Below are 230,686 nucleotides of genomic sequence, written 5' to 3'. Positions count from 1 at the left end.
TGGTGGTGAAGCCCATGGACTCGGCGGGGCCGTAGCCGTTGGTGACCGTCAGGTGCGGGTGGAGGGCGTGCAGGCGGGCGATGTGGGTGGAGGAGGCGGGTTCGCCCCCGGTGTAGACGATGCGGGTGGTCGAGAAGGCCTCGGGGTGCTCGTCGGTGAGGTAGTTGAACAGGCTCGACGACAGCTGGAGCATCGTCACCCCGTGCCGGGGGGACAGCTCCGCCACCAGGGCCGGTTCGGGCCGCTGTCCGGGTTGGAGGACGGTGGTGCCGCCGTGGAGGAGGGCGCCCCAGAATTCGAGGCTGAAGGCGTCCCAGGAGACGGGTGAGCACTGGAGGAACACCTCACCGGGGCCGAAGGCGGCGTAGCTCTGGTGGGTGACGGTGGAGACCAGGTTGCGGTGCGTGGACAGGATGCCCTTGGGGCGTCCGGTGGAGCCGGAGGTGAACATCACGCAGGCGGTGTCCTCCCCGGTCAGCACCACCCCGAGGTCGCGGCCGGGGTGTCCGCCGATCTCCTCCGCCTCGGCGTCGGTACGGACCTCGGTCCACTCCCCCCGCACCCCCCGCTCCGCGTGGGCGCCGTCGGTGACCAGGATCCGGAGCCCGGCCCCGGCGGCGGTGCTCCGGAGGCGTTCGTCGGGGAACTCGGGGTCGAGGAGGGCGTATCCGGCGCCGGTCTTGACCACGGCGAGGAGGGCGACGGCGAAGGGGATGCCGCGTTCCAGGAGGATGCCGGCCAGGTCTCCGCGTCCGAGCCCGCGTGAACGCAGGTGGCGGGCCAGCCGGTTGGCACGGGTGTTCAGTGCGCCGTAGGTCAGCGTCCGGCCGTCGAAGACCAGGGCGGGGGCCTGCGGCCGCAGCCGGGCCTGTTCCTCGAACCGGGCCGTCAGCACCGGCTCCACGGTGTGCGCGACGGTCTCACCGGCCCACTCCCCGAGCACCCGCCGCTCCTCCTCGGCCCCCAGCAGCGGGGCCTGCGACAGCGGCGACTCCGTTTCCGACAGGAGACGTTCCACGAAGACGGCGAACCGGTCCTGGTGGCCGGCCACCCCCTCGATGTCGCACACCTCCGGAGAGGCGTCGAAGTCCACCCGCAGCCCGCCCTCCGGACCCAGGTCGTACACGCCGACCGCCAGGTCCTCCACGGGGCCGTTGCCCAGGTTGTGCTGGGTGGTCGGCAGCCCGCAGAACCGCATCCCCGGGGTGAACGCCATGATGTTCACCAGCGGGGCCGCGATCCTCCGGTCGGCCTCGCCCAGCCCCAGGTCACGGCAGACGTCCTCGTACCGGGCCCGCTGGTGCTTCAGCCCCTCCCGGGCCACCTCCCGTACCGTCAGCAGGAGTTCGGCCAGCGAACCGTCGGCCCGCACCGGTACCCGCAGCGGCACCACGTTCGACAGCATCCCCGGGGTACGGCGCGCCAGCTCGGTGCGGCGCCCCGTCACCGGCAGGCCCAGCACCGGCTCGTCCGTACCGCCCGCGCGGTGCACGTACGCCGCGACCAGCGCGATCACCAGCATCGTCCACGGGGTGCGGTGCTCCCGCGCCACCGCCTTCAGGCGCTCCGCCCGCTCCGGCCCCAGCACCACCGTGCGGCGCACGAACGGCAGCGCCCCCGGACCGGTCCGCCCGGTGTGGCCCTCCGCGAGCCGCGGCACCGGCGGCAGCCCCGCCAGGCGCTCCGCCCAGTACGCCCGGTCCGCGGCGCCCTCCGCGGAGGAGCGGTACTCCGCGTCCTCCGCCAGCAGCTCCGCGAGCGTCCCGAACGGGGAATCCCCCCAGGGCTCCCCGGCCGACGCCCGCTCGTACAGCTCCACCAGCCGCTGGTCCAGCAGGGCCACGCCCATCCCGTCGATCGCCAGGTGGTGGTAGGCGTGGAAGTAGAACCAGCGCTGCTCGCCCGCCGCGGTGCGGCCCGCCGAGATCAGCACGTGCCGCGACAGCCAGTCCCGCTCCAGGTCGAACGGGCGGGCCAGCTCCTCGTCCATCCACACCCGGGCCGCCGCGACCGGATCGGCCGCCCCGCCCAGGTCCACCCGCCGCAGCGCCCGGTCACCCGGCTCCGCCCACAGCCGCTGCCACGGCACACCGTCCTCACCGGCGCCGACCCCGCGGATCCGCAGCACGTCGGCCTCGGCCGCCAGCCGGTACCAGCAGCGGGCCAGCAGCTCCACGTCCAGCGGCCCGGTCAGCTCCCGGAACTCGCCGATGTTGTACCGGCAGCCCGAGGCGTCCAGGCCGTGGGCCATCCAGATGTCGCGCTGCGCCGCCGACAGCGGCAGCCGCACAGCGGCAGGCCCGTGCGCGGTGCCCTGTGCAGAAGCGTTGGGGGACATGCGGGTGCTCCTCGGTTTCGTCTCGGGGTCGGAAGTCCCGGCCCGGCCGTCGGGGCCGTCGGGTCGTTCTCGCCGTACGCCATCCAAGTCCCGCCCGGTACGCCCGGGCGGCAGTTGCTCCGGCACTCCGGGAGCAGATCAGTGCGCGGCGGCAGTTGCCCCGGCACGGCGGGCCCAGGCGGCCCGCACCGGCCCCAGCACCCGGAACCGCGAGGTGCCGTCCCGGTGTTCGGCCCGCACGGCCCCGCTGAGCAGCAGCTCGCGCAGCAGCCGCCCGCACTCCGGCAGCGCCAGCCCGGTCAGGGCGGTCAGATCGGCCAGCTCACGGCCGCCGTCCGGTCCCGGCAGATCCCCGCCGGGCGCCGCGCACAGCGCGTCGAGGAGGGCCCGAGGGCCCGCCGGGAGCCTGCCCAGCCGCTCCAGCAGGGTCCCCCGCAGCCCGGAACCGCCGCCCGCACCGCCCAGGTGCTCCAGGAGGGCGGCCGGGTCCTCGGCCAGGGTGCGGCACAGCGCCGCCAGGTCGTACACCACCAGCCAGGAAGCGGCTGCGGCCAGCGCCCCCGGATGCCCGTCCAGCACCCGGCACACCCCGGCGGCCCGCTCCAGCTCGGCCGGACCCGCGGTGAACTCCGGCCGCGAGCGCCGCACATGGTCCAGGAAGACCCGCACCGCCGGGTTCGCACCCGGGTCCGCGCCCTCCTCCGGCACCTCCAGCGGCGACAGCAGGAAGATCCGTTCCCCGGGCACCCCCCAGGGCGCGTCCGAGGTCACCAGCAGCCGCAGCCCCGGGCAGGCCCGCAGCAGGCCGGTCAGCCGGTCCACCCGCGGCGCCACGGCCGGCGCCCCGTCCAGCACCAGCAGCGCCGGGGCCTCGCCGAGGAGCTCCGCGAGGGCCGCCGTGCCCCCGGCGGCCGACTCGTCCAGCCCCGGGCCGAACCCGAACAGATGGGCTGCCAAGGCGGCCAGACGGTCCGTCAGCTCCCGTTCGTGGCAGCTCAGGTACTCGGCCGGGCTGCCGGGGAAGGCGTGCCACAGCACCGGCAGGCCCATCCCGTGCAGTCGCTCCGCCACCGCCAGCGCCAGCCGCGTCTTCCCCGACCCGGCCAGCCCGACCACGTTCACCAGCCGCTCCGTCGCCGCCGCCAGCTCGCCCGTCAGGACGGCCTCCTCGCCCGCCCGGCCCGCCATCGCGTGCAGGGCCGTCGGCGGCGCCGGCGGCTCCGCCCAGCCCCCGCCGGTGCCGCGGCCCTGCTGGGCGGCCGCCTCCAGCGCCGCCCGGGCCCGCGGGCCCAGCCGCAGGGCGTCCGCCATCAGCCGCACCGTGTCCGTACGCGGCCGTCTCGCCTTGCCCTGCTCCAGGTCGCGGATGGCCCGCACGCTGATGGTGGACAGGTCGGCCAGCTCCCGCTGGGTCAGCCCGATGCGCAGCCGGTGCGCCCGGATCAGCGAGCCGAGGGGGGTGGAGTCCTGCGCGGGGCCCGCCCCGGCCGGCGGGGCGGGGACGGCGGGCGCGGTCCGGTGGACGGCGGAGGAGGGGACGGACTGCACGGCGATGGTGTTCACGATGGCGCTCCCGGCGAAGGTGGTGGGGAACGACGGGGCTGGGGTGGTGCAGCCCGGTTCCTGACCCCATCGTCGGCAGCGCCCTTATCCCGGAGGCATCCCCCGGCGCGCACGCCCCGGGGCCCGGACGCTATCCCCGGGCGCCCCCGCCGGACGGCCCCTATCACCGCTATCACCCGCCGCCCGCCGCCGGCCGTCCCGTGATAGCGCGGGGATAACGGCGGGGACGGTGCCGGGATTCCGGCCCTTCCTAACGTGGTGCCCACAAGGAAGGAAGCGGCCCGGAACAGCCGGGACGCACCGCCGAAAGGACACGGACATGAACCTCGCCCCCGCCCTCCGCGCCGCCCTCGTCACCGCCGCCATCGCCGGAGCCACCCTCTTCTTCGGGACCCAGATGGCCCAGGCCGACGCCGCCTCCGCCCCGACCCCCACCGGCGTCACCGCCCCGGCCCCGGCCGCCCCGCAGGCCACCCCGTCGCCGTCCTCCAGCACCGCCACCAACCCCTGGGACTGACACCGGCCCGGACGTCAGCCCCGGCGGCACCACGGCCGCCGGCGCACCACCCGCACCGCAGGCCGAAGACCGGCCCCCACCGCACTACGGGCCGAAGACCGGCCGCACCGCAGGCCGAAGACCGGCCGCACCGCAGGCCGAAGACCGGCCGCACCGCAGGCCGAAGACCAGCACACCACCGGCACCGCCCGCACAACGGGCCGAAGGCCGGCACCGCCCGCACCACAGGCGGTCAGCCCAGGGACACCGCGCCCGACACCGGCCCGCCCCCGGACAGCAGGCCCGCCCCGGCCACCGGCCCCATCACCGACGGGACCACGGCCGCACGCAGCGGGCCCACCGCGTCGAGCATCCGCTCCGCCTCCGCCAGTTCCGGCGCCATCCGCCGCTCACGGAACGCCCGCACCGCCGTCTCCAGCAGCTCGCGCGCCCGCGCCCGGTCCGCCGCGCCGCCCGAGGACAGCAGCCGCGCCAGGTCCAGCCGCACCAGCGCCGCCCCGCCGTGGTCCATGATCTGCTCACGGACCGTCAGGGCCTGCGCGTAGAAGCCCCGGGCCGCCTCCCGGCGTCCCAGCTCGGCGTGCGCGTTCCCCAGGTCCCGCAGCAGGTGGCCCTCGCCGATCACGTCACCGTCGTCCCGGCACAGCTCCAGGACCTCGATGAAGGTCCGCACCGCCCGCTCGTGCTCCCCCTGCCCCTGCTGGAGCTGGCCGGCCCGCCGCAGGGTCCGCGCCTGCCCGCCGGTGTACCCCACCGAACGGTAGATGCCCAGGGCCTCGTCCAGCCGGGACTGCGCCGCCGTGACCTGGCCCCGGCGCATCCAGATGTGCGCGCTCTGGGTCAGCACGATGGCCCGGCCCACCACGTCACCGACCTGGTCGAAATCCCGCAGCGCCCGGTCGTACAGGGTCAGCGCCCGCTCCTCGTCCCCGCGCATCCGCTCCAGCAGCGCCAGGTCCCGGTGGCAGAGCGCCAGCCCCTGCCGGTCCCCGACCTCCTGGAACAGGTCCAGCGCCGAGGCGAGCGCGGCCCGCGACTCCTCCTGCTGGCTGCGCCCCAGGTGCAGCACGCCCAGCGAACTCAGCAGGGCCGCCGCGCCCCGGGTGTTCCCGGCCGCACGCGCGCACTCCAGGGCCAGCTGGTGGGTGCGCTCCCAGTCGTCGAAGTACCCCTTGCCCTCGAACAGGGTGGCCAGGGTCGTCGTCAGGTCCCAGCACAGCTCGTCCATCCCGGCCCGCGCCGCGTGCTCCACGGCCTGCACCAGGTTGGCGTGCTCGCTGTCCAGCCACTCCAGCGGGTCCACCAGCAGCTCCGACACGCAGCTCTCCGGCGGCACCCAGCGCGGGGCCGTGCCGTGCAGCACCGTGAAGTCGCCGCCGTAGATCCGCCGGTGCGCCTGCTCGGCCAGCGACATCCAGCCGCCCAGCATCCGTTCCAGCGCCGCCGTCTGCACGGCGGGCTCGTCGTTGAGGGCCAGCTGCTCCCGGGCGAACACCCGGATGATCTCGTGGAAGCGGTACCGGAACCCGCCGGTGGACTCCACCCCCACCACGTCCAGCATCTGCACGTCCACCAGCGGCTCGAACAGGTCCGAGGGGAAGGGCCGGTGGTCGTCGAGGAGCGCCCCGGCCAGCCACCCGGGCAGGGTCGGACCCTGGGCGAGGCTCAGCAGCCGCAGCAGCCGCCGGTCCTCCCCGGCCAGCCCGTCGTGGGTCAGCGACAGGCTCGCCCGCATGGTCATCTCGCCGTGCGTCAGCTCGTCCAGCCGGTACCGCTCGTTGGCGAGCCGCTGCACCATCGAGGCCAGGCTCCAGTGCGGGCGGGCCGCGAGCCGCGCGGCCACGATCCGCAGGGCCAGCGGCAGCCCGCCCACCGTGCGGATCAGCACCTCCGCGGCCACCCGCTCGCGCCCGAGCCGGTCCTCGCCGATCACCCGGCCCAGCAGTTCCATGGCCCGCTCGGTGTCCATCACGTCCAGCTCGACCCGGTGCGCCCCCGGCAGCCCGGTGAGCCGGACCCGGCTGGTGACCAGGACCGCGCAGCGGCTGCTGCCGGGCAGCAGGGGCCACACCTGGCGCTCGGAGGCGGCGTCGTCGAGGACCACCAGGACCCGCCGCCGGGCCAGCAGGGTGCGGTACATCTCGGCCCGCTCGTCCTGGGACTCGGGGATCACCGGGCCGGGGATGCCCAGGGCCCGCAGGAATCGGCCGAGCACCTCCGTGGCGGTGGCCGGGGACCCGGTCGTGCCCCGCAGGTCGCAGTACAACTGGCCGTCGGGGAAGGCGTGTTCGCCGAGCCGGTGGCCCAGGTGGGTGGCCAGCGTGGACTTGCCGGTGCCGGGCTTGCCGACGATCACGGCCAGGCCCACGGCGCGCCGCCCGTCCTCCCCGAGCAGGATCCGCTCGACCGCCGCGAGCTGCAGCTCGTCCCCGACGAAGTCGGAGGTGTCGGAGGGCAGTTGACGCGGAATCTCCTCGGCGGCGGTCGGCCCCGCCGGGCCCGCGACCTCGGCGATGGGCGCACCGGGATCCGGCGCACCCCCGGGGAGCGCGGCGCCGTACGCGGGGGAGGCGGGGGAGCCGGGCAGGCCGGCGGCGTGCGACGGGACCTCCGGCCCGGGGGCGCCGGCCGAGTCGTGCGGGGCGGTACCGGGGACGGCGGCGGCCGGTCCGGCACCGTGCGCGGCGCCTCCCGGGGACCCGGCCGGCCCCGGGGAGGCCGTGGCGCCGAAGGCCGTCTCGGCGTGCGCGGCCGACGGCGCGGGCGGCACCTCGCCGGAGAGGATCGCCGCCTCCAGGCCGCGGAGTTCACTGCCGGGCTCCAGGCCCAGCTCCTCCACGAGGAGTTCCCGCCCGACCCGGTAGGTCTCCAGGGCCTCGGCCTGGCGGCCCGACCGGTACAGGGCCAGCATCAGCTGCCCGCGGAGCCGTTCGCGGAGCGGCTCCTGGCGCACCAGCGTCTGGACCTCCGCGACCAGCTGGTGGTGGCGGCCGAGTTCGAGCTCCAGCTCGATGCGGGTCTCGGTGGCCGTCATCCGCTCCTCGTCGAGCTGGAGGGCCTTGCCCCGCAGGGTCTCGCTGGGGATCCCGTTGAGGCAGGCCCCCTCCCACAACTCGCCCGCCTGTCGTAGGAGTTCGGCGGACGCGCCGAGGCGGCCCTGACGGGCGGCGATCCGGGCGTCGGCGACCCGGCGGGCGAACAGCACGGCGTCGACGAGCTCGCCCTCGGTCTTGAGGACGTACCCGGGCGGGCGGGTGGTGATGGCGGCGGCGACCCCCGCCTTGGTGAAGAGCTTCCGCAGCCGCGAGACGCAGATCTGCACCTGGGTGCGGGCGGTGTCCGGGGGCTCGTCCTCCCAGATCAGGTCCACCAGGTAGTCGGTGCTGACGACGCGGTCGGCCTCCAGCAGGAGCGCGGCCAGGATGACCTCCTGCCGTCCCGGCGGTACGCGCACGGGGCCGGCCGCGCCGATGACCGAGAGGGGGCCGAGGATCCGGAAGGCCACCGGTTCAAGAGCGTGCGGTGCCCCGCCGGGCGAAACGGTCATGAGTCTCCCAGCTGGAGCCGCGCTTGTGAGGTGGTTGAGCGCCCGGTCAGTCTTGCCGAACGTATGAGCCCTTGTCCATGGTGTGGAGATTTCGTGGCGGTGAAGCATCGTTGGCTGAAAACCGCCCCCCTGGCCAACGGTGCCCGCGGGCCCGTCCGTGCAGGCAGGAGCCTTGCGGAGGTCCTTTCCGCACGCCAGGGGCGGTTCGCTCAGGCCGCGTGATAGGGGCGCGATAGCGGCGAGTTGCGGCCCTCCCGGAAGCTGTCCCCACCACACCGCACCGCTGGACCGCGACCGCGCGGAGCGGCCGTAGGAAAGGACCCCTCGATGGACAGCCGGTACACCGGACGGCGTGATCCGAGCCGTGTCGTCACCGATTCCGGGGTGGACCACGTGCGCCTCGCCTACGACTACCTCGACGCGGGCGACCTCGACGGCTACGGCTCGCTCCTGGACACCGGCGCCCTCGGCGCGGAACTGGAGGGCCCCCGCCCGCCCGGGGCCCGCCACCTCATCACCCGCATCGTCGCCGACGGGGACTGCGTGGTCGCCATGGGCCGCCTGGCCCCCCAACAGCGCGACTTCGTGGACGTGTTCACCCTCTCCGCCGAGGGCATGCTCAGCGGCTGTCGCCGCTACTACGCGGGAGCGGCCGCGTCAGGGGTGGTCAGAGGGGGTTAGGGGCGGTTAGGGGATCGGCGCGGGGCGGCTGCGGGCCCTAGGTTTCTGCCGAAATCGGATGTGCAAACGAGTGAAGGAGCACCCTCATGGCCGAAGTCACCGAGACCCTCGAGATGTGGACCACCCCGGACTTCATCGCGTTCGAGACGGCGTTCGAGGTCACCGCCTACGTCTCGCGCCTGGAGAAGTGAACCGACGGTCGGCCGGCGGGAGTCCGGTATCACCGGCTCCCGCCGTGGGCGGAGACGACGTGACGGCAATGACGGCAGCGACGGCAGCACGGGACGAGTCCGAGTTCATCGGCGCGCTGCGCGCGCTCTCCTCCTCCTACTGGGGCGGTCACCCGTTCCACCAGCGGCTGCACAGCGGCGGCCTGGACCGCCGGGAGCTGCGGCTCTGGGCGGCGAACCGCTGGTACTACCAGCGCATGCTGCCGCAGAAGGACGCGGCGATCATCAGCAACTGCCCGCTTCCCGAGATCCGCCGCGCCTGGGTGGACCGCCTCGCCTACCACGACGGCACCGCCGAAGACGAGGGCGGCATCGAGCGCTGGCTGCGCCTGTGCCAGGCCGTCGGGCTGAGCCGCGAAGAGGTGCTGGACGAGCGGCACGTGGTGGCCGGGGTGCGCTTCGCGGTCGACGCGTACGTGAACTTCGCCCGGACCCGCCCCTGGACCGAGGCCATCGCCTCGGGGCTGACGGAGATGTTCGCCGGGCACCTGATGACCCGCCGGGTCACCGACATGCTCGCCCACTACGACTGGATCCGCCCCGAGCACCTGGCCTACTTCACGGACCGTATCGAAGCGGTCTCCGGCGAGGGCAAGGGGACCCTGGACATCGTCGTGCGGTACAGCACGACCCGCGAGCAGCAGGACGCGGCCGTGGCCGCGCTCTCCTTCAAGTGCGATGTGCTGTGGCAAATGCTCGACGCCGTCGAACGCGCCGCCGCCACGCCCGCGTGACAACCCGAACGGAAGAAGGAGTGGCCGTGAACCGGCCCGTACTCGGCCGCGGTGTGCGGCTGGTCTACGACAACACCCGCCAGACCCATGTCGTGCTGCACCCCGAGGGGGTGCTCGTACCCAACGGCACCGCCGTCTCGGTGCTCGAACTCTGCGACGGCGACACCACCGTCCCGCAGATCGCCCACGCGCTGGGCACCAAGTACGCCGGGGTGCGCGAGGGCGATGTCGCCGCCGTACTGGGCAGGCTGGCCGAGAACGGGGTCGTGCGATGGATCTGACGGACCATCAGGCGGGCTCGGTGGCACCGCCCCTGGGACTGCTCGCCGAGCTCACCCACCGCTGCCCGCTGCACTGCGGCTACTGCTCCAACCCGCTCGAACTGATCGAGCGGGAGAAGGAGATGAGCACCGAGCAGTGGACCACCGTGTTCACCCAGGCCCGCGAGATCGGGGTCCTCCAGGTGCACCTGTCCGGCGGTGAACCGCTGGCCCGCCCCGACCTGCCCGAACTGGTCTCCCATGTCAACGGCCTCGGCTGCTACGTCAACCTGGTGACCAGCGGGCTCGGGCTCACCGAGGCCCGCCTCGCCGACCTGGCCGACCGCGGGCTGGACCACGTACAGCTGTCGGTGCAGGGCGCGAACGCCGAACGGGCCAATCTGCTGGCCGGTGCCAAGGCGCACCACCACAAGATCGCCGCGGCCGCGCTGGTGCGCGAGCGCGGCCTGCCGCTGACGGTCAACGCCGTCCTGCACCGCGGCAACCACGACCAGATCGCCGGGCTCATCGAGCTGGCCGAGACCATGGGCGCGGACCGGCTGGAGCTCGCCAACACCCAGTACTACGGCTGGGCGCTGCGCAACCGCGCCGCCCTCATGCCCACGCCCGAGCAGCTGGCGGCGGCCGAGCCCGTCGTCCGGGCCGCCATCGAGCGGCTCAAGGGCCGCATGGAGATCGTGTACGTCCTCGCCGACTACTACGAGCCCTACCCCAAGCCCTGCATGCACGGCTGGGGCGCCCTCCAGCTCACCGTCGCCCCCGACGGGACCGTGCTGCCCTGCCCGGCGGCCGGGGCGATCACCACGCTCTCGCTCGACAACGTGACGCGGACGCCGCTCGGTGACATCTGGTACAAGTCCGGCTCCTTCAACGCCTACCGGGGCGAGGACTGGATGCCCGACCTGTGCCGCGGCTGCGACCGCCGCTCCGTCGACCACGGCGGCTGCCGCTGCCAGGCCTTCCTGCTCACCGGCGACGCCGCCGAGACCGACCCGGTCTGCTCGAAGTCCGCCCGGCGCGGAACGGTGGACCTGCTGCTCGCGACGCCCGGCGCGAAGGCGCCGCAGATGGTGATGCGCGGCTACGCGACGGCGGCGGGCCGATGAGGGCCGTCCTGCTCGGCACCGCCGCGGGCGGCGGCTGCCCCCAGTGGAACTGCGCCTGCGAGGTCTGCGCCGGCGGTGCGCCCGCCCGGAACCAGGACGGGGTCGCGGTCAGCGCGAACGGCACCGACTGGTACCTGGTCAACACCTCGCCCGACATCCGCCACCAGATACTCGGCACCCCCGAACTGGCGGCGGGCCCCGGCCCCCGCGAGACACCGGTGCGCGGGGTGCTGCTCACCGACGCCGAGCTCGACCACACCCTGGGACTGATGATGCTCCGGGAGGGGGCGGGACTGCGGGTATGGGCGCCCGGGGCCGTCCTCGGGGCGCTAGGCGAGGGCTTCCCGGTGCGGGGGATCCTCGGCGGCTACAGCGGCTGGGAGTGGTCCGAGGTGGTCCCGGGCGCCGTGCGGGACGTCGGGGGGCTCCGGGTGTCGGCCTTCGCGGTCGGCGACAAGCGCCCCAAGTACGCGCGCTCGCTGCCCGCGCAGACGCCCGGCCCCTGGGTGGTCGCCTACCGGTTCGAGGACCCGGTCACGGGCGGGGTGTTCGTGTACGCGCCCTGCCTGGCCGGCTGGCCGCCGGGCTTCGACGCCTTCACCGCCGGGGCCGGCTACGTCCTGCTCGACGGCACGTTCCACACCGCCCGGGAGTTCGGCGGTGCGACGGGCGCGGCCGGTACGACGGCCCCGCAGGCGGCGATGGGGCACCTCCCGGTGGAGGGGGAGGGCGGCAGCCTGGAGCACGTCCGGCGGCTGCGGAGCACCACCCACCGGGACACGCGCTGGGCCTACACGCACCTCAACAACACCAACCCGATGGCGGATCCGCACTCCGCGACCCACCTCGCGGTGATCGCGGCGGGCGCGGAGATCCCGGCCGACGGAACCCGCATCGACCTCTGACGGCCCCGCGGTCCCCCGGGCCCGGCTGCCCCGCGGCAGCCGGGCCCTTCGGCGTGTCCGGCTACGCGAGCCGCCGCGCGATCAGGGCGATCACCTCGGCGGCGTGCTCGTTGAGGTAGAAGTGCCCGCCGGGGTACCGGTGGAAGGAGACGGGACCGTCGGTGTGGTCGGTCCAGCCCTCGGCCTCCCGCAGGGTCACCTCCGGGTCGCTGTCCCCGTTGAGCACCACGACCGGGCAGCTCAGCAGGGGACCCGGGCGGTAGCGGTAGGTCTCGGCGGCCTTGTAGTCGCCGCGGATCGCCGGCAGCACCGCCCGCATCAGCTCGTCGTCGGCCAGGACCGCGGCGTCCGTCCCGCTCATCCCCTGGATCGTGGCCAGCAGCCGTCCGTCGGAGGCCTGGTGGACCCGCTCGTCCTCGCGGTGCCGGGACGGGGCCCGGCGTCCCGAGGCGAACAGCGCCACCGGCGTGATGCCGGCCGCCTCCAGCCGCAGCGCCACCTCGAAGCCGAGGGTCGCGCCCAGACTGTGCCCGAACAGGGCCACCGGCCGGTCGCAGGACGGCAGCATCTGCGTGACGAGCCGGTCCGCGAGTTCCCGTACGTCGTCCAGGCAGGGCTCGTGCCGCCGGTCCTGGCGGCCCGGGTACTGCACGGCCACCACATCGGCCCGCGGGGACAGGGCCCGGGACACGGGGAAGTAGTAGCTCGCCGAGCCGCCCGCGTGCGGGAGGCAGAACAGCCGTACGGGGGCGTCGTCGGCGGGGTGGAACCGGCGCAGCCAGGCGGCGGCGGCCGTCGTAGTAGTAGTCGTTGTTGCTGCTGGTGCTGTCATCGTCGGTCGCCGTCCTGGTTCGGATGTACACGGGAGTGCTGTTCGGTGGGGACCGCCCGGCTCACAGGGCGGTCCAGGTGCCGGGCGGGCGCCAGCCGCGCGCGGGGCCCCAGGCAGAGGCCCGGGGCCCGGCCGGGCCCGGCCCGGTGTCGTCCCGCCGACGGGCGGCGGAGAGCAGGACGAGGAGGAGCGCGGCGAGTTCGGTGCTGTCCGGGGCGCCGCGCTCGATCCTCATCAGTGGTTCGGCCCGCTCGGTCATCGGGCGTGCTCCTCGGTCTCGGTTCCGGTGCGTCTTCGTACGGGGCTCAGAACGGCGGGTTGCCGTGCTTGCGCTCCGGCAGCGGCACGTGCTTGGCACGCAGCGCCTCCAGCGCGTCCACGAGCACCTGCCGGGTGGTGGCCGGGTCGATGACGTCGTCCACGAGGCCGCGCTCGGCCGCGTAGTAGGGGTGCATCAGCTCCTGGCGGTACTGCTTGACGCGCTGCGCGCGCGCCGTCTCGGGGTCGTCCGCGGCGGCGATCTCCCGGCGGAAGACGACGTTCGCGGCGCCCTCCGCGCCCATCACCGCGATCTCGTTGGTGGGCCATGCGAAGGACAGGTCCGCCCCGATCGAGCGGGAGTCCATGACGATGTACGCACCGCCGTACGCCTTGCGCAGGATCACCTGCACCCGCGGCACCGTCGCCGCGCAGTACGCGTAGAGCAGCTTCGCGCCGTGCCGGATGACGCCGTTGTGCTCCTGGTCGCTGCCGGGCAGGAAGCCCGGGACGTCCACGAGCGTGACCAGCGGGATGCTGAACGCGTCGCAGGTCTGCACGAACCGCGCCGCCTTCTCCGAGGCGTGGATGTCCAGCACCCCGGCGAGGGACGCGGGCTGGTTCGCGACGATCCCGACGACGTGGCCGTCCAGCCGCCCCAGACCGCAGATGATGTTGGTCGCCCAGTTGGCGTGCACCTCGAACAGGTCGCCGTCGTCGACGATCTCCTCGATCACGGTACGCATGTCGTACGACCGGTTGGGGTCGGCCGGCACCAGCTCGGAGAGGGTCTCGTTGCGCCGGTCGGCCGGGTCGTCGCAGGTCACGGCGGGCGGCAGTTCGCGGTTGTTGGACGGCAGGAGCGACAGCAGGTGCCGCACCTCCTCCAGGCACTCCTCCTCGGTGTCGTAGAGGAACGCGCTCGCGCCCGAGACCGCGGAGTGCACCTGCGCGCCGCCGAGGTCGTTGTGGCTGATCTTCTCGCCGGTCACCGCCTGCACCACGTCCGGGCCGGTGATGTACATCTGTGCGATGTCGCGCACCATGAACACGTAGTCCGTCAGCGCGGGAGAGTACGTGGCACCGCCCGCGCACGGCCCGAGCATCACGCTGATCTGCGGGATCACCCCGGACGCCGCCACGTTGCGGCGGAAGATGCCGCCGTACCCGGCGAGCGCGGTGACGCCCTCCTGGATCCGGGCGCCCGCGCCGTCGCTGAGCGACACCAGCGGGGCGCCCGCGGCGATGGCGAGGTCCATCACCTTGTGGATCTTCTGTGCGTGCGCCTCGCCCAGCGAGCCGCCGAAGATCCGGAAGTCGTGCGCGTAGACGAACACCCTCCGGCCGTCGACCTTGCCCCAGCCGGTCACCACCCCGTCCGTGTGGGGCCGGCGGTCCTCCAGGCCGAAGCCCGAGGCCCGGTGGCGGCGGAGCTGCTCGATCTCCCGGAAGGTGCCAGGATCGAACAGCAGGTCCAGCCGCTCGCGGACGGTCAGCTTGCCGCGGGCGTGCTGCGCCTCGGAAGAACTCGGCGACGGGCCCAGCCCGGCGGACTCCTTGATCGCGGCCAGTTCGGCCACTCGGACACTGACATCGGCAACTGACATGCTCCACCCGTCTCTTCGGCCACGGGGGCCCGCAGGTGGCGGCGCCCTGGGCAGTGCGTGCCATTGAAAACGTCCGGGGCGCACGCGGAGAACACCGACCACCCCCCTGACCGTGCCCGTACCGGCCCGTACCCCCGCTCAGCAGGGACGACGCCGTCTCCGGGGCCGGCGCGAGGAGCGCGGAGCGGGGCTGCGGCGGGTGGCACGCAGGGTCAACGCCCGGGGGAATAGGGGTGTCGCGCCCGTTCACGGCCGACCTAGCGTGCGATCACCCCGTGGCCGGAACCGACCCGGGGCAATCGATACCGAGCTGGGAGCGTGCAGATGTCCGCGGGCTTCGATCCTGTCGCTGATGACCTGTCGGGCACGGAGGACCGTCCGGGCGCCGCACTGGCCGGCCGGCTGGCCGGACTTCCCGCGAGCGAGCAGACCAGACTGCTCCTCGACCTCGTCTGCGCCCAGGCCGCGGCGGCCCTCCGCAAGGCCAGGCCCGACACCGAACCGGCCGTCACGACCGGGACGTCCTTCAAGGAACTCGGCCTGGACTCCATCGCGCTGGTCGACCTGCACGCGCGGATCAACGCCGCGACCGGGCTCGGCCTCCCGGTGACCGCCGCGTTCGACCACCCGAGCCCGGAGCTGCTGGCCGCCTGCGTCCGCACCGAACTCCTCGGCGAGCCCGCCGCACCGGCCGCTGCCCAGGCCGCCCCGGCCGAGGCCGCGGACCGTTACGACGGCGAGCCGATCGCCGTCGTCGGCGTCAGCGGACGCTTCCCCGGCGGGGTGCGCTCCGCCGAGGAGCTGTGGGACCTGGTCGCCCGGGGCGGGAGTGCCGTCGGCCCCTTCCCCGACAACCGCGGCTGGGACCTCGACGCCCTCTTCGACGACGACCCCGCCACCCCCGGCACCTGCTACACCCGCACCGGCGGCTTCCTGCACGACGCCCCGGACTTCGACGCCGAGTTCTTCGGGATCGGCCCGCGCGAGGCCCTCGCCATGGACCCGCAGCAGCGCCTGCTGCTGGAGACGGCCTGGGAGGCACTGGAGCGCACCGGCATCGACCCGACCTCGCTGCGCGGCAGCCGCACCGGTGTGTTCATCGGCGCCGGCCCCTCCGAGTACGGGCCCCGCGTCCAGGACGCCCCCGAGGCACTGACCGGCTACCTCGTCACCGGCGGCGCGCTCAGCGTCACCTCGGGCCGCGTCGCGTACGCGCTCGGTCTGGAAGGCCCCGCGCTCACCGTCGACACCGCCTGCTCCGGATCGCTGGTCTCCCTGCACCTGGCCGTGCAGTCGCTGCGCCGCGGCGAGTGCTCCATGGCGCTGGCGGGCGGTGTCACCGTACTGAGCACCCCCGGCCTGTTCACCGAGTTCAGCCGGCAGCGGGGGCTGGCCCCCGACGGACACGTCAAGGCGTTCGCCGCGGCCGCCGACGGGACCTCCTTCGCGGAGGGCGTCGGCCTGCTCGTCGTGGAACGCCTCTCCGACGCCCGCCGCAACGGCCACCAGGTCCTCGCGCTCATCCGCGGCTCGGCCGTCAACCAGGACGGCGCCAGCAACGGCCTGACCGCCCCCAGCGGCACCGCCCAGCAGCGGGTCATCCTCCAGGCCCTCGCCGACGCCGGGCTGTCGGCCGCCGACGTGGACGCCGTCGAGGCCCACGGCACGGGCACCACCCTCGGCGACCCGATCGAGGCGCGCGCCCTGATCGCGACCTACGGCAAGGAGCGGCCCGAGGACCGGCCGCTGTGGCTCGGCTCGGTCAAGTCGAACCTCGGGCACACCCAGGCCGCGGCCGGTGTGGCCGGCCTGATGAAGATGATCATGGCGATGCGCGAGGGCGTACTGCCGCGGACCCTGGGCGTCGACGCGCCCACCGGGAACGTCGACTGGTCGGCCGGGACCGTCCGGCTGCTCACCGAGCCGGTCGAGTGGCCCGCGGCCGAGGACCGGCCGCGCCGTGCGGGCGTCTCCGGCTTCGGCGTCAGCGGCACCAACGCCCACGTGATCGTCGAGGAGCCGCCGCGCGACCTCGCCCCGGGAGCCCCGGGAGCCCCAGGCGGTGCGGGCGGTGCGGACGGTACGGACGGTGCGGAGCCCGCCGCCGGGCTCCCCGCCGGAAGGCCAGCCCTCGTGCCCGTCAGCGCCCGCTCCGAGGACGGGCTGCGCGCCCAGGCCGAGCGGCTCGCCGGCTTCCTCGCCGAGCGGTCCGACCTGACCCCCGACGACCTCGGCCACGCCCTCGGCACCGGCCGAGCCGCACTCGAACACCGCGCCACCGTCCTCGCCGCCGACCGCGACGAGCTCCTCGACGGCCTGCGCGCCCTCGCGGCCGGCGACACCACCGCCCCCGGCCTGCGCACCGGCGCCCTGCCCGCCGGGCGCCTCGCGTTCCTCTTCACCGGCCAGGGCAGCCAGCGCCTGGCCATGGGCCGGCAGCTCTACGACGCCCACCCGGTCTTCGCGGACGCCCTCGCCGACGCCATCGGCTGGCTCGACCTCCAGCTCGACACCTCGCTGTGGGACGTGCTCTTCGCCGCGCCGGACTCCGAGGCCGCCGCGCTGCTGGACGAGACGCGGTATGCGCAGACCGCGCTGTTCGCCGTCGAGGTCGCCCTGTACCGCCTGGTCGAATCCTGGGGCGTACGCCCCGACTTCCTCGCCGGCCACTCGATCGGCGAGATCGCCGCCGCCCACGTCGCGGGCGTCCTCACCCTCGAGGACGCCGCCACCCTCGTCGCCGCGCGCGGCCGCCTGATGCAGGAACTGCCCCGCGGCGGCGCCATGATCGCCGTCCAGGCCACCGAGGCGGAGGCCGTGGCGTTCCTCGACGGACGCGCCGGCATCGGCATCGCCGCCGTCAACGGCCCCGAGTCCGTGGTGATCTCCGGCGAGGAGACCCAGGCGCTGGAACTCGCCGGACACTTCGAGGCCCTGGGCCGCAAGACCAAGCGGCTGCGGGTCAGCCACGCCTTCCACTCGCCGCTCATGGAGCCGATGCTGGCGGAGTTCCGCCGGATCGCCGGGATCCTCAGCTACGCCCCGCCGCGCATCCCCGTGGTCTCCACCGTCACCGGCCGCCCCGCCACCGCAGAGGAACTCTGCTCGCCCGACTACTGGACCGGCCACGTCCGCGAAGCCGTCCGCTTCGCCGACGCCCTCGGCTGGCTCGTCGCGGACGGCGGTGTCCGCACCTTCCTGGAACTCGGCCCCGACGGGGTCCTCAGCGCCATGGGCCAGAACTGCCTGCCCGAAGAGCGCGAGGACGACACCGTGTTCGCCCCGCTGCTGCGCGCCGGCAAGGACGAGGTCCGCGAAGCGCTCCACGCCGTCGCCCTCGCCCACACCCGCGGCGCGCACCTCGACTGGCAGGTCCTCCACGCCGGCCGCCCCACCCGCCGCGTCGACCTGCCCACCTACGCCTTCCGCACCCGGCGCTACTGGATCGCCCCCGAGAAGGCGGCGGGCGACCCCTCCGGGCTCGGCCAGCTCGCCGCCCGGCACCCGCTGCTCGGGTCGGTCGTCGGCCTCGCGGGCGCGGGCGGCACCGTGCTGACCGGCCGCCTCTCGCTGCGCACCCACCCCTGGATCGCCGACCACACCATCGCGGGCACCACCCTGCTGCCCGGCACCGCCTTCGTGGAACTCGCCCTGCGGGCCGGCGCCGAGACCGGTTGCGAGCTGGTCGAGGAGCTCACCCTCCAGTCCCCGCTGGTGCTCCCCCGGACGGGCGGCGTCGCACTCCAGGTCCTGGTCGCCGCCCCCGACGCCGCGGGCCGCCGGACCATCGAGTGCCACTCGCGCACGGACGCCGCCGACGCCGCCGAGGACACCTGGGTGTGCCACGCCACCGGCGTGCTCGCCCCCTCGGCCCCCGCGCCCGACGCCGCCGCCCTGGCGGGCCAGTGGCCCCCGGCCGGCGCCGTGTCCCTGGACGTCGGCGACCTGTACGGCGACATGGCCGACGAGGGGTACGGGTACGGGCCCTCCTTCCACGGCGTCCGCGCCGCCTGGCTCCTCGACGGCGAGGTGTTCGCCGACGTGGAACTCCCGCAGCCGGCCCGCGCCGACGCGGCGGGCTTCGGACTGCACCCGGCCCTGCTGGACGCCGCCCTGCACCCCGCCGACCACGCCCTGTCCGCCCGGGGCAACCGCCCCGAGGGCACCTGGATCCCGTTCTCCTGGAACGGCGTCGCCCTGCACGCCGCCGGCGCGGCCTCCGTACGCGTCCGGATCACCGCCCGGGGCCGCGAGGAACTCGCGGTGACCGTCGCCGGCCCCGACGGAGCCCCCGTCGCCCGGATCGACTCCCTGCTGCTGCGCGCCGTCACCGCGGACCAGCTCGCCGGGGACCGGCCCGACCCCCTGCTGCGCGTCCAGTGGAACCCCGTCGAACTCCCGTCGCACGCACCCGAGTTCACGGCACTGGCCGACGTGGCCGACGGCGCCGCCGTGCCGCCGCTCGTCGTCCACCGCGCCCTGCCCACCCCGGACGGCGACCTGCCCGCCGCCGTCCGCGCGGTCACCGCCGACGCACTGACCGCCGTACAGGCCTGGCTGGCCGACGAGCGCTACGCCGACTCCCGCCTCGTCGTCGTCACCCGCCACGGCGCCTCCGTGCCCGGAACCGACGTCGACCTCGCGCAGGCTCCCGTCTGGGGTCTGGTCCGCTCGGCCGAGGCGGAGAACCCCGGCCGCTTCGTACTCGTCGACACCGACGCGGCCGGTGAAGCCGCCCTCGGCCGGGCCCTCGCCGCCGGCCGGGAGCCCGAGCTCGCCCTGCGCGGAACCGAGTCGTACGTGCCGAGGCTGGCCGCCGTGCCCGCCCCCGCGGAGGACCGGCCCTCGCCCTGGGACGCCACCGGCACCGTGCTGATCACCGGCGGCACCGGCGGCGTGGGCGCCGAGCTCGCCCGACACCTCGTCGAGCGGCACGGCGTACGCCACCTCCTGCTCACCAGCCGGCGCGGCCCCGACGCCCCCGGCGCCCGCGAACTGGTCGCCGCGCTCGCCGCGGCGGGCGCCCGGGCCACCGTCACCGCCACCGACGTCGCCGACCGCGACGCACTGGCCGCCCTGCTCGCACAGATCCCCGCTGCCCACCCGCTGACGGCCGTCGTCCACGCCGCCGGCGTCATCGACGACGGTCTCGTCGGCTCCCTCACCCCGCAGCGGCTCGACACCGTCCTGCGGCCCAAGGTGGACGCCGCCTGGAACCTGCACGAGCTGACCGCAGGCCTCGACCTCACCGCGTTCGTCCTGTTCTCCTCCGCCTCCACCGTCCTCGACGGCGCCGGCCAGGGCAACTACGCCGCCGCCAACCTCTTCCTCGACGCGCTGGCCGCCCACCGCGCCGCCGCCGGGCAGGTCGTCACCTCCCTCGCCTGGGGTCTGTGGGCCGGCGGCGGCGGCATGGGAGCCACGCTCGACGCGGCCGCCCTGACCCGCATCGAGCGCCTCGGCCTGGACTCCCTGTCCTTCGAGGAGAACCTCGCCCGGCTCGACGACGCCCTCGCCGGCCACGAGCCGGCCGTGGTCCCCGTACGCGTCAACCACCGCGCCGTACGCGGCCGCGCCGACGGCACCCCCACCCTGCTGCGCGCCCTCGTGCGCAGCGCCGTACGCCGCCCCGCCGCCGCGGGCACCGCCTCCGCGACCGCCACCGCGACCGGCCCCGGCCCGCTCGCCGCCCAGCTCGCCGGACTCGCCGCCGCCGACCGCCTCGCCACCGTCCTGCTGCTGGTCCGCACCGAAGCCGCGGCCGTCCTCGGCTACCAGAGCGCCGAGGAGGTCACTGCCACCCGCGCCTTCACCGAGACCGGCTTCGACTCGCTGGCCGCCGTCGAGCTGCGCAACCGGCTCTCCAGCGCCACCGGCCTGCGTCTCAGCGCGACGCTGACCTTCGACTACCCGACGGCCACCGCCCTCGCCGAACACCTCGTCACCAAGCTGCTCGGCGCGGCCGCCCCCACCGCGACTGCCGAGACCCGCCCCGCGGCGGGCGAGGGCTCCGCCGCCGCCTCCGACGACCCGATCGTGATCGTCGGCATGGCCTGCCGCTACCCGGGCGGGGTCTCCTCGCCCGAGGACCTGTGGCAGCTCGTCGCCGAGGGCTCCGACGCCATCGGCCCCTTCCCCGCCGACCGCGGCTGGGCCGCCGACCTGTACGACCCGGAGATCGGCAAGCCCGGCAGGACCTACTCCACCGAGGGCGGATTCCTCTACGACGCGGCCCAGTTCGACCCCGCGTTCTTCGGGATCAGCCCCCGCGAGGCCCAGGCCATGGACCCGCAGCAGCGGCTCCTGCTCGAAGTCGCCTGGGAGACCTTCGAACGAGCCGGGATGGACCCCCGGTCCGTCAAGGGCAGCAACACCGGCGTCTTCGCCGGCGTGATGTACCACGACTGGGGCCTGCGGCTCGGCCCGCTCCCCGAGGACGTGGCCGGCTACCACGGCAACGGCAGCCTCGCCAGCGTGGTCTCAGGGCGCGTCGCCTACGCCCTCGGCCTCGAAGGCCCCGCGGTCAGCGTCGACACGGCCTGCTCCTCGTCCCTGGTGGCCCTGCACATGGCCGCGCGTTCACTGCGCTCGGGCGAGTGCTCGCTGGCCCTGGCCGGCGGAGTCACCATCATGTCCACCCCCGACACCTTCCTCGACATGAGCCGCCAGCGCGGCCTCGCCTCCGACGGCCGCTGCAAGTCCTTCGGGGCGGGTGCGGACGGTACGGGCTGGGGTGAGGGTGCGGGTGTGCTGCTGCTGGAGCGGCTCTCCGACGCCCGCCGCAACGGTCACCGGGTGCTGGCGGTGGTGAAGGGTTCGGCGCTCAACCAGGACGGTGCGAGCAACGGCCTCACCGCTCCGAACGGTCCGGCGCAGCAGCGGGTGATCCGCCAGGCGCTGGCCGACGCGGGTCTGTCGGCCGCCGAGGTCGACGTGGTCGAGGCGCACGGCACGGGTACCCGCCTCGGTGACCCGATCGAGGCGCAGGCCCTCCTGGAGACCTACGGCCAGGACCGCCCCGAGGGCCGGCCGCTGTGGCTGGGCTCCATCAAGTCCAACATGGGTCACACGCAGGCCGCGGCCGGTGTCGCCGGGATCATCAAGATGGTCATGGCCATGGACCACGGCGTCCTGCCGCGCACCCTCTACGCCGAGACCCCCTCGGACCAGGTCGACTGGTCGGCGGGCGAGGTGGAACTCCTCACCGAGGCCCGCGACTGGGTGGCGCCCGGCGGCGTCCGCCGGGCCGGCGTCTCCTCGTTCGGCATCAGCGGCACCAACGCCCACGTGATCATCGAGCAGGCACCCGAGCCCGCTCCCGCCGACGCGTCCGCCGCCCCCGAGCCGGGCCGGCCCCTCCCCGCCCTCCCCTGGCCGGTCTCCGGCGCCACGACCGAAGCCCTGCGGGCCCAGGCCGACCGCCTGCGGGAGCGCCTCGACGCCCTCTCCGACGAGGAACTGGCCGCAGCCGCCCACACGCTGGCCACCGGCCGCGCGGCACTGGAGCACCGCGCCGTGGCCCTGGGCGCCGACCGCGCCGAACTCTCCCGCTCGCTGGAGCAGCTCGCCGGCGCGGGCGTGGCCCAGGACGGGAAGACGGCGTTCCTCTTCACGGGTCAAGGCGCGCAGCGCCTCGGAATGGGCCGCGAACTGTACGAGGCGTTCCCCGAGTTCGCCGCCGCGTTCGACGCGGTGTGCGCGGAGGTCGACGTCCACCTGGGGCGTTCTCTGAAGGACGTCGTCTGGGGTGAGGACGCGGAGGCGCTGAACGCGACCGCGGTCACCCAGCCCGCGCTGTTCGCCCTGGAAGTGGCCCTGTTCCGGCTGGTGGAGGCGTGGGGCGTCAAGCCCGATGTCGTTGCCGGTCACTCGATCGGTGAGCTGGCCGCCGCGCATGTCGCCGGGGTGTTCTCGCTCTCCGACGCGGCCCGGCTGGTGGTGGCGCGTGGTCGTCTGATGCAGGAGCTTCCTGCGGGTGGCGCGATGCTCGCGGTCCAGGCGACGGAGGACGAGGTTCTTCCGCTGCTGACGGAGGGTGTCGGTGTCGCGGCGGTCAACGGGCCGCAGTCCGTGGTGGTTTCGGGTGCGGAGGCGGCCGTCCTGGCCGTCGGTGAGCACTTCACCGTCGCCGGTCGCAAGACGAGCCGTCTGGCGGTCTCGCACGCCTTCCACTCCTCCCTGATGGACCCGATGCTGGACGAGTTCCGTTCCGTGGCGGGTGCGGTGACCTATGCGCCGCCGCGTGTGGCGGTGGTTTCCACCGTGACGGGTGAGCTCTGCGAGGACTGGCAGTCGCCCGAGTACTGGGTCGGTCAGGTCCGCGAGGCGGTCCGCTTCGCCGACGCCGTCCGCCGCGCCGAGGCGCTCGGCGTACGCACCTTCCTGGAGATCGGCCCCGACGCCGTCCTCACCGCCCTCGGCGCGGGCTCGGCCACCGGCGAGGACACCGGCTTCGTCGCCCTGCTGCGCCGCGACCGCGACGAAGCACGCGAGGTGCTGACCGGCGTCGGCGCGGCCTGGGCACGCGGCAGCGCCGTCTCCTGGCCCGCCGTCCTCGGCCGGAGCGGCCGTCCCGGCCCGCTCGTGGACCTGCCCACGTACGCCTTCCAGCGCAAGCGCTACTGGCTCGACGTCCCGGCCCCGACCGGCGACGTCGGCTCCGCCGGCCTCGACCCGATCGCCCACCCGATCCTCAGCGCGACCGTGTTCTCGCCCGAGTCGGGCTCCGTCGTCCTGACCGGCCGGCTGTCCGCGGCCGGACAGCCCTGGGTCGGCGACCACGCGGTGCACGGCGCGATCCTGCTCCCCGGCACCGGCTTCGTCGAGCTCGCTGTACGCCTCGGCGACGAGGTGGGCTGCGACCTCCTGGAGGAACTGACCCTGGAGGCGCCGCTCGTCCTGCCCGCGCACGGCGGAGCCGCCCTGCGCGTCGTCGCCGGCGCCCCCGACGAGTCGGGCCGCCGCCCCCTGCACATCCACTCCCGCCTGGACGGCGCCCCCGCCGGGGCCTGGACCCGCCACGCCACCGGCTTCCTCGCCACCGGCGCACCCCCGCGGGTCGACGCCGACCTGGCGCAGTGGCCGCCGCGCGGCGCCACCCCCGTCGAGGTCACCGGCGCCTACGAGCGGCTGCGCGAACGGGGCTACGGCTACGGCCCCGCCTTCCAGGGCCTCAAGGCCGCCTGGCGGCGCGGCGACGAGCTGTTCGCCGAGGTCGAGCTGCCCGACACGGTGCGCGCCGAAGCCGCCGGGTACGGGCTGCACCCCGCCCTCCTCGACACCGCCATGCACGTCGACGTCCTGGTCGACCAGGGCGAGGGCGGCACCGAGGCGCTGCTGCCCTTCGCCTGGAGCGGCGTCTCGCTGCACGCCACCGGAGCCGCCGCCCTGCGCGTGTACGTACGCCGCATCCGCGGCGCCGAGGAGTCGGCGATGGTCGTCGCCGACGAAACCGGCCGCCCGGTGATGACCGTGGCCTCGCTGATCTGCCGGTCCGTCTCCGCCGACCAGCTGGAGCCGGCCGACGGAGTCCTCACCGACGACCTCCAGCATGTCGAATGGACCACCCTCCCGGCGGCGGCCCGGCCCACCGGGTACTCCGGCGTCGTCCTCGACGAGTACGGGCTGACCATCCACGCCGACACCCCGGCCGTCGTCCTGGGAGTCTGCCCCACCCCGGCCGGCCGGCCGGTCCCCGACGCCGCCCGCGCGGTCACCTCGTACGTACTGGGCCTGATGCAGTCCTGGCTCACCGACGAGCGGTTCGGGAGCTCCACGCTGGTCGTCGTCACCCGCGGCGCGGTCGCCACCGGCGCCGCCACCGCCCCGGACCTGACCCAGGCCCCGGTGTGGGGCCTGGTCCGGGCGGCGCAGGCCGAGAACCCGGGCCGGATCGTCCTGCTCGACACCGACCCGGACGAGGACACCGCGCCGGCCGACGTCGACCCCGCCCTCGTGGCGCTGGCCCTGGAACAGGGCGAGCCCGAACTCGCCCTGCGCGACGGCCGCTTCCTCACCCCGCGGCTCGTCAGGACGGCGGTGCCCGAAGCCGACGCCCCCTGGAGCGGCCGGGGCACCGTCCTGATCACCGGCGGCACCGGCGGCCTCGGCGCCCGCCTCGCCCACCACCTCGTCACCCGGCACGGCGTCCGGCACCTGGTCCTCACCAGCCGCCGGGGCACGGACGCACCCGGCTCCGCCGCACTGCGCGGCCGGCTCGTCGAAGCGGGAGCCGAACACGTCCGGATCGCCGCCTGCGACGCCGCCGACCGGTCCGCGCTGGCCGCCGTACTCGACGCGATCCCGGACGAGCACCCGCTCACCGGCATCGTGCACGCGGCGGGCGTCGTGGACCCGGGCCTGATCGCCGCGCTCACCCCGCAGAGCCTGAACACCGTCATGCGGCCCAAGGCCGACGCCGCCTGGCACCTGCACGAGCTGACCGCCGGCCTCGACCTCACCGCGTTCGTCCTGTTCTCCTCCGCGGGCGGCCTCGTCCTCCCCGCCGGCCAGGGCAACTACGCCGCCGCCAACGTATTCCTCGACGCCCTCGCCGCCCACCGGCGGGCCGCGGGCCTCCCGGCCACCGCCCTCGCCTACGGACTGTGGGCCGTCAACACCGGCCTCGGCGGCGAACTCACCGACGCCGACATAGAGAAGATGAACCGGCTCGGCCTGCCCGCCCTCCCCGAGGGCCGCGGTCTCGAACTCTTCGACGAAGCCCTGCGCACCCGCCACGCCCTGCTCGCCCCGCTGCCCGTCGACCCGGCCGCCCTGCACGCCCGCGGCACCGACGTCCCGCCGCTGCTGCGAGCCGCCGTCGCCCGGCCCACCACGGCCCGGCGCGCCGCCGCGAACAGCGCACCCGGCGGCGACGGCCTCGCCCGCAAGCTGGCCGCCCTCACCGCCGCCGAACGCGGCCGGGCCCTGCTCGACCTGGTCGCCACCCAGGTCGCGGCCGTCCTCGGCCACGAATCCGCCGACAGCGTCGGAGCCGACCGCGCCTTCAAGGAACTCGGCTTCGACTCCCTCGCCGCCGTCGAACTGCGCAACGCGCTCAACGCGGCCACCGGACTGCGCCTGCCCGTCACCCTCGTCTTCGACTACCCGAACACCCGGGCCGTCGCCGAGTACCTCGCGCAGGACCACTTCGCCCCGGACCACGACGGCGCCGAGCCCGACCCGGCCGCCGAACGGGCCGCCCCCGTCGGCCTGTCCGACGACGAGCCCATCGCGATCGTCGGCATCAGCTGCCGCTTCCCCGGCGGGGTGCGCTCCGCCGAGGACCTGTGGGACCTCGTCGCCGAAGGCCGCGACGCCATCGCCGACTTCCCCGCCGACCGGGGCTGGGACACCGACGCCATCTACGACCCGGAACCCGGCCTGCACGGGAAGACGTACGCCCGCGAAGGCGGATTCCTCTACGACGCCGCCGAGTTCGACCCCGCGTTCTTCGGGATCAGCCCCCGCGAGGCCATCGCCATGGACCCCCAGCAGCGCCTCCTCCTGGAAGCCGCCTGGGAGGCGTTCGAGCGCGCCGGCATCGACCCGTCCGCCATGCGCGGCAGCCAGACCGGCGTCTACGCCGGCGTCATGTACCACGACTACGGCTCCCGCCTCCAGAACATCCCCGACGACGTCGCCGGCTACCTCGGCAACGGCACCGCCGCCTCCATCCTCACCGGCCGCGTCGCCTACGCCCTCGGCCTCGAAGGCCCCGCCGTCAGCGTCGACACCGCCTGCTCCTCCTCGCTGGTCGCCCTCCACATGGCCTGCCAGGCCCTGCGCCGCGGCGAGGTCGCCATGGCCCTGGCCGGCGGTGTCACCGTGATGTCGACCCCCGAGATCTACGTCGAGTTCGCCCAGCAGCGCGGACTCTCCGCCGACGGCCGCTGCAAGGCCTTCGCGGGCGGCGCGGACGGCACCGGCTGGGCCGAAGGCGTCGGCCTGCTGCTCGTGGAGCGGCTCTCCGACGCCCAGCGCCTGGGACACGACGTACTCGCCGTGATCCGCGGCTCCGCCATCAACCAGGACGGCGCCAGCAACGGCCTGACCGCCCCCAACGGGCCCTCGCAGCAGCGCGTCATCCAGCGCGCGCTGGCCACCTGCGGCCTCACCACCTCCGACGTGGACCTCGTGGAGGGCCACGGCACCGGAACCCGCCTCGGCGACCCGATCGAGGCCCAGGCCCTGCTCGCCACCTACGGGCAGGGACGGCCCGCCGACGACCCGGTGTGGCTGGGCTCCATCAAGTCCAACATCGGCCACGCCCAGGCCGCGGCCGGCGTCAGCGGTGTCATCAAGTCCGTCATGGCCCTGCGCAACGACCTGATGCCCAAGACCCTGCACGTGGACGAGCCCTCGCCCGAGGTCGACTGGGAGGCCGGCAACGTCCGGCTGCTCACCGAGGCCCGGCCCTGGCCGCGCCGCGCGGACCGCCCGCGCCGCGCCACCGTCTCCTCGTTCGGGCTCAGCGGCACCAACGCCCACCTCATCGTCGAGGAGGCCCCGGCCCCGGCGCGGACGGCCGCCCCGGCCGCGACGGCGTCCGGCGCCCCGGCCGTGCCGCTGCTGCTGTCGGGCTCCGACCCGCAGGCCCCGGCCCGCCAGGCCGAGGCGCTGCGTGCCCGGCTGCTCGCCGACCCGGAACTCGGCCTCGCCGACGTCGCCTACACCCTGGCCACCGGCCGGGCGGCGCTGGAACACCGGGCAATGGTCCTCGCCGGAGACCGCGAGGCCACCCTGAGCGAACTCGCCGCCCTCGCCGCCGGTGACGGCGTACGGGGCTCCGCGCGCACGGGCGGCCGGACGGCGTTCCTGTTCACGGGGCAGGGGGCGCAGCGGTTGGGTATGGGGCGTGAGCTGTATGGGGCGTTTCCGGTGTTCGCGGAGGCCTTCGACGCGGTGTGCGCGGAGGTCGACGTCCACCTGGGGCGTTCTCTGAAGGACGTCGTGTGGGGTGAGGACGCGGAGGCGCTGAACGCGACCGCGCTCACTCAGCCGGCGCTGTTCGCCCTGGAAGTGGCCCTGTTCCGGCTGGTGGAGGCGTGGGGTGTCAGGGCGGATGTCGTGGCCGGTCACTCGATTGGTGAGCTGGCGGCGGCGCATGTCGCCGGGGTGTTCTCGCTGGCGGACGCGGCACGGTTGGTGGTGGCGCGTGGTCGTCTGATGCAGGAGCTTCCGGCCGGTGGCGCGATGCTCGCGGTGCAGGCGACGGAGGACGAGGTCCTGCCGCTGCTGACCGACGGCGTGGGCATCGCCGCCGTCAACGGGCCGCAGTCGGTGGTGGTTTCGGGCGTCGAGGCGGCCGTCCTGGCCGTCGGTGAGCACTTCGCCGCCGCCGGTCGCAAGACCAGTCGTCTGGCGGTCTCGCACGCCTTCCACTCCTCCCTGATGGACCCGATGTTGGATGAATTCCGTTCCGTGGCACGTGGGTTGGCATATGGGGCGCCGCGTGTGGCGGTGGTTTCCACCGTGACGAGTGAGCTCTGCGAGGACTGGCGGTCGTCCGAGTACTGGGTCGGCCAGGTCCGCGAGGCCGTCCGCTTCGCCGACGCCGTGCGGACGCTGGAGGAGCAGGGCGTCACCCGGTTCCTGGAGATCGGCCCCGACGCCGTCCTGACCGGTCTCGCCGGGCAGAGCCTCGACTCCGACCAGGACGTGGTCCTCGTACCGGCCGTCCGCAAGAACCGCCCCGAGCCGGAGACGCTCGTCGCCGCGCTCGGACGGCTCCACACCGCCGGAGCGGCCGTCGACTGGAAGGCCTTCTTCGACGGCAGCGGCGCCCGCCGGGTCGACCTGCCCACGTACGCCTTCCAGCGCACCCGCTACTGGCTCGACGCCCCCGCCGCCGTCGGGGACGCCGCCGGCATGGGCCAGCTCGCCGCCGGGCATCCGCTGCTCAGCGCGGTCGTGGTCTCCCCGGAGACCGGAGCCCCGGTCCTCACCGGCAGGCTCTCCACCGTCACCCACCCGTGGCTGGCCGACCACGCCGTGCACGGCACCGTCCTGCTGCCCGGCACCGCCTACGTGGAGATGGCGCTCCGCGCCGGCCTGGAGGCGGGCTGCGCCCAGCTGGAGGAGCTGACGCAGGAGACCCCGCTGCTGCTGCCCGCGGGCACCGGCGTCGCGGTCCAGGTGGTCGTCGGCGAGGCCGACCCGTCCGGACGGCGCGACGTCACCGTCTACTCCCGCGCCGAGAGCCTGGCCGCGGACGCCCCCTGGACCCGCAACGCCCGCGGTGTCCTCGCCCCCGAACCGGCGCCCGCCACCCCGGACCTGGAGTCCTGGCCGCCGGCCGGAGCCCAGCCGGTGGACGTCAGCGGCATGTACGAGGACCTCTCCGGCCTCGGTTACGGATACGGCCCGGTCTTCCAGGGCCTCAAGACGGCCTGGCGGCGCGGCGACGAGCTCTACGCCGAGATCACCCTGCCCGAGCACGCCCGCACCGACGCCGCCCTGTTCGCCCTGCACCCGGCGCTGCTCGACGCGGCCCTGCACGCGGAGCGCATCTTCGACGGGGACCACGACGGCCCCGTCCGGGCGGCCCTGCCGTTCGTCTGGAACGGCGTCACCCTCCACGCCACCGGCGCTGCGGCGCTGCGTGTCCGGTTGACCAAGCCGGGCCCCGACGCCGTGGCCCTGCGGATCAGTGCCCCGACCGGTGAGCCGGTGGCGACCGTCGAATCGCTGGTGGTCCGCGAGGTGTCGGCCGAACAGCTGGCGGGCGACGGCGGCGGCCGCGACGCCGTCCTGCACCGGGTCGACTGGCAGGCGCGGCCCCAGCAGCCGACCGCCGCACCGGTGGACACCGCCGACTGGGCCGTGGTCGGGGCGGCACTGCCCGGCTTCCGGCAGGTCGCCTCGTTCGCCGGCCTCGCGGCGGAGTCCCGGGTGCCCGGCACGGTCGTCCTGACCCCGCCGGACGTCTCCGACGTGTCCGACGTCTTCGGTACGAACGGCGGCGTGCCCGAGCAGGTGCGCACCGGCGTCGGCCGGCTGCTCGACGGACTCGCGGAGTGGCTCGCCGACGCCCGGTTCGCCGACTCCCGGCTGGTCCTCGTCACCCGCAACGCGGTGGCGGTGGACCCGCAGCGGCCCGACGCGGCGCCCGTGGACTGGGTGCAGGCCCCGCTGTGGGGAGTGCTGCGGGCCGCGCAGGCCGAGAATCCGGGCCGCTTCACCGTGGTCGACCTGGACGACGCGGCGGAGTCCGTAGGGTCCCTGCCCGCCGCCGTGGCCTCCGGGGAGCCGGAGATCGCCGTCCGGCGCGGGGAGATCCTCGTACCCCGGTACGTGCCCGCCACCGCCCCCGCCGGCGCGTCCCCGGTCTGGGACGCGGAGGGCACCGTGCTGATCACCGGCGGCACCGGCCTGCTGGGCGGCGTGCTCGCCCGGCACCTGGTCACCGAGCAGGGCGTACGCCACCTCGTCCTGACCAGCCGCCGGGGCACGGACGCCCCGGGCGCCGCCGCCCTGCACGCCGAACTCACCGAAGCCGGAGCCGAGGTACGGATCGTCGCGGTCGACGCCGCCGACCGGTACGCCCTGGCCGCCCTGCTCGACGAGATCCCGGCCGCACACCCGCTCACCGGTGTCGTGCACGCCGCAGGGGTCATGGACAACGCCCTGGTCGGAGCGGTCACCAAGGAGCAGGTGAGCAAGGTGCTGCGGCCCAAGGCCGACGCGGCCTGGCACCTGCACGAACTGACCAAGGACCTCGACCTGTCGGCCTTCGTGCTGTACTCCTCGGCGGGCGGCCAGATCCTGTCCGCCGGGCAGGCCACCTATGCCGCGGCGAACGTCTTCCTCGACGCCCTCGCCGCCGGACGCCGTGCCGCCGGGCTCGCCGCCACCTCCCTCGCGTGGGGCCTGTGGGAAGGCACCGTGGGCGAGGGACCGGAGCTGACCGAGGCGGACCTGCGCCGGATGAGCCGCTCCGGTGTGCTGGAGCTGTCCTTCGCCGACGGGCTCGCCCTGTTCGACGAGGCCATGGGCCTGGACGACGCCCTGCTGGCACCGGTCCGGCTGGACCGCACCGCACTGCGCGAGCGGGCCGACGAGATCCCGGCCCTGCTGCGGGCCCTGGCCGGCCCGCCCGTCCGCAAGCCCGTCAAGGCGGCCCCGGTGCCCTCCGCGGGCGCCGCCGACACCGGAGGCACCCTGGTCCGGGCCAAGCTGGCCGGACTGACCGCCGGACCCGAGCGGGTCCGCTACCTGGAAGAACTCGTACGGGTCCACGCGGCGGCCGTCCTCGGTCACGGCGACCCGGCCGGCGTCCCGGCCGACCGCGGGTTCACCGAACTGGGACTGGACTCGCTCGGCGCGATCGAACTGCGCAACCGGCTCCAGAAGGCGACCGGGTTGCGCCTGCCCGCCACGCTGATGTTCGACTACCCCAACTCGGGGGCCCTGGCCGGATTCCTGCGCGAGGAACTGGAACCCGAGGAGGAGCCGGCCAGCACGGCCGGAGCTCAGCTCGACGAGGACGCCATCAGGCGGGCCCTGCTGTCGATCCCGGCGGCCCGGCTGCGCGAGGCGGGCCTGCTCGACGCCCTTCTCGGCCTGGCCCGGACAGCGGCGGCCGGCCCGGCCGCCGAGCCCGACGCCGAACCGGCGGACCAGGGAGCGGCCATCGAGGACATGGGTGTGGACGACCTCATCCGTGCCGCCATGGCCGGCGGCGAACTCAGCTGAACCCGAAGGCAGCCGAACCCACCTCAGCAGAACCTGACCCGACCGACCGGAATTCGAGGACGACGTGAGCACATCGGTGGAACAGGTCGTAGCGGCACTGCGCAAGTCCCTCACGGACAACGAGCGACTGCGTGAAGAGAACGCGCGGCTGACGGCGGCGAGCAACGACCCGATCGCCATCGTGGCGATGGCCTGCCGTTACCCCGGCGGGGCCGGAACCCCGGAGGGACTGTGGCGGCTGGTCGCCGACGGCACCGACGCGGTGTCCGGCTTCCCCGCCGACCGGGGCTGGGACCCGGGCGTCTACGACCCCGAGCCGGGCGTGCCCGGCAAGTCCTACGCCCGTGACGGCGCGTTCCTCTACGACGCCGCCGAGTTCGACCCGGCGTTCTTCGGGATCTCCCCGCGCGAGGCGCTGACCATGGACCCCCAGCAGCGGCTGCTGCTGGAGATCTCCTGGGAGGCCGTCGAGCGGGCCGGCGTCGACCCCACGTCACTGAAGGGCAGCCGCACCGGTGTGTACGCCGGTGTGATGTACCACGACTACGCCGACGGCGCCGCGGGCAGCTTCGTCTCCGGCCGCACCTCGTACACGCTGGGCCTGGAAGGCCCGGCCGTCACCGTGGACACCGCCTGCTCGTCCTCCCTGGTCGCCCTGCACATGGCCGCCCAGGCCCTGCGGGCGGGCGAGTGCGACCTGGCGCTGGCCGGCGGTGTCACCGTGATGTCCACCCCGGACATGCTCGTGTACTTCAGCGGGCAGCGCGGGCTCGCCGCCGACGGCCGCTGCAAGCCCTTCGCCGCCGCGGCCGACGGCACCGGCTGGGGCGAGGGCGCCGGCGTGCTGCTCCTGGAGCGGCTCTCCGACGCCCGTCGCAACGGTCACCCGGTCCTCGCACTGGTCAGCGGCTCCGCCGTCAACCAGGACGGCGCGTCGAGCGCCATGACCGTCCCCAACGGCCCCGCCCAGCAGCGCGTCATCCGGCAGGCCCTCGCCGACGCCGGACTGTCGGCCGCCGACGTGGACGCGGTCGAGGCGCACGGCACCGGAACCCGGCTCGGCGACCCCATCGAGGCGCAGGCGCTGTTGGCGACGTACGGCCGCAAGCGCCCGGCGGGCCGGCCGCTGTGGCTGGGCTCCGTGAAGTCGAACTTCGGGCACACGCAGGCCGCCGCGGGCGTCGCGGGCATCATCAAGATGGTCATGGCCATGCGCCACGGCGTCCTGCCCAGGACCCTGCACGTGGACGCCCCCTCGGACCAGGTCGACTGGTCGGCCGGCGACGTGGAACTGCTCACCGAGGCACGGGAATGGCAGGCCGAAGGCCGCCCGCGGCGCGCGGGCATCTCCTCGTTCGGGTTGAGCGGCACCAACGCCCACGTGATCGTGGAGCAGGCCCCCGAGCAGCCGGAGGCCCACACGACCGAAGCCCCGGCCCCGCCCACGGGCGTGGCGGCGGCGCCCTGGCCGGTGTCCGCGAAGGCCCCGCAGGCGCTGGCCGACCAGGCGCGGGGCCTGCTGGACACGCTGCGCGCACACGACCCGAACCCCGTGGACGTCGGCCACTCCCTGGCGGCGACCCGTTCCCTCTTCGAGTACCGGGCGATGGTGGTCGGCGATCACGCGGCCGCGCTGGCCGCGCTGGCGGCGGGGGAGGAGCACCCGGCTCTGATCACCGGCCAGGCCCGGCAGGGCGGCCGGACGGCGTTCCTGTTCACGGGGCAGGGCGCGCAGCGGTTGGGGATGGGCCGTGAGCTGTACGAGGCGTTTCCGGTGTTCGCGGAGGCCTTCGACGCGGTGTGTGCGGAAGTTGACGTGCACCTGGGGCGTTCTCTGAAGGACGTCGTGTGGGGTGGGGACGCGGAGGCGCTGAACGCGACCGCGGTCACTCAGCCGGCGCTGTTCGCCCTGGAAGTGGCTCTGTTCCGGCTGGTGGAGGCGTGGGGTGTGCGGCCTGACGTCGTCGCTGGTCACTCGATTGGTGAGCTGGCGGCGGCGCATGTCGCGGGGGTGTTCTCGCTCGCGGATGCGGCGCGGTTGGTGGTGGCGCGTGGTCGTCTGATGCAGGGGCTTCCTGCGGGTGGTGCGATGCTCGCGGTGCAGGCGACGGAGGACGAGGTCCTGCCGCTGCTGACCGACGGCGTGGGCATTGCTGCCGTCAACGGGCCGCAGTCGGTGGTGGTTTCGGGTGTGGAGGCGGCTGTTCTGGCCGTTGGTGAGCACTTCGCCGCCGCCGGTCGCAAGACCAGCCGCCTGGCGGTGTCGCACGCTTTCCACTCCTCCCTGATGGACCCGATGCTGGACGAGTTCCGCGCTCTGGCGGCGGAACTGTCGTACTCCGAGCCGAAGTTCGGGGTCGTTTCCACCGTGACGGGCGAGTTGTGCTCGGACTGGCAGTCGGCCGGGTACTGGGTCGGCCAGGTCCGCGAGGCGGTCCGCTTCGCTGACGCGGTGCGGACGTTGGAGGGGCAGGGGGTGACCCGGTTCCTGGAGATCGGGCCCGACGGGATCCTGACCGGTCTCGCCGCGCAGAGCGTCGACTCCGACCAGGACCTGGTCCTCGTACCGGCCGTCCGCCGGAACAAGCCCGAGGCCGAGACCCTCGTATCGGCCCTCGCTCACCTCCACGTGGACGGCGTACGCGTCGACTGGGAGGCGTTCTACGCCCCCACCGGCGCCCGCCGCATCGACCTGCCCACCTACCCCTTCCAGCGCACCCGGTTCTGGATCGACGCCTTCCGCCCCGGCGGCCAGGTACCCGCCGGGCTGTCCACGCCCCACCACCCGCTGCTCGGCGCCGTGGTCTCCCTCGCCGACTCCGGCGGGGTGGTCCTCACGGGCAGGCTCGCCGTCGCCGCCGAGCCGTGGCTCGCCGACCACGTGGTGCGCGACGCGATCCTCTTCCCCGGCGCGGGGTTCGTGGAACTCGCGATCCGCGCGGGCGACCACGCGGGCTGCGAGGTCCTGGAGGAACTCGCCCTGCACGCCCCGCTGGTCCTCCCCGAGGACGGCGCCGTCGCCGTGCAGATCGTGGTCGGGGCGCCCGATGACACCGGGCGCCGGACGGTCGGCGTGTACGCACGGCCGGAAGGCCTCCCGGAGTCCGGGAGCGAGCCCGACTGGACCCTGCACGCCGAAGGCGTACTGGCCGAGGGCGGGGACGCGCCCGCCTTCGACCTGAGCGCCTGGCCCCCGCCGGGCGCGGCCGCCCTGCCCCTCGACGGCGCGTACGAGACCCTGCGCGAGCGCGGTCTCGCCTACGGGCCCGCCTTCCAGGGCCTGACGGCCGCCTGGCGGCACGGGGACGCGCTGTACGCCGAGGTCGCGCTGCCGCAGGACACGGCGGCGGACGCGTACGGGGTGCACCCGGCGCTGCTGGACGCGGCGATGCACGCCGCGATGGTGGAAGGTGCCGACGACGACGGCGCGACGGTCCTGCCGTTCGTGTGGAAGGACGTACGGCTGTACGCCGTGGGGACCGGGCAGGCCAGGGTCCGGATCACCCGGCCCACCCCGCAGAGCCTGGCGCTGGAGCTCTCCGACGCCCACGGCACGCCGATCGCCGCCGTCGGCGGGGTCGTGGGCCGTGCGATGGACGACACCCGTGCCGCGGGCCGCGCCGAGGACCCGCTGTACCGCGTCGCCTGGCAGCCGGCCGACCCGGCCGCGGCGCAGGAGTGGCTGCGCTGGGAGGACGTACCCGCCGACGGCAGCCCCGTCGAGGGCACGGTCGTCCTCGACTGCGCCGCCGGAACGGACGAGGACGTGGTGGACGCGGTCCACGCCGTCACCCACCGGGTCCTCGGCGTGCTGCGCACCTGGCTCGCGGACCAGCGCTTCGCCGCGGCGTCCCTCGTGCTCCTCACCCGGGGTGCCGTCGCCGTCGGTGACGGCGAGACCGTCGAGGTACGGCAGGCCCCCGTGTGGGGTCTGGTGCGCGCGGCGCAGGCGGAGAACCCGGGCCGCTTCCTCCTCGTCGACACCGACGGCACCGAGGGCCTCGGCCGCGTACGGGCCGACGGCGAGCCGGAGTCGGCGGTCCGGAACGGCCGGGTGTCCGTGCCCCGGCTGGTACGCGCCACCGCTGCCACCGCCACGGAGGCGCAGCCGGTGTGGGACGCCGACGGAACGGTGCTGATCACCGGCGGTACGGGCGGCCTGGGTGGGCTCGTCGCCCGCCACCTGGTCGCCGAGCACGGAGTGCGCCGGCTGCTGCTGGTCGGCCGGCGCGGACCGGACGCCCCCGGGGTCGCCGAACTCGCCGCGGAACTCGCCGAGTCGGGCGCCACGGTCTCCATCGCCGCCTGCGACGTGGCCGACCGGTCGGCCCTGGCCGCCGTGCTGGACGGCATCGACCCGCAGCACCCGCTGCGCGGGATCGTGCACGCCGCCGGTGTGCTCGACGACGCCATGCTCACCTCGCTCACTCCCGAACGCTTCGACGCGGTCCTCGCCCCCAAGGCCGACGCGGCCTGGCACCTGCACGAGCTGACCCAGGGCCACGGCCTCACCGCGTTCGTCCTCTTCTCCTCCATCGCCGGCACCCTCGGCTCCACGGGCCAGGCCAACTACGCCGCCGCCAACGCCTTCCTCGACGCACTCGCCGCGCACCGCCGCGCAGCCGGACTCGCCGCCGCCTCCCTGGCCTTCGGCCTCTGGAACACCCGCGGCGGCATGGGCACCCAGCTCGGCGAGGCCGAACTGGAGCGGATGCGGCAGGCCGGCACCCCGGCCATCTCCGCCGAGCAGGGCCTCGCCCTCTTCGACGCCGCCCTGGCGTCCGGCGAGGCCGCGACCGTCCCCGTACGCCTGGACCTCGCGATCCTGCGCGCCCACGCGGACGACACCCCAGCCCTGCTGCGCCGCCTGGTCCGGGCCCCCGGCCGCCGCGCGGCCGCCCGGGGCGGCTCCCGAGCGCTGCGCGACCGGCTCGCCGGCCTGACCGGTACCGACCGCGCCGGAGCCGTCCTCGACCTGGTCCGTACGAAGATCGCCGCCGTACTGGGCCACGCGTCCGGCGACGCCATCGAACCGCAGCGCGCCTTCGACGAACTGGGCTTCGACTCGCTGACCGCCGTCGAACTGCGCAACCGGCTCGACAAGGAGACAGGCCTGCGGCTGCCCGCCACGCTGATCTTCGACTACCCGACGGCCGGAGCGGTCGCCGCCCACATCCTCGAAGTGCTCGACGGCACCCCCGACACCACGCCCGCGCCCGCCGCGGCCGCCGTCCGGGGCGCTGACGACGACCCCATCGTCATCGTCGGCATGGCCTGCCGCTACCCCGGCGGGGTCACCACACCCGAAGGACTCTGGCAGCTCGTCGCGGGCGGGGTCGACGCCATCGCCCCCCTGCCCGACGACCGCGGCTGGGACCCCGGCGTCTACGACCCCGAGCCGGGCGTGCCGGGCAAGTCGTACGCCCGTGACGGCGGATTCCTGTACGACGCGGCCGAGTTCGACCCGGCGTTCTTCGGGATCTCCCCGCGTGAGGCGCAGATCATGGACCCCCAGCAGCGGCTGCTGCTGGAGATCTCCTGGGAGGCCGTCGAGCGGGCGGGCGTCGACCCGGCCGCCCTGAAGGGCAGCCGCACCGGTGTGTACGCCGGTGTGATGTACCACGACTACGCGGGCGGCACGGCGGGCAGCCTCGTCTCCGGCCGGGTCGCCTACACGCTGGGTCTGGAAGGCCCGGCCGTCACCGTGGACACCGCCTGCTCCTCCTCGCTGGTGGCCCTGCACATGGCCGCCCAGGCACTGCGCTCCGGAGAGTGCTCGCTCGCCCTGGCCGGCGGAGTGACCGTGATGTCCACCCCGGACATGCTCGTGTACTTCAGCGGGCAGCGCGGCCTCTCCCCGGACGGCCGCTGCAAGTCCTTCGGGGCGGGTGCGGACGGTACGGGCTGGGGTGAGGGTGCGGGTGTGCTGCTGCTGGAGAGGCTCTCCGACGCGCGGCGCAACGGTCACCGGGTCCTGGCCGTCGTCAAGGGTTCGGCGCTCAACCAGGACGGTGCGAGCAACGGCCTCACCGCCCCGAACGGCCCCGCGCAGCAGCGGGTGATCCGCCAGGCGCTGGCCGACGCGGGTCTGTCGGCCGCCGAGGTCGACGCGGTCGAGGCGCACGGTACGGGCACCCGGCTCGGTGACCCGATCGAGGCGCAGGCCCTGCTGGCCACCTACGGCCAGGGCCGCCCGGAGGGACAGCCGCTGTGGCTGGGCTCCGTGAAGTCGAACTTCGGCCACACGCAGGCCGCGGCCGGTGTCGCCGGGATCATCAAGATGGTGATGGCGATGCGGCACGGCGTCCTGCCGCCCACGCTGCACGCCGAGGAACGCTCGGACCAGATCGACTGGTCGGCGGGTGAGGTGGCACTGCTCACCGAGGCACGGGACTGGGAGGCCGAAGGCCGTCCGCGCCGCGCGGGCATCTCCTCCTTCGGCCTGAGCGGCACCAACGCCCACGTGATCGTGGAGCAGGCACCCGCGGAGGAGCCGCAGACCGGGCTGGAGAGGGGGGCCGCACTGCCGGTCGTGCCGTGGCTGCTGTCGGCGAAGACCCCGCAGGCCCTGGCCGGGCAGGCGGAACGCCTGCTGGCGGCCGAGGACGCACACCGTCCCGAGGACATCGGGCACAGCCTCGCCACCACTCGCGGGCTGATGGAGCACCGGGCCGTGGTGGTCGGTGACCGTAGGGAGGCGCTCGCCGCCCTGGCCGAGGGGCAATCGCACCCGGGGCTGCTGAGCGGCACGGTGACCAAGGGCTCGACGGCGTTCCTGTTCACGGGGCAGGGTGCGCAGCGTCTCGGGATGGGGCGTGAGCTGTACGGGGCGTTTCCGGTGTTCGCGGCCGCGTTCGACGCGGTGTGCGCGGAGGTGGACGTGCACCTGGGGCGTTCGCTCAAGGATGTGGTGTGGGGTGGGGACGCGGAGGCGCTGAACGCGACCGCGGTCACTCAGCCGGCGCTGTTCGCCCTGGAAGTGGCCCTGTTCCGGCTGGTGGAGGCGTGGGGTGTGCGGCCCGATGTGGTGGCCGGTCATTCGATCGGTGAGCTGGCCGCCGCGCATGTGGCGGGTGTCCTCTCGCTCGCGGATGCGGCGCGGTTGGTGGTGGCGCGTGGTCGTCTGATGCAGGCGCTTCCGGCCGGTGGCGCGATGCTCGCCGTGCAGGCGACGGAGGATGAGGTGCTGCCGCTGCTGACCGACGGGGTTGGAATCGCCGCGGTCAACGGGCCGCAGTCGGTGGTGGTTTCGGGTGTGGAGGCGGCTGTTCTGGTCGTTGGTGAGCACTTCGCCGCGGCCGGTCGCAAGACGAGTCGTCTGGCGGTGTCGCACGCTTTCCACTCCTCCCTGATGGACCCGATGCTGGACGAGTTCCGTGCCCTGGCGGCGGAACTGTCTTACTCCGAGCCGAAGTTCGGGGTCGTTTCCACCGTGACGGGCGAGTTGTGCTCGGACTGGCAGTCGGCCGGGTACTGGGTCGGCCAGGTCCGCGAGGCGGTCCGCTTCGCGGATGCCGTCCGGGCGTTGGAGGGGCAGGGGGTGACCCGGTTCCTGGAGATCGGGCCCGACGGGATCCTGACCGGTCTCGCCGCGCAGAGCGTCGACTCCGACCTGGACCTGGTCCTCGTACCGGCCGTCCGCCGCAGCCGTCCCGAGGCCGAGACGCTCGTATCGGCCCTGGCGCAGCTGCACGTGACCGGGGTGGCCGTGGACTGGGAGGCGTTCTTCGCACCCGCCGGTGCCCGCCGCGTCGAACTGCCCACCTACGCCTTCCAGCACTCCCGCTTCTGGATGACGGCCCCCGCTACCGCCGGCGGCACGGCGGAGACCGGGCAGGTCGGGCTCGACCACCCCGTGCTCCGCGCGGCCGTCGAGCTGCCCGACGAGGGCGGCGCCGTACTCACCGGCCGGCTGTCGGCGAGCACGCACGGCTGGGTCACCGACCACGACGTCCTCGGCAGTGTGCTGCTGCCCGGCACCGGTTTCGTGGAGCTGGCCGTGCGGGCCGGCGAGCGGCTGGGCTGCGGGCTGCTGGAGGAACTCACCCTCCAGGCCCCGCTGATCCTCCCCGCCCGGGGCGGCATCGCCGTCCAGGTGGCGGTCGGTCCCGCCGACGACTCCGGACGCCGGACCGTGGCGATCCACTCGCGTCCCGACGACCAGCCGGACCTGCCCTGGACCCGCCACGCCGAAGGCCTGCTGTCACCGGTGGCGCCCGAGCGGGCGGAGGGGCTCACCGAATGGCCCCCGACGGGCGCCGAGGAGATCCCGGTCGGCGACGCCTACCCGGACCTCGCGGCCGCCGGCTACCACTACGGCCCGGTCTTCCAGGGCCTGACGGCCGCCTGGCAGCGCGGCGACGAGCTGTACGCCGAGGTGGCCCTGCCGGAGCACGCCCACGCCGACGCGGCCCGCTTCGGTCTCCACCCGGCCCTGCTCGACGCGGCGATGCACGTCGGACTGCTCGCCATCCCCGGCCGCGAGGGCGGCGGCCAGACCCTGCTGCCCTTCGCCTGGAACGGGGTCGCCCTGCACGCCGCGGGGGCCAGGGCACTGCGCGTGCGGCTCACCCCGACCGCCCACCAGGACGGGCTCGCGCTCACCGTCGCGGACGAGCGGGGCAACCCTGTCCTGTCCGTCGAGTCGCTCCTCTCCCGGCCCGTATCGGCCGAGCAGCTGGGCGCGGGGACGGGCGACGCACTGCTCCACGTCCGCTGGCAGCCCGCGCCGGAGGCGGCCCCGGCCGCCGCGGGCGACTGGACGGCCTGGGAGGACGTGGCGGACGCCGCCGATGTGCCGGCGACCGTGGTGCTGGACTGCACCGCCACGGAGACCGGTGACGTACTCGCCGATGTACGGGCACACGCCCGGCGGGTGCTCGGTGTGGTGCAGGAGTGGCTGTCGGAGCCTCGTTTCGAGGGTGGGTCGTTGGTGGTGGTCACGCGTGGTGCGGTGGCTGTCGTCGATGGTGAGCGGGTGGATGTGCGGCAGGCTCCGGTGTGGGGTCTGGTGCGGTCGGCGCAGGCGGAGAATCCGGGTCGGTTCGTGCTGGTGGACACTGACGATTCGCTGGATCTCGGGGTGGTTGCGGGTCTGGGTGAGGCGGAGCTGGCCGTCCGGGCCGGTGGGGTGCTGGTGCCCAGGCTGGCGCGGCTGACCGCCGAAGGCGCAGTCGGGCCGGTGTGGGATGGTTCGGGCACGGTGTTGGTGACCGGTGGTACGGGTGGTCTGGGTGCTCTGGTGGCCCGGCATCTGGTGGTGGAGCACGGGGTGCGCCATCTGTTGCTGCTGGGCCGGCGTGGTCCGGATGCCCCGGGTGTCACGGACCTGATAGCCGATCTGTCCGGGTTGGGTGCCAGTGTCACGGTCGCCGCGTGTGATGTGGCGGATCGTGGGGCGCTCGCGGGGGTGTTGGCGGGTGTGGATGGTGCGCATCCGTTGTCGGGTGTGGTGCATGTGGCGGGTGTCGCGGACAACGGTGTGGTGGGTGCGCTGACGGTTGAGCGGATGGATGCGGTGTTGCGGCCGAAGGCGGATGCGGCGTGGCATCTGCACGAGTTGACCAGGGATCTGGGTCTGTCGGTGTTCGTGATGTTCTCCTCGGCCGGTGGTCTGGTGTTGGCGGCGGGGCAGGGCAATTACGCGGCGGCGAACGTGTTCCTGGACGCGCTGGCGGCCCACCGCCACGCCGAAGGCCTCCCCGCGACCGCGATGGCCTTCGGCCTGTGGGACGTCAACACCGGCATGGCCGCCCACCTCACCGAGGCCGACCGGGACCGGATGCGCCGTGCCGGCACCCCGGCCCTCTCGGAGGCCCAAGCGCTCGCCCTGTTCGATCAGTCACTGGCGTCGGGTACGGCGGTCACCGTGCCGCTCCAGGTGGACGCGGCGGCGCTGAGGACCCGTACCGACGAACTGCCCGTGCTGCTGCGCGGGCTGGTCCCGGCCGCCCGCAAGCGGCCCGGTGTCGGGGCGCCCCAGGGCGTGTCGCTGGCCGAACGGATCGCCGGTCACGACGAGGAGGAGCGGACCCGGATCATCCTGGACGTCGTACGCGGCCACGCGGCGACCGTGCTCGGGAACGCCTCAGCCGACGCCGTCGAACCCGACCGCGCCTTCGGTGAGTTGGGCTTCGACTCGCTCGGCTCGGTGGAGCTGCGCAACCAGCTGACCGCGGCCAGCGGGCTGCGGCTGCCGGCGACGCTGATCTTCGACTACCCGAGCGCGGCGGAGGTGGCCGCGTACCTCGCCCGGCGGCTGGTCCCCGCGCGCGCCACCCCCGCGGCACCGGGGCTGGAGGCCGACCTCAAGCGGCTGGAGGAGCTGCTGACCTCCGCCGCCCCGGCGGCCGGACCCGACCGCGACCGGCTGGCCGAGCGGCTCAGGGAACTGGCCGCGCGGCTCGACGGACAACCTGACTATGCCCAGGGGCATGCCGCACCGGAGATCCCGGACAGCGGCGAAGACCTCCACGAGGTCAGCGCGGATGAGCTCTTCGACATCCTCGACAACGAGCTCGCTACCCCCGCGACCCCCTGACCCCCCTGACCCAGGAGGGCCGGCACACCCGGACCGGGGTGCGTGACAGCTGCACGACAGCCGTCACGCACCCCGGTCTTTTGGCGTGTTTTCCCCTTCTCGGGCCGGGCCCTCGGCAGGGGTGGGCTAAGGGTAGGCCGCCCTCTCGGAGTCTCAGTAGCGTTCGAACGGATCAAGGCTGGACCAGGAGCGCGGGCAGCAGCGCGAGTGAGTCGCCACTTTTCGTCGACCAGAGGGAGTAGGTCTCGGTGAGCAACGAGGAGCGACTTCTCGAATATCTGAAGCGGGCCACGACCGACCTGCGGGACGCCCGTCGGCGCCTCGCCGAGGCCGAGCGCCGCCCCGGACGCCATGACGACCCGATCGTCATCGTGGGGATGGGCTGCCGCTACCCGGGCGGGGTGAGCACCCCCGACGAGCTGTGGCAGCTCGTCGCGGACGGGGTCGACGCCATCGGCGGGTTCCCGGCCGACCGCGGCTGGGACCCGGAGGTCTACGACCCGGAACCCGGCACCCCCGGCAAGTCCTACGCCGACGAGGGCGGATTCCTGTACGACGCGGCCGAGTTCGACCCGGTGTTCTTCGGGATCAGCCCCAACGAGGCGCTGATGATGGACCCGCAGCAGCGACTGCTGCTGGAGGTTTCCTGGGAGGCGATCGAGCGGGCCGGGATCGACCCCACCACCCTCAAGGGCAGCTCCACCGGGGTCTTCGCCGGCGTCATGTACCACGACTACGCCCTCGGCCGGGAGCCCGGCAGTACCACCGCCGGCAGCGTCGTCTCGGGGCGCGTCGCCTACACCCTGGGGCTCGAAGGCCCTGCGGTGAGCGTCGACACCGCCTGCTCCTCCTCGCTGGTCGCCCTCCACATGGCCGCCCGGGCGCTGCGCTCCGGCGAGTGCGACCTGGCGCTGGCCGGCGGCGTGACCGTCATGTCGACCCCCGACATGTTCGTCTACTTCAGCACCCAGCAGGGCCTGGCCCCCGACGGCCGCTCCAAGTCCTTCTCCGCCGCGGCGGACGGCGTGGCCTGCTCCGAGGGCGCGGGCGTCCTCCTCCTGGAGCGGCTCTCCGACGCACGGCGCAACGGCCACCCGGTCCTCGCGACGATCCGCGGCTCCGCGCTCAACCAGGACGGCGCCAGCAACGGACTCACCGCCCCCAACGGACCGGCCCAACAGCGGGTCATCCGCAAGGCGCTGGCCGACGCGGGTCTGTCGGCCGCCGAGGTCGACGTCGTCGAGGCGCACGGCACCGGCACCACCCTCGGCGACCCCATCGAGGCACAGGCCCTGCTGGAGACCTACGGCCAGGAGCGCCCGGAGGGCCGGCCGCTGTGGCTGGGCTCCATCAAGTCGAACATGGGGCACAGCCAGGCGGCCGCCGGTGTCGCGGGCGTCATCAAGATGGTGATGGCCCTGCGCCACGGGGTCCTGCCGCCGAGCCTCTACGCCGAGACCCCCTCGGACCAGGTCGACTGGGAGGCGGGCAGCGTGGAGCTGCTCACCGAGGCCCGTGACTGGGTGGCGTCCGGCGGACCGCGCCGGGCGGGCGTGTCCTCGTTCGGGATCAGCGGGACGAACGCCCACGTGATCGTCGAGGAGGCGCCCGCGAGAGCCGGGGAGCCGGCTGTGCGGGCCGGACTCCCCGTGGCGCCCTGGCTGTTGTCCGGCAAGACGCCGCAGGCGCTGGCCGCCCAGGCCGAGCGGCTGCTGGAGCGGGTCACCGACGCCCCGCAGCCCGACCCCTCGGACATCGGGCTATCGCTGGCCGCCTCGCGGAGCGCGTTCCCTCACCGCGCGGTGGTCGTCGGCGACCGTGAGAGTGCGCTCACGGCGCTGGCGGCGGGCGAGGTACACCCCGCCGTGATCACCGGCCGACTGCGCCACACCGGGAAGACGGCGTTCCTGTTCACGGGGCAGGGTGCGCAGCAGTTGGGTATGGGGCGTGAGCTGTATGGGGCGTTTCCGGTGTTCGCGGAGGCCTTCGACGAGGTGTGCGCGGAGGTCGACGTGCACCTGGGGCGTTCGCTGAAGGACGTCGTCTGGGGTGGGGACGCGGAGGCGCTGAACGCGACCGCGGTCACCCAGCCCGCGCTGTTCGCCCTGGAAGTGGCTCTGTTCCGGCTGGTGGAGGCGTGGGGTGTGCGGCCTGACGTCGTGGCCGGTCACTCGATCGGGGAGCTGGCGGCGGCGCATGTCGCCGGGGTGTTCTCGCTTGCGGATGTGGCACGGCTGGTCGTGGCGCGGGGTCGTCTGATGCAGGCGCTTCCTCCGGGTGGTGCGATGCTCGCGGTGCAGGCCGGCGAGGAGGAGGTGCTGCCGCTGCTGACCGATGGCGTGGGCATCGCCGCCGTCAACGGGCCGCAGTCGGTGGTGGTTTCGGGCGTCGAGGCAGCCGTCTTGGCCGTCGGTGAGCACTTCGCCGCCGCCGGTCGCAAGACGAGCCGTCTGGCGGTCTCGCACGCTTTCCACTCCTCCCTGATGGACCCGATGCTGGACGAGTTCCGCGCGCTGGCCGCTGAACTGTCCTACGGTGAGCCGAGGTTCGGGATCGTCTCGACGGTCACCGGCAGGACCTCCGCCGACTGGCAGTCGCCCGAGTACTGGGTCGGCCAGGTCCGCGAGGCCGTCCGCTTCGCGGACGCCGTCCGGGCGCTGGAGGGGCAGGGCGTCACCCGGTTCCTGGAGATCGGTCCCGACGGCATCCTGACCGGTATCGCCCAGCAGAGCGCCGAAGCCGCCGAAGCCGTGATCGCCGCCGCCCAGCGCCGGGGCCGACCCGAGCCGGAGGCCCTGGTCGCAGCCCTCGCGCAGCTGCACGTGGACGGCGTGCGGGTGGACTGGTCCGCGTACTACGCCGGGGCCGGCGCCCGGATCGTGGAACTGCCGACGTACCCCTTCCAGCGGACCCACTACTGGGTCGGCGCAGCCGGTACCACCGGGTCCGGCGCCGGCACCGGGCCGGTCGTCCACGAAGTCCCCTCGGCCGAGGAGACCCAGGAGGCCGCCGCGGCCCTGCGGGCCGAGCTCGACGGGCAGAGCCCCGCCGAGCGCGGCCGGATCCTGCTCGGCCTGGTCCGTACACACGTCGCGGTCGTCCTCGGGTACGCCTCCAGCACGGCCGTCGACGCGGACCTCTCCTTCCGCGACACGGGCTTCGACTCCCTGGCCGCCGTGGAACTGCGCAAGCGGCTCACCGCGGCCAGCGGCTGCGACCTGCCGGCCACCCTGATCTTCGACTACCCGACGCCCCGGGCCGCCGCCGCCTTCCTCGGCGAGCGGATGGAATCCGAGGCGGCGGGCGGTGACCCGGCCGCCGCCGCGCTGGCCGAACTCGACCGCATCGAGGCCGTTCTCACCGGCTTCCCCGCCACCGGCGGGGACACGGAGGTGATCGGCGCCCGTGCGGACGCCATCACCGCCCGGCTGGAGGCCGTCGTACGCCGCTGGCGCGATGCCCGTGGCGCGAACGGCCCCGCCGAGGACGGGCCCGACCTCGAAACGGTCACCGACGAGGAGCTGTTCGACGTGCTCGACAGCGAATTCGGCATCTCCTAGCCAGCGATCAGCTCTAGATTGGTTGAGGTTCGATGAGCAACGACGAGAAGCTCCGGGACTATCTCAAGCGCGCCACCACCGAACTCCAGCGCACTCGGCGCCAGTTGCGCGAGGCCGAGGAGCAGAGCCAGGAGCCGGTGGCCATCGTCGCGATGGGGTGCCGCTTCCCGGGCGGTATCGCCTCGCCCGAGGACCTGTGGCAGCTGGTGGACGCCGGCCGGGACGCGGTGTCCCTCTTCCCGGACGGGCGCGGCTGGGACATGGACGCCCTGTACGACCCGGAGCCGGCCACACCCGGCAAGACGTACTGCCGCGAGGGGGGATTCCTCCACGACGCGGGGGAGTTCGACGCCGACTTCTTCAAGATCAGCCCGCGTGAGGCCCGTGACACCGACCCGCAGCAGCGGCTGCTGCTGGAGGTGTCCTGGGAGGCCGTGGAGCGGGCCGGGATCGACCCCACGTCCCTGAAGGGCAGCCGGACCGGTGTGTTCGCCGGGGTGGTCTACCACGACTACCCGGGCGGCGGCGGTACCGGCGGGCTCGCCAGCGTCGCCTCCGGGCGCGTCGCGTACAGCCTGGGCCTGGAAGGTCCGGCGGTCACCGTCGACACCGCCTGCTCGTCCTCGCTCGTCGCGCTCCACCTCGCCGTCCAGTCCGTTCGGGCCGGCGAGTGCACGATGGCGCTCGCCGGCGGGGTCACCGTCATGGCGAGCCCGGACTCGTTCGTCGGCTTCAGCCAGGACCGGGGTCTGGCCGCGGACGGGCGCTGCAAGTCCTTCGCCGCGGCCGCGGACGGCACCACCTGGTCCGAGGGTGCGGGCATGGTCCTCGTGGAGCGGCTCTCCGACGCGCGCCGCCACGGGCACCCCGTCCTGGCCGTCATCCGTGGTTCGGCGATGAACTCCGACGGCGCCTCCAACGGCCTCACCGCGCCCAACGGTCCCTCGCAGCAGCGGGTGATCCAGCAGGCGCTGGCCTCCGGGCGGCTGACGCCCGCCGACGTCGACGCCGTCGAGGCGCACGGCACCGGCACCACCCTCGGCGACCCGATCGAGGCGCAGGCCCTGATCGCGGCGTACGGGCGGGAGCGGCCCGCGGACCAGCCGCTGTGGCTGGGATCGTTCAAGTCGAACATCGGACACGCGCAGGCCGCGGCGGGTGTCGGCGGTGTCATCAAGATGGTGGAGGCGATGCGGCACGGGGTGCTGCCGCGCACCCTGCACGTCGACGAGCCCAGCCCCAACGTGGACTGGAGCGCGGGGAGCGTACGGCTGCTGACCGAGCCGGTCGCCTGGCCGGAGCGCGGCCGCGCCAAGCGCGCCGGTGTGTCGTCGTTCGGCCTGAGCGGCACGAACGTCCACGTGATCGTGGAAGAGGCCCCGGCCCCGGCCTCCGACGCCGCCTCCGAGGCCCGGACCGGTGATGAGTCCGCCGCCGGGGCCGACGCCCCGACCGGCACCCGGGCCGCCGACGCCGCCGCCCCGACCGACCCCCAGGCCGCTGCCGCCGACGACGCCTCCGCCGACGTCACCCGTCCCGACGCGGACCCGCGGCCCGTACCGGTGCTGGTTTCCGCGCGCCGCCCCGAGGCGCTGGCGGCGCAGGCGGCGCGGCTCGCCGACCACGTCGACGCGCACCCGGACGACGCCCTCGCCGCCACCGCCTGGTCCCTCGCCACCACCCGCGCCGCCCTCGAACACCGGGCCGTCGTCGTCGCCGAGGACCACGCCGAGCTGTCCCGAGCTCTGCGGGCCCTCGCCGCCGACCCGGCCCTCCCCGCCCCCGGGACGGTCACCGGCAGCGCCCGCCCCGACGCGCTGACGGCCGTGCTGTTCACCGGCCAGGGCGCCCAGCGACTCGGCATGGGGCGTGAACTGTACGCCGCCCAGCCCGAGTTCGCGCGAGCCTTCGACGAGGTGCTCGCCGCCCTCGACGCACACCTCGACACCCCGCTGCGCGACACGGTGTGGGGCGACGACGCCGCCGCGCTCGACGCCACCGGCCGGGCGCAGCCCGCGCTGTTCGCCGTCGAGGTCGCCCTGTACCGGCTGATCGAGTCCTGGGGCATCCGGCCCGACTACCTCGCGGGCCACTCCATCGGCGAACTCGCCGCCGCCCACGTCGCCGGCGTACTCACCCTCGCCGACGCCGCCCGGCTGGTCGCCGCACGCGGCCGGCTGATGCAGGCGCTCCCGGCGGGCGGCGCGATGGTCGCTCTGGAGGCCGCCGAGGACGAGGTGGAGCCCCTCCTCACCGCCGGTACGGGCATCGCCGCCCTCAACGGCCCGCGCTCCGTGGTCGTCTCCGGTGACGAGACGGAAGTGACGGCGATCGCCGCGCACTTCACGGCGCTCGGCCGCAAGACCAAGCGGCTCGCGGTCTCCCACGCCTTCCACTCGCCGCTGATGGAACCGATGCTCGCCGAGTACCGGGCCGTTGCCGCGGAGCTGACGTACACGGCCCCCCGCATCCCGATCGTCTCCACCGTCACCGGGGAGCTCGCGGGCGCCGACGAGCTCGCCGACCCCGACCACTGGGTGCGCCACGTCCGCCGGAGCGTGCGGTTCTGCGACGCGGTGGGCCGGCTCGCGGCGAAGGGAGTCCACACCTTCCTCGAACTCGGCCCCGACGCCGCCCTCACCCCCCTCGGCCCCGACTGCCTCGCCGGAACCCCGTACGCGACCGGCGCCGACACCCCGGTGTTCGCCGCCGCCCTGCGCCGCGGCCGCCCCGAGGAACGCGAACTCGCCGCCGCCGTCGCCCTGGCCCACACCCGCGGCGTCCCCGTCGACTGGACGGCCTACTTCACGGCGGCCGCCCCCGGCCGGCTCCGCCGCGTCGACCTGCCCACCTACGCCTTCCAGCGCAAGACCTACTGGGCGCGGGCCGACCAGGCCACCACCGCCCCGGCGGCCGCCGACCCCGGCGAGGCCTGGTTCTGGGAGGCCGTCGAACACGAGGCCACCACCGACCTCGCCGACCGGATCGGCCTCGACCCCGCCGCCCTCGCCCCCGTCCTGCCCGCCCTCACCGCCTGGCGGGCCGGCCGTCGCGAGGCCGCCGCAGTCGACGCGCTGCGCTACCGGGTCGGCTGGGCGCCCCTCGCCGACCCCGCGCAGCCCGCTCCGCTCGCCGGTGACTGGCTCGTCCTGCACACCGCCGCGCAGGAGCCCCTCGCGGCCGCCCTCGCCGAAGCCCTCACCGGCCGGGGTGCCACGCCCGTCCTGCACCGGACCCCCGGCGCGGGCGCGCCCGTACTGCCCGGGACGCTCCCCGCCGCCCCGGCCGGGGTGCTCAGCCTCCTCGCCCTCGACCCGGCCCCGCACCCCGAGCGGCCCGAGCTGTCCCAGGGCCTCGCGGACACCGTGGCCCTGCTCCAGGAGCTGGCCGCCCGGGAGGCGGACGCCCCCGTCTGGTGCCTCACCGAGGGCGCGGTCGCCACCGACGAGGCCGACGCGGCGGCCCGGCCCGTGGACCCCGGCCAGTCGGCCGTGTGGGGCCTCGGGGCGGCGCTCGCGCTGGAGACACCGGCCACCTGGGGCGGCCTGGTCGACCTGCCGTCCGGGACGCAACCCGACGGCGAAGCCGCCGGCCGGGTGCTGCCGCGGCTGTGCGACGTCCTCTCCGGAGCCACCGGCGAGGACCAGGTCGCCCTGCGCCCCGAGGGCGCGTACGCCCGCCGCCTGGTCCGGCCGACCCGGCCCGACCCGGCCGGCCCGTGGACCCCGCGCGGCACCGTCCTGGTCACCGGCGGCACCGGCGGTCTCGGCGCGCACGTCGCCCGGATGCTGGCCGCCGACGGCGCCGAGCACATCGTGCTCGCCGGCCGGCGCGGCCCCGACGCCCCCGGCGCGGCCGAACTCGCCGCGGAGCTGCGCGCGTCGGGTACGGAGGTCTCCCTGGCGGCGTGCGACATCGCCGACCGGGAGTCGGTGCGTGCCCTGCTCGCCACCCTGCCCGGTCTGAGTGCCGTCTTCCACGCGGCCGGACTTCCGCAGCGCATCGCCCCCCTCGCCGAGCTGACCCTGGCCGACCTCGCCGAGGTGGCCTCGGCGAAGGTGCTCGGTGCCCGCCACCTCGACGAACTCCTCGCGGACACCCCGCTGGACGCGTTCGTGCTGTTCTCCTCCGGCGCCGCCGTATGGGGCAGCGCGGGCCAGGCGGCCTACGGCAGCGCCAACGCCTACCTCGACGGCCTCGCCCACCGGCGGCGCGCCCGCGGCCTCGCCGCCACCTCGGTGGCCTGGGGCTCCTGGGACGGCGGCATGGTCGACGCCGAACTCGCGGCGATGATGCGCCGCATCGGGGCCCCCGCCATGCGTCCGGAGCTCGCCGTCGGCGCGCTGCGCCGCATCCTCGCGGGCGGCACCTCGCACGCGGTGGTCGCCGAGTTCGACTGGGAGCGCTTCGCCCCCACCTACGTACTCGCCCGCCCCCGCCCGCTCCTGAACGGGCTGCCCGAGGCCCTGGCCGCTCTCGACACGGGCCCGGCGACGGGATCCGGCGACGGCACCGACCTCGCCGCCCGGCTGGCCGGCCGGTCGCAGGCCGACCAGCGTGCCGCCCTGCTCGACTTGGTCCGCACCCACGTGGCGGCCCTGCTCGGCTACGACGACCCGGCCGAGGTCGGCCCGGACCGGGGCTTCACGGACCTCGGCTTCGATTCCGTGGCCGTCGTGGACCTGCGCACCAGACTGGTCGCGGCCACCGGCAGGCCCCTGCCCACCGGCGTGATCTACGACCACCCCAGCCCCGGGGCGCTCGCCGGCCACCTCTGGTCCGAGCTCTGCCAGGACGCGGACGACGCCGAACTGCCCGTACTCGTCCGGCTGGACCGGCTCGAACAGGCCGCCGCGGCACTGGCCGCCGACGAGATCGAAGCCACCCGCATCACCGCACGCCTGCAGAGCCTGCTGGCCCGGCTGACCGGAACCCTCGAAGCGACGGCCGGCGCCCAGGGCATCGGCGAACAGCTGGAATCCGCCTCCGCCGACGACATCTTCGCCTTCATCGACAACGAACTCGGTCTCACCTGACCGGCACCGGTGACCCGACCCCGGCTCGACTCGACCTCTCGGCATGAACAAGGACTCGGTGGGACCAAGAATGTCCAATGACGACGCACGGCTTCTCGACTACCTCAAGCGGGTCACGGCGGATCTGCACCAGACCCGGCGCCGGCTCCAGGAGGTCGAGAACCAGGACCACGAGCCCATCGCCATCGTCGCGATGAGCTGCCGCTACCCCGGGGGCATCAGCACCCCGGACGACCTGTGGCGGCTCGTGGCCGAAGGCCGGGACGCCATCAGCACCTTCCCCACGGACCGCGGCTGGGACCTCGACGGGCTGCGCGGCGACGAGACGGACGCCGCCGACTCCGGCAGCAGCTACGTCGACGAGGGCGGCTTCGTCCATGACGTCGCCGACTTCGACGCCGGCTTCTTCGGGATCAGCCCCAACGAGGCGCTGACCATGGACCCCCAGCAGCGGCTGCTGCTGGAGGTGTCCTGGGAGGCCATCGAGCGGGCCGGCATCGACCCCGCGTCCCTGCGCGGCAAGCCGGTCGGCGTCTTCGCGGGCTCCGGCATCCAGGACTACGAGTACCTGATCGGCGCGGCCGGCGAGGTGGCCGAGGCCTACATGACCACCGCCAACGCCGCCGCCGTCATCTCCGGCCGCATCTCGTACACCCTGGGCCTGGAAGGCCCCGCCGTCACCGTAGACACGGCCTGCTCTTCGTCGCTGGTCTCCCTCCACCTGGCCGCCCAGGCGCTGCGGCAGCGGGAATGCTCGCTGGCCCTGGCCGGCGGTGTGATGGTGATGTCCACGCCGTCCCCGTTCATCGCGTTCAGCAAGCAGCGCGGCCTCGCCCCCGACGGCCGCTGCAAGGCGTTCGCCGAAGCGGCCGACGGCACCGGATGGTCCGAGGGCGCGGGCATGCTCGTCCTCGAACGGCTCGCCGACGCCCGCCGCAACGGCCACCCCGTCCTCGCCGTCGTCCGCGGCTCGGCCGTCAACCAGGACGGCGCCAGCAACGGCCTGACCGCCCCCAACGGCCGCGCGCAGCAGCGCGTCATCCGCCAGGCGCTCGCCAACGCCAAGCTGCCCGCCTCCCAGGTCGACGTCGTCGAGGGCCACGGCACGGGCACCACCCTCGGTGACCCCATCGAGGCGCAGGCCCTCCTCGCCACCTACGGCCAGGACCGGCCCGAGGGCCGGCCGCTGTGGCTCGGCTCCATCAAGTCCAACATCGGGCACGCGCAGGCCGCCGCCGGTGTCGGCAGCGTCATCAAGATGGTCATGGCCCTGCGCAACGGGGTGCTCCCGCAGACCCTGCACGTCGACGCGCCGTCGAGCCACGTCGACTGGTCGGCCGGCCAGGTCCGGCTGCTGGACGAGGCACGGGCGTGGGAGCGCGGCGAGGAGCCGCGCCGCGCCGGTGTCTCCGCGTTCGGCGTCAGCGGCACCAACGCGCACGTCATCCTGGAGGAAGCCCCCACCGACGGCCCGGCCGAGGCCGCGGAGGCGGCCGAAGCCCCCGAGGAGGCCGCCGCGGCGGCCGTCGCGCTGCCCTCCGTACTGCCCTGGCCGGTCTCCGGCCGGGACGCCGCGGCGCTCGCCGCCCAGGCGGGCCGGGTGCACGCCCACGTCACCGCCGGCCCGGAGCTCGGCTCCGCGGACCTCGCCTACTCCCTGGCCACGACCCGCGCGGCGCTCGACCACCGTGCGGTCGTCCTCGCGGACGGCCGGGACGGCGCACTCGCCGGGCTCGCCGCCCTGGAGGCCGGGCAGCCCCACGCGAGCCTCGTACGCGGCGTCGTGACGAAGGGCTCCACGGCGTTCCTGTTCACGGGGCAGGGTGCGCAGCGGCTGGGGATGGGGCGTGAGCTGTATGGGGCGTTTCCGGTGTTCGCGGAGGCGTTCGATGCCGTGTGCGCGGAGGTCGACGTCCACCTGGGGCGTTCGCTGAAGGAGGTGGTGTGGGGTGGGGACGTCGAGGCGCTGAACGCGACCGCGGTCACCCAGCCCGCGCTGTTCGCCCTGGAAGTGGCCCTGTTCCGGCTGGTGGAGGCGTGGGGTGTCAGGCCCGATGTCGTGGCCGGTCACTCGATTGGTGAGCTGGCGGCGGCGCATGTCGCCGGGGTGTTCTCGCTGGCGGACGCGGCGCGGTTGGTGGTGGCGCGTGGTCGTCTGATGCAGGAGCTTCCTGCGGGTGGTGCGATGCTCGCGGTCCAGGCGACGGAGGACGAGGTCCTGCCGCTGCTGACGGAGGGTGTCGGTGTCGCGGCGGTCAACGGGCCGCAGTCCGTGGTGGTTTCGGGTGCGGAGGCGGCTGTCCTGGCCGTCGGTGAGCACTTCACCGTCGCCGGTCGCAAGACGAGCCGTCTGGCGGTCTCGCACGCCTTCCACTCCTCCCTGATGGACCCGATGCTGGACGAGTTCCGCGCGCTGGCCGTCGAACTGTCCTACGGCGAGCCGAGGTTCGGGATCGTCTCGACGGTCACCGGCACGACCTCCGCCGACTGGCAGTCGCCCGAGTACTGGGTCGGCCAGGTCCGTGAGGCGGTCCGGTTCGCGGACGCCGTCCGGACGCTGGAGGGGCAGGGCGTCACCCGGTTCCTGGAGATCGGTCCCGACGGCATCCTGACCGGGCTCGCCCAGCAGAGCGCCGAAGCCGAACACGCCCTCCTCGTACCGGCCCTGCGCCGGGGCCGCCCCGAGCCGGAGGCCCTGATCGCCGCCGTGGCGCAGCTCCACACCTGCGGCGTGGCCGTCGACTGGCAGGCCTTCTACGCCGGCACCGGCGCCCACCGCGTCGACCTGCCCACCTACGCCTTCCAGCGCACCCGCTACTGGGTCGAGGGCACCGGCGCCCTCGGTGACCTCTCCGCCGCAGGTCTGGCGTCCGCCGCACACCCGCTGCTCGGGGCCGTGGTCTCCCTCGCCGACTCCGGCGGTGTGGTGCTGACCGGCCGCGTCTCGGTGTCGGCGCAGCCGTGGCTGGCCGACCACCTCGTGGGCGACTCCGTGGTCTTCCCCGGCACCGGCTTCGTGGAACTCGCCGTCCGCGCCGGTGACCAGGTCGGCTGCGAACTGCTCGAAGAGCTCATGCTCCAGGCCCCCCTCGTGCTTCCCGAGCGCGGAGCGGTCGCCCTCCAGGTCGAGGTCGGCGCGGCCGACACCTCCGGGCGACGCCCGGTCAGCGTCCACTCGCGCCGCGACGACCAGCCCGACCAGCCGTGGACCCTGCACGCGGCCGGAGTGCTGGCCGCCGGCTCCGCCGACTCCTCCTTCGACGCCGCCTTCGCCACCGTCGACCTGGGTGTCTGGCCTCCGGCGTCCGGCACCCCGATCGAGACCGACGGCGTCTACGAGGCCCTCGCCGAGGCCGGTCTGCCCTACGGCCCCGCCTTCCGCGGCCTGACGGCCGCCTGGAGCGCCGGGACCGAGGTCTTCGCCGAGGTCGCCCTGCCCGAGCGGGCGCACGCCGACGCCGCCGCGTTCGGGCTGCACCCCGCGCTGCTGGACGCCTCGCTGCACGGCTCCGTCTTCACCGACCTGTTCGCCGGGGCCGAGGGCCCGGTCCTGCCGTTCGCGTGGACCGGGGTGCGCCTGCACGCCTCCGGCGCCACCCGGCTGCGCGTGCGGATCGCCCCCGCCGGCGCGGGCGCCATGGCCCTGTCCGTCGCCGACGAGACCGGTCGGCCCGTGCTCTCCGTGGACTCCCTCGTCCTGCGCGAGGTCTCCGCCGAGCAACTCGCGGCCGCCCGCACCGTCGCCCACGAGTCCCTCTTCGCCCTCGACTGGGCCGAACTCTCCGCCGCTCCGGCCGCTCCGGCCGCCGCCCCGGCCGACTGGGACACCCTGCCCGCCGCCGGGCCCGTGCCGGACAGCGTCGTCCTGCACTCCCTGCCCGCGACCGACCCCGCCGGGGTGCGGGCCGCCACCGGCCGGGTGCTCGCCGCCCTGCAGAGCTGGCTCGCCGACGAGCGGTACGCCGCCTCGCGGCTGGTCATCGCCACCCGGGGCGCCGTGGCGCTGCCCGGCGAGGACACCACCGACCTGGCCGGCGCGGCCGTCTGGGGCCTGGTGCGCTCGGCTCAGACGGAGAACCCGGGCCGGTTCCTGCTGACCGACCTCGCGGAGGACTCCGAGGCCGCCTCGGCCGTCGCCGCCGACGAACCCCAGACCGTCGTGCGCGGCGCCACCGTCCACGGCGCCCGCCTGGTGCGGCTCGCCGACGACCCCGAACGGCGGACCCGGCCCGACTTCGGCAACGGCACCGTCCTGGTCACCGGCGCGACCGGCGCGCTGGGCCGGCTCGTGGCCCGACGGCTGGTCGAGGGCCACGGCGTACGGAACCTCCTGCTGGTCTCCCGCCGGGGCGCGGACGCCCCCGGCGCCGCGGAACTGAGCGCCGAACTGCGGGAGCTGGGCGCCGAGGCGACCCTCGCCGCCTGTGACGCGGGCGACCGCGAGGCCCTCGCCGCACTGATCTCCGGCGTTCACCTCACCGGGGTCGTCCACCTCGCGGGCGTCCTCGAAGACGCCCTCATCGGCTCACTGACCCCGCAGAGCCTGGACACCGTCCTGCGGGCCAAGGCCGACGCCGCCCTGCACCTGCACGAGCTGACCCGCGGCCTGGAACTGTCGGCGTTCGTGCTGTTCTCCTCCGCGACCGGTGTCCTCGGCGTCCCCGGCCAGGGCAACTACGGCGCGGCCAACGCCCTGCTCGACGGCCTCGCCGCCCACCGGCGCGCCCAGGGCCTGCCCGCCCAGTCCCTCGCCTGGGGACTGTGGGCTAGCGGCATGTCCGGCGCGCTGACCGACGCGGACCTCCAGCGGATGAGCCGTACCGGCATCGGCGCCCTCACCGCCGAGTACGGCGTGGACCTCTTCGACCGCGCCCTGACCGTCGACTCCCCGCTGGTCCTGCCCATCCGGCTCGACGTACGCACCCTCGCCGAGGCCGGCGAGGCCCTGCCGGCGCTCTTCCGCGGCCTCGTCCGCGTCCGGGCCCGCCGCAGCGCCGTGTCCGCCCCCGAGGCGGCCGGCTCCCTGAAGGGCCGGCTCGCCGGACTGGACCGGGACGAACGCGTCACCGTGCTGCTCGACCTCGTCCGCACCCAGGTCGCCGCCACCCTCGGCTACCCCGGCCCGCACGCGGTCGACGAGATCCGCGCCTTCAGCGAGCTGGGCTTCGACTCCCTCACCGCCGTCGAGTTCCGCAACGCCGTCAGCGCCGCCACCGACGTCCGACTGCCCGTCACGCTGGCCTTCGACTACCCCAACCCCCGCGCCCTGGCCCGTCACCTCCTCGACGAACTCGACGGCGCCGCCGGTCAGTCCGGGCCCGCCGCCGTGACCGCCGTGCGGCCCGGCCGGGTGGACGACGACCCGATCGCCATCGTCGCCATGTCCTGCCGCTACCCCGGCGGTGTCCGCACCCCCGAGGACCTGTGGCGGCTGGTCGTCGACGGAGTCGACGCCGTATCCGGCTTCCCCGGCAACCGCGGCTGGGACCTGGACCGCATCTACGACCCCACCGCGGAGCGGCCGCACACCAGCTATGCCCGCGAAGGCGGATTCCTCCACGAGGCGGGCGAGTTCGACCCGGCCTTCTTCGGGATCAGCCCCAACGAGGCCGCCGTCATGGACCCGCAGCAGTTCCTGCTGCTGGAGACGGCCTGGGAGGTCTTCGAGCGCGCCGGGATCGACCCGGAGACCCTGCGCGGCAGCATGACGGGCTGCTACGCCGGCATGATGTACCACGACTACGCCGCCAACAACAGCACCGGAGCCATCGCCTCCGGGCGGGTCTCGTACGTCTTCGGCCTCGAAGGTCCCGCCGTCACCGTCGACACCGCCTGCTCCTCGTCCCTGGTGGCCCTGCACATGGCCGCCCAGGCACTGCGCTCCGGCGAGTGCTCCCTCGCCCTGGCCGGCGGCGTCGCCGTCATGGCGACCCCCGAGGTCTTCGTCGAGTTCAGCCGCCAGCGCGGCCTCGCCCCCGACGGCCGCTGCAAGTCCTTCGGCGCCGGCGCCAACGGCACCGGCTGGGGCGAGGGCGCCGGCATGCTGCTCCTGGAACGGCTCTCCGACGCCCGCCGCAACGGCCACCCGGTCCTCGCGACGATCAAGGGCTCGGCGCTCAACCAGGACGGTGCGAGCAACGGCCTCACCGCTCCGAACGGCCCCTCGCAGCAGCGGGTGATCCGCCAGGCCCTCACCAACGCGGGCCTGACGGCAGCCGAGGTCGACGCCGTCGAGGCACACGGCACCGGCACGGTCCTCGGTGACCCGATCGAGGCGCAGGCCCTGCTGGCGACGTACGGCCAGGGCCGGGCGGAGGGGCAGCCGCTGTGGCTGGGCTCCATCAAGTCCAACATGGGTCACACGCAGGCCGCGGCCGGTGTCGCCGGGATCATCAAGATGGTCATGGCGATGCGGCACGGCGTCCTGCCGCCCACGCTGCACGCCGAGGAACGCTCGGACCAGATCGACTGGTCGGCGGGCGACGTGGAACTCCTCACCGAGGCACGGGAATGGCGGCCCGAGGGCCGTCCACGGCGCGCCGGCATCTCCTCCTTCGGCATCAGCGGCACCAACGCCCACGTCATCGTCGAGGAAGCCGCCGACGCACCCCGCCCGGCCGGCACCGCCGGACTGCCCGTCGCGCCCTGGGTGCTGTCGGCGAAGTCCCGGCAGGCCCTCGCGGGCCAGGCCGAACAGCTCCTGGCGGTGGCCGAGGAGCACGAGGCCGAGGACATCGGCCACACCCTCGCCGCAACCCGCAGCACGATGGACCACCGCGCGGTCCTGACCGGTGACCGCACGGCCGCCCTGGCCGCGCTGGCGGCGGGGGAGGAGCACCCGGCTCTGATCACCGGCCAGGCCCAGCAGGGCGGCCGGACGGCCTTCCTGTTCACGGGGCAGGGCGCGCAGCGCCTCGGGATGGGGCGTGAGCTGTACGAGGCGTTCCCCGAGTTCGCCGCCGCGTTCGACGCGGTGTGCACCGAGGTCGACGCACACCTGGGCCGGTCGCTCAAGGACGTCGTGTGGGGTGGGGACGCGGAGGCGCTCAACGCCACCGCGATCACTCAGCCCGCGCTCTTCGCGGTCGAGGTCGCGCTCTGCCGCCTCGTGGAGGCGTGGGGCGTCAAGCCGGATGTCGTCGCCGGTCACTCCATAGGTGAGCTGGCCGCCGCGCACGTCGCGGGTGTCTTCTCCCTCGCGGATGCGGCCCGGCTGGTCGTGGCACGCGGCCGTCTGATGCAGGAGCTTCCTGCGGGTGGCGCGATGCTGGCCGTGCAGGCCACGGAGGACGAGGTCCTGCCGCTGCTGACCGACGGGGTTGGTATTGCGGCGGTCAACGGGCCGCAGTCCGTGGTGGTTTCGGGTGTGGAGGCGGCCGTCCTGGCCGTCGGCGAGCACTTCTCGGCGATCGGTCGCAAGACCAGCCGCCTCGCGGTCTCGCACGCCTTCCACTCGGCCCTGATGGACCCGATGCTGGACGAATTCCGAGCCATGGCCGACTCGTTGACCTACACGGCGCCCCGCGTCTCGGTGGTCTCCACCGTGACGGGTGAGCTGTGCTCGGACTGGCAGTCGCCCGAGTACTGGGTCGGCCAGGTCCGCGAGGCGGTCCGTTTCGCGGACGCCGTCCGGACGCTGGAGGAGCAGGGTGTCACCCGGTTCCTGGAGATCGGCCCCGACGCCGTCCTCACCGGCCTCGCCGGCCAGAGCATCGACTCCGACCAGGCCGTGCTCGCCCCCGCGCTGCGGCGCAACCGCCCCGAGCCCGAGGCGCTCGTCGCCGGGCTGGGACTGCTCCACACGGCCGGTGCGTCCGTCGACTGGGCGGCGTTCTACGCCCCCGCCGGCGCCCGCCGCGTCGAACTCCCGACCTACGCCTTCCAGCGCACCCGCTACTGGATCGGCATGGAGGAGTACCTCGCCAACTCGTGGATCGGCTCCGGCAGCGGCAGCATGGCGACCGCCGGCCTGGCCGACGCCGGCCACCCGCTGCTCGGTGCCGTCCTGCCCTCCCCGGACACGGACCTCGTCACCTTCACCGGCCGGCTCTCCGCGAGCACGCACGGCTGGATCGCCGACCACGACGTCCTCGGCAGCATCCTGCTGCCCGGCACCGGCTTCGTGGAACTGGCCATCCGCGCCGGCGACCAGGTGGGCTGCGGCGCCCTCGAAGAGCTGGCGCTCCAGGCGCCGTTGATCCTGCCGGAGCGCGGCGCCCTGACCGTGCAGATGGTCGTCGGCGGCGCCGACGGCACCGGGCGCCGCTCGGTGAGCGTCTACTCGCGCGCCGAGGAGCGCCCGGACCTGCCGTGGACCCTGCACGCCGACGGTGTGCTCGCCCCCACCGCCCAGGCCCCCGCCTTCGAGCTGGCGGCCTGGCCGCCCGCCGGGGCGGACGCCCTGCCGCTGGACGGGGCCTACGAGGGCCTCCGTGAGCGGGGCTTCGGATACGGCCCGGTCTTCCAGGGCCTCAAGGCCGCATGGCGGCGCGGTGACGAACTCTTCGCCGAGGTGTCCCTGCCCGAGCAGGCGCACGCCGAGGCGGCGGAGTTCGGCATCCACCCGGCCCTGCTCGACGCCGCCATGCACGCCGCCCTCGTGAACGGCACCGGCGGCGACGAGACCGTGCTGCCGTTCGTGTGGAAGGACATCACCCTGCACGCGGCGGGGGCCTCCTCCATCCGCGTCAGGATCACCCAGCCGACCCCGGAGAGCCTGTCGCTCCAGGTCGCCGACGCGACCGGTGCGCCGGTCGTCACCGTCGGCGCGGTCGTCGGCCGCCCGGTCTCGACCGAGCAGCTCGACACCGCCAGTGGCAACGAGTCACTGTTCCGGATCGCCTGGAACCCGGTGCCGGGCTCCGCCGCCTCTGCCGCGCCCCGGCAGTGGACGCGGTGGGAGGACCGGCCTGCCGAGGGCCCCGTGGACGGCGCGGTCGTCTTCGAGTGCCAAGCGAACGACCCCGACGTGCCCACCGCCGTCCACGCCCTGGCGAACCAGGTCCTCGGTGTGGTGCAGGAGTGGCTGTCGGAGCCTCGTTTCGAGGGTGGGTCGTTGGTGGTGGTCACGCGTGGTGCGGTGGCTGTCGTCGATGGTGAGCGGGTGGATGTGCGGCAGGCTCCGGTGTGGGGTCTGGTGCGGTCGGCGCAGGCGGAGAATCCGGGTCGGTTCGTGCTGGTGGACACTGACGATTCGCTGGAGCTCGGGGTGGTTGCGGGTCTGGGTGAGGCGGAGCTGGCTGTTCGGGCCGGTGGGGTGCTGGTGCCCCGGCTGGCGCGGCTGGCGGTCTCGGAAGGTGATGAGCCGCAGTGGGACGGTTCGGGCACGGTGTTGGTGACCGGTGGTACGGGTGGTCTGGGTGCTTTGGTGGCCCGGCATCTGGTGGTGGAGCACGGGGTGCGGCATCTGTTGCTGCTGGGCCGTCGTGGTCCGGATGCTCCGGGTGTCGCCGAGTTGATTGCTGATCTGACTGAGTTGGGTGCCAGTGTCACGGTTGCCGCGTGTGATGTGGCGGATCGTGCAGCTCTGGCCGGGGTGTTGGCGGGTGTGGATGGTGCGCATCCGTTGTCGGGTGTGGTGCATGTGGCGGGTGTCGCGGACAACGGTGTGGTGGGTGCGCTGACGGTTGAGCGGATGGATGCGGTGTTGCGGCCGAAGGCGGATGCGGCGTGGCATCTGCACGAGTTGACCAGGGCTCTGGGTCTGTCGGTGTTCGTGATGTTCTCCTCGGCCGGTGGTCTGGTGTTGGCGGCGGGGCAGGGCAATTACGCGGCGGCGAACGTGTTCCTGGACGCGCTGGCGGCCCACCGCCACGCCGAAGGCCTCCCGGCCACCGCGATGGCCTTCGGCCTCTGGGGCGTCAACACCGGCATGACCACGATGCTGGACCTGGCCGAGGAGCGGATGGCGGCCCAGGGCCTGCCCGCGCTCTCCCAGGCCGAGGGCCTCGCCCTCTTCTCCCTGTCCCTCCGCTCCGGGCAGCCCGCCGTGGTCCCGCTGCGCGTCGACACGAACGTCCTGCGCGGCCGCGCCGGGGAACTCCCCGTCCTGCTGCGCGGCATCGTGCGCGTACCGGTGCGCCGGACCGCACAGTCCGGCGACGGCGCGGACGGGCTCGCCGCCCGGCTGGCCGGCCTCGACGCCGAAGGCCGCGCCGCCGCCCTGCTGGACCTCGTACGCGGCCAGGTCGCCGGCGTACTCGGCCACGCCTCGGCGGACGCCATCGAGCCGGAGCGGGCCTTCAGCGAGCTGGGCTTCGACTCCCTCGCCGCCGTCGAGCTGCGCAACCGGCTCGGCGCGGCGACCGGGCTGCGGCTGCCCGCCACGCTGATCTTCGACTACCCGACCGCGCAGGCCGTCGCCGACCACATCGGCGCCGAGGCCGGTGGCGCGGACCGGGCGGCCCTCGTGCCCGCCCGGGCCCTGCCCACCGTCGGCGGAGCGGACGCGGACGACCCGATCGTGATCGTCGGGATGGGCTGCCGCTACCCGGGCGGGGTGACCACCCCCGAGGAACTGTGGACCCTGGTCGCCGATGGGGTCGACGCCATCGGCGGGTTCCCGGCCGACCGCGGCTGGGACCCGGAGGTCTACGACCCGGAACCCGGCACCCCCGGCAAGTCCTACGCCCGCGAGGGCGGATTCCTGTACGACGCAGCCGAGTTCGACCCGGCGTTCTTCGGGATCAGCCCCAACGAGGCGCTGATGATGGACCCGCAGCAGCGACTGCTGCTGGAGGTCTCCTGGGAGGCGATCGAGCGGGCCGGGATCGACCCCACCACCCTCAAGGGCAGCTCGACCGGCATGTTCGCGGGCGTCATGTACCACGACTACGCGCTCGGCGTGGAGGCCGCGGCCAGCAGCGGCGGCAGCCTCGTCTCCGGCCGCACCTCCTACACCCTCGGCCTCGAAGGGCCCTCGGTCACCGTCGACACGGCCTGCTCCTCCTCGCTGGTGGCCCTGCACATGGCGGCCCAGGCGCTGCGCTCCGGCGAGTGCTCGCTCGCCCTGGCCGGCGGTGTCGCCGTCATGGGAACGCCGGGCATGTTCGTCGAGTTCAGCCGCCAGCGCGGGCTCGCCCCCGACGGCCGCTCGAAGTCCTTCGCGGCCTCGGCGGACGGGGTCGCCTGGGGTGAGGGCGCGGGCGTCCTGCTCCTGGAGCGGCTCTCCGACGCACGGCGCAACGGCCACCCCGTGGTCGCCGTCGTCCGTGGCTCGGCGCTCAACCAGGACGGCGCCAGCAACGGCCTGACCGCTCCGAACGGCCCCTCGCAGCAGCGGGTGATCCGCCAGGCCCTCGCCAACGCGGGCCTGTCGGCCGCCGAGGTCGACGCCGTCGAGGCGCACGGCACCGGCACCACCCTCGGCGACCCCATCGAGGCGCAGGCCCTGCTGGCCACCTACGGCCAGGACCGGCCCGAGGGCCGGCCGCTGTGGCTCGGCTCCGTCAAGTCCAACATGGGCCACACCCAGGCCTCCGCGGGTGTCGCGGGCATCATCAAGATGGTCATGGCCATGCGCCACGGCGTCCTGCCCAAGACCCTGCACGTGGAAGCCCCCTCGGACCAGGTCGACTGGGAGGCGGGCAGCGTGGAGCTGCTCACCGAGGCCCGTGACTGGGTGGCGTCCGGCGGACCGCGCCGGGCGGGCGTGTCCTCGTTCGGGATCAGCGGGACGAACGCCCACGTGATCGTCGAGGAGGCGCCCGCGAGCGCCGGGGAGCCGGCCGTACGGTCCGAACTCCCCGCCGTCCCGTGGGTGCTGTCGGCGAAGTCCCCGCAGGCGCTGGCCGCCCAGGCCGAGCGGCTGCTGGAGCGGATCGCCGAGCGGCCCGGGACGGAGTCGGTGGACATCGGCCTCTCCCTGGCCTCCTCGCGCACCGCGTTCGCCCACCGGGCGGTGGTCGTCGGGACGGAGCGGGCGGAGCTGCTGCGCGGTCTGACCGCGCTGGCACAGAGCCGCAACGCCCCGGTGGTGCTCAAGGACCAGGCGCGCCGTAGCGGAAAGACGGCGTTCCTCTTCACCGGCCAGGGTGCGCAGCGCCTCGGCATGGGCCGCGAACTGTACGCGTCCTACCCGGTGTTCGCCGCCGCGTTCGACGCGGTGTGCGCGGAGATCGATGTCCACCTGGGGCGTTCGCTCAAGGAGGTCGTGTGGGGTGAGGACGTCGAGGCGCTGAACGCGACCGCGATCACCCAGCCCGCGCTGTTCGCTCTGGAAGTCGCCTTGTTCCGGCTGGTGGAGGCGTGGAGCGTGAAGCCCGACGCCGTCGCCGGTCACTCGATCGGCGAGCTGGCCGCCGCGCACGTCGCGGGCGTGTTCTCGCTCTCCGACGCGGCCCGGCTGGTCGTGGCGCGCGGCCGTCTGATGCAGGAACTCCCGGCGGGCGGTGCGATGCTCGCGGTGCAGGCCGGCGAGGAGGAGGTGCTGCCGCTGCTGACGGACGGCGTGGGCATCGCCGCCGTCAACGGTCCCGACTCCGTGGTGGTTTCGGGAGTGGAGGCGGCCGTCCTGGCCGTCGGCGAGCACTTCGCGGCGATCGGTCGCAAGACCGGCCGCCTGGCCGTCTCGCACGCGTTCCACTCCTCGCTCATGGACCCGATGCTCGAAGCGTTCCGCGCCGTCGCCGAGGAACTGACCTTCGCCGAGGCCCGCGTGCCGGTGGTCTCCACCGTCACCGGCCGGCCCTCCGCGGACTGGCGGTCGCCCGAGTACTGGGTCGGCCAGGTCCGCGAGGCGGTCCGGTTCGCCGACGCCGTCCGGACCCTGGAGGAGCAGGGCGTCACCCGGTTCCTGGAGATCGGCCCCGCCGGTGTCCTCACCGGGCTCGCCCAGCAGGTCCTCGATGCCGGGCAGGCCGTGTCGGCGGCAGCCCTGCGCAAGGACCGCGGAGAGCCCGAGTCGCTGGTCACCGCCCTCGCGCAGCTGCACGTGGACGGCGTACGGGTGGACTGGCCCGCCTACTACGCCGGGGCCGGAGCCCGGATCGTGGAACTGCCGACGTACCCCTTCCAGCGGACCCGCCACTGGGTCGACGCCGCCAAGCCCGCCACCGACGCGGTCGCCGTCGGCCAGCTCGCCCTGGACCACCCGCTCCTCGCGGCGGTCGTCCCGGCCCCCGACTCCGACGCCGTGACCTTCACCGCGCGGATCTCGCCGGACGCCCAGCCCTGGGTGGCCGACCACGCCGTGCACGGCAGCGTCCTGCTGCCCGGCACCGGCTTCGTGGAGCTCGCCCTCCAGGCCGGCGACCACGTCGGCTGCCGCCTCCTGGAGGAACTGACCCTCCAGGCCCCGCTGGTGCTGCCGGAGCGCGGAGGCGTCTCCCTCCAGGTCGTCGTCGGCGAACCCGACGCGCAGGCCCGGCGCCCGGTCCAGGTGTACTCCCGGCCCGAGAGCCGCCCCGACGAGCCGTGGACCCGGCACGCCGACGGCATCCTCGCCCCCGACCCCGGCGCGCCCGGCGACGGGCTCACCGCCTGGCCGCCCGCGGGCGCCGAGGAGCTGGACGCCGACGGACTGTACGACCAGCTCGGTGTACGCGGCTTCGGCTACGGCCCCGTCTTCCAGGGCCTGACCGCCGCCTGGCGGCACGGCGACGCCCTCTACGCGGAGATCGAGCTGCCCGAGCAGGCGCACGCCGACGCCGGACGCTTCGGCCTCCACCCCGCCCTGCTCGACGCCTCGATGCACGCGCTCGGCTTCGGCGGGCTCGGCGCCGACGAGGACGAGGGACGCGCCCTGCTCCCCTTCTCCTGGGCGGGCGTCACCCTGCACGCCGCGTCCGCGACCGCCGTACGGGTCCGGCTCGCACCGGTCGAGGGGCAGCGCAACGCGGTGCGCCTCGACCTGGCCGACCCGGCCGGCGCGCCCGTCGCCTCGGTGGCGGCGCTGCTGCTGCGGCCCGTCGCGGTGGAGCAGCTCGGGTCCGGCGGGTTCCGGGACGCACTGCTGGCCGTCGAATGGCAGCCGGTCCGGGGCGGGAACGGGCCGCGCGGTGCGTGGACCGTTGCAGGCCCGGGCCTGGAAGCCGCCGGGATACCGGTGGCCGCGGGGCTGGACGCCCTGAGCGCGGCGGGCGCGGACGTCCCCACGACCGTGCTGCTGCCCGTCGTCGCGGCGGCCCCGGCCGCCGGGCGGGAGGACGAGGTGCCCGCCGGGGTGCGGACCGCGGTGGACACCGCGCTCGCCGCGGTCCAGCGGTGGCTGGCCGAGCCCGCGTTCGGGCAGTCGAGGCTGGTCCTGGTCACCCGGGCCGCGACGGCCGTCCGCGACGGCGACCCCGTCGACGTGCGCCAGGCGCCCGTCTGGGGGCTGGTGCGGGCCGCTCAGGCGGAGAACCCCGGCCGGTTCACCCTGCTGGACCTGGAGGAGGGCGAGGTCTCCCCGCGGGCGCTGGCCGCCGCCCTGGCCTCCGGGGAACCCGAGCTGGCGATCCGGCAGGGCAAGGTGCTGGCACCCCGCCTCGCCCGGTCCGCCGCGGCGGGCGGTGACAGCCCCTGGGACACCGAGGGCACCGTGCTCGTCACCGGTGGCACCGGAGGCCTCGGCGCCCTCGTGGCCCGGCACCTGGTGACCGAGCACGGAATCCGCCACCTGGTCCTCACCAGCCGCCGGGGCCCCGGCGCCCCGAACGCGGCCGGACTGCGCGAGGAGCTGACCGCGCTGGGCGCCCGGGTGGAGATCGCCGCCTGCGACGTCTCCGACCGCGACGCGGTGGCCGCGCTGATCGGCTCGATCGATCCGGCGCACCCGCTGCGCGGCGTCGTGCACGCCGCCGGTGTGGCCCACAACGGCCTGATCGGGGCGCTCACCCCCGAGCAGGTGGACCACGTCCTGGCGGCCAAGGCCGACGCGGCCTGGCACCTGCACGAACTGACCGCCGGGCTCGACCTGCCGGTGTTCGCGCTGTTCTCCTCGGCCGGCGGGCTCGTCATGGCCGCCGGACAGGGCAACTACGCCGCCGCGAACGTGTTCCTCGACGCGCTCGCCCAGCACCGTCGCTCGCGCGGCCTGGCCGCCACCTCCATGGCCTTCGGCCTGTGGGACACCCAGACGGGGCTGAGCCAGTGGCTCGGCGAGGCCGACCTCCAGCGCATGCGCCGTACCGGTACCCCCGCGCTGTCCGAGGAGGAGGGCCTGTGGCTCTTCGACGCGGCGGTCGCGGCCGACGCCCCTGCGCTCGTGCCGCTGCGGGTCGACCTGGGCGCCCTGCGCGCCCGGACCGACGAGGTGCCCGCGCTGCTGCGCGGCCTGGCACCCACCGCACGCCGCCGGGCCGGCGCGGCCGCCGGACCCGCCGAGGCGGGCGCCCTGCGGGAGCGGATCCGCGGGCTCGGCGAGGCCGAACGCGAGCGGGTCGTACGGGAAGCGGTCCTCACCCACGCGGCCGAGGTCCTCGGGCACGCCGACGCGAGCGCGGTCGACGCCGAGGCGGGCTTCCTGGAAGCGGGCTTCGATTCGCTGACCGCCGTCGAGCTGCGCAACCGGCTGAACGCCGCCGCCGGGCTGTCCCTGCCGGCGATGGTGGTCTTCGACAGCAAGAACCCGCTCGAACTGGCCCGGCTCCTCACCGCCCGGCTCGCCGCGGCCCAGGGTGAGCCCGGCCAGGCGGCGGCGACGCCCGCGCAGGGCGACAGCCCCCTCGACGACACCCTGTACGGCCTGTTCCTCGACGCGATCATGTCGGGCAACCTCCAGCCGGGGCTCGCGATGCTGCGGTCCGTGGCCGCCCTGCGGCCGTCCTTCGCCTCGGCGGCGGACCTGGCGGAGCCGCCCGCGGCGGTCTCCTACGGAGCCCGCGGCCGGCAGGAGGCCGAGGGGCCGGAGGCGCCCCGGCTGATCTGCCTCAGCACCCCGACGGTCGCGGGCGGCGTGCACCAGCACGCGCGCCTCGCGGCCCGCCTCTCGATGCCGGTGGCCGGTATCCCCACCCCCGGTTTCGGGCGCGGGGAGTCGCTGCCGGAGTCCTTCGACGCGGCCGTCGACGTCCTCGCCGAGGCCGTGCTGCGGGCCGCCGACGGAGAACCGTTCGCCCTGCTCGGCTTCTCCTCGGGCGGTCTGCTCGCCCACGCCACCGTGGCCCGCCTGGAGCAGGTCCACGGGGTGCGCCCCGCCGGCCTGGTGCTGCTGGACACCTACCACATGGGCGCGACGAACGACGCGCTCTTCGATCAGATGGCCTTCGCCGTCCCCGGCAAGGCGGCCACCCTGGGCTCCTTCAGCAGCGCCGAACTCTCCGCGATGGGCCGGTACGTGGAGCTGCTCCCGCAGTTCCGCCAGGCCGAGATCGAGGCACCGGTGCTGTTCGTCCGGGCCGGGGACCTCTTCGAGATGGGCGAGGGCTCGGGGATCGCTCCCGACGCCCCGGCCGCCGACTGGCAGGCCGACTGGGAGGGCGCGCAGACCGTCGCGACCGTCCCCGGCACCCACTTCACCATCGTCGAACAGCACGTCGACACGACGGCCCCCGTCATCGACCGCTGGCTGACGGAGCTGAAGGAGCGGATCTCCTGATGACCCCGACCCCGACCGGGGCCGTGACCCCGGCCCCGACCCCGACGACCGACCCCGAAACGACGAGCAGAGGCGGCACGACGGTGACCCTGAGCACGGAACGCCCGGCGGCGGTCCACGAACCGGCGCAGCTGATCCACGAGTTCATGCTGGCGGCGGCCCGGACAGCCCCGGACAGCCCGGCGGTCTGGGAGGCCGCCGGGGACGGCACCTCCCGCGTCCTGACCTACCGCGCGCTGGAGCGCAGGGCCCACGACTACGCCGTGACCCTCGACTCCCTCGGACTCGACATCGGCGAGCGGGTGATCCTGGAGAGCGACAACTCCGCCTCGGCCGTGGCGATGCTGCTGGCCTGCTCGATGCTCGGGCTCACCTTCATCCCGGTGAGCCCCGAGGTCCCCACCCCCCGGCTGCTGGCCATCGCCGCCACCGCCGAGCCCGCGCTGCACCTCCAGGCGACGGCCGGCGGACGCGAGGGCGTGCCCGAGTCCATCGGCACGGCCCGCTTCGGCCCCGAAGGGGTCAGCATCGAGCGGGCCCCCGCCCCGCAGGTGCGCCACCGGCGGGAACCGGTCACCACCGACGCCGCCTACATGATCTTCACGTCGGGCACCACGGGCCGGCCCAAGGGTGTCGTGATGAGCCACCGCGGGGTGCTGTCCTTCTACCGGGGCATGCTCCGGCACGGCATCGTCACCGCCGAGGACCGCCTCGCCACCACCTCCCCGCTCCAGTTCGACTTCGCCCTGCTCGACATCGGGCTGGCCCTGGGCTCCGGCGCCCAGCTGATCCCCGTGCCGCGCGAACTGATGCACTGGCCGCGCCGGCTGCTGCGCTTCCTCACCGACACCGGCGCCACCCAAGTCGACGGTGTGCCGTCCATCTGGCGGCCCGTCCTGCGGCACGAGGCCAAGGGCCTGGCCGCGCTGGCCGGCCGGCTGCGCGGGGTGCTGTTCTCCGGCGAGGCCTTCCCGCTCCCCGAACTGCGCCAGCTACAGGCCCTGTTGCCCCACACCCGGGTGGTGAACTGCTTCGGGCCGACGGAGGCGATGGCCTTCTCCCTCACGGACGTGCCGAACCCGCTGCCCGAGGGCATCGACAAGCTCTCCATCGGATTCGCCTACCCCGGCGCCGAGATGCTGCTGATCGACGAGAACGGCAAGCCCGTCGAGGAGCCCGGTGCGGTGGGGGAGATCCACCTGCGCGGCCCCTCCCTCTTCACCGGCTACTGGGACGACCCCGAGGCGACCCGGGCGGTCCTGGTGCCCGACCCGCTGAACCCCCGTTCCGGCCAAGTGGTCTACAAGTCCAATGACCTGGCCTACCGCGGCGACGGCGGTGAGCTGTACTTCATCGGCCGCTCCGACCTCCAGGTCAAGATCCGCGGCAACCGGGTGGAGCTGGGCGAGATCGAGCGCAGGCTCCTGGAGTTCCCCGGCGTGGAGGCCGCAGCGGCGGTCGTCCGGCCGCGCGAGGGCACCGACCCGGAGCTCTACGCGTACGTCGTGCCCGCCCGGGGATTCGCCGCCGACCCGGTGGTGCTCAGCGCGTTCTGCAAGGAGACCCTGCCCGAGTACATGGTGCCGCGGAAGGTGGCCCTGCTGCCCGGTCTGCCGCTCACCCCCAACGGCAAGACCGACCGCCGGGCCCTGGCGGCACTCGTCGCCGGGAACGGCTGAAACCCCACCCCGGCCCCCCTGACCCGACCCCTGTTCCGACCCCTATTGCGACCCCTGAAACGGCTCCGGCCCCGGCGCGGCGCGCCCCGGGGTCCGTTTACTGGACACACGCCCCCGCCACGACAGCATTGGACAGTCCCCATGACCAGCTCCCTGAGCGAGAACGACAACGCCGGACCGGAGGTAAAAGCGGGCCGCAAGGAATGGATCGCCCTCGGCGTTCTGCTCCTGCCCGTGCTGCTCGTTTCCATGGACCTGACGGTTCTCTACTTCGCCATCCCCTCCATCAGCGAGGATCTGCGACCGTCCGGCAGCCAGCAGCTGTGGATGATCGACATCTACGGCTTCGTCCTGTCCGGCGTCCTGCTCACCATGGGCTCGCTCGGTGACCGCATCGGCCGCCGGCGCCTCCTCCTGATCGGCGCCCTGGTCTTCGGGGCCGGTTCCGTGCTGGCCGCCTACGCCTCCAGCGCCGACATGGTGATCATCGCCCGGGCGCTCCAGGGGATCGGCGGGGCGACGCTGATGCCCTCCACCCTCGCGCTGATCCGCAACCTGTTCCGTGACCAGACCCAGCGGCGCAGCGCCGTCGCCGTGTGGTCCACCGGCATGGCCGCCGGTGCGGCGCTCGGCCCGGTGGTCAGCGGCGCCCTGCTCAACGGCTTCTGGTGGGGCTCGGTCTTCATGATCAACGTCCCGGTGATGCTGCTCCTGCTCGTGGCGGCGCCGTTCCTGCTGCCCGAGTTCCGTGACGCCGCGGCGGGCAGGTTCGACCTCATCAGCGCCGCGCTCTCGCTCGGCGTCGTCCTGCCGGTCATCTACGGCTTCAAGCGGATCGCCGTCGACGGCTTCTCCCTGCCCTACGTCGGCGCCATCCTGGTGGGCCTGGCCCTCGCCCCGGTGTTCCTGCGCCGCCAGCGCACCAGCGCCGACCCGATGGTCGACCTCACGCTGTTCCGCAACGGGGCCTTCGGCGCCTCGGTCACCGTCAACATGCTGGCCTGCTTCACCCTGGTCGGCTACTCGCTCTTCAGCACCCAGTACATGCAGTCGGTGCTCGGCATGACCGCCCTGAAGTCCGCGCTGTGGACCATCCCCGGCACGCTCGCGGTCGGCGCCGTCGTTCCCGTCGCCACCGTCCTCGTGCGTACCGTCAAGCCCGCCCACATCATCGGCACCGGCTTCGCCCTGGCCACCGTCGCGCTGCTGATGCTCACCCAGGTGCCCGCCGAGGACGGCCTGGTCCTCATCCTGATCGGCATCATCGCGCTCGCCGTCGGGCTGACCCCGGTGCTCACCCTGGTCACCGAGCTCGTCGTCGGCCAGGTCCCGCCGGAGCGCGCCGGCACCGCCTCCGCCCTGCTCCAGACCGGCCAGGAACTCGGCGGCGCCCTGGGCGTCGCCGTCCTCGGCAGCATCGGCGCGGCCGTCTACCGCAACAGCTCCGCGCTGGACGCCCCCGCCGGGGTGCCCGCCGACGCGCTGGGCTCGGCCCGCGAGACCATCGGCGGGGCGCTCGCGGCCGCCGGGAAGCTCGGCGGCGACGCCTCCGCCAACCTGGTCGAGGCGGCCCGTGCCGCCTTCACCAGCGAGGTGCACGCCGCCTCGGTGGCCGGGGCGGTCGTGATGGCCGGCGCGGCGGTGTTCGCCGTGATCGGGCTGCGCGCCGTCCAGAACGACAACGCGCGCGCCGCCGAACTGGCCGGCGCCCCGCTGGAGCCGAAGCAGGCCGCCGAGCGGCCGGGCGTGGGCGCCGCCTAGCCCCTGCCGCCCCTCCGGGGGCCCACCCGCAACCGCCCAGGACCGCGTTCCCCCGTCGGTCCTGGGCGGCTTCGCCATGCCCGGACGGCCCTCGCGTACGCCCCCGTGGACCCGCCCGGCGGTGTCGGCCGAAACCTCGAGAAGGGGTGGTACTGGGGTCGGCTCTGGGGTCCGGTGGCCGAATCGTTTTCCTAGCATCGAATCGCGTTCGAGCACACGCTCCGAACTGCCAGGCACCCAGGCTGGAGGAATATCCGCATGTCCCTGCTGGCAACCGATTCTGTCGAGACGGCACGGTTCCGCGCGCTCGGGCCGCGCCAGCTCGACGAGATCGCCGACCGCTACGGCCTGCCCGCCGACATACGGGAGACCGTCCGGCTCGTCTCGATGGTGCTGCCCTTCCGCGTCAACGAGTACGTCCTGTCGCACCTGATCGACTGGGACCGCATCCCGGACGACCCGATGTTCCAACTGGTCTTCCCCCAGAAGGGGATGCTGACAGAGCAGAACGAACGGGACCTGGCCGCCCTCTCCGCCGACCCCGCCTCCAAGATCGCGCTGCGCACCCTCGTCCGGCAGATCCGCGGCCGGCTCAACCCGCACCCCTCCGGCCAGAAGGAACTCAACGTCCCCGTGCGGGAGGGCGCCGAGATACCCGGCCTCCAGCACAAGTACCGCGAGACCGTGCTGTACTTCCCGAGCCAGGGCCAGACCTGCCACTCGTACTGCACCTACTGCTTCCGCTGGGCCCAGTTCGTCGGCGACGCCGACCTGCGCTTCGCCGCCCCCGACCCGAGCGGCCTGATCTCCTACCTGGGCGGCCACCCGGACGCCGGCGACGTCCTGGTCACCGGCGGCGACCCGATGGTGATGACCACCGAACGTCTGCGCTCCCACCTGGAGCCGCTGCTCGCCGTCGACACCGTACGGACCATCCGCATCGGTACGAAGTCGGTGGCCTACTGGCCGCAGCGCTACGTCACCGACCCCGACGCCGACGAGCTGCTGCGCCTCTTCGAGCAGGTCGTCGCCTCGGGCCGCAACCTCGCCGTCATGGCGCACTTCAGCCACCCCCGGGAGCTGGAGACCGACCTCGCCCGGCAGGCCGTCGCCCGGATCCGCTCCACCGGCGCCCTCGTCTACTGCCAGGCCCCGCTGATCGCCCGGGTCAACGACGACGCGGATGTCTGGAGCCGGATGTGGCGGGCCGAACTGGCCCTCGGCGCCGTCCCGTACTACATGTTCGTCGAGCGCGACACCGGCCCGTACGACTACTTCCGGGTGCCGCTCGCCCGGGCCGCCGAGATCTTCCAGGCGGCCTACCGCACGCTGCCCGGCCTGGCCCGCACGGTCCGCGGTCCGGTGATGTCCGCGACGCCGGGCAAGGTGGCCGTGGACGGCGTGATCGAGACCGCCGAAGGCCGCTTCCTCCAGCTGCACATGGCGCAGGCCCGCGATCCCCGGCTGGTCGGCCGGCCCTTCCTGGCGCACTACGATCCCGACGCGGCCTGGCTGGACGAGCTGCGGCTCGACCGCAGCGTCCCGGCGGACATCGCCCGCGCGATCGCCGGTCCGGCCTGGAAGGCCGAGCCCGAGCTCTTCGGGATCCGGGCCGCCACCCCGCTGGGGAGCCCCGTATGAACGACATGAGGATGTCCCCGAACCTGGCGCTCAACCAGCTGGTGGCCCAGCGCCAGGCCGCCGGGGAGCCGCTGATCCACCTCGGCTTCGGCGAGTCGCGGCTGCCGCCGTTCGCCCCGCTCATGGAGCGGCTCGCCGCGGGCGCGAAGCGCAACGCGTACGGACCGGTGGCGGGTACGCCCGGTGTACGGGCCGCGGTGGCGGGCTACTTCAGCCGCCGGGGCGTCCCCACCGGGGCCGACCAGATCGTGGTCGCCCCCGGCAGCAAGCCGCTGCTGATGGCGCTGGGCCACGTCGTCCCCGGCGATGTGCTGCTGCCCCGCCCGGCCTGGAACACCTACGCCCCCCAGGCCCGGCTGGCCGGCAAGCACCCCATCGCCGTCGCCATCCCCGAGGAGTGCGGCGGCGTCCCGGACCCCCGGTCGCTGCGCGAGAGCATCACCGCCGCCCGCGTCCTGGGCCGGGACCCGCGCATCATGGTGCTGACCCTGCCGGACAACCCGACCGGCACCCTGGCCCCGCCCGCGCTGGTCCGCGAACTCTGCGCGATCGCCCGGGAGGAGGGCCTGCTGATCGTCTCGGACGAGATCTACCGGGACGTGGTGCACGACCCCGCGACCGAGTTCCTCAGCCCGGCCGAGGTGGCACCGGAGATCACCGTGACCGCCACCGGACTCAGCAAGAGCCTCGCCCTGGGCGGCTGGCGCATCGGCGCCGCCCGCTTCCCGCAGGGGCCGTGGGGCGAGTGGATCCGCAGCGGAGTGGTGTCCGTCGCCAGCGAGATCTGGTCGACGCTGGCGCAGCCGATGCAGGAGGTCGCCGAGTACGCCTTCGGCGAGCCGGAGGAGATCCGGGACCGGCTGCGGGCCAGTGCCCGGCTGCACGGGGCCGTCGCCCGCGAGGTGCACCGCATCGCCGTCGACGCGGGCGCCACCTGCCGGCCCCCCACCGGGGCGTTCTACGTCTACCCCGACTTCGAACCCGTGCGCGGCGAACTGGCGAAGTACGGGGTGACCGACTCCCCGACGCTGGCCCGCCGGATGCTGGACCTCGGGATCGTGGTGCTCGCCGGCCACCTGCTCGGCGACGAGGGCGAGGCGCTGCGCTTCAAGTGCGCCACCAGCATGCTCTACGGCGACACCGTCGGGGAGCAGCAGCTGGCGCTCGACGCCGCGGACCCGGTCGCCCTGCCGCACATCCGTTTACTGCTCGACCGGATCGAGGACGGTTTCCAGCAGCTCGTCCCCTGACGAATTCCCGGTCCCGCTCCCGGCGCAAAAGAAAGCGGCCCGACTCGGATTTCATGTCCTCGTCGGGCCGGCCGGGGGTTTCTATGGTCACGCAGAGGACTCGGTCTCGGTCATCAGCGTACGCCAGAGGATATCCGGGCTGGCGAAATTCTCCAGCTTCAGCGCATCGTCCAGAAAGCGGACGTCATAAGCGCCTTCCAGGGCGGCGAGCAGCTCGACCGTACCCATGGAGTCCAGGCCCAACTCGCGGAGTTGGGAATCCCCGGCCAGCTTCTCCTCGGCGGAGAGATAGGGCAGGAACGGACGGACGACGGACTCGAAAGCCTCGTCCCAGGTGTGATTCGTGAGTTCTGGCATACGGGAATGATGCTGCTGCCGTCCGTGTGTGTCAATGCGTCCCAGAAATGCGCGTCCGGCGCATACAGGGAACTCCTTCGATTTTTTCTGACGAGAGCTTGCCGGTAATTCCGGCGAGAAGGAGCGGTAATGGAACCAATCGCGCCGACCGCGCTGCACGCCCGTTTCCTGCGCGGCCTGGAGCGCTCGCCGCACCAGGTGGCGGTGCGCGTCGGGAAGGAGACCGTCGACTACACGACGGCCCACCGGCAGGCCCTCGCCTGGGCGGGCGCGCTGCTCTGCGCCCCCGGCGGCCCGCCCAAGGCCGTCGGGATCGTCGCCGGCCGCAGCCTCACCTCGTACGTCGCCATCCTGGCGAGCCTGTACGCCGGTCTGCCCGCGGTCCCCCTGCTGGCCGACTTCCCCGCCGGCAAGATCGCCTCGATGCTGGCCGCGGCGGAGGTCTCCGCGCTGATCGTGGACGAGGAGGGGGCCGCCCTCCTCGGCGCGGACCGGGGCGCCCTCCCGGCGGAACTCTCGGCGCTCGCCGGCCTTCCGGTGCTCGCCCCGCACATGGCCGCCGAGGAGACGGGGACACTCGCCGCCCTGGGCCTGGTCCCGGTCCGGACCGGTCCCGCGAGCGCCCTCCCGGCGCCCCGGTCCGCCGCCCCCGAAGACGTGGCGTACGTCCTGTTCACCTCGGGCTCCACCGGCCGCCCCAAGGGCGTCCGGCTCACCCACGGCAACATGGCGCACTACTTCGCGCTGATGGACTCCTGGTACGACTTCACCGCCGCCGACGTCTTCTCCCAGGCCGCCAACCTCAACTGGGACTCGGCCGTATCCGACCTGTGGTGCGCCTGGGCGGTGGGCGCGCCGCTGGTCTCCGTCTCCCCGCACGCCTACCGCGACCTGCCCGGCTTCGTGGCGGAGCACGGAATCACCGTCTGGTTCTCGGCGCCCAGCGTCATCTCGCTGTCCCGCCGGACCGGGCGTCTGGTGCCCGGCAGCATGCCCTCCCTGCGCTGGACCTACTTCGGCGGGGAGGCCCTCCAGTTCCAGGACACCGACGCCTGGCAGCGGGCCGCCCCGAACTCGGCGGTGATCAACGTCTACGGCCCCACCGAGATGACCATCACCACCCACCGCCACCGCTGGTCGCCCGAGGAGTCCACCCGGCTGGGCGTCAACGGCGTCGTCCCCCTCGGCCTGCTGCACGACGGCCACGCCGAGCTGCTCCTCGACGAGCACGGTGAGGACGCCGGGGACGAGGGCGAACTGTGGCTCGCCGGACCCCAGCTGTCGGCCGGCTACCTCGACCCCGAGGACGGCCGCGGCAAGTACCTGGAGCGCGACGGGGTCCGGTGGTACCGCACCGGCGACCGGGTCCGCCGGCTGGCCGGCGGCGAGCTGGTCTACCTGGGTCGCACCGACTCGCAGGTGCAGGTCCAGGGCTACCGCGTCGAACTCGCCGAGGTCGAACACGCCCTGCGGGACGCCTCACCGGTCACCGGCGCGGTGGTGGTCGGCGTCCCCGTCGCCAACAGCACCGAACTCGTCACCTTCTACCTCGGGGAGCAGCGCTCGCCGCAGGAGTTCCACCGCGACCTGGCCGGAGTGCTGCCGGCGCAGCTGATCCCGCGCCACTACCACCGGCTGGACGAGTTCCCGCTCAACACGAACAAGAAGACCGACCGGCTGGCGCTCACCGCCCGGGCCACCGCACTGCACGGCAAGCCCGCGCAGGTGCCGGCGCCCGTCCCCGTGCCGGTCCCCTGAACCTCCCCCACCGCAATCCGTCACGACCCCGGAAGAAGAAGTCGCCATGCACAGAAGATTCTGGCCCCGGCAGGGAGCGGTCCGCAGATTCGCCCTGCTGGCCGTAGCCGCCCTGACCGCCACCCTCGTCACCGCCCAGCCGGGCAGCGCCTACGGCGGGGCGTCCTGGTCCACCGGCGGCCACGACATCCGCAACAGCCGGTCCAACCCGCAGGAAGACACGATCAACAAGCGGAACGTCGGCCGCCTCAAGCCCAAGTGGACGTTCACCACGCACGGCGACGTGTCCGCCACCCCGGCCGTGACCGGCGGCGCGGTGTACTTCCCCGACTGGGGCGGCTACCTGCACAAGGTCGACGCCAAGACCGGCCGGCAGATCTGGTCGCACAAGGTCTCCGAGTACACCGGCGTCGCCGACTCGGTCTCCCGTTCCAGTCCGACCGTGGTGGGCGGCAGGGTCTACATCGCCGACTGGACCAAGGCCAACCTGATCTCGGTCGACGCGAACACCGGCGCCCTGGTGTGGAGCCGGCAGATCGACTCCCAGTACAAGGCCGTCCTCACCCAGTCGCCCGTCGTCCACGACGGCGTGATCTACCAGGGCGTCTCCTCCCGCGAGTCCGAGGGCGCCCTCGACCCCGCCTACCCCTGCTGCACCTTCCGCGGCAGCGTGAACGCCATCGACGCCGCCACCGGCGCGCTGCTGTGGCGCCAGTACACCGTCCCGGACAACGGCGGCAAGACCGGCGGCTACAGCGGCGTGGCCGTCTGGGGAACCCCGGCCCTGGACCCGGCCACCAACACCGTGTACTTCACCACCGGCAACAACTACACGGTGCCGAAGGAGGCCAGCGACTGCCAGACCGCCGGCGGCAAGCCCGGCCAGTGCCTGGCGCCCGACGACTACGTCGACTCCGTGCTCGCCCTCGACATGACCACCGGCCGCATCAAGTGGCACACCGGCTCCGGACGCTTCGACGCCTGGAACACCGGCTGCATCCCCGGCTTCCCGCCCAACAACTGCCCGCCGAACCCCGGCAACGACTACGACTTCGGCGACGGCGCCCACCTGTTCACGATCAAGGCCGCCGACGGCCGCTACCGCAAGGTGATCGGCGCCGGCGAGAAGAGCGGCGAGTACTGGCTGATGGACGCCACCACCGGCGACGTCGTCTGGAGCGCGGCCGCGGGCCCCGGAGGCCACATCGGCGGCATCGAGTGGGGCACGGCCAACGACGACAAGCGGATCTACGTCGCCGAGGCCAACTTCTTCCGCATCCCGTACACCCTGGCCGGCGCCACCACGACCACCACCCGCAGTTCCTTCGCCGCGCTCGACCCGCAGACCGGCAAGGTCCTGTGGCAGGTCGCCGACAAGACCGACGGTTTCGCCTGGGGCGCCCTGACCGCCGCGAACGGCGTCGTGTTCGGCGGGTCCACCAGCGGCGCCATGTACGCCCTGGACGCCGCCACCGGCGCGTACCTGTGGGAGTTCGACGCGCCGTACTCCTCCAACGCGGGCCCCGCGGTGGTCGACGGCACCGTCTACTGGGGCAACGGCTACGCCCGGTTCAGCCAGGGCGCCGGCACCACCGGCAACCTGACCTCCGGCACCTTCTACGCCTTCACGGTGGACGGCAGGTAGCGCCCGCCGCACCACACGACACCGAGGGGCCGGCGCCGCGAGGCACCGGCCCCTCGGGCCGTTCGGGAGGCGGATCTCAGGCGGCCGCGCCCACCGGCGGCCGGCGCCGCAGGGGACGCATCGCCGACCTCGGCGTCACCGGTACCACCTCGAACGCCCGCGTGGTGCAGGCCACCCGCGTGAACAACCCGTCCTGCCCGGACACGTACAGCCGCTCCACCCCGGCCCCGGCCAGCGAGGCCACCACGTCCGGCCAGCGCACCGTGCGGACGAACCCGTCCAGCAGCATCCCGCGCACCCCCTCGCCGGTGGTCACGAACCGGCCGTCCTGGTCGGCGACCACCGGAAGCCGGGGATCGGACCAGGTCAGCCCGTCGAAGACCTCCGCCGCCACCTGGTCGCGCAGCCCCTCGAAGAGATACGAGTGCATGGGGGGCTTCATCGTGTACATCGACATCCCGCCCAGCGACCGGATCCGGCGCTGGAGCCAGTCCAGTACGGACTCGTGGACGGTCAGCATCGTGAAGTCCTCGTCGACCACGCAGGAGACGTCGTTCCACTCGCCGCGCTCGTCGAGCTCCGCGCGCAGCAGTGCCACCTTCTCCTGCGGCACCCGCGCGATCGACTGGGTCACCAGGGCCGGGTGCTCCCGCCGGAAGTACTCGTCCATCACGGTGGCCAGCCGGGCGGTCATCCGCACCGCGTCGGGGAACTCCAGGACCCCGGAGTGCACCGCCGCGGCGCGCGCGCCGAAGCTGGGCCCCGTCACGAAGGCGGGGGCGATGTCCAGCCGGTCGCCCGCCCAGCGGGCCAGGGCGAGGCAGTTCACCACGAACGAGATCTGCCCGTAGAGCGAGTAGTCGCCCTCCGTCTGCTGGTAGCGGTCGGCCAGCCGGTAGCCGAGCACCTCGTCGGCGATCGCGTACAGCTCGCGCGCGTACGGGTTGACCAGCATGAACCTGGCGACTTCGGAAAAGGCGGTCGGCTGCATCCCGGGGAAGACGATCGCCGAGGACCGCGGGTCCCCGGCCTCGCGCCCGGTGTCGGTGTTGGTGTCCATGAACCGAGCGTCGTCGCGTTCCCGGGCGCCGAGCACCCCTGCCGCCCCCTGAATCGGAAGGCGCGCAAGCGCCCCTTAAGGGCGTCCGGGGACGATCGGCGCGAAGACGAGGTCCGCCAATCCACGGGCCCGCAGACGCGAGGGGATGCCGCGGATGTCAGATTCACGCTTCGCCACCTTCACCGAACTGCTCCGTGCCCGGGCAGCGGAACTCGCCGACGAGGATGTGCACATCTTCCTCCGCGACACGGCCGCCGGGGTGGTGGCCGACCACCTCACGTACGGGGAACTCGACCGGGAGGCCAGACGGATAGCCGCCTGCCTCCAGGAGTACCAGGTCACGGAGCAGCCCGTGCTGCTCGTGTACTCCTCGACCGTCGAGTTCCTCAAGGCCTTCGCCGGCTGCCTCTACGCCGGCGTCGTCGCGGTCCCCGTGCCGCCGCCGGGCGAGGCGGGCCGCGACAAGCGGCTCAACCGCACCACCGCCGTCCTGCAGGACACCGGCGCGAGGGTGGTCCTCACCGAGACGGCCGTCGCCCCCGAGGTCGCGCTCTGGCTCGCCCGCAACTCCCGGTCCGACACGGCCTGCGTGGTCAGCGACGCCCCCGGCACCGGCGACGCCGCCGACTGGCAGCCGGTCAGCGCACGCCAGGACGACCTCGTCTTCCTCCAGTACACCTCCGGCTCGGTCTCCGAACCCCGCGGCGTGACCGTCACCCACCGCAACCTGCTGGCCAACCAGACGGCCCTGCAGAAGCTCCTGCGGACCACCCGCGAGGACCGCTTCGGCAGCTGGCTGCCGTACTTCCACGACATGGGCCTCGTCGCGCACCTGCTGCACCCGATCTGGCTCGGCAGCCTCAGCGTCCAGGTCACCCCGCTCTCCTTCGTCCGCCGTCCGCTGCGCTGGCTCCAGGCCATCGACGCGTACGGAGTCACCGTCGGCGGCGGCCCGAACTTCTGCTACGACCTGTGCGTACGCCGGGTCAAGGACGAGCAGATCGCCGAACTCGACCTGTCCCGCTGGCGCCTGGCCCTCAACGGCGCCGAACCGGTCCGCCCCGAGAGCCTCGACGAGTTCGCCGAGCGCTTCGCCCCCGCCGGATTCCGCCCCGAGGCCCTGCGCCCCTGCTACGGGCTGGCCGAGGCGACCCTGGTCGTCTCCGGCGGCACCCCCGGCACCCCGCACGTCCGCAAGGACTTCGACAAGAGCGCCCTCGAACGCGACCGGGTCGTCGGTGCGGGCACGGACGAGCGGTTCCAGACCCTCATCGGCTGCGGCAGGCCCGTCGACGCCGAAGTGCGCATCGTCGACCCGCTGACCCACCAGGAACTGCCGCCCGGCACGGTCGGGGAGATCTGGGTGCGCGGCTACGGCGTCGCCCGCGGCTACTGGAAGCGGCCCACGGAGACCATCCGCACCTTCCGCGCCTGCCTCAACGACGAGGAGAGCAACTTCCTGCGCACCGGCGACCTCGGCATGTTCGACGACGGCGAGCTGTACGTCACCGGCCGGCTCAAGGAAGTCATCATCATCAACGGCCGCAACGTCTACCCGCAGGACATCGAATGGGCGGCCCGCACCGTCAGCCCCGCCCTGACCTTCGGCGTCGGCGCCGCGTTCTCCGTCGACGCCGGACGCGAGCACCTCGTGCTCATCCAGGAGGTCCGCGGCGCGGGCTCCGCCGAACTGCGCACCGTGGCCCAGCGGATCCAGGCGCTGATCGGCAAGGAGTTCGAGGTCCCCGCGGGCAACGTCCTGCTGGTCCGGCCCGGCACCGTCCGCCGCACCAGCAGCGGCAAGGTGCAGCGCACCCTGATGCGCAAGCTCTTCCTCGACGGCGTGGTCCGCGGTGAGTACGAGGTGCTCACCCCCGACGTATGGGCCCTGGCCCGGGCGGACGACGTGCTGTTCGGCGAAGACCTCCTGCGGCCGGAAGGAGCCGACGGAGGAAGGCGTTGGTGACGTCGCTGCTCGGTGACCCGGCGGTGGTGCAGCAGTGCGAGACCGAGGTACGGGCACGGGTCGCCGAGCTGGAAGCGCTCCTCGGCGACCCCTCCGACCCGGCCAACCCCGTCGGCTACACCGCGCTGCTGGAAGCCGACCGGGCCGCCGTGCCCTTCGCCGCGGGGGAGGCGCTGCTCGACGAGTTCGGGATCACCGACGAGTACGTGCCCCGCTCCCTCGGCGGCCGGCTCGACGGCATGGACACCCTCGTGCGGATCATGCGTCCCGTGCTCCGCCGCGACGTGGGCCTCGCCATGGGCCACGGCATGACCACCTTCATGGCGGCCTCCGACGTGTGGGCCGCCGGGAGCTCCCGCCAGCGGCACTGGCTCGCCGCGCTGCTGCGCGGCGGCGGCAAGGCCGCCATCGCGCAGCACGAGACCGCCCACAGCAACGACTACGTGCGCAGCCAGATCACCGCCCGCCGCAGCCCCCGCGGCTACCTGATCAGCGGCGGCAAGCCGATGGTCAACAACCTGGAACGGGCCGGGGCGCTGGTGCTGTTCTGCCGGACCGACCCCGTCGCGGGCAGCCGCAGCCACTCGGTGGTCCTGCTGGACTCCGAGCAGCTGACGGACGCCCGCACCACCGTGACGGCCCGCCGCACCCACGTCGGGCTGCGCGGCTGCCGATGGGCCGGGGTGGAGTTCGCCGACTCTCCCGTGCCCGAGACCGCCCTGCTGGGCGAGGAGGGCAGCGGCATCGAGACCGCCCTGCGGTCCTTCCAGATCAGCCGTACGGTGATCTCCGCGACGGCCGTCGCCGCGCTCGACACCAGCCTGCGCACCGCGGTCCGCTTCGACCGGGAGAACTCCGGCGGCTGGCAGGGCCGGGGCATCGACGGCCGCACCGGGGCCGCCCTGACCAACGCCTTCGTCAACCTGCTGCTCTACGACAGCCTCGCCGTCGTCGCCACCCGGGCCCTGCACCTGCTGCCCGCCGAGACCAGCGTCTACTCGGCGGCGCTCAAGTACCTGCTGCCGCGGGTGCTCACCGAAACCATGTACGACCTGTCGATCGTCCTCGGCTCAGGCTTCTACACCCGCGAGGGCACCCTCGGCATCTTCCAGAAACACGTCCGGGACGTCCCCGTGCTCAGCCTCGGCCACGCCGGAACGGTCGCCTGCCAGGCCACGGTCATCCCGCAGATGCCGCGGCTGGCCCGCAGCTCCTGGTTCATCGAGGACGAGGCGCCGGCCGGCCTGTTCCGGCTGCGCGGGGAACTGCCCGAGCTGCGCACCGACCGGCTCAGCCTCGCGTGCGGGCGGGACTCCCTCACCGCGTCGATGCTCGTCGTCTGCGCGGGCATCGAGGGCAGCGGCCCCGTGGAACGCGCCCTGCGGACCCTCGCCGGGCAGCTGGTCGAGGAGCTGCGCGACGTACGGCGCAGGGTGCTGCGGCTGGAGGCGGCCGGTGCGGCGGCCACCGCGCAGCCCGCGAAGTTCGCGCTCATGGACCGCTACGCGCTGCTGCTCGCCGCGGCCGCCGTGCTCGGCCTGTGGGACCAGGCCCGCTACGGCCCCGACCCCTTCCTGGCCGACCCGTCCTGGGCCGCCGCCGCACTGCACCGGATCGCCCGGCGGCTGGGCACCCGCGTCGCCGACCTGCCGCCGGAGTGCGAGACACGGATCCGGCACGAGGTCCAGCTCCGCTTCAGCACCCAGATCAGCTACGACCTCTACGCCACCCCCATCCCGGGGTGACCGGCATCCCGGTCCGACCACCGGCAGACACGCACTGAAGGAGCCCCACGATGACCGTTCCCACCAGCCGGGCCACCGCCGTCGGCGCCGCCGCGCCGCACGAGTGGCTGGCGGCGCGCCTGTCCCTGTACCTGCGCCGGACGCCCGAGAGCATCGACCCCACCGTGCCCCTCGCCGAGTACGGCATGGACTCCGTCGCGGCCCTGAGCCTGTGCGGCGACCTGGAGGAGGAGTTCGACCTGGAGGTGGAGCCGACGCTGCTCTGGGACCACCCGACGGTCGAGGCCCTCGTGCGCCACCTGGAACAGGTGCTCCCCGCCGCCGCCCCGGCCGGCACCGTCACCGACGACGCCCTGGCCGACGCCCTGGCGCCCGCGCGGGACCCGCGCTGATGGGGGACATCGCCATCGTCGGGATCGACTGCGCGTTTCCCGGGGCGGCGGGCGTGCAGGCGTACTGGGACCTGCTGATGCGCGGCGGGGCGGGCACCGGCCCGGTCCCCGCGCAGCGCTGGGAGGCCCGGGAGTTCCCCGCCGTCTGCGGCAACGGCGGCTTCATCGACGACGCCGATGTCTTCGACAGCGACTTCTTCTCCGTCACCCCGCGCGAGGCCGCCGCGATGGACCCGCACCACCGGCTGCTGCTGCCCTGCGCCTGGCGGGCCCTGGAGGACTCCGGCCGTGCCCCCGGGGAACTCGCGGGCACCGAGACCGGCGTGTTCGTCGGCGTGATGGGCGGCGAGTGGGGGCGGCTCACCATGAGCGACCTCGCGCGCGTCACCCCGCTGCTCGGTGCCGGCAGCAGCGCCGGCATGGCCGCCAACCGGATCTCGTACCACTTCAACTTCACCGGCCCGAGCCTGGCCGTCGACACCGCCTGCTCTTCGTCCCTCGTCGCCGTCCACCTCGCCGCCTCCTCCCTGCTCACCGGGGAGTGCGACACCGCCCTGGCCGGCGGGGCCAACATCGTCCTGTCGCCTTCGCTGGGCCTGGTCTACGAACAGCTCGGCCTGGCCGCGCCCGACGGCCGCTGCAAGCCGTTCAGCGCGGACGCCGACGGCATCGGCCGCAGCGACGGTGTCGGCCTGGTCGTCCTGCGCCGCCTGGAGGACGCGCTCGCCGACGGGCAGCGGATCTACGCCGTCCTGCGCGGCAGCGCCGTCAACCAGGACGGCCGCAGCAACGGCGTCATCGCCCCCAACCGCTGGTCGCAGCAGCGGGTGCTGGGCTCCGCGTACCGCCGGGCCGGCGTCACCCCGGACCGGGTCGCCTTCGTGGAGGCGCACGGTACCGGGACCGTGCTCGGCGACGCCATCGAGTGCGCGGCGCTCGGCGCGGTGCACGGCGTCCCCCGCGACACCCCCTGCGCGATCGGCTCCGTCAAGGGCAACCTCGGCCACACCGAGGGCGCGGCGGGCATCGCCGGTCTCATCAAGACCGCCCTCGCCCTGCACCACCGCATCGTCCCCGCCAGCCTCTTCGCCGACCGCGAGAACCCCCGGCTGCGGCTCGGCGAACGCGGGCTGCGACTGCTCAAGTCCCCGATGCGGCTGCCGCGCGGGGAAAGCCTCGCCGGCGTCAGCAGCTTCGGCATGGGCGGCACCAACGCCCACGCCCTCCTCGCCACGGCCCCCCGCACCCCGCTCGCCGCGGGCGCCCGCACCGCCCCCGCCCGGGACGCCGTCGGCGTCTTCACCGTCACCGGCGACACCCCCGACGCGCTGCGCCGCAACCTGGCCGCGCAGGCCGAAGCGGTGGCCCGGCGCCCGCGCGGCGGCGCCGCCGCGCTGTGCTGGAGCAGCAACCGCGTCAAGACCGGCCTGCCGCACCGGTTCGCCGTCACCGTGCGCGACACCGGCGAACTGGCGGACGCCCTGCGGGAGGCGGCCGAACGGCCGGAGACCGCGGCGGGTGCCGCCCGGCCCTGGGGGCGTCCCGTCGTCGCCTTCCTGTTCACCGGCCAGGGCACCGAACACCCCGGCATGACGGCCCGGCTGCACCGCGAATCCCCGGCCTACCGCCGCCACCTGGACGAGGCCGACGCGGCCCTCGCCCCGTACCTGGGCACCTCCGTGCGCGAACTGATCCTCGGCGGGGACGAGCGCGTCCACCGCTCCGAGTTCGCCCAGCCGGCCCTGTTCGCCGTCGGCTACGCCCTCGCCCGCACCCTCACCACCCTCGGCGTCACCCCGGCCGCCGTACTCGGCCACAGCCTCGGCGAGTACGCGGCGGCCGTCACCGCCGGAGCCCTCGGCCTCGACGAGGCGGCCCGGCTGGTGGTCCGGCGCGGGGAGCTGATGAGCGACCTGCCCCGGGGCGGCGGAATGATCGCGGTGGCCGCCGGCCCCGACGACCTCGCCGAGATGCGGGCCCGGGAGCCCGGCACGGTGGTGGCCGCGCTCAACGGTCCCGCCGACACCGTCCTGTCCGGCCCGCTCGACGCGCTCGCCCGGATCACCAAGGACCTCACCGCCCGCGGCGTACGGGTCCGGCGGCTGCCCGTCGCCCACGCCTTCCACTCACCCCTGCTGGCCCCGGCCGCCGCGGAGCTGCGTACCGCGGCCGTGCGCTGCGCACCGCCCGCCGTACCCCTGGCCTCGACCCGGTACGGCCGGATGCTGCGCCACGAACCCATGGACGCCGACTACTGGGCGGACCAGATCGAGGAGCCCGTGCTCATGGACACCGCGCTGGGGGCGCTCGTCTCGGACATCGCCCCCACCCACCTGATCGAGATCGGCCCGCGCAGCCAGCTGCTCCAGATCGCCGCCCGCGGCGGCCGCGCCCCCGGCGTGGAGTTCCTGCACCCCGCCCCGGGCGAGGACGCGAGCGGCCGGGACCTCGCCGACACCCTCGCGGCGCTCCACCGCTGCGGGCTCGACCCGTTCTGGGAGGAGCTGTACGCACCCGGGCACCGGGTGGCCGAGCCCCTGCCCCCGTACGTCTTCTCCACCGCGCACCGCTACGGGCACCGGCAGCCGCCCCACGCCGCCCCGCAGCAGCCCGCGCCCCCCCCCCCCCCCGCCCCCGCCCCCCTGCGGGCCGTACCCTCCCCGGCCGACGAGGACCGTGCCGGCTCCGCGCCCGGTGCCTGCGGCCGCGCCGCCGACGACCCCGTGCTGCTCGCCGTGGTCGAGGCCGTCACCGAGGTCGGCGGCTACCCCCGCGAGCGCGTGGTGCGCGAGGCCCGCTTCCACGAGGACCTCGGCTTCGACTCGGTGATGATCATGCAGCTCAAGAACCGCGTCGAAGCCCGGCTGCCCCGGGTCGGCGAGGTCTCCGTCCAGCAGTTGCTGCCCGCCCTGTGTTCCGTCGGCACGCTCGCCGAGTTCCTCGGCGAGGTCATCATGGTGAGGTCGGCATGAGCGGGGGAGACACGGTCTACATCGCCGCGACCGGCACCGCGCTGCCCGGCGACGCGGTGGACAACGCCGCGCTCGGCAAGCTGCTCGGGGTCAGCGAGGAGTGGATCGACATCTTCGTCGGCACCAGGACCCGGCACTTCGGCTGGGACCCGGTCACCGGCGAGGTCCGCGGCACCCTCGCCGACCTGTGCGCCGAAGCCGGCGCCCAGGCCCTGCACGCCTCGGGCCTCGGCCCCGCCGACATCGAGTTCGTGGTCCTCGCGACCGCCACCCCCGACCTGCTGCTGCCGACCACCGCCACCGACGTGGCCGACCGGCTGGGCCTGAGCCACCTGCCCGTCTTCCAGATCCAGGCGGGCTGTTCCGGCGCCGTCCAGGCCCTCGACCTCGGCCGCACCCTGATCCTCGGCGGCCGCCGGGCGGGACTGGTCCTCGGCGGGGACGTCACCCACCGCTTCCTGGGTCCCCGCGGCGACACCGCCCGCATGCCCACCGAGGAACTGGTCAACTACGTCCTGTTCGGGGACGGAGCCGGGGCCGCGGTCCTCACCGACGAACCCGAGGGCGAACGGATCGCCATCCGCTCGGTGCTGAACTCCTGGACCGGCCAGGGGCGCCGGCCCGGCCAGGTCCTGGACTGGTACGGCACCACCGACCGCCACTCGGACCGGCGGATGCTCGCCGAGGACTACAAGGCCATCGAGGAACAGGTCCCGCCGATCTCCGCCGAGATCCTCTGGGAACTGCTCGGCGGCCTCGGCTGGGACCTCGCCGACCTCGGCTTCCTGCTGCCGCCCCAGCTCTCCGAGCGGATGACCGCCCGGATCATGGAACGGCTCCCCGCCACCCCGGCCCGCGAGATCTCCTGCGTCTCCGAGACCGGCAACACCGGCAACGCGCTGCCCTTCCTGCAACTCGACAGACTGCTGCCCGAGTTCACCACCGGATCGCGGGCGATCGCCCTGTGCGTGGAATCCAGCCGCTGGATCAGGGCCGGGTTCGCGCTGGAGAAGGTGTGAGGCGGCGATGACCACGGGACTGGAACGGCTGCGCGAACTACGCGCGCAGGGGCTGCTGGAGAAGGCCTACGACCAGGTGCCGGCCCTGCTCGCCGAGGAGGACGACCCGGCCGGCGCCCGCACCGGAGCCGAAGGGCCGGCCGCCGGGGCGGGCCGGCTGCTCGCCGGACTCGACCCCGACGCCGTGCTCGGACACCACCCCGGCACGCCCGTCGTGACGGTCGCCGTCACCGGCCAGTCCACCGTGGGCCAGGTCGTCGCCCCCCTCACCGGCGAACTCGCCCGCCACGGGATGCTGGTGAGGCCCGTCGTGGGCGAGTACGGCACCTTCCTGCGCGACCTCACCGACCCCGGCAGCGCCCTGCGCACCGCCGAGCCCGACCTCACCCTCTGCCTGCTCGACGCCGAAACCCTGTTCTCGCAGGTCCCGGCGGTCTGGCGGCCCGAGGACGTGGAAACGGCCGCGGCGGCGGCGCTGAACCGGTGCGCCGCCATGGCCGACGCGGTCCCCGCCACCCTCGTGCTCAACACCGTCCCGCTGCCCCGCACCTACAGCCACCAGCTCGTCGACCACCGCTCCCGGGCCCGGCTCGGCGCCGTGTGGCGGGAGTTCAACGCCCGCCTGCTGCGCCTGACCGAGTCCGCGCCCCGGCTGGTGGTCATCGACCTCGATCCCCTCATCGGCGCGGGCGGCCCGGTCACCGACCCCCGCCTGGCCCGCTACGCGAAGGTCCAGCTCGGCGCGGAACTCCTCGCGGCGTACGCCCGCGAAGTCGCCCACCTGGCACGGGCCCTGCGGGGCCGGATCCGCAAGTGCCTGGTGCTCGACCTCGACAACACCCTGTGGGACGGCGTGCTCGGTGACGACGGCCCCGACGGCATCGCGGCGGCCGGCACCCTGCGCGGCGAGGCCTTCGGCGCCTTACAGCGGTGCGTGAAACAGCTCGGCTCCCAGGGCGTGCTCCTCGCGGTCAGCAGCAAGAACGACGAGGGGACCGTCCGCGAGACCCTCCGCAACCACCCCGACCTGCTGCTGCGCGAGGACGACTTCGTCCGGATCAACGCCAACTGGCGCCCCAAGGACGGCAATCTCGCGGACATCGCCCGGCAGCTGGACATCGGGACCGACGCCCTCGTCTTCGCCGACGACTCGCCCGCCGAGCGGGCCCAGGTACGCCTCGGCGCGCCCGCGGCGGCCGTCGTGCCGCTCGACGGGGAACCCGCGCTGCACGTGACCCGGCTGCTCGCGGACGGCTGGTTCGACACCCTGAGCCTCACCGACGAGGACCGGGCCAGGACCGGCGAGTACCACCGCCAGCGCGAACGCCGCGCCCTGCACGAGAACTCCGGCTCGCACGAGGAGTTCCTGCGCGCCCTGGAGGTCACCGTGGGCCTCGGCCCGCCGCGGCCCCACGAGTTCGCCCGGGTCTCCCAGCTCACCTTGCGCACCAACCAGTTCAACCTGACCGGAGGCGGCCTCGCCGAGTCGGAGGTGGCCGCCCTCGCGGACCGCCCCGGCCGGCTGCTGCTCGCCGCCCGCAGTGCCGACCGGTTCGGCGACAACGGGCTGGTCGGAGCGGTACTGGGCACGATCGGCGACGGCGTGCTGCGGCTGGACAACATGTGGCTCAGCTGCCGGGTGCTCGGCCGCGGCGTCGAACAGGCCTGCCTCGCCCTGCTGCTGGAGCACGCGCGGCACGACCGCGGGCTGTCCGCCGTGACGGGCCGCTACACACCCACCGCGCGCAACGGGCGCGTCCGCGACCTCTACCCGTCCTGCGGCTTCGCACCGTCCTCGGCTCCGGCGGGACCCGGGGGCGCGGTGGAGTTCCACCATGATCTGGCACGGGTGCCGGTCGTTCCCGCACACGTGCGCATCACCGAAACCCTGGGGAGAAGGCCGGCGGATGAGTCTCGATAGCGTCGACGGGTTCCTGAGCATGGTCCGCGAAGACCTCGGCCTGCACCTCGACGGCCCGGCGGGCGCGGACACCGCACTGGTGGACCTGCCCGGCTGGGATTCCCTCAACCTGCTCCGGCTGGTGGCGCTCCTGGAGGAGTCCGGCCACCGGGTGCCGGTGCACCGTCTGCTGGAGGCGCACAGCCTCCGCGACGTCCACACCCTCGTGAAGGAGTACGGATGACCGCCCCGGGCAGCCCCACGCTCGGCCCTCCGCTCGGCGAACCCGTCGCCGTGGCCGCCGGGGGAGAGTCGTGGGACCGGGTCCGGGAGGACCTCGCCACCCATGGAACGGCCCTGGTCTACGCGTGGCTCGAGGACCTGGAGCCCGGTCTGCCGTCCGGTGACGGGCTGCGCGAGCTGCTCGGCCGGGACTGGACGCGCTACCTCGACCTGACCCACGCCGACGTCCGCGGCCGCTACATCGCCTCCCGGGCGCTGCTGAAGTACGCGGCCGGCGCCGTGCTGGCCAGCGATCCCGCAGACCTGGAGCTGGCCTACGGGCCGACCGGGCGCCCCTACCTGCGCGGCTGCGACCAGATCGACATCAGCCTCAGCCACACCGAGGACCTGCTGCTGGTCGGCCTGACCACCTGCGGCCTGATCGGCGTGGACGCCGAGCGCGCCGACCGCGAGATGTACAACGGCGGCCTCGGCCGGCACATCTGCACCCCGTACGAGTCGGTGCTGCTCTCCGGGATGCCGCAGGAGGAGCGCAACGGGGCGCTGGTGCGGCTGTGGACGCTCAAGGAGGCGTACAGCAAGGCCATCGGGCAGGGCATGCAGTTCCGGTTCACCGAGTTCGGCTTCGGCCCGGACGGCAGGCCCGTACGCGTCCAGCGGCCGGACGGCACGGCGGGCACCGGAGACGAGTGGATCTTCCGGACCTTCCCGCTGGACGGCGGCTACGTGATCAGCGCCGCCGTGTACGACGCGGGCTTCGGCCGCCTCCAGGACGCCCACGTCACGACGATGCTCGACCAGGACTGCGTGGACGCGATCACCGAGGCGCTCGACGGCGACACCGGCTGGTGACGGCCCGGCGGGAGCGGGCGCGCGGGGCCGTCACCGGGTCCCCGGCCCGGTCAGCCGATCGGCGGGAGCACCCCGCCGGACTGCATCTCCCGCCGCGCGGCGTTGTAGCCCGCCTGGAACCGGCTGGTGGCCTCCAGTTCCTCGGTGATGTCGGCGATGTGCCGGCGGCAGGTGCGCACCGACATGCCGAGCCGGCGGGCGACCATCTCGTCCTTGTAGCCGTTGGCCATCAGCCGGATGATCGACCATCTGAGCTCGTCGGAGGAGGCCGCGGACCGCTGGCTCTCCACGACGTACGGGGACGCGCCGTCCCACAGGTACTCGAAGACCGAGCACAGGAACGCCACCAGGGTCGGCTCGCGCACGATCGCCGCGCCGGGGGCGCGCTCGCCGCAGGAACGTTCTGGCAGGAAGGCGACCTCACGGTCGTAGATGATGAGCCGGTCGATGACCTCGTCGGCGGTGCGGATCTCGGCGCCGTGGTGGGTGACGTCGCGGACGTAGGAGCGCGTGGGCAGGTCGTTGCGCGCGGTGTGCTGGTAGATGGTCCGGATCCGCACCCCGCGCGCGAGGGTCGACAGCGCCGCCTGCCGGGCGTTGGCGAGGAGATCGGCGGGGCGGGCACCGCCCGGTTGGACGGTGAGCATCTCGCTGTTGCAGTTCTGGGTCAGGTGATTGAGCATCGCCTGGATCCGGGGGACGTCCGTGATGATGTCGAAGGCCTCCAGCCGGTTGCGCAGCCTGCGCCCCTCGAAGTACAGCGGGGTGAGGGCGAGCAGCTTGGCCCGTACGTCGGTGACGGCCTGTTGGAGATCGCGGATGTGCCGTTCGGCCGGCGCGACCAGCGACGCGGCCGCCACATCCGGTGTCACCGGGGTCAGTTCGGACGGGTTGCCCGGCATGGACTGCAACAGCCGGACGCCGCACAGCACCTGCTCCACCCGGGCGATCTCCGCCTCGGAGAGGGACAGTTGCTCGGCGATGTGCTCGCGGACGAACCGGCCCGATTCGACCGCCAGTCCGTACGCGGTGGCACTGACGTCGTCCAGCTCTGCGAAGCCCGAATCCGAGCCCTCCCCTGCGAACATGTCAGCCCCCACTGATCGATGTAATTGCTGCCACGTAACTTTACGCCAGCGTGCGGCCCTTGGCGCGAATGATCGATATCAAGCACTCTATTCCCATCACCGAGGCGCACCAAAGCCGGAAAATCCGGGCGAAGGGGTGCGGCGATGTGGAATCTGGCCGTCGACTGGGGGATGACGTGAGGGCAATTTCCGGCAAATTCTTTTCGATCTGCTTGACTGTACTCGCCGGTATAGTTTTGGCCATCATGGGGGCGCAGTTCATGTCCGGGGCAGCGGTAGAGACCAGCGCGTCAAGCCTGTCCTTCGGCATCGCCGGGCAGGGCGGCGCCGACGGCGTCACCGCGGTCCTGCGGGACGATCAGTGGGGATGACCCGCCACCGCCGGTAGTCCCGGTCAGCGAGCGCTCCCCGCGTGAACGACGCGGGGGGCGCTTCGCCGTTCCCGGGCTCCCGCGGCGACCGGGCGCGCCGCCGGCACCGCGATCGCGCTCAGCAGCACCCCGTCCCGCGCCGACCAGCGCCCGCTGAACGAGGTGGGCCCGGCGGGGGACAGGCTCCCCGGGTCCGGCAGCAGCCGGGCGTGGAAGGTCTCCTGCGTCGCGTCGATGCCGACCAGGGCGTCGGTGAAGTCCAGCTCCTGCCCCGTGAGCGGGAACCACGTCTTGTAGACGGCCTCCTTGATGCTGAACAGCAGCCGGTCCCAGGCGATCTCCGGCTCTGCCCGTGCCAGCTCCCGCGTCCGGCGCAGTTCACGCGGCAGCGCGATCGACTCCAGCACCCCCTCGGGCAGGACGGTGTTGGTCTCCGCGTCGATCCCGACCGCCGCGAAGTCCGCGGAGCGGGCCAGCGCCACTCCCCGGAAGCCGGCGCAGTGCGTCATCGACCCCACGACCGACGGCGCCCACTGCGGGGCACCCCGGTGCCCCGGCACGACCGCGGCCGGAGGCAGCCCCAGCGACTCCATCGCCCGCCGGGCGCACCAGCGGACGGTGCCGAACTCCAGGCGCCGCTTGGGGACGGCGCTGCTGATCAAGGCTTCCTCCTCGGGGTAGAGGAAGACGTCGGCCGGGTCGGCGGTGGCCTCGGCGGTGGCGACAGTCGCCGGCAGGAGCTTCGTGAGCACGGCATTCCCTCTGGTCGGAGTGTCGGTGGGGGTGTCGGTCTGACACGTCCCACGCTGCCGTCGCCCCGCCGCCACGGCCAGCGGCGAGAGCTCCGCCCGACCCGATCGGGCCCCGGAAGGCGCCCGCGCCGCCAGGGGACTGTCATCCGAGGGCCCCTCCGCCCGCCCCCTGCCGGGTCGCTGTCAGGGTCCCCGGGGGCATTGCCATACCCCTGTCATGGGCCGGCCGCGGAGGCCCCCGTCACCGCACGCGGAGCCGGAGTGCCGGGCGATTGAGGGGAGGGCAGGGGTGTTCGGTGCTGCTGAAGCCGTGCAATCTCGGGGAATGCCGCACGGAAACCTCATGGGCATCAGCGATCTCCATGTCGCATTCCCCGAGAACCGCAAGATCGTCGAGGAGCTCTATCCCGACAGCCCCGCCGACTGGATCGTCGTCGCCGGGGACGTCGGAGAGTCGCCGGACGATCTGGAATGGGTGCTTGACCGGCTCACCAGGCGATACGCGACCGTGGTCTGGGCCCCCGGGAACCACGACCTGTGGACCCTGCGCGACGACCCCCACCCCCTGCGCGGCGAGGCCCGCTACCGGCGGCTCGTCGAGATCTGCCGCTCCCTCGGCGTCCACACCCCCGAGGACCCGTACCCCGTCTGGGCGGGCCCCGGCGGCCCCCTCGTCGTCGCCCCCCTCTTCCTGCTCTACGACTACACCTTCCGCACCCCCGCCGCGGCCACCAAGGAGCAGGCCCTCGAACAGGCCTACGAGGCAGGGGTGGTGTGCAGCGACGAGTTCATGCTGCACCCCGACCCGTACCCCACGCGCGAGGCCTGGTGCCGGGCCCGGGTCGCCGCCACCGAACAGCGGCTGGCCGCCGGCGACCCCGAGCTGCGCACCGTCCTGGTCAACCACTTCCCGCTGGTGCGCAGCCCCACCCGGATCCTGCGCCACCCCGAGTTCGCCCAGTGGTGCGGGACCGAGCTGACCGCCGACTGGCACGTCCGGTTCCGGGCCGCGGCCGTCGTCTACGGACACCTCCACATCCCCCGCACCACCTGGCACGACGGCGTGCGCTTCGAGGAGGTCTCCGTCGGCTACCCCCGCGAGTGGCGCACCCCCGGACACCCGCGCAACGTGCCCCGCCTGATCTTCCCCGGCTGAGCTCCCCGGGCCCCCGCCGCGGGGATTGCTGCCTGGCAGCTTCCGGACACCGTGAGGCTCCCGGCCCCGGCCTACACTGAGCATGAATTCTCGCTCTAGCATTGCTCAATTCGTCCTGTATTCGATTTCGTTCAATTCGCCGAACGTGCGGATCGGGGACACTGGGGGACTCTTATGGTGCTGTTCCGACGTGCCGAGGAACTATCCGTTGCCCACGCTCAGCTCGACGGCTGCGCGGCCGGAAACGCCGGATTACTGCTCATTGAAGGCGCCGTCGGATGCGGAAAGAGCGAATTCCTCGAAACCGTTGCCGGACATGCCGATTCCCGCGGGTTCGTCGTACTGCGCGGTATGGGGACCGTTGCCGAAGGCGTCCATCCGCTGGGCGTACTGCGTCAGTTGACCGCCGGTTCCCCGCCCGGCTCCCTGCCCGCCCCGCCGCCGGAGCCCGACGCCGGACGCGTCGAGGCCATGCAGCTCTTCGCCGCGGCCGTCCGCGAACTGAGCACCACCGCACCGGTGGTCATCTGCGTCGACGACCTGCACCACGTGGACGAGCTCTCCAGCCGCTACCTGCTGCACCTCGCCCGGGGCGCCCGGCAGGCACGGATCCTGCTGGTGGTCGCCGAGTCCGTCCACGAACGCAGCGACGACCCGCTCTTCCGCACCGAACTCCTGCGGCTGCCCCACTTCGTGCGGCTGTGCCTGGAACGCTTCGGCCCCGAAGCCATCCGCGCCATGCTCCCGGACCGCCCCGAGGCCGAAGCCGCACGCCTGCACCGGGCCAGCGGCGGCAACCCGCTGCTGCTGCGCGCCCTGCTCCAGGACCCGCAGATCCACCCCGGCGACGCCTACACCCAGGCGGTACTCGCCTGCCTGCACCGCTGCGGCCCCGCCAGCACCGAACTGGCCGAGGCGATCGCCGTACTCGGCGCCCTGGCGAGCCCCGCGCACATCGCCAGGCTGAGCGGCACCACCGAGACCGCCGCCGCCCGCGCCGTCGCGGCCCTGGACGCGGCAGGCCTGCTCGACGGCCCGCGCGGCTTCCGTCACCCCGCGGCCCGCGACACCGTGCTGGACCGGATGAACCCCGCGGCCCGGGCGTCCCTGCACCACGAAGCCGCCCTGCTGGCCCGCGCGTCGGGTGCCCCCGACACCGAGGTGGCACGGCAGCTCCTGGCCGCCCGGCACACCCGCGAGGACTGGGCCCTGCCCGTGCTGCGCTCCGCCGCCGACCAGTACCTCGCCGACGGCGTCCTCGCCGAGGCCGCCGCCCTCCTCCAACTCGCCCACGAGGCCTGCCCCGACGACGCCCGGCGGGCCGAGGTCAGCGTCCGGCTCAGCGCCGTCGCGGCCCGCACCGACCCCGCCGCCGCCGAACGCCACCTCGTGGAACCCCTGGCCGGCCTCGCCGAGGGAAAGCTCAGCCCGCACACCCTCGGCCCACTCGCCCGCGTCCTCGCCGCCCAGGGCCGCATCGACGAGTCCGCGGACGTACTCGAACGCCTGGCCGCCGGCGACGGACGGCGCCCGGGCCACGACCGCCGGCCCGGCGACATCCCCGGGGACGACCCCCTGGACGGCCTCTCCGCGTTCCCCCAGTGGGCCGCCCCGGGCCGCCCCGGCGCCCTCGGCCGGCCCCCGGCCGGTCCGGCCGGCCGCTCCGCACGCACCGCCGTGCACTCCGCTGCCCTGTGGGCGCTCCCCACGGAACCGGAGGAAGGCGCGGCCGCCCACGCCGCCGAACTGTTCCTGCGCGGCGCCACCCTCGCCGAGGGCACCGTGGAACCCGTCGTCCAGGCGCTGCGCACCCTGCTCCACCTCGAAGGCGCCACCCGGGCCCTGCCCTGGTGCGAGCTGTTCGTCCGGCAGGCGCAGCAGCGCGGCGCCACCGGCTGGCAGGCCGTGTTCGCCGGCCTGCTCGCGGAGGCACGGCTGCGCAAGGGGGACCTCACCGGCGCCGCGGAAACGGCCGAGGGAGCCCTGCGGGCCGTACCCGAGCGCGGCGGCAGCATCCAGTTGAGCGGAGTCGCGGGCACGCTGGTGCGGGCCTTCACCGCCATGGGCCGCCCCGAGGAGGCGGCGGCCGTCCTGAGCCGGCCCGTCCCCGCGAACCTGGCCGGCAGCATCCACGGACTCGGCTACCTCCGCGCCCGCGGCCACCACGCGCTGGCGACGAGCCGCTTCCACGCCGCCCTGGGCGACTTCCTCGACATCGGCCGCCACATGAAGCGCTGGGGCCTCGACCGGCCCAGGGTCCTGCCCTGGCGGGCCGACGCCGCCGAGGCCCTGATCCGCCTCGGCGAGACGCACCAGGCGGAGCGGTTCCTCGCGGACCAGCTCACCACCCGCGACGCCGCCGACCCCTGGGTGCGCGGCATGTCGCTGCGGCTGCGCGCCTCGCTGTGCGAGCCGAGGGAACGCCAGGCGATGCTGGCCAAGGCCGTCGACGACCTGCACCGCTCGGGCGACCAGTACGAACTGGCCCGCGCCATGACCGACTTCGGCCAGGTCCTGCGCGAACTGGGCGAACCGGCCCGCGCGGCCATGGTCAACCGCCGGGCCTGGCACGTGGCCAAGGAGTGCGGAGCCGAGGCGCTCTGCGTCAAGATCCTCCCGGGGCGCACCGGCGACGGCCCCGGCCCCGGCGAGGAGACCGACGCACCGGACGCCGACCTCGTGGCGAGCCTCAGCGACTCGGAGAAGCGCGTCGCCCTGCTCGCGGTGCACGGACACACCAACCGCGAGATCGCGCAGAAGCTCTACATCACCGTCAGCACCGTCGAGCAGCACCTGACCCGGGTCTACCGCAAGCTCGACATCCCCGGCCGGCAGTCCCGGCCGGCCGACTTCCACCTGGGGGTGACCGAGCTCGTCTGAGCCGCACCCGCCCGCCCCGCCCGCCCCGCCCCGGCCGAACGCGCCGCGGGCGGGCGCGGCCGGGGCGGGCGGGTGCGGGCATGGCAAGGTCATGGCAAACCCGCCCCGCACCCGGCCTCCCCTGGCAGACAACTGGCGCCCCGGAGCTCCGCCGCCCCCCGGTTCGCGGCCTTGAGCGATCTTCGATGGACCGCTTGAGCGGGATGGGCGAGAGTCGGTCATGAGGCCGTAGCCCACCAGGGAGGGCACCATGACGACACCGACACACCACCAGCCGTGGCGCACGGAGACGCCGGGGCAGGTGCGCGACGCCATGCTCGACCGGGTCGAGGAACGGCTCGCCCGGCTCCTGGCCGAGGAGCACCGCAGCCGGCGCACCGCGGATCCCCGCAGCGCCGTCCTGGTGGCCGGGGTCGCCGAACTGGTCCAGACGGGTGCCGAACGGGCGCACCCGGTCATCTGCCTCACCGGGTACCTCGCCGCGGGCGGTGACCCGGACGGCGAGGACGCCGTCTCCGCGGCCGCCGCGCTCGAACTCCTCGACACCTGCCTGATGATCCGCGAGGACGTCCGGGACAACGCCCCGCTGCGGCGCGGCATCCCGACCCTGCACATCAGCCACGCGGCCGAGCACGAGCGCAACGGCTGGCGTGGCGAGCCCCGCCGGTTCGGCGAGGGCACCGCCGTCCTCGCGGGGGATCTCGCCCTCGCCTACGGCGACCGGCTCGCGGTCCGTCTTCCCCACGACGCCTGGCAGTTGTGGGACGAGCTGCGCACCGAGCGGGCGATCGGCGCGCACGCCGAGGCCGCCGCCGCGACCGAGTACCTCAAGGACGCCTGGCCGGGCCAGTGCGTCTCCGACTGCGGCAGCGGCTGCGGGGCGGGCTGGTACGGCCTGCGCCACGCGCTGCTGATCGGCGCCGCGCTGGCCGGCCGCGATGATCTGGGCGAGGCCTACGAGGAGTATGCCCGCGCCCTGCACGGCGCCTGGCGGATCCGGGGCTTCCTGCGCGGCGGTCCCGGCTTCGGGGGCGACGCCCAGTTCCTGCGCGAGGTGTTCTTCGACGAGCGGGCGCGGGCCGGCGCCGAGGAGACCATCGCCGAGCTCCTCGTGCGCGCGGACGCGGCGGTGGCCGACGCGCCGATCGCCCCCCGCTGGCGCACCGAACTCGCCGACTTCGCCCGCCGGGTGGCCGGCTGCGAACGCTGAACCGGGTACGACCGGCCCGGGTCACCCCGGGGCCCGGCCCTCGGACCGCAGTCCCGCGGCGCGGCCACGGCCCGCCCACCGGCCCGGCCCGCCACGCCCCCGGCCCGCCTCACGCCGTGTCGGGTGCCGGACGCGGGCCTCCCGGGCGCAGCCGTGAGACCCAGGCGCGCAGGGCGTCCCGGCGCACCTGGCCCCGCTCGTCGCGCGGCAGGGCGCCGACGATCTCCAGCCGGGTGGGCAGGAAGGCCTCCGCGACGCCCCGGGCGCAGAGGTGCTCCCGCAGCTCGGCCGGTCCCGGCGGCCGGATCCCGGCGCTCGGCACCACCACGGCGCACGGCAGCTCCCCGTGCTCGGGGTCGGTGTAGGCGACGACGGCCGCCTCCTGCACCCGGGGGTGCGTCAGCAGCCGCTCCTCGACCTCGGCGACCGGCACCATGAAGATGGCACCCGTCCGCTCGCCCGCCCGGGCCAGCACCCGGATCCCGCCGTGCCCGTCGGCCGACGCCAGGTCCCCCGTGCTCAGCCGCCCCCCGTCGTGCTCCCAGGTCGCCCGGGGCGCCGGGGTGCCGTGCCGCCAGGTGGCCAGGCAGACCGAGGGGCCGCGCACGGTCAGCGCCGAGGTCCCCCGCTCGGCGGACACGTCGAGGCCCAGCAGCGGGCTCACGCCGTCCCGGCCGTGCGCGATGTCGCCGGAGAGCGTGCCCATGCCCAGCTCGGGCGCGCCCCAGACGGACTGCACGGGGACGCCGAAGACCTCGCGGAGCTCGTCGGCGAGCGGCTCGGGGGTGCTGGTGCGCCCGCCCGAGAGCACGAGCCGCAGCCGGTCGAGGTCCCGGGGGCGGCGGCGCTGCGTGGTGAGCAGCTCGGACAGGTAGGCGGGTTCGGCGTTGACCTGGTCGACTCCGGCCGCCGCCATCAGGTCCAGGCACCGGCCCGGATCCCACAGGTCCTGGTAGACCCCGGTCCCGCCGACCGCGAGCGGCCAGTACAGCGTGTAGATCAACGAGGCCAGGGAGGTCAGCGGCAGGGTGCTGAGGAAGACCTCCCCGGGGCGCCGTCCCGGCCCGTCGGGCTCGTGCTGGGTGCTGACGTTGGCGTACAGGGTGTTGGGGGAGTGCAGCACCGAGGTGTAGGCGTCCCGCAGCCCCATGACGCTGACCAGCAGCGCGGGACGGTCCGCCTGCCCGGTGCGCGGCCTGCTCATGCGGCCCGCCCCGGTGCGTTCGTGCGGAGTGCGCCGGAAGTACTCCGCGAAATCCACCGCGCCGGTCGCGGCGGCGTCCCCGATGACCACCCGGTGCCGCAGCCAGGGGAGCCGGGGGGCCAGGTCCGCGAGCGCCTCGGCGTGCGCGAAGCCCTCCCACGCGTCGGGCACCACGCACACCCGGGCCCGGGTGCTGTCGAGGATCCGCTGCAGCCCGTGGGAGCGTACGGTCGCCAGCACGGGCACCGCGACGGCGCCGGCCCGCATGCACGCGAGCGTGAGCGCGGCGGTCTCCCACCAGTTGGGCAGCTGGAAGGCCACCGGGTCGCCGGGCCCGACCCCGAGCGAGGCCAGCGCGGCGCCGAACCGCTCGACGTACGCGGCCAGCTGCGCGTAGCTCAGCGTGACCCGGCGCAGCGCGGCCGGCCGGTGCGCCCGCTCGGAGACGATCGCGGGCCGGTCCGGAGCGGCGGCGGCCGTACGGTGCAGGTCGTCCAGGAAGGTCTCCGGGCGCCACCAGCCGGCGTCCCGGAACCGGGCCGCGACCTCCTCGGGCGGGAAGACGTCCATCGGCCGGGCGGGCGTGGGGCCCGACCGGAGCGCCGCGGCGCGCGAGGTGGCGTCGGTCAGGCCCATCGGCCCACCGCCCCGGCGACCTGGACCCGCGAACTGCACCCGAGGCGGCGCATCACCTGACGCACGTGGTTGACCACCGTCCACTCGGAAATGTCCAGCCGGGCCGCAATGTGACGGTTCGTCAATCCCTCGGCGACCAGCAGGGCCACCTGCACCTGCCGGGGCGTCAGCGACTGCGCCTCCGCCGCCGCCGACACCGCGGGACGGCGCGAGGGCCCCGGTGCCGACAGTGCCTCCGCCACCGACGTCGCGGCGCTCATCCGCACCCCCTCCGCCCAGGCCACCGCGAAATCCGTCCAGTCCAGCCGCCCGCTGAGCTCCGTACGGGCCCGCTCGGCCTCCGAACGCCACTCGTCCGCCACCTCGGCGCCCGTCCGGCCGCGCAGGGTGTCGGCCGCGGCCAGCAGCCGCACCGTCCGTGGCCGCTGGGCAGGTGCGGTCCGCAGCAGCAGGAGGGCGAACTCCTCCAGCAGCCCGGGAAGTTCCGTCCGCTCGCCGATGGCCTCGTACAGCCGCAGGGCCTCCCGCAGCGCCGCGTCCGCCCGGTCCGGCTCGTCGCCCTCCAGGGCCAGCGCCGCCGAGATCCGCAGCGTGCCCGCCAGCCCGCGCCCGTCCCGGATCCGCCGGAACGCCTCCTCGGAGCGCTCCAGCAGCTCCAGCGCCTTGCGCCGGTCACCGTCGGCGCGCAGCACCTCCGCGAGCGAGGCCGCCGCCGAGGCGGCGCCGCCCGAGACGCCCATGGCCTCCAGCGCGCTCACCGCCGTCACCAGCACCGCCCGCGCGCCCGGCGCGTCCCCGGCCCGCAGCAGGGCCGCCCCGAGATGGGCGGAGGCGAGGGCGTTCTGCCGCCGGTCTCCCACGGTCTTGCCGAGGGCGAGCGCGCGCCGGTGACGGCGCACCGCCTCCTGCGGGTCGCCCAGCGCCAGCGCGAAGACCCCCGACATGTCGGCGATCCGGGCCCGCAGCGCCTCCGGGAGCGGCGGCCCGGCCGGCTCGGCGACCTCGTCGCACCACTCCAGACCCTCCCGCAGCCGCCCCTGCGCCAGCCACGGCACCCGGCACCCCAGCACCATGGCGGCCGCCGCCTCGCCGTCCCCCTGGGCGCACAGCCGCCGCAGCGCGGCGAGCACGTTCGGCGCCTCGGCCGCCGACTCCCGCAGATGCCGGGCCTGCCGCGTCCCGGCGAGCCCGGGCAGCGCGGCGGCCACCAGCTGCCGGTAGCGCTCCGCGTGCGCGAAGAGCGCCGCCCCCTCCCCGCCCGATTCCGCCAGCTCCGCACGACCGTGGGAACGCAAGGGCTCGGGAACCGCCAGCCGCAGCTCCCCCCGCTCCTCGCCCACCACCACGACCAGGCCCCGGTCCAGCAGCACCTCGACGCCCGCCTCCGCCTCCGGCCCCGCCGCGGCCAGGCCGAACCCCGGTTCGTACACGCTGAGCCGCCGCAGCAGGGCGCGTGCGCGAGGGTCCAGGCCGCGGCAGCTCCACTCCGCGAGCGCGGCCAGTGAACGGTGGCGCGCGGGCGCGTTCGCAGGCCCGCCCGACAGGGTCGTCGTACGGCCCCGCAGCCGGGCGGCCAGCAGGTGCGGCGGATAGAGCCGCAGCCGCCCCGCCGCCAGCTCAAGGGCCAGCGGCAGACCGCCCAGCAGGGTGCAGAGCTCCGCCACGGCCTCCGCGTTCTCCAGGGTCAGGGCGAACGAGGGATCGGCGTCCCGGGCCCGCCGCACGAACAGCGCGACCGACGCCACCTCCCGCAGCTCCTCCGGATCCGCGGCCTCCCGCGACCCGGGCGCGGGCAGCGGCAACGGCCCCAGCGGCAGCAGCTGTTCCCCGTACACCCCGAGCGGCTCCAGGGCGGTGGCCAGCACCACCACGCGCGCGTCGGCGGCCAGCGCCCCGGCGGCCGCCGCGGCGACGGGACGCGCCTCGTGATCGCAGCCGTCCAGCACGAGCAGGACCCGGCCCGGCCCCTCCGGCAGCACGGGCAGCGTGAAGCCGGCGCCCGAGCGCGCCGCATCCGCCGCGACGTCGGCCACCTCCACCCGGGCGAACTCCCCGGCGGTCTCCCGCACCACCTCGGCGGCCAGCGCGCTCTTGCCCACCCCGGCCCGCCCGGTCAGCGTGAGCAGCCGCACCGCCGGATCCCGCAACCGCTCGCGCAGCACGGCGGCTTCGAGCTCACGCCCGATCAGCTCCTTCATCAGGCCCGTCGGCAGCGACATGGTTCTCCGTACGTCAGAGGTAGGCCCGGCGCGGGCCCGCGCCGGGGGTTCCAGGGGTCAGGGCCTGTCCGACCGTTCCCGCCGGCGCCGGCGCCGGCCCGCCCGGCGCGGCCTGATCCGGCCCGCATGGCCGGACAGGCCCCCGGGCCCGTCCTCCGGACCCGGCGGGACCCGAAGGGGACGGCCCGGCCCCCGGTCATACGGGCACACCGGCCGGGCGGAGCCGCCAGAGCCCCGGCCGGATCTCCACCGGCCGCCCCGCACGCACGGCGGAGGGCTCGCACAGCGCCCGCAGCGAACGCCGCGCGTACACCTCCAGCCGGTGGTCGCGCAACGCCCCCGCCAGCTCCAGGCACTCGCCGAACCAGCTCCGGGCCGCCTCCGGCTCCCCCTGCGCCAGCGCCAGCAGCGCCCGCGCACGGCTCGCCTCGAACCGGCCGCGCGCCCGCCCCGGCCCCGACAGCGCGGCGAGGGCCGGCTCCAGCAGCGCCGCCGCCTGCGCCGGGGCCCCCGCGTCCAGCCGCAGCTCCGCCAGGCCCACCAGGGCGCGCCCCGCCTCCTCCTCGTCACCCGCCTCCCGGGCCAGCTCCAGCGCGTGCCCGAACAGCTCCCGGGCCCGCTCCAGCCGCCGGTGCTGCCAGGCCAGATCGCCCAGCGAACGCAGCATCCGCGCCTGCGCCGCAGCGTCCGCGCACCGCGTCGCGGCATCCAGGGCCAGCGTGTACGCGGCCTCGCGATCGTCCCGCACCCACCCGCCGAGGGCATCCGCCAGCCGTACGGTCAGCTCCCACAGACCGGCCTCGTGGGCGGTCCGCGCCAGCCGTACGAGACCGGCCGCCTCCGCGTCCGCGACCCGGCCGGGCTCCGCCACACCGTCCGCGTACGCCCGGCACACCCGCTCGGCCGCGGCCCGCGCCACCTCCGGCGGATCCTCCTGTTCCAGCAGCTCCGCCGCCAGCAGCCGCAACAGCTCCGGCAGCCGGCAGCCCTCCCGGTCCAGCTCCACCAGCCGTTCGTCGGCCAGGGCCTCCAGAGTCCGGGCGGCCCGCGCCTCGGTCACCGCCAGCGCGGCCGCCGCCTGCCGGGCCCCGAACCGGCCCGGCGGCAGCACGCCCAGCAGCCGGAACGCGCTCCGCTCGGCCGGGGGGGCCGCCGCGTACGCCTCGTACAGGCGCGCCCGTACGTCCACGTCACCGGTGCGCAGGGCGTCGAGCCGCCCGCGCTCGTCACGCAGCCGCTCCGCCAGGTCGGCGGCGCTCCAGTGCGGCCGGGCCGCGAGCCGGGCCGCCGCGGCCCGCACGGCCAGCGGCAGCCGCCCGCACAGCTCCGCCGTCTCCGCGACGGCCTCCGGGTCGCAGGCCGGGGCATCCCCGGGCCGGGGACCACCCCGTACGGTGAACAGCCCGGCCAGCCGCGATGCCCGGTCCGGGTGCCACGGCCCGAGCACCACCGGGCGCAGCCCCGGCAGCCCGGCGGGCAGCCGGCCCGCGGTGAGCAGGACGACCGCCCCCGGCGCGGCGGCGAGCAGGGGCCGCACCTGCGTCTCGGCGGTGACGTGGTCCAGCACCAGCAGGACCGGCCCGCCGGAGCCCACCCGGCCGCCCGTCGCGCCCGGCAGCCACTCCAGGGCCTGCGCCCCGGACGGCGGCGGTCCGGCGGGACCGGGCCTCAGGTCGAGGAAGAACCGCCCGCCGGGGAAGGCGTCCGCGACACGGTGCGCGGCCTCGACGGCCAGCGCCGTCTTGCCCGTGCCCGGCATGCCCGTCACGGCCGCGATCAGGCTGCCCGTCGCGGCGCCGTCCCTCAACCGGCCTTCCAGCTCGTTGAGTTCCTCGGCGCGGCCGGTGAAGAGGGGATCGGAATCGGGCAGCGCGAGCCGCCGGGCGGGGCCGTCCGCTCGCCCGGCCGCGCCCGCCCCCCGCTCCGCGTCCCGGACGTGTCCGCCGGGTGCGCCGGGCGCCGGGGCCGGGCCGGCCCCGGCCGCCGTCCTCCGGAGGGCGGCCGTGCCCTCCGCCCGCGTCCCGGGCCGCGACAGCTCCGGGTCGCCCTCCAGGATGCGCCGCTGGAGCTCGCGGGATGCCGGACCCGGCTCTATGCCCAGCTCCTCCACCAGGGTCCGGCGCAGCAGGGTGAACACCCGCAGTGCCTCCGCCTGGCGCCCGCACCGGTACAGCGCCAGCATCAGATGGGTGTGGAACTCCTCGTGCATCCGATGCTCGGCCACCAACTCCTGGAGTTCAGCGATGAGTTCACGGTGCAGCCCGAGGTTCAGCTCCGCCCGGACGCGTTCGTCCAGCGCGCTGATCCGTGCCTCGCCGAGCCGAACGGCCGCCCCCTCCAGCACCGGCCCGTGCGGAGTATCGGACAGCACCGGCCCCCGCCACAGCGCGAGCGCGCGCCGCTGCAGCCCGGCCGCGGTGGCGAAGTCCCCGTTGGCCAGGGCCTGGTGACCGCGCCGGGTCAGCTCCTCGAAGGCCGTCGTGTCGAGCACGTCCCCGTCGACCCGCAGCAGATATCCGGGGCGCCGGGTGACCAGCGCCTCCCGGCCGTGGTCCGGGTCGGTGCTCTGGAGCGTCTTGCGCAGGTGGGACACGTAGACCTGGAGCGTCGTCGTCGCGGTGCGCGGCGGCGCGTCCGGCCAGAGCTCGTCGATGAGCGTCTCCACCGATACGACCTCGTTCGCCCGCACGAGCAACGTCCCCAGGACGACGCGCAGTTTGGCGGCCTGAGGGGTGTACGAGACGACGGTGCCCGCCCCTGCCGGCCGGGGACCGGCGGTGACCTCCAGCGGGCCCAGAATCGCGAAACGCATGGTGCTCAGTAGTCCTGCACCACACAGGTGCGGGCCTCGGCCACCGCACGGCGGCGCTGGGTCAGGGTGAGCGTCACCGGGACTGTCGGCCGCCCGTAGGCGTCGCGCCCCAGCGGCCCGGCCACCGCCACGCAGCGCAGCGGCAGGTCGCCTTCGGCCTGTCCGCGGAAGTGCACCTGGAGGCCGCCGAGGGTGCTGCGGACGGCATCGAGCCCGTGCGCCCGGCCCGCGGCGAGCAACGAGGTCTGGCGCAGTGCCTCCAGCAGGTGCAGCCCGGACAGCTGGCCCTCCTCGCCGGTGAACACGGGGCTGACCCCGGAGTTCAGCAGCCAGGTGCTGATGTGCCCGCGCGAGGCGTCGGTGGGTTCGCTGATGACGATGTTCTCCGGGGTGCGGCGGCCCACCTCGGCGGCCTCGGCCGGGCGCAGCGGACCGTCCGGGACGTCGTCGAGCTCGGGGGCGGCGCGCAGGGCCTGCCGGGAGTGTTCGAGGTGGCGGCGGTACAGCTTCGGCATCAGGAAGACCAGGCCGGCGGCGCCGGTGGCGCAGGGCCGGTCGTCGATGGTCACCTCCAGGTGGAAGTCGAGCCCGCGCGGTACTTCCGCGACCACGTTCGCGGGACGCGCGCGGATCCGGGTCGCCATGGGGAGTGGACCGTCACAGCGGCCGTCGGAGCGCCAGGCGGAGAGATCGGTGAGGTCGAGGGAGAACCGGTAGAAGAGCCCGGGCCGGTCCTCGGGCACGCCGAAGTAGCGGTGCCCGACGAACTCCCCGATCTCCCTCATGGTTTCGGTGGCGATCTGGAGGTCGTGGAAGTGCGCCGGGCCGTCGTTGAAGAGCGGATGGGCGACGGGGGTGGCACCGACCAGGGTGAAGTTCTCCTCACCGAGGCTGGGCGCGTCGAGGGCGTAGTGGGCCCGCGACGGAGGACGGTGGATCAGGTGCCGGGTCCCCGAGAGCACCCTCCCGCCGAGGGCGGGGGCCCCGACGGCGGGGGGCGGGGCCGTGCCGTTGTCGACTGTCATGTCCCTCTCCTTCTCTCCAGTCATGCTGGAGCGGCGGTCGAGCGGCCTGCCACCGGGTCACGGTGGCAGCAAGGTGCATGGCAGCAACTCGTGCCCGCCCTTTAGCGCCGTCCATGGACGCCGGCGCAGGCTTCCGTACGAAAGCCCCGCCCCTGTGACCCCCCACCCGGGCGGGGCCTTTCGCCGTCCCACCGCACCGCACCGCAGCCGGAAGGAAACCCCGATGGCCATCACAGGGCAGCGCACCCGGGTCGCCCCGCCGTACGCACCACCGGCCCCGCTGACCGCCCGGGTCCGGTTCGGGTACGCCTCGGGGTCCCTCGTCACCGGGACCTTCACCACCCTCCCGGGCCTGCTCCTGCTCCCGTACCTGACGGACACGCTGGGGGTCGGGGCCGCGCTCGCGGGCGCCGTCGTGTTCGTCCCCAAGGCCTGGGACGCGTTCCTCAACCCCCTGGTCGGCCGCGCCAGCGACCGCACCCGTACGCGCTGGGGTGCCCGCCGCCCCTACGTCCTCGCCGGCGGCCTCGCCATGGCCCTGGCCTTCGCCCTGACCTTCGCCGGCCCCCTCGGCGGCACTGCGGGGGCCTGGTTCACCGCGGCCGGCTACCTGCTCACCGCCACCGCGTTCGCCTTCTTCCTGGTGCCCTACGTGGCCATGCCCGCCGAGCTCACCGACCGCCACGAGGACCGGATGCGGCTGGCCGGCGGCCGGGTCGCCGTCATCGGCGTCGCGGCCCTCGTCACCGGGGCGGCCGGACCCGCCCTCATCGAGGCCGGCGGCGGCGGTCTCGCCGGGCACCGCTGGGTGGGGCTCTTCGGCGCCACCGTGATCGCCCTCGGCACGCTCTGCGTGTTCACCGGGACGGCCGGAGCACAGGGTGCGGCGGGCGCGGCGGGGGCGGCGGGAGTGGCGGGTACGGCTGGAGCACGGGGTACGGCGGGTACGGCGGGTACGGCTGGAGCACGGGGTACGGCGGGAGCGGCGGGTACGGCTGGAACACAGGGTGCGTCGGGAGCGGCGGGTACGGCTGGAGCACGGGGCACGGCCGGAGCAACGGGTGCGGCGGGCGCATCCGGTGCGGCGGACCCCTCGCCCACGGCCGTCCCGTCCGGCGCGGCTGTCCCGTCCGGCGCGGCCGTCCCGTCCGGCACGGCCGTCCCGTCCGGCACGGCCGGTACCTCCCACCCGACCGCCCGCCCGCTCCCGCACGGCGTGCGGTCCGGGCTGCGCCGGCAGTTCGCCGCCGCCCGCCGCAACCCCGCCTTCACGGCCCTGCTCCGCTGCGTGATCGTCCAGTCCGTCGCCACGGGTGTCCTGCTCGCCGGAGCCCCCTACTTCGCCGGCCACGTCCTGCACGGCTCCGTCGGCGTCGGCGCCCTCGTCGCCGCCTTCGTCGCGCCCAACCTGCTCACCATGCCGCTCTGGTCCCGCCTGAGCGGCCGCCGCGGCCACACCCTCGCCTCCGCCCTGTTCGCGGCCGGCTGCCTGCTCTTCCTCGCGGCCCCCGCGCTCCCCGAGGCCGCCGTACTCGCCACCATGGCCCTGGCGGGCACCGGCCACGCCGGCCAGCTCCTCTTCCTCTACGCCATGCTCCCGGACTCCGTCGCCCGCGACCCAGCGCACCGGACGGAACGTCAGGCAGGATCCCTGTCCGGCCTGTTCAGTACCGGCGAAGGCCTCGGCGTCGCCGTCGGCCCCCTCCTCTACGGCCTCGTGCTCCAGCTCTCCGGGTACGTCTCCTCCGGCTCCGGCCACGCCGCCCAGCAGCCGGCCGCCGCCCAGGTCGGCATGCTGGCCGGCTTCGCCCTCGTCCCCGCCCTGGCCACCGGTCTCGCCGTCGCCCTGCTGCGCGGCTACGACCGCCCGGCCTGAGCCCGCCCCTACCGGCCCCTCATCAGAAGCCTTGCACAGCACGGGTGTACGGGACACCGGCCTCGCAGGATGATGGGACGATCAAGGTCTGCGGGCATCGGGGGATGGCTTTCGTGACGTACATACAAAAGCAAGACTCCACCCAGGTCGGCTTCGGCACCGGCGTGGGGACGCTCGTCGCGGAGACGCTGGTCCCCGAGCCCCCGCCCGCCCTCCACACCAGGACCAAGACCTACGTGGTGGACCCGCCCTTCTTCGGCAACGGGGACATCGGACGCGTCGCCGTCTGCGGCGCCGTCAACGAACTCGCCGCCACCGGCGCCGAACCCCGCCACATCGCCCTCGGCATCGTGCTGGAGGCCGGACTCCCGCTCGACCTCGTACGCCGGCTCACCGCCTCGGTACGCGCCGCCGCCGCCGAGGCGGGCGTCACGGTCGCCGCCGCCGACACCCAGGTCGTCCGCGCGGGAGAGGCCGACCGGGTGTTCGTCACCGCGACCGCCTTCGGAGTCCTCGGCGGCCCGCCCCTGGAGCTCGGCTCGGTCCGCCCCGGTGACGCCATCGTGGTGACCGGCTCCCTGGGAAGCCACGCCGCACACCTGGTCTCGCTGCGCGACGGCCTCGGCTACGAGCACCACGTGCCCAGCGACTGCGCGCCGCTGGCCGGCCTCCTGCGGACCGTCGCCCCCGGCATCCGCCACGCCCGCCCCGTCGTCGCGGGCGGCCTGGCGGAGGTGCTCCGGCAGACCGCCGCCGCCCGGGGCCTGACCCTGCGGGTCGACGAGGCCGCCCTGCCCGTCCGGTACGAAGCGCGGGTCGCCCTCGCCGCCCGCGGCCTGGCCCCCCTCGACGCGGCCTGCGCCGGCTGCCTGTGCCTCTTCGTCCCCCCGGAGCACACCCGAGGCGTCCTCGCGGCCCTGCGCGCCCACCGGTACGGGGCCCAGGCCGCGGTCATCGGCGAGGTCACGGCCGACCCCATGGCCGAAGTCGAGTACCTCGGCCCCGACGGACACCCCCGCACCCGCACGGTCCCGCCGGGCTCCCTCCCCGAACGCCTGCTGTGAAGCGCGGCCCCTCGGCGCCGAATCGGACCGCCGACGGGTCCGCCTGGACTACAGCCAGTCCCGCTTCTTGAAGACGACGTACAGGCTGACGCACACCACCGCCATCAGCAGGATCGCGAAGGGGTACCCGAAGCTCCAGCTCAGCTCGGGCATCGCCTCGAAGTTCATGCCGTAGATGGTGCCGACGAGGGTGGGTGCGAAGAGGATGGCGGCCCACGAGGAGATCTTCTTGAAGTCCTCGCCTTCGGGGTGCTGACCTGCAGAAAACGATGGGGGAGGGTCTCTGAACTGCGGCGATCCGCCTTTCCGGCCCTTTCGCCGTGCTGCCCGTTGATGCGCCCGATCCTCCCCAGCCGCTCCCCAACGGGGCTTCCTTCTCCCCAGATTCTCCCCAGCGGAGGCTGTCTCGGAAGGAGGATCGCCGCTGGTCGGGTCCGTGATCCGTGCGTCAGGCTGACTCTCGGGTGCTGTAGCCGGCACTACGGACGTCGACCACGCGGCCAAGCATTGATGGCCTCCTCAGGTGTATGCCGCTGTAGCCATTTGCGTGCGGCTTCGTCGCCGAAGCCGTGCGACCGGAGGACTTCAAGGGCGACTGATCGTACTTCTCGCGCCTTGTCTGCGAGGTTCAGGTGGGCCTTCATACGCGCCACCACGTCGTCGTAGTCGTACTCATAGCGGCCGTTGACCTTCTGAGCGAACAGCGGCAGGAGTTTGTAGTAGCGACGTTCGCTGATGCCGACTTGTGTCCACGGGTACCGGTCCGGCGCCTCGCTCTTCCGGTATTGCATGACCGTGATGCTCGCCTTCCGGCGCACGTACCGACGAGTCGCCTCTGCGCCCTGCGCCGGATCGAATCCTGGGTGGATCAGTTGTTCGAGGAGTGTTGCGGCTGCAGAAGCTCTGTTGGGGGCACCGGTCTCACGGCGGATGCGATCGACCTGTCGCGGGTACGCCATCGCGATGGCGTTCGTCAGCGCTGGCTCGTTGCCCCTGATGTAGCCGTGCCAGTAGGCCTTCAAGACCACCTGGCACGCGATCTCGTAAGAGGTCGAGACGGGGTCGAGGGTGATGGTCGGTATGCCGTGGCCGTGGATAGCCTTCGCAAGCCTCCTCCACGGGCGATCGACAGGACGCTGCACCTGCTCGGTCCAGATGCGTGCCGTGAATGCCCAGTCTGCGGGGTGCCGCGTCATTGGGACCACGACAAGGACAGCCTCGGTGGCTGCAAGCGGCGGGATCTGTCCGCTGGTACCCGCTTCGTCCAGCAGCAGTTCGTAGAGCCTTCCGTCGTCCTCGGTTTCGCTCGTCACCCAAACGAGGCGCCGGGCGATTTGGAACCACCATCCGTTGAAACTGACCCCAAGGATCGGGACGTAAAAGCGATTGGCGGGGTCCATGACGCGGCGAAAGAGATCTTTTCGCTGCGCGTGGTCCACAGATGTTCCCAGCCAGTGGAGCACATGCTCCGCCGAGAGGCGCCCCGTCTGCGATGTCCTGGCAGCGAGTTGGCCAGCAATCCACAGTGCCTCGGCCGCACGCGCGGCACTGGGAACAGGGCTGGCCAAGGGCGAGACCTGCAGGACGTTCGCAATCTCGCCGTTCACCGGGTCAGGGACCTCCCACGCATCCGCCCCTGGCTCCATCGAGCCGACCTGCATGTCTGGGATGTCCACGAAGGGCAAGCCGTTGGGCTCTATGTCTGAGGTCGCTCGGCGCAGAGGCTGGAAGCTGCGGCCCGAGAGAACATCAATCTCGCGGCCGGCCTGGACGAGCATGTCCGTCAGCACCTGGCGGTCTGGGCTACCGCCGATCAGCTTCATGGCCTCGTCGACAAGACTCTCAGACCAATGTCCCATACGGGCAGTATATGAGGGCATGGAGAATGTAAACCCAAGTCTCATGCGAGGGCGATCGCACGAGTGGGCCCGCGGCCGCGAGGAGGAAGCCCGCAAGGTGCCGGCCCTCAAGGCCCGCAGGGCACGTAGCAAGGAGGCTGCTCGATGAGCTCACCGCTTCAGCAGCGGGCTGCGTCCCCCATGCTGCCCCAGCCTGGTCCGAACGGCCGACGGATGCTGGGCGGGACCGTCCTCGGCGGCGGAGGCGCCATCGGTGCGCTCGCGTTCGTGGGGGCCCCATGGTGGGCGGTGGCCGTTGCCGTCGTCCTCACCATCACCGCGACCTTCGGCATCCTCATCGCGTTGGTGCTTATGCCGTCGGACTCCGAGCACAAGCGGGACCTGTGGCTGGCTGCTATGCGGTACCGCGACCGGCGCTCCCAGCGTACCGAGCAGCGCAAGGTGCCCGCCTCGCGGAAGCACCGGAATAATGCCCCCCAACGCGGCCGCACCGAGTAGGAACCCGCGCGGCATGAAACCGGGTTCGGTCCGCAGCCCAAGTGCGGGCCGAACCCGTCTCACCATGACGCCACGTCAGGGGCAAGCCGTGTGGGCACCTCGTGCTTCCGCCCGTGATCCACGCGACCGAACCTGTGGCGGACATCAGGAGGCGCGAAGCCCTTCCGGGAGGAAACGGTCGATCTCTGAGCTGCTGAAAGTCATGTCCTCGTCGATCTGCAGGGCTCGCTGTGCGGCCCGGTAGGCACTACTCGATGTGTCCGGCGCCAGCCGGTAAACGTGGTTCAGCTTCTCGAGTAGCTCGTCTCTGCGGCGAGGTATGTCCACGGATTGCGGGTCGGTCTGTATGTCGGTGAGCAGGTGCAGAAACAGCTCCCGGATGTACCAGAGCTCCTTGGCGGCGGCACGGTGCTGCTCGGCGGCCTTCTCCGGAGTGAAGCTCAGCTGGAAGATGGTGAAGGCCAGTGCCAGGGCGGAGGCTCCACTACTGATGTAGAGAAGAAGCTGCTTGTTCGTGATCACCGAGGCGAGCAGCGTCCCGGACGTCAGCGTCACGAGGGTGATGTTGACCCACTTGGCCTTGTCCGCCTTGGCGGCTTCCAGCTCGCGGGCTTTCTCGTGGGCCTTGTGCGAGTAGACGACGCGACCGAAGGCTTCCCGGATCGCCTGCACGTTCGCGGTGTGCCCGGTGCCCTGGCTAGAACTCATACTGCTCCCCGAAGATCTTGCGCCACTCCAGTGCGGCCTCGATGTGCCGATTCTCGGATTCGAGCTGGCATGCCTTGACTGCTCGGGCGTGTGCGCTGGTTGCCCTGCTGAGCCAGACGTCACCGTAGTGCTTGAACTCACTGGTGCCAGGGATCAGCCGGGAATGGTTGGCCTTCTTGGCCAGTTCGGCGAAGAAGTCGCGGACCATCCAGTCGTAGTAGGCCGTGGACTCGCGGGCGTAGGCCCATGTCTGCAGGAATGCGACGCTTTCCAGCTCCAAGACGAGTGACTTGATGGGGACAGAGCACCAGTCCTGCCAGGCCTTCATCATCTGGATGAGGCTGCGGGTGTTGCCGTTGGTCCGGGTGTCCGATTCAGCGATGTGAGCGATCTCAGCGTGGTGATCAACGTGCTGCCAGCTTCCCCCGTTGTGGGTGTTGGGCACGATCATCCCGCCGCCCTGCCGGCGCCATCCGGGCAGCACTTCCACCCTGTGCCTGGTGGAGAACTCGACGACCACGACTTGGCCGTCGCCTCGGATCTCGGTACGTGGGTAGCGACCGAGGAGCAGCCCTTTGATCTCCTGCAGGAGGGCTGACTGCCCGTTGTACCTGTACCCGGTGTAGCGGGTGTGTTCGTGTGTGGGCAGGAAGAACAGCAGGTCGACGTCTCGCGGCGGGCTGATCGCCGTGCCCTTCCCGTACGAACCGACGATCATCCGCCAGTCGTCCGTGTACTGGGCGTTGCTGTAGTGCCCGTGCAGTTTGCGGGCGATGGCATTGACGCTGGTCAGAGCGTCCGTGTGGTGCTCTTCCTTCGCCTTGATGTTCTTTAGGAAGGTGTTGAACCTGCTCGCCGTGCTCAAGTGCCCCCCTTGCTCGTGCTGGAGGGATGAGCCTAGGGGCTGCCACTGACAATGGCGGGTCTCGGATCTCGACCCATCCGTCCACGGAGACCTGCGGTCCGCCTGCGAGGTAGTGCTGGTGCGGGACTCGCGGTGGGCGTACCGTGCGGGAGGTGACGGATGTGACTCGAGAAGACGATCTTCTGTCCGAGTCCGGTCTACCTGGCAGACATGGAAGATGAAGTCGGCCGGCTACTTGGGGGAAGGGAGAGAGCCGTCCGCCTGCGGAAGGAAGGCCGGTAAGGGGGCTTGCTTCAGGCCTTCGAGGTGAACGGCTCGTGGGTGACCGCGGGCGGCGAGGGCCGATGTCACCCGCCCGACAGCACCGGTCACGCTCTCATGCTCCCAGACCCTCAGTGGTAGCCACCCGATGCGCAATAGGCGAGCGTCCGTCTCCTCGTCGCGCTGGACGTTTCCCGCGAGCTTCTGTCGCCACCATTCGCGATTGTGCTTCGGGTGGTGGAGGTGCTTCGGACACGCGTGCCAGAAGCACCCTTGGACGAAGACCGCAGTTCGCCACCTGGCGAAGGTGAGGTCAGCACGGCGCCGCGGCATTCCGGGCAGGGGAAGGTCCACTCGGTAGCGGAAGCCCAGGGAATGGAGGGCACGCCGCAGCGCGAGTTCCGGCGCCGTGTCTCGGCGTCGTTGGGACGTCATCAGCTTGCGGGCGTTGGCGTCCCGAGGTGGTGGTACTCCTCGGCGACCGGTGCGGGTCGTCATGACCTGCAAACCCTCGTCTGATCGGTCTGGTCACTGGTGGCCAGACCGAACGGGTATGAGAGTGTGCTTCTGGGTGCGGTCCCGGCTTCGAGTGTGGTCGGCACGGGCGCACATCGTGGGCGTCGGCCGGTCCACTAAGCGGTGGACGCGGGACCGAGAGAGGGTGCGAGTGCCCGGAGCGGTGCCGCGTGATCCCTGCGGCCGACGATGTTGCCCGGACGTTTCACTGGCATGGGGCCAACGGGCCTCACACCTCGCCACCTTGGTCCCGCTGCGACTACGCATCCTCGTTCCGGTGACCGTGGAGGCGGTACCCCAACTCGTCTGGATGACGCATCACCCGGGCAAGGCGCCAGGCGGTGTCGAAGGACAACCGACGCCCCTTCCTTAGCAGCAACCACAGAGCGAGCGTGCTGGTGACGGGGGCGAGTACCCAGCGTAGAACAGCCGTCTTCATCGGGCCTCGTCCGAAAGGCGGGCGAGTTGGTGTGCCGTTTGCTCATCACCGAAGGTACGAACAGCGTCGACGAGGAGGGCGAGTAGTTCCTTGCGTCCTTCCTCGCTCAGGCCGACGACGAACTCGTGGAGCAGCTGGGCGGCTGTAACCCATCGCTGGCCTGGCTGCCACTGCTGGATATCGCGCACCAACTTGTCGAGGTCGCTGCCGCTGGGGGGACCGCCGAGTCGATTCCAGTTCTCCGACGTTCCCTCCAGCAGACCGTAGAGGCGGGCTGTGGACGGAGTGGCGAGGATCTCCTCCCTGAGGAACGTCTCGCGTGCTCGAACCTGCCGTCGTGCCAGCTCGTCCAGGTCGTGGTCGCGTCGGATTCTCTCCTCATGCCGCTCGTACTCCTGCCGTAAGCCTTCCAACCGGAGAGCAGCCCTTCGTGTTGTGTCGTCCACGCGGACACGTAGTCGCACTGCAACCACCTCCACTCCCTCTGCGGAGAGGGGAAGATTCCTTTGGACGGCGACGGTGATGTCCTGCTCGGCGGCATCTGGACGGAGGACGTCACACCGTTCGGCCTCCTCTTCGATGTGTCTCCTGGCGAGACGTGGTGCTGTGTACCGATTCACCGGCTGGTTGGCGCCGGAGAGTCGCCAGGTCACTCGGAGCTCGGTGGTGAAGAACAGCGACGGGTCCTTGCTCCTGACACGGTCCGTCAAGACGGACGTCCAGACGGCCTCGTCTTCTGTCGAAGAACCTGAGGCCTTGACAGTTCGGCGCTTCATGCGACGTCGGCCTCCGCCGCGCTGCCCTGAGGCTCGTCAACCGGAGTTCCTGCCGACGAGGACAGAGCAGTGATCGGCTGCTGTCGTCGAGCGAGGAGGTCTTGGTCAAGCAGGGCGGACAGTTGGCGTTTGAGGCTTTCCCTTTCCGAGGAGTAGGGGCGGTCCAGCCCCTGCACCCACCACTGGGAAGAGGTGCGCAGAGTTTCCCGAAGGGCCGGCCCTTCGGCCCCGGGAACGTTAACGGCTTCGCGCAGGGTGTCGAGGACAGCGGACTTGAGTGCATGCGATTCCAGTGCCGCGTCGAGCCACGTGAAAACGCCCTTGTCCAAGTCTCGTTCGCCTGCCGGTCCCGCAGCCTGGCGTAGCAGAGTGCGCCAGCCTGTCACGAGCCCCTGCAAGGTGGGGCGGAAGCTGTCCTCCTCTTCGCGGTTCTCCTCGGTCATTGCTTGGAGGAGGGGCGGAAGGCCGGCTGTTTCGGGTGGGGAGTTAAGGGCTAACGCGGTGAATGTGCGGTGCCCGACGGTTTGGCTCGTCGTATCCGACTTGCACCAGTCAATGACGTATCCGAACAACATCTGCCGTACGGTGGGGTCCCCCCAAAGAACGCGCACGGCTTCGCGCAGCGCGTCGATCACATCGGGATGACCTTGGGCTGCCACATTCCTGAGTCGGCGTAATGCTTTGGCGGTATGGCGGCGGCCGAACGCGCCTGTACACACGTCTACTACGGCTCGTTGAAGGTGGGGCTGGCTGCGGTTCGACCAGGCGAGCAACATGGAATGGATATAGGGCGCGCTCACGGCGTGGATCGCGGCGGAATCCAGAATTTCAACGGCCAGAGGCCACAGCTCCCTGGTGGTTCCGTGTTTGTACCACTCCTCGACTATCCGCTCGAGCGGCGTCTGACGCCGATGCCGAACGGCCCACCGCAGAGCGAACTGTCCCACACGCTCTGCTAGGGCGAGTCGGCCTTCTCTACTGGTGATCTCCAGGGCTTCCTTGCTCGTGCTGGGGTCGGGGACAGGTGCCTGCGCGAGCCACTTCAGGAACGTGGTGCGAGCCAGGGGGCGGTCGTTCCAGAAGTACTCGATCGCGGCGTCGTCCCAGTGCGGGCGGGTGAAAGTGAGAGTGCCGTCACCCTCGCGCTCCGCTCCGATGGCCTTCGTCATGGCGATGACCCCGGGTTCCCGTTGTCCCTCCACCTCCACCTTGAGGCTGTCGAGCTGTTCAGTCAGCTTTGCGGCTCGAGCGTAGACATGCCCGACCGGATCGCCACGCAGAACGGCCGCAGCCAGAAGGAAGTTGCGCTCGAAGCTGGTACGGGATCGCCCCTCGGGTTCGTGCCACGTGTATAGCGCATCTTCCCAGTTGCTGTGGGCGGCGGCAACGTTGGCCACTTGCTCTGCGAGCGTACGGCGTGGGGAATGGTCCCGAGGACGCCTTAGTGATTGACCCGAATCGATGGCGTCTGCAACTGCGGATTGCGACGTCCGGTGCTCTTCCAGCATGAGGTATACGAGGTTGAGTACGTCTGTCGGGGCTTGGCCGGCGAGGAGCGGCTCTATGTCCGCGTGATCGAGCCACTGGTGTGCTGGGAAGTCGGGTTCCTGTCCGAGCAGCCATCGTTCGGCTATGCCGCGCGGCCTCACAATGCCCAAGTCCGGAGCGACGCCGTCCGGTGCCCCGTGGCTGATGCGCCTCCACTGTTCGGGGCGAGTGAGCACGATCAGCCGACACCTCCGGTGCTGGAGGCGCTCGACGAGTTTGTTGAGATTGCCCCCGAAAGAGGCGTCGACCACGAAGTCATCCTCATCGGGAGGGAGTTCCAGAAGATAGCCGCATTCGTGGTCGTGCGGCAGCCGCCTAGTCGGGAAGTGCTTCGAACCGCCGAAGGACAACGGCCGTACTTCGGTGATGGCGCCATCGTTCAGGAGGTGAGCGAACAATGCGTAGGCGGTAAAGCTCCGGCTGCTGTTTGGCGGGCGGCTGATGACCAGGACGGAGCCTTCAGCCCCCAAGGCTGCTAGGGCCTGCTTGAAGGGGCTGGGCGCCAGGTGGTCCACACCGCGGGGTTCGGCGTACACCTCGCGGACTACGGCCAGATATTCGGACGAGATAGGAGCGTGCGAGTCGAGGGTCTGCTCGTACACGTACTTCGTGCCGATTTGTTCACCGTTGTTGATGAAGGCCCGTTGGAGCACGGCAGCCTGTCCGACCGCCTCTACTGCGTCGCGCGTGGGTGTCGTTGCAGGGGGCCGCTGCATGTGGCTGTCGTCAGGGGCTCGCTCGGCGTCATCGGCTGCTGCCGCTTTGGGAGCCGACGGGGCCGGAGGGACACTGCTCGGCGGGAGGGTGGCGGGGCGCGGCGGCAGGCCGGGCAGGCTGTTCGCACCTAGTTTCAGGGGTACCGATGCCGGGTGTTCGCCCTCTTGCTCCTCAGGGCCTAGGAGAGACGGAGTTGGTGCCTGCTGCGGATGTTCCTCGGCAGGGCTGTGATCGAAGCTCATGACGTTCGCGCCCCGCCTCAGCCGATCGTGCCTGTTACCTCGATGCCGACCTGCTCACCGGTTTCCCCGATGGTTTCGGCCTCTTGGTCGATCCGCGCCCGTCCACGATCGGTGATGCCGCCGCCGACGCGCATACCGACTTGCTTGCCATCAAGGGAGTCGGCGCGCTGTGAGACCTCCACTCCAGGCCGGTCTGCCTCCTTCTCGTCGCCGAAGGGCAAGCGGCGTCCGTAGACCTCCTCCAAGTCCCGACGGAGGAGTCCGAGGGTCTCCCTCAGCTCGGTGTCATCGCCGTGGAGGAACTCGGGACGCGACACGTAGACGCGGAGCGCGCCGTGGGCCCCGGTAATGCGTGCGACCCGTTCGTCGGTGAGCGCCGGAGTGCTGACCAGAAGGGGCTGCGCCTGCCCCGAGACTTGTTCCGGCTGCTCCATCGGCACTCGACCTGCTCGGCGGTCCAACACTGCACCCGCTCGGTCGAAGAGGAACCTGACCGCTTCGGTCAGCAGCGTCCCTGCGAGGACCGGAAATGCCAACGGATCCATATATGTGCTTCCTCCCCCTGGGTCCGCACGACCGTCGCATCGCCAATCGGCAGGTGCGAACGGCATTTACGCGGATCAAAACGGGCTTCACCGTATGAGGGTGATCAGGGGTATGGACAGAGTGGAAAACGGTCACCGGACGAAGTGGCCGAGGAGTAGGTGTTGACGGTTCTTAGCCTCACTGTTCGCCCTGAGTGATGAGCTCGTGGCTGCACGTGCTTGCGGCGGCAGTTCTTGCCTTTCGGCCGGAACCATATGATGTTCGACTGGTGTTCGTGTCTGATTCGCGATCATCTTCACCTCCGGCTGGTCATGCTTCATCACCGCAACACGACCGCTCCCGGACCCTCAAGGTCCACCTCTCTAGCGTCCAAGATCAGGGGCCAGGCCCCATGTAGGTCGCTCGTGGATGGGCGTACACCCCGCTGTTCTCGCCCCAGCTCTGCCTTGCGCGGTCATGGGACCGGCAATGGCCAGAGGCTGCTCCTGAGCCATCCCTGACTTGTTTCAGCGAGCTCTAACGGCCCTGTTCAGCGGTCGGTCATGCGCTGCGGTCTCGAGCCGTCGGGAGCGAACCCGGCCGTGCGGAAGGCGTTGCGGATCTCCGTCAGGGGTTCGCGGTCGCGGTTGAAGCGGAGCTTGTTGGTGAGGAGGACGGCCCACCGGCCCCGGGTCGGGCTGATCCACATGCCCGTGCCGGTGAAGCCGTAGTGGACCCAGATGTCCTGGTCGGGTTCGGCGCCCGGTGCGGGGTGCCAGAAGAGGCCGCGGGCGGGGGTGAGGGCGCCTGTTTGGATGCGGAGGGACTCCTTGATCCAGCTGGGGCCGAAGGCGGCCGGGGTGGGCTGGAGCATGTGGCGGAGGAAGAGGGCGAGGTCGTCGAGGACGGAGAAGGTGCCGGCGATGCCGCAGACGCCGCCCAGGAGTCGGGCGGAGAAGTCGTGGGCGGTGCCCTTGAGGTGGGTGCCGGTGGTGTCGTCGTACTCGGTGGGGGCGGAGCGGGCCACCTCGGCGGCGGAGAGGGGGCCGAAGCGGGTGCGGGTCATGCCCAGGGGGTGCCAGACGCGGGCGGTGGCGAGCCGGCTCAGGGGCTCGCCCGAGAGGCGCTCTGAGAGGTAGCCGAGGATCAAGGCGGCCCGGTCGGTGTACTCAACGGCCTCGCCCGGCGGGCGGTGGAGGGCCTCGTGGAGGACGCCGTCGCGGACGTCCTGGGGGTCGGTGCCGTAGAGGTTCTTCAGGTTGGCGCGCAGGGGCAGGCCCGCGGTGTGGGTCAGGAGGTGGTGGGCCGTGGCCCGGGCCAGGGGGTGGCTGGCGACCTCGTCCCAGAAGGTGCCCAGAGGGGCGTGGAGGTCGAGCTTGCCCTCCTCGGCGAGCGCGCCGATCGTGGACCAGACGGCGAGGATCTTGGTGAGGCTGGCCACGTCGAAGACGGTGTCCAGCCGCATCGGTTCGTCGGGCCGGTCGGGGTCGAGGAGGCCGACGGCTCCGCTCGCGCGGATGCCGTCGGCGTCCCCGACCGCCCACACCGCGCCGGGGTAGACCTGCTCGCGTACGCCGGTCTGCAGGAGGTCTTCGATTCGGGCGGTGGAGGGCGTGGTCATGGTCTCCCGATCGTCGTGCGGCCGCGGGTGGTCCGTCGGTCAGGGTAGTGAGGCCGCCAGGACTGTTCCGGTTCCGCCACGGGCGGAGTCAGGCGAGCTGGAGGCGGAAGCGATCTCGGCTCGCTTCTCCCTCCGACTCTCAGTGGGGATCTGGGTGACGAATTCGGGTGCGCGAATCGGCGTCGGCGTACCGTGCTGGGGGTGACGGATACGACTCGAGAAGATGCTCTGACGGCAGCGCTGCCTAGCCTGTCCGACGCGTTCGGGCTGGGCGCGGTGAGTGATCGGCGGTTCCTTGCCCACGGCCTGATGAACCGGAACTGGCGGCTTGTGACCGCTGCTGGAGTGTTCGCGCTCAAGGAGATCACCGATGTTCCTCTGCCGAAGGTCCGCAGGAACCTTGCGGTCCTCCTGGACCTGGCTCGCGAGGGCATCCCCGTGCCGGCGCCGCTGAGCGCGGCCAACGGTGACCTCGTGGCGGAAGTCGGTGGTCACGGCTACTGCGTCCTGCCGTGGGTGGACGGCGAGCACCTTCAAGGGACGGATCTCCCGCTCGACCAGGTGCGCGATCTCGGTGCTCTGCTGGGCCGCCTCCACGAGGGTTTGCGGCGGCATGGTCCCGGCCCAGTCCCGGAGCAGGCGCCAGTGGCGAAGGTCCGCGATGTGACCGAGGCCGACCGTGCGGCTGCTGCCCTCCTGAGCAGCTTGCCTTCCGCTCCGGTGACGGACTTCGACAAGGCCGCCGCCGAGGCCCTGCACGACCGCCGCGGCCTTCTTGCGCGGTACGCCGATGCCCGGCAGGACGGCGAGGTGCCGGCCGGGCCCTACGGGTGGACGCACGGCGATTTCCAGTACCGCAATCTGCTGCGCCGCGACGGCCGGGTGGTGGCGGTCCTGGACTGGGACCGGCTCGGTGTTCGTCCGTACGGGGAGGAGGTCGCGCGGACCGCGCAGGTGCAGTTCGGGGTCGGTGGCGTCTTCGACCTCGACCGTGTCGCCGCGTTCTGTTCCGGATACCGGTCCGTGATCGATCTGTCGGAGGAGGACCTCGCCGACGCGGTGAAGCGGCTGTTGTGGAAGCGGCTGACCGACTTCTGGCAGCTGGAGTTCTACCTCGACCGCCAGGACCCCGCCTTCGGCGAGATGTTCCTGACGGACGAGGCACTGCTGAACTGGTGGACCGACCGTGCCGACGAGGTGCAGGCCGCCTACGCGGCCCGTTAGCCGGCGGATGCTGCCGCCGGGATGAGCCCGGCGGCAGCCAGCTCGGGCAGGCACGGCCGGACCAGCGGCGCTGCCCCGGCGAGGGCCTTCGGGCCGAGGCCAGCCCGGTCAGCCGTCTCGATCGCCTGCACCCAGGCGTCCACGTCGTCGGGGTGGAGGATGATTCCGCCGTCTCTCACCGCCTCGGGAATGCCGCCGCGGGACGAGCCGATCGTGGGGACGCCGTGGAGTCCGGCTTCCACGATCACCCGGGGGAAGGCGTCCTCGACCTGGGAGGGCACGAGCAGCAGGTCGTTCGCGGCGTAGATCGGGCCCATGGCGTAGGTGCGGGACACCCAGTGCACGTTCGGGTACGCGGTGAACTCGCCAGCCGTGTCCCACCAGCCCTCGACGAGGGTGAACCGGCGGGCGGGCAACCGGCGGATCAGCTGGTGCAGGAGGGCCGCGCCCTTGGCGGGGATGGGATTGACCATCAACACGCCGCCGAGGATGCGACTGGCTGCGCCGCGCCCCGCGGCGAGGAGAGGCCCGGCGCCTTCGGCCGGCGCGAATGGCGGGTAGAAGGCGACTACCTTCGTGTCGGCGTGGGCCTGGGCCCGTCCCGCGACGAACTCCGACGTGGCGAGGGCGACGTGCGGTCGGCCGTGGAGGACGCCCATGCTGTTGGCCGAGACGGAGTGCAGCCATCCGGCGACCCGCGAGGACCGGCGGGCAAGCGAGGCCAGGTCGGCCGCCTGTTCCTGCGAGGTCACCACCAGATCCGGCCGGGCCTTGGTCAGGAGGCCCTTCAGGGTCGCTTCCACCCTGTCCTGCGGCACGGCTCGGCACGAGACGCCGTTCCACCGGTAGCGGACCTCCCCGTCGCCCTCCTCCCACACGGTTCCGTGGGCCTGGAGGTGGGCGCGCAGGTGGCCGATCTGGGCGGACCCGTTCCAGGGGGCCTCGTGGCTGCCGAGGTAGACGACCCGCCACCCGGCCCGGACGAACTCTTCCGCCAGGAGCTGCTGGGAGACCTCCGCGCCCCCGATCAGCAGCGGTGGCGGGGTCCGTCGCCATACGAACACCACCGTCGGGCGGGTCACCGGCCACCCGCCCAGTACGTGAAGAGGGCCTGCACGACGGCAGCCGTCTCCTGCCGGTCGCTGTCCCCGGAGGCGACGGCCAACTCCGCAGTCGCCGGGCGGTGGGCCGGGCGGCAGAAATAGTCGCGGAATTGCATGAGGAAGGCGGGATCGTGGAGGAAGTACTCCGGCTCGACCTCGTGGTGTCCGGCGGCCTTGCGCCGCAGGTGTAAGTGCTCGGGCGTCACGTCCAGGTACAGGGTATGGTCCGGCCTCAGGTGCGGCATCTCCTCGGCCAGACGGGTCAGTTCGGGCAGGACGTCGAAGCCGTAGATCTCGTCCATGGCGTGAGCGTGGGCGAGGAGGGTGTCGACGGTCCGGTCCAGGACGACCAGCCCGCCGTGGCGGCGAGCTGCGTCCACGCGGTTGCCCTCGATCTCCATGAACGTCATGAACGCCTCCACCTGCTCGTCTGCCGACCGGGTGGAGGGGGTGGGGATGTCCTCGCGGCGCGCGAACGACTTCACGTAGCAGGAGAAGAAGAGCGTGTCCCGCATCGCCGGCACCCGGCGCAGCCGCCCCAGGGCAGAGGTCTTGCCCCCGTACGAGGGGCCTTCCAGGCCGAGGATCATCACGACCCCCCGAGTCGGTAGAAGCGTTCCGCGAACTGGCCCCGCGGACGGCCGTCCGGGTCGGGCAGCAGGTTGGCGGCGACGGTGTGGGCGTGCCGGATCGGCCGGTACATCTTCCGCGCGGGGTGCATCTGCGAGCCGTGCATGTGCAGCAGGGTCACCTTGTCCAGGACGGTGGCCGTGATGTCCTCCAGCTCCGGTTCGAAGACATCGCGCACCCGCTGTCGGAACAGCTGCCGGTCGCATCCTGACAATCCGTACGTGGACCAGAAGGCGGCGTCCTCCCAGAACCACCGGCAGCCCAGGCGGCGCGTCGCCTCGTGGACGGCGAGGTGGTCCGGGTGGCGCGTGACGGCGGCCGGGGCGAGCAGCTCTGCGTCGTCCATCCCGTCCAGCACCTCGGCGAGTTCGGAGGTGATCCGGTCCACCTGGGCGGGTTCGGGTGCCCGATAGGGCTTCTCGGCGTCCTTGTGCCCCAGGCCAACCCGGGCCGCCCCCAGGGGCAACAGGGACTGGGCGGCTTCGCGGTCGCGGAGTCCGGAGACCGTCTCCACGCTGTTGTAGGTGCTTTCGAGGGAGGGGTGGACGCTGCGGGAGCGGGTGAAGACGGTGACCACGGTCAGCGGTCGGGGACGGGCGAGGAAGGTCCCGGAGGCGGACAGGACGAAGTCGTCGTGGTGAGGTTCGATGACGACCACCGGCCGCCCGGACGGCTTGCGCGGCTCGATCCAGTACGGCGCGAGGGTCAGCGGCGCCGTCAGCGTCATGATCTCCTTCGCCCGGGTCAGGGAGTCCATCCAGGACCGGTGCGCGGTCAGGAGGTCGGTGGGGAAGGTGTAGATGCCGTCGGCGTCCGGCAGGGGAAGGAGGGTCACCTGGGGTTCTCCAATCATCGGACGGTGGTGGCGTACCAGTTGCGCCAGAAGCGGGGCGAGGCCAGGCCGAGGCGGACGACCACGGGGTTCTGCCACCAGAGCATCCGGGCCGTGGACCAGGCGTCGTAGCGGCGGGTGGAGGGCCGCACGCGGAGGTCTTCGAGGACCGCGACCGGCCCGCCCGTGCGGCGGCCGTAGGCGGCCAGGCGGGCGAAGAACTCCATGTCCTCGCTCATGAAGTAGTCCGGTCGGTAGCCGTGTACTGCCTTGAAGGCGTCCCGGGTGCAGAACTGGTTGACGCCTTGGGCGCCCCCGTGGCGGGCGCGGTGGTGGTCCCAGTAGGCGCACAGCAGACGGGCCCCGAACCGGGCGGGGGTGTAGAGCGGTGGGATCGCCCCGCCGACGGCCCCGGCGTCCATCGCGGCAACGGCGGCCGTGATCCCCTCCAGCGGCAGGGCCACGTCTGCGTCGACGAAGAACAGCATCCGCCCCTCGGCCTCGCGGGCTCCGGTGTTCCGGGCCAGGCCGATGCTGCGGACCAGCTCCGTCACCACCCTGGCGCCCAGCTCCTTCGCGACGGGGGCGGTCTCGTCGGTAGAGGCGTTGTCCACGACGATCACCTCTCCGCGCCGGCCGGAGCCTGCCTCCCAGGCGCGCAGGGACGCGAAGACCGTGGGCAGGTAGCGGGGCAGGTACTCGGCCTCGTTGTAGGCGGGGATGATCACCGACAGATCGGGGTCGGTCACAGCGCGGTCCTTCCTGAGTGTGGGGACAGGGCAAGGTGCAGGCGGGCCGCCCAGGCGTCGCGGTCGCGGCCCTCCCGGTGGGCGGCATAGGTCCAGCCGCGTACGGCCTGGAAGGCCACGTAGGCATCCAGGAGTCGGGTGTCGACGGGCCGTCCGTAGGCAGCGGCCACGAACAACCGGTCGGACGGCTCCAGGGCGTCGCAGGTCACGAGGGTCTGGGCGAGGTCGTACTCGGGGACCTCCACGGTTGCGGCCTCGAAGTCCACGAGGCAGTCGGGGAGGCGGGGCCGGCCGTGTTCGCCGACGGTGAGGCGTCGGTCGTCTCCGCAGATCACGTTCTCCAGGTGCAGGTCTCCGTGGCACCACACGAGTCGTTCCAGGCGTGCCCCGGCCGCGATGACCTCCAGGGCGGGAGCGAGCCGGACGAAGACCTGCTTGGGGCAGTGGGCGGCCAGAGCGCTGACCTGCTGGCCGATGCCTGGCGCCAGGGGGACCCCGGCCGGGGCCTTGACGCTATGGAAGGCAGCCATCAGCAGGGCGAGCCTCAGCAGTGCCGCCGGACGCGGCATCTGCCCGGCTCGGACGGCATCCCCCAAGGTGCTCGTTCCGGCATCGGTGGCGACCAGGGCAGAGACGGTCAGGCCGGGAACCGGCCCGTACCCGATCACGGTCGGCACCCGCACCCGCCCGGCGGCGGTGACGGCGGCCAGGAGGCGGGCCTCGTCGACAGCGCCGTGGGTGCCGTCGACCGCGAACAGCTTGACCACCACCGGGCGGCCGTCGGCGAGACGGACGCGGTAGACGGCCGTCTTCGGCCCGCTGCGGACCCGGACCGTCTCGGCCGGAACCGACCCGGCCAGCTCCGCGCAGGCCCGCTCCACCGCCAGGACCGTGCCGCCGGTCACCGTGCACCTGCTCCGGTTAGGTGCCGCAGCGTGCGGTGCATCTGCTGCCGATAGGTGCGCACGTCTTCCGTGCCGGGGCAGGAACGTATCCACGGCTTCTGGCCCCCGACGAAGTGCACCACGTGCCCGTCTCGGCGGGTGACCGGGCGGCGGAGGACCCGGCGGACCCAGTCCCCCCGCTCGAGGAACCGGTCCACTTCGAACCGGTTGAACACCGGCCCGACCGGGTGCGCGGTCCCGGAGGACAGCAGCCACAGGTTCAGGGCGCACTGGTCGTTGTGCTTGATGTACTGCCGCCCACCGACCAAAGCCCGCTGGACCCCGGCCCGCATGGGGGCGAGCATCGGCGCGGGGACCCACAGCATCCCCGCGTTGAAGTAGGTGCGCCCGACCAGGTGGGGCCAGCGCTCGGCGACGCCGGGCAGTGCCGGGCACTGGCCGACGGCCGGGTTGAACTCGTCCTGCACGGCGCCGATCCGGTCCGCCGGCAGTCCGTCCAGAGGCGTGGAGAGGTCGGCGCGTACGTGGACGTCGGCGTCTACGTAGATCAGGAACGGACGGTCGAGGAAGCAGGGGGTGAATCCGAACCTCAGGTAGGTGGCGACCGAGATGTAGGCGGTGTCCGCCATGACGCTCTCGGGCGGCGGGGCCTGCCAGCGCAGGTCGAAGGAGCCGAACCCGCAGCGGCGGGCGAAGGACTCCATCACGGCGGCCTGCCCCGGGGACAGGCCGTTGGTCAGTACCCGTACCGCGCTCTCGCGGCGATCGGCCACCGACAGGTGGTCGGCGACCGACCCGAGTGTGACCAGGGCGGGCAACAGGTATTGGGCATCGACGCACATGCCGATCGCGTACACGCGGGTGCCTCCAGGGCGAGGTTCGACGGGACTGGCCGGCAGGGCCGGGGCATGGTGGCCGGCCCCTCGCCCGAATTCGGGGGAGCTGACCGCCTCACCGGTGTCGGCGAGGTGCTGCGGTCGCCTGCTGCGGCCGGGCAGGTGGAGGGCTTCCGGCGCCGACGCCCCAGGCAATCCGGCGCCGGAGGCGGTTCAGACAAGCCGCAGGAGGTCCGTGTTCCGGGCGAGGTGGGCCACCGACTTGGCCAGCAGCCGCAGCGCTATCGCCGGATCGCTCCCGCAGTCCCGGGCGACCTTGCGGGCGAACCGCACGGTGCTGGCCGCGATGTCCTTCTCCCGGCTCTCCGGCAGCAGGTCCGCGTACCGTTCGGCGGGCACCGCGAGGGTGTGGATGTGCCCGCGCAGCCGCTCCCGCAGCCGTACGGACGCCTCCCCGGCCGGGTGGTGGTCGGCGAGGGTGAGGGCAGCCTCGACGTCCCCGGCGACGGCGGCAGCCGCAGAGGCGATCACCGTCTCCTGGTCGGCGGAGGTGACCGTGGGCACCTCGACCGGGGCTGCCGCCATTTCGTGCGCGAGTACGGTCACGATTCCGCTCCCATCCGCCTGCTGCCGGTTCGGCTGTGCGGACAAGTAACCAGTGTGCGAGCCGTGTTGGACATGACGAATCCGCTCGCAGCTACTCGCGTGACCACTGACGAAAAGTCCCGACCTGCGCTACCTCGGATGGCGGCCCCGCCTCTACCGTGACTGCATGGTGCGGAAGCGGAACGCGGAATTAGAGACCTGGATGAAGGAACACGGGCTCAGTGCCGGCGCTCTTGCCGAGAAGGTCAACGACGCCATGGCGGACCTCACCGGCCACCGCGGCGCAGTCACCGAACGGACCTTCTACCGGTGGCTGTCAGGAGAGAACCGCTCGCCCCAGGACCGCCAGTGGCAGGCCCTGGAGGCCGTCTCCGGGCTTCCTGGGACCGACCTGGGGTTCGTGCCCCGTGCCCGCCCCCGCCCCGCAACGCCCTCAGCGCGACTGGAGGACCCTGTGCTTGGCCGTCGAAGCTTCATCTCCGTAGCCACCGGCGCCGCCGTCGCCGTGTCCACCGGCACCGCGACCGCAGCCACCCGACCCACCGTCGGACACTCCGACGTCGACCGCCTGCGCGTCCTCCTGGCCGAACTGTGGCTCCTGGACGACCAGAACGGCGGCGGTCCCGTTCTGGAGAAGCGCGCCGCCGACCTCGCCGCCCGTACGCTCAGCCTCCAGCAGCACGGCTCCGCCAGCCAGCGCGTCCGCTCGCGCCTCTATGCCGTCGCTGCGTCCTTCACGGCCTTCGCCATGTTCTCCGCCATCGACGCCCGCCGACTGGGGGAGGCCCAGCGCTACCTGGAGCAGTCCGTGACCCTCGCAGGGCTTTCCGGAGACGGTCAGGTCCAGCACCAGACCTGGCGGTACGCCGCCATGCTCGCCGGGCAGCGGGGCCGGTACGCCGACGCCCTCGCCGCGGCCGAAGCCTGCACGGGCACCCGGGCGCACCGCACCGACCCCCTCTACGCCTCTCTGACCCACTCCCGCATCGCCCTGACCGCCGCCAGCCTTGGTGACAAGACCAGGGCCCTCCGAGCCCTGGACCGGGCCCACGGTGCCTACGACCGAGCCGATCCCGCCGAGGCCCGTCCGTCCTCCGTCGCCTTCTACACCCGGGGCGAGCTCCACGGCCTGACCGGAATCACTCACTACCGGCTCGGCGAGGCGGAGAAGGCCGAGTTCCATGCGCACCGGTGCATCGCGGACCTCCGCGACGACCAGCACCGCAACCGCGCCTACTACCTGTCCCAAGCGGCCCTCGCGCAGGTCGCGCAGGGTGATGTCGAGCAGGCCGTGGCCACCGCCACACGCGTCATCGCCCCGACCGGCGCCGACGCCGGCCGGGTCCCCCATCTCCTGGGCAGCTTCACTTCCGCACTCAACCAGGCGGCCCCCAAGTCCGCCGTTACCCGCCAGTGGAACGACCGCACCCGCACCGCCTGAACCCGCACGCGACGAGGAGCATCATGCCCACCCCGGAGATCACCCTTCACCGCTACGGCACCGACCAGCTGCCCACCATCCGCCCCACCCTGGTCGGCGTGTACGCCGAGGTGTACGAGAAGGAGATCGGCGAGGACCCGTTCTTCTCCGTGGACCGCTTCGAGGGTCGTCTCACCGGCCACTCCTCCCGCCCGTCCTGGGAGGCCGTGGTCGCCTACGACGGTGGCGAGGCCGCCGGCTACGCCTACGCCGCGGCCCTGCCCCAGAACACCGGCTGGTGGGCCCACATGCTCCAGCCGTTTCCCGAGGCGGACACGACCGAGGACGGCACCCGAACCCTCGCCCTCTTCGAGATCATGGTCCGGGCTCCCTGGAGGGGCACGGGTCTGGCGCACCGGATCCACGAGGAACTGCTGGCCGGCCGCACTGAGGAGCGCGTCACGCTGCTCGTCGAGCCCGGACACCCGAAGGTGAAGGCCCTCTACGAGGGGTGGGGGTACCAGCACATCGGTGATCAGCAGCCGTTCCCCGACGCGCCGGTGTACACCACCATGCTCCGCGCACTCAGGTGACGGCGGTACATATGCAGGGCGATCCTCACGCCGGGGACGGGACCCCGGGCACGCTCCCTCCCTCGTGGATTCCGGGGTCGTGATGGTGAGTCCTATCAGTCGCTGAGGAGTTGATCGGTGGCGTCCTGGACTCGGGCCGTCGCCCGGCGGACCGAGTCGAGTGCGGCGTTGACCTGGGTGTCGGTCGGCTGGGCGCCTGAATTGACGGCGCGGGTCAGCTGGTTCAGGTTGTTGCCGATCTGACCGAGTTGCCTGCGGGCAGCGAACAGCTCGCTGACGGTCTCACGGCGCCCGGCGATGGCTGCGGCGCTGTTGCCCGGGTCGTGGGCTGCGCTGAGGGCCGCTCGGGCGAAGAAGCCGGCGACGGTGCAACCGACGGCCTTGGCGGCGGTCACGACGAGCGCGTGCTCGTCGTCGTTCATGCGGACGCTGCACACTTTGGAGCGCTGGGGGTGCTTGTGGTGACGGCGTCGTGTGCGGGGCGCTAGAGGGACAGCGGAGGCGTACGTGGTTTCGTACGCCGACTGTTGCTCGTTCCCCGGCTGCGTCCGTCCCGAGGTCTCCGCCTCCTCGTCAGGCGTCCCCCGGCGCCGGACGAGGCTCCGTCCCCCTGGGGCGGTGGGTCCTTTGGATACTCCGCCGATGGTGGAGTGTCCAAAGGGATAACTTGCTCCGTCTCGGGCTTGGGTAGGGGCCGGGTGCTGGCGGCCGTTGGTCTCGTGGTTGCGGGGTCGTCGTGCAAGAGCGTGCCTCCTGGCGGTTGGGCTGGAGCGGCTTCGGTGCTGTGGGGATAGGGCGTACGAATGCCAGCTCGCCGCGCGACGGATGCGCGGGTGAGCAGCGTGACTTCGGACGGGGCTTACGCGGCGTTCGCTCTGCCGCCGTCGAGTTCGGCCTGGACCTGCCGGGTGATCTTGTTCCGGCGGTCCCTGCCGATGGGGAGGCCGCGAGCGCGGACAGCCGTCTCGATGTGGCGGCTTGACGCGCGTCCATCGCGTCCGAGCGGGGCGGTGAGGGCGATGGCGAAGAGCTCGTCGTCGGTGGCGGCGGGCTTGCGACCGGTGCGCTTCTTCGGCGGGACGTGGGTTTCCGCCACTTGGTCGGTCTCTTCCGCCACATCGGCTGATTCGCCCTGTACGGCGTCAGCCGGAGTGGGGCGGTCACCCTCCCGGCCCTCGGGCCGTTCCGGGAGCGGCGCTGTGGCGGTGTGTGCGCGGGGACGATCCAGGTCCGCGGGATGCACTGCGGTGTCTCCTGCCGGAAGGCAATGGTGGCGGGAGTCGCCGGAGGCGACATGGCGGTGGATCTGCCGCATGAGGACGCCGAAGGCGAAGAGCGCGGCTGCTGGTGGGACAGCGGCGACGACGTAGTCGAGGGCCGGGGCCGGGACGCCGTCGGTGCTGCTGACGCCGGCGACGTTCAGGGCGATCGAGCCCAGCGATCCGGCAGCGGTTAGGGCTATCGCCCACCCGTCAGTTTCCCGGCGGAGGCTGGCGCGGAGCATGAGCACTTCGCCGGCGACGATGAAGGCATCGAGCGTTGCCGGCCACGCCCACTGGCGGGCTGGGGAAGCGCTGAGGCCGTGCTGCCCCGCGACTTCGGCGAGATGCGCGTAGGAGAGCCAGAACCCGGCTGCGGTGAGCGCGACGATGACGCAGCCTGCGACGGCCAGGGCGTACCGCTCGGCCGTCTGGGTGCGGTGGGAGGTGGTGGTCAAGCGGGTGGTGCTCCAAAGGGTGGGCGCGTTCAAGCGGCAGGGGAGGTGCGGCGGCGGTCGGCGCCGTCGAGGACGACCCGGTGGGTCATCTCGGAGAGGCGGGAAGCGACGCGGTCGCCGAGGGCGGTGCGGAGCTGGGGGATGGGAAGGTTGGTCGTGAGCAGGGTGGGGCGCAGGTACTCGTACCGGTGGTTGATCAGCCGGTAGGTCAGCTCCTCCGTCCACTCGCTGCCCTTGGCGGCGCCGAGGTCGTCCAGGAGCAGCAGCGGGCAGCGGGCCAGGGTGTGCAGCTCACGTTCCGCGTCGAGCCCTGGGCGCGGTCTCAGGCGGGCGTACAGGTCAGCGGCTGTGACCGCCTCCCAGCGCAGGCGGACGCCGGCAGCGAGCAGGGCGCGGACGGCTCCGTAGGCATGGTGGGTCTTGCCGGTGCCGGTGGGACCTGCGATCAGCAGCGACGGGCCCTCTGCGATGCCCCGCGTCCCGCTCGGGCCGGGGCGCCCGGCACACACGATCTCGTCCACCCAGGCGCTGACTTGGGGGTGATCGGCGCGGGCGTGCCGGTATCGCGGGGGGATTCGGGCGTCGGCCAGTTCCAGTGCGCTGACAGGCTCGGGCGTGGGCTCCGGTTCCTCCGAGCCGATGACGGGATCCATGCCCCGGCGGGCCAGGATGCTCGCCACAGCCCGGACGGCCTGACCGGAGGGCTGGGGCAGGGTGGTGGCGGTCAGAGCGCACCCCCGTAGGCAGCGGCGACGTCGGTGGGGTTGGTCCAGGGACGGTGGGGGACGGCGATCGTGGGCGCCCCCGCGTTCATGACTTCGTGCACGACACTGGCCAGGGTCTTCGGGTGAAGGCCCTTGGTCCGCTGGCGGTCCAGACCGGCTCGTACATGGGCGGGGTCGATGCCCTCGGCGAGGAGCTTGGCGGCTTCTCGTCCGAGCTGCCCGAGCACGCTCGTGGGCGGACGGTGTTCGCAGGCCGCGACGTACTCGGTGACGAGGTCCTTCGCCGAGACGGTCTGGGGCGCGGGGGCGGTCGCGCCCCCCAACGGGGTAGTTCCTAGTTCCCTGTTCCTAGGTCCTAGATCCGGACGCTGAGGGCTCACGTCAGGCTCCGTGAGCCCTTCCTCAACCGGCTGTGAGGGCTCACTGAACGGCCCTTGACCTGCAGATTCTCGGCTCACGGCAGGCTCCCTGTCTGCTGCCTGACCCGTCCTGGAGGCCTCCGTGACGGCTCCGTGCACCGGCAGTGAGGGCTCACGCGGGACGCCGAGGTCGTGGTGCGGGCAGGACGGGATCCTGCTGATGCTGGGGCGGTTGATCTTCTGGTGGAGGGAGAAGGCGACGACGTGCAGGTACTGCCTTCCGTCCTCGCCTTCGTAGCGGCAGATCAGGCCGGCCGCGTCGAGCTGCGTCAGATCCTCCTCGACCTCCACCGGGCCGTGTTCGCGGCGTAGCGACCACAGCTGCCCGGCGATGACGGCGGCCTGGTCGCGGATGCGGCCCTTGTCGTCGGCTTGGGTGAGCAGGCCGAAGAAGGTCCGCTCGGCGCTCAGGGACACGGCCGCCAGGGACTCGGAGGCGAAGGCCTCGGGCTTGATGGTGCGGATACGGGCGATGGAGATCGACCGCCTTTCGAAATCGGGGAAGGGAACCGGCCGGGCCGGGGTGCGTGGACAACACAGCCACACCCCGGGTCCAGAAGTCCAGACTTGACTCAAGCGGCCGTGAAAGGTTTTCCGGTCGCACGACCGTAAACCCGAAACGCCGGTCGGCGAAATCACCCGCGATATTCATCGTCGGCACGGGATCGCTCACAGCAGACGGGGAATGCCTTCCCGAACCTCCGGCGGGCAAGCTACAACACACCAATGCCGCCACGCCCTCTCGAAATCGGACCCGCCGGACGCGCCGCCGCCCACGCCATCGAACGCACCCGCGTGGCCCGTGGCTACTCCCAGCGCCAGCTCGCCGCCCGCATCACCGCACTCGGCCGCCCCATCACCTTCACCGCGCTCTCCCGCATCGAACGCACGGTCCGACGCTGCGACATCGACGACCTCGTCGCCATCGCTGCCGCCCTCGGAACCCCTCCGCAGATCTTGCTGGCGACGGCGCCGGTCCACCTGGCTCCGGCCGGGGTGGGCGGAATATAGCCGACGATCCCCGGTTTCCGAAACCGGGGATCGTCCGGACCATTGGTGGTCCTGGACGTCTTCGCCACCCATGGGTGGCAGGGCGCTTTCATTCCCTTCTTCTGCCTTAAGGATTCTCGCTTGTCTTCTATCGACGCGCTCTCCTCCATCAGCGCTGCCACATTCCGCCGCCGTCCGGCCATCGGTCGCGCGTTTCTTGGCGTGCATGACGCAGCTGAATATCTCGGCATTTCACCCAAGACGCTTTACGTCTGGCGTCACCGGCGCCAGGGTCCGCCGAGTTTCCGCATGGGTGCCCGCGGGCGGGTGACGTACCGGATCGATGCGCTCGATGCCTGGATACGGGAGCAGGAGCAGGCGGATTCCCGATCCAACCCCGCTCTCAACCCCGTGAGCACCGCACCGCAGCGGCGCGGCGCCTACTCGGCAACCGTCTGACGCCTCCCGGCCGCCCCTCCCGACCCCCTACCTGCAAGGAAACACTTGGCCGGCTACATCGAAGACCGCTGGATCAACAAGAAGAAGGACCCCGTAACCGGCAAGCGCGAGCGCACCACCCGGTACGGAAAGGGGAGTCGCTACCGGGTCGCGGGCATCCCGGGTGTCAGGGGCATGTCGTTCGACACCCTGGAGGACGCCAAGGCGTGGCTCCGCAGGGCCGGCACCGACAGCGAGCGGGGCGAGTTCGTCGACCCGCGAGACGGCTCCATCACCCTCGCCGACTACGTCACGCGCCACTGGCAGGCGGGCGTACGGGGCGCACCGGGCACGGTCAAGCGGGTTGACGAGCGAGTTCGCCTCCACGTCCTTCCGCACATCGGCGAGGTGGCGCTGCGGGACGTCTCCGCGTCCGTCCTGCGCGGCTACATCGCCACGCTCGAAGGCGAGTGCGCGCCGCGCTACGCCCGGCAGATCCTCACCACGCTCTCGAACGTCTTCGAGACGGCGATCGACGACAAGCGGTTGGTCCGCAATCCGATGCGCGCCAAGTCGGTGCGCTGGCCGAAGGCTCCCGAGGACCAGCGGGAGGCGTGGCTGCTGGGGACCGCGCAGCGGGTACGGGACGTCATCAACCAGCGGTACCGGATCGCCGTCGTCGTCGCCCTCGGGTGTGGGCTGCGCCAGGGGGAGGTCTTCGGGCTGTCACCAGCGGACGTCGACTTCGAGCGCGGCCTCATCCGCGTCCGCCGACAGGTCCAGCTCCTGTACGGCCGCCTGTACTTCACTCTCCCCAAGGGCGGGAAGACCAGGGTCGTCGACATGCCACCTTCGGCTGCCACCGAGCTGCGCGCACACTTCCTGCGGCATCCGGCTGTCGAGGTCGAGCTGCCCTGGGGCGGCCCGGAAGCTGATCGGGAGAAGCGCTCCTTCCCGCTGGTCCTTGCCACGACCTACGGCAACGCGATCCGCGCCAACATCTTCAACGACGAGGTGTGGAAGCCCGCTCTCGCGAAGGCCGGAGTGATCCCCGTGCGGGAGAAGGGCCAGCGCTGGAAGGCGTCTCGCAAGGACGGCTTCCACGTCCTCCGGCACACCTACGCCTCCGTGATCCTCGAGGCGGGTGAGTCCGTCGTCACCCTCGCCCGATGGCTCGGTCACTCCAGCCCGACCATCACCCTCGACCACTACGCCCACTTCATGCCCGAGGCCGGAGGCAAGGGGCGCGCGGCAGTCGATGCGCTGCTCGGCGCGCGGTGCCCTTTGCCATCCAATCGAGTCGTATGACGGTGAATCTAGCCGTACGTGAGCACGCTCCTGATCCAAGGGGCACAACCTGTGACGACGGATCGTCTAAGACGACGCGCCCTTCCGGAAACTCAGGTGATCTGTGTCCGGGATCGTCGGGTCGCGGACGAAGGGAGAGATCGCCGCAGCGGTCAGCGGGGAGGACAAGTACGCTCCGAAGGTGTGGAAGTCGATACGGCCCATCGGAGTGTCGGCGTGCTGGTCAACGGGGAAACGGTCGCCGAGCCGACGCGGAACCGCCACCAGGTCACCTGTGTCGGCGAGGTTCACCCAGTAGCGGACTCCGGCGGGCCGCGAACCCCGATCGGCGGTTGGCGTGGGCACCAAGTGATCGAAGATTCCGCCTGGCAGGCCGAGAGGAGAGCCCAAGGTCACGAAGCAGTCCACGGTCAGCTCCGGGTGAGCGTGGAGAGCCTCGTACGTGACTACCGAGCCGAGGGAATGGGCCAGCACTACGCGGGGGCGTACCTGTCGGATCGCCTCGGCCACAGCGGATCGGGCTGCATCCCTTACCTGCGGAACATGGAGGTAGCGGCGAACCTCGCCCGCCAGCTGGACGGCAAGCCGAATGACCGTCCCGACGGGGATGTTGCGGCGTTGGGAAACCCAGGACAGGACCTGCCGCAGCGGAGCAGTAACCAGTCCCTGCCGTTCCCGGAGGGTGGGTGAACCGAGTGCCAGTGCCCAGGCGATGACGACGGACTCTTCTCGTTCGTCGAGAGCAGGTAGGTCCAGTACGGCGGCCTGCCGCTCCGCGGCGTGGGTGTGGTGAGCGTAGTACGCGGCGTGCAGGGGAGGGAGCAGGTGGTCGTTCAGTCCAGCAGCCGAGAACCCATGCTGCAACTTGAGCCGCCACTGCCCTGATAGTTCGATGGCCGCCTGTTCCGGCGAGCGGCCGCTCAGGTGGTTGCCGATGCCGTGCACTGCGACGATCGTCACTGTTCTGGTCCTTCCTCCAAGTAACAATGAACGGAGTACGCCGGGAAGCGCCACGGGCCGCCGGTCGTCACGCCGGCGACCCTGCTGATCTCGTACCAGTGTGCCTCCAGCCGCATGATCTCGAATCCGTGGGGCGTGAGTACGTCGACGAGAACATCGTGTAGCTCGGCCGTCGTTGCAGTGATGGGGCGGGCGTACACCAGACCATGGGAAGGCGGCAGGCCTCCCTCCCATTCCTCGAGGGTGTGCAACTCCCATCCGTCTGCACGGGCATCTCCACATAGCAGTTCGCCCGGCAGCCAAGCCAGGACATGGGTGGCGTGGACGGTCGGATGCGCCGGTCGGATTGCCGACGCCGCTGCGGAACAGACCCACCCGAGGGCCGTGACATGGCCAGCCTTGGTGCCTACCAGCACACCGCTTTCGTAGGGGACGAGCGTGTGCACCCGACCCGGCACCGGGGCCGGATCTCCAAGTAGATCGCCGGATTCGGCATCCCATGCCTGGACCTCCTCCTCGCTGACAGCGGCCACGAGTGCCGGCCTGCCGTTCACTTGGCTGACCGTCATCACCTGAGGGTCGGCGACGGGGGCGGAACCCACGAGCGAGGCCGTTACGAGGTCCCAGACCCGTACCTCATCGCCGTCCGAGGATTGCTCTGCAGCGAACAGGCGCCCGCCTTGCATCGTGATCGCTCCGATCCGGTCCAGCGTGATCGATTGCCGCAGGGTGCTGTCGGCCAGGGACCAGAGACGTACTGTGCGTTCGTTGTGGACGCTGATCAGGAGAGACTCGCCGCCGACGTCGCCCGCGACCAGTTCTGTGACCGGCCCCTCCACGTCGGCGAGTACGTGGGAAAGAGACTCCTTGCTCGTGTCCCATACATGGATGCTGCCGTCGGCGCCGCCGACCACGGCCCATACCGAATCGCCGTGCGCCACGGCGGCCAATGAGGTGGCCGGGGCCGGGAGGCGGACCGTCGATTCGAGGACATCCTCACGGACATTCCAGGCGTCGAGCTCGGACTCCGTGGTCACAGTGACGACGTAGGGCGCGTTGCCGGCTGTCACGGTGGCGGCGTGGCTGAGCTCGCCCAAGTCGCCCAGCTCGTGATCCTGGGTGCCGGCGCTCAGGTCCCAAGCCTTGACCTCACCGGACGCGAGTTCGACGCTGAGGGCGAGCTCCGAGCCGTCGAGCCGGATGGTGCCGAGTACTGTGGCGTGGTGCCAGTGGTCTTGGCCATGGCCGAACCGAGGGCAAACGTCGAGGTCCCACACCCGCATGTTCCCGTCGCGATGGGCGGTCAGCGCGAGCTGAAAGCGGTCGACACGACGGATGTCCGCGAGCGTCAACCCGCGGTCTTCGGCTCCGGTGACCACGTGGACGGTCTCGCCGTTCCCGCGTGCCGCATACATGCCAGAGTGGTAGGCGATGAGGGAGAACAGCGGGGTGCGTGCGTTGGTGGGCCGGATCCGCACTTCCTGGAGTGGTCCCTCTGATGAGATGATGACGGGCCACTCGTCCAGGTGCCTCAGCACCTTCGGCCCGTGACCTTGAGGTGCGGCGGGCGCACAGTGAAAGCTGAGGGAGCCGTCTGCGGATTCCACACCGAGCAGCGAAGCAATGGCGGCGTCCCCGGCTTCGACGGTGTCGAAGATCGTGCCGAAGGACTCGTCTAGCAGGCCGACCAGGCCGATCTCTCCGCTGACCCGACCGACTGCAAGCACCGCCTGGTCGCCGGTGCCGACGACCGCCAAGGCGGAGACCCTCTCGCCGTCGAGGCGTGCGTCGGCGACGTGCGAACCCGTCGTGAGGTCGTAGAGCTGGAGCACATTCTGGTCAGTGACCGAGACAATGACCGCCTGCTCGTCCAGATCCACGATCGCCATCTGGGTGATGGTGCCCTCGCCTGTCCGAGGAATCGAGAAGTACCGGAACGCGACGTCGGGGCTCGGTGTGATGTCCCATGCCTGGAGGGAGCCGTCGGTACCGGCGAACACGGCGAGGAGCCGTCGTTCGACAGATCCCAGGGCCAGGGCTGACACCGTGGCGCCCAACTCGTCCTCGCCGATGACGGAGAGCAGGGACTCCTCGGGTAGCCCTGTGCTCCAGCAGGTACGGAGCACGGTCCCTTCGTCGCGGAGACGGCGTGCCAGCCCCACAGCCCGGTAGGTCACCAGGTACTGGCGAAGCTTGGCACGGCGAGTCTCCAGCGGCACGCGCCGGCCAAAGAGGTCGCCGGTATCGAAGTGACCGAACGCCGTTCGGTACGCGACCCCCGCCCGCCGCGCCGCCGGGGTCCTCGTCCGGTGAACGGCCTCCCAGATGCTGCTGTGGTCGGCGCGGACTAGGTACTCCGGGTCCAGGAACAAGTGGTCGACTGCGGATCCGTCTGGCACAGCGACGGCATGCTCCATCAGGTGTCGCAGGAGATAGGGTGAGGCAAGGTCCCACCGAGGCCCCTCAGCGGCCCACCGTCCGGGGACGGCCGACAATAGCTCGTGAAAGAGCATGTCGGCGAGCCCTTCGAATTCAGCCCCGGCGTCACGGAAGTGCTCGGTGACCGTCTCGTGGAAGAACCGGTAGAGCTGACGTCCGTCCGAGTCGATGCTCGTCCGCAGATAGAAGCGGGCGGTCGTTAGCTTCTCGTGGGCCTCGCCCGGGGTTAGCGGGCGAAGCTCCTGACCCGCGGCCATGGCGGCAGCGGTGGCTGCTGCGACCACAAGGTCCAGCGGCATACCCTGACCTCGCGCTTGTGCCAGCCCCACCATCAAGTGCCGCACCCACGGGTCGCCGTCCAGGGTGGTCCGCAGGTGCAGTTCGAGTAGGTGCGGCAGGCTCTGCGGCAGTCGGGCGACTGCCTCGGCGGGATTCAGGGGTACACCGGTCCGCAGGAAGTCGGCGAAGAGTGCTGCGACGAGGAAGGTGCTGCGATCGGGGCTATGAGCGATCGCGGTAGCGACCGCATGGGCTACGGACTCACGAAGGGCCTGGTCGCTGTAACCGGGGGCGCTATACAAGATGTCGGCGATGTAGGTCGTGAGGTCGGCCGCGAGGTCTTCGACACCGGAGGAGGTGTCTAGGTCGAGCACCTTCCCGTGGGCACCCGGCACTTCCCAGCCCCGGTGGTCGTCCGCCTGCGGCGGGCGCATCCCCACGAGCGCCCGGAAGGCGGGGCGGCCGTCAGGGCGCAGCGCGCTCAGGAGCTTGGGTAGCAGATCGCTGACGATACGGCCGCTCTCTAGGGCTTCGTCGATGGCATCGAGGATGAGTACCACCGGTTCCGGAAGGTCTCGAGCGATACGTTTGAGCTCGTCTAGCGCTTGCTCACCACTAGCGAAGGCAGGCTTCGAGTCCTCGGGAGTCAGTTGAACAATGATCGAAGCGACTACCTCGTCCCTGCTTCGGTGCCGGGCATGGACTGCGACAAGGGTCGGATACCGACGCTCCGGGCGGTATTGAGCGGGAATGCGACCGACCAGCATGGTGCTCAGCTCGGCGAGCTGGTTGTGCGACAGGAAGACTGTCACCCCCAGCAGCGCCGACTTTCCGGACCCAGGACTTCCGGTGACCAGCAACAGGGGTTCGTCGCTCGCCAACCAGGAGCGAATCCGGGTCAGCTCTCGGGTCCGCCCAGTGAAAAGGCAGCCCGTAATCGCAGAGGCGCCGTCCAGGCGGCCGGACGCTCGGGTGAGGAAGTGCACGGGGTCCAGACCAGGGTCGAACTCCGCCGCCAGCTCCCGAACTGCCAGCCGGAGCCGGCTTCGAAGCCGCTGCCAGACGTCTGTGCTGAACGCCGGGTTGGCGAAGAACTCCGGTACAGGCAACGAGGCGGCTCGGCGTGGAGAGTGCACCACGGTCTGCGGATACCCCTCGCCGAGGCGGACCAACTCGCGCGCGATCTCGTCGGCCACTGCTTCCACCGGCACGTGGGCCATGGCCGGAGAGATATCCCAGTGCCCCAAGCGGAGCCGCTCCAGTGCCTGTGCTGTGGCCTTGGTGAAGCGTGCGTCGAAGGCGCTCTCGCCCGCCGTGCAGGCCGCAATCACCCAAGTCTTTCGGTCGCCCTCGGAAACATCCTGGAACAACTGATAGTCCGTCGCGGCCCCTGCATCGCAGACATCGAGCAGGAACAGGACGGGAGACTGGTCGGAGCCATGCTCGACCTCATTCAGCCATCGGCCGACATCGATCGCCGAAGCCGGAAGGTCAGTCGGACGACTATCGTGCACGGGCAGGTACAAGACCCTGCCACGAACGATCCCGTGACCGGCAAAGTGAACGATCCGCGGCAGACCTCCCGAATCGTGCCGCAACTGCCGCCAGCGCTCCTCGACGCTGATCCGGTCCGCATTGATCACCGGGTCACTGACGTGCAGCCCGTCGAAACGTGAGAGCACCGCGCCGAGTTCACGTACTTGCGGTTCAACTGACGGCAGCGGAGACAACCCCTCCGAGGTGGGGGTCCACTCGCCGTCGGCCGCGTTCTCAAAGGTCCCAACTCCGAGCAGAAGTGCCCGAACCATTATCCCCCCATGCCTGTTCGATTCTGTCTCCAGGCTATCGGGGTCGAGGCTGCTCCCCCCTCACGACTGGTTTCACTCCTTGACTAACTTGCAGGCCCAGTTGGGAAACCGTACGCCTTCCCGGCGCGAAGCTGAGGTACACGGAGGGGGAGTAGGTGGGATGAGCGCGGCTCACTCCCCGGGCGCCGCGCGTTCTCCCCAGATTCTCCCCAAGGCCCCGAATCAGGCCATCATTGATGTTTGCCATGGCGAACTCGATCACCGATTCTTGCTCCCCGACTACAGCCAGTCGCGCTTCTTGAAGATGACGTAGAGGCTCGTACAGACCACCGCCATCAGCAGGATTGCGAAGGGGTAGCCCGCGGCCCAGTGGAGTTCGGGCATGGTCTCGAAGTTCATGCCGTAGATCGTTCCCACCAACGTGGGTGCAAAGAGGATGGCGGCCCAGGAGGAGATCTTCTTGATCTCCTCGTTCTGTTCGAAGCCCGCCTCCGCCAGGGCGCGCATCTCGGCGTTCTGCTGCTGGGAGACCAGGGTGGCGTTGACCGTGAGGATTTCGGTCAGGGCCTGGCGGAAGCCGTCCACGCGTTCGCTGGTGTGGGTGACGTGGTCCGCCACGTCGCGGAGGTAGCGCTGGAGTTCCTCGTCCGTGCCGTACTTGGCGAAGCCGGCCATCAGGGCGTGGAGCATGCCGACCAGGGGGCGGGTCGCGCGTTGGAACTCGACCATTTCGCGGGAGAGTTCGTAGATGCGGCGGGAGACCTCCGGGTCGCCGCGGAAGACCTCCGTCTCGATCTCGTCCATGTCGTTCTGGACGCCCGCGACGACCGGCGCGTAGCCGTCCACCACCGCGTCGAGGATGGCGTACAGGGCGGCCTCCGGGCCCAGGGAGAGGAGGTCCGGGGACTCCTCCATGCGGCGGCGGACCGCGGAGAGGTCGGGGGCCGCGCCGTGGCGGACCGTGATCAGGAAGTCCGGGCCGACGAAGACGTGGAGTTCGCCGAAGTCGACCTCCTCCAGGGCGTCCAGGTAGCGGGCGGCGCGCAGGACCACGAAGAGGGTGTCGCCGTAGCGTTCCAGCTTGGGGCGCTGGTGGGCCTCCAGGGCGTCCTCGATCGAGAGCGGGTGGAGGTTGAACTCCGCCGCCAGGGAGTGGAGTTCGCTCTCCGTCGGGCGGTGGAGGCCGATCCAGGCCATGCCGTCGGGCTGTTCGCGCAGCCGGCGGAAGGTCTCGGCGAGGGTGGTGGGGGAGGCGACGCGGCGGCCCTCGCGGTAGACGGCGGAGTCGATCACGCTGTGGTGGTCCGGGGGGACGGCGGCCGCGGGCGCCGGCGGGGGCGTGGGGGAGGGGCCGGACGGGCGGAGCCGGCCGGCGCGCTTCGCGTGGGTGGGGCGGCGGTCTGGGCGCTCCGGCATCGCGGCTCCAGGGAGGGGGCGGAGGTGGTGGGGGTGGAGGTGGTGGGGGTGGTGCAGGTTGCGGACAGGGGGTGTCCGCAATCGGAGTTAGGTTGCGGGTATGGCTTCCTCTACGAGTTCCGTTCTCGGCACCCGCGCACTGAACCGTGCCACGCTCGCCCGCCAGCTGCTGCTGAGCCGCGCCGACGACATGACGGCCGGCGATGCCGTCGCGCACCTGCTCGGGCTGCAGGCACAGAACGTCAAGCCGCCGTACTACCAGCTGCACGCCCGGCTCGCCGGGTTCCGGCCCGAGGAGCTGGGGCGGCTGATGGAGGAGCGGGAGGTGGTGCGGATGGTGACCATGCGGTCCACCATCCACACCCACACGGTCCAGGACGCCCTCACCCTCAGGCCCCTGGTGCAGGCCGCCCGGGACCGCGAGGTGCAGTACTTCCGCAAGGGGCTGGCCGGAGTCGACCTGAAGGCGCTCGCCGCGCGGGCCCGGGGCTTCGTCGAGGAGGAGCCGCGGACCATGGGGGAGATCCGCGAGGAGCTGCTCCGGTCGTGGCCCGGGGCCGACCCGCAGTCGCTGGCCGTGGCCGCCCGCTGCCTGCTGCCGCTCGTCCAGGTGACCCCGCGCGGGGTGTGGGGCCGCAGCGGCCAGGTGCGGCTGACCACCCTGGAGACCTGGGCGGGCCGGTCGCTGGAGGAGGGGACCGAGGCGGGGACCGACGCGCTGGTGCTGCGGTACCTCGGCGCCTTCGGGCCCGCCTCCGTCAAGGACATGCAGACCTGGGCCGGCGTCACCCGGCTCCGGGAGGTCTTCGAGCGGCTCCGGCCGCGCCTGGCGACCTTCCGCGACGGGAACGGGACCGAGCTCTTCGACCTGCCCGACGCGCCCCGCCCCGACCCCGACACCCCCGCCCCGCCCCGCTTCCTCCCCGAGTTCGACAACCTGCTGCTCTCGCACGCCGACCGGACCCGCGTCGTTCCCCCGGAGTTCAAGGGACTGAACGCGAGCGGCAACCAGAGCCGGTGCGTGGTGATGGTCGACGGGTTCCTGGGCGGCGTCTGGGCCGGCGGCGGGGACGGGATCACCGTCGAGCTGTTCCGGGACACGGCGCGGGCCGTCAAGGAGGAGATCGCCGCCGAGGGGGAGGCGATGCTCGCCGCGCTGGGCGACGGCCCCGGGAGCGTGCGCTTCGGGTCAATCCGAGGCTGACGCCGCCCTGGTGGAGGGCCCGTCCGGCGCGGCACGATGCCTTCCATGACCATGACGGAGAACAGCGCCACCGACAGCTTCCTGGCCGCGCGGGACTTCCTGCTCGCCCACCGCGGGCAGTACGAGGCCGCCCGCACCGGATTCACCTGGCCCCGCCCCGAACGCTTCAACTGGGCGTTCGACTGGTTCGACCGCATCGCGGAGGGCAACACCGCCGACGCCCTGCGCATCGTGGAGGAGGACGGGACCACCGAGGCCGTCACCTTCGACGAGATGCGGCTGCGCTCCGGCTCCGCGGCCACCTGGCTGCGCGAGCAGGGCGTGGCCGCCGGAGACCGGGTCCTGGTCATGCTCGGCAACCAGCGCGAGCTGTGGGAGGTGATGCTCGGCGCGATGAAGCTGCGCGCCGTCGTCATCCCCGCCACCCCGCTCCTCGGCCCCGCCGACCTGCGCGACCGCATCGAGCGCGGCGACGTCCGCCACGTGATCGCCCGCGCCCTGGACACCCCGAAGTTCGACGAGGTGCCGGGCGGCTACACCCGGATCGCCGCCGGGGACGCGGTACCGGCCGGCTGGCTGCGGCTCGCCGACATGGAGGGGGCCGACAGCGGCTTCCGCCCCGACGGGACCACCCTCGCCTCCGACCCGCTGATGCTCTACTTCACCTCGGGCACCACCGCCCGCCCCAAGCTCGTCGAGCACACTCACGCCTCGTACCCCATCGGGCACCTCTCCACCATGTACTGGCTCGGCCTGCGCCCCGGCGACGTTCACCTCAACATCGCCTCGCCCGGCTGGGCCAAGCACGCCTGGTCCAACCTCTTCGCGCCCTGGAACGCCGGCGCGACCGTCTTCGTCCACAACTACACCCGCTTCGACGCGGACCGGCTCATGGCCGAGATGGACCGCGGCGGCGTGACCACCTTCTGCGCCCCGCCCACCGTCTGGCGGATGCTGATCCAGTCCGACCTGACCGCCCTGCGCCGGCCCCCGCGCGAGGCCGTGGCCGCCGGCGAACCCCTGAACCCCGAGGTCATCGAACGGGTCAAGGAGGCGTGGGGCATCACCATCCGCGACGGGTTCGGGCAGACCGAGACCACCCTCCAGGTGGGCAACTTCCCCGGAGCCGAGGTCAAGCCGGGCTCCATGGGCCGCCCCGCGCCCGGATACGAGATCGTGCTGCTGGACCCCGTCACCGGCAAGGAGTCCCCCGACGAGGGGGAGCTGTGCGTGGACCTGCGCACCCGCCCCGCCGGGGTGATGACCGGCTACCGCGACGACCCCGAGCGCACCGCCGAGGCCATGGCGGACGGGCTCTACCGCACCGGGGACATCGCCTCGCGCGACGCCGACGGCCACCTCACCTACGTGGGCCGGGCCGACGACGTCTTCAAGGCCTCCGACTACAAGATCAGCCCGTTCGAGCTGGAGAGCGCCCTGCTGGAGCACGAGGCGGTCGCCGAGGCGGCCGTCGTCCCCGCCCCGGACGCGCTGCGGCTCGCCGTGCCCAAGGCCTACATCACCCTCGCCGCCGGCTGGGAGCCCGGGAAGGAGACCGCGCGGCTGCTGTTCGAACACTCCCGGGCGGTCCTCTCCCCGTACAAGAGGATCCGGCGCATCGAGTTCGCCGAGCTCCCCAAGACCGTGTCCGGGAAGATCCGCCGGGTGGAGCTGCGGGACCTCACGGCCGCAGGGTCGGCCCAGGAGTACGACGAGGCCGACACGACGGGCTGAGGCCCGGGGCCCGGGCCCGGCCGCGGGCGCCCGGTCTCCGGGCGCCCGTACGGAACGGGGTCCGGCCGGAGCGGGCTCAGGCCGGCAGCTGCGCCTCGATCGCGGCGATGAGCTCGGGGGCCTCGGGCTCGGTGCGCGGGCGGAAGCGCGCCACGACCTCGCCGGCGGGGGAGATCAGGAACTTCTCGAAGTTCCACTGGATGTCCCCGGCCTCGCCCTCGGCGTCCGGGGTCTTCACCAGCTCCTGGTACAGCGGGTGCCGGTTCTCGCCGTTGACCTCGGACTTCTCCAGCATCGGGAAGGTCACCCCGAAGCCGGCCGCGCAGAAGGTCTGGATGTCCTCCGCGGTGCCCGGCTCCTGGCCGCCGAACTGGTTGCAGGGCACACCGATGACGGTGAAGCCCTTCGCCTCGTACTTGAACTGCAGACGGGCCAGACCCGAGTACTGCGGGGTGAGCCCGCACTGGGAGGCGGTGTTCACCAGCAGGACGGCCTTGCCGCGGTGGGCCGCCAGGCTGGTGGGCTCGTCGTCCAGGGTGGTCAGCGGGATGTCGTACAGGCTCATCGGGCTCTCCTCGGGTCGGCAGGCTGGTGCGGCGCGCTCGGACGCCACGCCCCGGCGGCAGGGCCGGACGGCATGATCGAACAGCACGTGCGAACAGGTCCCGAGCCTAGGCCCCCCGGACGACCAGTGCGTCCGCCGGGTCGTTGACCGGCTGCGGCATGCCCGTGAGGTCCATGACGAACAGCGGTATCCCCAGGTCGTCCGCCCGGCCCCGGGCCTCCTCCGTATATCCCGCCAGGGCGAAGTAGACGCTGGTCGTCGAGGCCGTCAGACCGTTCAGCCAGACGCACTCCACCGCCCGCAGCCCGGCCGGTGCCGTAGTGGGGTCCACCTGGGCCACCACCCCGGGCGCCCGCAGGTCCACCGCAGCCGACGGGATCGGCACCCCGTCGGGCTGGCGCACGTCCCGGAAGCCGAGCCAGCGCAGGTACAGCGCGGCCGTCGCCACCGCGTCCCGGGCGGTACGGATGGTCACGGGCCGGAACGGCGGCCGGGAGGCGGGCCCCCGCGCCGCGCCGGCGGCGCCCCCGGAGGCGGGGGTCGCCGGGGCCCGGCCGGCCGGGTGCGCGTCCCCCCGTACGCCGTCCCCCGCGCCCGCCTCCTCCCGTACCCCGGAATCCGCCCCGGCCGCGTCCCCCGCGTCCGTCCCGCCCTCCGCGGGCTCCACCGGGTCCGGCGGGTCCGGCGGGCGTACGGGGACCAGTACGACCGTCCCGCACGAACCGCACCCCACCTCCGGGTGCGGCCACTCGCTCTCCCGGCCGCAGGACCCGCAGCGCACCGTGACCCAGCTGTCCTGCCAGGTGCGGTGGGTCAGCGGCAGGGGCGCCGCCGCCAGGTCCAGCGGCGGGATCACCGGGCTCCCGCAGGCACACGGGAAGACCGGTGAGATGTAGCCGTTCTCGCGCTGGCACGCCGGGCAGCGCACCGGTACCGCTTCCGCCATGAGCCCTGGACCCCCTCCGTAGCTGTGCGTGGGTCCATGCTCCACCACCGGCGACCACCGGGGCGAGCGAGCCCGCCGAATCGGGCCGTTTCACCCCGCGAGCCCGGCCATTTGTGCAACTCACCGAAAGAGATGCGGCTTTTGGTGGGTTCCGGGGTGCCCCGCCGCCTTGACGTGCGGGAAGCCGCCGCTTAGCTTGTTTCGTATAGCAGAACATAAATTCCGGATGCCGGAAAAAGTCTGACCGCCAGACCCGCAGGAGAACCTGATGCCTCGTATGACAGCCGCCGCTGCCGCCGTTGAGATCCTCAAGCTCGAGGGTGTCGAGCAGGCGTTCGGCGTGCCCGGTGCCGCGATCAACCCGTTCTACCGCGAGCTCAAGAACGTGGGCGGAATCGCGCACACGCTGGCCCGTCACGTCGAGGGCGCCTCCCACATGGCGGAGGGTTACACCCGCGCCAAGGCGGGGAACATCGGCGTCTGCATCGGCACCTCGGGCCCGGCCGGCACCGACATGATCACCGGCCTGTACTCCGCGATCGCGGACTCGATCCCGATCCTGTGCATCACCGGCCAGGCCCCGGTCTCGAAGCTCCACAAGGAGGACTTCCAGGCCGTCGACATCGCCACGATCGCCAAGCCCGTCACCAAGGCCGCCACCACGGTCCTGGAGGCCGCGCAGGTCCCCGGCGTCTTCCAGCAGGCCTTCCACCTGATGCGCTCCGGCCGTCCGGGCCCGGTCCTCATCGACCTGCCGATCGACGTCCAGCTGACCGAGATCGAGTTCGACCCCGAGACCTACACCCCGCTGCCGGTCTACAAGCCGCAGGCGAGCCGCGCCCAGGCCGAGAAGGCCCTCGGCTTCCTGCTCGAGGCCGAGCGTCCGCTGATCGTCGCCGGTGGCGGCATCATCAACGCCGACGCCTCCGACCTGCTGGTCGAGTTCGCCGAGCTGACGGGCATCCCGGTCATCTCCACCCTGATGGGCTGGGGCACCATCCCGGACGACCACGAGCTGGCCGCCGGCATGGTCGGCGTGCAGACCGCCCACCGCTACGGTAACGCGACGTTCCTGGAGTCGGACACCGTCATCGGTATCGGCAACCGCTGGGCCAACCGTCACACCGGTTACAACCTGGACGCCTACACCAAGGGCCGCAAGTTCGTCCACGTCGACATCGAGCCCACCCAGCTGGGCAAGATCTTCGCCCCGGACTTCGGCATCGCCTCCGACGCCAAGGTCGCCCTGGAGCTCTTCATCGAGGTCGCCAAGGAGTGGAAGGCCGAGGGCAAGCTCCCCGACTTCTCCGCCTGGGCCGCCTCCGCGCAGGAGCGCAAGGCCACCCTCCAGCGCCGTACGCACTTCGAGAACATCCCCATGAAGCCGCAGCGCGTCTACGAGGAGATGAACAAGGCGTTCGGCCCGGAGACCCGCTACGTCACCACCATCGGTCTCTCCCAGATCGCGGCCGCGCAGTTCCTGCACGTCTACAAGCCGCGCCACTGGGTCAACTGCGGCCAGGCCGGCCCGCTCGGCTGGACCATCCCGGCCGCCATCGGTGCCGCCACCGCGCAGCCCGAGACCCCGGTCGTCGCCCTCTCCGGCGACTACGACTTCCAGTTCATGATCGAGGAGCTGGCGGTCGCCGCCCAGCACAAGGTCCCCTACGTCCACGTCCTCGTGAACAACGCCTACCTGGGTCTGATCCGCCAGGCGCAGGGCGGCCTCGGCATCAACTTCGAGGTCAACCTCGAGTTCGAGAACATCAACACCCCGGAGATCGGCGTCTACGGCGTCGACCACGTCAAGGTCGCCGAGGGCCTGGGCGTCAAGGCCATCCGCGTCACCGACCCGGAGAAGCTGGGCGAGGCCTTCGAGACGGCCAAGAAGTGGGCCCAGGAGCACCAGGTCCCGGTCGTCGTCGAGGCCATCCTGGAGCGCATCACCAACATCGCGATGAGCAAGACGGTCGACATGAGCGACGTCACCGAGTTCGAAGAGCTCGCGACCGAGCCGGGCCACGCCCCGACCGCGATCAAGGCCCTCCAGGCCTGATCTCCGCAGTAACGGCACACAGCGGCCCCCGTTCCTCCTCCGGGAGGGGCGGGGGTTGTTTGTGTTGGGGGCGCGCCATCGCCCCTGCGAGGGGCCGGGGGCGGGTCGGTGGCTGCCCACCCGCCTCGCGGCGGGGTGCCGGTGTGGCGGCGTCGTACAGCGGGGCGGGGCCGGGGGGTCTCGGGGTCTGAGCCGGGCGGTCTCAGGGAACCCCCCGAAGGAACGGGACGGACGTTCCTTGGACATGCGGCGGTCTCAGCGACGCGCGGCGGGGCCGGGGGCCGGCAGACCACACATCCGGCCCCCGCAATGGGCATCCGGCGATCCGGGCCGGCCCCCGCATCAGATCGCTACGCGCTTCGCTCTCCTCGGCGGCTTGCCGCCGTCTTGGGCCGGGATGCTCTGCCGGTTGGCATGTGGTGCAGGTACCAGCCCCAGACGGCCGCCGGACGCTGGGATGACAAGAGCGCGTAGCGATCTGCCGCGCCTGGTGGCGCCGGACGCGGTCCCGTTCGACATTTGGTGCGGGTAGCGGCCACAGGCGGTCGTCGGACGCTGGGATGGGCGAAGCGCGTAGCGATCTGTTGCGTGGGTCGGCCTCAGGCTCCGGCTTTGCCGGTCGGGGCCGGATGTGTGGTCTGCCGTGTCCCGACCTACCCGGCTGGTCCCTGACACGGCCGTATGCCTGCCTTACATCCGTCCCGTTCCTTTGGGGGGTTCTCGGCAGTCTTCGGCATTTCGTGGCGGGTCGGGCTGTCAAGGGTGGCCGAAGGCCATCGCGAAGCGACGCGACGAAGGAGCGCCCTTGACTGACCGACCCGACGCGGAAGGACGATGAGACTGGCGGGAAGCCCCCAACCTTCTCTGAGACCGCCCCGCGAAGACCCCGCCCTCCCACGCCCCGCCCGGCTGTTCCGTCACCGCCCACCAGTACCCCGTCCACCCGCGGCAACGACAAAGCGCCGAGTCACGGGACCGTCCGTGACTCGGCGCTCTGGTTGTTACCGCCCGACGGAGCGAGGCTGGCGCGACAGGACGTTCGCACCGCCGGGCGGAGTTGTGGGGGAGGTTGGTTCTCCTCTATATAGGGGACCCTGTGCGTGGCCCCTATACAGAGGAGTGGCTGGGACCGTGGCGGGCGGGCGACGAGAACTCCGGCGTCGTCTCCCTCAGGTCAAGAGACGGGCCTCGGAACCCATTACCACCGCACTGGCTCGCACGCTCGCCACGGTCCTCGTCCTGCCCTCACCGCGTACCACCCCTCATCCGGGTCCGCGGTGCGGGCTCAGCACCCGGGGCCTGACCTCCCGTCAGGCCCCCGGTACATCTGTGGGGCTCAGGCGTCGCGCAGGGCGCGAACGGCCTCCTCGACGCGCTTGCCGTACTCGGCGTCCGCGGCGTGGAAGTGAGCCAGGTTCTTCTCGATGACGTCCTCGAGGGTGACCTGAGACAGGCCGCCGGCGATGTTCGCCACCAGACGCTGCTTCTCGGCCTCCGACATCAGGCGGTAGAGCTCACCGGCCTGGAAGAAGTCGTCGTCCTTGGTGTGGGCCGGGGCCTCGTGGGTGCCCGTGTAGCCGGAGACGGCCTTCGGGGCGCCCAGGGCTATGCCGGTCTCGGCCGGGCCCTGGTACGAGTTGGGCTCGTAGTTCTTGTCGTGGCGCGAGCCGTTGCGCAGCGCCATGACACCGTCGCGGCCGTAGTTGTCGGCCTTCGTCGCCTTCGGGGCGTTGACCGGCAGCAGGGTGTGGTTCACACCGAGGCGGTAGCGCTGGGCGTCGGCGTACGCGAACAGGCGGCCCTGGAGCATCTTGTCCGGCGAGGCGGTGATGCCCGGGACGAAGTTGTTCGGGGAGAACGCGGACTGCTCGACCTCGGCGAAGACGTTGTCCGGGTTGCGGTCGAGGACCAGGCGGCCCACGCGCTGCAGCGGGTAGTCGCTGTGCGGCCACACCTTGGTGAGGTCGAACGGGTTGAAGCGGTAGTCCGCGGCCTCGGCGGCGGGCATGACCTGCACGTACAGGGTCCACGAGGGGTTCACACCGCGCTCGATGGCCTGGAGCAGGTCGGTCTGGTGCGAGTTGGCGTCGGAGCCGACGAGCTCGGCGGCCTGCTCGCCCGACAGGCAGCGGATGCCCTGGTTCGTCTTGAAGTGGTACTTGACGAAGAAGGCCTCGCCCTGGGCGTTGGTCCACTGGTAGGTGTGGGAGCCGTAGCCGTTCATGTGGCGGTAGGACGCGGGGATGCCGCGGTCACCCATCAGCCAGGTGATCTGGTGCGTCGCCTCGGGGGCGTGCGCCCAGAAGTCCCAGACGTTGTCCGGCTCCTGCTTGCCCGTGAAGGGGTCGCGCTTCTGGGAGTGGATGAAGTCGGGGAACTTGATCGGGTCCTTGATGAAGAACACCGGGGTGTTGTTGCCGACGAGGTCGTAGTTGCCGTCCTCGGTGTAGAACTTCAGCGCGAAGCCGCGCGGGTCGCGGACGGCGTCCGCGCCACCGAGGGAGTCGGCCACGGTGGAGAACCGCAGGAAGGTCTCGGTCTTCTTGCCGACCTCGGAGAGGAACTTGGCCGAGGTGTAGCCGGTGACGTCGTCGGTCACCTCGAAGTAGCCGTACGCGGCCGAGCCGCGGGCGTGCACCACGCGCTCCGGGATGCGCTCACGGTTGAAGCGGGCGAGCTTCTCAAGGAGCTGCTGGTCCTGGATCAGGAGCGGGCCACCGACGCCGGCGGTGGCGGAGTTCTGATTGTCGGCGACCGGGGCGCCGGACTCGGTCGTCAGCGTGCGCTTCGACATGGTGACCTTCCGTACGGGTAACTGCTGACGGAATGCATCTTCCGTCATGCGGAACAGCCTAATTTCGGCGTGAACGCGACGTCAACAGTTTGTTGAAAGAAAGAATGGGGAGGTAATCCGGACGGTGCCGGCGCTTGGGCGCGACAGGACAGGTGTCAGCACCGGCACCATCCGGAAACTCGGGCCCCCGTGAGGGGGGGGAGTGCGGCCCGGCGTGCGGGCCGCGGGGGGATCAGACCTGGGCGCCGGAGAGGCGCTCGACCGCGCGCAGGAGGGCGGAGTGGTCCAGGCCGCCGTCACCCTGGGCGCGCAGGGAGGCGACCAGCTGGGCGACGACCGCGCCGACGGGCAGGGCGGCACCGACGTTGCGGGCGGCGTCGGTGACGATGCCCATGTCCTTGTGGTGCAGGTCGATCCGGAAACCGGGCTTGAAGTCGCGGTTCAGGAAGTTGTCCTTCTTGCGGGTCAGGACCGTGGAGCCGGCCAGACCGCCGTTGAGGACGTCGAGGGCGGCCTCGAGGTTCACGCCGGACTTCTCGAGGAAGACGACGGCCTCGGCGCACGCCTGGATGTTCACCGCGACGATGAGCTGGTTGGCGGCCTTCACCGTCTGGCCGGAGCCGTGCGGGCCGCACAGGACGATGACCTTGCCGAGGGTCTCGAGGATCGGCAGCGCGGCGTCGAAGTCGGCCTGCTCGCCACCCACCATGATCGACAGGACGGCCTCGATGGCGCCGGCCTCGCCGCCGGACACCGGGGCGTCGATGACGCGGATGCCCTTCTCGGCGGCGTTCTTCGCCAGGTCGACCGAGGTCTGCGGGGTGATCGACGACATGTCGATGATCAGCGCGCCGGACTTGGCGTTCTCGAGGATGCCGTTCGGGCCGTAGTTGATGGCCTCGACCTGCGGGGAGGCGGGCACCATCGTGATGATGACGTCGGCGTCCGCGACGGCCTCGGCGATCGAGGAGGCGGCGGTGCCGCCGGCGGCGGCCAGGCGGTCCAGCTTGTCCTGCTCCAGCGTGAAGCCGGTGACCGAGTAGCCGGCCTTCAGGAGGTTCTCGGACATGGGGGAGCCCATGATGCCGAGGCCGACCCAGGCGATCTTCGGGAGGTTGCTCATGATGAGGTCCTTCTTCTTCAAGCTTTATACGAAAAGTGCGTGAGGTGCCTGGCTGATCGCCCGGACTTTGTCCGCCTACTTGGCGGCGCGGGCCTCGGCCGGCAGCCACTCGAAGGACGCGGCGGCGTCGGCCGCCTTGTACTCGAGGCCTACGTAGCCCTGGTATCCGGCCTTCTTGAGCTGGTCGAGGAGGTCCTCGAGGGGCAGCTCTCCGGTGCCGGGGGCACCGCGTCCGGGCTTGTCCGCGATCTGGACGTGCCCGGTCTTGGCGGCGTACTTTTCGATGACCTCGGAGAGGTCCTCATCGTTCATCGCCAGGTGGTACAGGTCGAGGAGGAACTTGGCGTTGCCGAGGCCGGTGGCCTCGTTCACCTTGTCCACGACCTCGATGCCGGCCGGGGCGCTCACCAGCGGGTAGAGCGGCGACTCGGGCTTGTTGAGGGTCTCGATCAGGAGGATCGCACCCACGCGGTCGGCGGCCTGGGCCGCGACGACCAGGTTCTTCAGGGCCAGCTCGTCCTGGACGGCCGGGTCCACGCCTTCGACGCGGTTGCCGTAGAGGGCGTTGAGCGCCTTGCAGCCGACCGAGGCGGCGAAGTCCGCCGCGACGTTGATGTTGGCGTTGAAGCGGTCCGACTCCTCGCCGGGCACCGAGACCGCGCCGCGGTCCGGGCCGGGGAGCTGGCCGGCGTAGAAGTTCAGGCCCACCAGCTGGGTGCCGGCGTCCTCAAGAGCCTTCTTGAGGGCGTCCAGCTCCTCCTGAGCGGGGGTGGGGGTCTCGATCCAGGGCCACCACAGCTCGACCGCGGTGAAGCCCGCCGCGGCGGCGGCCGCGGGGCGCTCCAGGAGCGGGAGCTCGGTGTAGAGGATCGAAAGGTTCACATCGAAGCGCTGGTCCGTGTATCCCATGAGGGGTGTGCGCTCCTTCCGTATTGCGGAAGTTACTTTCTGCTTGATGGAAGACTGCAAGCCCGGCGTCTCACTTGTCAAGTGCCGACTCCCGAAATCTCACGACCGCCCGGTAGCTTGGGCGGCGTGCGATTGAGAGTGGAGTTCACGACCGAGCCCTTCGACCTCGAAGAGGCCCCCGCCCACGCCGTGGCCGCCCGGGAGGTCATCCAGAAGGCCGAACTGGACGCGGTCGACGTGGGCCCCTTCGGCAATACCGCCGAGGGCGAGTCCGGCCGGGTGCTGAGCGCCGTGGCCGCGCTGCTGCGCGACGCGCTGGAGGCCGGCGCCACGCGCGTCTCCCTCCAGGTCAACGTGATCGGGGAGGACGGCGCATGACCGAGCCCCGCGACCACCCGTTCGTCACCGCGGTCAAGCCGCTCGTGGACGCGATGGGCGGCGAGCTCATGGACCCGGCCGGCGCCGAGCCCGACGACGTCGTGCTGACGTGGGAGGGGCAGGAGGTGGTGGCCGTGCGGCTGCCGCAGCTCTCGGACTCGCTGGACCACATCCTCGCGGCGCTGGAGCGGCGGCACGGCGTGCCGCTGGCGCAGCTCGACCGGAAGTCCAAGCAGGACGTGGTACGCATACTGGAGGCGCGGGGCGCCTTCTCCGTCCGCCATGGCGTGGAAACGGTCGCGGGGGCCCTGGGCGTAAGCCGCTTCACCGTCTACAACTATTTGAACCGGGACTCCGGCACTCAGAATCGGCCAAACAAGACGGCGAAGCAGAACAGCCCGGAGTGAGGGACGCTCCACCGACGGTCACGAGCCGCCGCCCAATTCACCCGGGCGGCGGCTTTTGTGTACAGGAAGTTTCAACAAAGTGTTGACGCCGTGTTGTCGAGGGCGTTAGCTATGCGCAGCCCGTCAAAGCAACAACAGGCCACGGAGGCCTACCGTGACTTCGAGCCAGACCCCGGGTCTGACCCGGTTCAACGCCTTGGACGACAGCGAGGCCACGGCCGAGCTGCACGAGGTGTGCGCCAGTTCGGCGTGGGGGAGCAAGATGCTCGCCCAGCGCCCCTTCGCCACCGCCGACTCCCTTTTCGCCGCGAACGAGACCGCCATGGCGGAGCTCACCGCTGACGACCTGGGCGAGGCGATGGGAGGCCACGCGCCGATCGGCCGGCCGAAGCCGGGAGACCCGACCTCCGCCCGCGAGCAGCGTGGCATGGCCGGTGCCTCGGAGGAGCTCAAGAGCGAGCTCCTCGAACTGAACCTGGCCTACCAGGACAAGTTCGGCCACGTGTTCCTCATCTGCGCCACCGGTGCGACCGGTGAGTTCATGCGGGACGCGGTCAAGGTCCGGATCGAGAACACGCCGGAGCAGGAGCGAGAGATCGCTCGCGGCGAACTCGTGAAGATCAACCGGATCCGTCTGACCCGACTCGTCGAGCTCGCAGAAGGAGAGTGACCATGAGCACCGAGACCACCGCGTCGGTGTCCACGCACATTCTGGACACCAGCATCGGCCGCCCCGCCGAGGGCGTCGCCATCTCCCTGTCGGCCCGCGCGGGCCTGAACGGCGAGTGGGCGGCCCTGGGCGGCTCCGCCACCGACGCCGACGGGCGCTGCAAGGACCTGCCGGCCCTGCCGGAGGGCACCACACACGTGCGTCTCGACTTCGAGACCGAGACGTACTTCGCAAAGAAGCAAGCCGAGGCGCAGCAGGACGCCCCCCGCGTAAGGGACAGCGGTGCGTTCTTCCCCGAGGTAACGATCACCTTCGCGGTGAACCCGGGCGAGCACTACCACGTACCGCTGCTGCTCAACCCGTTCGGCTACTCCGTTTACCGAGGGAGCTAGCATGGCCACGATTCTGGGCCAGAACCAGTACGGCAAAGCAGAGAACCGCGTCGTCAAGATCACGCGGGACGGCGACACGCACCACATCAAGGACCTGAACGTCTCGGTCGCCCTCTCCGGCGACATGGACGACGTCCACTACTCCGGCTCGAACGCCAACGTCCTCCCGACGGACACCACCAAGAACACGGTGTACGCGTTCGCCAAGGAGTACGGCATCGAGTCCGCCGAGCAGTTCGGCATCCACCTGGCGCGCTGGTTCGTCAACAGCCAGGAGCCGATCCAGCGCGCGCGCATCCGGATCGAGGAGTACGGCTGGGACCGGATCGCCACCTCGGACGCCAACTCGAAGTTCATCGGCTCCGACGAGGTCAACCACTCCTTCGTCCGCAAGGGCATGGAGACCCGCGTCACCCAGATCACGTACGACGGCCAGAACTGGGAGGTCATCTCCGGCCTCAAGGACCTGATCGTCATGAACTCCACGAACTCGGAGTTCTGGGGTTACGTGAAGGACAAGTACACGACCCTGCAGGAGGCGTACGACCGCATCCTGGCCACCCAGGTGTCGGGCCGCTGGCGGTTCAACTGGACCGACGACGAGCAGCGGATGCCCAACTGGGAGAAGTCCTACGCCGAGACCAAGAAGCACATGCTCCAGGCCTTCGCGGAGACCTACTCCCTGTCGCTGCAGCAGACCCTGTACCAGATGGGTTCGCGCATCATCAACCACCGTTCGGAGATCGACGAGGTCCGCTTCTCGCTCCCGAACAAGCACCACTTCCTCGTCGACCTCGAGCCCTTCGGTCTCAAGAACGACAACGAGGTGTACTTCGCCGCGGACCGTCCGTACGGTCTGATCGAGGCGACGGTCCTCCGCGACGGCGCTGACGCCCGTATCCCCGTGGACATGACCAACCTCTGAGCACCACACCGTCGCCCCGGGGCTCCGCAGTGGCCCCGGGGCGACACCCCCACAGCTTCCTGAATCGGCACCCGGACGCATCACACGGGGCGACAGTACTGTCAGCTGTCAGGCCCCCGGCTCCGGCACTCAAATCCCCAGGGTTTTGCCGTGCCCGCACCGCCACTGAAAGCACGAGGAAGTCCCATGGCAGCATCGGCAGCGCATGACGGCGCCGTAGAGCGCATCGTCATCGAGAACTGTGCGATCGCGACCGTCGACGCCAACGACACCGAGTACGCCTCGGGTCACGTCGTCATCGCAGGCAACAAGATCGAGTTCGTCGGCGCGGGCAAGGCCCCCGAGAACCTCGAGAACGTCGTCCGCCGCATCGACGGCACCGGGCACCTCGTGACCCCCGGTCTGGTCAACACGCACCACCACTTCTACCAGTGGATCACGCGTGGTCTCGCCACCGACCACAACCTCTTCAACTGGCTCGTCGCCCTGTACCCGACCTGGGCGCGCATCGACGAGCAGATGGCGTACTCGGCGGCCCAGGGCTCCCTGGCCGCGATGGCCCGCGGCGGTGTCACCACCGCGATGGACCACCACTACGTCTACCCGAAGAACTCCGGCGACCTCTCCGGCGCGATCATCCGCGCCGCGTCCGAGATGGGCGTCCGCTTCACCCTCGCCCGCGGCTCCATGGACCGCAGCAAGAAGGACGGCGGCCTGCCGCCGGACCACGCGGTCGAGACCCTCGAGGGTGCCCTCGCGGACACCGAGGCGACGGTGAAGAAGTACCACGACGCCTCCTTCGACGCGATGACCCAGGTCGCCGTCGCCCCGTGCTCCCCCTTCTCGGTCTCCACCGAGCTGCTGAAGCAGGGCGCCGAGCTGGCCCGCCGCCTCGGTGTGCGCATGCACACGCACGGCAGCGAGACCGTCGAGGAAGAGCAGTTCTGCAAGGAACTGTTCGGCATGGGCCCGACCGACTACTTCGAGTCGACCGGCTGGCTCGGCGAGGACGTGTGGATGGCGCACAGCGTCCACATGAACGACTCCGACATCGCCGCGTTCGCCCGCACCAAGACCGGTGTCGCGCACTGCCCGTCCTCCAACGCCCGTCTGGCCGCCGGCATCGCCCGCGTCCCGGACATGCTGGCCGCCGGCGTCCCGGTCGGCCTCGGCGTGGACGGCACCGCCTCCAATGAGTCCGGCGAGCTGCACACCGAGCTGCGCAACGCGCTGCTGATCAACCGTCTGAACCCGGTGCACCGCGAGGCCGCGCTCAACGCGCGCCAGTCGCTGCGCCTGGGCACCTACGGCGGTGCGCAGGTCCTCGGCCGCGCCGACAACATCGGTTCGCTGGAGGCCGGCAAGTGCGCCGACCTGGTCCTGTGGAACCTCAACACCTTCCTGCACTCCTCGATCGCCGACCCGGTCACCGCCCTCGTCTTCGGTGCGGCCGCCCCGGTCACCGCCTCGTTCGTCAACGGCAAGCAGATCGTCGAGAACAACCGGCTGCTCTTCGCGGACGAGGACGCCATCGCGGTGTCCACCCGCGAGGAGGCCCAGCGCCTGGCGCGCATCTCCGCGCAGGGCTGATCCCCACGGAGTCCGGCCGGGGGGGACGGCCCTCGGCCGGCCGCCGCGGACCCGAGCGGGGTCCGCGGCAGCCGTTCCCGGGAAGCGCCCGAGGAGAGATCCGACGGCGCCCCCGGGCGCGGTGACTCGTGACACCACTTCCCAGTACGGCGCGTCACCCCGCGCCACCGCCACGGCACCACCAGCCCTGACCGGGCTGGATCCACCGCGTGGAACCGGTTTTTGGGCGAATCGATTCCGCACCTCTTGGGACGAGAAGTAGCTCCACCCACAACTCCATAAAGGCTCGACCAGCACGCTTTCGCACCACCTCCCTGACACCCACGTCCCTGCCGACGTGTTTAACCGACCGGAGGAAGCCGTGGCCGATGCGCCCAGGTTTCGCAAAGATGCAGTCGCAGTACCGGAGGAGAAGCACCCGGTCGACGAGACCCTGCCTCCGCTCAGAATGTTCACCAGCGGCCTCCAGCACGTGGCCGCCATGTACGCGGGTGTCGTGGCCCCGCCCATGATCGTCGGGCCCGCCGTGGGCCTCTCGGCCACCGAGACCGCCTTCCTGATGGGCGCCTCGCTCTTCACCGCAGGGCTCGCCACCCTCCTCCAGACCCTCGGATTCTGGAAGATCGGCGCCAAACTCCCCTTCGTCAACGGCGTCTCCTTCGCCGGCGTGACCCCGATGATCGCCATCGGCAAGGGGCAGGGGCACGACGCCATCCCCGTCATCTTCGGCGCGATCATGGTCGCCGGACTCGTCGGCTTCGTCGCCGCCCCCTACTTCGGCAAGCTCGTCCGGTTCTTCCCGCCCGTGGTCACCGGCACCGTCATCACCCTGATCGGCGTCTCGCTGCTCCCCGTGGCCTTCAACTGGTCGCAGGGCGGCAATCGCACCGCCGTCGACTACGGCTCCATGAAGAACATCGGCATGGCCGCCCTCACGCTGGCGATCGTCCTGGTGATGCGCAAGTTCCTGCGCGGGTTCCTCCAGCAGATCTCCATCCTGCTCGGCCTCGTCGCGGGCACGCTCGTCGCGATACCGCTGGGGATGTCGGACTTCGACGCGGTCCGGAACGCGGACCTCGTCGGCTTCCCGACCCCCTTCCACTTCGGCGCCCCCCAGTTCCAGGTCGCGGCCATCATCTCGATGTGCATCGTGATGCTCGTCTGCATGACCGAGTCCACCGCCGACATCCTGGCCCTCGGCAAGATCGTGGGCCGCCCGGCGGACGCCCGGACCATCGAGGGGGGCCTGCGCGCCGACACCCTCGGCAGCGCGCTCAGCCCCCTGTTCAACGGGTTCATGTGCAGCGCCTTCGCCCAGAACATCGGGCTGGTGGCGATGACCAAGGTGCGCAGCCGCTTCGTCGTGGCCGCGGGCGGCGGCATCCTGATCCTGCTGGGCCTGTGTCCGGTGGCCGCCTCCGTCATCGGGGTCGTCCCGCTGCCCGTCCTCGGCGGCGCCGGCATCGTGCTCTTCGGCTCGGTGGCGGCCAGCGGCATCCAGACCCTGGCGGGCGCGGCCATGGAGAAGGGCGAGAACGCCCTCATCGTCGCCGCCTCGGTCGGCATCGGCCTGATCCCGATCGCCGCGCCGAACTTCTACCACGCCTTCCCCAAGGACCTGCTGGTCGTCCTCGACTCCGGCATCAGCACCGGCTGCGTGGTCGCGATCGTGCTCAACCTGGCCTTCAACCACCTCGGAGCCAAGAAGACGGCGGCGGAGACCGCCCAGGAACCGGCCTTCGCGCACTGAGGACCGGACACCCGTCCCGTGCCCCCGGCGGGCGTGCGGAGCCGCGTACACCACCCACTGCGGGTGTGGTGTACGCGGCTGCGCACGCCCGCCGGGGGCCGCGGCGCACCCGCCCGCGGCTCAGGTCCGCTCCGGCACCCCGGGCGCCGGATCCGTCCAGATGTCCGGCCGGACCGTCCGCACCCGGCGCCCCGTCTGGTCCAGCTCCTGCGCCTCCGACTTGCGCACGTGCAGGGCCACCGCGGTGTCCGCGACGCGCAGCCCCGGCAGCCGCCGGGACAGGTCGGCCGTGTAGCGGGCCAGCCCCTCGATCGTGCGCAGCCGGGCGGTGATCACGAAGTTCCAGGTGCCGCTCACCGACATGCAGGTCCGGGTCTCGCGCAGCCCGGCCGCCACCGCCGCGCAGTCGGCCACCTCGTGCTCGGGCACCTCCGCCCACAGGGTCGCCGACACCGGCCAGCCGGACAGCCCCGAGGCCATCGCACAGCTGTAGCGCAGGCCCTGCCCCGCCTCCAGCCGGCTCAGCCGGCGCCGTACCGTCGACTCGCTCATCCCCGACTCCCGGGCCAGCGAGGCCACGCTGCGCCGCCCGTCCGCGGCCAGCGCCAGCAACAGCGGCCGGTCCTCCTCGGGCACGGGGGCGACCGGCGGGGCGGCCGCGGCGGCCCCCGGGGCGCCCGGGGCGCGGCGGGCGCGGCCGGTCAGCAGCGCGGTCTGGGCCGGGGACAGGTGGTCCATCCGCCAGCGGTCGGGGGGCGAGTGGACCACGGTCACCATCGACGACCGGGTGCCGGTGACCCCCGGTATCCGCTGGACCCGGAACGAGAGGTAGCGGAACAGCATGTGCAGGTCCGGTACGGCCACGAAGGCCAGCAGGTCGCGGCCGCCCGTGGTGTGCTCCACGCCCATCGTGTGCGCGTCGCCCGCCAGGGCCGCACCCACCGCCGGGGAGGTGCCCGCCGCGCACATCACCTCCACCCACGCCATACAGGGCGCCTGGCTCCCCGTCCGCAGCCCCAGCCCCGAGACCCAGGCCTCGCCGGCCGACGTCATCCGCTCCCAGCGGCGCGCCAGGGTCTCCGGGCGGGCCCCGAGCACGGGGGCCAGCCGCTCCCAGCTGGCGCGGGGGGCGAGCTGGAGGGCGTGCACGAGGGCGCGGTCGGTGTCGTCAATGGTGGAAATGGCCGAGTTCATACTTACCCCTGGCGGTTTTCCCGGCCCCGGGCCGGTTAACCGGACTTTCGACTGATCATCTCTCTTCATGCGCCGAACCGCCGCATCGGACGGTCGTGCCGGACGGGACGGACGTGCGCAGCCCCAGGAGAGCAGCGGGAGGACGTATGGGGGAGCCCGGCTCAAGCGTGCGTCAAGCGGTGCCCGCCGAGCTGTCCAGCCTCGTCGGCCGGGCCGCCGAAGTGGCCCGCGTACGGGCCCTGCTGGGCACAGAACGCCTGGTCACGCTGACGGGACCGGCCGGCGTGGGCAAGACGCGGATCGCGGTGCGCGCCGTCCGCGAGCTCTGCGGGGGCCGTGGCGCCGACGTCGTGTGGGCCGATCTGTCCCGCTTGCCGGACTTCCGCGCGGGCGCGCCGGCCGCCGAACTGGGCGAGGGGCTCGCGGAACGCGAGGTCCTGCTGGTCCTGGACGGCTGCGAACAGCTCGGCGAACGGGCCGGGGAGCAGGTCGGGGAGCTGCTGAACCGCCTGCCCGGGGTACGGATTCTGGCCACATCCCAGCGGGTCCTCGGGGCGGCCGGGGAGTCCCTGCTCGCCGTCGGCCCGCTGCCCCTGCCCGCCGCCCCGGAGGATCCCGCCGCACCGCTCCCGGTGTCCGAGGTGGCCCTGTCCGCCGCCGTTCGGCTCTACGCGCAGCGGGCGCGCGGGGCCGACCCCCGCTTCGCGCTCACCGAGCACAACGCCGGGGCCGTCGCCGCCCTGTGCCGCGCCCTCGACGGGATCCCCGGGGCCCTGGAGCTCGCGGCCGCGCGGGCCCGCGGCCACGGCCCCGCCGAGGCCCTGCGCCGGCTGGAGGCCGACCCGCTGGAGTTCCTCACCGAGGGCGCGGGCCGGGCCGGCGGGGCCGACGCGCTGCGCCTGTGCCGGCTGGCCGCCCCCGGGGAGCGCCTGCTGTGGCAGCGGCTCTCGGTGTTCGCCGGCTCCTTCGACGAGACCGCCGTCGCCGAGGTGTGCGGGTTCGGCGCGCTCGCCCCGCCGGCCGCCGCCCGGACCCTGCGGCGGCTGGCCCCCGCCCTGCTGGCGGAGCCCGGGTACGCCGGCCGCTACCGGCTGCCGCTGACGGTACGGGCCTACGCGGCCCGGCGGCTGGCCCGCGCCCCGCACGGGGACGCGGCCACCGCCCGGCGCCGCCACCACGAGCACTGCCGGGTCACCGCCGAACGGGCCGCGTGGCTGTGGCGGTCGGGGGCGCAGCTGGAGGCGCGCGCCCTGGCCCTGCGGGAGCTGCCCGAGCTGCGGCTGGCGATGGACCCCGACGGGCCCGCCGGCCCGGCCGGCGCGCTGGAGATCGCCGTGTCGCTGTGGTTCCTCTGGTCGGCCTGCGGGCTGGCGGAGGAGGGGCGCGCACACCTGGAGCGGGCCCTGGCCCGGCACCCCGCGCCCCGGCCGGCCCGGGCGCTGTGGCTGGCGGCCTGGCTGGTGGCGAGCTTCGGCCGGTCGGAGGCCTCCGATCCGCTGCTGGTGGAGGCCTGGACGGCGGCCGTGCAGGAGGGGGAGGACGCGGTCCTGGCCTACCTGGCGCACGTGCGGGGGACCGCCGCCCTGTGGCGTGACCGGCCCGCCGAGGCCGCCGACGAGTACCGCGAGGCCCTCGACCTGCTCCCGGAGGAGCCCGGGTTCGGGCCGGGCCGGCAGGCGCTGGAGGCCGCGCGCGCGATGGCCCTCGCCCACACCGACCCCGCGGCCCTGCCCTTCGGGACCGGCCCGGCCGACGGCCCCGACCTGTGGGCCCGCTCCTGGAACGGGTACGCCCAGGCCGTCCTCCAGCGCCGCGAGGGCCGCCCCGCGCTGGCCCGCACCTGGCTGCTGCGGTCCCTGGAGACCCAGTTCGCCCTGGGCGACCGGCTGGGCCAGGCCCTCTCGGTGGAGCTGCTGGCGCAGCTGGAGGCCGACCTGGGCCGCCACGAGCTCGCGGCCCGGCTGCTCGGGGCCGTCTCCGGACACCGCCCGGCCGTCGCCTGCACCCCGCGCGCCGAGCGGCTCCTGCGGCTGCGCATGGACCCGGAGGACTTCCGGGCGGCCCACGCGGAGGGCGCCCGCACCCCGCTGAGGGAACTCCTCCCGGAGCTCTGAGCCCGGGGCCGCGGACCCCGGGTCCGTGGTCCCCGGGGCCCCGGTGGACCGGCGGGGCACGGGGTGTCACGGGGGCCGGAGTTGCCGCCCCGATCCGGCGTACGGCGTAAGGGACGCGGAAAGACATCGCTTGAGCGCTGGCTCGCCCCACCCCTCTGACCGGACAGGTGGTACAGCGATGTCCGACACCCCGCAGCTGTGGATGCGCAGCGAGACCCGACCCACCGAACGGCGCGCGCCGCTCACCCCCGACGACGCCGGGCTCCTCGTCCGGCGGGGCGTGCGGATCACCGTGGAGGATTCCGGCCACCGCGTCTTCCCGCTCGACGCGTACGCCGCCGCGGGCTGCCACACCGTGCCCGCCGGCTCGTGGGCGCGGGCCGCGCCCGGGACCGCGTACGTCCTCGGCCTCAAGGAGCTCCCGCCGGCGCCCGAGGCCCTGCACCACCGCCACGTCTACTTCGGGCACGCCTACAAGGGCCAGCCCCAGGCCCCGGGGCTGCTGCGGCGGTTCGCCGCGGGCGGCGGGACCCTGCTCGACCTGGAGTACCTGGCCGACGCGCAGGGCCGCCGGCTGGCCGCCTTCGGCTACTGGGCCGGGTACGCGGGCGCCGCCCTGGCCGCCCTGCACGCGCGGGGCCGGCTGACCGCCCCGCTGGTCCCCGCGCCGCGCCGGGAGCTGGACGCCCGGCTGCGGGACGCGCCGGCCGACGGCTTACGGGCCCTGGTGATCGGCGCGGGCGGCCGCAGCGGGCGCGGCGCCTGCGACGCCCTCACCACCGCCGGGATCGCGGTCACCCGCTGGGGGCGCGGGCAGACCCGCCGGCTGGACCGGGGCGCGCTGCTGGACCACGACATCCTGGTCAACGCGGTGCTCACCACCCGGCCCGTGCCGCCCTTCCTGACCGCCGCCGACCTGGAGGCCGGGACCGGACGGCTCTCGGTGATCGCCGACATCACCTGTGACACCGGGTCGGAGCTGCACCTGCTGCCGGTCTACGACCGCCTGACGGACTGGACGGCCCCGGCCCGGCGGCTGCGCGGGGGCGGCCGGCCGGTCGACGTGATCGCCATCGACAACCTGCCCTCGCTGCTCCCGGCCGAGGCGGCCCGGGCCTTCTCGGCGGACCTGCTGCCCAAGCTCGTCGACCTGCACTCCCCGGCCCCGGACCCGGACTGGCTGCGCTGCCGGGCGGCCTTCACCACGGCGATGGAGGCGCTCGCCGGCCCGGACGTGGCGGCGTAGCCCCCGGGAGGCCGCGCCTCGGATGGCCGGACCCCGGATGGCCGGACCCCGGATGGCCGGACGCCGGATGGCCGGACGCCGGATGGCCCGACCCCGGATGGCCGGCCCCCGCAAGGCCGGACCCCGCAAGGCCCCGCCCCGCCCACCGGCCCCGGGTCAGCCCTCCCGCAGTACCGCGAGGGGCCCGCGCGGCCGCGAACCGTCGGGCAGCTCCCAGCCGGCGGTGAGGCGGCCGAGCGCGCCGGAGTCGGTCCGGCCGGCCTCCAGGACGCGCACCAGCTCCAGGGTGAGGGAACGCCCGCCCGCCTCCACCGCGAGGCGGGTGCCACCGGGCCCGTCCTCGACGGCCACCACGGCCGCCCCCGGCGGGAGGGCGCCCTCGGCGGTCTCGGGGACCACGGTCGGGTCGGGGGAGCCGCTCACGTTCTGGTCCTGCGGTTCGGCGGCGCCGGCGAGGAGGGCGAGGAGCCGCTCGGTGAGCACCGGGTCGTGGGCCCCGTCGTAGATCCAGCGGGTGCCGAGCACCCCGTGCTCGGAGGTGCCGATCAGGCCCTCCCCGGCGCCTTCGAGCGGGGCCCCGCGGTAGGTGAGCGGCACGAGGTAGGCGACGGGTTCCCCGGTGGAGGCCTCGGTGACGACGATGAACTCGATGCCCACCTCGCCCTGCGGGTCGTCGAGCCGGAACCCGCCGGCCCCGGTCAGCTCGGGCGCCTCGGACGCGCCGGCGTACCAGGGCCGGGTGGGCAGCCAGGCGGTGAGCAGTTCGCGCTTGCCGGGCTTCATGGTGGTGCGGTGGATGACGGCCATGTCCGGTCAACTTCCTTCGGCGGTAAGGGGTTCCCCGAGGGGCGGGCGGTCTCGGCTTGATCATGACAGCCCGCCCCCCGGGGGCCTCACCTGCTTACGGAGCGGACGTCAGGTACATCCCGCTCTGGTCGCTCCCGGCCGTGTTCTTGCAGCTGGAGGCCGAGTCCGCGGGCTGGGCCGCGGCCAGCGCCAGGCAGCGGCCGACGGCCAGCTGGCCGAAGTAGTTCGGGTGCATGGACTCCTGGATCAGGCCCTGGGTCTCGTTGTTGTCGATCCAGCGGGCCCACTCGCTGGTCTTGCCCGACGCGGGGACCGTCGAGCTGACCTGCTTGCTGGCCTTGGCGCAGACCTCGCGCCCCTGCATCATGTCGCGCAGGTCCAGGAACTGGGTTCCCTTGGCGGCCGCGACCTGCTTGAGGCGGCCCGCGAGCTGCGGGACCAGGGAGTCGCGGGCCCAGTCCGAGTCACGGTTCCAGAAGGGGCAGCCGCCGCTGTTGAGCCGGCTCCAGTCGCTCTGGGTGTACCGGTTCTCGGCGCCGCGCGGGATCGGCGAGGGGTAGGACTGGAGCACGATGCGGTAGGAGGAGTCGGTGTACCCGGCCTGGCGCATCACGGCCCGGATCTCGTCCACGGACTTGCCCACGTTGGCCATGACCCCGTCGATCTTCGCGTCGACGGTCGCCTGCTGGTCGTCGTAGCAGTACGAGCCCCAGAGCACGAAGTCGTACGCGCACTCCTTGATGATGTCGGCGAAGCCGAGGTCGTTGCCGCCGACGGACAGCGCGATGACCTTGACGTTGCGGCTGGAGGCGACGGCCGCCAGCTGGTCGGCCTGGGGGGCCTCGCCCTTGTAGGACACGCCCCCGTTGGAGGCGCGGAAGACGTTCTGCGAGGTGGCCCCGGAGCAGGCGAGGTTCACCGCCGTCTCGGCGATCGCGCCCGCGCTCAGCACCTCGGCCGAGTCCGAGCGGTCGCAGCCGCCCGCGGTCGTGCCGTACACCTTCGAGGGGTCGTAGGTGCTGGCGCTGACCCAGGCCCGGTCGGTGCCGTTCCTGCTGCCGCTGTTGGTCAGGCTGTTGCCCTTCCAGCGTCCGGCTTCGCCGGAGATGTAGCTGTCGCCCATGGAGACGACGGCGGTGGGACCCGTCCCGGGCCCGGCCGCGGCCGGGCCGGCGCCGCCGACGAGCAGCGCGCCGGCGGCGAGCGGTACGACCATCCCGGCGCCGGCCAGCCGTCGCACACGGCTTCGGGCGGCCCGGTCCTTGCCGGCCTTGCGGAATCCGATCACTGCGGAACTCCTGCGGTCGGCCACGCCGAAGTTGCCGACAACTTCGGTGCGTGGCTTGGAAAGTGGGGGTACCGCCGGCGCCGGTGGCATCGGAAAGGTGGCACGGGCCCACTTGTTACCGCTAGGTACAGTCGGATTACGATGACGTAACGCCCGACCGGTCGGTCGGGCGCGGGGAGGTCGCCGGGTCCGGGCGGCTTCGCGCATGCGTACGCCCGCCCGCCGGGTCCGGGTGGGCCCGGGAACGGCTCCGCCCCCGGCACCTTCTCGGTGCCGGGGGCGGGGCGCAGGGTTCGACTGCTGTGCGATTCAGCCGAAGCGGGGGTGTCAGCCGACCAGCTGGTCGTACGCGGGGAGGGTCAGGAAGTCCGCGTAGTCGGCGTCCAGGGAGACCTTGAGGAAGAGGTCGTGCGCCTGCTGCCACTTTCCGGCCGCGAAGGCCTCCTCGCCGACCTCGGCGCGGATCGCGTCGAGTTCCCCGGCGGCGAAGGTGCGGGTCAGTTCGGCGGTGGCGCGCTCGCCGTTCTCGAAGACCACTCCGGCGTTGATCCACTGCCAGATCTGGGAGCGCGAGATCTCGGCGGTGGCGGCGTCCTCCATGAGGCCGAAGATGCCGACCGCGCCCAGGCCGCGCAGCCAGGCCTCGATGTAGCGGATGCCGACCTGGACGGCGTTGCGCAGGCCCTCGTAGGTGGGCCGGGCGTCCAGGGAGTCGATCGCGATCAGGTCGCCGGGGGCGACGGCGACGTCCTCGCGGAGGCGGTCCTTCTGGTTGGGCTTCTCGCCCAGGACGGCGTCGAAGGAGGCCATCGCGATCGGGACCAGGTCGGGGTGGGCGACCCAGGAGCCGTCGAAGCCGTCGCCCGCCTCGCGGTCCTTGTCGGCCCGGACCTTCTCGAAGGCGATCCGGTTGGCCTCGGCGTCCTTGCGGGACGGGATGAAGGCCGCCATGCCGCCGATGGCGTGCGCGCCGCGCTTGTGGCAGGTGCGGACGAGCAGTTCGGTGTAGGCGCGCATGAAGGGCGCCGTCATCGTCACCGCGTTGCGGTCCGGCAGGACGAACTTCTCGCCGCCGTCACGGAAGTTCTTGACGATGGAGAACAGGTAGTCCCAGCGGCCCGCGTTGAGGCCCGCCGCGTGGTCCTTGAGCTCGAAGAGGATCTCTTCCATCTCGTAGGCCGCGGTGATGGTCTCGATCAGGACGGTCGCGCGGACGGTGCCCTGTGGGATGCCGACGTAGTCCTGGGCGAAGACGAAGATCTCGTTCCAGAGGCGGGCCTCCAGGTGCGACTCCGTCTTCGGGAGGTAGAAGTAGGGGCCCTTGCCGAGGTCGATCAGGCGCTGGGCGTTGTGGAAGAAGTAGAGGCCGAAGTCCACGAGGGAGCCGGAGGCCGGGCCGCCCTCGAAGCTGAGGTGGCGCTCCTCCAGGTGCCAGCCGCGCGGGCGCATGACCACGGTGGCGAGCTGCTCGTTGGGCTTGAGGGCGTAGGCCTTGCCGGTGCGCGCGTCCGTGAAGTCGATGCGGCGTTCGTAGGCGTCGATGAGGTTGAGCTGGCCGAGGACCACGTTCTCCCAGGTGGGAGCCGAGGCGTCCTCGAAGTCGGCGAGCCAGACCTTGGCGCCCGAGTTCAGGGCGTTGATGGTCATCTTGCGGTCCGTGGGACCGGTGATCTCCACACGGCGGTCGTTCAGCGCTGCCGGGGCCGGCGCCACCTTCCAGTCGCCCTCGCGGACCTGTGCGGTGTCCGGGAGGAAGTCGAGCGTGGAGGTGCGGGCGATCTCGGCGCGCCGCTCGCCGCGTCGGGCGAGGAGCTCGGCGCGGCGGGGGGCGAACCGCCGGTGGAGCTCGGCCACGAAGGCGAGGGCCGCATCGGTGAGGACTTCGTCCTGCCGGGGCAGGGGCTCGGCGTCGACGATGGCCAGCGGGGACGGCGCTGGTGCGGACATATCTGTCACTCCTTCAGCGGCGGTGCCTTGCGGCCGCGGGGAATGCTCGCGCGAGACGGCACGCAGTGCCGTCGGGTGTGGAGAGTTCCGGATAACGGTCGCCGGCGCCGTCTGGGGGTTCAGGGCGCTTCTGACCAGTGGATAGTAATTTCCTCATGGTGGAAGTTCAATGGTTTGTTGATATCGAGATTCTCTGAGTCGACAGACTCCGCTTGCCCGTGGCCCTCAGTGCCATCGCGGTCACAGCCCGCTCGCTCCCGAGCCGGACCCCGCTCAGGCGAGATGTGCCAGGTCGGGCGGGGTGTCGATGTCGAAGTCGGCCGCGACGTCCCCGCACTCCACCAGCATGACCTCGTCCGCGTGGTTCTTCAGGTGGACCCGCGCGCCCCGGTCACCGGTCGCGGTCGCCGCGATGTCCGCCCACCGGTCCGCCCCGAACAGCACCGGGTGCCCGCGCTCCCCGTCGTACGCGGCCGCCGCCAGGCTGGCCGGGGACCGGTACGCCGCCCGCACCCGGGCCACCGCCTCCGGCCCGATGCCCGGCTGGTCCACCAGCGAGACCAGGGCCGCGCCGGCCCCCGTACCGGCCAGCGAGGCCAGGCCCACCCGCAGGGAGGAGCCCATGCCCTCGGCCCAGTCCGGGTTGTCCACGACCACGCAGCCCGACAGGTCGGCGCGCTCGCGGACCTCCGCCGCCGAGGCGCCCAGCACCACGTGCACCGGGCCGCAGCCCGCCTCGCGCAGGACGCGGACGGCGTTCTCCACGAGCGGCCGGCCCCGGTAGGGGAGCAGGGCCTTGGGCCGCCCCCCGAGCCGGCGGCCGCCCCCGGCGGCCAGGAGGAGACCCGCGATCACTGGGGGCGCGCCGGCGTTCACCGGGGGAGCGGACTGGGGCGTGTGTTCGGCTGCTGACATGGGAGCGATTCTCGCGCCCCCGTCGCCCGTCCGGGTGAGTGCCGCGCGAGCAGCCGCCGTACGGAGGCCAGCGCGGCCCCCATCCGCAGGGGCTCGCTGATCCGGTTCTCGGCGGCCGCCAGCAGGGCCCGCTCGTCACGGTCGGTGAACACGTCGTACGGCATTGCGCACTCTCCTTGCCAATGGGGGGCCAATACAGCGAGTCTGGACCCGGATTGGCCTGGCGGGCAGAGCCAATCAGGGGGGGTTGGCATGGCGAACGGGCGAGTGGTCCACACGGCGGACAGAACGGTCGGCAGCCGGCAGCTCGCCGCGATGCTCCCCCCGGAGGTGCTGGCCCGCCCCGGCTACCGCTCCCTCGCCGACGCCCTGCGCACCCTCGTCCTCGACGGCCGGATCGCCCTGCACGTCCGGCTGCCCGCCGAACGCGAGCTCGCCGAGGCCGTCGGGGCCAGCCGCGCCACCGTCACCGGCGCCTACGACCTGCTCCGCGAGAGCGGCTACGTCCGCAGCCGGCGCGGCTCCGGTACCTGGACCGAGCTCCCCGAGGGACACGGCCCGGTCGGCGCCCACCTGCTGGTCGGCGGCGTCGGCGGCCGGGCCGACGGGGAACCGGGCATCGACCTCGCCATCGCCGCCATGGGCGCCCCCGCCGACACCCTCACCGAAGCCCTCGCCTGGGCCGCGCCCCGGCTGCCCGCCCTCGCCCGCAGCCCCGGCTACCACCCCTTCGGCCTGCCCGACCTGCGCGCGGCCGTCGCCGACCGCTTCACCCGGCGCGGGCTGCCCACCCGACCCGAGCAGATCCTGGTCACCGCCGGGGCCCAGCAGGCCTTCGCGCTGGTCGTCAGCCTGCTCTGCCGGCCCGGCGACCGGGTCGTCACCGAGAGCCCCACCTACGCCAACGCCCTCGACGCCCTGCGCCACGCCCGGCTGCGCACCGGTTCGGTCCCCGTCTCGGACGCGGGCTGGGACATGGAGACCGCCGAGTCCACCCTCCACCAGACCGTCCCCCGGCTCGCGTACACCGTCCCGGACTTCCACAACCCGACCGGCGCCCTGATGCCCGAGGAGCACCGGCTGCGGCTGCTGGCGGCGACCCGGGCCTCGGGGACCTGGCTGGTGGTCGACGAGACCATCGCCGACATCGCCCTGGACGTCCCCGCCCCCGCCCCGCTGGCCTCCCTCGCCCCGCGCTCGGGCGCCGACCACGTGATCACCATCGGCTCGCTGAGCAAGACCCACTGGGGCGGGCTGCGGGTGGGCTGGATCCGGGCCACCGCGAAGCTGGTCAACGAGCTGACGGCGGTACGGGTCTCCGCCGACATGACCGGCTCCGTCCTCGACCAGGTGGTGGCCCTCCCGCTGCTGGAGGGCATGGACCGCTCCCTGCCCCGGCGGCTCGCCGAGCTGCGGATCCGGCGCGCCGCCCTGGTGGGCTCACTGGAGCGGCACACCCCGGAGTGGTCCTGGCGGCTGCCGCCGGGCGGCCTCTCGCTCTGGGTGGACCTCGGCGAACCGGTCAGCTCCGCCCTGGCCGAACGGGCGGCCGCCGCCGGGGTGCACATCGGCCGGGGCGCCCGCTTCGGCGTCGACCCGGGCACCTTCGAACACCGCCTGCGGATCCCGTACACCCTGCCGCCCGACCGGCTCGACGAGGGCGTACGCCGCCTCGCGGCGGCCTTCCACGAAGGCGTCCCGCTCACCCCGGGGGTGGAGCGGCCCTACTGGGTGGCGTAGCCCGCCCCGTAAGGCGCGGGCCCGCCGCGCTACGGGGTCCGGATCAGGCGGCGGGTGGCGGCCGCCGCCACCGCCGCCGTACGGGAGTCCACGCCGAGCTTGGCGTACACGTGCACCAGGTGGGACTTGACCGTGGCCTGGCTGAGGAAGAGCCGCTTGGAGATCTGCTGGTTCGACAATCCGTCCGCGACCAGCTGGAGCACCTCCAGCTCCCGCTTGGTCAGCGCCTCCGCCGGGGTCCGCATCCGGTCCATCAGCCGCAGCGCCACCGCCGGGGCCAGCGCCGACTGCCCCGCGGCGGCCGTGCGGACCGCGGCCGCCAGCTCCTCCGGCGGGGCGTCCTTCAGCAGGTACCCCGAGGCCCCGGCCTCCACCGCCGCCAGGATGTCCGCGTCCGTGTCGTACGTGGTCAGGACCAGCACCCGGGGCGCCCCCGGGCGGGCGGTGATCGCCGCCGTGGCCGCCGAGCCGTGCATCCCGGCCCCGAACTGCAGGTCCATCAGCACCACGTCCACCGGCTCGGACGCCGCCAGCTCCACCGCCCGCTCCGCCGTCGCCGCCTCCGCGACCACCGCGAAGTCCGGTTCGGTGTCCAGCACCGCGCGCAGCCCGGCGCGGACCACCGGGTGGTCGTCGGCGAGCAGCAGCCGGATGGTCATCGTCAGGCCTCCAGGGGCAGCGGCAGGGTGACGGCCACGGCGGTGCCCTGGCCCGGGTCGGACTCCACGGTGAACAGCCCGCCCAGCGACTCCGCCCGCGCGCGCATCGCCGGCAGGCCGAAGCCGCCCTCGCCGGAGGCCGCGCGGGCCGGGTCGAAGCCCCGGCCGTCGTCGACGACGTCCAGCGCGACCGAGGTGTCCATGAAGCTCAGGGTGATCTCGGCCCGGTCCGCCCGCGCGTGCCGCACCACGTTGGCCAGCGCCGACTGCGCGATCCGCAGCAGGGCCACCTCGTAGGGGGTGGGCAGCTCGCGCGGGGCGCCGCTGACCGAGAACCGCACGCGCGGCCCCGGAGCCCCCGAGCACAGCCGCTCCAGGGCCGCCGCCAGCGACCCGTGCTCCAGGTCCGGGGGCGTCAGCGCCCGGACGAACCGGCGCGCCTCGGCGAGGTTCTCCTGAGCGGCCTCCCGGGCCCGGGCGATGTGCTCGGCGGCCGGGGCGTCCTCGGGCAGCGCCCGCTCGGCGGCCCGCAGCAGCAGCTGGATCGAGGACAGGCCCTGCGCGAGGGTGTCGTGGATCTCCCGGGCCAGCCGCTCCCGCTCGGCGAGGATCCCCGCGCCCCGCTCGGCCACCGCCAGCTCGGCCCGGGTGGCCATCAGCTCCTCGATCAGCTCGCGGCGCCGCTCGCTCTCCCGGTACAGCGCCTGGTAGCCCAGCACGGTGGCCACGGCCACCGCCCCGCCCAGCAGCGGCCCGAGGAAGGCCCCCGGGGTGACCGTCCCGCTGTGGCCGAGGAAACCGCCGATCGCCGCGCAGGCGCTCACCGCGACCGCCGCCAGGGCCCAGCGCAGCCGCAGCAGGTGCAGCTCCAGGAAGTACAGCGGGAAGGCCAGCCACAGCCCGTCGGGGGAGAGCACGAGCAGCGCGGCCCACACCGCGCCCATGCCGGCCAGCCACACCCCGGCCGCACGCGCCGACCGGCCGACCGCCGGGGCCCGCACCCCCGCCGCGTACACGGCGGCCAGCAGGGCGCTGACGGCGACGATCCACCCGGCCCGCGGCGCGGAGTCGGCGACGGCCCGGCCGGCGGCCAGCGCGAGCAGCCCGGCGAACAGCGCGTGCAGGCACAGGCGCAGGACGCGGGTGACGGGGGTCAGGGCGCGGGCGGCCGGGGAGGGGGCGGGGGAGGGGGAGTGCGCGGAGGACATCGTCCGACCAGCGTAAGCGGGGTGGGGAGGGGCCCGGTCAATCGAAAGTTCGATATCGGAATGCCTCCTTCGATACCAGGATCCCTCCCGTGGCGCGATGTCCGGGGACCCCTGCGAAGACCAGGGTGGGGGACATGTTCGTCGCATGGAGAGATCTACGGTTCGCCAAGGGCCGCTTCGCCCTCATGGGCTCGGTCGTCCTGCTGATCACGCTGCTGGTCGGCCTGTTGTCGGGGCTCACGTCCGGTCTGGCCCGGGAGAACATCTCGGCCGTCACCGGCCTGCCCGCCTCCCGGCTCGCCTTCGCGGTCCCGCCCGGGGACCAGAAGGTGTCCTTCACCGGCTCCCAGCTGCCCGAGAGCGCCTGGCGGACCTGGCGCGGCCGCCCCGGCGTCAAAGCCGCCGAGCCGCTCGGCATCCGCACCACCAACGCCCTCGCCGGCGGGCGCACCGCCGCCGTCTCCGTCTTCGGCGTCGAGCCGGGCGGCCGCCTCGCCCCCGCCGGGACGGGCCTGGGCCCGGGCAAGGTGGTCCTGACCGAGAAGGCCGCCAAGGAGCTCGGCGGGCTCACCGCCGGGGCCAAGGTCAAGCTGGGCCCGCTGGAGCTGACCGTCGCCGCGGTCTCGGGCACCGCCGCCTACAGCCACACCCCCGTCGTCTGGGCGGACCTGGCCGACTGGCAGCGCGTCGCCGGCCAGGGCGCCTCCGGGGAGACCACCGCCACCGTCCTCGCCCTCGACGGCTCCTCGGGCGTGGACTGGGCCGCCGGCGACGCGGCGGCGGGCACCCGCAGCCAGACCGTCGACGAGGCCCTGGGCGCCATAGGGTCCTACCAGGCCGAGAACGGCTCCCTCCAGCTGATGCGCGGGTTCCTCTTCGCCATCTCCGCGCTGGTCATAGGCGCCTTCTTCACCGTGTGGACCATCCAGCGCAGCGGGGACATCGCGGTGCTGAAGGCGCTCGGCGCCTCCACCCCGTACCTCCTGCGGGACGCCCTCGGCCAGGCCGTCGTGATGCTGGCCATCGGCACCGGGGCCGGGACCCTGCTCGCCTCCGGCATCGGCGCCCTGATCAGCGGCGGCGACGTGCCCTTCGTCCTCGACGCCGCCACCGTGCTGGCCCCCGCCGCGATCATGATCGTGCTCGGTGCCCTGGGCGCGGCCCTCTCCATCCGGCGGATCACCGCCGTCGACCCGCTGACCGCCCTCGGGAGCGCCCGATGACCCTCCTCGTGCACGACGTCACGCTCACCTACCCCGACGGGGACGGCCGGCTGACCGCCCTCGACGCGGTGGAGCTGGAGGTGCCCGCCGGGACCCTCACCGCGATCGTGGGACCCTCCGGCTCCGGGAAGTCCAGCCTGCTGGCCGTCGCGGCCACCCTGGTGACCCCCGACTCCGGCCGGGTCCTCGTCGCCGGCCGCGACACCGCGCGGCTCGGCGCCGCCGAGAAGGCGGCCCTGCGCCGGGAGGAGATCGGCATCGTCTTCCAGCAGCCGAACCTGCTGGCCTCGCTGACCGCCGCCGAGCAGCTCCAGGTGATGGCCCACCTCTCCGGCCGCCCCCACCGGCAGCTGCGCCGCCGGGCCCTGGAGCTGCTGGACGCGGTGGGCCTGGCGGACAAGGCGGACAAGCGCCCCCACCAGCTCTCCGGCGGGCAGCGCCAGCGGGTGAACATCGCCCGCGCGCTGATGAACGAGCCCTCCGTGCTGCTGGTCGACGAGCCCACCAGCGCCCTGGACCACGAGCGCGGCGCGGCGGTCCTCGACCTGCTGGTCACCCTGACCCGCGAGCGCTCCACCGCCACCGTGCTGGTCACCCACGACCACGCCCACCTGGACCGGATGGACCGTACGGCGACCATGACCGACGGCCGCCTCACCCCGGGCGCACGGCCCGCCGAGCCGGCCGCCGCGCCCGCGCCGGCCGCCTGAGGTCCCGTACGGGCCCACCCGGGCCCGTACGCGCGAGAGCCCCGGCGCCCCTCACAGGGGGAGGGACGCCGGGGCTCTCGCGCTGCCCGCGGGCTACGCGGGGGTCTGGCTCTGCAGGGCCACCGACAGCTCGGCGGCCACGCCCTGGAGGATCGGCACGAAGGACTCCGCGACCTCCTGCGTCACCCGGCCGGCCGGACCCGAGATGGAGATCGCGGCGGCGGTCGGCGAGTTCGGCACCGACACGGCCAGGCAGCGGACCCCTATCTCCTGCTCGTTGTCGTCGACGGCGTAGCCCACCTTGCGGACCTGCTCCAGGGCCTCCAGGAAGCCCTCGGGCGTGGTGATGGTCTTCTCGGTCGCGGCCGGCATCCCGGTGCGGGACAGCAGGGCGCGCACCTCCTCGGCGGGGGTGTGGGCGAGCAGCGCCTTGCCCACGCCGGTGGAGTGCGGCAGCACCCGGCGGCCGACCTCGGTGAACATGCGCATGGAGTGCTTGGACGGCACCTGGGCGACGTAGACGATCTCGTCCCCGTCGAGCAGGGCCATGTTGGCGGTCTCCCCCGTCTCCTCGACCAGACGCGCGAGGTAGGGGCGCGCCCAGGTGCCCAGCAGCCGCGACGCGGACTCGCCGAGGCGGATGAGGCGGGGCCCGAGGGAGTACCGTCGGTTGGGCTGCTGCCGGACGTAGCCGCAGGCGACGAGGGTGCGCATCAGGCGGTGGATGGTGGGCAGCGGCAGGCCGCTCGCGGCGGAGAGCTCGCTGAGACCGACTTCGCCCCCGGCGTCGGCCATCCGTTCGAGCAGGTCGAAGGCGCGCTCAAGGGACTGGACGCCACCGCCGGCGGCGGTGGGCTTGGCGGAAGCGTCGGTGGTGCTGGCGCTGGACGTCGGCACGGCGCGGTCCTTTCGGTGCTGGCAGGCAAGGAAGCAGCCTACCGGTCGGTCGGCGTCGGTCCCAGATCCGGGCCTCGGCCGTCCCCGCCGGTCAGAGGCGGTTTGTCCTGGTGGCGGACGTCCTCGGGAAGTTACCTGCCCGGGTGCCGGTGGTGGTAGCTACATTCTGGATAGTGAAATCTTAATTCCATCTCGTGGAAACATCCAATTGCGGTGCATACGTGTCAGTGGTCCCTCCGGGCGCTCTTGACTGGCTCCGGATCGGGATGGAGACTCCGTCAACAGAACGTTGAATTTCGCTCTGTGGAAGTAGATGGGGAGGTTCCGGTGGCCGACGTGGCTGTGGAACTGGTACTGCGCTCGACGCGCGTCATCACCCCCGAGGGGACGCGCGCCGCCTCGGTCGCCGTCGCCGGCGGGAAGATCGCGGCCGTACTGGCGTACGAGGCCGAGGTACCGGCCGGAGCCCGGGTCGAGGACTTCGGCGACGACGTCCTGCTCCCCGGTCTCGTGGACACCCACGTCCACGTCAACGACCCGGGCCGCACCGAGTGGGAGGGCTTCTGGACGGCGACCCGCGCGGCCGCCGCCGGCGGCATCACCACCATCCTCGACATGCCCCTCAACTCCCTGCCGCCCACCACCACGGTCGACAACCTCCGCGTCAAGCAGGAGGTCGCCCGGGCCAAGGCGCACGTGGACGTGGGCTTCTGGGGCGGCGCCCTGCCGGACAACGTCAAGGACCTGGCGCCGCTGCACGACGCCGGCGTCTACGGCTTCAAGTGCTTCCTGTCGCCCTCCGGCGTGGACGAGTTCCCGCTGCTGGACCAGGAGCAGCTGGCCACCTCCCTCGCCGAGATCACCGGCTTCGGCGGCCTGCTGATCGTGCACGCCGAGGACCCGCACCACCTGGAGTCCGCCCCGCAGAACCCGGGCCCCAAGTACGCCGACTTCCTCGCCTCCCGTCCCCAGGACGCCGAGAACACCGCGATCCAGAATCTGATCGCCCAGGCGAAGCGGCTGAACGCCCGCGTGCACGTCCTGCACCTGTCCTCCGCCTCCGCGCTGCCGCTGATCGCCGCCGCCAAGGCCGAGGGCGTGCAGATCACGGTCGAGTCCTGCCCGCACTTCCTCACCCTCACCGCCGAGGAAGTCCCCGACGGCGCCACCGAGTTCAAGTGCTGCCCGCCCATCCGCGAGGCCGCCAACCAGGACGTCCTGTGGGACGCGCTCGCCGACGGCACCATCGACTGCATCGTCTCCGACCACTCGCCGTCCACGGCGGACCTGAAGACCGGTGACTTCGCCACCGCCTGGGGCGGCATCTCCTCCCTCCAGCTCGGCCTGCCGGCCATCTGGACCGAGGCCCGCAGGCGCGGCCGCACCCTGGAGGACGTCGTCCGCTGGATGTCCGCCGCCCCGGCCGCCCTGGCCGGACTGGCCCAGAAGGGCGCGATCGAGGCCGGCCGCGACGCCGACTTCGCCGTCCTGGCCCCCGAAGAAACGTTCACCGTGGACCCGGCCGAACTCCACCACCGCAACCAGGTCACGGCGTACGCGGGCAAGACCCTGCACGGCGTCGTCAAGTCCACCTGGCTGCGCGGTACCCAGATCGCCGACCACGGCACCCCGACCGAGCCCACGGGCCTCCTCCTCGAAAGGCAGAACTGACAGTGGCGATTGAATCCTTCACCGGTAACGCGAACCCGTACGGGGGCGGCGACCCGTACGCGGACTACCGCACCGCGGACTTCCCGTTCACCCAGTACGCGAACCTCGCCGCGCGTGAGCTGGGCGCCGGTGTCATCGCCGCCAACGACGAGTTCTTCGCCCAGCGCGAGAACCTGCTGATCTCCGAGGCCGCGCACTTCGACCCCGAGGACTTCGGCCACAAGGGCAAGGTCATGGACGGCTGGGAGACCCGCCGCCGCCGTGGCGTCTCCGCCACGCAGCCCTGGCCCACCCCCGAGGACCACGACTGGGCGCTGGTGCGCCTGGGCGCCCCCGGCGTGATCCGCGGCATCGTCGTCGACACCGCCCACTTCCGCGGCAACATGCCGCAGGCCGTCTCCATCGAGGGCACCAACTGGGAGGGCGCCCTGGCGCCGACCCCGGAGGAGCTCCAGGGCGACGACGTGAAGTGGACGGTCCTCGTCGAGCGCACCCCGGTCGGCGGCCACGCGGCCAACGGCTTCGAGGTCGCCGTGGAGCAGCGCTTCACGCACCTGCGCGTCAACCAGCACCCCGACGGCGGCATCGCCCGCCTGCGCGTCTACGGCGAGGTCCTGCCGGACCCGAAGTGGCTCGCGGCGCTCGGCTCCTTCGACGTGGTGGCGCTGGAGAACGGCGGCTCCGTCCAGGACGCGTCCAACCGCTTCTACTCCCCGCCGACCAACACCATCAACCCGGGCCGCTCCCGCAAGATGGACGACGGCTGGGAGACCGCGCGCCGTCGTGACAACGGCAACGACTGGATCCGCTACCAGCTCGTGGCCGAGTCCGAGATCCGCGCCGTCGAGATCGACACCGCGTACCTGAAGGGCAACTCGGCCGGCTGGGCCTCGCTGTCCGTCAAGACGGGCGAGGAGGGCGAGTGGACCGAGTTCCTGCCGCGCACCCGCCTGCAGCCCGACACCAACCACCGCTTCGTACTGGACGCCCCGGCGGTCGGCACCCACGTCCGGATCGACATCTTCCCGGACGGCGGCTTCTCCCGGCTGCGCCTCTTCGGCTCGCTGACGGAGAACGGCGCGGCCTCCCTGGCCGCCCGTCACCAGGAGCTGGGCGGCTGATCCAGGCCCGCCTGCGCCCCGCCCCGGGGGCCGACACCCCCGGGGCGCGGGACGCGCGCCGATGGGGCGCACCACCGCGGTGGTGCGCCCCATCGGCGCGTGCGGGCCGGTCTCCCGGCGGGGTTACGCGGCGTGGCCGCCGTCCACCGAGAACTCCGCCCCGGTGACGTACGCGGCGTCCGGCCCGGCGAGGAAGGACACCATCGCGGCGACCTCCCCCGGGGTGCCGTAGCGCCCGAGCGCCGTCAACGACCGCTGCGCGTCCGCGTAGGGCCCGTCGGCGGGGTTCATGTCGGTGTCCGTGGGCCCGGGGTGCACCAGGTTCGCGGTGATGCCGCGGTCGCCGAGCTCCCGGGCGAGGGACTTCGTCAGGCCCGTCATGGCCGCCTTGCTCATCGCGTACAGGGTGCCGCCCGGGCCGGGGACCCGCGCCACCATGCAGCTGCCGATGGTGACGATCCGTCCGCCGGCGCCCATGTGCCCGGCCGCCGCCTGCGCGGCCAGGAAGGCCCCCCGGACGTTGACGCCGAGGACCCGGTCCACGTCGGCGGCGCCGAGCGTGCCGATCGGGCCGAGCACGCCCACGCCCGCGTTGTTCACCAGGACGTCGAGCCGGCCGAGCGCGCGCACGGTCTCCTCCACCGCCTCCCGCGGGCCCTCGGCGGCGCCCGCGTCGGCCCGTACCGCCAGGCCCCGGCGGCCGAGCGCCTCGATCTTCCCGACCACCTCGGCCGCGGCGCGCCCGCCGCTCACGTAGGTGACCGCCACGTCGAAGCCGTCCTCGGCCAGCCGCAGCGCGGCCGCCGCGCCGATCCCCCGGCTGCCGCCCGTCACCAGAGCCACCTTGTCGCCGTTCATTGCCGTTCCCTCCCGAGCTGTTTGGTTGCGAGTTCAATCAAATCTCCCGGGGCCCGGCCGCGCTGGCGGGAATCCGACCTCGCGTTCGGGAGCGATATCAGGTCGACGGCAAGATCACCCGGGGCTACCGTGGGCCCGCACCCGTGCGAGCCGCCGACGTCTCCACACCCTCCCCGCCGTCGGAGCCGCCCCGGTGTCCAGCCTCGCCGCCCCCGCCCCAGCCCTCGCCCCCCGCCGGGCCCGGCTCGCGGACCTGCCCGTCCTCCTCGTCGCCGTCGTGTGGGGCGGCAGCTACCTCGCGGCCAAGGGCGTCACGACCACCCACACCGTCATCGCGGTGCTCGTCCTGCGCTTCGCGCTCGTCCTGCCCGTCCTGGCCCTCGCCGGACGGCGCCGGCTGCGCGCGCTGAACGCCGCCCGGCTGCGCGGCGCCGGGCTGCTGGGGCTCGTCCTCGGCGGGATCTTCCTGCTGGAGACCTACGGGGTGGTCCACACCTCCGCCACCAACGCCGGCCTGATCATCAGCCTGACCATGATCTTCACCCCGCTCGCCGAGTCCGCCGTACGGCGCACGGCCCCCTCGGGCGCCTTCCTCGCGGCCGCGGCAGTCTCGGTCGCCGGAGTCGTCCTGCTCACCCAGGGCGCCGGCCTCACCGCCCCGAGCGGCGGCGACCTGCTGGTCCTCGGCGCGGCCCTCGCCCGCACCCTGCACGTGCTGCTCATGGCCCGGATCAAGGCCGTCCAGGACGCCGACCCGCTCTCCCTGACCACCGTCCAACTGGGCGGCGCCGTCCTCGTCTTCGCCCTGCTGGCCGCCCTGCCCGGCACCGGGGACAGCCCCTGGGCCGCCGCCGCGGACCTCGGCCCCGCCCAGTGGGCGGGCCTCGCCTTCCTCTCCGTGTTCTGCACGCTCTTCGCCTTCTTCGTGCAGATGTGGGCCGTACGCCGCACCTCGCCCTCCCGCGTCAGCCTCCTCCTCGGCACCGAACCCCTGTGGGCGGCGGCCGCCGGCATCGCCGTGGGCGGTGAACACCCCGGCCCGGCGGGCCTCGCGGGCGCGGCACTGGTCCTGGCCGGCACGGCGTGGGGACGGCGGACCGTGGCCGCGTGAGCCGCGTCCTGTGGCCGGAAGCCGCCGGTTCCCCCGCCCTGACGCCCCATTAACCTGACCGCATGCCACAACCGGACATCAGCGCGAACGACCCGGACTTCGCCGCGGACCCCTACGCGTACTACGCCCGCCTGCGGGCCCGGGGGCCCGTCCACCAGGTCGGCGTCTCGGCCCCCGAGTTCGCGCCCGCGCTGCTGGTCGTCGGCCACGAGGAGGCCCGCGAGGCCCTCGCCCACCCCGGGCTGGCGAAGGACTGGAAGACCGGCGCCGTGCTGCGGGGCGTCGCGGCCAACGCCGCCAACAGCAACCTGCTGGAGACCGACCCGCCGCAGCACACCCGGCTGCGCCGGCTGGTCGCCCGCGAGTTCACCACCCGCCGGGTCCAGGCCATGCGCCCCCGGGTCCAGCGGATCACCGACGAGCTCCTCGACGCGATGGCCGCCCGCCCCGGGCGCTCCGCCGACCTGATCGAGGCCTTCGCCTTCCCCCTGCCGATCACCGTGATCGGCGAACTCCTCGGCGTGCCCGCGCCGGACCGCGAACGCTTCCGGCACTGGTCCAAGGAGGTCCTCGCGCCCACCCCGGTGCCCGCCCGCACCGCACACCTCCGGCTCGCCGACTACCTCGCGGAACTCGTCGCGGCCAAGTCCCGGGACCCGGGCGAGGACCTGCTCAGCGCCCTGGTCCGGACCCGCGACGAGGACGGCGACGCGCTCTCGGCCGCGGAGCTCATCGGCATGGCCTTCCTGCTGCTCATCGCCGGCCACGAGACCACCGTCAACCTGATCTCCAACGGCACCCGCGCCCTGCTCGCCCACCCGGACCAGCTGGCCGCCCTGCGGGCCGATCCCGACGGCCTGCTCGACGGCGCGATCGAGGAGATGCTCCGCTACGACGGCCCGGTGCAGAACAGCACCTACCGCTACGCCCGCGAGGACCTGGAGATAGGCGGCACCGCCGTCCCCGCCGGAGCCACCGTCCTCGTCTCCCTGGCCGGCGCCGGCCGCGACCCCGGGCGGTACGCGGACCCCGACGCCTTCGACGTGCGGCGCGCCCCCCAGGGCCACCTCGCCTTCGGGTACGGGATCCACTTCTGCATCGGCGCCCCGCTCGCCAGGATGGAGGGCCGCATCGCCTTCCGCTCCCTCCTCGACCGCTTCCCCGGCCTGGCCGAGGACCCCGACGGGGGCCCGCCGGAGTGGATCGGGGGCAGCCTGATCCGGGGTGTGACCCGGCTGCCGGTGCGCTGGTAGCGGCCGTCCGTGTCCCTTCCCCCGCCGGCCCCCGCGCGGCCGTCACAGGTCCGGGAGCTCCGCCAGCCGTACCGGGCGGTGCTCCCGGCGCGAGCGCTCGCACGCCTCCGCCACGCGGAAGGCGGCCAGCGCCTCGCGGCCGTCGCAGGGGTTGGCGCCCTCGCCGCGCACCAGCCGGACGAAGGCCGCCAGCTCGGCCTCGTACGCGGGGGCGAACCGCTCCAGGAAGCCGGTCCACGGCTTGCTCGCCGGGGGCGGGCCCTGCGGCTCCGTCGAGGCGATCGGCGTCCGGTCGTCGAGCCCGCAGGAGACCTGGTCCAGCTCCCCGGCCAGCTCCATCCGCACGTCGTACCCGGCGCCGTTGCAGCGGGTGCCCGTGCTGGTGACCAGCGTCCCGTCGTCCAGGGTGAGGAGGGCGGCGGCCGTGTCGACGTCGCCGCTCTCGCGGAAGACGGCCGGCCCGGCGTCCGAACCGGCCGCGTACACCTCGGTGACCTCCCGCCCGGTCACCCAGCGCGCCATGTCGAAGTCGTGCACCAGGCAGTCCCGGTACAGGCCCCCGGAGCCGGCCAGGTAGGCGGCGGGCGGCGGGGCCGGGTCCGCGGTCATCGTGCGGACGGTGTGCAGCCGCCCCAGGGCACCCGAACGGACCAGCTCCCGCGCGGTGCGGTAGCCGGGGTCGAAGCGGCGCATGAACCCCACCTGGAGCAGTCCGCCGGCCGCGGCCACCTCGCGCAGCACCTCCAGGGTCCGCGCCAGGTCGGGGGCCAGCGGCTTCTCGCAGAACACGGGCAGCCCGCCGCGCGCCGCCCGGACGACGAGACCGGCGTGCCCCTCGGTCGCACAGGCCACCACCAGCGCGTCCACGCCCCAGGTGAAGACCTGGTCGACCGAGGGCGCGGCGGTGGCGCCCAGCCGCTCCGCGAGCCGCGCGGCCCGCCCCGGCTCGGCGTCGGCCAGCAGCAGCGAGCCGGCATCCGGGTGGCGGGCCAGGGAGGCCGCGTGGAAGGAGCCGATCCGGCCCGTTCCGATGAGCCCGATGCGCATGCACTCAACGTGACCCCGTACGGGGGACCTGTCAATCCGCCCGCGCTCGCCCCGGTGACCCTTCGTGGTCCACTGTGGCGGATACTGGGCGGCTGACACCGGAAATGACCGATTCATGACGCACGAGGGAAGGGCACGGGGACGTGGCTAGGGTTCGGACAGGGGTACGCGTCGTCGGCGCCGTCCTCGCGGCGGTACTGGGGGCCTCCCTCGCGGGCTGCAGCAGCACGGGCGGCAAGCGCGCCGAGGAGCGGGCGAAGGCCGCGGAGGCGGGCCGGCCCGCCGTGTCCACGCCGCGCTGGACCTTCGCGATGGTCACGCACGCGGGCGACGGCGACACCTTCTGGGACATCGTCCAGAAGGGCGCCAAGGAGGCCGCGGCGAAGGACAACATCAACTTCGTCTACTCCCACGACGACCAGGCACAGCAGCAGGCCCAGTTCGTGCAGAACGCCATCGACCAGAAGGTCGACGGGATCATCGTCAGCCTCGCCAAGCCCGAGGCCCTCAAGGACGTCGTCGGCAAGGCCGTGAAGGCGGGCATCCCCGTGATCACCGTCAACTCCGGCTCCGCCCAGTCGGCCGAGTACGGGGCGCTGGCCCACATCGGCCAGGACGAGGAGATCGCCGGCGAGGCCGTCGGCACCGAGATGACGAAACGGGGTCTGAAGAAGGCCGTCTGCGTCCTGCACGAACAGGGCAACGTCGGCCACGAGCAGCGCTGCGCCGGGGCGAAGAAGACGTTCGGCGGCACCATGGAGAACCTCTACGTCGAGGGCACCAACATGCCCTCCGTGCAGGCCGCGATGCAGGCCAAGCTCCAGGCCGACCCCTCCATCGACGGCATCCTCACCCTCGGCGCCCCCTTCGCCCCCACCGCCGTCAAGGCCAAGGAGGCCGCCGGCAGCAAGGCCGAGGTGGACACCTTCGACCTCAACGAGTCCGTGGCCCGCGACCTGAAGTCCGGCGCCCTCGGCTTCGCCGTCGACCAGCAGCCCTACCTCCAGGGCTACGAGGCCGTGGACCTGCTGTGGCTCTACCGCTACAACGGGGACGTGCTCGGCGGCGGCCGGCCGGTGCTGACCGGGCCGCAGATCGTCACCGCCGACCAGGTCGGCAAGCTGGAGCCGTTCATCAAGCGGGGCAGCCGATGAGCGCCGCCGCCCCCGCCGCCGACGAGCGGCTCGCGCCCGTCTCCTACGTGCGCCGGCTCCTCGGCCGGCCCGAGCTGGGCGCGGTCGTCGGCGCCGCCGCCGTCTTCGTGTTCTTCTCCTTCGCCGCGGACAGCTTCCTGAAGGCCGCCAGCCTCAGCACGGTCCTCTACTCGGCCTCCACCATCGGGATCATGGCGGTCCCGGTCGCCCTGCTGATGATCGGCGGCGAGTTCGACCTGTCCGCCGGCGTCATGGTGACCACCTCGGCGCTGTTCAGCTCGATGTTCAGCTACCAGATGACCGCCAACGTCTGGGTCGGCGTCGGGGTGTCCCTGCTGGTCACCCTCGCCATCGGCTTCTTCAACGGGTTCATGCTCACCCGCACGAAGCTGCCCAGCTTCATCATCACGCTCGGCACCTTCCTGATGCTGACCGGCCTGAACCTCGGCTTCACCAAGCTGATCAGCGGCACCGTCTCCACCAAGACCATCGCCGACATGGAGGGCTTCCCCTCCGCCCGCGCCCTGTTCGCCTCCCAGTGGAACGTCGGCTCGGTCACCCTCAAGGTCACCATCCTGTGGTGGCTGGCCCTGGTCGCCGTCGCCACCTGGATCCTGCTGCGCACCCGCGCCGGGAACTGGATCTTCGCCGTGGGCGGCGGGGCCGACGCGGCCCGCGCCACCGGCGTCCCGGTCGTCAAGACCCGCATCGGGCTCTACATGGGCGTCGCCCTGTGCGCCTGGATCTCCGGGCAGCACATCCTCTTCTCCTTCGACGTGGTCCAGTCGGGGGAGGGCGTCGGCAACGAGTTCCTCTACATCATCGCGGCCGTCATCGGCGGCTGCCTGATGACCGGCGGCTACGGCTCCGCGATCGGCTCGGCGGTCGGCGCGTTCATCTTCGGCATGGCCAGCAACGGCATCGTCTACGCGCAGTGGAACCCGGACTGGTTCAAGTTCTTCCTCGGTGCCATGCTGCTGCTCGCCACGCTGCTCAACGCATGGGTCCGCAAGCGGGCGGAGGCACGGTCATGAGCGAGCCCCTGGTCAAGCTGACCGGAGTCAGCAAGTACTACGGCAGCATCCGCGCCCTGCGCGACGTCTCCCTGGAGGTCTCGGCGGGCGAGATCACCTGCGTGCTGGGCGACAACGGCGCCGGGAAGTCCACCCTCATCAAGATCATCGCGGGGCTGCACCGGCACGACGCCGGCACCTTCGAGATCGAGGGCGAGGAGACCGTACTGGCCAACCCGCGCGCCGCCCTCGACCGCGGCATCGCCACCGTCTACCAGGACCTCGCCGTCGTCCCCCTGATGCCGGTCTGGCGGAACTTCTTCCTCGGCTCCGAGCCCACGAAGGGCCGCGGCCCCTTCCGCCGCCTCGACGTGGCCCACATGCGCGAGACCACCCGCACCGAACTGCTGCGCATGGGCATCGACCTGCGCGACGTCGACCAGCCGATCGGCACCCTGTCCGGCGGCGAGCGCCAGTGCGTGGCCATCGCCCGCGCCGTCCACTTCGGCGCGAAGGTCCTCGTCCTGGACGAGCCCACCGCCGCGCTCGGCGTCAAGCAGTCCGGCGTGGTCCTCAAGTACGTCGCGGCCGCCCGCGACGCCGGCCTGGGCGTGGTCCTCATCACCCACAACCCGCACCACGCCCACCTGGTCGGGGACCGCTTCGTGCTCCTCAAGCGCGGCACCATGGCGGGCAGCCACACCCGCGACTCGATCACCCTCGACGAGCTCACCCGGCAGATGGCCGGGGGCTCGGAGCTGGACGAGCTGAGCCACGAACTGGAGCGGGTGGCAGAATCAGGACCGGACACCCCGTCCGCCGCCATGCCCGACACCCCCGCCACCGCCTCCGACAGGGACGACACGACTCGATGACCACCTACCGGGACTTCTCGCTCACCCACCGCGGGTCGGCGCGAGGCACCGTCCTGCGGACCATCGGGACCCGTGAGCGCCGGTCGCACCTGACCGCCCCCCGCGTCCCGACGGTCGGCATCGACATCGGCGGCACCAAGGTGATGGCGGGCGTCGTCGACGCCGACGGGAATATCCTGGAGAAGATCCGCACCGAGACCCCGGACAAGTCCAAGAGCCCCAAGGTCGTCGAGGACACCATCGCCGAGCTGGTCCTGGACCTCTCCGACCGGCACGACGTGCACGCGGTGGGCATCGGCGCGGCCGGCTGGGTCGACGCCGACCGCTCCCGCGTCCTGTTCGCCCCCCACCTGGCCTGGCGGGACGAGCCCCTGCGCGACGCCCTCCAGTCCCGCCTCGCGGTCCCGGTCATGGTGGACAACGATGCCAACACCGCCGCCTGGGCCGAATGGCGCTTCGGCGCCGGCCGGGGCGAGGACCACCTGGTCATGATCACCCTGGGCACCGGCATCGGCGGGGCCATCCTGGAGGGCGGCCAGGTCAAGCGCGGCCGCTACGGGGTGGCCGGCGAGTTCGGCCACATGCAGGTCGTCCCCGGCGGCCACCGCTGCCCCTGCGGCAACCGAGGCTGCTGGGAGCAGTACAGCTCCGGCAACGCCCTCGTCCGCGAGGCCCGGGAGCTGGCCGCCGCCGACTCCCCGGTCGCGCACGACATCATCGCCCGGGTCGGCGGCAACGTCCACGAGATCACCGGACCGCTCATCACCGAGCTGGCCCGCGAGGGCGACGCCATGTGCGTCGAGCTCCTCCAGGACATCGGCCAGTGGCTCGGCGTGGGCATCGCCAACCTCGCCGCCGCCCTCGACCCCTCCTGCTTCGTCATCGGCGGCGGCGTCAGCGCCGCCGACGACCTGCTCATCGGCCCCGCCCGGGACGCCTTCCGGCGCCACCTCACCGGCCGCGGCTACCGCCCCGAGGCCCGCATCGCCAAGGCCGAGCTGGGCCCCGAGGCGGGCATGGTCGGCGCCGCCGACCTCGCCCGGCTCGTCGCCCGCCGCTTCCGGCGCGCCACCCGCCGCCGGGTGGAGCGCTACGAGCGCTACGCGCAGTACGGCCGGCGCGGCGCCGCCGGCCCCGAGGAGCAGGAACAGCCGTGACACCGACCTTGCCCCGTCAGGCCTCCTCGCCCGAGGCGGGCGGCGGCCGGCCGCCCACCGCCGAGGAGCGGCGCAGCACCGTGCGCCGGCGCTGGGTCACCGCGCTCATCATCCTGCTGCTCATCGGCGTCCCGGCCGGCTACCTGGCCATCTCCGCGCAGCAGAGCCGCGAGAGCGGCCGGGACAAGGCCGCCCGGGTCGGCGCCGTCAAGGTGCGCCCCGACTGGCCGTCCAAGGTGCAGCGCAGCATCTACGAGGTGCCGATCCCGCTGATGGCCTCCCACGTCGGCTACCTGGAGACCAACAACTGGCACACCAGCCGGCTGTACGTCCAGTTCCAGGTCACCCCGGAGCAGCTGGACACCTTCCTGGCCGACGTCGGCACCAGCCGCGGGGCGCTCACCCCCGGGGTCTCGGTCTCCGAGCGCGACGCGCACGTCGCCGGCTGGAGCTGGAGCCCCAAGCACCAGTGGTCCGGGACCACCCTGGAGGCGCCGGACCCGCGCCCCACCCGGGACGTCACCGTCGACTTCACCAACCCGAAGGCCCCCCGCGTCTACGTGGTCTCCACCACCGTCCCGTAACGCGCACCCCATAGGGTGGGATCATGAAGCTCACCAAACGGCTGCACTCCTGCGTCCAGTTGGAGAAGGACGGGCACACGCTCGTCATCGACCCCGGCGTCTTCAGCGAACCGGACGCGGGCCTCGGGGCGGACGCCCTGCTGGTCACGCACGAGCACCCCGACCACTTCGACGAGGGCCGGCTGCGCGCCGCCCTCGACGCGAACCCGGCGGCGGCCCTGTGGACCCTGCGCAGCGTCGCCGAGCGGATGTCCGCCGCCTACCCGGGCCGGGTGCACACCGTGGGCCACGGGGACACCTTCACCGCGGCCGGCTTCGAGGTGCAGGTCCACGGCGAACTGCACGCCGTGATCCACCCCGACGTCCCGCGCGTCACCAACGTCGGCTACCTCGTCGACGGCTCCCTCTTCCACCCCGGGGACGCGCTGACCGTCCCCGACGCCCCCGTCGACACGCTGATGCTGCCGGTGCACGCCCCCTGGAACAAGATCGCCGAAGTGGTCGACTACGTCCGCGAGGTCAAGCCGCGCCGGGCGATCGACATCCACGACGCCTACCTCGCCGACATCGCCCGGCCGATCTACGACACGGCCCTGGCCAACCTCGGCGGCGCCCCCCACAGCAGGCTCGGAGCGGGCGAGAGCGCCGCCCTCTGAGTGTCGGTGCCGGGCGGTAGGTTGGTGGGCATGCGTATCGCCACGTTCAACGTCAACTCGATCACCGCCCGGCTGCCCCGCCTGCTGGCCTGGCTGGAGGCCTCGGGCACCGATGTGCTCTGCATCCAGGAGACCAAGTGCTCGGCGGAGCAGTTCCCCGCCGACGCGCTGCGCGAGCTGGGCTACGAGTCTGCCGTCAACGCCACCGGCCGGTGGAACGGCGTCGCCCTGCTGTCCAGGGTGGGGCTGGAGGACGTCGTCGTCGGGCTGCCCGGCGGGCCGGACTACGAGGGCGTCCAGGAGCCCCGCGCCATCTCCGCCACCTGCGGCGGGGCGCGCGTCTGGTCGGTGTACGTGCCCAACGGCCGCGAGGTCGAGCACGACCACTACGGCTACAAGCTCGACTGGTTCCGCGCCCTGGGCGCCGCCGTCGCCGAGGACGCGGCCGGCCCGCGCCCCTTCGCGGTGCTCGGCGACTTCAACGTGGCCCCCACCGACGAGGACGTCTGGGACCCGGCGGTCTTCGAGGGGCTCACGCACGTCACCCCCGCCGAGCGGGCCGCCCTGGAGGCGCTGCGCGCCGCCGGCCTCTCCGACGTGGTGCCGCGCGCCCTGAAGTACGACCGCCCGTACACCTTCTGGGACTACCGGATGCTGGCCTTCCCCAAGAACAAGGGCATGCGCATCGACCTGGTGTACGGCAACGAGCCGTTCGCGAAGGCGGTCAAGGACGCCTACGTCGACCGCGAGGAGCGCAAGGGCAAGGGCGCCTCCGACCACGCGCCGGTCGTGGTCGACCTCGATCTGTAGGAGATCTCCGGAAGGACCGGCGATCGGGGCGCGCCCTGTGGCCAGCGGGGGATCCTGGTGCCAGGCTGGTCGGTATGCACATCCCCTTCCTGGCCAACTGGCTGCACCGGGACGAGACGGTACAGGGCGCCGTGGGACTCGCCGCCGCCCTCGACGAAGACCCCGAGGGCATCGGCGAGATGTTCGCGGAGTGCGAGCTGCTGCGCTCGCAGGCGAGGGCGGCGGGGCTGGAACTCGACCAGACCCCGGCCTCGTTGGAGGCGCTCGACCAGCTGATGCCCCGCTGGCGGCGCGACCCCGAGGCGGCGCCCTGGCTGGGCAACGACGCGGGCTTCTACCTGGGGACCGTGATCGTCCGCAGCATCCCGGGGACCTCCTGGCGGGTCCGGCCCGACGGCCAGCCCGTGATCGGGCTGGCCTCGGGGCGGGAGCTCAACGTGGTCGAGTCGGGGGTGTCCTGGGCGATGACGGGTTCCCCCGAGCTCAGCCAGGCCTACGCCGAGGCCTCCGAGGGCTGACCGGGCCGATCCGTTGAGCCGATCCGCCAAGCCGGTCCATTAAAGCGTCAATGTACTTTATGTACCTTTCGGGCGTGTCGAGGTGAAGTCCCCTTCGGCGGCTGGATAGTTTGCGCTGACCTCGACACACCGACAAGTGGGCAGGGCAGCGTATGGCCGTCGAACCGTTGATCGAGCTGCGGGACGTCAACAAGCACTACGGGAATCTGCACGTCCTCCAGGACATCAACCTCACCGTCGGCCGCGGGGAGGTGGTGGTGATCATCGGCCCCTCCGGCTCCGGGAAGTCCACCCTCTGCCGGACCATCAACCGCCTGGAGACCATCGGCTCCGGCGAGATCCTCCTGGACGGCCGGCCGCTGCCCGCCGAGGGCAAGGACCTGGCGCAGCTGCGCGCCGAGGTCGGCATGGTCTTCCAGTCCTTCAACCTCTTCGCGCACAAGACCGTCCTCGCCAACGTCTCCCTCGCCCAGATCAAGGTCAGGAAGCGGGGCCGGGAGGAGGCCGACAAGCGCTCCCGGGAGCTCCTGGACCGGGTCGGCCTCGCCAGCCAGGCCGAGAAGTTCCCCGCCCAGCTCTCCGGCGGACAGCAGCAGCGCGTGGCCATCGCCCGCGCCCTGGCCATGAACCCCAAGGCCCTGCTCTTCGACGAGCCCACCTCCGCCCTCGACCCCGAGATGATCAACGAGGTGCTGGAGGTGATGCAGCAGCTCGCCGCCGAGGGCATGACCATGGTCGTGGTCACCCACGAGATGGGCTTCGCCCGCTCCGCCGCCAACCGCGTCGTGTTCATGGCCGACGGCAGGATCATCGAGGACCGCACCCCGGAGGAGTTCTTCACCGCCCCCGAGAGCGAGCGGGCCCGGGACTTCCTCTCCAAGATCCTCAAGCACTGAGGGGCGGCCCGATGAAGCACACCCCGCGCGCCCTCGCCCTCGCCGTGGCCCTCGTCCTGCTCACGGCCGGCGCCGCCGGCTGCGGCCGCAGCGGCAGCCCCCCGGTCAAGGGGCCCCAGGCCGAGGACCTGCCCGTGTACCGGGTGGACACCGCCTTCAGCCTGCCCGCCTCGCCCACCTGGGAGAAGGCGAAGCGGCGCGGACACCTCGTGGTCGGCGCCAAGGAGGACCAGCCGTACATGGGGGAGAAGGACCCCGCCACCGGCGTCTACTCCGGCTTCGACATCGAGATCGCCAAGATGATGTCCGCCTCGCTCGGCTTCGACCCCAAGGGCATCGAGTTCAAGACGATCGCCTCCGCCAACCGCGAGACGGCCCTGCAGAACGGCCAGATCGACTACTACGTGGGCACCTACACGATCAACGACAAGCGCAAGAAGCAGGTCGGCTTCGCCGGGCCCTACTTCATGGCCGGCCAGTCCCTGCTGGTCCGCCGGAACGAGAAGGACGTCAAGGGCCCCGACGACCTCGCCGGCAAGCGCGTCTGCTCGGCCGCCGGCTCCACCCCGTACCAGCGGCTCCAGAAGGACTACCCCCGGGCGGTGCTCGTCGCCTACGACACCTACTCGGTCTGCGTGGACAACCTGCTGACCTACCAGGTCGACGCCGTCTCCACCGACGACTCCATCCTCCTCGGCTACGCCGCCAAGGTCCCCGAGGAGCTCAAGGTCGTCGGCAGGCCCTTCTCCCAGGAGCCCTACGGCATCGGCGTCCCCCGCTCCGACAACGCCCTGCGCTTCGCCCTCGACGACGCCCTGGAGGCGCACGAGAGGAACGGCGACTGGAAGAAGGCCTACGAGGCCACGCTCGGCCTCTCCGGCCAGCCCGCCCCGAAACCGCCCGCCATCGACCGCTACCCCGCGGGCTGAGGGGAGAGCGCACACCATGCACGTACTCACCGACAACTTCGCGCTCTACGGCAAGGGCTTCCTCGGCACCGTCGAACTCACCGTCTACGCCTCGCTCGTCGCCCTCGTCCTCGGCTTCCTGATGGCCTCCTTCCGCGTCGCGCCCGTCGGCTCCTTCCGGGTCTTCGGCACGGTCTGGGTGACGGTGCTGCGCAACACCCCGCTGACCCTGCTGTTCTTCGCCGTGCTGCTCGGCCTGCCGCGCTTCGGGCTGGTCCTGCCCTTCCAGCTCTTCGCCGTCCTCGCGCTCGGCTGCTACACCTCGGCCTTCATCTGCGAGGCGCTGCGCTCGGGCATCAACACCGTGCCCAAGGGGCAGGGGGAGGCCGCCCGCAGCCTCGGGATGACCTTCGGGCAGACCCTGGGCACGGTCGTGCTCCCGCAGGCGTTCCGCTCGGTCATCCCGCCCATCGGCTCCACGCTGATCGCCCTCGCCAAGAACTCGGCCATCGCCGGCGCCTTCAGCGTCACCGAGCTGCTGGGCACGTACAAGACCCTCAACGAGCTGGGCTACAGCATCATCTGGACCTTCGTCTGGATCGCCGTGGGCTACCTGATCATCACCCTGTCCATCAGCGCGCTCTTCAACGTGCTGGAGAAGCGCTACGGAGTCGCCCGATGACCGCGCACGCGCTCCACGGGGACCAGGAGTCCACCGCCCTCTACGACCTGCCCGGCCCGAACACCCTGCGCCGCCACTTCCTCTACGGGATCGCCTCGACGGTGGTGATCCTCGGACTGCTCGCCTGGATCCTCTACCTGCTCTTCGACACCCACCAGTTCACCGCCGCGAAATGGCGCCCCTTCGTCTACCAGGGCATCCAGGAGCTGCTGCTCAAGGGCCTCGGCAACACCCTCAAGGCCTTCCTGTACGCCTCGGTGCTCTCGCTGGTGCTCGGCGCGGTGCTGGCCACCGGCCGGCTCTCGGTGCACCGGCCCCTGCGCTGGCTGGCGACCCTGTGCGTGGAGTTCTTCCGGGCCATGCCGGTGCTGGTGATGATCTTCTTCATCTTCGTGGCGCTGAAGGTGCAGCCGCTGCCCGCTCTGGTGGCGGGGCTGACGCTCTACAACGGCTCGGTGCTGGCCGAGGTCTTCCGTACGGGCATCAACTCCGTGGAGCGGGGCCAGCGCGAGGCGGCGTACGCGCTCGGCATGCGCAAGACCCAGGTGATGACCTTCGTGCTGGCGCCGCAGGCGGTCCGGGCGATGCTGCCCACGATCATCAGCCAGCTGGTGGTGGCCCTGAAGGACACCTCGCTCGGCTACCTGATCACCTACGAGGAGTTCCTGCACGCGGGCAAGCTGATCGCCTCGAACCTGGACTACGACCTGCCGTTCATCCCCGTGGTGATGATCATCTCGCCGATCTACATCGGGATGTGCATGCTGCTGTCCTGGTTCGCCACCTGGGTGGCCCGGCGCGAGCGGCGCAGCCTCAAGACCGGGGCCGTCGAGGTCGCCCCCGCCGAACCGGGCACGTTGCTGCCGGGGAGGTAGGCGCGGAGCCCGCCTCCCCGGCCGCGGCCGCGGATCACTGCTCGCGCAGCGGCACCGAGACGTACGAGGGGTCGGTGCGCGGCGAGGAGAAGGTCAGCTGCGCGCCGGTGGGGTTGTGCTCGATGTAGAGCGGGTCGACCGTGTCGATGACGAGGGCGAGCCGGTGGCCCTCGGGCACGTCGTAGGCGGTGGAGAAGAGGTCCAGGTCCACGCCGAAGGACTGCCCGGGGGTCTTCCCGTGGAAGGTGTAAGGGGCGTTGCTGACCAGCTTGCCGATGCCGAGCGGGCCGACGTCGTAGAGGTAGGCGATGAAGGTGCCGTCGCCCTTGGTGGGCGTGACGGTGGTGTGCAGGCGGACGGTGCCGCGGACGCGGCGCTCCCGGTCGTAGCGCGGGGACTGCCAGACGGCGGCGAAGGCGCGGGGGAGCAGGGGGATGGAGGCGGTCGGCGGGGCCTTGGCGAACTGGTCGAGGACGCTGGAGAGGAGGACGACGCCGCCGTCGGCGCCGGAGTCCACGTTGGCCCAGAGGTGCTCGCTGTCGGCGAGCGGGAGCCTCTCGGTGCCGCCGGAGCCGACCGACTTCCAGTCGGCGTAGCCCTCGTACCCCTCGGTGCTGCGGGACTTGATCTGGACCGGGGGCTCGGCGTCCACCCCGTTGCGCTCGCCCTTGAGGTAGCGGTCGAACCAGCGGTGGGCGTTGGTCCAGGTGTCGTTGGGCAGGCCGAGCAGGCCGGTGCCCTCGGCGGTGGCGTGGTCGCCGGGGCGGAACTCCAGGCGCTTGGGGCCGGTGAGCTTCTCGAAGAAGTCCGCGTACTGGTTGGGCGGGAAGATGGTGTCCCCCCAGGCGTTGCCCAGCATGACGGCGGCGCCGTTGGCGTTGATCCGGTCGATCTGCTCGGAGGCGGAGCGCTTCTTCCCCCACTCGATCATCGCGGGTTCCTTCTCCAGCCTCGACCCGAGGAAGTCCCCGAGGACCGTCTGGAGTTCGGGTCCGGGACGGCCGGTGAGGTAGCCGGCGGCGCCGAGCATCCCGGCCGCCTGGAGGTGCTGGGTGCGGCCGGAGTAGATGGACTCGATCAGGTCGGCCCAGCCGCTGAGCGCGACCACGGCCTTGACGCGGGGGTCGTGCGCGGAGGCCAGCAGGCTGATGCCCGCCCCGTAGGAGACCCCGCCCAGGCCCACGCGGGCGGGGTCGGCGGGGGTGGTGGCCAGCGCCCAGTCGATGACGGCGGAGACGTCGGCGATGTCCGCCGGTCCGGCCGTCTCGATCTGCCCGCCGGAGAGCCAGAACCCGCGGGAGGTGTAACTGACCACGGTGTAGCCGGAGTCGGCGAGCTGCCTGGCCTGGGCGAGGTACTCGGCCTGCGGCATCCCCCAGCTGGTGGGGAGCACGATCAGCGGGTACCGCCGGCCGGGCTCGGCTCCGGCCGGGGTGAAGACGTTGCCCTTGAGGGTGATGCCGCCGGAGCCGGGGATGTCGTGGAAGCTCAGGTCCGACGACGCCTGGAGGGGGGCCTGCGGTGCGGCGGCCGTGGCCGCCCGGGCCTGGTGGGGGGCCAGGCCCAGGGCGGTCGCCGCGATCAGGGCGGCCGCGGCCGCTGCGGTGTGGGGGCGGGCTCTCATCGAACGCTCCTCGCGTGCGCCGGTGTCCGAAAGTGACCCGACGGTAACGGGAGGGGCTTACTCAAGGTAACCCGCCAGTAAGTTACGTAGCGGTAACAATTGGTGGAACGTCAGGCTCCGCCGACGTCCGCACCGGCCGGCCTCAGCCCGCCTGGGTGGCCCCGGACAGCGCGCTCTTGGCCTTCCACTGGTCCCAGCTCAGGTTCCACTCGCCGTAGCCGTTGCCGAGGTCCGCCTTGCCCTTGGAGCCGCTGCCGACCACCTCGAGGACATCGCCCGGCTGCACCAGCTCGTACACGGACTTGGCGTTGGCGTCGCTCATCCCCACGCACCCGGAACTGGTGTTGGCGCTGCCGAAGTTGGCCGAGTTCCACGGGGCGGCGTGCACGTACATGCCCGACCAGGTCACCCGCATCGAGTAGTCGACCATCTTGTCGTAGGCGTCGCCGAGGCCCACCGTCTGGGAGTCCATCCGGATGGTGCCCTCCTTCGCCATCAGCACCATCTTCCCGGACCAGGAGGCCTTCTGGCCGCCCGGGGTGCCCGCCGAGACGGGAACCGTCTTGACGGTCTGGCCGTCCTCGGTGATGGACATCTTCTTCGTGTCGAGGCTGACCTCCATCCGGCGGTCCTTGCCTATCTTGAACTCGGTGGTGTAATCGCGGGCGAAGAGTCCGCCGCCCGCGCCGGAGTCCACGCCGTTCAGGTTCATCTCCACCTTCACGTCGGTTCCGGACTTCCAGTAGTCCTTAGGACGCCAGTCCACCCGGTCGTTGCCGGAATAGTCCTTGAACCAGCCCCAGGACCCCTCGGTGTTGTTCGAGGTGGTCACCTTCAGCTGCTTCTCGACCTCGGCCTTGTTCTTCACCGGATTGTCGAAGACGAGCGAGACGGGCATCGCGACGCCCACCGTGCTGCCCTTGGAGATGTTGATCGAGACCTTGTTCACCTTGTCGGCGGCCGAGGTCTTGAACTGCGCGGTCGCGCTCTGGCTGTCGGTGTTCTGCGCCTCGACCTTGTAGTCGGTGTTCGGCGCGGCGTTGCGGCCCGAGGTCCAGGTCTTCCCGTCGGCGGCGATCTGGCCGGCCAGCTCGCCGCCCTTGCCGTCGGTCACCTTGACCTGCGCCAGCTTGCCGTCGGCGATGGTGACCTTGACCGGCTCACCCGCCTTGACCTGCTCGCCCGTCAGGTTCACCGACACGGCCATGGCCGGCTTGTTCTTCGCGTCGGCCTTGGCGCCGCCGCCGCCCGCGCCGCCGTCCGAGCCGCCCGAGCAGGCGGTCAGCGCGGCGGCCAGCAGCGCGGTGCCGGCGAGCGCGGCATGGCGGAACCCGCGGCGCGGAAGTGCGGTACGGCGTGTGCGGCTCAAGGAAAGTCCCTCCAAAGCAATGATCGTTCACAAGGAAGGAGTGAACGTGACGACTTTAGGTTGCGCATTCCCCGGAAAAGCCGACTGTTGCCGTTGTGACATGGGCCGCAGCGAAACGGTTGCCGAACGGTCACATTCCGCTTCGGCGGGGCCGGGTGACCGGTTCTCACGATCGTGGCCGAAAGTCGTGCGGGCGGCCGTGTCAGCCCCGGATAAAGGACTTTCGGCTCGGCGGAAAGAGCCGAACGGCACCTTCCGGATGTGAATTCCGGTGCGGGGGCCGGGAGCCGGCCCGGGGTACCCTCCCCCTTCGACCCCCGTACCCGACCCCCGGGAGACCGCCCGTGACCGCCACCGACACCAGACCCGCCGCGGCGCAGCACCCCGCACCGGCGAAGAGCTCGGTGCTGCGCAGCGGCGCGCTGATGGCGGCCGGCTCCGTCGTCTCCCGCGCCACCGGCTTCGTCCGCTCCGCCGTGGTCCTGGCCGCGCTGGGCACCGGGTTCCTCGGGGACGGCTACGCCGTCGCCAACACCGTGCCGAACATCCTCTACATGCTCCTCATAGGCGGCGCGCTCAATGCCGTCTTCGTCCCCGAACTCGTCCGCGCCGCCAAGGAGCACCGCGACGGCGGGAGCGCGTACACCGACCGGCTGCTGACCGCCTGCACGGCGGCCCTCCTCGTACTCACCGCCGCCGCCGTCCTCGCCGCACCGCTGGTCGTCGACGCGTACACCCCCTCCTCGTACACGGACGCGCAGCGGAGCACGGTCGTCGCCCTCGCCCGGTTCTGCCTGCCGCAGATCCTCTTCTACGGGCTGTTCACCCTGCTCGGCCAAGTGCTCAACGCCCGCGGCCGGTTCGGCGCGATGATGTGGACCCCGGTCCTCAACAACCTCGTGATCATCGCCGTCTTCGGCTGGTTCCTGAAGGCCGCCGCCGGCGGCGACGGCCTCACCGCCGCCGAGACCCGGCTGCTGGGCCTCGGCACCACCGCCGGCATCGTCGTCCAGGCCCTCGCCCTGCTCCCCGCGCTGCGCGCCGCCCGCTTCCGCTGGCGCCCCCGCTTCGACTGGCGCGGCAGCGGCCTCACCCGCCCCCTGCGCAACGCCGGCTGGCTGGTCCTGCTCGTCCTCACCAACCAGTTCGCCTACTGGGTGGTGACCAAGCTCTCCACCACCGTCCAGGACCGGCCGGGCGGCTCCGGCTTCGGCTACGCCGCCTACAGCAGCGCCTACCAGCTGTGGGTCGTCCCGCAGGGCATCGTCACCGTCTCCCTGGTCACCGCCCTCATGCCCCGGATGAGCGCGGCCGCCGCCGGGGCGGACCTCGGCTCCGTCCGCGCCGACGTCTCCTACGCCCTGCGCTCCAGCGCCGCCCTCGTCCTGCCGGCGGCGGCCCTCTTCGCCGCCCTGGCCCCGTGGATCATGGACTGCGTCTCCGGATACGGAGAGGTCACCCCCGAGGGGGTCGCCGCCATGGCGGGCATGCTCATCGCCTTCGCCCCCGGCCTGGTCGCCTACTCCGCCCAGTACGTCCTCGCGCGCGGTTTCTACGCCCTCTCCGACACCCGCACCCCCTTCTTCCTCAACCTGGTCATCGTGGCCCTCAACGCCGGCCTCTCCTACGCCGCCTACCTGCTGCTCCCGCCCCGCTGGGCCGTCACCGGCATGGCCGCAGCCACCTCCCTCGCCTTCATCGGCGGCGCCGTCGTCACCGCGTACGCCCTCTCCCGCCGGCTCGGCCCGCGCACCGGCCCCCGCCGCGCCGCCGCCCTGCGCACCCACCTGCGGCTGCTCGCCGCCTGCCTGCCCGCGGCCGCCGCCGGATACGGGGCCGCCCGCGCCGCCGACGCCCTCGGCCCGTTCGCGGCGGCCGCGGCGGGAACCGCGGCCCTCGCCCTGGTCGTCGTACTCCTCGCCAGGCCATTGCGCCTTACCGAGATCACCGACCTGCTGGACTCCCTGCGCCGCAAGGCCGGCCGATAGGGGGAGGAAAGGCGGCAGAACACCTTGGGATACTGGAACGGATGCCACGCGTACTGCTGATCGAGGACGACCCTTCCATCCGGGAAGGAGTCGCCCTCGGCCTGCGCCGGAGGGGCCACGAGGTCAGAGCCGCCGGCACCGGCGAGGAGGGCCTCGCCCTGACCGGCGCCTTCCACCCCGAGCTGGTCCTCCTCGACCTGATGCTCCCCGGCATCAACGGCGTCCAGGTCTGCCGCCGGATCCGCGAGACCAGCCTGGTCCCGATCATCATGCTCACCGCGCGCGGCGACGACTTCGACATCGTCGTCGGCCTGGAGGCCGGAGCCGACGACTACATCGTCAAACCCGCCCGCACCGAGATCATCGAGGCCCGCATCAAGGCCGTCCTGCGCCGCCGCCCCGACACCCCCGGCCGCCTCGGCGTCGAACAGCACGGCGAGCTCACCGTCGACCGCGCCGGACTGACCGTCGCCCGCAACGGCGAACGGCTCGCCCTCGCCCCCAGCGAGATCAAACTCCTGCTCCACCTGTCGGCCGGCCCCGAACAGGTCTTCTCCCGCCAGCAGCTCCTGGAGAGCGTGTGGGAGCACAGCTACCACGCCGACGCCCGGCTCGTGGACGCCTGCGTGCGCCGGCTGCGCCACAAGATCGAGGACCCCGCCCACGGCCCCCGCTACATACAGACGGTGCGGGGCTTCGGCTACCGCTTCGGGCCGCTCTAGGAGACCGTTGTGCCCAGCCGCGCGCCGTTCGGCCTGCGCACCCGCCTGATCGCCGCCTTCCTCCTGGTCGCCGCGATCTGCGCGGTCAGCACCGCCGCCCTCACCTACCGGCAGGCGCGCAGCGCCGTCCTCACCCAGAGCCAGGACACCGCCGTCAGCACCCTGCGCGACCAGCTGGAGGCCGTCGCCCTGACCCTCCCGCTGGACCAGCGCCAGCTCCAGAGCGTCGTCGACGACCTAGGCCGGCGCGGCAAACCGCACCCCTGGGTGGTCTTCGGCGAGTACGGCACCCTGCGCGCCTCCTCCGCCGACCTCGGCGCACCCGTCTCCGACGTCCTCACCGACACCCTCCGCCGCCAGGTCTCCGACCACCCCCACGGGGCCTTCCAGCGGGTCACGGACGACCGGGGCGAGCCGTACCTGACCATCGGCATGCCCGCCGTGTTCCTCCACAACGGAGCCCGCGAGGCCACCGGCGCCGTCCTCTACGCCGTCATGCCGCTCTCCACCGAACAGCAGACCGTCGACGCCATGGTCCAGGCCGCCAAACAAGGCGCCGTCCCGGGGCTGGCCATCTCCCTGGTGCCCGCCCTGCTCGCGGCGCGCAGCGTGCTGCGGCCCGTGCGCGACATGCGCCGCGCCGCCCAGAACCTGGGCCGCGGCCGCCTGGACACCCGCATCGAGGTCCGCGGCGCCGACGAACTGGCCGGCCTGGCCCGCACCTTCAACGAGACCGCCGGCGCGCTGGAGGAGTCGGTGGCCGAACTGCGGGAGGCCGAGGTGCGGGCCCGCCGGTTCGCCGCCGACGTCTCCCACGAACTGCGCACCCCGCTCGCCGGGATGCTCGCCGTCACCGAGGTCCTCGACGAGGACGCCGAGCACCTCGACCCCGACACCGCCAAGGCCCTGCGCCTGATCAGCGCCGAGACGGAGAAGCTCGCCGTGCTCGTCGAGGACCTGATGGAGATCTCCCGCTTCGACGCCCGCGCCGCCGGCCTCAACCTCGACGACGTGGACCTCGCCGAAGCCGTCGGCAAGACCCTCCAGCGCCGCCACTGGGACGACGGCCGCGTCACCACCCGCCTGCCGGAAGGGGTCCGGGCCCGCCTCGACCCCCGCCGCTTCGACGTGGTCCTCGCCAACCTCGTCGGCAACGCCCTGCGGCACGGCGCCGCCCCCGTACGGATCACCGCGCGCACCGCATCCCGTCCGGAGGGCGAACGCCTCGTGGTGGAGGTCGCCGACAGCGGACCCGGCATCGCCGCCGGGGTGCTGCCGCACATCTTCGACCGCTTCTTCAAGGCCGACGCCGCCCGCACCCGCTCCGCCGGCAGCGGCCTCGGCCTGGCCATCAGCCTGGAGAACGTCCGCCTCCACGGCGGCACCCTCACCGCCGCCAACGCCCAGGAGGGGACGGACCCGTACGGGGGCGCGGTCTTCACCCTCGACATGCCCCTGGAGGCGTCCGCATGAGCCGGCCGTTCCGGCGCCCCGCCGTGGCCGCCGCGCTGCTGGCCCCGCTGCTGGCGGCCACCGCCTGCGGGATCAAGCCCACCGGGGTCGTGGAGAGCGGCGCCGCCGCGCGGGTCGCGGTCGCGCGGGCCGGCGGCTCCATGGCCTACTTCGTCACCCCCGACGGCCGGCTGGTCCCCGCCCCGCAGCCCGAGTACACCCAGGGCGGGCCCCGGGGGAGCGTGGTCGGGCTGCTGCGCGGACCCGGATCGGCGGAACGGGAGGCGGGGCTGGGCACCCGGGTGCCGGTGGTCGGGGAGGAGGCCGCCGAGGGCGGGGTCGCCATCGTCGTCACCGACCGGCTGGAGGTGCGCCTGCCCTTCCCCGTCGCCGGCCTCGACCCGCTGGGCCGCCGCCAGCTGGTGTGCAGCGCCCTGTCCACCGTGGACCCGCTGTACGAGGCGGTCCTGCGCGGCACCGACACCACCCTCGCCCCGGCCCGCTGCGACGCGGGCCACTGACCCGCCGGGCCCTTGCGGGCGGGCGCCGGGGCCCGCCCGGCTCGGCGTTGGACGCCCGCCCGCGCTGCCCCGGCCCCTGCCTGCCGTGCCGCCGGCCTGCCCTGGCGCCGGGCCCTTGCGGGCGGGGGGTGCGGGGCGTCACCTTGTGGGCCATGGAAGCCGCCGCACCCGATTCCGCCGCCCGCCGCCCGGCCGGCGTGCCCGACGTGTTCGACCCGCGCCTCTACGCCGGAGGCGTCCCGCACGAGCGCTACCGCCTCCTGCGCGACCGCCACCCCGTGTCCCGGCAGGAGGAACCGGAGGTGCTGGGGTGGCCCGCCGGGCCCGGGTTCCGGGCCGTCACCCGGCACGCCGACGTGGTCCGCGTCCTGCGCGACCACACCGCGTACTCCTCCCGGCTCGGCGCCACCCAGATCCGCGACCCCGACCCCGCCGACCTGCCCTTCCTGCGGCGCACCATGCTCAACCAGGACCCTCCCGAGCACGGCCGGCTCCGCCGCCTGGTCTCCCGGGCCTTCACCCCCGCCCGGGTCGACGCCTTCGCCGGCCGGGTCCGCGAGCGCGCCCGTACGCTCCTGGCCGCCGCCCGGGACGGCGCCGAGGACGGCGCCGCCGACCTCGTACGGGCCGTCACCGACGAGTACGCCCTCCTCAACCTCACCGACCTGCTCGGCGTCCCCGCCTCCGACCGGGGCCTCCTCCTCGAGTGGACCGTACGGGTCATCGGCTACCAGGACCCCGAGGACAGCCCCGCCCCGCTCCTCGGCCCCGACGGCAGACCGCTCAACCCCCGCTCGCCGGCCCTGCTCGGCGAGATGTTCGGCTACGCCCGCGAACTCGCCGCGCACAAGCGGGCGCACCCCGGCGACGACGTGATGACCGTCCTCGCCCAGGGCGGGCTGGACCCCGCCGAGCTGGAGATGTTCTTCTTCCTGCTGACCGTCGCCGGGAACGACACCGTACGCAGTGCCGCCCCCGGCGGCCTCCTCGCCCTGGCCCGCGACCCCGACGCCTACCGCACCCTCGCCGACGGCACCGCACCCCTCGACCGGGCCGTCGAGGAACTCCTGCGCGTCCACCCGCCGGTGCTCAGCTTCCGCCGCACCGCCGCCCGCGACACCGAACTCGCCGGGACCCGGATCCGCGCGGGCGAGAAGGTGGTGGTCTTCCACGCCTCCGCCAACCACGACGAACGCGTCTTCACCGACCCGCACCGCCTCGACCTCGGCCGCTCCCCGAACCCGCACGTCTCCTTCGGCGACGGCCCCCACGTCTGCCTCGGCGCCCACTTCGCCCGGCTCCAGCTGCGCACCCTCTACGAGGAGTGGCGTACGGCGATGCCCGCGCCCGAACTCGCCGGGGAGCCCCGCCGGCTGGTCTCCAACTTCATCAACGGGATCACGCGGCTGCCGCTGCGGGTGTCCGCGCCGCAGCGGTGACGTCCGCCACCAGCTCCGTCACATCGGGGCCGTACGCATCGGAGTTGACCACCTTCAGCAGCAGGCAGAAGGAGGCGCCGCGGTAGCTGCGGGCCAGCCGATCGTGATGGCGGGCCAGGTAACGGGCGGCGGCCTGATTGCTGTTGGCGGTCTGCCCCGACAGCAGGAAGACGGGCCGCGATCCCTGATCGGTCGTCAGCCGCGCCAGCAGCACGTACTCGACGAGCCCCGGCTCCCACCGGTACGCCTCCCCGCCGACGGCTATCGCCCCCCGGTCCGGGCCGGCCTCGGTGGAGAGGTCCACCCGGACCCCCGGCAGCATCGCGTGCAGGTGCGCCACCGTACGGGAGTTGGAGGCGGGCCCGCCGACGCAGAACTCGGCGCGCTCGCCGAACCCCTGGCGGGCCTCGTGGGTGACGATCCGCACGGTCGCCCCGCAGTCCCTGATCAGGGCGGATATCTCCAGCAGCGCGAAGGCGTCGCTGCGGTGCAGCGAGGACTCCGTGCCGCCCATCTGCCGGTTGGCCACGAACAGGCAGTCCGAGCCGGCCGGCAGCCCGAAGAAGGCCTGCTTGCGGCGCAGCGCCCGGCGCCACAGGTACGTCCGGGTGAACCAGCCGAAACCGCCGCTGACGGCGGTGGCCACCACTCCGAGCACGATGTTGCGCACGTCGTCGTTCATGCGGCGGATGGTAGCCGCCGCACCGCCTCCATGACGCCGGGGGCGCCGCGAAGCTAGGCTTCCGACCCGTGATCTGACAGGCAGTCGACTGGAGGAACCGGATGCGCGTTTCCGCAGCACGTCAGTTAGCGTTCGCAGCCCTCGCCGGGGCGCTCGTCTCCACCGGAGCCGCCGCTCCGCCCGCCCCGGCCGCCGCCCCGGCCAAGGTGCCCGTGGCCGTCGGCTACGGAGGGGCCGTCGCCAGCGTCGACGCCGACGCCTCCGCGGCCGGGATCGCCGTCCTGCGGGCCGGGGGCAACGCCGTGGACGCGGCGATCGCCACCGCCGCCGCGCTCGGGGTCACCGAACCGTACTCGGCCGGTGTCGGCGGCGGCGGGTACCTCGTCTACTACGACGCCGCCACCCACCGGGTGCAGACCGTCGACGGCCGCGAGACCGCGCCCGCCACGGCCACCGAGACCCTGTTCCAGGAGAACGGCGTCCCCATCCCCTTCGAGGAGGGCCAGACCAGCGGCCGCGGCGTCGGCGTCCCCGGCACCCCCGCCACCTGGAAGACCGCCCTCGACGCCTGGGGCACCAAGCCGCTGGCCCAGCTGCTGCGCCCGGCCGAGAAACTGGCCCGCGACGGCTTCACCGTCGACGCCACCTTCCGCGCCCAGACCGAGGCCAACCAGGGCCGCTTCAACGACTTCCCCGACACCCGCAGGCTGTTCCTGCCCGGCGGGCAGCTCCCCGTCGTCGGATCGAAGTTCAAGAACCCGGACCTCGCGGACACCTACGCCGAGCTCGCCCGCAAGGGCACCGGCGCGCTCTACCGGGGGCCGATCGCCGACGACATCGTCAAGGCAGTCCGCACGCCCCCGGTCGACCCGGCCGCCACCCGCAAGGTCCGCCCGGGCGACCTCACGGCTGCCGACCTGCGCGCGTACGGGACCAAGCGGCAGGCCCCGACCCAGGTCGGATACCGAGGCCTGGACGTCTACAGCGTGGCCCCCTCCTCCTCCGGCGGCACCACCGTCGGAGAGGCGCTGAACATCCTGGAACGCACCGACCTGTCGAAGCTGTCCGAGGCCCAGTACCTGCACCGCTTCATCGAGGCCTCCCGGATCTCCTTCGCCGACCGCGGCCGCTGGGTCGGCGACCCGGCCGCCCAGTCCGTCCCGACCCGCGAGCTGCTCTCGCAGCGGTTCGCCGACTCGCGCGGCTGCCTGATCAAGCCGGACGCCACCCTGACCAGCCCGCTGGCCCCCGGAGACCCGCGCCACCCGGCCGACTGCGGCGGCACCGGGCAGGCCGCGCCGACCACCTACGAGGGGGAGAACACCACGCACCTGACGGTCGCCGACCGCTGGGGCAACGTGGTCTCGTACACCCTGACCATCGAGTCCACGGGCGGCAGCGCCATCACCGTCCCGGGACGCGGATTCCTGCTCAACAACGAGCTGACCGACTTCTCCTTCGCCCCGGCCGCCCCCGGCGTCCCGGACCCGAACCTGCCCGGCCCGGGCAAGCGGCCGCGCTCGTCCATGTCCCCGACGATCGTCCTCGACCACGGCCGCCCGGTCCTGGCCGTCGGCTCCCCGGGCGGGGCGACGATCATCACCACCGTGCTCCAGACCCTGCTCGGCCATCTGGACCGGGGCCTGCCGCTGGTCGACGCGATCAAGGCGCCGCGCGCCAGCCAGCGCAACCAGACCACGACCGAGCTGGAACCCGCCCTGTGGAACAGCCCGCTGCGCACCGAACTGGAGGGCCTGGGGCAGGCGTTCCGGCAGAACCCGGAGATCGGCGCCGCGACCGGCGTCCAGCGGCTCCCGGACGGCCGCTGGCTGGCGGCCGCCGAGACCACCCGGCGGGGCGGGGGCTCGGCGATGGTCGTGCACCCGCAGGGGAGGCCGTAGCGGCTACAGGGCGGTCAGGATCCTGGGGCCGCCGGCGGTGATCGCGACCGTGTGCTCCGCGTGCGCGGCGCGGGAGCCGTCGGTGGTCCGCAGGGTCCAGCCGTCGGGGTCGCAGACGTAGTCGTCCCCGCCGCCCGCGATCAGCATCGGCTCGATCGCCAGGACCATGCCGGGGCGCAGCCTCATGCCGCGCCCCGGCGGGCCCTCGTTGGGGACGCCCGGGTCCTCGTGCATGCTGCGGCCCACGCCGTGCCCGCCGAAGCCCTCCGGGATGCCGTAGCCGGCGGCGCGGCAGACGCCGCCGATCGCGTGCGCGATGTCGCCGATCCGGTTGCCGGGGACGGCGGCGGCGATCCCGGCCGCAAGGGCCGCCTCGGCGGTGGCGATCAGCCGCAGGTCGGCGGGGCGCGCCTCGCCGACGGTGAAGCTGACGGCCGCGTCGCCGACCCAGCCGCGCAGCCGGGCCCCGCAGTCGATGCTGACCAGGTCGCCGTCGCGGAGCCGGTAGCCGTCGGGGATCCCGTGCACGATCGCGTCGTTCACCGAGGCGCAGACGACCCCGGGGAAGGGCACCGGCGCGAAGTGCGGGCGGTAGCCGAGGAAGGGGGAGGTGGCCCGGGCCTCGCGCAGGACCGCGCGGGCCACCGCGTCCAGCTCCAGGAGGGACGTGCCCACCCGGGCGGCCTCCCGTACGGCTGTCAGGGCGTGCGCGACCACCCGGCCGGCGGCACGCATCTCGTCGATCGCCTCATCCGTCTTCAGTTTCACCATGCCGATAACTATACCGGTATAAGTTTAACGGGATAGTTATGGGCGCGCGGGGTAGGATGGGGTCATGGTGCGAACCCCCCTGACCCCTGAAGAGCGCGAGCGCGGCGAGCGGCTGGGCGCGCTGCTGCGCGAGGCGCGCGGCGGCCGCAGCATGGTCGAGATCGCCGCCGGTGCCGGGCTCTCGCCCGAGACCCTGCGCAAGATCGAGACCGGCCGGGCCCCGACCCCCGCCTTCTTCACGGTCGCCGCCCTCGCCGGCGCCCTCGGCCTCTCGCTGGACGAGGTCATACGCCGCTGCGCCCTGGTCCCGGCCTGACGGCGGCGGCCGGCGCCCCGCGCGGGTCGTCTCCGGCGGCCGGACGGCCCAATCGGCGTGGGTGGAGGCCGAGTCCGGGGCAGGGGTGAAGGCGTGTCAGCCATGAACTCCTCCAAGCGGCTCGGTCTCGCGCTCCTCGGCGCCGTCCTCGCGGCGGGCCTGCTGGCCGCCGCATGCTCCACTCCGGCGGACGCGGGTTCGCCGTCAAGGTTTGAGACTCCCGTCGCGCGCCCGTAACACGGGTGCGGTCCAATGCGGGGATGGAGACGCCGACTGCGCTGGTGATCGGGCAACTCACTGACTATCTGCGGGGGTTGACGCAGAGACTGGATCCCGGGACCGGCTGGTACGGGGAGTTCCTGCGGCGGGACCCCGAGGGGATGCGGGCCTGTCTCGACGGGATCGCCGTACCGCCGTGGGACGTACTGGAATCCCTCCTGGCGGACCTCCCGCCCGGGGCCGGGGCGGGGGAGGAGGCGGCGTACGCGGCGGGCCTGCGGGCCGCCGCCGTCGCCGCGTGGGACGCGCGGCCGGGCGGGGCGCGGGAGCTGCGGACGCTGCTCGTCACGGCCTCCGGGCAGCTGGCCGCCGTGGAGGAGGCCCTCGCCGCCCTGGCCGCCCGCCTGGGCGCCACGGCCGACCCGGCCCGGGCGGAGGCGCTCTCCCGCGAACTGGCCTGGACCCGGGACGACGCCCTCCGCGCGCGCTCCCGCCATACGGACCTCCGCTCCCGCCTCGCAGCCCTCCGCCCCCTCCCGGCGGTCCCGCGCCAACGCGACCCCCTGTTACCCACCGCCCCCGCGGGCCACCTGCCGGCCGGCCCGGCCGGCTCCGGGGTGGGCCCCGCGGTGGGCTCGGGTCCGGGTTCCGGTCCGGGCTCCGGGGTGGGCCCCGGGATGGCCTCCGGGCCTGGTCACGGGATGGGCTCCGGGGTGGGCCCCGGGCCGGGCTCCGGGGTGGCCTCCGGGCCGGGTCACGGGATGGGCCCCGAGGTGGGTCACGGGATGGGCCCCGAGGTGGCCTCCGGGTCGGGCCCCGCGATGGGCTTCGGGCCGGGTCACGGGGTGGGCCCCGAGATGGGCTTCGGGCCGGACTCCGGGGTGGGCTCCGGGCCGGGGGTGCCCGGGGCGGTCGACCCGGAGCTCGTGCGGCGGGGGTACCCGGACGCCTGGTACGGGGCCTCGGCCGAAGGGCTCGCCGTGGAGGCGGCGGAGCCCCGGGGGCCCGGGGGCTCCGCCGAGCCCGGGGGCCGCACGGGGCCCGGGGGCGCGGAACCCGGCCCGGGCGGGGCCGTGCCCCGGGGGGTCGCGCGGGGGGCCTTCGTCGCCGAGCTGCTCACCCTGCGGGCCCGGGGCCACAGCGGCGAGGCGCACGCGCTGCTGTGCGAGGCCGCCCTGTGGCCCGCCGGAGAACTCCCCGGGCTCGCCGCGGAACTCGCGCACGCCGGGCTGGCCGCCGACTGGGACACCCTGCTCTGGGAGACCGCCGCCCTCCCGCCCGGCCGGCTCGCCGAGGCCGCCGCGGCCCTCGCGGACGCGGGCCGGCGGGCCGACTCCGACCGGCTGCTGCGCCAGGGCGTGGCCCGCCCGGCCGCCCAGGTCGCCGAAACCGCCCTCGCCCTCGGCGGAGCCGGCCGGGACCGTGAGACCGGGGCCCTGCTGGAGGCCTTCGTCCGGCTCCGCACCGCCGACGAGACGGCCGCCCTGGCCCGCCACGACCCGCACTGGTTCACCCCGCGCCTGCTGCGCGCCGCCCGCGCCCTCTCGGCCGCCCGCCACCGCGACCTCTCCCACACCCTCCGCGTCTCCGGCCTCCCCGTCGCCTGAGCCGGGCCGCAGCGCCCCCCCGCGAGCCCGGTGTCGACCGGGGCGGTCCGCTCGTCGGAGAACGCGTCGGTGAAGCCGGGCGGCCGGAAGAAGGTGATCACGAACTCGGCGCCGTCCCCGTCCGGCACCACGCGGGCGGGGACCTGCCGGGCGGCCCGGTCGTCCACGTGGTCGTGGCCGGGCACGCCCGGTGCGGCGCCGCCCCGGATCCGCCCCCGGGCGGCGCCCCCGGGCGGCCATCAGCCACAGGCCGGGGTCGTCGGAGGCCTCGACGGCGTCGAGATGCGCCCCCGCCCGACGGCGCCGACGATGAGTGGCGTCACCGCACTCCGCGGGCCCGAGCGGCTCGCCCGACGCCCGCGCGACGGGGCAGGGAGCGTGCCGATGGCCGGCCACGACGACACGGGATCCCCCGCCACGAGGGGCGGCGGGCCCCCCGCGCCCGGTCCTGCCGAGCCCCGGCCGTCCGCCCCCGCGACGGGCGTCACGGCGGACGTCGCGGCCGGGGCGGGGCCCGGGGCGGAGCGGCCCGCGTCCGCCGCCTGGCTCAACCTGGCCGTCGCCACCGTCGGATTCACCCTGACCTTCTGGGCCTGGGACCTCATCGCCCCGTTGGCGAGCGATCTCGACGAGCGCCTGCACATGAGCTCCCTCGCCCAGTCGACCCTGGTCGCCGTGCCCGTCCTGGTCGGCTCCGTCGGCCGGGTGCCCGTCGGCGCCCTGACCGACCGGTACGGCGCCCGACGGCTGTTCCCCCTGGTGAGCGCCCTGACCATCGTGCCCGTCCTGCTGCTCATCCCCGCCAAGGGCTCGTACGGGGCCCTGCTCGCGGTCGGCTTCGTCCTGGGCCTGGGCGGCACGACGTTCGCCATCGGCGTCCCCCTCGTCAACTCCTGGTTCCCGCCCCGGCACCGTGGCGCGGCCCTCGGCGTCTTCGGCATGGGCATGGGCGGCGTCGCCCTTTCGGGCTACTTCACGCCGCGGATGTACCGGCACGGCGAGAACCTGCCCTTCCTCGTCCTGGCCGCCGCCCTGGCCGCGTACGCCGTGGTCGCCGCGCTGCTGCTGCGCGACCGGCCCGGGCGGTCCGTGCCGACGGCCCCCCTGGCCGCCCGGCTGGCCGCCGCCGGCCGGCTGCGGGTGACGTGGGAACTGTCGGCCCTGTACGCCATCGGCTTCGGCGGGATCGTGGCGTTCGGGGTGTACCTGCCGACCTACCTCAAGACCTGGTACGGCCTCAGCCCGACCGACGCCGGCACCAGGGCCGCCGGATTCGCCCTGGTCACCGTGGTGTTCCGGCCGATCGGCGGCTGGCTGGCGGACCGGGTCCACCCGGCCGTGGTGACGGCCTGGGCCCTGGGCGGGGTGGCCGTCCTCGCGGTGCTGCAAGCCTTCGACCCGGTCCTCGCGCCCACCGCCACGGTCTGCCTGCTCCTGATGGCCGCCGGACTGGGCACGGCCGGCGGCGCCGTGTTCGCCCTGGTCGCCCGGGTCACCCCGCAGCCGCAGCTCGGGAGCGTGACCGGCATCGTGGGCGCCGTCGGCGGCCTGGGCGGTTTCGTTCCGCCGCTGGTCATGGGCGCGGTCTACAGCGCCCAGTCCTCCTACTCCATCGGGTTCATGCTGCTGTCCGATCTCGCGCTGGCCGGCTGCGTGTACGCGTACGGCCGCATGCGCACCGCCGGCGCCGACGGCACCGCCTGACCGGGACCGCGTCAAACGTCCATCGGCTGACCGCGAACGACCGTGTGGCGACGTAACTTGATCGACTACTCCAACCGCGCAAGGTGGTCTTGCCCCGCGCTGTGACGAGGCCTACCTTCGACTCCCTACGGACACCGTCTACGTGCGTAGAAGTCGGCGTTCCCGTCGCGAGGAGCAGCTCATGGCCCAAGTCGTCCGCGCCGCACTCGTCCAGGCCACCTGGACCGGAGACACCGAGTCGATGATCGCCAAGCACGAGGAGCACGCCCGCCGGGCGGCCGCCCAGGGTGCGAAGGTCATCGGCTTCCAGGAGGTGTTCAACGCCCCCTACTTCTGCCAGGTCCAGGACCCCGAGCACTACCGCTGGGCCGAGCCCGTCCCCGACGGCCCCACCGTCCGCCGGATGCAGGAGCTGGCCCGCCAGACCGGGATGGTCATCGTCGTCCCCGTCTTCGAGAAGGAGGGCGAGGGCTTCTACTACAACACCGCCGCCGTCATCGACGCCGACGGCAGCTACCTCGGCAAGTACCGCAAGCACCACATCCCGCAGGTCAAGGGCTTCTGGGAGAAGTTCTACTTCCGCCCCGGCAACCTCGGCTGGCCCGTCTTCGACACCGCCGTCGGCCGGATCGGCGTCTACATCTGCTACGACCGGCACTTCCCCGAGGGCTGGCGCCAACTCGGCCTCGCCGGGGCCCAGCTGGTCTACAACCCCTCCGCCACCTCCCGCGGCCTGTCCGCGTACCTGTGGCAGCTGGAGCAGCCGGCCTCCGCCGTCGCCAACGAGTACTTCGTCGCCGCCATCAACCGGGTCGGCCAGGAGGAGTACGGCGACAACGACTTCTACGGGACCAGCTACTTCGTCGACCCCCGAGGCCAGTTCGTCGGCGAGGTCGCCAGCGACAAGGAGGAGGAACTCCTCGTCCGGGACCTCGACTTCGACCTGATCAAGGAGGTCCGCGAACAGTGGGCCTTCTACCGCGACCGCCGCCCCGACGCCTACGGAGGACTGGTTCAGCCGTGACCGACCCGACCCCCCTGTACAGCCGCCACCGCACCGTCCTGCCCGACTGGCTCGCGCTCTACTACGACCGCCCTGTCGAACTCACCCACGGCGAGGGCCGTCACGTCTGGGACGCCGAGGGCAACCGCTACCTCGACTTCTTCGGCGGCATCCTCACCACCATGACCGCCCACGCCCTGCCGGAGGTCACCAAGGCCGTCGCCGACCAGGCCGGGCGGATCATCCACTCCTCCACCCTCTACCTCAACCGGCCCATGATCGAGCTGGCCGAACGGATCGCCGCCCTGTCCGGCATCCCCGACGCCCGCGTCTTCTTCACCACCTCCGGCACCGAGGCCAACGACACCGCCCTGCTGCTCGCGACCACGTACCGCCGCTCCAACCAGATCCTGGCGATGCGCAACAGCTACCACGGCCGGTCCTTCTCCACCGTCGGCATCACCGGCAACCGCGGCTGGTCCCCGACCAGCCTCTCCCCGCTCCAGACCTACTACGTCCACGGCGCGGTCCGCAGCCGCGGCCCCTTCGCCCACCTCGACGACGCCGCCTTCACCGCCGCCGCCGTCGCCGACCTGGAGGACGTGCTCGGCCAGGCGCGCGGGGGAGTGGCCGCCCTGATCGCGGAGCCGATCCAGGGCGTCGGCGGGTTCACCTCGCCCCCCGACGGCCTGTACGGGGCCTTCCGCGAGGTCCTCGACCGGCACGGCATCCTGTGGATCAGCGACGAGGTGCAGACCGGCTGGGGCCGCACCGGCGACAACTTCTGGGGCTGGCAGGCCCACGCCCGCAGCGGCCCGCCCGACATCCTCACCTTCGCCAAGGGCATCGGCAACGGCATGTCCGTCGGCGGGGTCGTGGCCCGCGCCGAGGTGATGAACTGCCTCGACTCCAACTCCATCTCCACCTTCGGCGGCTCCCCCGTCACCATGGCGGCCGGCCTCGCCAACCTCGCGTACCTCCTGGACCACGACCTCCAGGGCAACGCCCGCCGCGTCGGCGGCCTCCTCCTGGAGCGGCTGCGCGCCATCGCCGCCGTCTCGCCCGCCGTACGGGAGGTCCGCGGCCGGGGCCTGATGGCCGCACTGGAGCTCACCGAACCCGGCACCGACCGCGCCGACCCGCAGGCGGCCGCCGCCGTCCTGGAGGCGGCCCGCGCGGGCGGCCTGCTCATCGGCAAGGGCGGCGGGCACGACACCAGCGTGCTGCGCATCGCACCGCCGCTCTCCCTCACCGTCGCCGAGGCGGAAGAGGGGGCCGAGATCCTCGGACAGGCGCTCCGCGCCATCGAGTAGGGGGGACCGACATGAGCATCCGCACCCTGATCAGAGGCGGCCTGGTCGTCACCGCGGCCGACGAGCTCCACGCGGACGTCCTCATCGAGGACGGCCGCGTGGCGGCCCTCGCCGCCACCGGCTCGGCCGCCGCCGCGGCCTGGACGGCCGACCGCACCATCGACGCGGGCGGCAAGTACGTCATCCCGGGCGGCGTGGACGCGCACACCCACATGGAGCTGCCGTTCGGCGGCACCTCCGCCTCCGACACCTTCGAGACCGGCACCCGCGCGGCGGCCTGGGGCGGCACGACCACCATCGTCGACTTCGCCGTGCAGGGCGTGGGCCGCTCCCTGCGCGAGGGACTCGACACCTGGTACGCCAAGGCCGACGGCAACTGCGCCGTCGACTACGCCTTCCACATGATCCTCTCGGACGTCAACGAGCACACCCTGAAGGAGATGGACCACCTCGTCGGCGAGGGCGTCACCTCCTTCAAGCTGTTCATGGCCTACCCGGGCGTCTTCTACAGCGACGACGGGCAGATCCTGCGCGCCATGCAGCGGGCCTCCGGCAACGGCGGGCTGATCATGATGCACGCCGAGAACGGCATCGCCATCGACGTCCTCGTCGAACAGGCCCTCGCCCGCGGCGAGACCGACCCCCGCCACCACGGCGAGGTCCGCAAGGTGCTCCTGGAGGCCGAGGCCACGCACCGGGCGATCCAGCTGGCCCGGGTCGCCGGCTCCCCGCTGTACGTGGTCCACGTCTCGGCGGAGGAGGCGGTCGCCGAGCTGGCCGCCGCCCGCGACAAGGGCCTGCCGGTCTTCGGGGAGACCTGCCCGCAGTACCTGTTCCTGTCCACCGACAACCTCGCCGAGCCCGACTTCCAGGGCGCCAAGTACGTCTGCTCCACGCCGCTGAGGCCGCGCGAACACCAGGCGGCGCTCTGGCGGGGGCTGCGCACGAACGACCTCCAGGTGGTCTCGACCGACCACTGCCCGTTCTGCTTCCGGGGCCAGAAGGAGCTGGGCCGCGGGGACTTCTCCAAGATCCCCAACGGGCTCCCGGGCGTGGAGAACCGGATGGACCTGCTGCACCAGGCCGTCCTGGACGGGCACATCAGCCGCCGCCGCTGGATCGAGATCGCCTGCGCGACCCCGGCCCGGATGTTCGGCCTCTACCCGCGGAAGGGCACCATCGCGCCGGGCTCCGACGCCGACATCGTCCTCTACGATCCGCACGCCGAGCAGGTCATCTCCGCCGAGACCCACCACATGAACGTGGACTACTCGGCGTACGAGGGCAGGCGGATCACCGGACGCGTCGACACCGTGCTCTCGCGCGGTGAACTCGTCATCGACCGGCGCGAGTACACCGGCCGGGCCGGCCACGGGGCCTTCGTCCACCGCTCCACCTGCCAGTACCTCTAAGGGGGTGCCGGGGCCCGCACGCCCCGGCACCGCCACTCCCCAGCAAGGAGCACCCGCATGGACTTCGGCCTCGTCCTGCAGACCGACCCGCCCGCCTCCCAGGTCGTCAGCCTGATGAAGCGCGCCGAACGCAACGGCTTCCGCTACGGCTGGACCTTCGACTCGGCGGTCCTGTGGCAGGAGCCGTTCGTCATCTACAGCCAGATCCTCGCCAACACCCGCAAGCTGCACATCGGCCCGATGGTCACCAACCCGGGCACCCGGACCTGGGAGGTCACCGCCTCCACCTTCGCCACCCTCAACGACATGTACGGCAACCGCACCGTCTGCGGGATCGGCCGCGGGGACTCGGCGATGCGGGTCGCCGGCCGCGCCCCCAACACCCTGGCCCGCCTCGGCGAGGCCATCGAGGTCATCCGGGACCTCGCCGAGGGCCGTGAGGCCGAGGTCGACGGCAAGGCCCTGCGCATCCCCTGGATCAAGGACGGGAGGCTGCCCGTCTGGATGGCCGCGTACGGGCCGAAGGCCCTCGCCCTGACGGGTGAGAAGGCCGACGGGTTCATCCTCCAGCTCGCCGACCCCTTCCTGACGGAGTGGATGGTCAAGGCGGTCCGCGACGCGGCGGCGACGGCCGGCCGCGACCCGGCGTCGGTCACCATCTGCGTGGCCGCCCCGGCCTACGTCACGGCCGACGACTCGGCGGCCGCCCTGGCCCACGCCCGCGACCAGTGCCGCTGGTTCGGCGGGATGGTCGGCAACCACGTCGCCGACCTCGTCTCCCGCTACGGGGAGCACTCGGGCATGGTCCCGGACGAACTCACCGAGTACATCAAGGCACGCCAGGGCTACGACTACAGCCACCACGGCCGCGCCGGGAACCCGTCCACGGACTTCGTCCCCGACGAGATCGTCGACCGCTTCTGCCTGCTGGGCCCGGCCGAGGCCCACGTCGAGAAGCTCCGCGCCCTGCGCGACCTGGGCGTGGACCAGTTCGCCGTCTACGCCATGCACGACGCCCGGGAGGACGTCATCGACGCCTACGGCACCCGGGTGATCCCCGCCCTCGCCGGCTGACGCTCCGCCGGACCGGGCCGGACCCCGGCCACCCGCGCTCCTGCCATAGGATCAGGAGCGCGGGTCGCCGCGGGTTCCGCGGGGAACCCAGCGCCCAGCACTCCCGGGGGAACGCGCCAGCGCCGCACCCCGGGCACGCCCGGCCCCGCGGGGGCCGCCGCCCCGTCAGACCGGCCGGGCGCACCATCGGCCGGAGAGTCCTCACCGTGCACAGACAGCCGTCCGCCTCCCGCGCCGTCCTGGCCGCCGCCGCCGTCCTGGCCCTGGCCGTCCCCCTCGCGGGCTGCGGCGGCCAGGGGAAGGCGAAGACGCCCGCAGCCCCGGCCGCGCCCTCCGCGAAGCGGCCCGTCCCGGCCGCCGAGCGGAAGGTGCAGATGCCGACCGGTCCGGCGCCCTCCCTGACCAAGGTCCGCGACACCGCCGCCGGACCGGTCTTCATGACCCGGCTGGCCGGCCCGAAGTCCGGGGTGACCGGACAGGTGTGGGTCTGGCTGCCTCCCGAGTACGACGATCCCAAGTACGCGACGACCGGCTTCCCGGTGCTGACCCTGTACGCGGGCGGCCAGAGCAACGGCTACAACACCTGGGCAGGCGGCCAGCTGCCCGTCCAGGAGGAGGACGCGCGGCTGGTGAAGGAGGGCAAGGCCCATCCGTTCATCATGATCATGCCGGTGCAGAACTTCACCGCCGACGAGAAGAACGCGCTCGACTGCTCCGACATCCCGGGCCAGCCCAAGATGGGGACCTGGATGGCCCAGGACATACCGGACTGGGTCCGCGCGAGCTTCCGGACCCTGAAGGGCCGCGACGGCTGGGGCGTCATGGGCGCCTCCACCGGCGCGTTCTGCAGCGCCAAGCTCGCGCTGCAGCACCCGGACGTCTACAAGGCCGCGGTGCCGATCGACGGCTACTTCGCCCCGGACTCCCTCCTGTGGCGGGGCCACGCCGCGGAGAAGGCGGCCAACAGCCCCGACCAGCTCGTCACCCAGGGCAAGGCCGACGTGCGGATGCTGGTCACGGCCGGCGGCGCCGACCCGTACGAGAAGGGCGTGGTCAAGGGCTGGATGGCCAAGGCCGTCCCGCCCGTCGCCATCGAGTACTACGAGCAGCCCGGCGGCAAGCACCTGACCTCGGACTTCAAGAAGATGATCCCGGAGGCCCTGCAGTGGCTCACCCGGAACCTGGCGGGCCCCGCCTCCGACTGACGCGGGGCACCGCCGGTCCGCGTGGTGCGGGGGAGCGTCAGCCGCGCCGGCCCTCGCGGGCCAGGGCCGGGACGAAGCGGGACGCGTCCAGGGTGCCGACGCCGGTGGCCATGTCGTAGCCGTTCACCGCGGGGTAGCCGGTGACGCCCTGGTAGCTGTTGTCGGTACCGTCGTTGACGTCGACGATGCCGGTGGAACGGTCGTGGCCGGAGCGCCCGTACAGGCGGTACAGGGCCTCGTGGATGTCGCCCAGGCGCTTGCCCGCGGCCTGGTCGGCCAGGGCCACGATGCCGGAGAACAGGGGGCTGGCCTCGCTGGTGCCGCCGGAGACGTCCCAGCCGGTGGCGGCGGGGTCGAAGCTGGAGTAGATCCAGGCGCCGCCGTTGACCGCCGCGGCCATCGAGATGTCCGGGGTGCCGCGCCGGTCGCCGACGACGCCGGCGACGCCGTTCTGGAAGGCGGGGCGGGAGAAGACGTGGGACTGGCCGCCGCCGCCCGCGCCGTTGTCGTTGTAGACGCTCTCGGGCGCGGTCCGCACGCCCTTGTCGTCCAGGTGCAGCTGGGTGCCGCCGACGGAGGTGACGAGGGGGTCCGACGAGGGCCAGGAGTTGACGCGCTCGTGGTAGTAGCCCGTGCCGTCGGCGGTGTTGTCGGTGGCGCCGCCGTCGCCGGAGGAGGCGAGCACGGTGACGTGGTTGCGGGCGGCGGCCTCGAAGGCGTAGCGCAGCTTGCGGATGCTGGAGAAGTCGCCCTTGTCGAAACCGGGGAAGGTGTTCTCGGTCGCGCCGAAGCTCTGCGTGATCACGTCGCCGATGCCGCGGTCGATCATGGCCTTCTCGGCGTCCATCATCTCCGGGAGTCCGGTGGTGCCCTCGGTCTCGGCGACGGCGGTCTCCACCAGGACGATCTTCGCGTCCGGCGCCACCGCGTGCGCCATCTCCACGTCGAGGGTGCTCTCGCCGGCCCAGCCCAGCATGTCCTCGTTCTTCGGGTCCCACGCGGGGACGTTGCCCCACTTGACCACCTGCACCTTGGTGCTGGGTATCCCGAACTGCTTGCTGTAGACGTCGAGATCGTGCTGGACGGTCGGCGAGCCGAAGGAGTCCACGATGACGATGGTGCGGCCCTTGCCGGTGATGCCCGCCTTGTAGAGCGGGTTCAGTCCGTACGCCTCGCGGTACTGGAGCGGGCTGTAGCAGGCGATCTTCCACTTGGCCCGGCACTCCTCGATGGAGAGCGGGCTGCCCACGGCGCGGACCAGCTGGTGTCCGGCGGAGGCCGGACGGGCCGCGGTGCGCGGGACGGCCGGGGCGGGCGCGGCGGTCGCGGTGCCGGCCACCGGGGCGGCGGCCGCGGCGGTGAGCACGAGGCCCGCGACGGCGGCCGTGGTGGCCCCGGCGCGCGGCCACGTACGACGAATCGGATGCATGACGGACTCCCTTGGGGGGTGGCGCCGCTCGGAGCGGCTCACGCGATCCCACCCGTCAAGTCATGTGCAGGACAAGGCTGTTTGACGCTTGATGTCGAACGCTTTACCTGAATGCGCAACACGACGCCGAGTACCAGGATCTGGTCAAAACCCGTTGGTTATCGGCGGAGTTGAGGGGTTGTGTGCCGATTCGCTCCGCGCCGACGTGTCCGCTCAGCGGACGCGTGCCAGCTAATTCCGGACGTGTTTCGGCGCATACCTGTCGTGTCCATGGCGATCATGGAGTTCGCTGGCAACCTCTCCCCATCCCCACCACCGAAAAGCTCCGCACCGCTCTGCCCGAGCGGCCGGAATCCCGGCTGCCCGGTTCCACCCCCCACACGCAGAAGGAGTCAGCGTGAAGTCCACGCACAGGCGGAACGTCAGCGCCACCGGCGCCCTGCTCGCCGCAGCCGCCCTGCTCACCGTCGGCGTCCAGGCCGGCAGCGCCAGCGCGCAGCCCGGCGGTTCGGCCGGCACGGCCGCCGCCAAGGGCCAGCCGCGCAACCCGGGCGCCCTGCCCGCGCAGCTCACCCCGTCCCAGCGCGCCGAGCTCATAGCCAAGGCCCAGAGCACCACGGCCGCCACGGCCAAGGAACTCGGCCTGAGCCCGCAGGAGAAGCTCCTCGTCCACGATGTGGTCAAGGACCAGGACGGTACCACCCACACCCGTTACGAGCGCACGTACGAGGGACTTCCCGTCCTCGGCGGCGACCTGGTCGTCGACCGCAGCGCGGCCGACAAGACCCAGAACGTGACCAAGGCGAACCAGGCCCAGCTGGCGGGCGTCTCCACCACCGCCCCGGCCGACGCGCCGGCCGCGGCCTCCGTGAAGGCCCTCGACGCCGCGAAGGCGGTCGGCTCCAAGGCCGACAAGACCGACGCCGCGCCCCGCAAGATCGTGTGGATGGCGAACGGCGTGCCGACCCTGGCCTACGAGACCGTCGTCGGCGGCCTCCAGGACGACGGCACCCCCAACCAGCTCCACGTCATCACCGACGCCAAGACCGGCGCGAAGCTGCACCAGTGGCAGGGCATCGAGACCGGTGTCGGCAACACCCACTACAGCGGCCAGGTCACCCTCGGCTCTTCGCAGTCCGGGTCGAACTTCACCCTGAACGACACCGGCCGCGGCGGCCACAAGACGTACAACCTGAACCACGGTACGTCCGGCACCGGTTCGCTCTTCTCCCAGACCAACGACACCTGGGGCAACGGCGCCAACTCCAACGCCGCCACCGCGGGCGCCGACGCCGCCTACGGCGCCGGGGTCACCTGGGACTTCTACAAGAACGTCTTCGGCCGCTCCGGCATCCGCGGCGACGGCGTCGCCGCCTACTCGCGGGTCCACTACGGCAACGCCTACGTCAACGCCTTCTGGGACGACGGCTGCTTCTGCATGACGTACGGCGACGGGTCCGGCAACAACGACCCGCTGACCTCGCTGGACGTCGCCGGCCACGAGATGACGCACGGCGTCACCGCGGCCACCGCGGGCCTGGAGTACAGCAGCGAGTCGGGCGGTCTGAACGAGGCCACCTCCGACATCATGGGCACCTCCGTCGAGTTCTACGCCAACAACCCGAGCGACCCGGGCGACTACCTCATCGGCGAGAAGATCGACATCAACGGCGACGGCACCCCGCTGCGCTACATGGACAAGCCGAGCAAGGACGGCGGCTCCGCCGACGCGTGGTACGCGGGCGTCGGCAACCTCGACGTCCACTACTCCTCGGGCCCGGCCAACCACTGGTTCTACCTGGCCTCCGAGGGCTCCGGCGCCAAGGTCATCAACGGCGTGAGCTACAACTCGCCGACCTCCGACGGCCTGCCCGTCACCGGCATCGGCCGGGACAAGGCCCAGCTCATCTGGTACAAGGCGCTGACCACCAAGTTCAACTCCAGCACGGACTACGCGGGAGCCCGTACGGGCACGATCGCCGCGGCGACCGAGCTGTACGGCGCCGGCAGCGCCGAGGTCAACGCCATCACCGACGCCTGGGCCGCCATCAACGTCGGCGCCCGCTCCGGCGGCGGCAACCCCAACCCGGGCAAGGTCTTCGAGAGTACGACCCGCGTGGCCATCCCGGACTCGCCCGGCCCGGCCGTCACCTCGTCGGTCAGCGTCACCGGGATCACCGGCAACGCGCCGAGCGCCCTCAAGGTCGGTGTGAAGATCACCCACACCTACATCGGTGACCTGCAGATCGACCTCGTCGCCCCCAACGGGACCTCGTACCGCCTGCAGAACTCCTCGTCCGACTCCACGGCCAACCTGGACAAGACCTACACGGTCAACGCCTCGGCCGTGGCGGCGAACGGCACCTGGAAGCTGAAGGTCCAGGACAAGGGAGCCGCCGACACCGGCACGATCACCGACTTCAAGCTCACCTTCTGATCGACCGTCCCGCAGCATGACGCGCGTGCCCGGAGCCTCACCAGGCTCCGGGCACCTCGCGTCGAACCCGCTGAAACTACTTGTCCAGGACGAGGTTCGCGTCCCAGGCCTCGCCCGCCTTGATCGGCCTGCCGGCCTCGTCGGTGAACGACTGGGTGTAGATCCCGCTCAGCGGCACCGTTTCGCCCGGAGAGGCGGACTGGAGGACGTCGCAGACATCCGCGAAGGAGGCGGCAGGAGAGCCCTTGACGTCGGTGATGACGTCAAGTTGCTGCATCTTCGCCTTCTCGGCCGCGGAATTGCGCTGGACATCGGTGACGATCATCCCTTCGACGTCCTTGAACTGCTTCTGGATCTTCTCGATCGTAGGGGCGTCCTCGGGCGTGAAGGTATCCGGCAGCGTGGGGTCGTGCAGGTACGCCAGCTCCCATCCCGGGTCGTTCCTCTTCTCGCCGGAAGCCAGCGTGTCGAGCAGCGGCCGGACGTGGTCACTGCTGATGGCGTAGAACTGCCCCTCCACCCCCGCATTCCCGTTGCCGAGCGTGTTGATCCCGACCACTTCCCCCTTCCCGTTGAGCAGCGGTCCGCCGGAATTGCCCGGATTGACGGTGGCGGAGTGCTGCAGCGTGGCGGGGTAACGCGGCAGGGACGGGTCGGGAACGGCGTCCTTGACGTTCGGATTCTGCACGGCACCCGTGGTGAACACGGGCTTCTGTGAGGTTCCCTCCTTCTCGAACGTGGCGGGATAGCCCAGCGAGGTGACGGTGTCGGCGACGGCGACGTCTGCGCTCCTTCCGAACTTCAGCTGCTTCAAGTCCGGTTGGGGAGAGGAGAATTGCAGCACGGCGAGGTCCTCGCAGGGATCGATCCCGAGCACACGGGCGGCCGCGGGCGCCCGGTCCTCCACCGTGACCCGCAACGACGGCTCCCCCTGCACCACATGTGCGTTGGTGACGATGAGCCCCTTCTCGGCGTCGTAGATGATCCCGCTGCCGTCTGCCTTGGGCCCCGAGACCTTCACCGTGGCCGGCGCGGCCCGCTCGTAGATCTCCTTGGGCGAGAGGTCGTCGGCGAAGGCGACCCCTCCGCCCGTTCCGAGGACCACCGCCGTGGCCACCGCCAGGGCGTTTCCGGTGCGTCGTCCCCTCATGAGCCCGCCGCCTTTCTCCACGCACGGACGACCCCTTTCCAGGCTAGCCCCGCCCCCGGGAGGTGTCCTGCCGGGGGCGGGGGCGGGGGCGGGGGCGGGGGCCCGGTGCCGCGGGGCCGTCCCGGTTCACCGGGCCGTCATCCGGTGTCCGCCCGGACGCCCGGGAACCCGGTGGGGTTCGACGGCACGGCGTGATCTGATGGGGGCATGATCGATGAATTCCTCGCCCGTGACCTGTCCGCCGTCGAAGAGGCCGTCCGCAAGGCGGCCGCGGCCGAGATCATGCCGCGGTTCCGGCAGCTCGCCGACCACGAGGTGGACCAGAAGAGCGGTCCGCACGACCTGGTCACCGATGCCGACCGGCTGGCCGAGCAGGACCTCACGGCCTCGCTGACGCGGCTCCTGCCCGGCTCCGCCGTGGTCGGCGAGGAGGCGGTGCACGCCGACCCGGAGGTCTACGCGGCGCTGCGCGCGGACGCGCCCGTGTGGATCGTCGACCCGGTCGACGGCACCCGGCAGTTCGTGGAGGGCGACCCGCACTTCTGCACCCTCGTCGCGCTCGCCCTGCGCGGCGAGATCCTCGCCTCCTGGACCTACGCCCCGGCCCTGGACGTCCTGGCCACCGCCGTGTGCGGGCAGGGCGCGTACGTCAACGGCGAGCGGATACGCAGCGGTTCGCCGGAGCCCGGCGCCGACCTGCGCGTGGCGACGGCCCACCCGCTCTACACCTCCGAGGAGGACCGGCGCCACCTGTCCCGGCTCGACGTGCCCGGAGTCGCCGCCCGGCCCTGCGGCTCGGCCGGCCTGGAGTACCTGCGGGTGGCCCGGGGCGAGATGGACGCGCTGGCCTTCACCTGGCCCTCGGCCTGGGACCACGCGGCCGGACTGCTGCTGGTCGGGGAGGCGGGCGGTGCCCAGAGCACCGTGGACCGCGTGCCCTTCCGCGTCGACCGGGACAACGCGCTGCCCTTCGCCGTGGGCCGCGACGAGGCCACCGCGGTCCGCGTCCGCGAGCTGCTGCGCGGCGAGGGCTGAGGGGCCGGGGACGGGCGGACTAGGCTGGGGGCAGTGGCCGCCGCCGGACGAAGGAGCTGTCAGTGCCGTCGATTCTCGACGCAGTCGTGGTGGGGGCGGGGCCCAACGGCCTGACGGCCGCGGTCGAACTCGCCCGCCGGGGCCACTCGGTGGCCGTCTTCGAGGCCGCCGGATCCATCGGCGGCGGGGCCCGTACCGAGGAGCTCACCCTCCCCGGCTTCCGCCACGACCCCTGCTCGGCGGTGCACCCGCTGGGCGCCGGCTCCCCGGTGTTCAAGACGATGCCGCTGAAGCGGTACGGGCTGGAGTGGCTGCACCCCGCGCTCCCCATGGCGCACCCCTTCGACGACGGCACGGCCGCCGTGCTCTCCCGTTCCGTCGCGGAGACGGCGGCCTCCTTCGGACCCCGGGACGCCGGCGCCTACCGGCGCCTGGTGGAGCCCTACCTCGGCCGATGGGACACCCTCGCCCGGGACTTCATGTCCCTGCCGAACACCGCCCTGCCCCGCGACCCGCTCCTCCTGGCCCGCTTCGGCCTCACCGGCCTGCCGCCCTCCACCTGGCTGCTGCGCCGCTTCCGCGACGACCGCGCGCGGGCCCTGTTCGCCGGGCTCGTCGCGCACGTCATCGCCCCGCTGAGCGGGATCGGCACCGGCGCCGTCGGCCTGGTCTTCGCGCTCGCCGCGCACGCGGGCGGCTGGCCCGTGCCGCGCGGCGGTTCGCAGTCCATCTCCGACGCCCTCGCCGGCTACCTCGCCGACCTCGGCGGCACCGTCCACACCGGCTTCGAGGTCAAGCGGCTCGACGACCTGCCCCCGGCCCGCGCCTACGTCTTCGACACCTCCCCGACCGCACTGGCCCGGATCGCCCGCCTGGGCCGCGCGTACGACGGCTACCGCTACGGCTCCGCCGCCTTCAAGCTCGACTACGCCCTGTCCGGCCCCGTCCCCTGGACCGCCGAGGCGGCCCGCCGGGCCGGCACCGTCCAGGTCGGCCCCGGCAGCCGCGACATCGACGCCGCGCTCCAACTGGCCACCAGCGGCCGCGCCCCCCGCAACCCCTTCCTCATCACCGCCCAGCCCAGCCTGGTCGACCCCGGCCGGGCCCCGGAGGGCAAGCACGTCTTCTGGGCGTACGGGCACGTCCCGGCGGGCTGGGAGGGCGACCTCACCGAAGCCGTCGAACGCCAACTGGAGCGCTTCGCCCCCGGCTTCCGCGACCTGGTGCTCGCCCGCGCCACCGCCGGGCCCCCGCAGCTCGCCGCCCGCAACCCCAACTACGTGGGCGGGGACATCGCCTGCGGCGCCGCCGCCGGACTCCAGCTGCTGCTGCGGCCCAAGCTCACGCTCTCCCCGTACACCACCGCCCACCCGGCGGTCTTCCTCTGCTCCTCCGCCACCCCGCCCGGCCCCGGCGTGCACGGCATGTCCGGGCACAACGCGGCCAAGGCGGTCTGGCGGCACCTGCGAAAGGCCCGCTGATGGTCCGGATCACCCTCGTCCAGGGCGACATCACCGCCGAGGAGGCGGACGCGGTGGTCAACGCCGCCAACTCCTCGCTGCTGGGCGGCGGGGGCGTGGACGGGGCCATCCACCGGCGCGGCGGCCCCGAGATCCTCGCCGCCTGCGAGGACCTGCGCCGCTCCCACTACGGCAAGGGCCTCCCCACGGGCCGCGCGGTCGCCACCACGGCCGGCCGCCTCCCGGCGGAACACGTCATCCACACCGTCGGCCCGGTCTGGTCGAAGGAGGAGGACCGCTCGCACCTGCTCGCGTCCTGCTACCGGGAGTCCCTGCGCGTGGCCGACGAGCTGGGCGCGCGCACGGTCGCCTTCCCGGCCGTCTCCACCGGGATCTACGGCTGGCCGATGGACGACGGCGCCCGCATCGCGATCGAGACCGTCCGCACCACCCCCACCCGGGTGGAGGAGGTCCGCTTCGTCCTCTTCGACGCGGCGGCCTACGCCGTCTTCGAGGCCGCGCTGGCCTAGGCCGTCAGCGGCGCTCGGCCGTCAGCGGCGCTCGCCGTCAGTGGCGCTCGAAGCCGAGGTGCCGGCCGATGACCGAGAAGCCGCGGCGCTCGTACCAGTGGCGCGGCCAGTCCTCCGCGTCGGCGGTCAGGAAGCGCGTGCCGCAGCGGGCGTCGGCGGCGTGGCGCAGGGCGGTCGCGAGGACCGCGTCCGCGTAGCCGCGTCCGAGGTGGAGCTCCGAGGTGATCAGGTCCTCGATCTGGGCCGTGCCCGTGGCCCGGTCCAGGTAGAGGTCGGCCCACGAGGCGACCTCACCCTCCGGCGTGCGGGCGCCGATGAACCGCACCTCGTCCGCCCCGCGCCGTCCGGCCTCGCGGCGGTCGACGAGCTGGCGGATCACCTCCTCGCCGGCATCGGGCAGGTAGCCGCGCCAGCGCCGGGCGAGCGGGACCCGCAGGTCCTCCAGGTCCACCTCGCCCGCCCCGCCGCCCGCCGGGACCGGGCCCCCGTGCAGCATGACGAGATAGGTGGACCTCGTGTAGCCGGCGCGGAGCAGCGGCTCCGCGCAGGCCTCCCCGAGCTCTTCGTCGAGGACCGTGATCAGACGGTGGTCCAGGTGCCCCAGCGCCCGGTCCGCCAGCGCGGGCAGCGCCGCGGGATCGGTCGCCCCGTCGATGACGAGGTGGTTGTTGGAGTGGGAGAGCGCGAACTCGTCGTCGAGGGCGGCGAATCCGCCGGGGACCTCGACGGTCCGCCCCGCCCTGCGGCGGGCGAAGGCCGAGAGGAAGGTGTTGATCTGCTGAAGTTCCGGGCCGGTCATGGGGCGAGCCTAGGCGGCCGGACCCCGTGATCGCCGCCGGTTTTCCCCCCGGTCCGTGTCCTGTGCAACTAGGCTCCGGCCATGACGACGCGTACAGGGGTGGAAGAGGACTGGGCCGCGACGAGGGCGTGGGTGGAGGAGTTGCTGCCCGACGGCGAGCGCGTCGAGGCGGCGACCGCGCTCCAGGGCGGCTGGACCTCGCGGATGCGCCGCCTGGAGCTGGCTGGTGCGGCGGCCGGCCCCCGGTCACTGGTCCTGCGGTCCTTCGTCCGGCCCTTCTACCGGCGGCACGCGGAAGGCCTGCTCACGCGGGAGGCGGCCGTCCTGACCCTGCTCGGTGCCACGGACGTGCCCGCCGCCTCCCTGGTGGCCCTGGACCCGACGGCGCGCCACTGCGACCACCCCTCCCTGCTGATGTCCCTGCTCCCCGGCTCCGTGCGCGTCGACCCGCAGGAGGCGGGGCCGCGCGCCGGGCTGCTGGCCCGGCAGCTGCTGGCCGTCCACCGGCTGGAGGTGCCCGCCGGCCACCGGCCCCGCGCCTACCAGGCGTGGACCTCCGCCGACGGGGTCACCCCGCCCGCGCGGACCGGACGGCCGGAGCTGTGGCGGCGGGCCGCGGAGGTCATCCGGCGCGAGCCCCCGCGGCACCGGGCCTGCTTCCTGCACCGCGACTTCCACCCCGGAAACGTGCTCTTCGAGGGCTCCGGGGCGGACCTGCGGATCAGCGGGGTCGTCGACTGGGTGGAGACCTCCTGGGGCCCGGCCGACCTGGACGTCGCCCACTGCTCGACCGCCCTGGCCCTGCTGTACGGGGTCCCGGCGGGCATGGACTTCGCCGACCGGTACACGGCGGCGGGCGGCAGCCTGGCGGACGGCGCCGACCACCTGTACTGGCGCCTGCTCGACGCCCTGGCCTTCGCCCCGGACGCCGAGAAGGTCGGGGTCCCCTGGCGCGCCCTGGGCCGGAGCGACCTCACCGCCGCCGTGCTGACGGACCGGCTGGAACGCTACGTCGAGGCCCTCTTCGCCCGCTACGCCTGATCCGCGCCCCCCTCCGCGTCCGCGTCCCCGCCGTCCGGCGCGCCCAGCGTGGCGGCCAGCAGCCGCTTGTCGGGCTTGCCCACCGCGGTCAGCGGGATCCGGTCCACGGTGTGCACGGCGCGGGGCGCGTACGTCGCCCCCATGTGCCGGACCACGTACTCCCGGACCGCGTCGGGCCCCGCGTCCCGCCCCGGCGCGGGGACGACCGCGGCGTGGACCTCCTCGGTCCCGTCCGCCCGGCGCACCCCGAACACCGCGCACCGGGCGACGGCGGGATGGCCGAGCAGCAGCTCCTCCACCTCCGCCGGACGGACGTGCCCGCCGACCACGACGATCTCGTCCCCGAGCCGGTCCAGGACGAACAGCCGGCCCTCCGCGTCCAGGCAGCCGACGTCCCCGGTGCGGATCCAGCCGTCGCGCAGCACCTCGGCGGTCTCGGCGGGACGCCGCCAGTACCCGCTCATCGTCATGGGGGAGCGGACGACGATCTCCCCGCTCTCCCCGGCGGGCAGCGGCCGGCCGTCGGCGCCGCGGACCTCGATGGTGACGCCGGGCGCCGCCCGCCCCGCCGTCGGCCGGCCGCCGGGACCCGTCACCCCGTGCTCGTGCGGCGCCACCTCGGCGATGTTCCCCGCCTCCGTCTGCCCGTACCAGCCGTGCAGCACCGGCCCGAGCGCCCGCGCCGCCTCCCGCAGCCGCCGCGCCGACGCGGGGGTGCCGCCGTAGAAGACCCGGCGCAGGGCGGACAGGTCGGTGGCCGACAGGTCCGGGTGGTCCAGCAGCTCGTACAGCAGCGGCGGCAGGAGCCAGAGGTCGGTGACGCGCTCGCGGGCGAGGGCGGCGAGGGCGTCACCCGCGTCGAACGAGGGCCGCAGGACGACGGTGCCCCCGGCGAGCAGGGTGATGTCCGCGAGGACGCCCGCCATGTGGGCGAGCGGGGTGCAGGCGAGGGTCCGGGGCGGGCTTCCGGCGGGGAGCCGGCCGGCGTAGAGGGCCAGGGTCCGGGCGTAGGGGCCGTGCGGCATCCGGACGCCCTTGGGCAGCCCGGTGGTGCCGCCGGTGAAGCGGACGCACCAGTCGTCCCCGGGGAGCGCCGCGCCCGCCACCGGGCGCGGCGGCCGCAGCGCGGCGGCCGCCGTCAGGTCCTCCGCGGCCGGGGAGGGTCCCAGCGACAGGACGGCCGGTACGGGGGCCCGCGCGAGCAGCTCCGCTGCGGCCTCCTCCGCCCCGGGCTCCACGAGCAGGAGCGCCGTGTCCACGCCCGCGGCGATCCGGGCCCGTGCCCCGGCGGCCGTGCCCTCGCCGAGGAACACCACCCGGGCGCCGATGAGGTTCGCCGCGTACCGGGCGACGAGCGCCCCGGGCCGGTTGCCGGTGAGGAAGGTGACGGTGGAGCCACGGCCGACGCCCCGCGCCGCCAGCTCCGCCGCCGTCCGCAGCACCCCGTCCCGGAACTCGCCGGCCGTGAGGGCGGGCCCCTCCGCCGGGACCACCGCCGGGCGGCCGGGGGAGCGGGCGAGCACCTCCAGCGCCGCCTCGACGTAACTCCGGTACGGGGGGATCGGGTTGCCGCTGTTCTCCGTCATGCTCCGCAGGCTAGGCGGGCTCCGTTCATACGGTCCAAGACCGGTTCGGCCATGAAAGGATGCCCTGAAGGTTATGAGGGGACGGGGAATGGACCTGCTCGCGCTGCGCTGCTTCCAGGTCGTCGCCCGCCACGAGCACATCAGCCGGGCGGCCGCCGAACTGCGCGTGGCCCAGCCCTCGGTCAGCCGCACCGTCGCCCGCCTGGAGGCGGAGCTGGGCGTGGAGCTCTTCGAACGCCGGGGCCGCCGCATCCGGCTGAACCGGCACGGAGCCGCCTTCCTGCGCCGGGTCGACCGGGCGCTGGGCGAACTGGAGGACGGCCGCCGCGAACTGGCCGAGGCGGCAGGCGCCGGAGCCGGCGCGGTGACGGTGGCCACCGAGACCCTGATGACCGTGGCCGCCCTGCTCCCGGGCCACCGCGCCGCGCATCCCGGGGTGGACGTCCGGCTGCGCCAGTGTCCGGCCGACGCCATGGCGCACCTGCTGCGCACCCGCGCGGTGGACCTCTGCCTGGCCTCGGAGCCGCTCGCCGGGCCGGGGCTGGAGTCGGTGGAGCTGCTCCGCGAGGAGGTGCTGCTCGCCGTGCCCGCCGGGCACCGGCTGGCCGGCCGGGAGGGCGTCGGCACGGCCGAGCTGGAGGGGGAGCCGTTCCTCACCCCCGGGCCGGGCCACTGGCAGCGGGAACTCGCCGACCGGCTGTTCGCCCGGGCCGGGCTGCGGCCCGCCGTCGTCTGCGAGGGCAACGAGCCCGGCGCGCTCCTGGACCTGGTCGGCGCGGGCCTCGGGATCGCGCTGCTCCCGGCGATGGCCCGGGACGCCGGGCTGCGCGCCGGCGTGGCCTGGGCGCGGCCGGCGGACGAAGGGGCGCGGCGGGTGCTGTGGCTGGTCCGCGACCGCGACGCCTTCGCACCCGCCGCCGTACGGGAGTTCGCCGCGTTCGCCGTCGCCCACTTCGAGGGGACGCCCGGGGCCGAGCGGGCGTGAGGCCGGCCGGCGGCGTGGGCCGTCAGACGGTCCGTGCGGCGGTCCCGGGGGTGGGCCGGGGGTAGGTGAGGGAGCGCTTGACGCTGCCGAACGCGAAGCTCGACTCGATCGAGGAGATCCCGGGGATGGCGTGGATCCGGTGCCGGACGAGGGCCTCGTACGCCTCCAGGTCCTCGATGACCACGCGCAGCAGGTAGTCGCTGCTGCCCGCCATCAGATAGCAGTCCTGGATGTGCTCGATCACCGCCACGTGCTGCTCGAACGCGGCCACCGCCTCCTTGGTGTGCCGCTCCAGCCGGATCCGGACGAAGACGGTGATCGGCAGCCCGAAGGCGACCTGGTCCACGACCGCCGTGTAGCCCCGGATCAGGCCCGCCTCCTCCAGCCGGCGGACCCGGCGCAGGCAGGGCGAGGGGGACAGCCGGACGCGGTCGGCGAGGTCCTGGTTGGAGAGCCGCCCGTCGGCCTGCAGCTCCCGGATGATCTGGAGGTCGACGGCGTCCACGGCCACTCCCGGGGTTCCACGGCGCTTTCTCGGCCGTTCTTGGCAGATCCTGCCCCAAACGTATGTCCGAGGGGCAGAACTGGCAATCGGCTGCCCCGGCCCAAGCCCTAACGTTGCCGGTGAACGGGCCGGACCGGTCCGCTCTCACAGGCTGGAGTCCCTCCCTTGGTCGCGACCAACACCACCGGCGCGTCCGCGCCTGTCGACACGGCGGGCCCGCCGGCCGGCACAACCGGCCGGTTCGGGCTCTCCCCGCACGCCGAGGGCATGGCGGCCCTCGCGGTCACGGTGGCCATCTGGGCCGCCTTCGCGCTCAGCGCCCGCGCCCTCGGCTCCTCCACCCTGCTGCCCGCCGACGCCGCCCTGCTGCGCTTCGGCGTCCCGGTGCTGGTCCTGGCGCCCGCCCTGTGGCGGCGCAGGCGCCGGATCGCCGCCGTCCGCCCGGTTCCGGCGCTCATGATCGTCTGCGGGGCCGGGGTGCCCTTCTTCCTCGCCGCGATGCACGGCGGCTCCCTGACCTCGGCGGCCTTCGTCGGCTCGATCGTCCCCGGGATGGTCCCGCTCTTGGTGGCCGCCCTGTTGGCGGCCCGCGGCCGGGGGCTCCCGCGGGGCGCCCAGGTGGCCGGGCTCGTCCTGATCGCGGCCGGGGTGGCCGCCCTCGTGTGGCGCTACGTGGTCCCCGTCGACGCCGACGTGCTGGAGGGGGCCGGCACCCTGCTGGTGGCCAGCGGCCTGTGGGCCCTCTACACGGTCGGGCTGCGCGACGTGGACCTCGATCCCGTCGGGTCGATCGGGCTGCTGTGCCTGCCCTCCTTCGCGGTGATCGCGCTGCTGGTCCTCACCGGGGTCCTCCCGACGGGCCTGGCGCACGCGGCCGGCGGCGACATCGCGCTGTTCCTCGTCGTGCAGGGGCTCGGCGTCGGGCTGTGCGCGGGCCTGCTGTACGCCTTCGCCATCCGCCGGCTGGGCGCCGAGCGCAGCTCCGTGGTGGGCAGTCTCAGCCCCGTGGCCGTCGTCCTGCTGGCCGTCCCCGTGCTCGGGGAGTCCCCGACCGCCGCCGTGCTCGTCGGCGTCCCCCTCATCACCGTCGGCGTCGTCCTCGCCAACCGCCGCCCCGGCCCCCGTACCCGTCCCTCCGCCCGCCCCCGTCCCGAGGTCCCCGCAGATGCTTGAGCTCCTCCCCCCGCCGCCCACCGACCCGCTGTGGGACCTGACGTACGAGTTCGGCTCCGACGAACGGGCCGAGCGGCTGAACCTGGTGCTCGGCGTCTACCGCGACCACACCGGGCGGACCCCCGTGATGGCCGCCGTCCGCGAGGCCGAGATACGGCTGGCGGAGCGCTCCGAGTCCAAGGAGTACCGGGGCCTGTCGGGGAACACCGCCTTCAACCGGGCGCTGCTCACCCTGATCCTCGGCGACGGCGGCCCGCAGGGCCCGGCCGGCCGGGCCGCGGCCGTCCAGACGGTCGCCGGCTCCGGCGCGCTGCGGCTGCTGGCCGACCTGATCTGCCGCACCCGCCCGGGCGCCACGGTGTGGATCAGCGACCCGGCGTACGTCAACCACCGCCCCATCCTGGAGGCGGCCGGGCTCCGGGTCCGCACCTACGGCTGGCGCGACGCCGAGGGCGGCTTCGACGCGGCGGGCGTGCTCCGCGACCTCGCCGGGGCCGGCCGCGACGACGTGGTGCTGCTCCAGGGCTGCTGCCACAACCCCACCGGCGTCGACCCCGAGCCCGCGGACTGGGCCGCGCTGGCCGACCTCGCGGCCCGCGACGGCTGGGTGCCCTTCGTCGACCTCGCCTACCACGGCCTCGGCGACGGACTGGAGGCCGACCTGGCGGCCACCCGCCTGCTCGCGGAGCGGGTGCCGGAGATGCTCGTCGCCGTGAGCTGCTCCAAGAACTTCGGCCTGTACAGCGACCGCACCGGCTGCGCCATCGTCCTGGGCGCCTCGGAACGGGCCGTGCGGCACGCCGAGACGGCCCTGCAGAACGCCGCGCGGACGCTCTACTCGATGCCGCCCGAGCACGGGGCCGCCGTCGTCACGGCCGTCCTGGAGGACGAGGGCCTGCGCGCGCTCTGGCGGGACGAACTCGACCTGATGCGCGGCCGCATCGAGGCGAACCGCTCAAGCCTCGCCGCACGGCTGGCCGAGCACGGGTGGGCCGCGCAGGCGGCCTCGCTCGCCCGCCAGCGGGGGATGTTCTCGATGCTGCCCCTGACGCCCGAGGAGATGCTCCGGCTGCGCCGCCAGTACGCGATCTACGGCACCACCGCCGGCCGGATCAACATCGCGGGCATAGCTTCCGAGCGGATCCCCTGCCTCGCCCGGGGAGTGGCCGGAGTGCTCGCCGGACGCTGAACGGGCCGCACGCCGGGAGGTATTCCGGCACGTCCCGCATTCCGCCGCCCGTTTCCCCGTGCAGGGGGGAGCGGGCGGCGCGGTATCGGCGGTCGAAAGCCTCTGGAGAATGGCCGGATAGAACTCACCCCATGCGGCGTGGAGTTGCCTGTATGGCATCATGGCCGCGTTGTCGACCGCTGGGTTCGCCGGAGGACTGAGGGATGAAGTTACCTGGCTCCGCGTTACCGGCGTCGGAGGACCGGACGCTCAGGCGCCGCCTGAAGAAGGTGCGCCGGACCTGCGAGGGACTGCTCTCGGAATGGGGCATGGAGCACGGCTGCGGCATCGACGAACTCCACGCATATCTCAGCGGGCAGCGCGGGCGGCCGATCCATTTGATTCCGACGGCCTTCCCCGAACGGCACCTGTTCGGGATATGGCTGAAAACGGATGACTTCGACATCATCGCCTTCGAGAAGGCGGCTTCGGCGTCCCACAAGGAACACATCATCGCCCACGAACTCGCCCATATCGCCTTCGATCACAAAGGGTCCCTGCAGTTGGACCGCACCGATCCCGGTGCGCGGGAGCCGGAGGATACGGGCGGGGCGGGTGAGGCGGGTCTGCTGTTCTCCGACGTCGACCCCGAGGCCGTCCGGAGCGTGCTGATGCGCTCCCGCTACAGCGACGACGAGGAGCAGGAGGCCGAGACGATGGCCTCCCTGATCCTGGCCCGCGCCAACAAGCGCTGGACCGAGCCCGCCTGGGGCGTCCCGGACGCGGCCGCCGAGATAGTGGCCCGGATCGAGAGCGGCCTGGGCAGGCCCGAGCAGGGGCCGGCGTGATCTACGCGATCCTCGCCTGGGTCTGCGCGTTCGTCGGCCTGGCGGCCTTCGCCTACCGGCTCCCGGACCTGCTGCGCAGACGGCACGACGTCGCCCTGTGGGCGCTGTGCACCTACTTCCTCTGCTCCGGGATCAGCTTCCTGGTCGACCTGGACCTGCTGCGGCTGCACATCTCCGCCTTCTTCGGGCTGCCCAACATCACCTCGCTGATCACCCAGTCCGCGGTCGTGGTGCTCACCGCCGCGCAGCAGGTCGTGCTCGTCTACTGGTCCTCGCCGCCCGCCGAGGCCCGGCGGATGGCCCGCGACCGCGTCCTGCTCTTCGGCGGCGCGCTCGCCGTGCTGGTGGCCTCCTCCTTCGTCGTCGGCCCGGTGGCGCACTCCGAGACGGCGACCTCCACGATCCTGCTCAGCATCCAGCACGGCGGATACGCCCTGTACATGTCGTTCTACCTGCTGATCTGCGCCGTCGGGCAGTTCGAGACCGTCCGCCTGTCGCTGCGCTTCACCAGCATGGCCAACCGCCAGTGGCTCAAGGTCGGCATGCGCACCGTCACCCTGGGCGCCAGCCTGATCCTGGTCTACTGCGTCACCCGGGGCATACAGATCGCCGGGACCCGCCTGGACTTCGACGGCAGCGCCCTCGACCCCGTCCAGTGGACCGCCGGCAGCGTCGGCGCCCTCCTCCAGATCGCCGGGTGGACCATCCCCTCCTGGGGCATCCGCATCACCCGCGCCCGCGGCTGGACCCGCTCCTACCGCTCCTACCGCCGGCTGCGGCCCCTGTGGTGGGCGCTGTACCAGGCCTCGCCCGACATCGCCCTGGACCCGCCCCGGTCCTGGCTGCGCGACCTGGTGCCGCCCCGGGACCCCCACTACAGCCTCTACCGCCGCGTCATCGAGATCCGCGACGGCCAGCTGATCCTGCGCACCTCGCTCTCCCTGGCGGACTTCTCCCGGGTGGCCCGCTCGCTGGACCTCCCCGAGGACCCCACCTCCCCGCTGGGCGAGGCCCTCCAGGTCCGCGCCGTACTGAGCCGCCCGGCCGAGGAGCGCGCCGAGCGGGCCGAGCGGGCCGACGCCTCAGAGATCCCGGCGCGGCCCCCGTACGAGGACTTCCGCGACGAGGTGGAGTGGCTGAGCCAGGTCGCCTCGTCCTTCAACACGCTCAGCCGGGGCCGCCCCGGGCCGGTCGACGCCGGCCTGCTGTCATGAGGGCACCGGAGCGGGAGCCCGGCGCGGGGGAGGCGGGCCCGGCCCCGCTGGCGAGGGACGCCGTCGCCCGCCTCGTCGCCCTGGACGCCGAGCGGGGTGCGACCGCCGCCGTGCCCGCCGTACGGGAGGCCCTGCGCGCGCTCCCGGAGCTGTCGGCCGACCCCGCCGCCCTGCGCGGCCTCGGCCCCGACCCGCTCGCCGCCCTCGCCGAGCTGGCCGAGGTCATCGGCTGGATCCTCTTCGACGCCGGCTTCTACCGCCGCGCCCACCGGATGAACGGGCGGGCCCTCGCCCTGGCCGGGCTCTGCGGGGACCGCTGGACGGCCCGGCTGACCCTGCTGAACCACAGCATGCTCACCACCCACACCGGCCGGCCCCGGGCCGCCCTGGAGGCCGCCGCCCGGGTGGCCGGGCGGCGGCCGCTGCCCGCCCGGGTCGCCAGCCTCGTCCTGATCCGGCGGGCGCACGCGACGGCCCTGCTCGGCGGCCGGCGCGAGCCCCTGGAGCTGATCGCCCGCGCCCAGAGCCGCTTCCTGGACGGGATCTCGTACCGGGACCCGCACTGGGCCTGGTGGATCGACCAGACCGAGCTGCTCGGCCACCAGGGCTGGGTGCAGGCCAGGCTGCGCCGCTGGGACCGGGCCATCCCCCTGCTCCACGAGGCGGCCACCGCGCCCGGCCCCTCCTACCGGCACCTGTTCACCGCGGAACTCCTCGCGGCCCTCGCCGGGGCCGGGGCCTGGCGGGAGGCGGAGGAGCTCATCGCGCGGATCGCCCCCCGCGCGGCCGCGATCGGCTCGGTCCGCACCACCGAGACGCTCGCCGCCACCGCCGCCGGACTGCGCCGCCGCCCCGGCGTCCCGGCCCGGCTGCGGGACGCGGCCGCCTTCCTGCGGGAATCCCTGCCGGCCTGACCGGCCCCGGCCGTCCGCCGGGACGGCCCCACGACACGCGACACGGACACACCCCCCAC

At 73.1% G+C, this 230,686-nt stretch carries 156 protein-coding genes and 1 pseudogene (1 of these 157 cut by a window edge); 96 read left to right on the top strand and 61 right to left on the bottom strand.

The window, feature by feature from the left end:
* Window positions 1–2,338 carry the start of an amino acid adenylation domain-containing protein gene (locus AB0O29_RS00785; RefSeq protein ID WP_365143879.1) on the bottom strand. The gene continues 4,088 nt to the left of window position 1, outside the view, so the window shows 2,338 of its 6,426 coding nt (coding positions 1–2,338); it begins with the start codon at window positions 2,336–2,338; the stop codon falls past the left edge of the window.
* Between the two features lie 138 nt (window positions 2,339–2,476).
* Window positions 2,477–3,901 carry a helix-turn-helix domain-containing protein gene (locus AB0O29_RS00780; protein WP_365143876.1) on the bottom strand — a complete coding sequence of 475 codons (1,425 nt, stop codon included), beginning with the start codon at window positions 3,899–3,901 and terminating at the stop codon, window positions 2,477–2,479.
* Between the two features lie 319 nt (window positions 3,902–4,220).
* On the opposite strand from AB0O29_RS00780, the gene AB0O29_RS00775 reads away from it, so the two are divergent.
* Entirely contained in the window at window positions 4,221–4,418 is a 198-nt protein-coding gene (locus AB0O29_RS00775) for a hypothetical protein (RefSeq protein ID WP_365143873.1), read from the top strand.
* A 232-nt stretch (window positions 4,419–4,650) separates the two neighbouring features.
* Here AB0O29_RS00775 and AB0O29_RS00770 read toward each other — a convergent pair whose 3' ends face one another.
* Complete coding sequence (locus tag AB0O29_RS00770) at window positions 4,651–7,965, bottom strand: BTAD domain-containing putative transcriptional regulator (RefSeq protein ID WP_365143870.1); 3,315 nt, start codon at window positions 7,963–7,965, stop codon at window positions 4,651–4,653.
* Between the two features lie 327 nt (window positions 7,966–8,292).
* On the opposite strand from AB0O29_RS00770, the gene AB0O29_RS00765 reads away from it, so the two are divergent.
* The 6 genes from AB0O29_RS00765 to pqqB all read left to right on the top strand — a co-directional run bounded on the left by AB0O29_RS00765 (window position 8,293) and on the right by pqqB (window position 11,902).
* On the top strand, window positions 8,293–8,646 hold the full coding sequence (locus AB0O29_RS00765) for a nuclear transport factor 2 family protein (RefSeq protein WP_365143867.1): 354 nt from the start codon (window positions 8,293–8,295) through the stop codon (window positions 8,644–8,646).
* Between the two features lie 86 nt (window positions 8,647–8,732).
* On the top strand, window positions 8,733–8,837 hold the full coding sequence (gene pqqA, locus AB0O29_RS00760) for a pyrroloquinoline quinone precursor peptide PqqA (RefSeq protein ID WP_365143864.1): 105 nt from the start codon (window positions 8,733–8,735) through the stop codon (window positions 8,835–8,837).
* Between the two features lie 68 nt (window positions 8,838–8,905).
* Window positions 8,906–9,610, top strand: coding sequence for a pyrroloquinoline-quinone synthase PqqC (pqqC, locus tag AB0O29_RS00755; RefSeq protein WP_365143926.1), 705 nt, complete (start codon window positions 8,906–8,908; stop codon window positions 9,608–9,610).
* A gap of 26 nt (window positions 9,611–9,636) precedes the next feature.
* Window positions 9,637–9,891: a pyrroloquinoline quinone biosynthesis peptide chaperone PqqD gene (gene pqqD, locus AB0O29_RS00750; RefSeq protein ID WP_365143861.1), complete on the top strand. Its 255-nt coding sequence runs from the start codon at window positions 9,637–9,639 to the stop codon at window positions 9,889–9,891.
* On the top strand, window positions 9,882–10,997 hold the full coding sequence (gene pqqE / locus AB0O29_RS00745) for a pyrroloquinoline quinone biosynthesis protein PqqE (RefSeq protein WP_365143858.1): 1,116 nt from the start codon (window positions 9,882–9,884) through the stop codon (window positions 10,995–10,997). Before pqqD ends, pqqE begins: the two co-directional genes overlap by 10 nt.
* Window positions 10,994–11,902: a pyrroloquinoline quinone biosynthesis protein PqqB gene (gene pqqB, locus AB0O29_RS00740; RefSeq protein ID WP_365143855.1), complete on the top strand. Its 909-nt coding sequence runs from the start codon at window positions 10,994–10,996 to the stop codon at window positions 11,900–11,902. The genes pqqE and pqqB overlap by 4 nt, the downstream gene beginning before the upstream one ends.
* A 61-nt stretch (window positions 11,903–11,963) precedes the next feature.
* Here the strand turns inward: pqqB and AB0O29_RS00735 are convergent, their stop codons facing one another.
* The 3 genes from AB0O29_RS00735 to AB0O29_RS00725 all read right to left on the bottom strand — a co-directional run bounded on the left by AB0O29_RS00735 (window position 11,964) and on the right by AB0O29_RS00725 (window position 14,599).
* Entirely contained in the window at window positions 11,964–12,734 is a 771-nt protein-coding gene (locus AB0O29_RS00735) for an alpha/beta fold hydrolase (RefSeq protein WP_365143852.1), read from the bottom strand.
* A 61-nt stretch (window positions 12,735–12,795) separates the two neighbouring features.
* A complete protein-coding gene (locus AB0O29_RS00730; RefSeq protein ID WP_365143849.1) occupies window positions 12,796–12,993 on the bottom strand; it encodes an acyl-CoA carboxylase epsilon subunit in 198 nt (65 codons plus the stop codon).
* 46 nt (window positions 12,994–13,039) lie between these two features.
* On the bottom strand, window positions 13,040–14,599 hold the full coding sequence (locus tag AB0O29_RS00725) for an acyl-CoA carboxylase subunit beta (protein ID WP_365143846.1): 1,560 nt from the start codon (window positions 14,597–14,599) through the stop codon (window positions 13,040–13,042).
* A gap of 324 nt (window positions 14,600–14,923) precedes the next feature.
* Here AB0O29_RS00725 and AB0O29_RS00720 point away from each other — a divergent pair, with 324 nt between their 5' ends.
* From AB0O29_RS00720 to AB0O29_RS00680, 9 genes are all read left to right on the top strand, one after another.
* The gene (locus AB0O29_RS00720) at window positions 14,924–31,294 is read left to right on the top strand and encodes a type I polyketide synthase (protein ID WP_365143923.1); all 16,371 of its coding nucleotides are present in this window, start codon (window positions 14,924–14,926) and stop codon (window positions 31,292–31,294) included.
* A 64-nt stretch (window positions 31,295–31,358) separates the two neighbouring features.
* The gene (locus tag AB0O29_RS00715; protein WP_365143843.1) at window positions 31,359–41,834 is read left to right on the top strand and encodes an SDR family NAD(P)-dependent oxidoreductase; all 10,476 of its coding nucleotides are present in this window, start codon (window positions 31,359–31,361) and stop codon (window positions 41,832–41,834) included.
* Window positions 41,835–42,082: 248 nt separating this feature from the next.
* A complete protein-coding gene (locus AB0O29_RS00710) occupies window positions 42,083–45,394 on the top strand; it encodes a beta-ketoacyl synthase N-terminal-like domain-containing protein (RefSeq protein WP_365143841.1) in 3,312 nt (1,103 codons plus the stop codon).
* A 32-nt stretch (window positions 45,395–45,426) separates the two neighbouring features.
* Window positions 45,427–50,430 carry a type I polyketide synthase gene (locus AB0O29_RS00705; protein ID WP_365143838.1) on the top strand — a complete coding sequence of 1,668 codons (5,004 nt, stop codon included), beginning with the start codon at window positions 45,427–45,429 and terminating at the stop codon, window positions 50,428–50,430.
* 70 nt (window positions 50,431–50,500) lie between these two features.
* Window positions 50,501–66,946, top strand: a complete 16,446-nt coding sequence (locus tag AB0O29_RS00700; protein WP_365143835.1) for a type I polyketide synthase — start codon at window positions 50,501–50,503, stop codon at window positions 66,944–66,946.
* A gap of 83 nt (window positions 66,947–67,029) precedes the next feature.
* A complete protein-coding gene (locus AB0O29_RS00695) occupies window positions 67,030–68,625 on the top strand; it encodes an AMP-binding protein (protein WP_365143920.1) in 1,596 nt (531 codons plus the stop codon).
* Window positions 68,626–68,766: 141 nt separating this feature from the next.
* Window positions 68,767–70,386 (top strand): MFS transporter, encoded by a 1,620-nt coding sequence (locus AB0O29_RS00690; protein WP_365143832.1) that lies wholly within the window; start codon window positions 68,767–68,769, stop codon window positions 70,384–70,386.
* 258 nt (window positions 70,387–70,644) lie between these two features.
* On the top strand, window positions 70,645–72,027 hold the full coding sequence (locus tag AB0O29_RS00685; RefSeq protein ID WP_365143829.1) for a lysine 2,3-aminomutase: 1,383 nt from the start codon (window positions 70,645–70,647) through the stop codon (window positions 72,025–72,027).
* Window positions 72,024–73,277 (top strand): pyridoxal phosphate-dependent aminotransferase, encoded by a 1,254-nt coding sequence (locus AB0O29_RS00680; RefSeq protein ID WP_365143826.1) that lies wholly within the window; start codon window positions 72,024–72,026, stop codon window positions 73,275–73,277. The genes AB0O29_RS00685 and AB0O29_RS00680 overlap by 4 nt, the downstream gene beginning before the upstream one ends.
* Before the next feature lie 87 nt (window positions 73,278–73,364).
* Here AB0O29_RS00680 and AB0O29_RS00675 read toward each other — a convergent pair whose 3' ends face one another.
* On the bottom strand, window positions 73,365–73,634 hold the full coding sequence (locus AB0O29_RS00675) for a phosphopantetheine-binding protein (RefSeq protein ID WP_365143823.1): 270 nt from the start codon (window positions 73,632–73,634) through the stop codon (window positions 73,365–73,367).
* A gap of 129 nt (window positions 73,635–73,763) precedes the next feature.
* Between AB0O29_RS00675 and AB0O29_RS00670 the strand changes: the two genes are divergently transcribed.
* Together AB0O29_RS00670 and AB0O29_RS00665 are read left to right on the top strand one after the other, a co-directional pair.
* Window positions 73,764–75,392: an AMP-binding protein gene (locus AB0O29_RS00670; protein WP_365143820.1), complete on the top strand. Its 1,629-nt coding sequence runs from the start codon at window positions 73,764–73,766 to the stop codon at window positions 75,390–75,392.
* A gap of 46 nt (window positions 75,393–75,438) precedes the next feature.
* Window positions 75,439–77,037 carry a PQQ-binding-like beta-propeller repeat protein gene (locus AB0O29_RS00665; RefSeq protein WP_365143817.1) on the top strand — a complete coding sequence of 533 codons (1,599 nt, stop codon included), beginning with the start codon at window positions 75,439–75,441 and terminating at the stop codon, window positions 77,035–77,037.
* Between the two features lie 76 nt (window positions 77,038–77,113).
* On the opposite strand, the gene AB0O29_RS00660 is transcribed toward AB0O29_RS00665, so the two are convergent.
* Window positions 77,114–78,097 (bottom strand): ACP S-malonyltransferase, encoded by a 984-nt coding sequence (locus AB0O29_RS00660; RefSeq protein ID WP_365143814.1) that lies wholly within the window; start codon window positions 78,095–78,097, stop codon window positions 77,114–77,116.
* A gap of 154 nt (window positions 78,098–78,251) precedes the next feature.
* On the opposite strand from AB0O29_RS00660, the gene AB0O29_RS00655 reads away from it, so the two are divergent.
* From AB0O29_RS00655 to AB0O29_RS00620, 8 genes are read left to right on the top strand one after another with little or no spacing between them, the layout of a single operon-like run.
* Complete coding sequence (locus AB0O29_RS00655; protein ID WP_365143811.1) at window positions 78,252–80,063, top strand: fatty acyl-AMP ligase; 1,812 nt, start codon at window positions 78,252–78,254, stop codon at window positions 80,061–80,063.
* Entirely contained in the window at window positions 80,060–81,808 is a 1,749-nt protein-coding gene (locus AB0O29_RS00650; RefSeq protein WP_365143808.1) for an acyl-CoA dehydrogenase, read from the top strand. Before AB0O29_RS00655 ends, AB0O29_RS00650 begins: the two co-directional genes overlap by 4 nt.
* Window positions 81,809–81,858: 50 nt before the next feature.
* Window positions 81,859–82,200 carry an acyl carrier protein gene (locus AB0O29_RS00645; RefSeq protein WP_365143805.1) on the top strand — a complete coding sequence of 114 codons (342 nt, stop codon included), beginning with the start codon at window positions 81,859–81,861 and terminating at the stop codon, window positions 82,198–82,200.
* A complete protein-coding gene (locus AB0O29_RS00640; RefSeq protein ID WP_365143802.1) occupies window positions 82,200–85,172 on the top strand; it encodes a beta-ketoacyl synthase N-terminal-like domain-containing protein in 2,973 nt (990 codons plus the stop codon). Before AB0O29_RS00645 ends, AB0O29_RS00640 begins: the two co-directional genes overlap by 1 nt.
* Window positions 85,169–86,191, top strand: a complete 1,023-nt coding sequence (locus tag AB0O29_RS00635; protein WP_365143799.1) for a 3-oxoacyl-ACP synthase III family protein — start codon at window positions 85,169–85,171, stop codon at window positions 86,189–86,191. The genes AB0O29_RS00640 and AB0O29_RS00635 overlap by 4 nt, the downstream gene beginning before the upstream one ends.
* 7 nt (window positions 86,192–86,198) lie before the next feature.
* Window positions 86,199–88,112 carry an HAD-IIIC family phosphatase gene (locus tag AB0O29_RS00630; RefSeq protein ID WP_365143796.1) on the top strand — a complete coding sequence of 638 codons (1,914 nt, stop codon included), beginning with the start codon at window positions 86,199–86,201 and terminating at the stop codon, window positions 88,110–88,112.
* Window positions 88,099–88,335 (top strand): phosphopantetheine-binding protein, encoded by a 237-nt coding sequence (locus AB0O29_RS00625; RefSeq protein ID WP_365143793.1) that lies wholly within the window; start codon window positions 88,099–88,101, stop codon window positions 88,333–88,335. The genes AB0O29_RS00630 and AB0O29_RS00625 overlap by 14 nt, the downstream gene beginning before the upstream one ends.
* Window positions 88,332–89,186 carry a 4'-phosphopantetheinyl transferase superfamily protein gene (locus AB0O29_RS00620; RefSeq protein ID WP_365143790.1) on the top strand — a complete coding sequence of 285 codons (855 nt, stop codon included), beginning with the start codon at window positions 88,332–88,334 and terminating at the stop codon, window positions 89,184–89,186. The genes AB0O29_RS00625 and AB0O29_RS00620 overlap by 4 nt, the downstream gene beginning before the upstream one ends.
* A 50-nt stretch (window positions 89,187–89,236) precedes the next feature.
* Here the strand turns inward: AB0O29_RS00620 and AB0O29_RS00615 are convergent, their stop codons facing one another.
* Complete coding sequence (locus AB0O29_RS00615; protein WP_365143787.1) at window positions 89,237–90,274, bottom strand: helix-turn-helix domain-containing protein; 1,038 nt, start codon at window positions 90,272–90,274, stop codon at window positions 89,237–89,239.
* Window positions 90,275–90,333: 59 nt separating this feature from the next.
* On the opposite strand from AB0O29_RS00615, the gene AB0O29_RS00610 reads away from it, so the two are divergent.
* Window positions 90,334–90,645: a hypothetical protein gene (locus AB0O29_RS00610; protein WP_365143784.1), complete on the top strand. Its 312-nt coding sequence runs from the start codon at window positions 90,334–90,336 to the stop codon at window positions 90,643–90,645.
* A 23-nt stretch (window positions 90,646–90,668) separates the two neighbouring features.
* On the opposite strand, the gene AB0O29_RS00605 is transcribed toward AB0O29_RS00610, so the two are convergent.
* Window positions 90,669–91,397 carry a 4'-phosphopantetheinyl transferase superfamily protein gene (locus AB0O29_RS00605; RefSeq protein WP_365143781.1) on the bottom strand — a complete coding sequence of 243 codons (729 nt, stop codon included), beginning with the start codon at window positions 91,395–91,397 and terminating at the stop codon, window positions 90,669–90,671.
* Window positions 91,398–91,740: 343 nt separating this feature from the next.
* Here AB0O29_RS00605 and AB0O29_RS00600 point away from each other — a divergent pair, with 343 nt between their 5' ends.
* The 3 genes from AB0O29_RS00600 (at window position 91,741) to AB0O29_RS00590 (ending at window position 96,643) form a co-directional block, all read left to right on the top strand.
* Window positions 91,741–92,553: a metallophosphoesterase gene (locus AB0O29_RS00600; RefSeq protein WP_365143778.1), complete on the top strand. Its 813-nt coding sequence runs from the start codon at window positions 91,741–91,743 to the stop codon at window positions 92,551–92,553.
* Window positions 92,554–92,727: 174 nt separating this feature from the next.
* On the top strand, window positions 92,728–95,433 hold the full coding sequence (locus AB0O29_RS00595) for an AAA family ATPase (protein ID WP_365143775.1): 2,706 nt from the start codon (window positions 92,728–92,730) through the stop codon (window positions 95,431–95,433).
* Window positions 95,434–95,683: 250 nt separating this feature from the next.
* Window positions 95,684–96,643, top strand: a complete 960-nt coding sequence (locus AB0O29_RS00590) for a polyprenyl synthetase family protein (RefSeq protein WP_365143772.1) — start codon at window positions 95,684–95,686, stop codon at window positions 96,641–96,643.
* Window positions 96,644–96,752: 109 nt separating this feature from the next.
* Here AB0O29_RS00590 and AB0O29_RS00585 read toward each other — a convergent pair whose 3' ends face one another.
* From AB0O29_RS00585 to AB0O29_RS00570, 4 genes are all read right to left on the bottom strand, one after another.
* Window positions 96,753–98,483 (bottom strand): AMP-binding protein, encoded by a 1,731-nt coding sequence (locus AB0O29_RS00585; RefSeq protein ID WP_365143769.1) that lies wholly within the window; start codon window positions 98,481–98,483, stop codon window positions 96,753–96,755.
* Window positions 98,474–100,702 carry a LuxR C-terminal-related transcriptional regulator gene (locus AB0O29_RS00580; RefSeq protein ID WP_365143766.1) on the bottom strand — a complete coding sequence of 743 codons (2,229 nt, stop codon included), beginning with the start codon at window positions 100,700–100,702 and terminating at the stop codon, window positions 98,474–98,476. The genes AB0O29_RS00585 and AB0O29_RS00580 overlap by 10 nt, the downstream gene beginning before the upstream one ends.
* Before the next feature lie 196 nt (window positions 100,703–100,898).
* Window positions 100,899–103,514, bottom strand: coding sequence for a BTAD domain-containing putative transcriptional regulator (locus AB0O29_RS00575; RefSeq protein ID WP_365143764.1), 2,616 nt, complete (start codon window positions 103,512–103,514; stop codon window positions 100,899–100,901).
* Window positions 103,515–103,519: 5 nt separating this feature from the next.
* Window positions 103,520–104,539: an AfsA-related hotdog domain-containing protein gene (locus tag AB0O29_RS00570; RefSeq protein WP_365143761.1), complete on the bottom strand. Its 1,020-nt coding sequence runs from the start codon at window positions 104,537–104,539 to the stop codon at window positions 103,520–103,522.
* A 223-nt stretch (window positions 104,540–104,762) separates the two neighbouring features.
* Here AB0O29_RS00570 and AB0O29_RS00565 point away from each other — a divergent pair, with 223 nt between their 5' ends.
* Window positions 104,763–106,415, top strand: a complete 1,653-nt coding sequence (locus AB0O29_RS00565) for an MFS transporter (RefSeq protein WP_365143758.1) — start codon at window positions 104,763–104,765, stop codon at window positions 106,413–106,415.
* Between the two features lie 104 nt (window positions 106,416–106,519).
* On the top strand, window positions 106,520–107,479 hold the full coding sequence (locus AB0O29_RS00560; RefSeq protein WP_365143754.1) for an AIR synthase-related protein: 960 nt from the start codon (window positions 106,520–106,522) through the stop codon (window positions 107,477–107,479).
* A gap of 48 nt (window positions 107,480–107,527) precedes the next feature.
* On the opposite strand, the pseudogene AB0O29_RS00555 reads toward AB0O29_RS00560, so the two are convergent.
* Window positions 107,528–107,719: pseudogene (locus AB0O29_RS00555) on the bottom strand (CorA family divalent cation transporter); the annotation flags it as partial.
* Window positions 107,720–107,958: 239 nt separating this feature from the next.
* Complete coding sequence (locus tag AB0O29_RS00550) at window positions 107,959–109,302, bottom strand: hypothetical protein (RefSeq protein WP_365143751.1); 1,344 nt, start codon at window positions 109,300–109,302, stop codon at window positions 107,959–107,961.
* A gap of 180 nt (window positions 109,303–109,482) precedes the next feature.
* On the opposite strand from AB0O29_RS00550, the gene AB0O29_RS00545 reads away from it, so the two are divergent.
* A complete protein-coding gene (locus AB0O29_RS00545; protein WP_365143748.1) occupies window positions 109,483–109,836 on the top strand; it encodes a hypothetical protein in 354 nt (117 codons plus the stop codon).
* A 144-nt stretch (window positions 109,837–109,980) separates the two neighbouring features.
* Here the strand turns inward: AB0O29_RS00545 and AB0O29_RS00540 are convergent, their stop codons facing one another.
* From AB0O29_RS00540 to AB0O29_RS00510, 7 genes are all read right to left on the bottom strand, one after another.
* Window positions 109,981–110,544 (bottom strand): SLATT domain-containing protein, encoded by a 564-nt coding sequence (locus tag AB0O29_RS00540; RefSeq protein WP_365143745.1) that lies wholly within the window; start codon window positions 110,542–110,544, stop codon window positions 109,981–109,983.
* Complete coding sequence (locus tag AB0O29_RS00535; protein WP_365143742.1) at window positions 110,534–111,409, bottom strand: nucleotidyltransferase; 876 nt, start codon at window positions 111,407–111,409, stop codon at window positions 110,534–110,536. Before AB0O29_RS00535 ends, AB0O29_RS00540 begins: the two co-directional genes overlap by 11 nt.
* A 231-nt stretch (window positions 111,410–111,640) precedes the next feature.
* Window positions 111,641–112,168: a very short patch repair endonuclease gene (locus AB0O29_RS00530; protein WP_365143739.1), complete on the bottom strand. Its 528-nt coding sequence runs from the start codon at window positions 112,166–112,168 to the stop codon at window positions 111,641–111,643.
* A 453-nt stretch (window positions 112,169–112,621) separates the two neighbouring features.
* Window positions 112,622–113,401, bottom strand: a complete 780-nt coding sequence (locus AB0O29_RS00525; protein WP_365143736.1) for a hypothetical protein — start codon at window positions 113,399–113,401, stop codon at window positions 112,622–112,624.
* Window positions 113,398–115,665, bottom strand: coding sequence for a hypothetical protein (locus tag AB0O29_RS00520; protein WP_365143733.1), 2,268 nt, complete (start codon window positions 115,663–115,665; stop codon window positions 113,398–113,400). Before AB0O29_RS00520 ends, AB0O29_RS00525 begins: the two co-directional genes overlap by 4 nt.
* 260 nt (window positions 115,666–115,925) lie before the next feature.
* The gene (locus AB0O29_RS00515) at window positions 115,926–116,453 is read right to left on the bottom strand and encodes a hypothetical protein (RefSeq protein WP_365143730.1); all 528 of its coding nucleotides are present in this window, start codon (window positions 116,451–116,453) and stop codon (window positions 115,926–115,928) included.
* 530 nt (window positions 116,454–116,983) lie between these two features.
* Entirely contained in the window at window positions 116,984–118,054 is a 1,071-nt protein-coding gene (locus tag AB0O29_RS00510; RefSeq protein WP_365143727.1) for a serine hydrolase domain-containing protein, read from the bottom strand.
* A 201-nt stretch (window positions 118,055–118,255) separates the two neighbouring features.
* Between AB0O29_RS00510 and AB0O29_RS00505 the strand changes: the two genes are divergently transcribed.
* Window positions 118,256–119,278: a phosphotransferase gene (locus AB0O29_RS00505; RefSeq protein ID WP_365143724.1), complete on the top strand. Its 1,023-nt coding sequence runs from the start codon at window positions 118,256–118,258 to the stop codon at window positions 119,276–119,278.
* Here AB0O29_RS00505 and AB0O29_RS00500 read toward each other — a convergent pair.
* The 7 genes from AB0O29_RS00500 to AB0O29_RS00470 all read right to left on the bottom strand — a co-directional run bounded on the left by AB0O29_RS00500 (window position 119,275) and on the right by AB0O29_RS00470 (window position 124,939).
* Window positions 119,275–120,360 (bottom strand): glycosyltransferase, encoded by a 1,086-nt coding sequence (locus tag AB0O29_RS00500; protein ID WP_365143721.1) that lies wholly within the window; start codon window positions 120,358–120,360, stop codon window positions 119,275–119,277. The two genes, AB0O29_RS00505 and AB0O29_RS00500, sit on opposite strands and share 4 nt — an antisense overlap.
* On the bottom strand, window positions 120,357–120,971 hold the full coding sequence (locus tag AB0O29_RS00495; protein WP_365143718.1) for a hypothetical protein: 615 nt from the start codon (window positions 120,969–120,971) through the stop codon (window positions 120,357–120,359). The genes AB0O29_RS00500 and AB0O29_RS00495 overlap by 4 nt, the downstream gene beginning before the upstream one ends.
* The gene (locus AB0O29_RS00490) at window positions 120,971–121,846 is read right to left on the bottom strand and encodes a PIG-L family deacetylase (protein WP_365143715.1); all 876 of its coding nucleotides are present in this window, start codon (window positions 121,844–121,846) and stop codon (window positions 120,971–120,973) included. Before AB0O29_RS00490 ends, AB0O29_RS00495 begins: the two co-directional genes overlap by 1 nt.
* A 14-nt stretch (window positions 121,847–121,860) precedes the next feature.
* Entirely contained in the window at window positions 121,861–122,592 is a 732-nt protein-coding gene (locus AB0O29_RS00485; RefSeq protein ID WP_365143712.1) for a glycosyltransferase, read from the bottom strand.
* Entirely contained in the window at window positions 122,589–123,497 is a 909-nt protein-coding gene (locus AB0O29_RS00480) for a phosphotransferase (RefSeq protein ID WP_365143709.1), read from the bottom strand. Before AB0O29_RS00480 ends, AB0O29_RS00485 begins: the two co-directional genes overlap by 4 nt.
* Window positions 123,494–124,339 carry a glycosyltransferase gene (locus tag AB0O29_RS00475; RefSeq protein ID WP_365143706.1) on the bottom strand — a complete coding sequence of 282 codons (846 nt, stop codon included), beginning with the start codon at window positions 124,337–124,339 and terminating at the stop codon, window positions 123,494–123,496. The genes AB0O29_RS00480 and AB0O29_RS00475 overlap by 4 nt, the downstream gene beginning before the upstream one ends.
* A 207-nt stretch (window positions 124,340–124,546) precedes the next feature.
* Window positions 124,547–124,939: a hypothetical protein gene (locus AB0O29_RS00470; RefSeq protein ID WP_365143703.1), complete on the bottom strand. Its 393-nt coding sequence runs from the start codon at window positions 124,937–124,939 to the stop codon at window positions 124,547–124,549.
* A gap of 166 nt (window positions 124,940–125,105) precedes the next feature.
* Between AB0O29_RS00470 and AB0O29_RS00465 the strand changes: the two genes are divergently transcribed.
* Window positions 125,106–126,380 carry a Tat pathway signal protein gene (locus AB0O29_RS00465; protein WP_365143700.1) on the top strand — a complete coding sequence of 425 codons (1,275 nt, stop codon included), beginning with the start codon at window positions 125,106–125,108 and terminating at the stop codon, window positions 126,378–126,380.
* Window positions 126,381–126,403: 23 nt separating this feature from the next.
* Window positions 126,404–126,952 (top strand): GNAT family N-acetyltransferase, encoded by a 549-nt coding sequence (locus tag AB0O29_RS00460; RefSeq protein WP_365143697.1) that lies wholly within the window; start codon window positions 126,404–126,406, stop codon window positions 126,950–126,952.
* A gap of 95 nt (window positions 126,953–127,047) precedes the next feature.
* Here AB0O29_RS00460 and mobC read toward each other — a convergent pair whose 3' ends face one another.
* The 4 genes from mobC to AB0O29_RS00440 all read right to left on the bottom strand — a co-directional run bounded on the left by mobC (window position 127,048) and on the right by AB0O29_RS00440 (window position 130,287).
* The gene (mobC, locus tag AB0O29_RS00455) at window positions 127,048–127,374 is read right to left on the bottom strand and encodes a plasmid mobilization relaxosome protein MobC (protein WP_365143694.1); all 327 of its coding nucleotides are present in this window, start codon (window positions 127,372–127,374) and stop codon (window positions 127,048–127,050) included.
* A 437-nt stretch (window positions 127,375–127,811) separates the two neighbouring features.
* Window positions 127,812–128,669, bottom strand: coding sequence for a DUF2637 domain-containing protein (locus AB0O29_RS00450; protein ID WP_365143691.1), 858 nt, complete (start codon window positions 128,667–128,669; stop codon window positions 127,812–127,814).
* A gap of 29 nt (window positions 128,670–128,698) precedes the next feature.
* Entirely contained in the window at window positions 128,699–129,322 is a 624-nt protein-coding gene (locus AB0O29_RS00445; protein ID WP_365143917.1) for an ATP-binding protein, read from the bottom strand.
* Between the two features lie 71 nt (window positions 129,323–129,393).
* The gene (locus tag AB0O29_RS00440; protein WP_365143914.1) at window positions 129,394–130,287 is read right to left on the bottom strand and encodes a hypothetical protein; all 894 of its coding nucleotides are present in this window, start codon (window positions 130,285–130,287) and stop codon (window positions 129,394–129,396) included.
* 252 nt (window positions 130,288–130,539) lie between these two features.
* On the opposite strand from AB0O29_RS00440, the gene AB0O29_RS00435 reads away from it, so the two are divergent.
* The 3 genes from AB0O29_RS00435 to AB0O29_RS00425 all read left to right on the top strand — a co-directional run bounded on the left by AB0O29_RS00435 (window position 130,540) and on the right by AB0O29_RS00425 (window position 132,549).
* Entirely contained in the window at window positions 130,540–130,824 is a 285-nt protein-coding gene (locus AB0O29_RS00435; RefSeq protein ID WP_365143688.1) for a helix-turn-helix transcriptional regulator, read from the top strand.
* A 120-nt stretch (window positions 130,825–130,944) separates the two neighbouring features.
* The gene (locus tag AB0O29_RS00430; protein ID WP_365143685.1) at window positions 130,945–131,262 is read left to right on the top strand and encodes a helix-turn-helix domain-containing protein; all 318 of its coding nucleotides are present in this window, start codon (window positions 130,945–130,947) and stop codon (window positions 131,260–131,262) included.
* Window positions 131,263–131,307: 45 nt separating this feature from the next.
* Window positions 131,308–132,549: a site-specific integrase gene (locus tag AB0O29_RS00425; protein WP_365143682.1), complete on the top strand. Its 1,242-nt coding sequence runs from the start codon at window positions 131,308–131,310 to the stop codon at window positions 132,547–132,549.
* A gap of 66 nt (window positions 132,550–132,615) precedes the next feature.
* Here the strand turns inward: AB0O29_RS00425 and AB0O29_RS00420 are convergent, their stop codons facing one another.
* The 3 genes from AB0O29_RS00420 to AB0O29_RS00410 all read right to left on the bottom strand — a co-directional run bounded on the left by AB0O29_RS00420 (window position 132,616) and on the right by AB0O29_RS00410 (window position 139,451).
* Entirely contained in the window at window positions 132,616–133,509 is an 894-nt protein-coding gene (locus tag AB0O29_RS00420) for a serine peptidase (protein WP_365143679.1), read from the bottom strand.
* A complete protein-coding gene (locus tag AB0O29_RS00415) occupies window positions 133,506–137,909 on the bottom strand; it encodes an NACHT and WD repeat domain-containing protein (protein ID WP_365143676.1) in 4,404 nt (1,467 codons plus the stop codon). Before AB0O29_RS00415 ends, AB0O29_RS00420 begins: the two co-directional genes overlap by 4 nt.
* A gap of 405 nt (window positions 137,910–138,314) precedes the next feature.
* The gene (locus AB0O29_RS00410) at window positions 138,315–139,451 is read right to left on the bottom strand and encodes a magnesium and cobalt transport protein CorA (protein ID WP_365143673.1); all 1,137 of its coding nucleotides are present in this window, start codon (window positions 139,449–139,451) and stop codon (window positions 138,315–138,317) included.
* A gap of 100 nt (window positions 139,452–139,551) precedes the next feature.
* Between AB0O29_RS00410 and AB0O29_RS00405 the strand changes: the two genes are divergently transcribed.
* Window positions 139,552–140,655: a winged helix DNA-binding domain-containing protein gene (locus AB0O29_RS00405; RefSeq protein WP_365143670.1), complete on the top strand. Its 1,104-nt coding sequence runs from the start codon at window positions 139,552–139,554 to the stop codon at window positions 140,653–140,655.
* Window positions 140,656–140,706: 51 nt separating this feature from the next.
* Window positions 140,707–142,389: an AMP-binding protein gene (locus AB0O29_RS00400; RefSeq protein WP_365143911.1), complete on the top strand. Its 1,683-nt coding sequence runs from the start codon at window positions 140,707–140,709 to the stop codon at window positions 142,387–142,389.
* A gap of 76 nt (window positions 142,390–142,465) precedes the next feature.
* Here AB0O29_RS00400 and AB0O29_RS00395 read toward each other — a convergent pair whose 3' ends face one another.
* Together AB0O29_RS00395 and AB0O29_RS00390 are read right to left on the bottom strand one after the other, a co-directional pair.
* Window positions 142,466–142,954: a glutathione peroxidase gene (locus AB0O29_RS00395; RefSeq protein WP_365143667.1), complete on the bottom strand. Its 489-nt coding sequence runs from the start codon at window positions 142,952–142,954 to the stop codon at window positions 142,466–142,468.
* A 106-nt stretch (window positions 142,955–143,060) separates the two neighbouring features.
* Window positions 143,061–143,900 carry a hypothetical protein gene (locus AB0O29_RS00390; RefSeq protein WP_365143664.1) on the bottom strand — a complete coding sequence of 280 codons (840 nt, stop codon included), beginning with the start codon at window positions 143,898–143,900 and terminating at the stop codon, window positions 143,061–143,063.
* 277 nt (window positions 143,901–144,177) lie between these two features.
* Between AB0O29_RS00390 and gcl the strand changes: the two genes are divergently transcribed.
* Window positions 144,178–145,956, top strand: a complete 1,779-nt coding sequence (gene gcl, locus AB0O29_RS00385; RefSeq protein WP_365143908.1) for a glyoxylate carboligase — start codon at window positions 144,178–144,180, stop codon at window positions 145,954–145,956.
* A gap of 1,336 nt (window positions 145,957–147,292) precedes the next feature.
* Here gcl and AB0O29_RS00380 read toward each other — a convergent pair.
* From AB0O29_RS00380 to AB0O29_RS00370, 3 genes are all read right to left on the bottom strand, one after another.
* Complete coding sequence (locus AB0O29_RS00380; RefSeq protein ID WP_365143905.1) at window positions 147,293–148,750, bottom strand: catalase; 1,458 nt, start codon at window positions 148,748–148,750, stop codon at window positions 147,293–147,295.
* 232 nt (window positions 148,751–148,982) lie between these two features.
* Window positions 148,983–149,873: a 2-hydroxy-3-oxopropionate reductase gene (locus AB0O29_RS00375; protein ID WP_365143661.1), complete on the bottom strand. Its 891-nt coding sequence runs from the start codon at window positions 149,871–149,873 to the stop codon at window positions 148,983–148,985.
* Between the two features lie 75 nt (window positions 149,874–149,948).
* A complete protein-coding gene (locus tag AB0O29_RS00370; RefSeq protein WP_365143658.1) occupies window positions 149,949–150,782 on the bottom strand; it encodes a TIM barrel protein in 834 nt (277 codons plus the stop codon).
* 126 nt (window positions 150,783–150,908) lie between these two features.
* Here AB0O29_RS00370 and AB0O29_RS00365 point away from each other — a divergent pair, with 126 nt between their 5' ends.
* The 7 genes from AB0O29_RS00365 (at window position 150,909) to AB0O29_RS00335 (ending at window position 156,894) form a co-directional block, all read left to right on the top strand.
* Complete coding sequence (locus AB0O29_RS00365) at window positions 150,909–151,160, top strand: hypothetical protein (protein ID WP_365143655.1); 252 nt, start codon at window positions 150,909–150,911, stop codon at window positions 151,158–151,160.
* A complete protein-coding gene (locus tag AB0O29_RS00360; RefSeq protein ID WP_365143652.1) occupies window positions 151,157–151,567 on the top strand; it encodes a helix-turn-helix domain-containing protein in 411 nt (136 codons plus the stop codon). The genes AB0O29_RS00365 and AB0O29_RS00360 overlap by 4 nt, the downstream gene beginning before the upstream one ends.
* Before the next feature lie 154 nt (window positions 151,568–151,721).
* Window positions 151,722–152,237 (top strand): 2-oxo-4-hydroxy-4-carboxy-5-ureidoimidazoline decarboxylase, encoded by a 516-nt coding sequence (gene uraD / locus AB0O29_RS00355; protein WP_365143649.1) that lies wholly within the window; start codon window positions 151,722–151,724, stop codon window positions 152,235–152,237.
* A gap of 2 nt (window positions 152,238–152,239) precedes the next feature.
* Complete coding sequence (gene uraH, locus AB0O29_RS00350; protein WP_365143645.1) at window positions 152,240–152,629, top strand: hydroxyisourate hydrolase; 390 nt, start codon at window positions 152,240–152,242, stop codon at window positions 152,627–152,629.
* 1 nt (window position 152,630) lies between these two features.
* Window positions 152,631–153,554: a factor-independent urate hydroxylase gene (gene pucL, locus AB0O29_RS00345; protein ID WP_327279348.1), complete on the top strand. Its 924-nt coding sequence runs from the start codon at window positions 152,631–152,633 to the stop codon at window positions 153,552–153,554.
* Window positions 153,555–153,740: 186 nt separating this feature from the next.
* Entirely contained in the window at window positions 153,741–155,144 is a 1,404-nt protein-coding gene (locus tag AB0O29_RS00340; RefSeq protein ID WP_365143641.1) for an 8-oxoguanine deaminase, read from the top strand.
* A gap of 361 nt (window positions 155,145–155,505) precedes the next feature.
* The gene (locus AB0O29_RS00335) at window positions 155,506–156,894 is read left to right on the top strand and encodes a nucleobase:cation symporter-2 family protein (protein ID WP_365143638.1); all 1,389 of its coding nucleotides are present in this window, start codon (window positions 155,506–155,508) and stop codon (window positions 156,892–156,894) included.
* A 120-nt stretch (window positions 156,895–157,014) separates the two neighbouring features.
* Here the strand turns inward: AB0O29_RS00335 and AB0O29_RS00330 are convergent, their stop codons facing one another.
* Window positions 157,015–158,088 (bottom strand): Lrp/AsnC family transcriptional regulator, encoded by a 1,074-nt coding sequence (locus AB0O29_RS00330; RefSeq protein WP_365143635.1) that lies wholly within the window; start codon window positions 158,086–158,088, stop codon window positions 157,015–157,017.
* Window positions 158,089–158,255: 167 nt separating this feature from the next.
* On the opposite strand from AB0O29_RS00330, the gene AB0O29_RS00325 reads away from it, so the two are divergent.
* Together AB0O29_RS00325 and AB0O29_RS00320 are read left to right on the top strand one after the other, a co-directional pair.
* Window positions 158,256–160,202 (top strand): hypothetical protein, encoded by a 1,947-nt coding sequence (locus AB0O29_RS00325; protein WP_365143632.1) that lies wholly within the window; start codon window positions 158,256–158,258, stop codon window positions 160,200–160,202.
* A gap of 178 nt (window positions 160,203–160,380) precedes the next feature.
* A complete protein-coding gene (locus AB0O29_RS00320) occupies window positions 160,381–161,448 on the top strand; it encodes a saccharopine dehydrogenase (protein WP_365143629.1) in 1,068 nt (355 codons plus the stop codon).
* 156 nt (window positions 161,449–161,604) lie between these two features.
* Here AB0O29_RS00320 and AB0O29_RS00315 read toward each other — a convergent pair whose 3' ends face one another.
* The 4 genes from AB0O29_RS00315 to AB0O29_RS00300 form a co-directional block, all read right to left on the bottom strand.
* On the bottom strand, window positions 161,605–162,255 hold the full coding sequence (locus tag AB0O29_RS00315; protein WP_365143626.1) for a 1,4-alpha-glucan branching protein: 651 nt from the start codon (window positions 162,253–162,255) through the stop codon (window positions 161,605–161,607).
* A gap of 94 nt (window positions 162,256–162,349) precedes the next feature.
* Window positions 162,350–163,633 (bottom strand): GDSL-type esterase/lipase family protein, encoded by a 1,284-nt coding sequence (locus AB0O29_RS00310; protein WP_365143623.1) that lies wholly within the window; start codon window positions 163,631–163,633, stop codon window positions 162,350–162,352.
* A 237-nt stretch (window positions 163,634–163,870) separates the two neighbouring features.
* Window positions 163,871–165,490: a malate synthase A gene (gene aceB, locus AB0O29_RS00305; RefSeq protein WP_365143620.1), complete on the bottom strand. Its 1,620-nt coding sequence runs from the start codon at window positions 165,488–165,490 to the stop codon at window positions 163,871–163,873.
* Window positions 165,491–165,763: 273 nt separating this feature from the next.
* Complete coding sequence (locus AB0O29_RS00300) at window positions 165,764–166,405, bottom strand: nucleotidyltransferase family protein (protein ID WP_365143617.1); 642 nt, start codon at window positions 166,403–166,405, stop codon at window positions 165,764–165,766.
* Window positions 166,406–166,657: 252 nt separating this feature from the next.
* Between AB0O29_RS00300 and AB0O29_RS00295 the strand changes: the two genes are divergently transcribed.
* Window positions 166,658–168,145, top strand: coding sequence for a PLP-dependent aminotransferase family protein (locus AB0O29_RS00295; RefSeq protein WP_365143614.1), 1,488 nt, complete (start codon window positions 166,658–166,660; stop codon window positions 168,143–168,145).
* A 29-nt stretch (window positions 168,146–168,174) separates the two neighbouring features.
* On the opposite strand, the gene AB0O29_RS00290 is transcribed toward AB0O29_RS00295, so the two are convergent.
* Entirely contained in the window at window positions 168,175–168,804 is a 630-nt protein-coding gene (locus AB0O29_RS00290; protein ID WP_045947369.1) for a response regulator transcription factor, read from the bottom strand.
* Window positions 168,805–168,806: 2 nt separating this feature from the next.
* On the bottom strand, window positions 168,807–170,012 hold the full coding sequence (locus AB0O29_RS00285; RefSeq protein WP_365143611.1) for a sensor histidine kinase: 1,206 nt from the start codon (window positions 170,010–170,012) through the stop codon (window positions 168,807–168,809).
* A gap of 134 nt (window positions 170,013–170,146) precedes the next feature.
* Here AB0O29_RS00285 and AB0O29_RS00280 point away from each other — a divergent pair, with 134 nt between their 5' ends.
* On the top strand, window positions 170,147–171,235 hold the full coding sequence (locus AB0O29_RS00280; protein WP_365143608.1) for an ABC transporter permease: 1,089 nt from the start codon (window positions 170,147–170,149) through the stop codon (window positions 171,233–171,235).
* Window positions 171,232–171,945 carry an ABC transporter ATP-binding protein gene (locus tag AB0O29_RS00275; RefSeq protein WP_365143605.1) on the top strand — a complete coding sequence of 238 codons (714 nt, stop codon included), beginning with the start codon at window positions 171,232–171,234 and terminating at the stop codon, window positions 171,943–171,945. Before AB0O29_RS00280 ends, AB0O29_RS00275 begins: the two co-directional genes overlap by 4 nt.
* 93 nt (window positions 171,946–172,038) lie before the next feature.
* Here AB0O29_RS00275 and AB0O29_RS00270 read toward each other — a convergent pair whose 3' ends face one another.
* Window positions 172,039–172,842 carry an IclR family transcriptional regulator gene (locus AB0O29_RS00270; protein ID WP_365143602.1) on the bottom strand — a complete coding sequence of 268 codons (804 nt, stop codon included), beginning with the start codon at window positions 172,840–172,842 and terminating at the stop codon, window positions 172,039–172,041.
* 327 nt (window positions 172,843–173,169) lie between these two features.
* Here AB0O29_RS00270 and allB point away from each other — a divergent pair, with 327 nt between their 5' ends.
* Both allB and alc read left to right on the top strand, forming a co-directional pair.
* Window positions 173,170–174,513, top strand: a complete 1,344-nt coding sequence (gene allB, locus AB0O29_RS00265) for an allantoinase AllB (protein WP_365143599.1) — start codon at window positions 173,170–173,172, stop codon at window positions 174,511–174,513.
* A 2-nt stretch (window positions 174,514–174,515) separates the two neighbouring features.
* Complete coding sequence (gene alc, locus AB0O29_RS00260; protein ID WP_365143596.1) at window positions 174,516–175,634, top strand: allantoicase; 1,119 nt, start codon at window positions 174,516–174,518, stop codon at window positions 175,632–175,634.
* Between the two features lie 123 nt (window positions 175,635–175,757).
* Here alc and AB0O29_RS00255 read toward each other — a convergent pair whose 3' ends face one another.
* Window positions 175,758–176,492, bottom strand: coding sequence for an SDR family oxidoreductase (locus AB0O29_RS00255; protein ID WP_365143593.1), 735 nt, complete (start codon window positions 176,490–176,492; stop codon window positions 175,758–175,760).
* Window positions 176,493–176,685: 193 nt separating this feature from the next.
* Here AB0O29_RS00255 and AB0O29_RS00250 point away from each other — a divergent pair, with 193 nt between their 5' ends.
* Complete coding sequence (locus AB0O29_RS00250) at window positions 176,686–177,603, top strand: DMT family transporter (protein ID WP_365143590.1); 918 nt, start codon at window positions 176,686–176,688, stop codon at window positions 177,601–177,603.
* Window positions 177,604–177,665: 62 nt separating this feature from the next.
* Complete coding sequence (locus AB0O29_RS00245) at window positions 177,666–178,856, top strand: cytochrome P450 (RefSeq protein WP_365143587.1); 1,191 nt, start codon at window positions 177,666–177,668, stop codon at window positions 178,854–178,856.
* Window positions 178,857–178,898: 42 nt separating this feature from the next.
* Here the strand turns inward: AB0O29_RS00245 and AB0O29_RS00240 are convergent, their stop codons facing one another.
* Complete coding sequence (locus AB0O29_RS00240) at window positions 178,899–179,903, bottom strand: Gfo/Idh/MocA family oxidoreductase (protein WP_365143584.1); 1,005 nt, start codon at window positions 179,901–179,903, stop codon at window positions 178,899–178,901.
* 143 nt (window positions 179,904–180,046) lie between these two features.
* Here AB0O29_RS00240 and AB0O29_RS00235 point away from each other — a divergent pair, with 143 nt between their 5' ends.
* The 12 genes from AB0O29_RS00235 (at window position 180,047) to AB0O29_RS00180 (ending at window position 190,031) form a co-directional block, all read left to right on the top strand.
* The gene (locus AB0O29_RS00235) at window positions 180,047–181,057 is read left to right on the top strand and encodes a sugar ABC transporter substrate-binding protein (RefSeq protein ID WP_365143581.1); all 1,011 of its coding nucleotides are present in this window, start codon (window positions 180,047–180,049) and stop codon (window positions 181,055–181,057) included.
* The gene (locus tag AB0O29_RS00230; protein ID WP_365143578.1) at window positions 181,054–182,091 is read left to right on the top strand and encodes an ABC transporter permease; all 1,038 of its coding nucleotides are present in this window, start codon (window positions 181,054–181,056) and stop codon (window positions 182,089–182,091) included. Before AB0O29_RS00235 ends, AB0O29_RS00230 begins: the two co-directional genes overlap by 4 nt.
* Window positions 182,088–182,945 carry an ATP-binding cassette domain-containing protein gene (locus AB0O29_RS00225; protein WP_365143575.1) on the top strand — a complete coding sequence of 286 codons (858 nt, stop codon included), beginning with the start codon at window positions 182,088–182,090 and terminating at the stop codon, window positions 182,943–182,945. Before AB0O29_RS00230 ends, AB0O29_RS00225 begins: the two co-directional genes overlap by 4 nt.
* A complete protein-coding gene (locus AB0O29_RS00220; RefSeq protein WP_365143572.1) occupies window positions 182,942–184,102 on the top strand; it encodes an ROK family glucokinase in 1,161 nt (386 codons plus the stop codon). The genes AB0O29_RS00225 and AB0O29_RS00220 overlap by 4 nt, the downstream gene beginning before the upstream one ends.
* Window positions 184,099–184,686 carry a hypothetical protein gene (locus tag AB0O29_RS00215; protein WP_365143569.1) on the top strand — a complete coding sequence of 196 codons (588 nt, stop codon included), beginning with the start codon at window positions 184,099–184,101 and terminating at the stop codon, window positions 184,684–184,686. The genes AB0O29_RS00220 and AB0O29_RS00215 overlap by 4 nt, the downstream gene beginning before the upstream one ends.
* 23 nt (window positions 184,687–184,709) lie before the next feature.
* Window positions 184,710–185,342: an MBL fold metallo-hydrolase gene (locus AB0O29_RS00210; RefSeq protein ID WP_365143566.1), complete on the top strand. Its 633-nt coding sequence runs from the start codon at window positions 184,710–184,712 to the stop codon at window positions 185,340–185,342.
* 30 nt (window positions 185,343–185,372) lie between these two features.
* Window positions 185,373–186,152: an exodeoxyribonuclease III gene (locus AB0O29_RS00205; RefSeq protein ID WP_365143563.1), complete on the top strand. Its 780-nt coding sequence runs from the start codon at window positions 185,373–185,375 to the stop codon at window positions 186,150–186,152.
* A gap of 74 nt (window positions 186,153–186,226) precedes the next feature.
* Complete coding sequence (locus AB0O29_RS00200) at window positions 186,227–186,670, top strand: DUF6278 family protein (protein WP_365143560.1); 444 nt, start codon at window positions 186,227–186,229, stop codon at window positions 186,668–186,670.
* Between the two features lie 152 nt (window positions 186,671–186,822).
* Complete coding sequence (locus AB0O29_RS00195; RefSeq protein WP_365143557.1) at window positions 186,823–187,566, top strand: amino acid ABC transporter ATP-binding protein; 744 nt, start codon at window positions 186,823–186,825, stop codon at window positions 187,564–187,566.
* Between the two features lie 11 nt (window positions 187,567–187,577).
* Entirely contained in the window at window positions 187,578–188,495 is a 918-nt protein-coding gene (locus tag AB0O29_RS00190) for a glutamate ABC transporter substrate-binding protein (RefSeq protein ID WP_365143554.1), read from the top strand.
* A gap of 16 nt (window positions 188,496–188,511) precedes the next feature.
* Window positions 188,512–189,156, top strand: a complete 645-nt coding sequence (locus AB0O29_RS00185; RefSeq protein ID WP_365143551.1) for an amino acid ABC transporter permease — start codon at window positions 188,512–188,514, stop codon at window positions 189,154–189,156.
* Complete coding sequence (locus AB0O29_RS00180) at window positions 189,153–190,031, top strand: amino acid ABC transporter permease (RefSeq protein WP_365143548.1); 879 nt, start codon at window positions 189,153–189,155, stop codon at window positions 190,029–190,031. Before AB0O29_RS00185 ends, AB0O29_RS00180 begins: the two co-directional genes overlap by 4 nt.
* A gap of 34 nt (window positions 190,032–190,065) precedes the next feature.
* On the opposite strand, the gene AB0O29_RS00175 is transcribed toward AB0O29_RS00180, so the two are convergent.
* The gene (locus tag AB0O29_RS00175) at window positions 190,066–191,655 is read right to left on the bottom strand and encodes an alpha/beta fold hydrolase (RefSeq protein WP_365143545.1); all 1,590 of its coding nucleotides are present in this window, start codon (window positions 191,653–191,655) and stop codon (window positions 190,066–190,068) included.
* Between the two features lie 142 nt (window positions 191,656–191,797).
* Window positions 191,798–193,024, bottom strand: coding sequence for an Ig-like domain-containing protein (locus tag AB0O29_RS00170; RefSeq protein WP_365143542.1), 1,227 nt, complete (start codon window positions 193,022–193,024; stop codon window positions 191,798–191,800).
* 344 nt (window positions 193,025–193,368) lie between these two features.
* Here AB0O29_RS00170 and murJ point away from each other — a divergent pair, with 344 nt between their 5' ends.
* From murJ to AB0O29_RS00145, 5 genes are all read left to right on the top strand, one after another.
* A complete protein-coding gene (gene murJ / locus AB0O29_RS00165) occupies window positions 193,369–195,012 on the top strand; it encodes a murein biosynthesis integral membrane protein MurJ (protein ID WP_365143539.1) in 1,644 nt (547 codons plus the stop codon).
* Window positions 195,013–195,053: 41 nt separating this feature from the next.
* Window positions 195,054–195,734, top strand: a complete 681-nt coding sequence (locus AB0O29_RS00160; protein ID WP_365143536.1) for a response regulator transcription factor — start codon at window positions 195,054–195,056, stop codon at window positions 195,732–195,734.
* Window positions 195,735–195,743: 9 nt separating this feature from the next.
* A complete protein-coding gene (locus tag AB0O29_RS00155; RefSeq protein ID WP_365143533.1) occupies window positions 195,744–197,207 on the top strand; it encodes a HAMP domain-containing sensor histidine kinase in 1,464 nt (487 codons plus the stop codon).
* Window positions 197,204–197,707, top strand: a complete 504-nt coding sequence (locus AB0O29_RS00150; protein ID WP_365143530.1) for a hypothetical protein — start codon at window positions 197,204–197,206, stop codon at window positions 197,705–197,707. Before AB0O29_RS00155 ends, AB0O29_RS00150 begins: the two co-directional genes overlap by 4 nt.
* A gap of 152 nt (window positions 197,708–197,859) precedes the next feature.
* Window positions 197,860–199,146, top strand: coding sequence for a cytochrome P450 (locus AB0O29_RS00145; protein WP_365143527.1), 1,287 nt, complete (start codon window positions 197,860–197,862; stop codon window positions 199,144–199,146).
* Here the strand turns inward: AB0O29_RS00145 and AB0O29_RS00140 are convergent.
* Window positions 199,106–199,828, bottom strand: coding sequence for a hypothetical protein (locus AB0O29_RS00140; protein WP_365143524.1), 723 nt, complete (start codon window positions 199,826–199,828; stop codon window positions 199,106–199,108). The two genes, AB0O29_RS00145 and AB0O29_RS00140, sit on opposite strands and share 41 nt — an antisense overlap.
* A gap of 101 nt (window positions 199,829–199,929) precedes the next feature.
* On the opposite strand from AB0O29_RS00140, the gene ggt reads away from it, so the two are divergent.
* A complete protein-coding gene (gene ggt, locus AB0O29_RS00135; RefSeq protein WP_365143521.1) occupies window positions 199,930–201,729 on the top strand; it encodes a gamma-glutamyltransferase in 1,800 nt (599 codons plus the stop codon).
* 3 nt (window positions 201,730–201,732) lie between these two features.
* On the opposite strand, the gene map is transcribed toward ggt, so the two are convergent.
* Window positions 201,733–202,500, bottom strand: coding sequence for a type I methionyl aminopeptidase (map, locus tag AB0O29_RS00130; RefSeq protein WP_365143518.1), 768 nt, complete (start codon window positions 202,498–202,500; stop codon window positions 201,733–201,735).
* A gap of 64 nt (window positions 202,501–202,564) precedes the next feature.
* Between map and AB0O29_RS00125 the strand changes: the two genes are divergently transcribed.
* The 9 genes from AB0O29_RS00125 (at window position 202,565) to AB0O29_RS00085 (ending at window position 212,353) form a co-directional block, all read left to right on the top strand.
* On the top strand, window positions 202,565–202,816 hold the full coding sequence (locus AB0O29_RS00125; RefSeq protein WP_365143515.1) for a helix-turn-helix transcriptional regulator: 252 nt from the start codon (window positions 202,565–202,567) through the stop codon (window positions 202,814–202,816).
* A gap of 102 nt (window positions 202,817–202,918) precedes the next feature.
* Entirely contained in the window at window positions 202,919–203,053 is a 135-nt protein-coding gene (locus AB0O29_RS00120; protein ID WP_365143512.1) for a hypothetical protein, read from the top strand.
* 77 nt (window positions 203,054–203,130) lie between these two features.
* Window positions 203,131–204,642, top strand: a complete 1,512-nt coding sequence (locus tag AB0O29_RS00115) for a hypothetical protein (protein ID WP_365143509.1) — start codon at window positions 203,131–203,133, stop codon at window positions 204,640–204,642.
* 384 nt (window positions 204,643–205,026) lie between these two features.
* Window positions 205,027–206,346 (top strand): MFS transporter, encoded by a 1,320-nt coding sequence (locus AB0O29_RS00110; RefSeq protein ID WP_365143506.1) that lies wholly within the window; start codon window positions 205,027–205,029, stop codon window positions 206,344–206,346.
* A 181-nt stretch (window positions 206,347–206,527) separates the two neighbouring features.
* Complete coding sequence (locus tag AB0O29_RS00105; RefSeq protein WP_365143503.1) at window positions 206,528–207,370, top strand: nitrilase-related carbon-nitrogen hydrolase; 843 nt, start codon at window positions 206,528–206,530, stop codon at window positions 207,368–207,370.
* Entirely contained in the window at window positions 207,367–208,662 is a 1,296-nt protein-coding gene (locus AB0O29_RS00100; RefSeq protein WP_365143500.1) for an aspartate aminotransferase family protein, read from the top strand. Before AB0O29_RS00105 ends, AB0O29_RS00100 begins: the two co-directional genes overlap by 4 nt.
* 11 nt (window positions 208,663–208,673) lie before the next feature.
* Window positions 208,674–210,074, top strand: coding sequence for a dihydropyrimidinase (gene hydA, locus AB0O29_RS00095; protein ID WP_365143497.1), 1,401 nt, complete (start codon window positions 208,674–208,676; stop codon window positions 210,072–210,074).
* A gap of 57 nt (window positions 210,075–210,131) precedes the next feature.
* Complete coding sequence (locus AB0O29_RS00090) at window positions 210,132–211,148, top strand: TIGR03842 family LLM class F420-dependent oxidoreductase (RefSeq protein ID WP_365143494.1); 1,017 nt, start codon at window positions 210,132–210,134, stop codon at window positions 211,146–211,148.
* Window positions 211,149–211,354: 206 nt separating this feature from the next.
* Complete coding sequence (locus tag AB0O29_RS00085) at window positions 211,355–212,353, top strand: alpha/beta hydrolase-fold protein (RefSeq protein ID WP_365143491.1); 999 nt, start codon at window positions 211,355–211,357, stop codon at window positions 212,351–212,353.
* Window positions 212,354–212,390: 37 nt separating this feature from the next.
* Here AB0O29_RS00085 and AB0O29_RS00080 read toward each other — a convergent pair whose 3' ends face one another.
* Window positions 212,391–213,782, bottom strand: coding sequence for a S53 family peptidase (locus AB0O29_RS00080; RefSeq protein ID WP_365143488.1), 1,392 nt, complete (start codon window positions 213,780–213,782; stop codon window positions 212,391–212,393).
* Window positions 213,783–214,179: 397 nt separating this feature from the next.
* Here AB0O29_RS00080 and AB0O29_RS00075 point away from each other — a divergent pair, with 397 nt between their 5' ends.
* Complete coding sequence (locus tag AB0O29_RS00075) at window positions 214,180–216,219, top strand: M4 family metallopeptidase (protein WP_365143485.1); 2,040 nt, start codon at window positions 214,180–214,182, stop codon at window positions 216,217–216,219.
* Window positions 216,220–216,295: 76 nt separating this feature from the next.
* Here AB0O29_RS00075 and AB0O29_RS00070 read toward each other — a convergent pair whose 3' ends face one another.
* Window positions 216,296–217,390, bottom strand: coding sequence for a trypsin-like peptidase domain-containing protein (locus AB0O29_RS00070; protein WP_365143482.1), 1,095 nt, complete (start codon window positions 217,388–217,390; stop codon window positions 216,296–216,298).
* 186 nt (window positions 217,391–217,576) lie between these two features.
* On the opposite strand from AB0O29_RS00070, the gene AB0O29_RS00065 reads away from it, so the two are divergent.
* The 3 genes from AB0O29_RS00065 (at window position 217,577) to AB0O29_RS00055 (ending at window position 220,394) form a co-directional block, all read left to right on the top strand.
* Window positions 217,577–218,404 carry an inositol monophosphatase family protein gene (locus AB0O29_RS00065; protein ID WP_365143479.1) on the top strand — a complete coding sequence of 276 codons (828 nt, stop codon included), beginning with the start codon at window positions 217,577–217,579 and terminating at the stop codon, window positions 218,402–218,404.
* Window positions 218,405–218,466: 62 nt separating this feature from the next.
* Entirely contained in the window at window positions 218,467–219,885 is a 1,419-nt protein-coding gene (locus tag AB0O29_RS00060) for an NAD(P)/FAD-dependent oxidoreductase (RefSeq protein WP_365143476.1), read from the top strand.
* Complete coding sequence (locus AB0O29_RS00055; RefSeq protein WP_365143473.1) at window positions 219,885–220,394, top strand: O-acetyl-ADP-ribose deacetylase; 510 nt, start codon at window positions 219,885–219,887, stop codon at window positions 220,392–220,394. The genes AB0O29_RS00060 and AB0O29_RS00055 overlap by 1 nt, the downstream gene beginning before the upstream one ends.
* 37 nt (window positions 220,395–220,431) lie before the next feature.
* Here AB0O29_RS00055 and AB0O29_RS00050 read toward each other — a convergent pair whose 3' ends face one another.
* Entirely contained in the window at window positions 220,432–221,193 is a 762-nt protein-coding gene (locus AB0O29_RS00050; protein ID WP_365143470.1) for a GNAT family N-acetyltransferase, read from the bottom strand.
* Between the two features lie 81 nt (window positions 221,194–221,274).
* Here AB0O29_RS00050 and AB0O29_RS00045 point away from each other — a divergent pair, with 81 nt between their 5' ends.
* Entirely contained in the window at window positions 221,275–222,234 is a 960-nt protein-coding gene (locus AB0O29_RS00045; protein ID WP_365143468.1) for an aminoglycoside phosphotransferase family protein, read from the top strand.
* Here the strand turns inward: AB0O29_RS00045 and AB0O29_RS00040 are convergent.
* Window positions 222,225–223,820, bottom strand: a complete 1,596-nt coding sequence (locus AB0O29_RS00040; protein WP_365143465.1) for an AMP-binding protein — start codon at window positions 223,818–223,820, stop codon at window positions 222,225–222,227. The genes AB0O29_RS00045 and AB0O29_RS00040 overlap by 10 nt on opposite strands.
* An 88-nt stretch (window positions 223,821–223,908) precedes the next feature.
* Here AB0O29_RS00040 and AB0O29_RS00035 point away from each other — a divergent pair, with 88 nt between their 5' ends.
* Entirely contained in the window at window positions 223,909–224,805 is an 897-nt protein-coding gene (locus tag AB0O29_RS00035; RefSeq protein WP_365143462.1) for a LysR family transcriptional regulator, read from the top strand.
* A 22-nt stretch (window positions 224,806–224,827) separates the two neighbouring features.
* Here AB0O29_RS00035 and AB0O29_RS00030 read toward each other — a convergent pair whose 3' ends face one another.
* The gene (locus AB0O29_RS00030; protein ID WP_365143459.1) at window positions 224,828–225,310 is read right to left on the bottom strand and encodes an Lrp/AsnC family transcriptional regulator; all 483 of its coding nucleotides are present in this window, start codon (window positions 225,308–225,310) and stop codon (window positions 224,828–224,830) included.
* Between the two features lie 165 nt (window positions 225,311–225,475).
* Between AB0O29_RS00030 and AB0O29_RS00025 the strand changes: the two genes are divergently transcribed.
* The 5 genes from AB0O29_RS00025 to AB0O29_RS00005 all read left to right on the top strand — a co-directional run bounded on the left by AB0O29_RS00025 (window position 225,476) and on the right by AB0O29_RS00005 (window position 230,627).
* Window positions 225,476–226,483, top strand: a complete 1,008-nt coding sequence (locus AB0O29_RS00025; protein WP_365143456.1) for a DMT family transporter — start codon at window positions 225,476–225,478, stop codon at window positions 226,481–226,483.
* Window positions 226,476–227,672, top strand: a complete 1,197-nt coding sequence (locus tag AB0O29_RS00020) for an aromatic amino acid transaminase (protein WP_365143453.1) — start codon at window positions 226,476–226,478, stop codon at window positions 227,670–227,672. Before AB0O29_RS00025 ends, AB0O29_RS00020 begins: the two co-directional genes overlap by 8 nt.
* Before the next feature lie 203 nt (window positions 227,673–227,875).
* A complete protein-coding gene (locus tag AB0O29_RS00015) occupies window positions 227,876–228,499 on the top strand; it encodes a hypothetical protein (RefSeq protein ID WP_365143450.1) in 624 nt (207 codons plus the stop codon).
* Window positions 228,496–229,713: an MAB_1171c family putative transporter gene (locus AB0O29_RS00010; RefSeq protein WP_365143448.1), complete on the top strand. Its 1,218-nt coding sequence runs from the start codon at window positions 228,496–228,498 to the stop codon at window positions 229,711–229,713. The genes AB0O29_RS00015 and AB0O29_RS00010 overlap by 4 nt, the downstream gene beginning before the upstream one ends.
* Window positions 229,710–230,627 carry a DNA-binding protein gene (locus AB0O29_RS00005; RefSeq protein ID WP_365143446.1) on the top strand — a complete coding sequence of 306 codons (918 nt, stop codon included), beginning with the start codon at window positions 229,710–229,712 and terminating at the stop codon, window positions 230,625–230,627. The genes AB0O29_RS00010 and AB0O29_RS00005 overlap by 4 nt, the downstream gene beginning before the upstream one ends.
* Window positions 230,628–230,686: the final 59 nt, after the last annotated feature.

Origin of the sequence: Streptomyces sp. NPDC089915 (assembly GCF_040684675.1) — a bacterium.
Taxonomy (GTDB): domain Bacteria; phylum Actinomycetota; class Actinomycetes; order Streptomycetales; family Streptomycetaceae; genus Streptomyces.
This window is presented reverse-complemented; position numbering and strand designations above follow the sequence as displayed.

Excerpts from the sequence above, each read along its gene's own strand:
- AB0O29_RS00775 (WP_365143873.1), top strand. The coding sequence starts at position 4,221 with ATGAACCTCGCCCCCGCCCTCCGCGCCGCCCTCGTCACCGCCGCCATC.
- AB0O29_RS00770 (WP_365143870.1), bottom strand. The coding sequence starts at position 7,965 with ATGACCGTTTCGCCCGGCGGGGCACCGCACGCTCTTGAACCGGTGGCC.
- AB0O29_RS00765 (WP_365143867.1), top strand. The coding sequence starts at position 8,293 with ATGGACAGCCGGTACACCGGACGGCGTGATCCGAGCCGTGTCGTCACC.
- pqqA (WP_365143864.1), top strand. The coding sequence starts at position 8,733 with ATGGCCGAAGTCACCGAGACCCTCGAGATGTGGACCACCCCGGACTTC.
- pqqC (WP_365143926.1), top strand. The coding sequence starts at position 8,906 with ATGACGGCAGCGACGGCAGCACGGGACGAGTCCGAGTTCATCGGCGCG.
- pqqE (WP_365143858.1), top strand. The coding sequence starts at position 9,882 with ATGGATCTGACGGACCATCAGGCGGGCTCGGTGGCACCGCCCCTGGGA.
- pqqB (WP_365143855.1), top strand. The coding sequence starts at position 10,994 with ATGAGGGCCGTCCTGCTCGGCACCGCCGCGGGCGGCGGCTGCCCCCAG.
- AB0O29_RS00735 (WP_365143852.1), bottom strand. The coding sequence starts at position 12,734 with ATGACAGCACCAGCAGCAACAACGACTACTACTACGACGGCCGCCGCC.
- AB0O29_RS00730 (WP_365143849.1), bottom strand. The coding sequence starts at position 12,993 with ATGACCGAGCGGGCCGAACCACTGATGAGGATCGAGCGCGGCGCCCCG.
- AB0O29_RS00725 (WP_365143846.1), bottom strand. The coding sequence starts at position 14,599 with ATGTCAGTTGCCGATGTCAGTGTCCGAGTGGCCGAACTGGCCGCGATC.
- AB0O29_RS00720 (WP_365143923.1), top strand. The coding sequence starts at position 14,924 with ATGTCCGCGGGCTTCGATCCTGTCGCTGATGACCTGTCGGGCACGGAG.
- AB0O29_RS00705 (WP_365143838.1), top strand. The coding sequence starts at position 45,427 with ATGAGCAACGACGAGAAGCTCCGGGACTATCTCAAGCGCGCCACCACC.
- AB0O29_RS00700 (WP_365143835.1), top strand. The coding sequence starts at position 50,501 with ATGTCCAATGACGACGCACGGCTTCTCGACTACCTCAAGCGGGTCACG.
- AB0O29_RS00690 (WP_365143832.1), top strand. The coding sequence starts at position 68,767 with ATGACCAGCTCCCTGAGCGAGAACGACAACGCCGGACCGGAGGTAAAA.
- AB0O29_RS00685 (WP_365143829.1), top strand. The coding sequence starts at position 70,645 with ATGTCCCTGCTGGCAACCGATTCTGTCGAGACGGCACGGTTCCGCGCG.
- AB0O29_RS00680 (WP_365143826.1), top strand. The coding sequence starts at position 72,024 with ATGAACGACATGAGGATGTCCCCGAACCTGGCGCTCAACCAGCTGGTG.
- AB0O29_RS00675 (WP_365143823.1), bottom strand. The coding sequence starts at position 73,634 with ATGCCAGAACTCACGAATCACACCTGGGACGAGGCTTTCGAGTCCGTC.
- AB0O29_RS00670 (WP_365143820.1), top strand. The coding sequence starts at position 73,764 with ATGGAACCAATCGCGCCGACCGCGCTGCACGCCCGTTTCCTGCGCGGC.
- AB0O29_RS00665 (WP_365143817.1), top strand. The coding sequence starts at position 75,439 with ATGCACAGAAGATTCTGGCCCCGGCAGGGAGCGGTCCGCAGATTCGCC.
- AB0O29_RS00660 (WP_365143814.1), bottom strand. The coding sequence starts at position 78,097 with ATGGACACCAACACCGACACCGGGCGCGAGGCCGGGGACCCGCGGTCC.
- AB0O29_RS00655 (WP_365143811.1), top strand. The coding sequence starts at position 78,252 with ATGTCAGATTCACGCTTCGCCACCTTCACCGAACTGCTCCGTGCCCGG.
- AB0O29_RS00645 (WP_365143805.1), top strand. The coding sequence starts at position 81,859 with ATGACCGTTCCCACCAGCCGGGCCACCGCCGTCGGCGCCGCCGCGCCG.
- AB0O29_RS00640 (WP_365143802.1), top strand. The coding sequence starts at position 82,200 with ATGGGGGACATCGCCATCGTCGGGATCGACTGCGCGTTTCCCGGGGCG.
- AB0O29_RS00635 (WP_365143799.1), top strand. The coding sequence starts at position 85,169 with ATGAGCGGGGGAGACACGGTCTACATCGCCGCGACCGGCACCGCGCTG.
- AB0O29_RS00630 (WP_365143796.1), top strand. The coding sequence starts at position 86,199 with ATGACCACGGGACTGGAACGGCTGCGCGAACTACGCGCGCAGGGGCTG.
- AB0O29_RS00625 (WP_365143793.1), top strand. The coding sequence starts at position 88,099 with ATGAGTCTCGATAGCGTCGACGGGTTCCTGAGCATGGTCCGCGAAGAC.
- AB0O29_RS00620 (WP_365143790.1), top strand. The coding sequence starts at position 88,332 with ATGACCGCCCCGGGCAGCCCCACGCTCGGCCCTCCGCTCGGCGAACCC.
- AB0O29_RS00615 (WP_365143787.1), bottom strand. The coding sequence starts at position 90,274 with ATGTTCGCAGGGGAGGGCTCGGATTCGGGCTTCGCAGAGCTGGACGAC.
- AB0O29_RS00600 (WP_365143778.1), top strand. The coding sequence starts at position 91,741 with ATGGGCATCAGCGATCTCCATGTCGCATTCCCCGAGAACCGCAAGATC.
- AB0O29_RS00595 (WP_365143775.1), top strand. The coding sequence starts at position 92,728 with ATGGTGCTGTTCCGACGTGCCGAGGAACTATCCGTTGCCCACGCTCAG.
- AB0O29_RS00590 (WP_365143772.1), top strand. The coding sequence starts at position 95,684 with ATGACGACACCGACACACCACCAGCCGTGGCGCACGGAGACGCCGGGG.
- AB0O29_RS00585 (WP_365143769.1), bottom strand. The coding sequence starts at position 98,483 with ATGGGCCTGACCGACGCCACCTCGCGCGCCGCGGCGCTCCGGTCGGGC.
- AB0O29_RS00580 (WP_365143766.1), bottom strand. The coding sequence starts at position 100,702 with ATGTCGCTGCCGACGGGCCTGATGAAGGAGCTGATCGGGCGTGAGCTC.
- AB0O29_RS00575 (WP_365143764.1), bottom strand. The coding sequence starts at position 103,514 with ATGCGTTTCGCGATTCTGGGCCCGCTGGAGGTCACCGCCGGTCCCCGG.
- AB0O29_RS00570 (WP_365143761.1), bottom strand. The coding sequence starts at position 104,539 with ATGACAGTCGACAACGGCACGGCCCCGCCCCCCGCCGTCGGGGCCCCC.
- AB0O29_RS00565 (WP_365143758.1), top strand. The coding sequence starts at position 104,763 with ATGGCCATCACAGGGCAGCGCACCCGGGTCGCCCCGCCGTACGCACCA.
- AB0O29_RS00560 (WP_365143754.1), top strand. The coding sequence starts at position 106,520 with ATGGCTTTCGTGACGTACATACAAAAGCAAGACTCCACCCAGGTCGGC.
- AB0O29_RS00550 (WP_365143751.1), bottom strand. The coding sequence starts at position 109,302 with ATGAAGCTGATCGGCGGTAGCCCAGACCGCCAGGTGCTGACGGACATG.
- AB0O29_RS00545 (WP_365143748.1), top strand. The coding sequence starts at position 109,483 with ATGAGCTCACCGCTTCAGCAGCGGGCTGCGTCCCCCATGCTGCCCCAG.
- AB0O29_RS00540 (WP_365143745.1), bottom strand. The coding sequence starts at position 110,544 with ATGAGTTCTAGCCAGGGCACCGGGCACACCGCGAACGTGCAGGCGATC.
- AB0O29_RS00530 (WP_365143739.1), bottom strand. The coding sequence starts at position 112,168 with ATGACGACCCGCACCGGTCGCCGAGGAGTACCACCACCTCGGGACGCC.
- AB0O29_RS00525 (WP_365143736.1), bottom strand. The coding sequence starts at position 113,401 with ATGAAGCGCCGAACTGTCAAGGCCTCAGGTTCTTCGACAGAAGACGAG.
- AB0O29_RS00520 (WP_365143733.1), bottom strand. The coding sequence starts at position 115,665 with ATGCAGCGGCCCCCTGCAACGACACCCACGCGCGACGCAGTAGAGGCG.
- AB0O29_RS00515 (WP_365143730.1), bottom strand. The coding sequence starts at position 116,453 with ATGGATCCGTTGGCATTTCCGGTCCTCGCAGGGACGCTGCTGACCGAA.
- AB0O29_RS00510 (WP_365143727.1), bottom strand. The coding sequence starts at position 118,054 with ATGACCACGCCCTCCACCGCCCGAATCGAAGACCTCCTGCAGACCGGC.
- AB0O29_RS00495 (WP_365143718.1), bottom strand. The coding sequence starts at position 120,971 with ATGATCCTCGGCCTGGAAGGCCCCTCGTACGGGGGCAAGACCTCTGCC.
- AB0O29_RS00475 (WP_365143706.1), bottom strand. The coding sequence starts at position 124,339 with ATGTGCGTCGATGCCCAATACCTGTTGCCCGCCCTGGTCACACTCGGG.
- AB0O29_RS00465 (WP_365143700.1), top strand. The coding sequence starts at position 125,106 with ATGGTGCGGAAGCGGAACGCGGAATTAGAGACCTGGATGAAGGAACAC.
- AB0O29_RS00460 (WP_365143697.1), top strand. The coding sequence starts at position 126,404 with ATGCCCACCCCGGAGATCACCCTTCACCGCTACGGCACCGACCAGCTG.
- mobC (WP_365143694.1), bottom strand. The coding sequence starts at position 127,374 with ATGAACGACGACGAGCACGCGCTCGTCGTGACCGCCGCCAAGGCCGTC.
- AB0O29_RS00445 (WP_365143917.1), bottom strand. The coding sequence starts at position 129,322 with ATGGATCCCGTCATCGGCTCGGAGGAACCGGAGCCCACGCCCGAGCCT.
- AB0O29_RS00435 (WP_365143688.1), top strand. The coding sequence starts at position 130,540 with ATGCCGCCACGCCCTCTCGAAATCGGACCCGCCGGACGCGCCGCCGCC.
- AB0O29_RS00410 (WP_365143673.1), bottom strand. The coding sequence starts at position 139,451 with ATGCCGGAGCGCCCAGACCGCCGCCCCACCCACGCGAAGCGCGCCGGC.
- AB0O29_RS00405 (WP_365143670.1), top strand. The coding sequence starts at position 139,552 with ATGGCTTCCTCTACGAGTTCCGTTCTCGGCACCCGCGCACTGAACCGT.
- AB0O29_RS00400 (WP_365143911.1), top strand. The coding sequence starts at position 140,707 with ATGACGGAGAACAGCGCCACCGACAGCTTCCTGGCCGCGCGGGACTTC.
- AB0O29_RS00395 (WP_365143667.1), bottom strand. The coding sequence starts at position 142,954 with ATGAGCCTGTACGACATCCCGCTGACCACCCTGGACGACGAGCCCACC.
- AB0O29_RS00390 (WP_365143664.1), bottom strand. The coding sequence starts at position 143,900 with ATGGCGGAAGCGGTACCGGTGCGCTGCCCGGCGTGCCAGCGCGAGAAC.
- gcl (WP_365143908.1), top strand. The coding sequence starts at position 144,178 with ATGACAGCCGCCGCTGCCGCCGTTGAGATCCTCAAGCTCGAGGGTGTC.
- AB0O29_RS00380 (WP_365143905.1), bottom strand. The coding sequence starts at position 148,750 with ATGTCGAAGCGCACGCTGACGACCGAGTCCGGCGCCCCGGTCGCCGAC.
- AB0O29_RS00375 (WP_365143661.1), bottom strand. The coding sequence starts at position 149,873 with ATGAGCAACCTCCCGAAGATCGCCTGGGTCGGCCTCGGCATCATGGGC.
- AB0O29_RS00370 (WP_365143658.1), bottom strand. The coding sequence starts at position 150,782 with ATGGGATACACGGACCAGCGCTTCGATGTGAACCTTTCGATCCTCTAC.
- AB0O29_RS00360 (WP_365143652.1), top strand. The coding sequence starts at position 151,157 with ATGACCGAGCCCCGCGACCACCCGTTCGTCACCGCGGTCAAGCCGCTC.
- uraH (WP_365143645.1), top strand. The coding sequence starts at position 152,240 with ATGAGCACCGAGACCACCGCGTCGGTGTCCACGCACATTCTGGACACC.
- pucL (WP_327279348.1), top strand. The coding sequence starts at position 152,631 with ATGGCCACGATTCTGGGCCAGAACCAGTACGGCAAAGCAGAGAACCGC.
- AB0O29_RS00340 (WP_365143641.1), top strand. The coding sequence starts at position 153,741 with ATGGCAGCATCGGCAGCGCATGACGGCGCCGTAGAGCGCATCGTCATC.
- AB0O29_RS00330 (WP_365143635.1), bottom strand. The coding sequence starts at position 158,088 with ATGAACTCGGCCATTTCCACCATTGACGACACCGACCGCGCCCTCGTG.
- AB0O29_RS00320 (WP_365143629.1), top strand. The coding sequence starts at position 160,381 with ATGTCCGACACCCCGCAGCTGTGGATGCGCAGCGAGACCCGACCCACC.
- AB0O29_RS00315 (WP_365143626.1), bottom strand. The coding sequence starts at position 162,255 with ATGGCCGTCATCCACCGCACCACCATGAAGCCCGGCAAGCGCGAACTG.
- AB0O29_RS00310 (WP_365143623.1), bottom strand. The coding sequence starts at position 163,633 with ATGCCACCGGCGCCGGCGGTACCCCCACTTTCCAAGCCACGCACCGAA.
- aceB (WP_365143620.1), bottom strand. The coding sequence starts at position 165,490 with ATGTCCGCACCAGCGCCGTCCCCGCTGGCCATCGTCGACGCCGAGCCC.
- AB0O29_RS00300 (WP_365143617.1), bottom strand. The coding sequence starts at position 166,405 with ATGTCAGCAGCCGAACACACGCCCCAGTCCGCTCCCCCGGTGAACGCC.
- AB0O29_RS00295 (WP_365143614.1), top strand. The coding sequence starts at position 166,658 with ATGGCGAACGGGCGAGTGGTCCACACGGCGGACAGAACGGTCGGCAGC.
- AB0O29_RS00290 (WP_045947369.1), bottom strand. The coding sequence starts at position 168,804 with ATGACCATCCGGCTGCTGCTCGCCGACGACCACCCGGTGGTCCGCGCC.
- AB0O29_RS00285 (WP_365143611.1), bottom strand. The coding sequence starts at position 170,012 with ATGTCCTCCGCGCACTCCCCCTCCCCCGCCCCCTCCCCGGCCGCCCGC.
- AB0O29_RS00280 (WP_365143608.1), top strand. The coding sequence starts at position 170,147 with ATGTTCGTCGCATGGAGAGATCTACGGTTCGCCAAGGGCCGCTTCGCC.
- AB0O29_RS00275 (WP_365143605.1), top strand. The coding sequence starts at position 171,232 with ATGACCCTCCTCGTGCACGACGTCACGCTCACCTACCCCGACGGGGAC.
- AB0O29_RS00255 (WP_365143593.1), bottom strand. The coding sequence starts at position 176,492 with ATGAACGGCGACAAGGTGGCTCTGGTGACGGGCGGCAGCCGGGGGATC.
- AB0O29_RS00245 (WP_365143587.1), top strand. The coding sequence starts at position 177,666 with ATGCCACAACCGGACATCAGCGCGAACGACCCGGACTTCGCCGCGGAC.
- AB0O29_RS00240 (WP_365143584.1), bottom strand. The coding sequence starts at position 179,903 with ATGCGCATCGGGCTCATCGGAACGGGCCGGATCGGCTCCTTCCACGCG.
- AB0O29_RS00230 (WP_365143578.1), top strand. The coding sequence starts at position 181,054 with ATGAGCGCCGCCGCCCCCGCCGCCGACGAGCGGCTCGCGCCCGTCTCC.
- AB0O29_RS00225 (WP_365143575.1), top strand. The coding sequence starts at position 182,088 with ATGAGCGAGCCCCTGGTCAAGCTGACCGGAGTCAGCAAGTACTACGGC.
- AB0O29_RS00220 (WP_365143572.1), top strand. The coding sequence starts at position 182,942 with ATGACCACCTACCGGGACTTCTCGCTCACCCACCGCGGGTCGGCGCGA.
- AB0O29_RS00210 (WP_365143566.1), top strand. The coding sequence starts at position 184,710 with ATGAAGCTCACCAAACGGCTGCACTCCTGCGTCCAGTTGGAGAAGGAC.
- AB0O29_RS00205 (WP_365143563.1), top strand. The coding sequence starts at position 185,373 with ATGCGTATCGCCACGTTCAACGTCAACTCGATCACCGCCCGGCTGCCC.
- AB0O29_RS00200 (WP_365143560.1), top strand. The coding sequence starts at position 186,227 with ATGCACATCCCCTTCCTGGCCAACTGGCTGCACCGGGACGAGACGGTA.
- AB0O29_RS00195 (WP_365143557.1), top strand. The coding sequence starts at position 186,823 with ATGGCCGTCGAACCGTTGATCGAGCTGCGGGACGTCAACAAGCACTAC.
- AB0O29_RS00190 (WP_365143554.1), top strand. The coding sequence starts at position 187,578 with ATGAAGCACACCCCGCGCGCCCTCGCCCTCGCCGTGGCCCTCGTCCTG.
- AB0O29_RS00185 (WP_365143551.1), top strand. The coding sequence starts at position 188,512 with ATGCACGTACTCACCGACAACTTCGCGCTCTACGGCAAGGGCTTCCTC.
- AB0O29_RS00180 (WP_365143548.1), top strand. The coding sequence starts at position 189,153 with ATGACCGCGCACGCGCTCCACGGGGACCAGGAGTCCACCGCCCTCTAC.
- AB0O29_RS00175 (WP_365143545.1), bottom strand. The coding sequence starts at position 191,655 with ATGAGAGCCCGCCCCCACACCGCAGCGGCCGCGGCCGCCCTGATCGCG.
- AB0O29_RS00160 (WP_365143536.1), top strand. The coding sequence starts at position 195,054 with ATGCCACGCGTACTGCTGATCGAGGACGACCCTTCCATCCGGGAAGGA.
- AB0O29_RS00150 (WP_365143530.1), top strand. The coding sequence starts at position 197,204 with ATGAGCCGGCCGTTCCGGCGCCCCGCCGTGGCCGCCGCGCTGCTGGCC.
- AB0O29_RS00145 (WP_365143527.1), top strand. The coding sequence starts at position 197,860 with ATGGAAGCCGCCGCACCCGATTCCGCCGCCCGCCGCCCGGCCGGCGTG.
- AB0O29_RS00140 (WP_365143524.1), bottom strand. The coding sequence starts at position 199,828 with ATGAACGACGACGTGCGCAACATCGTGCTCGGAGTGGTGGCCACCGCC.
- ggt (WP_365143521.1), top strand. The coding sequence starts at position 199,930 with ATGCGCGTTTCCGCAGCACGTCAGTTAGCGTTCGCAGCCCTCGCCGGG.
- map (WP_365143518.1), bottom strand. The coding sequence starts at position 202,500 with ATGGTGAAACTGAAGACGGATGAGGCGATCGACGAGATGCGTGCCGCC.
- AB0O29_RS00125 (WP_365143515.1), top strand. The coding sequence starts at position 202,565 with ATGGTGCGAACCCCCCTGACCCCTGAAGAGCGCGAGCGCGGCGAGCGG.
- AB0O29_RS00120 (WP_365143512.1), top strand. The coding sequence starts at position 202,919 with ATGAACTCCTCCAAGCGGCTCGGTCTCGCGCTCCTCGGCGCCGTCCTC.
- AB0O29_RS00110 (WP_365143506.1), top strand. The coding sequence starts at position 205,027 with ATGGCCGGCCACGACGACACGGGATCCCCCGCCACGAGGGGCGGCGGG.
- AB0O29_RS00105 (WP_365143503.1), top strand. The coding sequence starts at position 206,528 with ATGGCCCAAGTCGTCCGCGCCGCACTCGTCCAGGCCACCTGGACCGGA.
- hydA (WP_365143497.1), top strand. The coding sequence starts at position 208,674 with ATGAGCATCCGCACCCTGATCAGAGGCGGCCTGGTCGTCACCGCGGCC.
- AB0O29_RS00090 (WP_365143494.1), top strand. The coding sequence starts at position 210,132 with ATGGACTTCGGCCTCGTCCTGCAGACCGACCCGCCCGCCTCCCAGGTC.
- AB0O29_RS00080 (WP_365143488.1), bottom strand. The coding sequence starts at position 213,782 with ATGCATCCGATTCGTCGTACGTGGCCGCGCGCCGGGGCCACCACGGCC.
- AB0O29_RS00065 (WP_365143479.1), top strand. The coding sequence starts at position 217,577 with ATGATCGATGAATTCCTCGCCCGTGACCTGTCCGCCGTCGAAGAGGCC.
- AB0O29_RS00055 (WP_365143473.1), top strand. The coding sequence starts at position 219,885 with ATGGTCCGGATCACCCTCGTCCAGGGCGACATCACCGCCGAGGAGGCG.
- AB0O29_RS00050 (WP_365143470.1), bottom strand. The coding sequence starts at position 221,193 with ATGACCGGCCCGGAACTTCAGCAGATCAACACCTTCCTCTCGGCCTTC.
- AB0O29_RS00045 (WP_365143468.1), top strand. The coding sequence starts at position 221,275 with ATGACGACGCGTACAGGGGTGGAAGAGGACTGGGCCGCGACGAGGGCG.
- AB0O29_RS00040 (WP_365143465.1), bottom strand. The coding sequence starts at position 223,820 with ATGACGGAGAACAGCGGCAACCCGATCCCCCCGTACCGGAGTTACGTC.
- AB0O29_RS00035 (WP_365143462.1), top strand. The coding sequence starts at position 223,909 with ATGGACCTGCTCGCGCTGCGCTGCTTCCAGGTCGTCGCCCGCCACGAG.
- AB0O29_RS00020 (WP_365143453.1), top strand. The coding sequence starts at position 226,476 with ATGCTTGAGCTCCTCCCCCCGCCGCCCACCGACCCGCTGTGGGACCTG.
- AB0O29_RS00015 (WP_365143450.1), top strand. The coding sequence starts at position 227,876 with ATGAAGTTACCTGGCTCCGCGTTACCGGCGTCGGAGGACCGGACGCTC.
- AB0O29_RS00005 (WP_365143446.1), top strand. The coding sequence starts at position 229,710 with ATGAGGGCACCGGAGCGGGAGCCCGGCGCGGGGGAGGCGGGCCCGGCC.